The organism is Anaerobacillus sp. ABA4_114 (assembly GCF_056159065.1).
On the sequence record NZ_JBSWUM010000001.1, the window covers coordinates 575,157 to 805,842 of the forward strand.

Consider the following 230,686-nt stretch of genomic DNA (forward strand, 5'->3'; position numbering starts at 1 on the left):
TATTTATACCTCGGTGTTGGTGTTGATAATCATGTCGTGAAGCTTGATGTGGAAACAGGTGACTATGAAAAAATTGATATACCAGAAAATATAACCCCAGGAAGCAGCATTTGGCAGATGGATGCTGCTGGTAAATATATTGCAGCTGGAGTGGGTGGCGGCAGTAATGCCCTTTTATTCTATGATACTGAACAGGGAGAGTGGAGCAATACTTTTTATTTAAACAATAAAGGACTCCGCCTCGTCCAAGGTCAACCTGGTAGCAATAAGGTGTACTTCCTACAAGGGAGTCGTCTGAAGGAAATTAATTTGGATACGTTGGAGGCTGAGGATACTGGTGTCACATTTGGTACATTCCTTCGCAATACTAGCTGGGTGGAAGTACCGAATGATCCTGATTTTCCAGGGGTGTCTTTAGTCACTGTCCAATTTGGCGGTGGAGTAACTTATATGAATTTGGAGACAAAAAAAGTGAAAACCACTCAATATCCCATTGTAGGAAACCCTATTCCACTTCAAACCTTGGAAAAAGGTCCTGGTGATTCTCTTTATATGAGTGGGTATCCCGGTGGTAAAGCAGCCGTATACCATACAGAGACTGGAGAGTCTAAATCATTTTCCTTAGGACAAGCTGAAGGAATGGCTGCTATAGGTGATCACATGTATTTCGGAGTCTATCCAGGTGCTTCTATATTTCAACTTGATACAACCGAAGCGACAATAAGCCCTAAGAGAATTTATGAAGTGCCGAACCAAGACCGTCCTTTTGTTATGACCCCTGGTGATCAAAAACTTTATATCGGCACCATACCTGATTATGGCCATTTAGGCGGATCATTAACTATTCTAAATCCAACATCAGTCGAAGATGTACGTGTATACGACAACGTGGTGGAGAACCAATCGATTACTGGGCTTGCAGAAAAAGATGGCAAGTTATATGGCTCAACAACCATTTATGGTGGTTTAGGTGTCGATCCCACAGAAACTGCAGCCAGACTTTTTGTGTGGGATATTGAGAAGGGTGAAAAGTTAGAAGAATTTATACCTATTCTTCCAAAGGCTACAACGCAGCCTAAAATGATTAGTGGTATGAGTGTCGGTCCAGACGGACTTTTATGGTCTGCGGCAGACGGAATAATTTTTGCTATGGATCCTAATACATTAGATATTGTTAAAAGTGAAAATATCTACCCAGATGTTGAAAACAGAGGAAGGTGGCGCCCTGTTCATATTCGATGGTCAGATGATGGAATCATGTATACCACACTAGCTGGAAATGTAACGGCAGTCGACCCAAAGACACTAGAATATAAAACGCTGGATACAACATCTACTGAGTTAATGACTCTTGGAGGAGACGGGAACATCTATTATGCTGCAGGTACAAATCTAATGAAAATTGAGGTAGTTGACAAAGTAACACTTAAATCGGTGTTAGATGTCATTAAGCATCATGAAGTAGAAGAAAATATAAAGCATTCTTTAAGTAAAGTTTTAACCAATAAAGTGAAACAAGCCATTCATCATTCTGAAAATAATCGACTAGACCAAGCCAAAAAGCATGTACAGGACGCACTTAAACACTTAGAAAAAGCTAAAGACAAGGAAATTACTGAGGAAGTTTACATGGAAATGAAAGATTCACTTCAATCGGTGGAGTATTGATTCGTATGTGATGTCAGGTAATTAGTATGTGGTCGTCAGTCTTAGTTAGAAATTTTTAGGAGGAAAATGAATGAATAAAAGGTGTCTTAGTACAACGGCTGTTTGTCTTGTTTTGTTATTAGGGATGTTTTCACTTTCTTCATTAACGACTTTTAACTCTCCGGCCTTAGCTTCTGAAGGGGAGGAATGGAAAGAGTTGTCTGTAGAAAATGGTGATTTTGAAGAAGAGCCAGCTTCTACTTCTGACTTGCCTTCCTGGGATTATTGGACAGGCGGATATAAAAATGGAATGAATATCTCAAAACAAGAGGTATACGAAGGACAGCGCAGCTTGAAAGTAGAGAATGATGGAGTTGTGGGTCTCTTCAGTGAAGCGATCTCTGTTAAAGAGGGAAAAACGTATCAATTTTCAGGGAAGATTTATGTCGAGAACCTGATTTCAGGAAACCCTGGTGTTTGGTTGCGTTGGATAGATCGTGAGGGAAAAATCATCGAGAATAATGCCAAGTATTTTGAGGATCTTCCCCTTCAAGAATGGCAAGAGCTATCCATAACAGGCACAGCTCCTACAGGAGCGACGGGTGTGAAAATATTTATCTATCAAACTTCAACTTCCAAAATGCTAGGCTACTATGATCAGTTACAGTTGTTTGAAAAGACTGATGGAAAACAACTGGACATGCCTTATGACTTTGGAGATCCAATCAACCTGGGTCCAGCTGCGTTGGCGGCTAAGACTCAGGGAGCAGCAATCGGTAATGGAGAATTGTATTATGCCACAAATGGTTCTCCAGCTACTTTTTTTGCAGCAGATGAGAAAACAGGGGAACTGATTTTTTCTCAAAAACTACCTGGTAACGATGTGGTGTGGGGAATGGCAGTTGGATCGGATGGAAATGTTTATTTTTCTGGCACCTATAATGGTGTATTGTATCGATACGTTACTGATGAAAAGCGGTTGGAGGAGGTAGGTAAAAACCCTTCTGATAATTGGGTGTGGGAACTAGAAGCAACAGATGATGGGAAAATATATGGAGCCACATACCCGAATGCGAAAGCATTCGAATACGATATTGAAAGCGACACCTTCACAGACCTTGGCTCATTTCATGATGAACAGAAGTATGCCCGAGGTCTTGGGGTTACAGAAGATCACCTTTATGTAGGGATTGGAACCACCTCCTACCTCTATCAAATGGATCGAAATACTGGTGAAAAGAAGGAGATCGAACTGCCAATCACTGGTGGGAGTTCTTCTGTATCAAATATATGGGAATACGGGGATCGGTTGTTTATTGCATACGGGACATCGTTATTAATTCTTGACGTTAATACTCATGAAACGTTAAAGCAGATAACTTGGAGGGATCAACATGCGTTTGACGGCTTAATTTCATCGCCATCTCCGTATGATGAGGATCTCATTTATTTCTTAAGTAAAAATGCGAGAGAATTATGGACATATAATCTAAATACCAATGAAATTGAAAAAGTTGAAACAGATATCGAACAGTTTCCAGCTTCACCTGCAAAAGCAATTGAATGGATAAAAAATGAAGATGGAACAGAAGTTCTTGCCATTCTCCATCATCAAATTGAATATTCGGTGTATAACCCAGAAACAAATGAAGTGAAAGTGAGTTATCCGGAAGTGGAAATGCAAGGCCTCTCGATTCAAAGCTTGGAAATAGGTCCCGATGATGACGTTTATCTTAGTGGATACCAGGGGTCGATTGGGGTTTTTGATACATCAGCTGAAGAATACATTTTACATGAGCGTGATCCACATCAAATTGAAGGAATGGGTTTCTTAAATGGAGATGTCTATATGGGAGCTTATGGTGGAGCGCGTATTTATAAATATGATCCAAGTAGTCCATATGAATATACCGATGGTAGATCAGGTAACAATCCTGAAATGGTGTATGACATACAGGATGGACAGAGCAGGCCATTTACATTCACGTCTGGTGAGAACAAGCTATTTGTAGGAACAATCCCTGATTATGGACAGCTAGGAGGTTCCTTGACGATTTATAATGAGGATCTTGATGAATGGAAAAGCATTCGTAACATCGTTAGCAACCAAAGTATTATTGGATTAGCTTATCATGACGGTTTTGTTTATGGCGGTTCGAGTATAGCTGGAGGGTTGGGTATTGACCCTACAGAAGAAATAGCAAAAATGTTTGAGTATGATGTTGAAACAGAAGAATACCAAGTATTTGATCTTCAAGTAGATGGTTTGGCAACGCCTGAAATGATAGGGGAACTATCAGTTGGTCCTGACGGAAATTTGTGGGGGGTCGCATGGGGATTTGACGATACTGGATTAGAAAATTCAGTGATTTTTGCAATGGATATGCAGTCAAAAGAGGTTATTAAAAGCAAAGAACTTTATTCCGGCGTTCACCGTGGAAGCCAATGGCGTCCATTTTACATCCGTTGGGATAATCAGGGGCTACTTTATACTACAGCAGGTAGGAAGTTAACCGTTATAGATCCAGAAACTTTAGCAAGTAAACAGCTAATTTCAGGCTCAGTCAATTTAATGGATTTAGACGATGAAGGTAATATCTATTATGCGGCTGGCGCAAATTTATATAAAATGCCGGTTCCACTAGAGGAGGCTGTTATCTCTTTAGATGAACGAACGTTGACTCAAGGAGAAGAGGCCCTTCTTGATCTCGAGGTGACGCTAGCCAATGGGAGTCCTGGTGATCTAAATGGTTATGAGATTGAATGGTCGAACGCTTCTCCTCAAATAGCCGAAATAGTGGATCGCAAGTTAATAGCGAAAAATGCGGGTACCACTATAATTCAAGCTACTGTGTCATATAATGGGCAGGTCATTCAATCCGATGAAATGACTGTGGTAGTAGAAATAACAGTAGCATCTTTGAAAGTTCAATTAATGGGACTTAAAGAAAGTGACTCGATTGATCATTCAACGTACAAAAAGCTCGATAATCGCCTAGATCAATCTGCTCATCACTATCAAAAAGGTCATACCACTCAAGCTATTAAACATTTGCAAGATTTCCTAAAGCACTTAGATAAAAGTTCTGTGGAAGATGACATAAAAGAAACGCTGGAAAGGAATGTGAATGCCCTGATCGATTCATGGAAGTAAAAATAAGTTTATTTGAAAGAGGTGCTTAGGTTCATAGGAGATAAACCTGCTAAGCACCTTGATCTTTAGAAATCAAAAGAGTTGGAGGGGAGATTTGTTGGTGAGGGTCATTGCCCATCGAGGAAGTTCTGGAACTCGTCCCGAGAATACTATGCTGGCTTTTAAGGAAGCAAAAAGGGTCGGTGCTGAAGGTATCGAATTAGATGTCCATCTTACAAGTGATGGAAGGTTAGCTGTAATCCATGATGCTACCATTGATCGAACCACAAATGGAATAGGAAACGTTAGAGACTATACAATGGAAGAGCTAAAGAGGATGGATGCCGGATCATGGTTTTCTAAAGACTTTCAGAATGAGCCCATCCCTGAATTGAGAGATGTTCTTGTATGGGCGAAAGAAGAGAAGCTATTTGTGAACATTGAATTAAAATATTCAAGATATACTCAATCGCCGCTTTTCGAAGAAACAGTTCTCTCTGAAGTGGAAAGCTATGAAATGGTGCCAAACATCATTATTTCCTCATTTAATCATTATGCTTTGCAAAAGATCCATCAACTTAATCCCAAGGTTCATTGCGCCATATTATTTCAAGAAAAAATCTTTGAACCATGGAATTATGCAATGACTCTAAGAGCTAATAGCTTGCATCCCCACATTACTAGTATGGACGATGAATTGATTATTGAGGCGGAAAGAAGAGGGTTTCCTGTAAGAGTGTATACTGTTAATGAGGCATATGATGTAAAGAGGTTAATAGAAACGAGATGCTCAGCAATTATAACTGATTTTCCAGCTGAAGCAATTGAGTGGAGGGATAATTAAGAATTCTAAGTAAGAAGGAGGTACTAAAAAAACTGGTCAGAAAGCCACAAACACTTTCTGTCATTCTGTAAGTGTCGTTCAAATCCTAAAGTAATCATCAACAGAGTCTGTAACCTGCAGAAATGAACTGTCTGAAAACGTAAGGCAGCCTACGGGCTGCTTTTTTATATGTATCTTTTATTAGCTTGAGACTACATCTGCAAAAGTTCCACGCTTTGAATTTAAACAGATTACGGATTAAGTGAAGAAGCCCAATTTTTTTGTATAAGTGCTACAAAAAAATATTGGGCTATCTCTTTACCGTGGATGAGATGATATGTTCATTTTATATACCAGTATGCATCAAAATACTCTATGATAAATCGACGTCAACCTTGCAAAACTAAAAAGGGTACTTTGTGTCAGGTTTTTAAAAGATCATAATAAAAATATCTCTATAGTATCCGACATCTCCTTACTCGGTAATTGAAAACATTTCTTTGATCAATAAGTCTTCAGGATCTTTTCCAATCTCATCTTGATGGAAATAGTCCTTTATTACACCATCTTTAAGATAATTCGCCATCGCGACCATAGACATTCCCTGGTCTAGAGCTAAGTAAGCTTGCGTTACTTCACCTGTATCTACGTTAACGGAGTCAAGGAATCCATATTTCCCGTAAGCTCCAAACTCCTTTAATGTTTTCAGGTTCTTGTACACTTCTTTTGGTGCATATTCAAGTGCGAGGAAGGAAGCGTGTGGTGTCACGATTGCCCCTTCAGCACTGTAGCCGCTCATTCCAAGAGGAGTAGCTCCAAATTCAGAGTAGTTTTCTGGAGTGGCTGCTGGAGATAACCCCCATGCTTCGAAGCCCATTTCCTCTGTAGCATACTCAATTTGAATATCAACATGGCGCTTGTTGTTAAGACCAAGAGCATTCTTCCCAAGTTCTTTTTCTTTTAATACAAGTCCTGGCATGAGCGCTTCAAACATGCTGCCGCCCCAGCTAGGTACATACTTTTGATCGTTGTACGTATAGTGGCCTTCAAAGACCTCGACACCGTCATATGTTTCTGTGTATCCTTCAGGTTTTTGAGACTGCCAATCCCAGCTATCAGGCATCGTACGGTGCATTTTCCACCAGTGTTCTTCCGGTACATCGCCTTTTCCGATGGAGATGTAGCTAGCAACGCGGGGTTCAGTGTAAAAAGCGCCATAATGGTGTTCTGTAACGCTTCCTGCTTTCACATCATAGCCACCGCGCATTTGTCCAACTTCTGGGTCATAAAGCGTTGAATAGTCCATTGCTTCTACCAGTTCACTCGTTCGTTCGTTCAGTTCTGGATAAGCTTGCCCGGCAACGATCAGCCCAGCTGAAAGCCAACCATTATCGACAGTAGAGATGAACTCTCCCCAGTCTTTCATCAATGAACCATCTTTCGTATAGTACCAGTTATAATAGAGGCCATTCCATTTCTCAAGGCCTTCTAACGTGTCTAAACTCGTTTGTATGCGAGATGCTGCTTCTTCTCTAGAGATAATGCCAACCTCTTCAGCCGATACGGTGCTCATAAAGTACATCCCGATATTGGTTGGTGATGTAAAATCTTGCACTTCCATTTCACCATCGTTCATTCGAACGGCATCATAAGTAAGTCCAGTTTCTTCATCAGTAAAGTCTTCGAAATATCGATATGTTTTATTTGAAATCGCTTCCAATTGTTTGGAGAAAGCATACTCTTTCCCTTTAGAAGGGCCATGAGCACCAGCAGTGGAAGGTAAAGAACTGCCTACGATCAACCCAAAAACGAGCAATAGAAAAAAGATTTTCTTCATCATTACACATCCTTTTGATTTTTGGTGAAACGTTTCGATTTTCAGTATACAGAAAGGAACGAACTCAGTAAACACAGGAAACATAAGTTTTCAGAATATTGCTCAAAATAGCTATAAGTACCTGAGCCAAAAGAATGAGTGGTGCCTGGCACCACCCGTTTTTTCTGTTAATTTGTCGAAAAGTTAGTCGATGTTTTCGATTCCCTCGTTTTCTGGGTTATAGCGAACGCCGTTCCTTAAGCCTACAAAGAAGGTGATCTTTTCGTCTTTGTTTCCGTAACCTTCGACTTTTATGATTTGTTCTGGAATGTCAGCTGGAAGCGTCACGGTGTTGCTAGCTAGCGTCTTTGATTTCAACTGCTTTTGTTTGCTGTTTACGTAGTATGTCACAACGTATTCAAATGAAATGCTCTCTGCATTGGTTACCTCAAAAGACAATTGTGCAGGTCCATTATAACTGAATGTCGTATCACCAATATCAGCCAGTGGTAAGATGGTTGGCTTCGTCTCTTCGTGGCAACTATTGTATGTATATCCTTCAGTGCAATAATCTGTACTGATTTTTTTTGATTCGTTTTGAAGGGTGACTTCCGCCACAGGTGGCCCGCTTTCCTCAATACGATCGACTGTTTTTTCCTGCGCGTAGAATTCAATCAAAATGGGCATGTAAGCAGTCCCTAATATGACAACTGGTACGAGCGGCAATAGAAGGGCACTCTTTTTATGACGTCCGTCATGGTAAATCAATTCATCGTATATAAAATAAATACACGCGATGCCGAGCGGGAACAGTTGAAGAAATCCGCCGTCCCCATGAAAGAGGTATCCGTTAAAAAAGAGTATTCCTGCAATATAGGCGGGGATAATATGGACCATTAAATTTACCAAAAAGCGGAACGGAACTAGATTCCTAGTAATGAAACCAGCCAATATATTCACTGGAGTACCGATCATCAGCATGATGGGGACACCGTAAAAGGTGAACCAAAAAGTTGTAGCCACTCCATCAGAGTGGAAGAATCCAGTTATAACTAAGAACAATATGTAAGTAATGATTGTTAATCCAGTGATCAAGGCTTTCTTTTTTAGCATATAAAACACGCATCCTTTCAGAAATCACGTAACCAATATTTAGGAGCGGTTTCAGTATATCACAGTTGAATCACTTTATGTGAAATATTGAGCAAGTGAGTGTAAAAAAGTGAAGAGGCTAGATGTGCTTTCTTGAGAGAGCAATTATCCTAGTAGGAGACGAAAAAGAATTCACTTTTAAAACCAACTAAAAAAAGCCCAGCACAAGCGAACTCATGCCGGACTTTATAAACGAATAGAATGATCGATCAATCTTCATCCTCTTCATTCTCATCATCATCTTCGCCTTCTTCATCTTCATCATTAAAATCATCCATAACATCGTCCAAACGGTCTGGATAATTCGTAAACATTCCAGTTACTCCCCAGTCAAGTAGGCGTTTCATGTCTTCTTTTTCATTGACTGTGTAAGGGTGAATCAGTAAGCCAGATTCTCTTACTTTCTCAACGTATTCTTGATCAATTTTTGTGTATGACATTCCTATACCAACAGCGTATCGGCTGAGTTCTGCTAGCTCTTGCTCCGTAATCGTAGCTGGCGTTTTATAAGAAATTAGCTGTACTAACGGCATGTCAGGTGCAAGGTCATGCATTTTTAATAGACTCGCTTTACTGAAGGATTGCACGAGAACTTTTCCGCGTTCCTCATATTTTGGAGTAAGCTCATACTTTTCTAGTACACGAAGCAATTCTTTTTCCATGCCTGGATAGACTTCAGGGGATTTCGTTTCGATATAGTAGCGAGAGTCGTTTCCAAACGTCTGGATCACTTCCTCAAGCGTTGGAACTTCAAGACCTTGGTAAGCACGTTTCGCCTTCTCAGGATTTTCTTCGTTAAACCAGCTTCCTGCATCAAGTTTCTTTAATTCTTCAAGCGTAAAATCTTTTACAAGACCTGTTCCGTCAGTCGTGCGGTCAACACGTTCATCGTGCATCGCAACAAGGACACCATCTTTTGTCATCTGTAGATCGATTTCAATGTAATCGCCATTCATTCGTTCACCAAGCTTGTATGAAGGGATTGTATGTTCAGGGGCATGAGCTGAAGCCCCTCTGTGAGCTACGTTTAAACGTTTATTTGGATCTAGAAGGGATGCTTCTTCCTCCGCCGATACGATTGTACCAGGAATCATGCTAGCTACTAATAGTAGACTAAGAGACAGTATTGCTAAATTAAATAGACGCTTCAATCTAATCATCCTCCTAAGTGCTCAATGTAAATGGTTCTTTACAAAACGCCTTACCGAAGGGAACGGAGGGCTGTTTTGAACAACAGGAATTTAGCACAGACACCTGATCCGCACAACAGAATCTATGTGAAATGGTTAGATCGAATCATGTTTCATAGATAAATATGGAATTATGCAGGTGGATGGTAATGGCTTTTTAGGTAAGGTGGGTAGACCAAACCTCTCAAAAAAATTAATAATTCCTTCACAAATCTAATGGTAAAACGGGTGTATAAGTTAGAAAATAATAAATATTGTGCATTTGTCTCTCTCTTAATTAAGCTGTGTGATAGGATAATGATGAAAAGACCTATATTTTGGAAAGGGGAAATCTATATGAAATTCGATTTTCATACGCACCATGAACGCTGCGGTCATGCAGAGGCAACGATTGAGGATTACATACAAGCTGCGATAAAAAATGATCTGCAGATGATCGGTATCTCTGATCATTCACCTTTTTTTGCGAGTGAGGAAGATCGAGCGAAGCCGCGTATTGCGATGGCGAAAAGTGAATTTTCTTCTTACGTTGAAGAAGTGTTGAATCTAAAAGAAAAGTACAGCGGTAAAATAGACGTGTTGTTAGGTGTGGAATCAGATTTCTTCCGAGAGCATTATTCGTTATATAAGAGCATTTATGATCAATACCCGTTTGATTACATCATCGGATCTGTTCACTACAGTAACGAGGTCAATATTTTTGATAAAAAGCGTTGGGAAAAGGTTACGGAAGAGGACGTTAGAAAAGAAAAGGAGCATTACTATCAACTGATCGTTGAATCTGCAGAAAGTGGTGTGTTCGATATTCTTGGACATATCGATGCGATGAAGGGCTTTTATCCAGACTTCACAAACGTTCATACTCCTGAAGTGGAAAAAGCGTTGAAGCGACTTGGCGAAGTAGATGCAACGATCGAAGTGAATACTTCTGGTAAGCATAAAGACTGTGGGGGCTGGTATCCAGCTAACGATATGTTAGAGATGGCACATCACTACGGGGTAGGCGTTACGTTTGGTTCAGATGCGCACTGGCCTGATCGTGTTGGAGAAGAATTTGAAGAAGTTCGAGCAACACTGAAAGAGATTGGATTTAAGAACTGGACGATTTTTAAGGAGCGTAAGAAGCAGCTCGTCGAACTATAAGAGAAAGGGATCAGGTTGGTGTAGTCCAACCTGATCCCTTTAATTTATCCGCCTATCGTTTTACGAATACCGAGAACTTTTTCAAGTTCTGATCGCTTTTGATTTTCAACAAGGATGTAAAGAACATCGTTTACTTGCACCTTCGTTTCACCAGAAGGCGCAATCAGTTCATCTGCTCGAATGATCGCACTCACCAGAACCTTTTCTGGAAAAGAAATGTTTGATAGCTCTCGTCCAACGAGATTTGAAGACGATGTGATGGTGTAAGGAATCATCTCTGCGTTTACCGTGGTCGATGAAACAAGCTCAAGTGAATGAGATGGAACATGAACTTCTGGTCCTGTAAGACCAAGACGCTTTGCGATAAAAGGAATGGTAGTTCCCTGAAACAAGGCTGACGTCAATACGATTGAAAAAATGAGGTTAAAGAACAGCTGACTGTTTTCGAGACCAGCCAACAATGGGAACGTTGCGAGTACGATCGGAACAGCTCCTCTTAAGCCAGCCCACGAGAGAAACACTTTTTCTTTTAAATTGAATTTAAAAGGAATACTTGATATAAAAACGGCAACTGGCCGTGCGATGAAAATGAGTATAGCTGATAATGCTAGTCCTTTTAATACGATCCATGTAGAGAATAACTCAGCAGGAAAGACGAGGAGACCAAGCATGATAAACATGAGGATCTGCATCAACCAAGCGATGCCATCATGGAAACGGAAGATCGACTGACCATATGGAAGACTCTTCGTATTCCCGAGTACCAGTGCAGCTGCGTAAACAGCTAAAAGACCGCTTGCATTGATGAGATCTGTCACGCTGTATGTAAACAGAGCGATGGCGATGGAGAACACAGGGTATAAACCGTTCGAACCAAGGTCGATATTCTTCATGGCCCAGGATGCTGCGTATCCTAGGAGAACTCCGAATATGAGTCCAACACCCATCTGCCAGAAGAAGGAAAGAACGACTGAAGCTCCAATCGTTTTTTCTCCAATCGCCACTTGAAGAAGAGACAGCGTTAAGAACATTGCCATCGGGTCATTCGATCCAGACTCCGCTTCGAGTGTTGATTGAAGTTTGGTCTTAATATTTTTTCCTTTCAATACCGAGAACACGGCAGCGGCATCCGTAGAGCCAACAATCGCACCTAAAAGGAGAGCTTCGATCCACGTTACATCCAGTAGAAGTTTTGCGGCCACGCCGAAGAGACCTGCCGTAATCAAAACGCCTATTGTTGCGAGTGATAACGAAATAGGGAGGACTGCTTTTGTTCTACGCCATTCAGTCTGAAGACCACCATCGAACAAAATGAGGACAAGTGCGAGGATCCCTAATGATTGGGTTAATGAAGCGTTATCGAAATAGATGAACCCAAATCCGTCACTTCCAAAGAGCATTCCGACGATAATGAAAAGAACAAGAGCTGGCACACCTACCCGTGATGAGAACTTCGCCATCATCACGCCACCGATTAAAAATAACGCACTAAATAATATGACCGTATCTGTTTCCATTTTGTTGCCCCTTCTATCATTCACATCAAACGTATGCGCTGATCTTATTAAGTGTTTCACTTAATGAAGACCGTATACCGTACTTCGAGATTTGACTAAATTTTATCATATTAGAGGGTCAGTCACTAATATTTTGAATTGTTTACTATGGGTGGGAAGTCCCTATTCTAGGCGCAGCGCTTAAATAATCAGAAAATTCATTGAAATGAAAGTCGCGTTACGTTACACTGACGTTATAAAATACAAAATACTGTATATTGAGGTGGAGACGTTGGACGGCAAGTGGGAGAAATTATACAACAAGAATGGTCTGGCAGCGAGGAGAATTGCTGGAAGATTGTTATCCATCGAGCCAGGAAGCAGAATTCCTCGGGTCAGTGATTTCGTTACAGAAACATCTCTTGGAAGGGGGACGATTCAAGGAGCATTTCGATTACTACAAGAGATAGGGGCGATCGAACTAGAAGCAAGAGGGCACCTCGGGACATTTCTGGTTAAGACGGACAAGAAATTGCTTTGGGAAGTTGCGGGTCTTGGCGCTGTTATGGGTGCGATGCCGCTACCATATTCACGAAAATATGAAGGGTTAGCAACAGGACTCGTGCAAGTGTTCGAGGATATGAAAATTCCTTTTAATTTGGCATTCATGAGAGGGTCATCGAATAGAATCGACGCACTGAAGGAAGGCAGGTATGATTTTGTAATCGTGTCACGCCTTGCAGCGGAGTTTGCGATTGAAGAAACAAACGCTGTTGAAATCGTGAAATCCTTCGGGAATTATTCCTATGTTTCTGGTCATGAAATTCTATTTGCAGATCGCAAGGTTACTGAAATCAAACCTGGGATGAGAGTTGGGATTGACTACTCTTCAGCGGATCAGCATATGATGACGCAATATGAAGTCGAAGGGTTAGATGTTGAGCTCATTGAAGTGAATTATATGCAGTTGATGGAGATGCTCAAAAACCACGAGATCGATGCTGCTGTATGGAATAAAGATGAAACTGCACTCTCTGAAGGCTTGGGAAAAGGAGCTTTTCGCTCACAAAAAGCTGTTGAGATCAGTAGAAAAGTAAACGAGGCTTGCTTGCTCCTACACCGAGATCGAAGCGAACTTTATGAGTTTTTAAGTGAGCTTTCATTGAGTAATGTTATTCGCATTCAACAGCAGGTTGAAGATAGAAAACGTTATCCAAGGTATTAAGAGTAGAACGTCACTTAATCACGGAACGAATATACTAAATATTGTATATTGGAGGTTATATGCATTGACGACGATTAATGAGCGACTCAACATTCTAGAAGAGGGAAAAGTGATAAGCCCTGAAGCGGCTCTGATAGCGGAAAAAGCTGTACAACGGTTAATAAGTAAGTCTACTGATCTTCCTCAGAACAAGCTTGAAATGCTTGTGACGCATCTTGCCACAGCGCTCACCCGAATGTCTAGAGGAGAAAAGATCGATCAACCGCCTGAGGTATTAGTTTCAGAGGTGGACAAAAATGAGCACGTGCAGTCGGCTTTAGATGAAATCAAGTGGGTGGAAACAGTTTGGGGGGAAAAGCTTCCTCCAGCAGAAATCGCATTTTTAAAGATTCACTATGTATCTATTTTTCAAGAATTGAAGGAGGATCAATCGCAATGAAAATTGTAATCGGTGGTCAAGTTGATAAAAAAGAGGTAGAAGCACTCGTAAAAGAGTATGGACCAGAAGGAGTCGAGACATCGATCAAATCGGATGTTGAAGCTGCGATGGCTGTAAAGACAGGGCAAGCAGATTATTACGTTGGAGCATGTCATACGGGTGGTGGCGGCGCGTTAGCCATGGCGATCGCGATCGTAGGGAAGCCACAGTGCGAGACAGTATCTATGCCGGGACGTAAGCCAAATGAGGAGAAGATCAATGAAGCTGTAAAAGCAGGGAAAAAAGCTTTCGGTTTTACATCAGATCACATCGAAACGGCCGTACCTATGATTATGAAGGCGATTAAAGCACGATAATCTGAAAGGAGAATCGCATGATGGAAATGGTGCTCATTATACTGATCGGTGCGATGGCGGCGGTTTTGGCGAATTTGAACCTGGCTGTTTTCAATGATGGCTTGCGGCCGATCGTACCAGAAAACACGGAAGGTCGTATGGGGCGTAAAGAGCTCGGTGTCACAGCCTTTGCGATGAGTTTTGGACTCGTTATCGGATTTGGTATTCCGTTTACGATCACAGCAAGCATTATTTTGATACATAGTATTCTCCTCGGAACAGACATCATTGGGTTGATGACACCAAGAAACAAGTGGGGAACACCAGTGGCTGCAGTTATTGGTGGTGCCTATGGTGCAGGGTTATTAGTAGGGTTAGAAGGATTTGTAGCACTCTTTGAAAAACTGCCGCTGAACTTTCTCGATGCGATGGGGCAGGTAGGATCACCCGTAGTCGTAACGTTCATGGCATTCCCAGCCCTCGCTGTTGCCTTACAGTTTAGTGTAAAAAAAGGTGTACTCACGTTTATCGTTTCGGCAATCGTGAGACAGCTAGCCGTTTGGTTAAATGAAAGCGGTGTCTTGACGTTTGGCGGCACAGCCGTCACGTTGAACCAGGAAGGAATGGCGCTGATCGCAGGTATGATCTTCTTGATCACCTATGCTGTGCGTCAGAAGTCAGATTCAGAAGGAAGTGGGATCGATCTTGCTTCCGTTTTTAGTGAACGTGTGAACCGTATTAAGAAACACGTTGTGTATTTTATGATCATGGGTGGGCTGATCGCTGCAGCTACGAATCTATTGATCATGGCGGGTGATCCGATTTCACTTAATTTAATCGCTGAAGGAAAAGTAACGGACGGTGCGATCGCAGCAGGAGCTCGTGCACTTGGCTTTATTCCTCTCGTCGCGAGTACTGCGATCGCAACGGGTGTGTATGGTCCCGTCGGATTTACGATTGTTTTTGTCGTAGGCTTACTCGTTCCGAATGTGTGGGTCGCTTTAGTAGCTGGAGCCATTACGATCTTTCTAGAAGTCATGCTGCTTAGCAAAGTAGCGCGTTTTCTCGATAAGTATCCAGGTGTTCGCCAGTCGGGTGAAAACATTCGTACGGCGATGACGCGTCTATTAGAAGTGGCACTCTTGATCGGTGGAGCGAATGCGGCGAATGCGATCGCACCTGGCCTCGGTTTCTTCATTATCGCTGGTTTTTACTTATTGAATGAAATTGCAGGTCGTCCGATAGTGAGGATGGCAGTTGGCCCAATCGGAGCGATCGCTGTAGGAATTCTTGCAAATATTCTCGTGTTACTTGGTATCATGCAGCTGTAAAAAGGAAGGTGGATTCACGATGATTCAAACTGTAACCGGTAAGATTTCTTCGTCAGAATTAGGTGTATGCGCGGCTCATGAACATCTTTGTATCGATCTCTCACGAATAAAAAACGATCCCGACACCATCCTTGACGACGTTGGAGGCATGGAAGAAGAACTTCGTCGTTTCAAACTCGCTGGGGGACAAGCGATGGTTGAAGTTACAAATGAGGGGATGGGTAGAAATGCATCACTTTTAAAGAAACTTAGTGAAGCAACGGGTGTCCACATTATCGCGAGTACTGGTTTTTATAAAGACCCATTTCTTCCTACACGGTCTTCGTCTTGGAACCGTGATGATTTTGCTTCGCATATGCTTTATGAAATTCGGTATGGCATCGATGGAACAGAGGTGTACCCTGGCGTGATTGGTGAGATTGGTAGCAGTCACAATGAAATTAAGCCGATTGAAAGGGAGCTGCTGATGGGTGCTGGCGTTGCGGCGATTGAAAGCGGATTGCCAGTCACGACCCATACGACCCTGGGTACGATGGGTGTCGAGCAGGTTGAGCTCTTTTTAAAAATTGGACTCGATATGGAGCAGCTCATCATCGGGCACCAGGACCTCAATACAGATGATGCTCGCATTCTTGCCGTTTTAGAGGCAGGAGCGTATGTCGCGTTCGATACCATTGGAAAAAACAATTATCGTCCCGACACGGAGCGTCTTCAATCGCTTCAATATTTGTTCGAACGAGGGTTTGGATCTCGTATTCTTCTATCTGCTGACTTAACTAGAAAATCTCACTGGCATAAGTACGGAGGAATCGGCTACGATTACGTGCTCAATTCATTTGTGCCACTTTTAAAAGAGCATGGTTTTTCTGATCGTGACATGAACATGCTTCTTATTGAGAATCCCGCACGTGCTTTTTGTCAGAAGGTGGTTTGCTCATGATTGATGTAGCATCTGTTTTAGCTCAAATGGATATTGATGAAGCCAAGCGCTATCAATTTAAAATCGTCGATCGAATGACAAAGGAATTTACAGATAACGACATGTTTCAGGACGGCGATCGTGGGCTCCATCCAACCTACAAACGCCCGAAAACAACTGCAAAAGTAGAACGCGTTTTTGCCGATGTCTTTAACGTCGAGCATGGTGCACTTGTCAGGGGATCTGGAACGGGAGCCATTCGCTCTCTGTTGAGTGCTCTGTTAGGTTCGGGGGACGAAATCATCGTCCATTCGGCTCCAATTTATATGACAACAAAGGAAACGTTTCGTATGTTGGGCCTTCAACCTGTACAGGTCGATTTCAATAAGTTGGATACTGTTAAAGAAATAGCTTCTTCAACAAAAGCAAAGGTTTTTTACGTACAGCACGCGCGGCAGCAACCGAACGATACGTATTCACTAGAAGCGGTGATCCGAACGGTCAAATCAGTGAATCCAACGATCGATGTTGTAGTCGATGATAATTACTGTGCGTTAAAAATGGCAAAGATCGGCGTTGAGCTTGGGGCAGATTATTCAACCTTTTCAGGATTTAAGCTGCTAGGTCCAGAAGGTGTGGGTGTCACCGTAGGGAAAAAGGATGCGATCGAAATTGTCCATCAACGGAATTATTCAGGAGGAAGCCAGGTGCAAGGTCCTGAAGCGATGGAGCTGCTCCGTACCATTCCGTTTGCTCCTGTATCTTTTGCCATTCAAAGTGAGCAAGTCGACCACTTATGCGTGCTGTTAAATCGAGGGGCAGTTTCAGGCGTGAGGAAAGCTACCATAACGAACTCTCAATCAAAGAATGTCATCGTCGAGTTGATCGACCCTGTTGCAAAAAACGTCATCGAAAGAAGTAAAACGTTCGGAGCTGCGACGTATCCGGTCGGTGCGGAATCGCGGTATGAGCTCGTACCGATGATCTATCGCGTATCTGGTAGTTTTCTAGAGAATAACCCGAATCTCTTAGACTATGGGTTGAGGATCAATCCGATGAAAGCAGGAGCGCATACGGTTGTTGAGATTCTGAACAACGTGATGGAGGAGTTGTAGTAGATTAAACGGGAGGTGCTGTGATTGTTTCTAACACTTACGAAGGAAAGAAATCCAGAGCTCATAAAGACTGGTGTTAACCTCCATCAAACTGGAGCGCTTCCTCCCAATACGTATGTCATCGACCTCGATACCGTAGCGGAGAACGTGAAACAGATGGCTCGTGCAGCTGAAGAGAATGAGTTCTCACTATATTTTATGAGTAAGCAGCTCGGTCGGATCGGTGAGCTAGGGAAATGGATTGCTGAACATGGGATCGAGAAAGCAGTTGCGGTTGAATTTGAAGAAGCGAGGAGACTTCACAAATCAGGGGTTGCAATTGGGAATGTGGGGCACCTCGTGCAACCCGGGAAGCACCAGTGGAAAGATGTCCTTTCGTTTAACCCTGAAGTTGTGACCGTGTTTACAATAGAACGAGCCAAACAGGTATCGGATGCTGCTGTAAGGTTAGGGAGGAAGCAGGACGTTCTCCTTCGTGTTGTTCAAGATGGTGATACCATCTATCCAGGTCAATGGGGTGGGTTTCATTTAGATCGACTCGATGAAGAAATCTTAATTCTACAAGACCTTCCTGGAATTGAGGTCGTCGGCATCACGTCTTTTCCACTGTTATTGATGGATGATGATCGAGGAGAGATGACGTTTACGAAAAACCTCGAAACACTTCTAAACGCGAAGGAAAAGTTAGAGTCAGCGGGTTTCACGATCACACAAGTAAACGGACCGAGTGCGACGAGTACGGAAACCATCCCGATGCTGAAACGAGCAGGCATCACCCATGGTGAGCCAGGCCATGCGTTGACGGGGACAACTCCCCTTCATGCGGTTCGCACTCTTCCCGAGAGGCCAGCGATCATCTATCTTTCAGAAGTATCCCATCAAGATGATGACAATGTTTATGTTCTTGGAGGTGGGTTTTATGAGCGGGGGAAAGTGACGGGCGCATATGTAGGACATAACCCTGAAACCATCTTTCGTACTTTTTTAAAAGAAAAGCCTATGCCATCCGAGTATATTGATTATTATGGAAGGCTTGAGCGAGGAACACCGGTTTCTGTTGGGGATACCGCCGTTTATGCTTTTCGAACGCAAGTATTTGTCACTCGAGCGAACGTTGCACTTGTACGAGGGTTACATTCGAAAAATCCAGAAATCGTGCATTTGGAAAGGAGAGGCTAGTGTGAAAGTAGGAAAGGTAGTTGTGATGCTACTGGTCGTTACGTTAATTATCAGTATTCCTTTTCAGTCTGCTAACGCAAAGGGATACGGTGATAAGCTTAGGCATGGGAGTGCAAAAAGTGTTGATATGAACTCCTTAGATGAGATCGACAACGTTGTCGAAGACGCAATTGAAAATGAGGTAACGCCAGGGGCTGTCGTTTTAATCGCGAAGGACGGAACGATTGTGAAAGAGTCAGCCTATGGCTATGCACAGAAGTATGATATGGGGACGTTACTCGACCACCCCAGTCAGATGAAGAAAAAAACGATGTTCGACCTTGCTTCCCTGACGAAAGTAATGGGTACGACCCAAGGGATTATGAAGCTAGTAAGCGAGGGGAAAATTTCAGTTGCTGATCGCGTGACGGAATACATACCTGAATTCGGACAGAATGGTAAGGAAGACGTCACAGTTGCTGACCTATTAACGCATACATCTGGTTTAACACCTTGGCAGCCTACCTATTTAGAAGCTGAAGATTCTGAAGACGTTCTTGAGACTATTGCGGACATGTCCTTAGAGTACGAAACAGGTACAGATCGACGGTATAGTGATTTTAGTTTCATGACGTTAGGATTTATTATTGAGAACGTAACTGGTCAGCGTTTAGACCAATACCTTATGAAAGAGGTATATGGCCCTCTTAAAATGAAGGATACGATGTTCACTCCTCCTGATAAACTTGATAAAAAGATTGCTGCTACGTCATGGGGAAATCCCTTTGAATATAAGATGATCGATGATCCGAACTTCGGTTACTACGTCCCTGAAGAAGCAGATGACTTTTCAGATTGGCGTCAGTACACGCTTGTTGGAGAAGTAAACGATGGTAATAGCTTTTATGCGAATGGTGGAGTAGCTGGGCACGCGGGACTATTCTCGACGGCCCGTGATCTCGCTGTTCTTGGGCAAACGATGCTGAATGGTGGAAGTTACGGGAAAACCACATTGTATAATGAATCTACTCTTTCTACTTTCACGAAACCTCAGCGATTTGGACAAGGCTACGGATTCGAATTGAATAAAAGCTGGTACATGGGTGACAGGCACTCTGACAGTGCATTTGGTCATACAGGCTTTACTGGGACGCAAGTGATTTTCGATCCGGCATACGATTTGCAAATTATCGTACTGACCAACAAACAAAATAACGGTCCATTAGAAAGTGGTTCTTATCCAAGCACTGGAGGATTATCGAAGGATATCGCGAATCTAGTTTATGAGTCTATTCAATAATGAATATAACCCTGATCTCTTTTGAGCGATCAGGGTTTGCTTTTTTTTACAAAAAGGAGGAACTATACAGATGCCAAATCCGAAGAAAATCATACTAGACTGTGACCCGGGTCACGATGATGCCATCGCGATGATCCTCGCCGCTTCCAACCCGCACATTCAACTTGAAGCGATCACGACTGTCGCCGGAAATGTGGAAGTGGAAAAAACGACGCTAAATGCTCTAAGAATGTGTGACATCTTAGGGTTAGATGTTCCTGTTGCGGAAGGTGCTGCAGAGCCCCTCGTTCGAGAAAGAGAAATCGCACCAACGATTCACGGTAAGACAGGTCTCGATGGGCCACATTTTCCTAATGTTCCGAGAAAAGAAGTTAGTGATCAACACGCAGTAGATTTAATCGTTGAAAAAGTGATGGATTCAGATGGAGACCTTTACCTTGTTCCGACAGGACCTCTTACAAACATCGCTTTAGCTATTCAGAAAGAACCACTCATCACAGAAAAAATAAAAGAAATCGTCGTGATGGGTGGAGGGACCTTTGGAAACTGGACGCCAACGGCTGAATTTAATATTTATGTCGATGCGGAAGCTGCTGAGATCGTATTTAATAGCGGGGTACCTGTGACGATGTTCGGTCTCGATATTACGCACCAAACGATAGCAACTGAGGAGATTCTGAAACAAATTTCTGAAATCGGAAATCCTGTTTCGAATCTTGTAAGTGAGCTATTAGCCTATTTCTCTACCACGTACAAAGAGGTGTTTGGGTTTGACGGTGCACCGATCCATGACGCGTGTACAGTTGCGTACTTAATCGATGAAACGATCTTTGATTTTGAGAAGGTGCGAGTTGATATAGAGACGGAAGGAACGTACACCTACGGAACTACGTGCGTTGACCGTTTGCATGTGACAGGTAGAGAGCCGAACGTAAAGTTTGCAACGGAGCTTGACTATGAAGGGTTTTGGCGATTGCTAGTTGGTGCGTTACGTTCATAGAAAAGATCGGGTGGTGCCAGGCACCACCCGATCTTTGTCATGTAATAAAGTTTCATACAATTAAGCTCTAAAATGTCACAATATTCAAAAATAATTCAAATCTCATAGATATATAGTCCTCTAAAAACCACCTATTTCCTCCCATGCAGTACTAAGGTGGTATAGACGACTATAATGGAAGAGCGTTACTCTTTACTTATTAGGGGTTTTGACGCATTTCATTTATGTAAAAAGGAGGAGCAAATGAGAAAAAAGACGATGTCTATTGTTTTATCCACCGTACTTGGGACCTCTTTATTACTACCTGGTATAGAGGCAGACGCGAAGGGTCCGACGATCGAAACAAAAGGGAAACATAATCAGCATCAGTCTTCTGAGAAAGGTCACCCTGTCTTTTCTTGGGGGGAGCCGGGACCTACTTCTGCAGTACTTCACAAAGGATCAGTTCGAGGAGCAGGCATGCGTATTGAACCATTGGACGAGATCGATGATGTTTTAGAGACAGCGATCGAAGAGCAAGTCATGCCAGGAGCGGTAGCGTTCGTTGCAAGGCGAGGGCATATCGTGAAAGAAGAAGCCTACGGGTATCAAGCTCGGTATACTGATGATTCGTTTACTGAAATGGATGACCCTCTAAAGATGGAGAAAGATACGATCTTTGACCTCGCTTCAATCAGTAAAATCTTCACTACAACTGCTGCGATGACGCTTTATGAAAAAGGAATGTTCGAACTGGATGATCCGGTAGCTGAGTATATCCCTGAGTTTGCTGCGAACGGAAAAGAAAACGTTACCATCGAGCAACTCATGACACATACCTCTGGGTTTAAACCATGGGTTCCATTGTATACCATCGATGGAAATCGGGAAGAACGGATGCAGTATGTGTTAGAATACCCGCTTCGATCAGAGCCTGGTACAGAGTATACATATAGCGACCTCAACATGATTACGCTCGGTGCCCTAATAGAAAAGTTATCTGGCATGCGTCTTGATGAGTATGTGCAAAAGACTATCACAGAGCCCCTTCGTATGAATGATACGTTTTACAATCCTGACCCACAATTAAAGAACCGCATTGCCGCAACAGAATACCAGCCATGGACAAATCGTGGACTCGTCTGGGGCGAAGTACACGATGAGAATGCCTGGTCTTTAGATGGAGTAGCCGGTCATGCTGGGGTTTTTTCAACGGCAACAGACCTTGCCAAGTTCGCTCATATGTTTTTGATGGATGGGCGTTACGGGGGTGAACGGATACTGAAACCGGAAACAGTAGCCCTACTTACCGAAAATCGCATACCACAGTTTCCAGGTGACGATCATGGATTAGGGTTTGAACTTCAGCAAGGATGGTTCATGGATGCACTGACTGAAAGCACGACCCTTGGACATACAGGCTACACAGGTACGTCTCTTGTCATCAGTCCATCGAATCAAACGATCGCGATTCTTTTAACAAACCGCGTTCACCCTACGAGAGATACGGTCTCAACTTCACCTACAAGGAGAGCTTTTGCAAGACAGGTGGCAGATGCTATCCCAGTAGACATGCCGAAAAAAGCTGACCCGTGGTTTGCAGGTTATGGTGACAAAGCAGTAAAGCACCTTACTGCAAATATCAATGTGAACAAAAATTCTACATTATCGTTTCATACATGGTATCAATTGGAAGCAAACTATGATGTAGGAAAAATTGAAGTTTCCAATGATGGAGCAAATTGGACAGCTTTAACGGAGCTTACTGGCAATAGTGATCAGTGGGAAAAGAAACAGCTGATGGTACCAGAAGGAACAAACTATATCCGATTTTCTTATGATACGGATTCCTCTGTTAATAAACGAGGATGGTATGTCGATGAGGTAGAGCTGAACGGAGAACGTCTCCATCTCACAAGTGATGAGTGGATGAAACGCTCATATTGATACTCATAAAATAGGAGGGGAAGTCATGCCTAGGAAATTAAAGCGAAACTTCATTTTTTTATTAGCATTCGCATTGATCGTGTCGCAAGGCTGGATGAATCCTAGTGACGCTCAAGCAAAGAAGGATGAAGGACAGACCGATTTGATCATTATGCAAAATGTTCCTGAAGTAGAAACAAACGTTGAAGGGAAGACAATTCAGTTAGGTGCTCTTCACATTTATGACGACGGTCATTTTATGAAAACATCAGACGAGCTCACGTGGCACTCTTCAAATAAAAATGTGGCGTCTGTTGATAAGACTGGAAAGGTGACGCTGAAGGATCATCCTGGTCGCACGTTTATTTACGTTTCAGATGGTAACGATCGCGATCGCATTGCCATTCATGGTTCGAAGTCTCCGAAGCTAATCAAAGAAAAAGGAATGAAGTACGACATTATCCAACATGCCATCAATAAGATGCCGCTAGAAGAAAAGGTCGGTCAGATGTTGATGCCGGATTATCGAAAATGGAACGGTGAAAATGTGACGGAAATGCTGCCTGAGATCGAGCAGCAGGTGAAGGACTATCATCTTGGTGGAGTCATTTTGTTTCGAGAAAACGTTGTAACGACAGAGCAAACAGCTAAGCTCGTATCTGATTACCAGGAAGCGTCTGAGAAATATGGATTGTTGATGACGATCGACCAGGAAGGTGGAATCGTAACGCGCCTTCAATCTGGCACTGATATGCCAGGAAACATGGCTCTCGGCGCAGCACGATCTGAAGAAGTGACACAGGATGTTGGGCGCGTAATCGGTGAGGAACTTGCTTCTCTTGGCATTAACATGAACCTAGCTCCAGTGCTCGATGTGAACAATAATCCTGACAACCCTGTAATAGGCGTACGTTCATATGGCGAAGATCCAGAGCTTGTTGCGGACCAAGGGATCGCTTATATAAAAGGACTACAGGAAACTGGAGTGGCAGCAACAGCAAAGCATTTTCCTGGTCACGGGGACACAGCGGTAGACTCTCATCTCGGATTGCCTGAAGTTCCTCATGACAAGGAGCGTCTAAAGAAGGTAGAGCTTTATCCGTTTCAGCAGGCGATGGAAGCAGGAATCGATGCCGTTATGACCGCACACGTAACATTTCCGAAAATCGATGACACAAAAGTGATATCCAAAAAAGACGGTGAAGAGATCTCATTGCCAGCTACGTTATCCCAAAAAGTGTTGACTGGACTGATGCGTGAAGAGATGGGTCATGAAGGCGTCATCATCACAGATGCGATGAACATGGGTGCGATCGTTGAACATTTTGGTGCTGTCGATGCTGCAGTTCGTACTGTGAAAGCAGGCACCGATATCGTGTTGATGCCGGTTGGCTTACCTGAAGTGGCTGATGGGTTACTAGAAGCAGTTCGATCTAGGGAAATTTCTAATGAAAGAATCGAAGCGTCTGTCGAACGAATTTTAACATTGAAAGTAAATAGAGGGATCATTAAATCAGAGGATCCTGAAAACGTCGATAAAAAAATTCAAAAAGCTAAAGAAACGGTTGGATCAGATGCGCACAAAGCTGTTGAAAAAACTGCCGCAGAAAAATCCATCACACTTATTAAGAATGAAAACGTCCTTCCTCTTACAAAACAAAGTGACGAAAACGTTGTCGTGTTGGGGAGAAGCTTTATTGATTCTCTAGGAGAGGCAGTTAAAAAGCATCAGCCAAATGCTACGGTAATCAGCCTCAATTCGAATTACGAATTAACAGAAGAACAGCGTGAAGTCGTTGAATCGGCTGATAAGATCATTGTCGGGACGTATACGTACAGTGTTGGAACTCGTTCAGAAGACCATCCACAAATGAAACTGGTCAGTCACTTGATGGAAACAACAGAAGCAGAACTAATTGGGGTTGGAATACGTAATCCATATGACATCATGGCTTATCCTGAGATCGATAGTTACCTTGCACAATACGGTTTCAGAACAGCGAGTTTTGAAGCGACGGCTGCAGCCATCTTTGGTGAGTACACACCTTCAGGAAAGCTTCCTGTTACGATTCCAGGAGCGAATGAAAATGACGTTCTCTATCCATTTGGCCACGGTTTAACATACTAAACTAATCTGAGAGAGCCTTCCGCTCTCTCCCGGGGAGGAGTTTTACGTATGAAAAAATGGTTTGTCATGCTTTTGATGTCTGTTCTTGTTATGTCTAGTATTTCGGTTGCCTTAGCTGATAGCGAGGGTAAAGGAAATAAACATGGCCATCATAAAAAGAAGCACAACGATTTTAAACTTGGAGTAGAAGTGCTTCTAGATGAAGAAAAAGATTTGATCGAAGGGAAAAACGTTGGCTTGATCACGAATCCAACTGGAGTCGATCAAGAGTTGACTAGCATCGTCGATCGTCTTCATAATGACACAGACGTGAACCTTACTGCTCTTTATGGACCTGAGCACGGGGTGCGAGGAAGTGCGCAGGCCGGCGAATACGTAGAATTTTACACGGATGAGCAGACTGGACTCCCTGTTTATAGCCTATATGGAAAGACTCGAAAACCCACTCCAGAAATGCTAGAAGGCATCGATGTATTGCTTTTTGACATTCAAGATGTGGGGACTCGCTTCTATACGTACATCTATACGATGGCGTATGCGATGGAAGCAGCAGAAGAAAATAACATTGAATTTATTGTTCTCGACCGTCCTAATCCTCTTGGCGGTGAAGCGGTTGAAGGACCGGTTTTAAACGATGACTATTCTTCTTTCGTAGGCAAATATGAAATTCCACTTCGTCACGGTATGACGGTCGGAGAACTTGCGAAACTATTCAACAATGAGTTTGGCATCGGCGCAGATTTAACTGTCGTTGAAATGGAAGGCTGGGACCGGGATATGTACTATGATGATACAGAACTCGAGTGGGTACTGCCATCGCCTAATATGCCGACGTTAGACACAGCACTCGTCTACCCAGGAGCGGCATTGATTGAAGGAACAAACGTATCGGAAGGACGCGGAACAACAAAGCCATTTGAGCTGATCGGAGCACCTTTTATTCAATCAACAGAACTCGCTTCTGAATTAAACCGTCTCGATTTACCGGGAGTAGAGTTTAGAGCGGCGTCCTTTACACCTTCTTTCTCGAAGCACGCTGGAAACCTATCACACGGGGTTCAACTTCATGTTACGGATAAAGAAGAATTTAAACCGGTTATTACTGGTATGAGCCTCGTTAAAACGATTCACGATTTATACCCTGAAGAGTTTGAGTTCAGAGCAGAAAACAGCAGCGGCATTTCATTCTTCGACTTACTTGTTGGGAATGGATGGATACGTGAAGCGATCGAGCAAGGAGAAAGTGTAGAAGAGATGCAGGAGAAATGGGAAGATGATCTGAAGGATTTTAAAAAAGTTAGAAAGAATTATTTACTGTATAAATAACGTAGAAAGGCACTCGCAGCAAGCACTTGCGGGTGCTTTTTCTTGTGATTTGTAATAAAACTTCATAAAAAGTAGTTGAATAATAAATAAAACTTGATACACTAGAATAAACTTATTAGAAAATTCGATCAAAAAGGAGGGTGAATGATGAACGGGGGATTAATCAGTATTCAAGAATCGATGGCCTCACTTAAACCTTCAGAACGAAAAGTAGCAGAATATATTGTTAATCGCCCAGAGGAAGTGATTAATCTTTCCATTCAAAAACTTGCACATCGGACTGAAGTTAGTGAAGCGACGATCATTCGGCTTTCTAGAACACTAAACTACAAGGGATTTCAGGAATTAAAGCTGCGCATCGCTGGTGATCTTGCTACGAAGCACAGCAGTAACTCTTATCAAGAAATCTCAATCGACGGTACTGTCGATTCTTTCATCGCGAATATATCGAACAATAACATCCAATCCATCAATGATACCCTTTCAGTATTATCACGTGACGAGGTGGAGAAGGCGATCGAAGTGCTTGGAAAAGCAAGGAAGATCGCGTTATACGGCATTGGAGCATCAGGACTGATCGCACAAGATTTTAAACAAAAGCTTTCTCGTATCAATCGCTGGTGTGAAGCCGCAACCGACTATGATACACAAGGAACGATCAGCGCGAACCTTAGTGAAGAAGATGTGGTATTCGGTATTTCTTATTCCGGTCAAACCAACGATATTATTCAGTCATTGTCGATTGCAAAAGAAAATGGTGCGACTGTCATTACGCTTACGAAGTATGGAACGAATCCTGTGTCTCAACTTGCTGATATCAAACTTTTTACGAGCTCACTTGAAAAGAGCATTCGAAGCGGTGCGATGAGCTCACGCATTTCGCAACTCAATGTGATCGACATCCTTTATGTTGGTCTTACAAGCCGGAGCTATAGCGATAGTGTCGCTGCACTCGAGCGAACTCGGAAAGCGTTAGAGGATGCAAAGAAGCATGTTTGATCAGTATCTCCAACAGCTGATCGACAATGGTGAACTGCCAGGCGCCACGTTACACGTTCAGCATCACGGTAGAACCGTTTTTCACAAAGCTTATGGAACCTACCATGACCGTCAAAACAACTTATCTACTATCACGAAAACCACACAATTCGATGTCGCTTCTCTGACAAAAGTCATGGCGACACTACCTTCAATTCTTTGGCTGTTAGACAACAGTTCACTAAAACTAGACCATTCCATCCAGACTTACATACCAGAGTTCAAACACAAAGAAGTAACAATTTCACACGCCCTTACTCACACAAGCGGACTTGCCGCTGATCTTAAACGTATGACCAGAAGCGAGTGGCGTCCGGTATTTGAAGAAATCACTGCACTCTCTCTTCTTCATAAGCCGGGTGAAAAAGTCCTTTATAGCGATTCAGGCATGATTTTGCTTGGAAAAGTAATTGAAAGAATAAGCGGATTATCGCTCTCAACATTCGCAGATACGTATCTGTATCGTCCGTGGGGGTTAGAGTCCACTGGCTTTCATCCTACAGATCAAACTAATATTGCATCTACAGAAACGTACGGTGGCTCTTACATTCAGGGAGTCGTTCATGATGAAAAAGCCTTACACCTAGGTGGAGAAAGCGGAAGCGCTGGACTGTTTTCAACTTCAAATGATGTTGGGAAATTCGGTAGTCTATTTCTTTATCCAGAGCGGCAAACTGTGCTATCAGAGAAGAGAATACGACAAGCTCAGAAACATGTAGTAGGTAACAGAGGGTTAGGATTTGAAGTGTGGAGCGGGAAAGGAGCCAACCTTTCGTGTGGAGGGAGGTGGTCGATCGGGAGCTTCGGCCATACCGGTTTTACAGGAACAAGTTTATGGATTGATCCAGTCGAAGAACTCGTCGTCACGTTTTTGACGAACATCGTTCACTATGGAAGAAAACATAATATGAAGGTAATTCGACCTCATCTACATTCCTTGATTCATTCAACTTTTATTAAGGGGGAGTAATGGTATGAAGAAAATGAAAGCGTTTGTATTCTTGGCGATCATCCTAGTCATTTCGGCTTGCAGCAGCTCGAACACAGGTAGTGAAAGCGGCGGTGAGGACGGGACAACGTTAACGATCGGCAGTTGGAGAACGGAAGACAAAGCAAGCTATGAAAAGGTGATTGAGAAATTTAACGAAGAGTACCCCGATATTACCGTTGAATTTAACCCTTCTAAAAATACGGAGTATAACACGATTCTAAACACGGCTCTCCAAAGCGGTGAAGGTCCAGACATCATCCACCTTCGTCCGTATGCGCCCGGAATTGAGCTAGCTGATGCAGGGTATCTCGAACCGCTTGATGGATTAGAAGGACTCGATCAGTATCCAGAAGAAACACTTGCTGCTTCAAAAGGAACGGACGATAAGCAGTATGGCGTACCTTTAAATATCAGTACAACGCAAATGTTTTACAATAAGAAGATTTTCGAAGAGCTAGGTCTTGAAGAGCCACAAACGTGGGAAGAGTTTATGACGCTGAATAAGACGTTGCAAGATGAAGGCTACACGCCTATTTCTCTTGGAACGAAGGAAGGATGGCTCCTATCACTTTCCCACGGTATTATTGGCCCGGCACACTACGGGGCGAACGAATTTGTTGACAATGTAACGGCTGGTGAGACCGACTTCTCAAGTGAAGAGTTCAACCGTTCGATCGAAGCGATGGATGAATTGAAGCAATTTTTCCCTGAAAACTATGAAGGTCTTGGAATGGAAGATATTCGTACGATGTTCTTTACTGGAGACGCTGCGATGTTCCCATTAGGAAGCTGGGAAATCGAAGTGCTTCGTGAAATGAATCCTGACCTTGAGCTAGGCTTCTTCCCGATGCCATCTGCCGTTGGAAAGGAACCGACCATCACAACATGGGTAGACGGATCTTATGCTATCAATGCGAACTCAGAAAACACAGACGCCGCAAAGAAATTCCTTCAATTTATGACGACAGAGGAATTCGGTGAAATGTTCACAGAAGAATTTAAGATGATCAGTGCCATTCCTGGTATTTCATCTGACGATCAGCTTGTGAACGACCTTGGAAAAGCTGTAGAAGAGAGATCGACGCCTTATATGATGCTCGTTCATTTTGCTGGAGGAAACCCTTCTACAAAATCAGTTATTGAAACTGAACTTCAAGGCATGTATTTAGGTGAGCGGTCACCTGAAGAAGTTGCAAATGCTGTTCAAGATAGCGCGAAGTCTTGGTATGAACCTTTAAAATAATCGATAAGGGGCGGAGAATATGAAGCCAGCAATGCATACACCTGTGACGATAAAAAAGCAACGGAACTGGAAAAGGTGGACCATTCACCTTTTCCCTATTCCCGCCTTGATTATTTATGGATTGTTTATTGTGTATCCTTTGTTTGCAGCACTTACATACAGTTTCTTCGATTGGAACGGGATCGTGAGGGGAGAATTCGTAGGGTTTAAGAACTTTAAGGACCTCTTCACGCTTCAACCGTTTTCAGACTTGTTTTGGAATGCGTTTGGTCACAACATCCTGTATTTTGTCCTTCAAATGATTTTTCAAAACGGTCTTGCTTTCATTCTTGCTTATATCATTTATAAAAGAGTGCGAGGTTCTGAGTTTCTAAAAATCGCGTACTTCTTACCACGCCTTCTTTCCGTCATCGTAGTAGGTTTTCTTTGGAAGCTGATCCTCAATCCGAACTATGGTGCGTTGAATGTCGTATTAGAAAAAGTAGGTCTTGAACACCTGCAGAAGGCATGGCTCGGAGACCCCGATACGGCGCTCATTTCAATCATTCTCGTGAACTGCTGGTATGGACTTGGCTTTGGAGTCCTAATCTTTCTTGCCGGTTTTCAATCGATTCCGAAAGAGCTTTTCGAGGCAGGAAAGCTTGATGGGGCAAGTGGTTTTGCGATGATTCGACGAATCGTCTTACCGCTCATGGTACCTTCGATCATGATTATGACGGTGTTAACGTTCATTCAGTCGTTTGAAGCGTTTGAACTCGTCTACGCGATGCAAGGGTCACAAGGAGAACCTTACCACTCTACGGATACGCTCGCCGTTTATTTTTATCGACTGGCATTTGGAGGTTCGGCAGGCGGTTCTACTACTGCGGTCGGTCTAGGCTCAGCACTCGCGGTCGTATTATTTATTTTCATCGCGTTCTTTACGGCACTGTACCTGAAGTATATGCAGAAAAGACAAGTGGATCTATAGGAGGGATATGATGAATCATACAATCTGGACAAAGCCGTTTTACTATGTTTTTGCTTTTTTAGTCGCATCGATCAGCATCTATCCGATTCTATTGATGATCCTCTCTTCTTTTAAGTCGAGTTCTGAAATCTTTACAAATCCGCTCTCGTTACCTGAGACGTTCACGCTCGATACGTATAAAAGTTTACTAGACCAAGTTCCTTTCATGACATATTTCATGAACAGTGTTCTCGTTAGTGTTGTTTCCGTGACGCTCATACTCGTGACATCGTCTCTTGCAGCATTTTATATCGCCCGTTTTACGTTTGTATGGAACAACATGATTTTCTTTTTCTTCCTTATGGGAATGATGCTTCCGATCAAGCTTGGAATCGTCCCATTGTTTATCTTGATGAAAGATTTGCAGCTATTAAACTCACTATGGTCATTGATCTTCATGTATGTTGCAACGGGGATTCCGCTATCCGTTCTTATATTGACAGGTTTCTTCCGAACAATGCCTCGCGAGCTTGAAGAAGCTGCGAGAATTGATGGCGCTGGAAACCTTCGCATTCTATGGAACGTCGTCTTACCTCTTATGAGACCAGCACTAGGAACTGTGATGATCATTCAATTCATCCAATCATGGAACGACTTCTTCTTTCCGTTGATCTTCATTACGGATGATTTAAAAAGAACAATTCCAGTCGGTATGCTTTCCCTTTTCGGAGAGTATTCTGCAGATTGGGGGGCGCTATTCGCCGGTCTCACCCTTGCTTCACTGCCGATGATCGTCCTCTTCTTCATTGCTTCAAAACAATTTATGGAGGGACTCACCCAAGGTGCGATCAAATAAAACGTATGTTATCGGAATTGATGGTGGTGGAACGAAAACGGAAGCCTTGCTATGCAATGAAGACGGAACGATCGTAGCGAAAAGTCGTTCAGGATCAACGAATATCAAATCTCGTTCTGAAGAAGAAGTTCGTAAGGAAATACAGCAGGTGATCGAACCGCTAACTCGTAACCTTGTAAAGAGTGATGTAGACGTGATCTATGTTTCAGCAGCTGGAGGAGACAGAGCAGAAGATCAGAAGCGCTGGAAGAAGTGGCTTCTTGAAAGTTTACCAGAATTCAATGGAACGATAATGGTGACAAACGATGCCTACGGGGCACTTGCTAGCGGAACATATTCTATGGAAGGAACTGTCCTCATCGCAGGGACCGGATCGATCGCCTACTCGATCACTCGTGGTCAGCCACCTGTACGTGCTGGAGGCTGGGGATACTTATTCGGAGATGATGGAAGTGGGTATGCGATCGGACGACAAGCGCTGAAAGTAGTTTCCGAGATGCATGACGGCATACGAGAAAAAGATGAGCGGTTTATTGAGGGAATATTATCGTCATTAGCGTTGAACGATGTTCGAGACATCATTACTAGTATTTATGAAGACACCTATCCGCGATTGAAAATCGCGTCACTTGCAGCGTACGTTATAAAGCTAGGAAACAAACGGAATCATACTGCGTTATTTATTCTTGAGGATGCTTGTGATAGTTTAAGGAAATTAGTAGAAGCTGTGCATGATGCAGAAGCGATCGTACTAAGTGGAGGCTTGTTTCAATCAGGTCTATTCAGGAAGATGTTCGAAAGAAACGTGCAATGTAACGGTCTGAACCACCGTTTGGTCGTTCCAGATCTATCCCCTGCATCGGGAGCATGTATTTGTGCTTTCCTAACAAATGGGGCACTGACTCAACAAATGAAAAAAAATCTAACGTCGTCCTATCATTCGATGTGAGGACAGCTATACCTGATGGAGGTACAGATATGACGGATGTGAACAACTTGAATACAGAAATGCGAAATACAAAATCAGAACAACTTCATCAATTCTCGACGTTAGAGATCATCGAATTGATGAATGAAGAAGATCACAGTGTACCTTCAGTGGTGAAGAAGGCTTTGCCCCAGATCGAGAAGGTCATCGATCGGGCTGTCGAGGTGATGGAGAACGGTGGCAGACTGTTTTATTTTGGAGCCGGTACAAGCGGGCGTCTTGGAGTCCTTGATGCTTCTGAATGCCCGCCCACCTTTGGTGTCTCGCATGATCTAGTGAACGGTATCATCGCAGGCGGTGATCGTGCACTTCGAATCCCGATCGAAGGTGCCGAAGATAGTGCTGAAACAGGAGCGGAAGATGTTCACAAACATGTGACGAAAAAGGATATGGTGATCGGAATCGCCTCAAGTGGAAGAACGCCATATGTTTTAGGAGCTGTTCATGCTGCGACGAAACTCGGGATACCGACAGCGGGTCTCGCATGTAATACAGGTTCCCTTTTAGCACAAAACGTGATCTACCCGATCGAAGTCCCAGTTGGACCTGAAGTGGTCACAGGTTCCACGCGCTTGAAGGCAGGAACAGCCCAAAAGATGGTTTTGAATATGATCACCACAGCATCGATGATCAAGCTTGGAAAAGTCTATCGAAACCTGATGATCAATGTGCAAGCTTCAAACGAGAAGCTTCGTAAACGAGCGGTGTCGATTATTCAAGAGATCACAGGGGTCGATGAGGAAGAAGCATGTAGAGCGAGTGAAAAGGCAGGCGGCGATGTGAGGGTTGCGATCGTGATGCTGCTGTTGAAGGTAGACGTTGAAGAAGCGAAGGCAGTGCTAGAAAAAAAGAATGATAACTTTGTTGATGTGATGAGAGAGTTATAATAGAGTGGGTGAAGTACGTGCCTGAACAAGCAAAAATTAAAGCGCCCTGCATTCGTGCAGGGCGCTTTGTCTTTACATCAATTCCATCGGTGATTCATCGAAATAGAGCCAGTGGAAGTATTCGATTTCTGCATCGGACATTTTCAGAACGTCGTCCCTATTCATTGTCGTTTTCGTCGTCAAACGTTCAATAAATTGGTTTCTTGCTTTCTGGCTCATTGTAAATCCTCCTTGTATGGTTAAGCGTCTGTAACCGCTTTCAATTTGTTACTATTATTATATATCTCAAAATGAGATCATTACAATACCGTTTTGAGATATATCGTATATAACCGATGTGTAATTGTGATTAAAGTGAGGGAGCGTTCAGGAAATTTCCTCTAAAACAAGATCGTATGTTCGTATTTATAGTAAAAAAGTCTTGGGGTGGAAGGTCACGTGCTTACATGCAAAAAAACATGCCTAGCTTGAAGACGAATGATAAAATAAATCTATGAAAATTTCCAAAACAAACTAGAGGAAGTGGTCGATTGAATTGCTTAGGATGTCGTTTAGCCAACAAACGTGAACCCGTTCACGTTGTGTATGAAAATGAATACTTAACTTGTTTTCTAGATCATGAACCTTTCAATGAAGGTCACGTTATGATCTTGCCAAAATCCCACTTTCACGATGTAGAGGAGTTTGATGATAAAACGGCAACCGAAGTGATGAAGGCATCGATTCTTTTGTCAAAAGCGATCAAGAAAGTGTATGCTCCCGACGGAATAACGATTTGTCAAAACGGTGGACTATTTAACGAGTTGACGCATTATCATATGCATCTCGTGCCTAGGTATGAAGGTCAGGCATTCTCCACCTTCTACATAGAAGACGGAGAAGTTTGTATCGAGGATGATACGAAGCTTACCGAAACAAAACAAAAGTTGAGCACCGCGATTGTTGAACTAGTCGAAAGTCATGTTTAGGCGGGAGGAGGGAGCGGCATCCTTCCCCCTTCATGCAAACCTGTTTAGTGCTTTGCCGTTCACTCATTCTTTTTCATACTCTGGGAATTGACCGTATCGAAAGAGTTCATATACGATCCTTCCATTGCTCGGCTGCCCATCTGGATAATAAATTGGCAATAGATCGAACAGTACAAAGTAAAAGGCGTAATAAATGAATTGTTTACCGAATTCCTTCATGTCGAGCCATCCAAATGAAAGCGCAAAATTCACAATTAGCGCAACGGCGATGTTCGCAACGATTGGAGAAGCATAAACAAGGATCTGTGCCCAGTTTTCTTTATACCGTAAATTATCGTAGCTGCACCAGCTATACATAAAGTAATATTTGCGAAATTCAAATATACCTATGTTGAAGATTCGGGGTCCGCATCCGATTACGACCTTCGAGTTTTTAGCGCCTAGAAAGTAGCTAGTTAATAAGTAGCCGCCTTCTCTAATGATTGAAACCATAGGTAGAATAATAAAAGCAGATAGTAATAATTTGAGAAAATCACTAATTCCAAACATAACGTCGTTCCTTTTCTTGATATTTTGGGGATTAAAAAAAGCCAAAAAGAACCAGGGGTCTCCTAGTCCTCTTTGGCTTATGTCTAGCTCTAATTGTCCAGCTCATTTCCACCAATTATGCGACTATACAGTAAACGTAAGCATTATTCTTATTAGGTATATACCCGCCTTTTTCAACCTTAAACGTTATGTTGAAATATTTTTCTTAACTTTCTCGATGATAGACGATTTCCCCATTTACATACGTTGCTTCAACTTCATTCCTCGTATCGAAAGGATCACCGCTCCATATGACCAAATCTGCATCTTTTCCTTCTTCTAATGATCCAACCCTATCTGCTACACCTAAATGCTTGGCAGCCTGTAAGGTGATGGACTTCCATGCATCTGACGGATCCATCCCATGCTTGACTGCGAGTACAGCGCTTTGAAGCAAGTTTTCGATTCCTACGACAGGGTGATCTGTCGTTATTGACACTGGTACCCCTGCATCTGCAAGGATTCCAGCAGTGTGCCAGCCTTTATCAGCAAGCTCAATTTTACTCCTTGTTGAAAGGGTAGGACCTACTGCAACCGGAGCATTCGATGCTGCTACGAACTCACTGATCTTGTGTCCTTCAGTGCAATGTTCGATCGAGATGTCCAAGTCGAATTCTTTCGCAAGGCGGAGGAACGTTACGATGTCATCTGCTCGATGTGCATGCGCACGAATCGGGATTTCTTTTCTTAACACTTTTGCTAAGTTTTCTAAACCAAGGTCAATCTTTTCGTTTTCTTCATTTCGAACCACATAATCCTTTGCTTTAAGCAACTCCTGTCGAAACATAGAAGCGATCGCCATTCTTGTGATAGGAGCGTTCCCCTTATGTCCATGGATTCGTTTCGGGTTTTCACCGAATGCTGCTTTCATTCCGGAAGGTTCCCGAATGATCATGTGATCGACGATCGTACCTGCCGTTTTCAACGTAACCATCTCACCACCGATTACATTCGCACTTCCCGGAAGCACTTGCACCGTTGTGACACCAGCCCGTCTTGCGTCTTCAAAGCCTTTGTCAGCAGGGTTTATCCCGTCTAGCGCTCGCACTTCTGGTGTCAGTGGACTGCTCGTTTCATTAAAATCGTGCCCTTCTGCTCCAATACCTTCCTCATGAACACCGAGATGAGTATGCACATCGATTAAACCTGGTGAGATTACTTTTCCTTTCGCATCCACCACTTCAATGTTGCTAGAATCAGTGACGAAGTCCCCAACTTGTCTAATGATCTTTCCTTCGATGAGCAAGTTCGCATCTTCAAGTACCTCTCCATTACCGACCACGATTGTTGCGTGTTTAAATAACTTCATTTGCTCGAACCCCTTTTGTTAAAAATTATATTTTTTTCCAAAATCCTCTTGAAATTAATTATTAGAATATTTATACTGTTCTTTAAATTACTAATTCACATACTAAAACATAAAAACAGTATTGTAAATAGTCGTATTATATTATAATTAGGTCTAAATACGTGAGTAATTATAACTATTACGACTGAAAGGCGGAATTTTTTTTGAGTAGAATTGGTAACGAACTAATCGATGACCTCGATCGAAGCATTATTAAATTTTTATCTAAAAATGGGAGGATGTCCTTTACTGAAATCGCAAACCAGTTGAATGTAACCGAAAAGACGGTTCGAACAAGGTACAACAATATGGTGGAAAACAACATTCTGGAAGTTGTTGGAGTGATCAACCCAATTACTTTAGGCATAAAAATGGGAGCCATCATTCAGTTAAAGGTTGTTCCTCAACACATCGATGAGGTAATTGAGGAGCTAAGAACCATTCGTGTTGTTCGCTTCATTACGACCATCTCTGGGGAATACCCTTTGCTTGCGCAAATCAACGTTCGGGATTATGAGGAAATCAATGAAACGGTGAGGGAAGTTCATGCGATTCCAAATGTTACAGCTACGAATGTAATGGTTCAGATGGATGTGTTCAAGAATACGTTTGAGTACTTATAAAAAAGGGCTTCTGCTCTTTTTTTATATAAATTTGTGTCTGAATATTTAAATAACTAGTAGGGGATGATCACATTGAAAATTTTCATTTCGGCAGATATGGAAGGGATTTCTGGTGTTGCAACTAACGTTCAGCTGAAAAAGGAGAGCGAATATCAGCGTTTTCGTAAGCTGATGACGTTAGATGTGAACGCGGCGATCGAAGGGGCGTTCAACGGAGGAGCAACAGAAGTTGTCGTCGCAGATGGTCACGGGAATATGTCGAACATCATCGTTGAAGACCTAGATGAACGAGCAAGGTTGGTTTCAGGTAACAACCGTGTCATGTGCCAGCTGCAAGGACTGGATGATTCGTTTGATGGCGTCATGTTCGTCGGTCACCACGGACGCGAAGCAGGAGCGAATGAGACCGTCATCAGCCATACGCTCGCAGGAATTTGTGTTGGAGAGATGAAAATCAACGACAAAGTGGTAGGAGAGACCGAACTAAATTCTGGTGTCGCAGGAGCTTTTGGTGTACCTCCGATCTTTATCTCAGGAGATGATGCATATGTAGCAGAAGTAAAAGAAACCTTCCCTGACATTGAAGCTGCAATTGTGAAAACTGGAATCGATCGATTTGCAGCAGAATTGATCCCTCCTGTTAGGGCGAGGCGCTTGATTCGCGAACGAGCTGAGGTTGCAGTCAGTGAAGCGAAGAGCAAAAAACCTTACGTAGTAGAGGGGCCGATCACATTTGAGATCGAGTTCAAAGGGCCACAGCAAGCGTTGATGACAACGACCATCCCAACGGTTGAGAAGATAGGTCCAAAGACGGTTCGCTTCACTTGCGATGATTACGTAACAGCGTACAAGCAGATGTGGGGGCTCGTGATTATTGCGATGACGGCAACAAACGGGGTGTTAGGTTCAGTGAATACATAACCATTTGAAGGAGGGAGCATCATTGTACATTTTTAAACGGATTCTCACGATGATTTTAACCATTTGGGTAATCACCACTCTTACCTTCATCATCATGCACTCGATACCAGGGGATCCGTTCGCTTCAGATGCGGACGTGCTCCCTGAAGAAGTTCTTGAAAACATGCGGGCGAAGTTTAACCTGGACGAGCCATTGCCTGTTCAGTACGTTTTATATTTAAAAAATCTTGTTCAGTTTGACCTCGGACCTTCGATTCAATCCGAGACGAGAGATGTGAACACGTTGATCTCAGATGGTTTTCCCGCATCTGCTATTCTTGGACTTCAATCATTGGTGATCGCGCTTGTTTTTGGACTCCTTCTCGGTATCATTGCTGCTTTAAATCATAATGGCATGCTTGATTATGCTGCGATGGCATTTGCGATTTTAGGAATTTCAATTCCAAGCTTCATCTTAGCTCCGCTGCTGATCAATTATTTTGCGGTGAAGTGGGGCATGTTCCCAGTCGCATCCTGGGGAACTTGGCAGCACACAATTCTGCCTTCGGTCGCTTTAGCAACGGCGCCGCTTGCAATCGTCGCCCGGTTTATGAGGTCGAGTATGTTAGACGTTATGAATCAGAACTATATCAAGACTGCTGATGCGAAAGGTCTTGCGATTACAGGAATCGTCATCAAGCACGGTGTTCGTAACGCGCTCATTCCTGTCATCTCGTTTATCGGGCCGCTTGCGGCGTTTCTATTAACCGGAACATTTGTCATCGAGAAGATCTTCGCCATTCCCGGAATCGGAAAGTATTTTGTCGATAGTATCTTCAACCGCGATTTCCCGGTCATTCTTGGAACGACTATTTTCTTCAGTACGATATTGATCGTTACGTTGTTCCTTGTAGATATTTCATATCGCATCGTGGATCCAAGAATCAAACTTACAAGCAGGGGGGAGTAACATGGCTGAGCCAAAAAAAGATGACGTGCTATTTCGCCCTGTAGATCGAAGCAGGTTTCAGCAGGAGAAGATTGTTCGGCCAAGCATGAGTCAGTGGAAAGAAACGACGGTGAAAATCCTTCGAAATAAGCTTGCGATTCTTGGGCTAGGGCTTCTTGTGATCATTACGATCCTTGCGATTATCGGTCCTCATCTTGTCCCGTTCAACTATTCTGATCAGAACTTATCAGGAAAAAACTTGCCTCCAGGACCAGAGCACTGGTTTGGGACGGATTCGCTGGGTCGTGATATGTGGGCACGAACATGGTATGGAGCAAGAATCTCCTTAACCATTGGACTTGCGGCAGCTGTAATCGACTTGATCCTTGGGTTAATCGTCGGCGGAATTTCTGGCTATATGGCTGGTAGAGGAAAATTTGGCGACAAGGTCGATGGCTTTTTGATGAGAATCGTTGAGATTTTATACGGCATTCCATACCTTCTCGTCGTAATCTTATTACTCGTTGTGATGAAACCTGGTCTTTGGACAATCATCATCGCCCTTTCGATTACTGGATGGGTAGGAATGGCACGGATCGTGAGGGGGCAGATTCTACAGCTGAAAGAGCAGGAGTACGTTGCTGCCGCTGAAAAGCTTGGAACCCCTCATAGGAAGATCATCATGAGGCACCTGTTTCCAAACATGATCGGAATTATCATTGTAAATTTAACTTTTACGATTCCTCAAGCGATTTTCGCAGAGTCTTTCCTTAGCTTTATTGGACTTGGTGTACAGGCTCCAATCGCGAGCTGGGGAACGATGGCGAACGACGCCCTTGGCGTCATCCTTACAGGTCAATGGTGGAGACTGTTCTTCCCAGGCTTCATGATTTCATTAACGATGTTTGCGTTCAATGTGTTCGGTGATGGATTACAAGACGCGCTCGATCCTCAGTCAAAGGAATAAGGAGGCGAAATAGATGAGTCGATTACTCGATGTAAATGATTTACGCGTATCGTTTAAAACGTATGGTGGAGAAGTCAAAGCTGTACGAGGCGTTGACTTTCATATCAAACAGGGCGAAGTGCTTGCCATTGTTGGAGAAAGCGGCTGTGGAAAAAGTGTAACGGCTCAGTCGATCATGGGTCTCCTTCCAAAGAAGGTCAGCAGAATTAAAAGCGGTAGCGTAACGTTTAATGGAAAAGAACTATTAGGGTTATCCAAAAAACAGATGCAGAAGTTGAAAGGCTCTGAGATCGGTTTGATTTCACAGGATCCGATGACGTCACTTAATCCTACGATGAGAATCGGTTCTCAGATTGCAGAAACGATCAAAAAACATACCAATTATTCACGTTCTAAAATCCATGACCGAACGATCGAGCTTCTCGATTTAGTAGGCATCCCAAATCCGGAGAAGCGCTACCGTCAGTACCCACACGAATTGAGTGGAGGAATGAGACAGCGGGTGTTGATCGCGATGGCGCTCTCCTGTGAGCCAAAGCTCTTAATTGCTGATGAGCCGACAACAGCGCTGGATGTAACGATTCAAGCCCAGATTCTAGATTTATTAAAAGATATCCAAGTACGTCTCGGTACGTCGATTATGATCATCACCCATGATCTAGGGGTGGTTGCTGAAGTTGCCCAGCGTGTTGCTGTGATGTACGCGGGGGTGATCGTTGAGAGTGGGGATGTGGAAGAAATTTTCGAAACTCCGAAACACCCTTACACATGGGGATTGTTGAAGTCGGTACCGCGCTACGAGAAAGGCAAGCATGAAAAAGAGCGGCTCGTTCCGATCGAAGGGTCACCGCCAGATCTTTTTGCTCCTCCAGCAGGGTGTCCTTTCGCTGCAAGGTGTGACTATGCGATGGAAATCTGTATCGATCAGATGCCAGACCCGATCAAAACCTCAGAAACACACCAGGCACGGTGCTGGTTGAACGACACGAGGGCACCGAACGCTAATGACTTTGTTGCTGCAGGAGGGAACGATGTATGAGTGATGCACTAGTCGAAGTTCAGCAGGTGAAAAAGTATTTTAACGTAGGAAAAAATCAATCGTTAAAAGCTGTGGACGACATTTCTTTTTTCATTAAAAAAGGCGAAACGTTCGGATTAGTAGGTGAAAGCGGCAGTGGAAAATCGACGCTCGGTCGGACGATTGTGGGCCTTCACCAGGCGACTGATGGTCGTATCGTCTACAACGGACGCGATACGAATCACGTAAAAGGAAAAGAAGCCCGGGATCTTAACCGTACGATGCAAATGATCTTTCAGGATCCGGAAGCTTCTCTTAATCCACGGATGCGGGTGATGGACATTATTGCAGAAGGGATCGATGCTCATGATCTCTTGAAAGGAAAGAAACGAAAAGAACGTGTTTTTCAACTTTTAGAAAAAGTTGGATTGAGCGCTGAGCATGCAAAGCGCTATCCTCATGAATTTAGTGGGGGACAAAGGCAGCGTATCGGGATCGCGAGAGCATTAGCGGTAGAGCCTGACTTCATCGTTGCAGATGAGCCGATTTCTGCACTCGATGTGTCGATCCAGGCGCAAATTGTAAACTTGATGGAAGATTTAAAAGAAGAAGAAGGGCTGACTTATTTATTCATCGCTCACGATCTAGGGATGGTGAAGCATATCAGTGATCGGATCGGAGTGATGTATCTTGGCAACTTGATGGAGCTTACAGATAGTGATTCATTATTCGACGAGCCGCTTCATCCTTATACGCAAGCCCTACTTTCTGCCATACCTGTTCCGAATCCAAAAGAAGCGAGTGAACGAGAACGGATCATGCTTGAAGGTGATTTACCAAGTCCAATCTCACCTCCGTCTGGCTGCCGTTTTAGAACGAGGTGCCCGCATGCGATGGAAGTATGTCGTGAGATCGTGCCAGAGTGGAGAGAGGCGAAAGAAAACCATTGGGTAGCCTGTCATCTTTACACGAATGAAGGAGGAGAAACGAATGAAAAAACTGATCTATAGTCTAATCATGGTGTTAACCGTCGTTCCATTTCTTGCAGCTTGCGGTGGGGAAGACGCCTCTGGAGATGGTGAAGGCAAGCAAGAAATAACAGTGAATGCGATGAGCGAGCCGCCTTCCATGGATCCTGCTCTTGCAACAGATACGACATCAGGGTGGGTACTCGATCATTTATTCGAAGGCTTGTATCGTAAAAATAAGAGCGGTGAAATCGAGCCTGCACTCGCTGAAAAAACAGACGTGTCTGATGATGATCGCACGTACACGTTTACACTAAGAGATGCTGAATGGTCGAATGGAGATCCGATCACTGCAGGTGATTTTGAATTTGCATGGAAGCGTGTGTTGAACCCTGAAACGGGTAGCTCGTTCGCATTTTACATGTACTACATCAAAGGCGCTGAAGCTTATAACAAAGGAGAAGGTTCTGTTGAGGATGTTGGTATTACGGCAGTAGATGACAAGACGTTAGAAGTAGAACTCAACGCTCCTACTGGATTTATCGAGAGACTGCTTTCTTTCTGGACGTTTTATCCTGTGAACCAATCGGTTGTTGAAGGAAACGAAAATTGGTCCGCTGAGGCAGACTCGATCGTCAGTAACGGTGCATATCACATGACGAGCTGGAAGCATGACAACGAGCTTTCGATTGAGAAGAGCGATTCCTATTGGGATAAAGAAAGCATCAATATGGAGAAGATTACGTGGAAAATGGTTAACGATGCAACAACGTATTATCAAATGTATAAATCGGGTGAACTGGACATGATCCATACGCTGCCGATCGACGTGATTTCTTCTGAAAAAGAAAGCGAAGACTTCAAGATCACGCCATATTTCGGCACATACATGTATATGTTCAATGTCGACAAGGAGCCTTTTACAAATGAAAAAGTAAGAAAAGCCTTCGCGATGGCGATCGACCGCAAATCCATTACGGAAGATATCTCACAAGCGGGTGAAACACCAGCATACGGTTTTGTTCCTGAAGGTGTTGATACGCCAAACGGTGATTTCAGAGAACAAGGTGGGGACTATTTCGAAGAAGATTATGATAAAGCGAAGCAATTGATCGAAGAAGCAAAGCAAGAAGAGGGCTGGAGCGAACTTCCGGCAGTCGAACTGATGTACAACACTTCTGATAACCATAAGAAAATCGCAGAAGGTGTTCAGGAAATGCTGAAGCAGAACCTCGGTATTGAAGTAACACTTAACAACCAGGAATGGAAGACTTACCTTGATACTACGAAGCAAGGTAACTTCCAGATGGCACGAATGGGGTGGATCGGAGTCTATGTTGATCCGACACCTATTCTAGAATACTACCTAGGCGATAGCCCTAACAACCGTACAAACTGGGTGAACGAAGAATACGATTCGCTCATCGCGGAGTCTAAGATGGTGCAGGATGAGGAAAAGCGAATGGAACTCTTGCATAAAGCAGAGGATGTGTTGATGGAAGATATGCCGTTTATGCCTGTCTATCATTATTCTCAAAACTACTTAACTTCACAAGACTATGACGGAATCGTCTATCCAGTCAACAGGTACCCTGACCTACGCTATGCTGAAAAGAAATAATGTAATGGAGGAAGATCTGCTCAGCAGATCTTCCTTTACCTTGAAAGGGTGAGCGAGATGCGAAGGTATGGACTAGCTTTGCTAGGATCTTTTATTGTGACGATCATGTTTTGGTTTACTCAAGGCGACGCTATTCAATTTGTTAATCGTTCATTTTATTGGGGGATTATTGCGCTAACGGTTGGAACGATTTTAGTGGTGTTTAAAAGTGGCTTCCTAACTTTATTGTTCGAAGGTTTTTCTAAGATCCACCGAATGATCGTGCCACGGTCTCGCTCCATGGAACGTGTCGATGAGCAGGTGAAGAGGGACCCGACTTTTACAGATTGGAAGGAACGAGTGCTCGTAAGTGGAATTCTTATATGTTACGGAGCAGGCACCGGACTTACAGGAATGTCAGTAGCAGGTGTATTTCTATTTATTTGAAACGATGAGGAGAGGTGTTTAGATGAAAACAAAGATAGAGAAAGAGAATCTCCAGGCAACGTCACTATATGACCTGGTATTTGTAGGAGACCCTCAGCTTTCTCCTGACGGTAAAAAAGTGATCTATGTGAAGAAAAAAATTACTGAGGATCGAGAGTATGCTTCTTATCTCGTCATGATCGATCGTGAGAGTGGTGAAGAAGTGGCCTGGACATCGCCCGGGTCTCGCCATCTTGATTCTTCTCCAAGATGGTCTCCTAATGGAAAGGAAATCGCGTTTGTTTCAAACCGTTCGGGAGAAAATCAAATATGGATCATATCTGCTTTCGGAGGTGAAGCCGAACAGGTAACCTCTCTAAAAAATGGAGCAAGTCGCCCTGTTTGGAATCCTGACGGGACTGAACTTCTCGTGTTGAGTGAGAGCACTCCTAAAGGTGGAGATGAGAAGGAAGAAAAAAGAAAGAAAGCACTCGTCGTCGAAGAGCTGCATTACAAAGCAGATGGAAAAGGTTTTCTCAAGGGTAAACATACACAGGTCGTCGTAATCGATCGAAAGACTGGGGATGAAAACTGGGTGACGGATGCTGAACTGAATCACTCGGACGCTAGCTGGTCTCCTAATGGTAAACAAATTGCATACGTAAGAAGTAGACGGGAAGAGAAAGGTTCATATGTCCAATCGGATCTGTTTATTCAGAATCTTGGAGAAGGACGTGAAGCTGAGCGGCTTAATTCTGAAGGAAGTAGTTTCATAGCTCCACGATGGTCTCCAGATGGTTCATCGCTATCTTTCATTGGACATAACTTTGAGTATGAGAGTGCGACGCTGAATAAAGTTTGGACGGTTAAGATTGAATCGAAGACATTTACGTGCCTTACAGACACAATCGACCTCGAGTGTTCAGATGTTCTCATTTCAGATCTCCATTGGGGAATTGAGCCGTCTGGAGCGGTGTGGAACGAAGACGGCAAGACACTCTATTTCCTTGCGAGTGAACATGGAAACACAGGAATCTATTCCATTCATCTAGATGGCACCCTTCGACAAATAGCGGGGGGTGACAGGCACCACTACGCACTTCACGTAGCGGGTGGTGAAGCTGCGGTAGCGATCAGTGATCCGGTGAATGTTGGTGATATCTATACGCTATCCTTAGAAGGAGAAAGCTCGATAGAAAGAATCACTTCCTGTAATGAAGAGGTGTTGAGTGCGGATTCGCTTTCCACTCCACAACCGTACACCTATGAAAGCAGAGATGGACTGAATATACAGGGGTGGATCATGAAACCGACTTCCTTCGAGGAAGGGAAGCAGTATCCAACAGTTTTAGAAATTCATGGCGGTCCCCACATGATGTATGGGAATTCATTCATGCACGAATTTCAGCTTCTTGCATCAAGAGGATATGCAGTAGTCTATACGAATCCTCGCGGTAGTCAAGGATATGGTCAGGAGTTCGTGAATGGATGCCGTGGCGACTATGGTGGCGGCGACTATGACGATGTCATGGCAGGGATAGAAGCAGCTGTCGCGCAAACGAGCTTCATAGATTCTGAGAAATTGTTCGTTACAGGCGGCAGCTATGGCGGATTCATGACGAACTGGATCGTTGGCAAAACGAATGTGTTCAAGGCGGCTGTAACGCAGCGCTCGATCTCCAACTGGTTAAGCTTCTACGGAGTAAGCGACATAGGTTATTTCTTCACTAAGTGGGAAGTGGGAGCTGACCTCGATGAAGATCCAACAAAGCTATGGAATCATTCACCATTGAAATATGTTGATCAAATCAAAACACCGCTTCTTATTCTCCACAGCGAACTGGACCACCGATGCCCGATCGAGCAAGGTGAGCAGTTGTTCGTTGCGTTGAAGCACCGTGAGAAAAAGACGAAGTTTGTAAGATTTCCAGAATCAGATCATAACCTTTCAAGAAACGGACATCCTGAGTTAAGGGTAGAGCGATTGAACCATCTGATCGGCTGGTTTGATGAACACCTCGAAAGCGAGAAAAATTAATCGACATAATGTGAGGGGTGACAGGCACCGCATCGGTACCACGTCGAAAAAGCCCTTGACGTTCGGTGAGTGAGGTACTATACTATTGAGAATAGTTAAACAATATGAATAATTCAAACTCTTATCAAGAGTGGCGGAGGGACTGGCCCATTGACGCCCGGCAACCATCTCAGTTCGTGAGAAAGGTGCTAATTCCAGCAAACGAGCGATCGTTTGAAAGATGAGAGAGAGTTACATAGTGCAAAACACCCAACTCTCTCTGTTCATCAGAGAGAGTTTTTTCGTTTATGGGGTTTGAAACAAAGGAGGGAACCGACGCTCTGGTGATATCGTGCGTTTACGTAATTTAGTGCAAAGACGCTTTAAATGACTATAGGAGAGAAAGGGAGTTAGGAGAATGAAGAAACTATCACTACTAGTAGGTGCATTATTATTAATTGTCGCAGCTGGGTGTTCTGGCAGTGCAGAGTCAGGTGATTCAAACGAAGGGCCGCTAAAGGTAGGGGTAACAGCGGGTCCGCATGAAGATGTGATGAAGAAAGTAAAAGAAGTTGCTGAGAAAGATGGTTTCGAGATCGATGTAGTGGCGTTTAACGATTACGTTATGCCTAACAAGGCTCTTGATGAAGGGGAACTCGATGCGAATGTTTTTCAGCACGAACCGTATTTAAATGATTTTGTAGAAGAGCGCGGAATGGAATTATCTAAGGTTGCGACGACGATTAATTTTCCGATGGGCATCTATTCCGATCAATATGAGAACCTTGATAATTTGAAGAAAGGTGACAAAGTAGGATTACCGAATCACTCTACTGGAGAACCCCGAGCTCTTATGTTGTTTGAGGAAGCAGGGATCATTGAATTAAAAGACGGTGTAGGTGTTGAAGCAACGATTAAGGATATTGAGAAGAACCCGTTGAATCTTGAGTTTGTTCCTCTTGAAGCATCGCAGATTCCAAGACAGCTAGGTGAGCTTGCCATCGCTGCGATCAACACGAACTATGCGATGGAAAGCGGTCGGGTTCCAACTGAAGATTCTCTCGTAATGGAACCAGAAGATTCTCCTTGGGTGAACGTAATCGCAACAAAAACCGAGAATAAAGACGACGAGAGAATCAATAAACTAGTGGACTATTATCAGTCAGATGAAGTTAAGAAGTTTATTAAAGAAGAATTCAACGGCTCAGTCATAGCATCCTGGTAATTTCGGTAAAGGAGAGAAGGAAATGATACGACTAGAAAATATCTCAAAAGCGTTTCAAACCGGAACTACTGTTACGAAGGCTCTGGATAGCGTTGACCTTAACGTTGAAAAGGGAAAGATCTATGGTGTGATCGGTTATAGTGGCGCTGGTAAAAGTACCCTCGTTCGAACGGTCAATCTGTTAGAGAGACCAACAGAAGGGAAAGTGTTCATTAATGATGTAGAGTTAACCGGTCTATCAGCTGGCAAGTTAAAGAAAACACGTCAGCGAATCGGAATGATCTTTCAGTCGTTCAATCTATTAAAAACGGGGACGGTTTATCAAAATATCGCCATCCCCCTTAAGCTCACTGGCGTTTCAAAAAAGGAAATCGATTCGCGTGTAAGAAAGTATCTACAGATTGTAGGACTAGAAGATAAGATCGACGTGTATCCTGGACAGCTCTCAGGTGGACAGAAACAAAGAGTAGCGATTGCACGCGCGCTAGCGCATGAACCAGAAGTTCTTCTTTGTGACGAAGCAACGAGCGCGCTCGATCCAGACACAACTGAGTCGATTTTATCTTTACTAGAGCAAATCAACCAGGAGTTCGGACTAACGATTTTACTCATTACACATGAAATGCACGTGGTTCAAAAGATTTGTCATGAAGTGGCCGTGATGGAAAACGGACGCATCATTGAACAAGGACCCGTTGTTGATCTATTTAGCAGACCAAAGACGCCTACGACGAAACGATTCGTACAATCGCTGTTTCAAGATGACGTACCTGAATCCCTCGTGAAGAAGCTTGAGTCGAAGGGACAAATCGTGACGCTTTCCTTCGTAGGAGAATCGTCAGGAAAGCCTGCACTTGCGCTCCTTAGTAAAAACTTTGATATTTATCCATCTATTCTTGCAGGGAATATTACGCAACTTAAGGATCAACCTTTTGGTAGATTAGTCGTTCATCTTGAAGGAGAAGATTTAGAAACGAAGAGAGCGGTTATGTTCTTAGAAGAACGGGGAATTTTTGTAGAAGGGTATGTACCGGAGGTGAACGCGCATGTCAGCTAAGATTTCGGAATTTATCGATCTATGGGGCGCGGATATTTGGAGTGCGATCATCGAAACGTTCCAGATGGTGGGAATCTCGCTGTTAATTTCAGTGCTGTTAGGATTACCACTCGGTGTGCTTCTCGTGCTAACAAGACCTGGGAAGGCGCTAGATAACAAGATCCTTTTTCGATTGTTAAACGCTGTGATCAATGTGATCAGGTCCATCCCGTTCATCATCTTATTGTTTTTCATCCTGCCTTTTACAAAGTTTATCGCAGGCACTACGATCGGAGTGAAGGGCGTGATCGTGCCGCTCGTCGTCTTTACTGCTCCTTACATAGCAAGGTTGATGGAGTCCGCTCTTCTTGAGGTGGATCGAGGCGTCGTTGAAGCATATGAGGCGATGGGGATTAAGACACGTCATATCATCTGGCATGTACTTGTAAGAGAATCGCGTTCTTCCATCGTATTAGGACTTACGATTGCGACGATTGGTTTGATCGGAGCCACCGCGATGGCAGGGCTTGTCGGAGCAGGTGGATTAGGTGACCTTGCTTATCGCTATGGGCATCTTCGTTACGAAGTCGACGTGATGTACGTAACGGTGTTCTTGCTGATCGTACTCGTTCAGGGGCTTCAATCTCTCGGTAATGTAATGGCAGCACGGCTTAAGAAGGACTAGACTCACGAAAGGAGTTTTCTTATGGAACCAATTCATGTTCGAGCAACCCCGGGGCACTATCAGTGTCAGCAAGGTGTTTTGGATGAACTTCCAGATCGATTGGAGCAAGGTGGGTTCCAAAACATTTTTTTTATTCACGGAGAAAAATCTTGGGATGCAGCTACTCCTTATCTACCTGATCTCTCCAGATTCAAAGTAGCGTATTCGAGGTACAGAGGAGAGTGCTCAAATGCTGAGATAACAAGGCAAGCTGAGCTCGCTCGACTTCATGGTGCCGATCTTATCATCGGTGTGGGAGGTGGTAAGGTTCTTGATGTTGCAAAAGCAGTTGCGAATGAACTATTGATTGAAACTGCACTTATACCTACACTCGCTTCAACATGTGCAGCGTGTACGCCTCTCAGTGTGATTTATTCAGAGGAAGGAGAGTTCCAAAAACATATTGTTTACCCAAGGAGCACGCACCTTGTTTTAGTGGAACCTGAAATCTTGCTCGACTCACCGCCTGGATTCCTACGTGCTGGAATTGGAGATACACTCGCAAAATGGTATGAAGCGAGAAGCATCATCGAAACGCTTCCTTCACATTCAGTACCGATTCATTTTGCGTATGTTGCTGCGAAAAGCTGTCGTGATGTGCTGTTAGAACATGGAGAGAAAGCATTGGTCGATCAGAGAAACAACCATCTAAGTGAATCGTTTATAAAAGTGATCGAAACGAATCTCTTAACAAGCGGAATGGTAGGAGGTTTCGGCGATCAGTATGGGCGGGTTGCTGGAGCGCATGCCATCCATAACGCATTAACGCATCAGCCTGAAACACACTCTTTTCTCCATGGGGAAAAAGTGGCATATGGGATACTCGCCCAGCTCGCTTTAGAAGAGCGATGGGATGAGATCAAAGAGTTGATCCCTTTCTATGAGTTAGTAGAGTTACCATTATCACTCGCTGAACTTGGTATCACTAGTGATGTCCAGGCTAAAGCGGTATCAAAATATGCAACAAAAGAGGAAGAGACGATTCATATTACGAAGCAGGTATCACCAGAGGAACTGTTCAATGCGATTTTAAAGCTTGAAGAAATGACGAAAACAGTGAAGTGATAAAAAGACCCCTGGATCTAAGAAAGATCCAGGGGTTTATATATGGTATTGGTGATCGGAAAGCCGGTCGATGTGACGGTCGCGATGTTTTCTAAATGCTTCCTTGAGTTTTGGTTGTGGTTTGAAGAAATTCTTCATTAGAAATATCATAGTATACCCTCCTTTTATCTTTCATCCTATTCATATAACAGCCTGTTTATTAAAGATTCTCCGGTAGCTCTCTCCTGTGTTACCTCTCTCTTTCTACTTCCAGTGTACGCAGATATTAGTTGGATTAAACCGGTCACGAGGATGGTTTCGTATCAGTCCATAGTCTGATATTTTCTTCGACAAATAGCGGGGGGTGACAGGCACCGTTCTTGAACTGAAGGAACTTTCTTGTAGGTGTCGAACTATTCATAGAGTTGGTTTATATAATGGGGGCGAAGCAGAAATGAGATGGAGCAAGCTACTTGTTTTGACACTTGTGGTTGTAAGTATGGTTTCATGTTCGTCTAAAGCTTCTACTAACCATGACAAAACAGATACGCTGCATTTGATTCCAGAAGGCTTCGAAGGTCAATTGATCACCGTCTATAATGTAGAGGGAGCACCAAAGTTGAAAAAGGAAAAAGGGTTCACCGTCATTCGTTACGATAAGAATGGAATGTTTCTAACTTCTACTGAAGAAATGGAATATGGAACCGTTACAGATGAGTTTTATTATGTAGATCGTAAAGACAAACGTACGAAAATCGATGAGAATTGTACGTATCTTTTTCCTAACGGGGGTATAACGATCAAAGACAGGCGACTTCTTTATAATGCGTTCTACATCACGGAAACACATTGTAGTGAAGACTTTGTAGGTCGAGGACCACAAGCCCCTGCAAATCGAAATTTAACACCTAAGCTTGAAGCAAAATTAATCGAAGAGGGACTGATGGAATAGAGTGCCTCTTTTTTAAGAGAAAAGGATGAAGGAATGATGAATGGAAGCTTAACTCAACTACGCGCTGTTGCGCTTGAAGATATGGAAGATATCTATCAGTGGAGAAACGATGATGAGGTGAGTCTCTTCGCTGTAGGCAATTCTCCTCTTTTAACACACGTATCTCGTGAACAAGTAGAAAGTACGTATGAAACGATCGTCAAAATGGATCGAGCGGAGAATGGCGTATTTTCTATTCTCGATTTGGAAGGTAGAATAATAGGGATTGCAGATTACCGTGATGTGAACATCATTACGAGGTCCGCCGTGATGGGCATTACGATTGGCGATAAAGCCTATTGGGGAAAAGGGTACGGAAGTGATGCGATTAAGGTAATGATTCGTTATTTATTTCATCAATTAAACATGCAGCGCATTCAGCTAGACACATGGAGTGGAAACGCTCGTGCGATCAGAGCATATGAAAAGTGCGGATTCAAGGTAGAAGGGCGATTACGCCAAAATGAGTATGTTGATGGAAAGTACTATGATACCGTCATTATGGGCTTACTCAGAAGCGAATGGGAGCAGCCTTAATCAAACGTTTGTTTAACATCGAAACCCCCGTTTTAAAAGAGTATGCTCTCTTTCAAAACGGGGGTTTGGTGTCGATTATGAGGTTGTTTGTTTTTGTGGTGCACTCCATATTCTTTCTACATGATCAAGGTCTTCCGCGTGAAATGATAGTTTGTAAATATCAGGCATATCAAGACTCTTCCAGAACGTTACATCATAACGATCGTCAAAATAACTCATGAGTAACACCATAATATTTCCGTGAGTACCGATTACCACGTTCTTACCTTCATACGTACGAAGAATTCTCTTTAATTCTTGTACTCCTCTTCGACGGGCATCCACATTCGACTCTCCTCCAACGAATGAGAATGTTTCGTCGCTCCAAACCGCATTGATCGCTGCATTAAAGTCCTCTACAGGTTTTCCAGCTAAAAGGCGCTCTTTTAGATTCTCGACTACGATCACATCTTGACCGATCTCTTTTGCAATTCCTTCAACAGTAGCAATCGCACGACGATAAGGGCTCGAAAGCACCACGTCCACTTGATGTTCCGTCATTAATTCCGTTACTTTATTCGCGTCAGCAGTCCCTTTTTGTGAAAGTCCACGACCATACTCATCTGGCGTATAGGTAGAATGTGCATGACGCACTAAATAAATTGTTGTGCGCTCCATACTAGCCTCCTAATATTCGTTTTGTTAGTTCTGTTCGGTTTTTTACATGAAGCTTTGCATAAATTCGAGTTAAGTGTTTTTTTACCGTGATTTCAGTTAAAGATAGTTCATTCGCTATTCTCGCATTTGATTTCCCTTCGATGACGAGATTGGCTACTTCTTTTTCACGAGGAGTGAATCCATAGCGATCCAACGGCGTCTGATTGAATGTCACGCCGATCGCGCGTGCGAAATTATCAAGATACTGAGATAAACGCTTGTTTTTTAAGTCGAGCTCGTACGTTTTCGAACGTGCGTGCATTCCGTAATCGTCGTGAGATGCTTCAGGAATTTCTTCAAAGTTAAATTGTTCGAGAAGGTTCTGAAAGTAGACGACAGGGGTAGAAGCAACGAGTATTCCTTCGGTCAATACAAGCGGAAGGAGATGATAAAGCAATGCGTATAGCTCGTCTTCTTGGCTTTTATCTTTCACATCCAGGTAGCGGATAACCCAACCACATGGCTCACTAGCATGGCGGATTCGTTTTTCTTCAGTATTTGACAACTTTGAAAAGTAGCTTCGAGTGACGAAGCTTTCTTTTAATAAATCGATCGTAGTTGATTGAATCGGAATCGTAACGGTCATCCCTCGCACGACTCCTTTTTCATTTCTCAGAAGTTTAATGTGTTGTAATCCGATGTCATCAAGTGATTCCTTTGTTATGTAAGAACCTTTCGAGAAGCGCTCTTTATCATTATCAAGGAAAGAATGAATGTCACCCCAGTCCTTCTGTTGAGCTGAGGTGAGAGAATACATCGAAATATTTTCATTGTTGAACGGCGAAGAATGAATCATTCGATCTTTTAAAAGGTAGAAAAAGTCATTGACCTCATTGATTCTAATCACGTGGTCGTTTTGTTCGATGAATTTCCGACAATACATCAGCGCGTTTTTCCATAATTCATGATAATACGTTGGTTTTCGTTTCATTAGGTCTGTTTTCAAAGCGTTTTGGAAAAGAGGATGAAGTTTCCAACCATCCGCGGTTTCTTTAACAAAAGAATATGAGGTGAGACGCTCGAACTCTCTTCTAGATAAGGAGGTTGTAAGAATCGCTTCTATCTTTTCCTGGTAAATCTGAATTCCAAATACAGCTGCCTCTATATAAGGCACCATCTTATCGTCCGTAACTTCTCTCATCCATTCTCGCACTACATACTGATAGGTTTCTTGTACGAGTTTTTCATCTAGTTTAAGAGCTGTATTAGAGGAATAGACAAGGTGTGAGATGGCAAAAGGGTTTCCTTTCGAGTGGTGCCAAATTTTCTGTAAATAACTATCTGTTGACGTCTTGATCATAAGTTGAAATTGCTCATACGTTAACGAACGAAGCTCGATCGAGTTAATAAAAGGGTGCCATATAGAAGATTTCCAATAAGTATTAAGTGGTTTTCTTCCACAAAAAATGAAAATGATCGATGAAGGTAGGGAGGGGAGAAAGGACTGTCGAAACCATTCATCTAGCTTTTCATAATGTTCATATGAGTCAATGGCGATAACCGTGCGAATTCCCTCTTTCTCAAGGTGTTGAATGTGCATGAAGATCGCCTCAAGTGGTGAAACAGAAGGAGAAGCTGGCCCCATTTGCTCGAGTAATGCGTGTAAAAATGAAGTTGGGTCAGCTCTTGTGTATTGGGCATTCACGAGGTAGAAAGGTGTTCCGTTCCGTCGTGCTTTTAAACGGAAGTGCATAAGTAATTCACTCTTACCTGTCCCAGAGTGACCATGTATCGAAAGGATTCCGCTGCTTTTTCCTACTAATAATCTATGAAAAGTGTCGATTTCATTCTCTCTTGAAATCGTAATAGGACTGAATGTAGAATGGTTAAAACCCTTTTTAACGTTCGGTAAATCTTCCAGCATATGTATCATCACGCCCCGTTGAATAATTTTGCATACGAAAGTATATAAATACTATACTTTCGTATGAATTAGCAATATTCCTGCAAAGCGTGCAAATCTTATCGAAGTTTTAAAAATCCGCATTCCGAGAATGGAATGCGGATTTCATTATTTCTTTGTAGCGAGTTCTTGTTCGACTACTTGTTTCAAGTAGTTCATAACATCCTCTCGAAGTTCAGGACGATATAAAGCGAAGTCGATCGTTGCCTTGATAAAACCGAATTTATCTCCAACGTCGTAACGCATGCCGTCGAATTCATGAGCAAATACGGCTTGTTGTTCGTTCAATCGTTTGATCGCATCGGTTAACTGGATTTCTCCACCAGCACCGGTTGTCTGTGTATCGAGGATCGAGAAGATTTCAGGTGTGAGAATATAACGGCCGAGTATCGCATAATTAGAAGGTGCTTCTTCTAATGCTGGCTTCTCAACGAGAGATTGGATTGGAATGATGCCGTTATCGATTTGTTCTCCTTTTGGTGCGATGACACCGTATTTAGAAACGTCTTCACTAGGAACTTGTTGAACTCCAACAATCGACGTTCGGTATCTGTTGTAGCTTTCCATCAATTGCCCGATACATGGTTTCTCAGATCGCACGATGTCATCTCCAAGAAGAACCGCAAATGGCTCGTTTCCGATAAACCGGCTAGCACAATTAATCGCATGACCTAGCCCTTTAGGTTCTTTTTGACGTATGTAATGAATGTTTGCAAGGTTAGAGATTTCTTTAACTTCATTCAGCATCTTTGTTTTTTGTTTCTTAGTAAGCGTTTCTTCAAGTTCATAGGACTTATCAAAATGATCCTCGATTGCACGCTTTCCACGGCCACTAACGATAATAATATCTTCAATACCAGCCGCGACAGCTTCTTCTACAATATATTGAATTGTAGGTTTATCAACGATTGGCAGCATTTCTTTAGGTTGTGCTTTGGTAGCTGGTAAAAAACGTGTTCCAAGACCAGCTGCAGGTATGATCGCTTTTCTCACTCTCACGTTGGAATTCCTCCCAATATCTAGTTAATTTATGTTTCTATTTCCCTATAAATTCCTTTTCCATACTAACATAAATTAGTTGGATTTTCCTGTTTTTTCTTGGTGAAGTTTCTAAAGTCGAATTAATAAAATCTTGCCTAAAACTAATTTCGACGCCATTACCTATGTTCCTTTATTCGTTTTGTAATTTAAGAGAGTTCATAGTCAGTATTTGATGGATTCAAGAGCCCTTATAATAATTTTTACTATTTTCCGGGAAATAACGTGTAGATTCGACGCGAGATAACAGGTACTATGATGATGGAGGGGATAAAAAATGGCAATTTTAGTAACCGGGGGAGCAGGATACATAGGTAGTCATACTGTTATGTATTTAAAAGAGCAAGGAGAAGAAGTCGTTGTACTCGACAATTTATCGAAGGGGCATGCAGAAGCTTTTACAGACGTTCCTTTTTACCAAGCAGATTTAACAGATGGAAAAGTTTTAGATCAAATTTTCAATGATCACGACATTGATTCCGTTATTCACTTTGCTGCGAGTTCACTTGTCGGGGAGAGCGTAGCAAATCCATTAGAATACTACCGTAACAATGTGACTGGATCTCATGCTCTTGTTTCTAAGCTCGTTCTGCATCAAGTGAAGTACATCGTTTTCTCTTCAACTGCCGCAACTTATGGAAACCCTAAGAGAACACCGATCGAAGAGAGTGATCCTACGGTTCCGACGAATCCGTATGGGGAAACAAAACTCGCCATTGAAAACATGCTTCGCTGGTGTGATGAGGCTTATGGTTTGAAATCTACATCGCTTAGGTATTTTAATGCAGCAGGTGCTGATCCTGAAGGGCGTATTGGAGAAGATCATGATCCTGAATCTCACTTGATTCCGATCGTTCTTCAAGCTGCTCTTGGACAACGTGAGAAAGTTTCAATCTTTGGTAGTGACTATCCGACAAAGGATGGCACATGCGTCAGAGACTACATTCACGTGTTAGATCTTGCTCAAGCGCATTACCTAGCGTTAAAGCGAATGAAAACAACTGATGAGAGTGCGATTTTTAACCTAGGGAATGGAAAAGGCTTCACTGTAAAAGAAGTGATCGACACATGCCGGAATGTAACCCAAACAGCGATAGTAGCAGAAGAAGCGCCTCGTCGTGCAGGTGATCCCGCTATATTGATCGCATCGTCTCAAAAAGCGATCGAGCAACTCGGATGGCAGCCTGTTTATCCAGAGCTTCAACAAATTGTTGAGCATGCATGGAATTGGCACCAGCACCACCCTCAAGGGTATAAGAAAAATCACGTTTCATTGTAGAGTTTGACATAATAGTACGAAGGTCATGCGTAGGTTTGCATGACTTTTTTTATACCCGATTAAAACTAAATGTAATGGGGAAGAGGAAGGTATAGTAGTAAGAATGAAACGGTGGTGTTAGAGTATTGGGATACTTTCTGCTACTAATCTTTTCTTTAGCAATTTTAATCTTTCTTATTCGAGTTCCGATGACGGAACGATTCCCGCCTGCTATTCGAAAGCTGGGAATTACGTTTCTTGTAGGCCTTTCACTTGTTTTTTTAATTTTATTTATTGGGGGACTGGTAGGTGCCTGACCCCAAGATGAAAGGGGCGAATAGAATGGATAGGTTATTATTAACAGGGTTTGAACCTTTTCTTGAACATCGACATAACCCTACTGAATCAATTGTTCGTGAGATGGATGAAGAAATGGTTGGAGGATTTGAGATTATTGGGCGTGTATTGCCAGTCGATTTTAAACAGGCTTCTGAAAGATTGCTCACGTATGTGGAAGAGTGTAAGCCAAGTGCGATCATCATGCTTGGTTTAGCCGCAGATCGTACCAAGATTACACCTGAACGAATTGCGATCAATGTGAACGATAGTGTTGAGGACAACACGGGGAACGCTCCTGAAGATGAACCGATTGTAGAAGGCGGCCCAGCCGCATACTTTTCAACGTTGCCTATCAAACGAATGACGGATGCCCTCTTGCAAAATGGAATACCTGCAGAGATTTCTAATACGGCAGGGACGTACTTATGTAATAACGTTATGTACAGTGTGCTTCATGTTCTTGAACAGAATAACATCGACACGCCAGCAGGATTCGTGCATGTGCCACCGACTTTTGAAATGACGTTACACCATTCTGCTCATACAGGGTTTCCGTTCAATAGTATTCGAGATTCCATTCGAATCATGATCAATACGATAGCAGAAGCAAAAGTTTAAAAAATATAAAAAAGCAGAGCGCTCATGCTCTGCTTTTTTTATGGGTTTGCCTGTACGGGCTGCTCCTGGTCAATCTTACCCGTATCTAGTGTTGGAGACTCTTCGATCACTTCGATGAAAGCTTCAACAAGCTGTGGATCAAATTGAGACCCTGAGCAACTCTTTAATTCATCGATTGCTTCCGAGAAAGATTTCGTTTCCTGATAAGGTCGTTCGGTTGTCATTGCATCGAACGAGTCGATTACAGTCAGCATACGAACGAGTCTAGGAATCTCATAGCCGCTCATTCCATATGGATATCCCTTTCCATCGAAGCGTTCATGATGCAGTTCGACAAGAGGCAGCAGATCGTGAAGCTCTCGGTCGGTAGAAACGATTTCTCTTCCCCAGATCACGTGTTTTTGAACCATTTCCCATTCTTCTTTTGTAAGCTTCCCTTTTTTATTGATCACATCTCTCGGGATTTCTAACTTTCCTATATCATGTATAAGAGCTCCCATAATGAGCGTTTTGCGGTCTGTCATATTCAGGTTTAACTTGTTGCTGAATTGAATGGCATACTCATAAACTCGTCTACTGTGACGATACGTATAGACATCTTTATATAAAAAGATACGCAGCTGCTGTTCAAGGTGGTCCATTTCCTGTTGATATTGAAACGTGTCCACAGGAAGATTTTCAGTATCGTAAAGGGACACGTTATTCTTTCCTTTTGTTTTCGCAAAGTACATCGCCTGATCGGCTTTTTCAATCATTTCAGTTGAATTATAGAGTTCAAGGTTGTATTCAATCACGCCTGCTGAGAAAGATAGGCAGCCATGAGGGAGAACCTCGACTCCTTCAAAGTAGATATCGTTGACTTGTTTTCTCAGCTGATTAATAAAACGATAAGCTTCTAGCTGAGATAGCCCAGGCATCAACACCGCGAATTCTTCGCCGCCATATCTTGCCACAGTGAAATCTGACTTGGCCATCCTCTTCATTTCAGCACCGAAATGCTTGAGTAAACGATCACCCTGCAAGTGACCGTGAAGATCATTGTATTTCTTAAAATCATCTAAATCCAATAGGCCGAGTGAAAGAGCATCCCCTGATCGTTTAGCTTTATCGATCTCTTTTTCTAATAAATTCTTAAAATAACCATGGTTATATAATTCCGTTAAGTGATCCATATCTGCCTTCTCTGAAACTTCCTGGTAAAGCTGAAAGTACTGTTTAAATGAGACAGATAAAAGGATCGCTACGAGCGTAAATAGAAAAATACCCAGAAACACCTGTTGCTTCATTAATAATACAAGTATCAATGAAAGTACGAGGGTGATCAGATAGCTTGATATTGTTTCTTTTAGCATTCCTTTAATCACCATGAATAAGCTCTGAGTTTGAGTTAAAAGAAAAAATAGACCGATAAATAATACGTTTAAGAGAAAGTAAACGCTAAAAGACGCAAGGTATGAAGAAATATTTAAAACCGTTATTGAACTGAGTTCTCCACCTGTTAATAAAAAAGAATGATACGTGCTGACGATCATGATAACGTAGATCGAAAAGTTAAAGAGGTGTTTCCACCAAACGACTTGCTTTTGATACACAGCATAGATAAGAGAAGTGAATAGTAAGATTGTTAGCGACATATCTAAACCAAATACAAACAGAATTGCCAGGTAAATCGCTGAATCCATAGATAAGGAGTTACCGCTTGGAGGCAACAAGATCGTATAGTGGTTTAGGAGGAGAATCGCAGTAATAAACGTGAAGGCCAGACTCCATTTAAGTGGCGTCATAGAGTAGCTTGAGATGTATAATAAGATTCCAGCAACAGATACCGCGCTAAGGTATACGTTCACTAGGTAGTTGTTATTTTGAAATATGCCCTTCATGTTTCCACCACTCTCATTTAAATTTAGTTTGAAGTTGGAGGAGCACGGGGTGCTCCTCTTCATCAATTAAACTAATTTAAATCCAGAAGTTAATGCGATTAAGGCGGTAGAAATAATAGCAATATTAACGATGATACCAGTTAGCTTAATGCCTTCTTTTCTTTCCATGCTGTCACCTCCTTTAAGTAGACAGCGTCTTAGTCGCGGAAGATGAACCTTCTGGATGTCGATTCTTTACCATGACTCGCTGTATAAAGATAAAAATACCTATATTCATGACGATGTCGCCAAAGCTAATCACCTGATCTTTTGGATAAGGGTCGGTTATTGGTATCACATCGCCAAGGAATCCTAGTAACGTTGAATCGGTAAGGACTGCATGCTTTCCATATAACCCGTTTTGGATAGCGCTTGCATATGCAGGATCTAATATGGCAGCAGCTTCTAGTGATACTGGCATTCGACCGCCATTCAGTGCCATGACGATAAAGTTTAGTAATACACCTAGCAATAGGATTGGAATACCAATGTTCATCTTGCGGTTTAACCACAGAAAAGCCATGCCGACGACGTAGATAAGCATAAATAGTACTCCACTATACTTTCCAATCCATGCATAGGAAGATTGATAGACAAAAACTCCTATCTCGATCAGAAGTAAGAGTGGGAATATCCACCCAGCGCGGAAGGATAAATACGCAAAGCCTTTTAAGCTCCCTTTTCTTAGGAAACCAATGAGAATGGCTAGTAAAATACCGTCAAATACCATGTTTGTCACCTAATTTGTTAGTTTAATAATAGTTTATCAGAGCACTACTAGTAGTCAACGAAATTCCTAGAAATTTTTCAAAATTTAGCAATTTATGACGATGTGTGATGATTATTGAAAGAATTGTAAATACGTGCTATATCTTTTCGCAATTCATGGTAGCATATAAAAATAAGAAATGGCAGGAGGGGATATTTTGGGAAACTACTATATGGGTATAGATTTAGGAGGAACGAACCTCCGAGTTGGCGTAACAGATGAACAAGGACATTTACTTCAAGTCAGGCAAACCCCTACGATCGCGACGTCTGGATACACTTCTATTATCGCAAGAATGATCGACTTGATAAAAGAGTTGACCGATACTTATAAAGTAGAAACAATAGGGATTGGGTCACCTGGACCGTTAAATCCTTTCGACGGTATTGTCATGTCACCACCTAACCTGCCAGGGTGGAAGGATGTTCCGATTACGGAAATCGTTCAGAAAGAAGTGAGTATTCCAACTCTCCTAATAAATGATGCTGACGCCGCTGCTCTAGGTGAAGCGATGTATGGAGCGGGAAAGGGCAAACAAAGTTCCTTTTACATTACGGTCAGTACTGGAGTAGGCGGAGGATACGTGTTACAGAATAAGATCGTGCAAGGAGAACATGGCTATGGTGCAGAAATCGGAAACATGATCATCAAGCCGAATGGTCCGAAGCATGCTAATATGAATGCAGGTTCCCTCGAAGCATTGGCTTCTGGAACTGCAATCGGTAGAGAGGGCAAGGCGAGGCTTGGAATTGAGGGCGGAGCAAAAGAGGTCTTCGCCATGGCGGATGAAGGGAACCAAGCTGCTATCGCGATCATAAGTGAAGCGATGGATGCACTTGCCATCGGAATCGCAAACCTTGTTCATACACTTGACCCATCAGTATTTATCCTTGGTGGAGGCGTAATGAATGCCCAAAACGAGCTGTTCTCGCTCCTTAGAAAAAAAGTGGACGGCTATCTATATGAAGGGTTACGTGGAAAAGTTGTCATCGAGCCTGCGGTCCTAGGAGATCATGCAGGATTGATTGGAGCTGCTATGGCTGGAATAAACGAAAAGAACTAAGAACAAAATGAGGAGGAATAATTGTGTATCAACATGAACCGCTTTTTTTAAAGCCTGAATTCAAAGATCGAATCTGGGGTGGCACTAAGCTTAATGATATTTTTGGCTATGATATCCCGTCTGAAACAACTGGTGAATGCTGGGGGATTTCCGCTCATCAGAATGGACCATGTGAAATTAAGAACGGACCTCTCGAAGGTCAAACATTGAACAACATATGGGATGAACATCGAAATTTATTCGGAGATGAAGAGGGAGATCACTTTCCATTATTAGTGAAAATTTTGGATGCAAATCGTGATTTATCTGTACAGGTTCATCCCGACGATACATACGCGAGGAACGTTGAAAATGAAGCATACGGTAAGACGGAATGCTGGTATATCATCGATTGTGACCCTGGTGCTGAGCTTATCTTTGGTCACCATGCTAAAACAAAATCGGAGTTTACAGAGATGATCGATAATGGAGAGTGGGATAGCTTGCTTCGACGTGTTCCGATCGAGCCAGGGCAATTCTATTTTGTTCCGAGTGGTACGATCCATGCGATTGGAGCAGGAACGATGATTCTTGAAACGCAACAGAGTTCTGATACGACGTATCGTGTTTATGACTATGATCGTACGGATGATCAGGGCAATAAGCGCGAGCTTCATATCGAGAGATCCAAAGAAGTTTCTACAATCCCTCATCGTGATCCTGAGTTTGAACCAATCGTTTCAAATCAAGAAGGATTAAGGCAAACAAAGCTGATCGACTCTACTTATTTTACAGTGTATCATTGGGAGATCGATGGGGTATTTACGAATAAACTGGATGCACGCTACTTATTAGTAAGCGTATTGAGTGGTGAAGGTGAAATTTCTTCAGGAGGTTCTTCACACTTTATAAAACAAGGAGATCATTTTATCATCCCATCGACTATGAATGAGTTTGAACTTGAGGGTGAGCTCGAACTGATGGTTTCTAAAAGTAATAGGTAAGGGATCGGCTTTTTAGCCGGTTTCTTTTTTTTGGTGTCATAATTTTCGTAGCCCTAAATATTCTGAAAAATATGGTAAAGTGTAAGAGATGTCAGAGTGTTTTGGAGGGGTCATGCGCAAAATTTTTTCTTTTATTTATCCTTATCGTAAGGCTGCGATCATCGCTGCTTTACTAATGCTTGTGGAGCTAGCGGTCGAACTGTGGTTACCTCTATTAATGGCCGACATCATCGATAACGGCATTATAGAGAGGGACCTATCTGTCATTAAATCAGTCGGGCTATTCATGCTCGGTCTTACGATTTTTTCTTTTATTACCTCGATCATCAATACGTACCTTGCCTCTTATGTCAGTCAGCAATTCGCGTATGATTTGAGGGAGGCGCTGTTTGAAAAGATTCAATCGTTCTCTTTTATCGATTTCAATCGTTTTCCAACATCTTCTCTTATCACAAGGCTTACGAATGATGTGAACCAGGTCCAGCTTGTTATTTTTATGGGACTTCGAATTATGGTGAGAGCACCTCTTCTTGTTGTAGGGGGGATTGTGATGGCTCTTATTGTAGATTGGCAAATTGCTCTTTTGTTAACGGTCGCTATACCGATCGTTATCGCCTTTCTCTTTTATGTCATGAAAAAAGGAATCGCTTTATTCGCACTCGTGCAGGAGAAGCTTGATCGAGTGAACGGCGTGATGAGAGAGAATTTAGTAGGCATTCGTTTAATAAAAGCGCTAAGGCGAAGCAGATACGAACAAGATCGGTTCAAAGTAGTGAATGACGATCTGTTTGACCGAAACGTGGCTTCTTTACGACTGATCGAACTAGCGACACCCGTATTATTGATCATCATGAACATTGGGATCGTAGCTGTTATTTGGTTTGGAGGGGTCAAAATTATCGGTGGAGGTACGAGAGTTGGAGATGTTGCTGCTATCATTACCTATGGCACACGGATAACGGTTGCGCTCTCGATGTTTTCTTTCATCTTAATGATTCTTTCACGTGCTAGAGCTTCTGTTCATCGTATGGATGAGGTCTTTGCGACAGAGACAGATACTCAGGGTTCTAGCAAGCCTTTGTCGCTGCCTCTACGCACATTGGAATTTTCGAACATCCATTTCTCATACCCTGATACAGAGGTGTTAAAGAATATTACTTTCAGTTTAAAGCGAGGGCAATTCATTGGCATTTTAGGTTCTACAGGGACTGGGAAGACTTCGCTAATACAGCTGATCCCCCGCCTTTACGAACCAGATTCAGGTGAAATCAAATGGAACGGGGTCCATTTAAACGAAATACAGGTTGAAGAGCTTAGAAGAGCCATTGGAGTCGTTCCTCAAGAAGTGATGCTTTTCAGTGATACGATCGGTGAAAACATTCGGTGGGGAAAAGAGGATGCAACGATGGAAGAAATCGTTGAGGCTGCAAAAACAGCTCAAATTCACGAGTTTATTATGACGCTTCCAAAGAAGTATGAAACGGAGCTCGGTCAAAAAGGTGTCAATCTCTCAGGCGGTCAAAAACAACGGCTGTCTATTGCGAGAGCTCTCATTCGAAATCCTGAAATATTAATTCTAGATGATAGCACCAGTGCACTGGATTTAAAAACTGAAGCGAAATTACAAGACTCTCTTAGAAACAGTAAATTTCAAGGGCTCATCTTACTGATCGCACAGAAGATAAGTTCTGTGAAAGATGCCGATCAAATCATCGTGCTCGACGATGGAGAAGTGGTAGGGAAGGGCACACACATGAGGCTGCTAAGTGAGAATGAAACGTACCAGGATATTTATTCTTCGCAGTACGGTGAGGAGGTAGATCATGCCGAGAGGACATCTTAAAAGTAAGAAGAGGCCTGATGACATAAAAGGAACTGTGAAAAGAATCTGGAGCTATCTATCTGTGAAGAAAGGTCTCCTATCTTTGGTCCTTTTGCTTGTTCTGATGAGCTCGGTCTTTGGTCTACTCGGTCCTTACTTAACTAGTGTGGCGATCGACGATTATTTAGTTAAGGGGGACTTAAATGGTCTGCTACCTCTACTATTCGTGTTGATCGGAATTTATTTTCTTCAGTCGATCGTCACCTATTTACAGAATTTCTGGATGATCGGCATCGCACAAAAAACGGTTTTATATATGAGAAAAGATCTTTTTCATCACTTCCAGCGCCTTCCTATTCCTTATTTTGATAAGAAGACACACGGCGAGCTTATGAGCCGGCTAACGAATGATATCGAGAATGTAAGCAAAACGTTAAACAGCTCCGTCATTCAAATCTTCTCTAGTGTTTTAACATTAATCGGTACAGTTGCTATCATGATTTGGTTGAGCCCGCTGCTAACCTTAATCACGTTTACAATCATTCCACTCATGTTCCTTGGTATGAAATGGATAACGAAGCGTACAGGGTATTATTTTAAAGAACAGCAGCGTAATTTGGGAACGTTAAACGGCGTCATCGAAGAAACGATTTCAGGTCAACAGATCGTAAAAACTTTTTCACAAGAAGAAAGAGTGAAAAAGCAGTTTGCAAAAGAAAGTGATGAGTTGCGAAAATCAGGCTTTTGGGCATTAACATATTCAGGTTTTATTCCAAAGCTAATGAACGTGTTAAACAATTTAAGCTTCGTATTGATCGCGGCAGCAGGAGGGTGGCTTGCACTTGAAGGGTTAGTCACAATTGGAGTAATCGTTGCTTTCATTCAGTATTCAAGACAGTTTACAAGACCTTTAAATGATCTAGCGAATCAGTTTAATACGATACTCTCTGCAGTTGCTGGGGCTGAAAGGGTTTTTGTTGTTCTGGATGAAAAGGAAGAACAAAGAGATCGCAATGACGCAACTGTATTAAAAGACGTAGAGGGTCACGTTTCTTTTAGAGAAGTTTCGTTTGGATATGAAAAAGACCAAGATACGTTGAAGGGCATAACCTTCTCTGCACAACCAGGTGAATCAGTAGCGATCGTTGGACCGACTGGAGCTGGCAAAACAACGATCTTAAACTTACTCATGAGATTTTATGAGATCGATGAAGGAACGATTGAAATTGACGGAAAAGAGATCGCGTCAATAACAAGAGATAGTTTGCGAGGTAATATGGGGTTTGTTTTGCAAGATACGCTATTATTTGAAGAAAGTATATTAGAAAACATCCGTTATGGTCGGTTAGAAGCAACGGATGAAGAGGTTAGAAATGCTGCGAGGATAGCGAATGCTCATTCCTTTATATCGAAGCTCCCCAATGGATATCACACTGTTCTAAAGCAAGATGGGGGAGGGATAAGCCATGGACAAAGGCAGTTATTATCGATTGCACGGGCTGTGCTAGCGGATCCTGCGATCTTAATTTTAGACGAAGCCACGAGTAGTATCGATACGAGAACAGAAATACAGATCCAGCGCGCGCTGTGGAAGTTGATGGAAGGAAGAACGAGCTTTGTCATCGCCCACCGATTGAATACGATTCAGCGGGCAGATCAGATCCTTGTGTTACATCAAGGGGAAATTCTTGAAAAAGGGTCTCATGAAGAACTGCTTAAGAAAGATGGATTTTATAAAGAAATGGTGATTTCAGGTATCCAAGAGAATGCTTGAGCGCTGTGAAGGAAACGTGAACCTCAACGAAACTGCCGATTAACTGAGGCAGTTTTTTTTGTATTTCAGATCGTTTTTAGACTATTGCGAAATAACAAGCAGTGTGAGTAAATAGAATCATTAAAGAGGAAGATATTGCCGTTAGGGGGGAGGCACATGGATGAGAAGGAGAGACAGGCTGCATTTAAAGGAGAGTTAAGCAGGCTGAAACAAAGTGACTTCATTTCTGAGAGGACTTACGAACATGTGTCAGAGGCATACACGCGTTTCTTAGAGCTTGATGTGAATCGTGAGGTTGAGGAAGTTACCGAGGAGATTTTGGAAGAACGTCCAAAGCCGCCAAAACAAAAGGTGAAGCAGAAAAAGGTGAGATCCGCTCAAGAGATACGTGACCGGAACCTTACGTGGATTCTCATCATCGGAGTGGTGTTTCTTCTCTTAGGAGGACTTGTTCTTGCAACGAGTACGTGGGAAGCTCTAACCTCTACTCTCAAAACTGGTTTGATTGCTGCAGTATCACTCCTTTTCTTTGGTATTAGCTGGCTGAGTGGACATAAGCTAAAGATTGAAAAAACAGCATTTGCTTTTTTAGTTCTTGGGAGTTTGTTTTTACCGATCGTTATCTTATCAGCGGGCTACTTTCAACTGTTCGGCGCATGGTTGTCCATAAGCGGTGAAGGTAAATACTTTCTTGGATTGCTTGGAACGCTGATTTGTTTACCTCTATACGGCTATCAGGCAATAAGACAAAACTCAAGGTTGTTCGTATGGTTTTCATATGTAGGACTTACAATTGGTACGTCGTTTTTCATTCAACTATTCAATCCAACGATCGATGCGTTTTATTTTGGAATCGTATTGTTCAATGGATTATTAATCCTGATGTATGTAAGAACGAGGAAGATAGCAGAGGGTCACCTATTTGTACGGGAGCTACCGCTTTATCTTCAAGGAAACCTCGTCCTTTCGACCTTGTTGCTGCTTTTATTCTTTGATCAAGCGGTATTTTATAGTTTTAACGTTTTATTAACGGCGACGCTATATTTATCGATGGTGTATATAGGGAAGCAAAAAGAATATCATTTTATATTTACGGCCCTTTTCGTCTACGGAATCTACCAGCTCATCGAGAATTCGTTTCTTGAGTCAATCGATGTACTATTCTACTCACTTATCGGATTTCTTTTCATTGGCCTTCAGATGATTGAGAAGTTTGAAGATAACTATATGAAGAAAGCATTTCAGATTACGAGTGGCATCGTTTCTGTCGCTGCTTTTCTATTTATTAGTTATAAAGGATTACTGCTCCGTTTAGACGATCCTTCTTGGCTTCTCATAGCAGGATACGTGTTGATCAGTGTGAATTTTATCTATCTTGCTAATCTATCTAAGCTGAAGGTTTTTGGCTTTTTAGCACCATTGTTTCTTGTGGCTGCAGGCCTATACACATTGAATTTACTATACACTGATGTGACCGTGACGGTTGTTATTCTCCATCTTTTTATAACGGGTCTTAGTCTATACTTATTAGGGTTTTATTGGAACAAGTGGAGATACACAAAAGTCATAAGGTCTGGGGCCCTGTTCCTGTCGTTCGGTCCCATATCTCTAGCCGTATTGGTCGGAGTTTTAGCAGAAAAGTGGGTCATCGACGCTAGTATGATGGGGATCATCGGAATCATCTTTTTAACAATTGTGTATGAAGGAGAACCACGATGGCTTCGAGCTATTGCGAGCGTTTGCTATCCATCTGCATGGGCGGTTGCTTTTCTATGTTTATACCCTGTTTGGGCTGAGAATGGTTTTTATCGAGAGGAATTTGGCCTGTCTTTTCATTTAGTTGTCAGTGCTGCTCTTCTCATGGGGATATCATTTTTATGGAAAAACAAATCTGTACTCCATGCTAGCTTTTTTTGGACGTCTCAGGCGGCTTACACGACAGGACTTCTATTCCTTCTCGTATATTCAACGAATGAATTATACACGCGAAGCGGATTGCTTCTTGGTGCGATTTTTTTCTTGTTCCTTCTAATTAAAAGAACAAACGAAGAATCGCTATGGTATTTTCTTAGTTTATCGACGTTAGGAACATACTTGTCGGTTGCTGAAGCCTTTCCGATTCAAGGAATTTATCAATGGATTCCAGGAAGTATCGTGTTAATCATCGTAGGAGATTTTATTGTTAAGAAGAATCCTTACGTGCAAAATGCGTTTGTGTATTTAGCACATATCTATTTACCACTCGCTTTATATTATTCGGTAGGAGTCTACACTGGCGTTCCGATCTTATTTGTGATCACTTTACTAATCTACCTTTACAGTGTTTTTTCTCGTACGAAGGAGTGGGAGGTTCGCACGTTTCTATATGCAGGCTTCTCCATCCTCCCGTTTTTCTATATGTCATTAGTAGATTACTATCAAATTGAAGATGTTTATCTTTATACAGGCTTTGCATCGAGTGCAGTTATGTTTGCTTTTTGGTTTCTGTTAAACGATCGTTGGAAAGCACGGATCAAATGGTATGCTGTCCCATTTTCGTTACTAGGATTAGTACCATTTACATTGCAAGAAGAGTTAACAGCTGTTTCATTTACCGTAGCGATTCTCTATGTAGGTGTGCTTCTTTATGTGATGCATCAAGCGAGATGGCAGCTTTTTAATATTTTTCCGTTATTGTATGTTATCTTGTTTGTTCAGCTTTTACCTTTTGAAGCAATAGAAGAAAAGATGGTACTACATGTATTGGTAGGTCTCTTGCTTCTTTGTTCAGGTCTTTTCATCCATAAACAGCTATACGCTTTCAGTTCGAGTGAGATGATTACGAATCATATCGATTGGTATACGGTTGCTGCGTTGTTACTCGTCGGACCACTTGTTCAATATACAAATCAGGCACCACTTTGGGCGGAAGAGATGTGCGCTTTGTTTTTCGTTAGCTTAGTATCCCTACAGATAAAAAGAGTTCCTCATGGTAATCCGAAGCGTATCGTTCAGAGCATGAGCGCTGTAAGCTTACTAATCCCTTACTATACGCTGCTTCAACATATCGAGATCAATCAGTATATTGTAGCAGAAGTCTATGTTCTCCCGTGGATTGGATTGACCGTGTTTCTTTCGAAAAGTACGTGGAAGAAGGAAGAGCATATTGTAAAATGGGTGGAGCTTACAGTTGTTGCAATTGTTGCAGCAATAATCGTAACAGATGCTATTGTAAGCAACACGATCTACGATGCGTTGTTAGCGGGAGTGTTATCTCTTGCATCCGTTATAAGTGGATTTTACTTCAGGATCAAATCTTATTTCTTAATTGGAATAGGTGTTCTTCTTTTGAATCTCTTTATTCAAACTCGTCCGTATTGGGGCAACATGCCTTGGTGGGCATACTTGTTGATCGCAGGTTTCACCTTGATTAGTGTTGCAAGCTTTTACGAATGGCAGAAGCAAAAAAAGGATGCCGATGGAAGCACACTGTTGCAAGTGAAGAAAGAGCAACTACGAAACAAGTGGAAAGAATGGAAATGATTGAAGAGGGAGGGCAGCTACGTAACTGCCCCCCTCTTTTTACCATTCTTCATCTATCAAGATGCCTAGTTCCGCGTACTTTTTGATGGACTTAACTTCTTTTAATATATACGACTGTTCATTGGGGTCGGTCCACCAGTTCGTGCGTTGTCCGATTATCCTATCATCAGAGCAAAGCGAATACGCGATATGTTTTGGCATATAGGTCTTAAGCGATAATAGACAACGTTTCATATGGTATGGCGAGCTCACGATCAATAGCCTTTTGAGCGCATGTAATCCAAATTGCTGTTGAAGGACCAGCATTGAAGCAATTACATTCTCAGTCGTGTTTTCTGCTTTAAGCTCTAACAAAATTCGATCGGATGGAATGCCTCGATTTTTCAATTGGTCTCTCATCCAGATCGCCTCAGGCGTCTCATCGTTTCCCCACCTTGCACCTGATCCTGAAACGAGAATATACGGTGCGCGTTTTGCTTCGTATAACTCAGCAGCTTTCTTAACACGTAGTAGACTTCTTGCACCGAATACTAGAATACAATCGCCATTCATTCCATCGTCTTCTAATCCATCAAACAACAGCGTTGTGATTTGATCTCTTGAAAGACGTTCAGGCTCCATTTCTGAGAAACGCATGTTCATCCACCTCATTTTTTTACGGCCTGTACTAGTCTATGTTTTAAACGATATAGTAGTGAATAATCGTTGCTCAATCTGTAAAATTTTGAAAAAACAATTCTTTTCTACTATGTAATTGAAGGATATAGACTATCTTATAACGAAATTTGTTAGAAAAGTAAGAATTATGGGTAATTTACTAATCATACATAGAAGGAGGAAAAGGTATCGTGTTTAATTCATACAAACTTGATGAATTCTTTGATGAGATGCTTCAAAAGGACCACCTCCCTAGAGATTACTGTAAACCTTTCCATGAAAGGTTAAACAGTGTTGATCCAAACAATTTACAAGAGAGGTATGAACTTGCTCAAAGTGATTTCTTGAGACAGGGGATCACTTTTACGGTCTACAGTGAAACAGAAGGAACGGAACGAACGATGCCGTTCGATTTCGTTCCAAAAATCATTCCTCCAGACGAATGGGCGGAACTTGAACGTGGGTTGATGCAACGATTTGATGCACTAAATGCATTTCTAGATGACGTGTATCATGAACAGCAAATATTAAAAGATGGCGTGATTCCTCGAGACCTCGTTGTTAACTGTCAGCATTTCTTTGAACAGGTGGCAGGAATCGATCTCCCAAGAAGGCAGCATATTTTTATGGCTGGGATCGATTTAATTCGTGATGATAGTGGCGAGTACCGAGTTTTGGAGGATAACCTTCGAAATCCTTCAGGGTTGTCGTATGTTTTCCAAAATCGTTACGTGATGAGGAAGGTATATCCTGAGTTCTTTAATCAATATTCTGTTCAATCACTAGAACAACAGTTTTCTTATCTGCATTCGTCTATGGCTTCTCTTGCACCTCAGAATAAAAGTAATCCAACCATCGTCCTTTTGACACCAGGAATTTATAACTCAGCTTATTACGACCACAGTTACATTGCGCAAAGATCTGGCGTTGAACTCGTAGAAGGTAGGGATCTCGTTGTAAGGGAACGTGAAGTCTTTATGAAGACAGCGAGAGGCTTGAAGCAAGTCGATGTGATCTATAGAAGAATCGATGATGAATTTCTCGATCCACTTGAGTTTAGAGAAGATTCTCTCCTAGGTGTTCCTGGCCTTGTCGATGCTTATCGAGCAGGTAACGTATCGATCATCAACGGTATAGGAAACGGCGTTGCAGATGATAAGGCGATCTATCATTTCGTACCAGATATGATTCGCTATTATCTTAACGAAGAACCTTTGGTAAAAAACGTAGATACCTATCTATTGAGGTATGAAGATCAATTGGAATATGTGTTGGATCATCTGTCGGAGCTTGTTGTGAAGCACACGAATGCTTCAGGGGGTTACAATATGTTGATCGGTCCTCATGCTTCTGAAGAAGAAATCGAAGCATACAGGAAGCAAATCTTGAAGAACCCATCAGAATTTATAGCACAGCCTACGATTAAGTTATCAAGATTACCAGCATTTAAAGGAGATCGCTTTGCTGCATGTCATGTCGATCTAAGAGTCTTCATCTTTGGTGGAGAAAAAACGCACGTATTCCCTGGGGGATTAACGCGCGTAGCCTTAAAAGAAGGTTCTCTCGTCGTCAATTCCTCACAAGGTGGGGGAGCGAAAGACACGTGGGTTCTAGAGGAGTCTCCAGCCAACGTATAAAAGGGAAGGAGTAATGACGATGTTAAGCAGAGTAGCTGATTCATTATATTGGTTGTCTCGAAACGTAGAAAGAGCAGAAAACAATGCTAGATTAATAGCTGTTAAATTAACGAGCCGTTTAGAAAATGCGAATCCGACTGAAGAAAATAACCAAAACTGGTATGAGCTAATCGAAATTGGCGGCTATCAGCAAATTTTCAATGAAAATTATTCGGGATGCGATGACAGAAGCGTTGTGGAATTCTTAATGTTTTCCATGAAGAACCCGAACTCCATCTTGAATGCGATCACGGTGGCAAGAGAAAATGCCAGGGCTGTTCGCGAAATTATTCCTAATGAATTATGGGAATGCATCAACTCGTTCTATTTGAAATTAAAAAGCTATAGTAAGTCTCGATGGGAAATGGATGAAGTAAACGAGTTCTGTGAAACAATTAAAAAAGAATCGCTCTTCTTCCAGGGGATTGTAGAGGCAACGATGCCAAGAGGCGATGCGTATTTGTTTATGGAGATGGGCAAACACTTGGAAAGGGCGGAGAAGACCGCTCGAATACTCGATGTTTTTTACCATAAAAATCTTGATCAATACGAAAATAAAGAAATCGTGGAGTATCATCATTGGTGGTCTGTGCTTCAATCCGTGAGTGGTCATGAAGCTTATATCAAAATGTATCGACCGCTTATTAAATCGAAAGATGTTGCTGAATTCTTTATCCTCAACATGGACTTCCCTCGTTCTATGATCTACTGCATACAGAAAGTGCGTAATGCGTTCGTTGCATTAGAGGAGGGTGAAGTGGAGCATTACTCTGAGTCCCTTGCAAAGGAGCTGGAATACTTAGCGAACGATTTGATCGATTTTACGATTGAAGAAGTCCTTTACCAAGATGCTCATGCCTTTCTTCAAAGTTTTCAGCGTAGATGTAGCACCATCGGTCATTACATTACGCGAACATACTATTTAGGGGAAGTAGCGATACCATGAAATTTGAAGTTACACAAACCAACAGCTATGAATATGAGCGCCCAGTGAGACAAAGTATCAATCAGTTCAGGTTACGTCCACTTCATGATGAGTTGCAAACTGTTCATGAATATACTGCCATTATCGATCCAGTCAGTGAAACGTATGGCCATACCGATTACTGGGGGAATTACGTCGAGACCTTCTACATTTGGAGCGAGCATCAAACTCTTTCGATCGAAACCATCTCGAATGTAGAGACAAATTCGATAGAGTTTGATGTTTCAAACCCACTGACTTCTGAGCAAAGGCAGGAGCTAACCTCTCATTCTTTTAAACAGGCTTATGCAGAGTACTTGATCGATCGGCATTATACAACCATACCTGAGGATGCCATGAAGAAAGAAACAAATGAAATCTGGGCACAGTCTAGAGATGAACTAGATTTTGTAGTAAATCTTAATGAACACATTTACAATTCGATGGAGTATGTATCTGGTGCGACCAATGTGATGACAACTGCTGATGAAGTGTTGGAGCATAGAACTGGGGTATGCCAGGATTACACTCATCTCATGCTCGCACTCTGTCGTTATCGTGGAATTCCAGCACGCTATGTTAGCGGGTATATCTATATCGGGGAAAATTCCGCATATCGAGGTGATGCTGCTACACATGCTTGGTTAGAAGTGAAACTACCAGGGCAAAAATGGTTTGGGGTTGATCCTACGAACAATGCGATCGTTGGTGAACAGCATATTCGTATTGCAGTTGGACGCGATTACAGTGATATATCACCATTAAAAGGTGTGTATATTGGTGGAGCACACACGCTAGATGTGAGTGTCAGTGTAAAGAACTTAGAAGAGCGGGTAAGCGGATAGTTTCGCTACCTGCTTTTTTCTTTAGCAGAGGTGGGCAGGAAATTTATAAGGAATAAAGAAAGATGAGTAATAGCATGGCTTAATTTCTAAAGATCAGCCTATCATGGCTACGGATAGGGTATAGAGGAATAGGTTTCCAATGAATGAAATAGGGGTGAAGAATAGTGTCTGAAACCATTCAGGTTACGATTAATGGAAAGAGCACAGTTGTAAATGACGGTATGAGTGTCCTTGATGCTTTACATAACAATGAGCTCGATTTACCTAGCGTGTGCTATCATCCGAGTTTAGGTGCCATTGAGACATGTGATACATGTATGGTAGAAGTGAACGGAGAAATCGTAAGAGGTTGTTCTACTAGACTCTCAAATGGGGATAACATCAATTCAACAGCTTCTCATGTAAAGAAAGCACAGGATATTGCGATGGATCGCATTCTTTACAATCATGAGTTGTACTGTACAGTGTGTGATTATAACAACGGAACATGCGAGATTCATAATACCGTGAAACAAATGAAGAAAGATCACCAAGCAGTACCGTTTGACCCTAAGCCTGAACGGATTGATGATTCAAACGCATTTTATCGGTATGATCCAGATCAGTGTATTTTATGTGGACGCTGTGTAGAGGCATGCCAGGATGTTCAAGTGACGGAAACGATAACGATCGATTGGGAACGAGAAAGACCAAGAGTCATCTGGGATAACGACGTTCCGATCAATGAGTCATCTTGTGTTTCTTGTGGACATTGTTCTACTGTCTGTCCTTGTAATGCGATGATGGAAAAAGGAATGGAAGGGGAAGCGGGTTTCTTAACAGGCATTCCTGATGGCACGCTTCGTCCAATGATCGAATTAACAAAAAATGTTGAAACAGGCTATAACTCGATCCTTGCGATTTCTGACATGGAGTCAGCGATGAGAGAAAACAAGATTAAGAAAACAAAGACGGTATGTACATACTGTGGCGTAGGCTGCAGCTTCGACGTGTGGACGCAGGGTCGCGATATTTTAAAAGTAGAACCACAAGCTGAAGCTCCAGCAAACGGAATTTCGACTTGCGTGAAAGGAAAGTTCGGCTGGGATTACGTTAATAGCGAGGAACGATTAACAAAGCCACTGATTAGAGAAGGAGAATCATTCCGAGAAGCGGATTGGGACGAAGCGATCAAATTGATTGCAAGTAAGTTCAGTGATATAAAACAACATCACGGTCCTGATGCCCTTTCTTTTATAAGTTCTTCGAAATGTACAAACGAAGAATCATACTTAATGCAGAAATTAGGAAGGAACATTATTGGCACGAATAACATCGATAATTGCTCGCGTTATTGTCAGACGCCTGCCACAAAAGGGTTGTTCAGAACGGTTGGGTACGGGGGCGATTCAGGTTCGATCACAGATATCGAAATGTCAGAGTTAGTGATCGTCATCGGTTCGAATACTTCCGAATCACACCCAGTGTTATCGACCCGTGTGAAAAGATCGCATAAGCTTCACGGCCAAAAACTCATCGTTTCTGACTTGAGAAAGCATGAAATGGCTGAGCGCTCCGATTTGTTTATTCGACCTTCATCTGGCACAGACCTTGTGTGGCTTTCAGCAGTTACAAAATATATTATCGATCAGGGATGGGCGGATGAAGCGTTTTTAAAAGATCGGGTGAATGGTCTCGCTGATTATATTGAGAGTTTAGAACCATACACGTTAGAGTACGCAGAGAATGTGACCGGTATTTCTCAAGAAGAATTGATAAAGATTGCTACGATGATTCACGAAGCGAACAGTACGGTTGCGCTATGGGCTATGGGTGTAACGCAACATAGCGGAGGATCTGATACGAGTACTGCAATATCGAATCTATTACTTGTAACAGGAAATTATGGTAAGCCTGGAACGGGGGCTTATCCACTTAGAGGACATAATAATGTTCAGGGAGCAAGTGACTTCGGAAGTATGCCGAACATGATGCCTGGGTATGAAGAAGTCACAGATGAAAAAGTCCGAGAAAAATACGAAAAAGCGTGGGGTAATCCGCTTCCTGAAGAGATAGGGCTTAACAATCATGAAATGGTCAAAAGTATTCATGATGGAAACCTCAAATGTATGTACTTAAAGGGTGAAGACATGGGAATCGTAGACTCTAATTTGAACTATGTTCATGAAGCATTTGGAAAACTTGATTTCTTTGTCGTTCAGGATCTTTTCTTAACAAAGACCGCTGAATATGCAGATGTTGTTCTTCCAGCAAGCCCGAGTCTTGAGAAGGAAGGTACGTTTACCAATACAGAGAGACGGATTCAACGACTTTATCAAGCTCTTGACGAGCTTGGTGATTCCAAACCGGACTGGAAGATCATTATGATGATTGCAAATGAACTCGGTGCAGATTGGAAGTATGATCATCCTCGAGATATTATGGGTGAAGCAACTCAGCTTGCAGACATGTTTGCAGGTGTTTCGTATGACCGTTTAGAAGGCTATGATAGTCAGCAATGGCCAGTTACGGCAGATGGGAAAGATACACCGCTGCTTTTCCAAGAAGACTTCCCATTTCCAGATGGAAAAGCTCGATTGTTTCCACTCGAATGGACTGAGCCGATTCAGTTCGATGATGAATATGATCTTCATGTTAACAATGGCCGACTTCTTGAACATTTTCATGAAGGGAATATGACATATAAAAGTGAAGGTATCAAAGCCAAAACTCCAGAGTCGTTCATAGAAGTATCCATAGAACTAGCGGAAGAAAGAGGCTTAACGGATGGCACGCTAGTAAGGCTCTCTTCTCCGTATGGCGCGATAAAACTTAAATGTCTCGTCACGGACAGAGTACAAGGAAAAGAAGTTTACGTTCCATTGAACGATTCAGGTGAGGGTGCGATCAACTTGCTGACGAGTAGCTATGCAGACAAAGATACGGATACCCCTGTCTATAAAGAAGTGAAAGCAAAAATGGAAATTTTAAAAGATAAAGGGTCTTCTCCGCTTCCAAAAGTAAACCATCGATTTGGTAACCCGCAACCACAAATCGGTGTACAAGTAGAACGTAAATGGGCACGAAAGGATTATCTATTCCCAGGAGATATGGTAAAGAAGGAGGCGAGCCGTTTTGGCAAAGGCCATTAAATCGATTAAAAAGATTGAACTAACAGAAGATGAGAAGAGAGCTTTAGATTTAAAAGAAATTGAAGATGCATTGATCGATAACAAAGAAGCTTTACTTGAAACGCTGGAAGTGGTAGGGCATATGAAAGATAGAGGCGTTATTTCGCTCCTTAATGGGATGTTTGGTGAAGGGGACCGTGTTCTAAAAGTGCTTGTTGACCTTCTTAGTACTCCGGAAAATACGATGGCGATTAAGAATTTGATGCTATTGGTCGGAGCACTTGGAAGAATCAATGTGAAAGAGCTAGAGCCTTTGATCGATCGGCTTAACAATGGAATTGAAAATGTTGCTGATAATGAAGACAACGACCATAAAACAGGTTATCTTGATTTGTTCAAAGCCTTAAAAGACCCAGAAATTAATCGGTCGTTATCAATGTTACTTCTTTTCCTAAAAGGAATGGGAGACGATAAAAAGTCGAATATGTAGGTGGAAAAGCCGGAAACCTCTTTAGGAGGCATTTCCGGCTTTTTTATTTTTGATTAAGGATATTATGAGAATAAGTAAACAAGCTAACACCATTCCGAGCGTATCCGGTATGAAGACATCGATCAAATGTCCAGTGCGATTTGGAATTAAACTTTGATGGTATTCGTCGAACAAAGCATAGAGGAATGCGAGTAAGAATCCAAAAGACAGTGATTTTCTAAGGGTGTATCGTTTTATGAAGAACAGTATCCAGAAAAATGTAAGTAAGCCAAAAGAAACGACATGTGCCCCTTTTCTTAAGAAAAACTCAACATATCGATATGGTTCAGATGGTGTAACAAGGGCTCCATCGTAACGAAATTCGATTTGGGGAAGATCCTTTTGTTCAATCGTGACCCATTCTTTAAATAGGGGTTTAACGTCTTGATTTTGATAGGGTGTATTAGAGGATAGAAAAAGGATGATCATCATAAGCGACGCAAGTATAAGCCATATCCATCTTTGTAAAAAAATCATTGGTTTCACACTTTCTAAATTGAGCAGTTTAATAACTATCATATCGAAAAAACGGTAATATTGGGAGATGTTAATTCATTATTAATGTTTTGTTTAGTTATCACAAAACCACGTCTATACGACAAAAACATTCTTATAATAAAGACAAGTACATAGTAGAGGAGGGCTAGATGTGAAAATTGCAGTGATCGGAACAGGATATGTTGGTCTCGTTACGGGAGTAAGTCTTGCTGAAATCGGAAATCATGTGACGTGTATCGATACAGATGAGGCAAAAGTGAAGGTGCTGTCAAATGGTCAATCTCCTATATACGAACCAAATTTAGAAGAGCTTATGAAGCGGAATAGTAAAGCGAACCGTTTATCATTTACTACCTCGCACCATGTTGGGTTAGCAAATGCTGACGTTATTTACATAGCGGTTGGTACACCTCAACATCCAGATGGCACTGCAGACCTTCGCTATATAGATGCAGCAGCATTAGATATCGCAAATGCGTTACAACAAAATGCGATTATCGTTACGAAAAGTACTGTGCCTGTAGGGACGAATGAACGGATAAAGGGAACGATTCAGCAAAATGTTTCTCTAGGAATTAACGTTCAAATCGTTTCCAACCCTGAGTTTTTAAGGGAAGGGTCTGCAGTTTATGACACGTTTAATGGGGATCGCATTGTTATCGGTGCAGACGATAAGTATGCAGGAGACGTGATCGAATCGATCAACCTCCCATTTGGTATTCCAATCTATCGAACAGATAGCAGGAGTGCAGAAATGATTAAGTATGCTTCTAATGCTTTTCTGGCAACGAAAATAAGCTTTATTAATGAAATAGCAAACATTTGCGAAAAAGTGGGTGCTAACATAGAAGATGTCGCAGAAGGGATGGGCAAGGATCACCGGATCGGAAATGAATTTCTGAAAGCTGGTATCGGTTATGGAGGATCATGTTTTCCGAAGGATACGAAGGCACTTGTCCAAATCGCAGGAAACAATCATCATGACTTTACGTTATTGAAGTCTGTTATAGAAGTAAACAACGCTCAACAAATGAAGCTTGTACAGAAAGCAAAAGATGTTATGGGTGACTTAAGAAATAAGAAAATTGCTCTTCTCGGCCTTGCTTTTAAACCTAATACAAACGACATGCGTGAAGCCGCTTCGATACCAATTGCCCACACTCTCTTAGAGGAAGGTGCAGAGGTTCGTGGATATGACCCGGTTGCCATTGAAAATGCCCGCTCATTTCTGTCGGAAAAAGTTATATTCTGTGAAACGATTGAGGAGTCCTTAACGCATGCTGATGCAGCTTTTATCATAACGGAATGGGAGGAAATAAAATCAGTAGATTTAACGATCTACGAACGCTATATGAAGGTACCCCTCGTTTTTGATGGAAGGAACTGCTATAGTCTTGAGAAAGCGAAAGAGAGCGGACTCATCTATGAATCGATCGGTAGGCCGAGTTATGGCTCAATTAACAAAACGGTACGAAGGGCAGGTTGCTAACCTGCTTTTTTTATATGTTTTTGTAATATAATGTCATACGGTTGTGCTTGATATGTTACCGTATTTTGGTAAAATATTTGTGAGTATATGGAAATGGTGGGATTGATAGGATGTTAAGACGGAGTGAGGTGATCAGGTGGTAGAAAAAACGTGTGTCCACTGTCATAAGCCTTCTTATAGCAGCAACCAAAACGGTGAGTGGATTTGTCCTTATTGTGGAGAGGATATGACCGATGTTCCGATCAATAATCAGGAGTTGAACTCACAGCCACAGTCGTAAAAATGCTTGCAATTTTAGTTGTCCTCTCTCTAAAATGAAGTCAAGTACACATGAAAAGGAACGTGACTAATGGAGGGACTAATTAAATTAATCGCGGCCATAGTAAATGAACTACACGACATTCTCATCGAAGTGGTGTATGGTTTAGGGTTTGTGGTGAGTGATAAGGATTTGCATTTCTGGGTCATGGGTATATTAGGAATGGTTGGTTTTGTCTTCGTTCAAGTTGTTTTTAAACTTCTTTCTAAATGGAGCATAACGTCTATTTCGTTTATTTATACGTTTACGGTACTGTTAGTCGTTGTTTTTGCAATTGAAATTCAGCAGAAGATTACTGGAAGAGGAAATATGGAATTTGAAGATGCCGTCATTGGATTAAAAGGTTTTGTCATTTTGTTTTTCATTTATCTTATTATCAAAGGAATAATGAAGGGCATCAATCTTCTTTTTAAAACAAAACAAAAACAGTCTGTTACAAAGTAAGTTTGTGAAGCTGATCATGTCAGCTTCTTTTTAGTTGGGCAAACTGTAGGGTAATATAAAAAGAGCCCTAACAAAGGCTCCAAGGCATTAATACGTTAACTGTGTCAGTAAAGCAATCATTGCTCCAATTAAAATCGCCGAAATCGGTATGAGGATATAGATGAGCTTTTCCTTACGCTCTTTCCTATATTGAATTTCTTCTGGAGTCGACCAGGTTCCTTTCATATCTTACTCCCCCTTTATTGCCACAAATCGACTGGAGAACGTGTTCGGCAGCTGGCTGACTTTCGGAACGTCATTACCGTGAAGTCCCTTTAGCTTTGCGTCACCATTTTTCAATGGTTTTGCCTTTCTCGTACGATTGTATGACGGTTACTGTGAAGACCTGAAAAAATAAAATTTGTCGAAATTTGACCTCAATAATAGTATAACGTAATCCAATAGACCTGTATATTGGGAAAATTGTTTTTTTTCATAATCTATTAACCCCAAGAATCATAATACGTTTCCCAAGTTTAGGAAGAGTGAAAAAACGCTTCGTTATTCCTATTAAGGATGCGGAGAAGGTAACAAAATACAGGTCGTATTAATCGTTCACATGTTATAAAGGGGTGAAAAACATGTACGGATCAGATCATTCGCTGTTCTTCGGTTAGTTCACGCTCTACTAAGAACTCAATGAAATCCCTTTCATTTTCTGAGAGGCGACGGTCAAGCTTGTTTTCAAATTCAAGTACCAATTCTTCGTATCTTCTTTCAGATAGTGAGGCAAGCAGTAGAAATGAATCTTTCATGACCTTTCCCCCTTTTGGATGTTTTATGGCGAAACTCTCCTCATGTTACTACTTCGAACACATCGAGAGAGTTTAAGGGTGTGTATGTCTGAATATTATAAAAAATTATTTTTGTACATGAATTTGTTGTGTGAGTTTAAACTATGACAAAGAAAAAGGAGGTAACGATATGAAGAAAAGAAAAGCTCAGAAAAATGCTGCGATCACTAATAATCAAACTCCGACTGAAAGCCTTCCAGACCCTGAGGGAGAGTATAAGAGAAGTAAACATAAAGAAGTCACTGCACCAAAATTAGAAGAGTAGAGGACTTTCCTCTACTCGGTTAAAAAATTCAAGCAATATTAATCTTCACGAACTTGGTGTTGTAAAGGGGTAGGAGAATGCCGGTCATTTATCTAGAAACATTCATTGAAGCTCCGATCGAGAGGTGCTTTGATCTTGCAAGAAACGTCGATGTTCATACAAAGAGCGCAAAAGGGACAGATGAAAAAGCGGTTGCTGGCGTAACGGAAGGACTATTAGAAGTTGGTGATTATGTAACGTGGGAAGCAACTCATCTGGGAGTGAAGCAAACGTTGACTGCTCAAATCACTGCAATGAATAGACCAGATTGGTTTATTGATGAGATGGTGTCTGGAGCTTTTCATTCGTTTATACATACACATAGGTTTGAAGAATTTGACGGCGTAACGTTAATGATTGACCAGTTTATTTATAAAGCCCCTTTTGGACTAGTGGGGTCCATTGCGAACGTACTTTTCCTCAAACGATATATGCACCGCTTTCTTCATACTAGAGCTTCAGCTCTTAAAGAAATCGCTGAATCAAGTTGAATAGTACTCACTTCTCCTGGCAATAATCGTAACGATTAAGGGGAGTGAGGAATATTTCTATGAAAATCTTGAGTACGATTTGTTCAATCTTGTTTTTATCTTACATTGTAATGGGGATGGCAATTATTACAGCTGCTGTTCTTCAATATCCTCTAGCTGAACACTTCTCCACTAGCAGATTTTTACCTGAAATAATTCACTATGGGCCTCTCGAAATGAGCCTCGAGAGGAATGGTCAAGACGGCATGGTGAATTTCCTCATTAGAAAAGCAGGTCATTTTGTTATGTATAGCTTTCTGGCGATTTTCTTAATGATTGTTTTTCAAGTAAGGCCATATGTCGTTAAAATCTCTTTGGTATTAGCCAGTATAGGTGCTCTTGGGGCAATGGATGAAATGGTACAAGCATTCCTCCCAGAAAGGAGCTCATTACTTATGGATGTCTTTGTGGACATCGCTGGTGGATGTTTTGGGGTCATACTATTTCTCTTATTGATAGGTAGTCACAGCAATGTACCTAAGGTGAAGGGAAAAATAGTTGGTTAGAGAAACTTTTATAGTAAAAAAGAACCTATAAGGGATCGCCTTATAGGTATTTCTATGTTATTTATGTAAGATTTGTCATTTTTACCATTCAATATGTCGAAATTATGCTAAAGTGTTGTAAAAGGGAAAAATTTATTTTCCGACAAATTACTTAGGGGGAAAAGGGATTTGAAAGTATTCACATCACTTTTAGCAGGCATTTTAGCACTTTCGTTGTCGGTTCAACATGTCGAGGCAGCAGAGGACCACGTTTCTGTGAGACTAGTAAACTTCATTAAAAACAAAACAGAAGTTTCCTTCAATGTGAATGGTAGCTACCATGTAGATGGTAGTGAAATCAACATTCAAAGTAATGATGGTAATCAGTTTAAGGTAAAAGCAGAATCCGGTGATGTTGTTTTGTACAAAGGGAACTCGAAGCTTGGGAATTTTGGCGATAGCATGACGTTGGTTCCTACTATCACAGGTGCGAAAGATAGTTACATAGAACTCGGGGATAAAAGCTATCTTGGTGAGATTGAGATGACTGTTGAAGGAAACTATATTCGTCCGATCAACACGTTGCCGATGGAGGATTATCTTAAGGGAGTCGTACCGAGTGAAATGATGCCTTATTGGGGTGATCATGGCGGTCAAGAAGCCCTTAAAGCACAGGCAGTTGCAGCCAGAACTTTTGCTAAAGTAGATATGCTCAATCAAGAAGCAAACCCAGATCGATATCCGTTTACTGATACTACGATGAGTCAGGTGTATAAAGGGATGCACTGGTATGACACGACGAATCGAGCGGTTGATGAGACAGCTGGGAAAGTACTGAAATACGCAAATAGTAAAGGTGAATTAGATTACATCGGTGCGTTTTACTCATCAAGTAATGGTGGGAGAGTGCTGTCCAATACAAATGCATGGGGAAGTGCACTAGTCCCTTATCTTCAAGGGAAAGAAGATCCGTACGATGAGAAAATCACTACTTCTTCAGATTTGTGGAGCTACACACTAGGGAAAGAGCAAATCGACACTACTAAATTGGACTTAAAAAAGCCTGAGTCATGGTGGGATAATGTTACTGAATTAGGTACGGATACAACAGAAATTCAAACGATCAAAAGTAGACTCGTAAGCAAATATGGATTTAACTCCAAAGACGAGATAAAGATTACGAAGATCAACGATATTTCATTTACACTTCCTCCATTCAATTCCAACGATGTTTTGAAAGGAAGCCTATCATTTAGCTATTTCATCAAACAAGAAGATGGGTTTGTAATGGAAGATGGTAAAATAAAAGAACATACAAAGGAAATCAATGATACATCCTACAACATTAGATTTATGATCGGTACGTCGATCATGAAAGGCCCTTACGTTAAGAAAATCGATAACAAAGCTGATTCTTTCACCGTTTATGGCAGCGGATTCGGACACGGTATCGGTATGAGTCAATACGGTGCATATCAGCAGTCCAAAGAAGGGCGTACGTACGATCAAATTCTTGATTTCTACTATACTGATACAAAGTTAGTGCAAGAAGGCACTGTCGTTTCGAGTGAAAGACTTTCTGGTTTAGATCGCTATGGCACAAGTGTTGCTGTATCTCAATACGGTTGGAAGAATCAATCAGATGTTGCGGTAATCGGCCGTGGAGATGTTGCGATCGATGCACTTACAGGAAGTGTATTAGCGAAGAAATATAATGCACCTCTATTGTTAACGCCGTCTACTCAACTTGACGAACGTGTCGAGGCAGAGTTGAATCGTTTGAAACCTCAAAAAATCTATATTCTTGGTGGAACTGGTGCTGTATCTGAGAGCATCGAAGGTACACTAAAAGGGAAAGCATATGTTCAGGAAGTTGAACGCGTAAGTGGGAAAGATCGCTATGAGACGGCTGTTGAAGTTGCAGAGGAAGTAGGCAATTATAATCAGGCGATTCTTGCTTCTGGGAATGATTCGTCGCCAGATGCACTTTCGATTGCTTCTTATGCTGCGGCTTCACAAGTTCCAATCTTGTTAACACCAGAGAGTAAAATAAGTACTCCGACGGATAACTACCTTCAAACCGTCAATGTTAAAAAAGCTACATTGATTGGAGGAAAGGGTGTAATATCCAACAATATTGAAGCGGAATTGAAAGAAGACGGTCTTACGATAGATCGCGTAAGTGGAAAAGACCGTTATGAAACAAGTGTTGAAATCGCAAAGACGTATGATTTTGCAGCTTCAAATGTCTTCTTTGCTAATGGAGATGTGTTTATCGATGCATTGCCTGGTTCATCTTTAGCAGCGGCTATGCAAGCACCTGTTCTTTTGACGCAAAAAGATACGTTGCCAAAATCAGTAGACAGCTATTTGAAGGGCAGTCATTCAACAAATGTTTACTTGCTCGGAGGTAAGGGTGCAATTTCTAACAGCACGGTAGAATCGATTGAGAAAAGTTTAAATTAAGAGAATGTCCCACTTTCTATTAAGAAGGTGGGATTTGTTCTATCGAAGTGTAATTTCACGGTTTATGTGTTATGCTTTTTAGAAGATATTTGGTATGAATCTATGAATAAAGTAATCAGGTACACAAATAAGCCTCACCTCTAAGGACGTGATTCGATGCACGATAAACAGGAGATCGAAATTGTATGTGATGCTTTGCGAACGTATTGGCGTCAACATCCTGAAAAGAAACTAGGTCAGTTGTTATCCGACTTATTTGATGAGCGCAGTGAAGGCAAGTCTTTTTCTGAAACGGGAGACGATGAGTGGCTGCACTGGATGCTTGAGAATAGCAAACATCAGCATCGTATCGAAAAGAAGTATCGCTATGAAGCTCAAATCAGTGATCTCGAAAAACATATTCGTCCGGAATTGATTGAAGTGATCAGACGCTTTTCAAAATAAATAAGATAGTCAAAGAGCCGCTCTCCAAATGGAGAGCGGCTCTTACTTTTCCTTATAATCAAAAGGGGGGATTAAAGGGATTACTTAATGTTTCGACTTTAGACGATGCAAGATGGGGGTAGTGTAAAGGAAAATTTTACAGGCATATTAAAATGAATGCAGGCTCACGTATGCTAAGCTATACGTGTAAACAAGAGACAAAGGAGAGAGTTAGATGACGATTAGATTTGGTATCATGGGTACTGCAAATATTGCCCGAAAAGCTCTGATCCCTGCAATGAAATCTGCAAAAAATGTTCAAGTAGTGAGTGTTGCGAGTGGAAGTGGGAAAGCGAAGGCGTTCGCAGAAGAGATGGAAATCGAAAGGTATCATGACACCTATGAAGAGATGCTTGATGATGAAACGATCGATGCTGTTTATATTCCTCTTCCAAATACTCTCCATAAGAAATGGACGATCGAAGCAGCGAAAAAAGGTAAGCATGTGTTGTGTGAAAAGCCTGCAGCGATTACAGCACAAGATGCTGAAGAAATGGTTCGAGCGTGTGAAGAAAACGGCGTTACGTTTATGGAAGCCTTTATGTATCAGTTTCACCCACAGCATGATAAGGTGCGTGATGTGATTGCTTCTGGAGAAATCGGTGATGTGAAGCATATGCGTTCAACGTTCTCTTTCTATCTTGGAGACCGCCCTGAAAACATAAGGTTGAATAGAGAACTTGGCGGTGGAAGTATCTGGGACGTTGGTTGTTATTGTATCCACTCCTCTCGTCATATTCTCGGAAGTGAGCCGACAAGAGTGTTTGTTGAAGGGAACGTTTCTGAAAACGTAGGGGTAGACCTGTCAGCGAATGGTATCCTTATATTTCCAAATGGCGTTTCCGCCTCATTTGATTGTAGTTTTGAGCGTCAAATGAACAATGTATATGAAGTATTCGGCACGAAGGGAAGTATTAAGGTGCCGTTCGCATACCGTCCTGATGCACCTAATGCTGAGGGAGTGGTCGAGGTAACTAACAGTGAAGGGGAAACGAGATTCGAACCGATCGATGGTGATCAGTACACGTTGATGGTCGAGCATTTTGCAGAGTGTGCGATGGATCGTAAACGCCCTTTCTACTCCGGTGAACTGACCGTAAATAACTTAAAAGTCATCGAAGCCTCTTACGAATCACTGGAACAAAATCGTCCGATCGACATTCGATAAACGAAAAGCACACTGGCCTTTATTAGCCAGTGTGCTTTTTCAAAAGCTCTTTTGTTCCTTTAGAAAATGATGCTGAACTAGAAACAGTTAAAATTCTGTCTTCTTCAGGTGCGTTTCCTTCACCAACCCAATGGAATTTGATGTCTTCATACTTCTGTTCACGCGCAGTTACTGCCATGACCATATCCCCAGTGCTATCTCCAAAAACCAGTACCTTATTATGTTCCTTGTGCTTCACTTCAGAAATAATCCACTCAGCGCCAATTTTCTTTGATAGATCAGGGTGAATAACATCAACACCATACGTAGAGACAACGGTGTTATTTCCAGAGTCTTTAGAGATTGATTCAATCTTCGAAGCGTAATCTTGTAGGGCTTTTCTTGTATTCCTAAGATGTTCTCGATCACCAGGTTCTCCGTGAACAGCCTCAACCGTACCCATCGATTCTTTTGTATCATCCCATTCGATAAGCCCTTGGAATTCGGAATGCTTGCTTACATCGTATAGCAACTGTTTTACCTCGTCATCGATAACATACGTAGTATCTAAGCTCCAGGAAGAAATATCGGTGCCTCGACCTTTGATCGCTCCATGCTCGGCTACACAATATAGGGTGGACCAATCGACATCGTTACTGAGAAGTGGAAACAAGTTTTCTGAAAGCCACCCTCGAGAACGACCTGTCACGAAAGAGACGATGTTTCCTTCTTTCGCAAGATCTTCCACTAACTTTACTGCATCTTCGTCTGGCTTTGCATTTTCGTCGGTTAACACGCCATCAACGTCGAACATATAAAATGCCATCAGTAGCACGCTCCTTATCTAATAGATACTGTTTAGTATAGCTAATTTTAAAAGTAGAGCAAATAAATAACCTGACGCAGTTTGCGTCAGGTTATGAGATTATGCGATTACTTCAGTTTTTACTTCTGGTGTATGGTCTTTAGAATCAGGTACCTTATCGTGGTCACTCATCAACGCAATACTACCAACACTAGCTACTAATAACATATTAACGATAAACTTTTTCATACATCTTCTCCCTTTCTAATTCATAATTTTTTTTCTAGCATCATTGGCTAGTCTAAAGTAAAAGCTGGAGTTTTTATATTGACCACTATTAAAATAGTAATCTGCCAGCATTTCTCCATAATGTGACACATGAATCCAATAGTTTTTTGTTTCAAAGTAATTTACAGCGTCCTTTAGTAGCTCTTCAGGATTATTGCTGCTATCAGTCAACTTCAATTCAAGGAGTTTAAAATGATAGATATACTCAAGATACTCAGTTTTGGTTACTAGCTTCATTCCTTCTTCAATCCAATGGCGAGCTAGCTTATAATCATTTATCTTGTAATACTCTGATGCAATTAAAAACATTGTTTTAGAACGATCTTCAATTTCATGTTCTTCATTATTTTGAAGTCCAGATTGATAGTACTGCAACGCCTTTTCAGAATTATTTAGGAATGAATAGACATAACCTAAGTCGTGATAAATAATGCTTTTTAAGCGTTTATCATTGAATGATTCAGCATACTTTAGTGCATTTTGGAAATGATGCTCAGCTTCTCCATAATTTAGTATAACGCGATTGTTTACACCGAGTAAGATCTCAGTATCAGCCGCTCGCTTGAAGTTATACTCCTTATTAAAGAGGTCTAGACATTTCGTTGCAAGGTTATTTGACAGTGTGATTTGACTGATTCGATTGTGAACGAGTGCTTGCTGATAATAGAATTCAGCTAACTCAGCATTATTCGTTTTCATGGAAGTAAGAAGCTTGTACGCTTTAGTGTACTGTTCATTCGCTTCTTTGTATTTACGATTTTGGTAGTAATATAGTCCAAGGAAATAGTAGTAAAAGTACTCAAGATCTTCAGACAATCTTTCTTGAACATGGTATAGTTTTTCCAAAATATCGTTCGCTTTATCTGCTTCCCTAAGAAGGATGTGGTATCTGAAGGTGAGAAGGAGGTATTTTGTTAGCATATCTGGATCTTCTACTCCCTCAATCTCTTCTTCGATCCGCTTTTTGAGCAACGTTACTTCATCAAAGTTACGTAGGCGCATTTCTTTATACCAGGTATCCAAGTCGTTGTGTAATCGATTGATCTTATCTTCATCATCAACCTGTTCAAGAGATACACCCAATTCTTTACATAAATGCTCGACTAATTCCTCACTCGGCTGTGCTAGTCCATGTTCAATTTTGCTTAGATAGGGGATCGAACAAATACCTGAAGCAAGCTGTTCTTGCGTGATCCCTTTCATTTGTCTGAAATAACGGATTTTTGCCCCAATCATGAGATGCTTCCTTTCTCCTAGAACTATTCTATTACAGTTTACTAAAAATTTTAATAAATGAAAATAGATTTAAGGTTGGGAAATATGGTGAGAAAAACGGTGATAAATGTCCCATTTTGTTACTAGGTTTCCCAATATTCTCTTGTGCAAAGATTCTGATAGTATGCTATATATAAACTATAACATACAAAAGGAGGTTAAATATGGAAGAAAGGATAAAGAACATGGAAACGTTAGTCGCTAGTTTGATACAGATCATCGGTTCATTACGAAAAGAACAAAGCCTTTTGGAAGCCAAACACTCCAAGCTCCAATCCTCATATGATGCACTTCTTCTCGAAATCTCATCCCACAGACCCATTTATGATTGTGCCAAAGCTCCTCACTCTCAAGAATCACCAGTATGTGACATTTAAACTATTTGTCGTAAAACTCTTTCAATTCTTACTCGATTTCCTTATTCTATTACTACAATGCATTAGGGGGAAAAGAATTGAAGGCAATCTATAAGATAACGTTTATGGCTTTTATCCTCAGCTTATTTATCATATCTACCCACCAAGTAAACGCTGAAGAAACCGTGAAAATAATCGTGAAGTACAATGAATCTGATGAAGTAGTAAGAACACAATCTAGTAAGAGCAGCTTTGAAGTAATAGAGACAACAAAGTCTCAAAAGAACAGCGTGATGAAAGAGCTAGAAAATGCTCCAAATGTTGACTATGTTGAAGAAGATGCCCCAGTCTATTTGATGAATTCAAACGATCCTGATTTTAATAAACAAAGAGGTTATCTATCAGAAGTTTCAACAACCGATGCATGGAATACATACGTCCAGAAGGATGATGTAGTTGTAGCTGTTCTTGATACAGGCGTAGATCTTGATCATCCCGATTTAAAAGGGAATTTAGTTAAGGGGATCAACCTCCATTCAAAAGGAGAGACTCCTCAGGATAACGAAGGTCACGGCACTCACGTTTCTGGACTTATAGGTGCAACTACTAATAATGGAATTGGAATCGCATCTATCTCAAAAGGTGTTAAAATTATGCCGATCAAGGTGATGGATGGCAACGTTGGACAGATGTCTGCGGTCGTTGAAGGCATCGAGTACGCGATCAGCCACGGTGCAGATATTATCAACCTCAGCCTCGGTTCTTATAGTAACTTGAAGTCTATGAAGGACGTAATCGATAAAGCTTCCCAAAATGGGGTTCTAGTTGTAGCTGCAGCAGGGAACGACAATTTAAACAAAGTGAGATATCCCGCAGCTTATGAATCTACCATTGCAGTGGGTGCTACGAATACTGGAACGGATGAGAAGGGCGCTTACTCGAATTATAGTGCAGACATTGATCTTAATACTCCTGGAACGGATATTTATAGCACGTGGTTAGATGGCTATAACTATTCGACTGGGACGAGCATGTCTTCAGCTCTTGTGAGTTCAGCTGCTGGAATGGTGATGCAACATGCTCCCTTCTTAAAAGCAGACCAGGTTCGGAATATCCTAATTTCTACAACGGACCCAATCGAGGATTTAAATGAGCTTGGTACTGGAAGGCTCAATGTAGTAGGGGCCATAAATAGTGTAAAGAATAACAATCGGTTGTTTGGTGAAAATGCAGTAGAAACGGCAATTGCTGTTTCACAGAATGGTTGGCCAGAGCTAAGTGAAAAAGAAGTCGTGTTAGATGGCGCAAATCTAAAGGGGAAGTTTGCCATATTAGCGAGCGGTTTGACGTTCCCGGACAGTCTGGCAGCTTCACCACTATCGACGTACCTTGATGCTCCTATCCTCTTGCAGCAAAAAGACTCCCTATCCGATGCGAATAAAGAGGAGTTGATGAGGCTGGGCATTACTCATGTCGTCATCGTCGGAGGAAGTGGTGCAGTTTCAGATGAAATTGAAGGTCAATTAGTTGAAAATGGTATGACCACTATTCGATTATCTGGAAAAGATCGTTATGAGACGTCAGTTGCGATTAATGAGGCAATCTCATTTGAAACCGACGAAGCCATGATTGCATCTGGTGAGAACTTTCCAGACGCTCTTTCGATTGCTCCTTATGCAGGAAAAATGCAAACACCGGTTTTATTTGTTCAAAAAAACAAAGTTCCAGCCGAAGTGGCATCTTATCTCAAAGACAATCGTATAACTGATTCCTATACGATCGGTGGAGAAGGGGTCATTACAAGTCATACTACTGACTCACTCGGCGTTCCTACTACAAGAATCAGTGGAAAAGATCGTTATGAAACAAACTACCAAGTGATTAAGAGATTCAATTCTTCTAACCTAGAACATATTTATATTGCAACAGGTACGAACTTCCCTGATGCTCTTGTTGGAGGAGCACTCGCTTCAAAAAAAGATAGCCCGATCATGCTAACACATCCGGATAAGTTACTTTCTGAAGTCTCACAACAGTTGACTTATTTAAGAAACAGAGGAGCACATTCGTATAACATTTTAGGTGGCTACGGCGCTATCTCTTTTGAGCTTGCTTGGACGATTGATCATCGCCTTCTCTATTAGCTTCGATTCATTTCGAGGCTTTTTTTTGTGGGTTAGTAGAATTAGAGAATATTCTCAACCATATTGTTATATTATTTAAAATTCTTGTAATTTTATACAATTTTTTGTTGACGGTTTGTAATGTTACCAGTAAACTGAAAATACAGAAATTTTGTAAATATCTAACGAGGAGGGTCGGATGAAGAGGGATTTTTTAAACTAACTTAGGGGGAAATTTATACATGACATTCAAGAACAAAGTTCTTTCCGTCGTTGCTGGGGCATCTTTGATCGCCTCATCTTTTGCGAGCGTCGGATACAATCCGGAAGTGGCTGATGCAGCATTACAAGAGACGAAGAAGTTTAAGGCACCGATTTCTCAAGAGATTTCTGCTCTTGCACTAAGTGGTGAGCAATCTCAAGAACTAATCGTTGTTACAAAAGGGAAGAAAGATATTAGCTCTCAACTAAAGAAGTTGGGTGTCAAAGTAAAGGACAACCATAAGAACTTTATTTACTTAACAGAAATGCCTACATCGAAAGTTATGGATGTTTATAACATGAAAGATGTAGCGTCACTTGGTAAGAACGGAACAGTAGAACTTGAAAAAACCTTCGATGATCCAGACATCAAACCAGTTAATGAACTAGGTGGAGAAGTGGATGGTCCGCAAACTGAGGAAACTCACGGTGCGACTGGTGTAGATGAATTTCATAACAAATATGATGGTTCCGGCATAAGAGTAGGAATCATTGACTCTGGTCCAGATCCAGGTCATGAAGCATTTACAGCTACTTTAAAAGATGGCTATTATGGAAAGTCAAAAATCGTAGGGGTTCGCGATTATACGATTGGTGACCAGACACGCGAGCGTGATTCTGATATACCTCTAGCAGAAGGTGACGTTATATTTGATCAAACGTTCGATGAGGGCGCTTCTTTCACTGCTGATGGTGATACATATGTAACAGCAGGAATCGATGCTTCTGATGATGAATACCATTTTGGTATGCTTGCACCTGATTATAACTCTGGTGACATGAATGCTGATGGCGAAATGACAGAAGATCATAATAAAGACGAACCAGGTAACGATGCTGACGCGTATGGCGTATTGATGGTTGATGACAAGGTTTACATCGATAATGATAACGATAAAGACTTCTCTGACGAAATGCCATATAAAAACAACGAAGCTGGTACATTCGATGTAAATCCAGATGACAACCTTGTAGGGGCTAACTTCCGTGTTAACTCAATCGATCCTGAAGGTCAATTTGCTAACATTTTCTTCGATGTTAACGGACACGGAACTCACGTTTCTGGTATTACAGCAGCAGACGGTCCTGCACGCACAAACTCTTTAGGGGCAGTTTCTAAGGATGGTGTTGCTCCAGGTGCTGAGCTTGTGGGTCTTAAAGTATTTAAGGCAGAAGGTGGAGCTTCAAGCTACAGCATTATGTCTGCAATGGTTGATGCTGCACTTCCTGAATCTATGGGTGGATTTGAAACGGATGTCGTTAATATGAGTCTTGGTTCATTGCCAGATTTGAATGACGGTACAGACTCAGATGACCAACTAGCGAACATCCTATCTGAAGAATTCGGTACGATCTTCTCGATGTCTGCTGGTAACTCTGGTCCAGGAGCAGATACTGTAGGATCACCTGGAACAAGTACAGCGTCCGTTTCAGTAGGAGCGCACATTGACGAAACCATGTGGGCAACAGAATATGGTGCATATCCATACGGTAAAAATGAAGATGGATCTCCGAAAGAAGGAGACGGTCTTTGGTACTTCTCGTCTAACGGTCCTCGTGAAGACGGCATGCAAAAGCCTGATATCGTAGCTCCAGGAGCAGCTTTTGCAGCTTATCCTGCTCAACTAGGTAATTATGCAGTTCTTCAAGGTACTAGTATGTCAGCTCCTTATGTAGCTGGTGCTCTAGCGCTATTAAAGCAAGCATCTCTTAAAGATCGTGTTCCATTCGACTATGAAACTGCACGCGAAGCGTTGATTCAAACAGCTAAGCCACTTGATGGTTACAAACGCACACAACAAGGTGCTGGATTAATCGACGTACCTGCTGCATTTGAATACTTAAAGAAAAACTTTGTTAATGATTTAAAAGAAGTGAATGTTAAAGTCTACCACGGTGAAAAAGTTTCTGGCGGTGCAGGACTTTACGTAAGAAATCAGGAGGTTCCTGAGAAGGTTGATGTTTTAATCGAGAACCCAACAGATGAGAAGAAAACGCTCTCAATCACTCCATCTGAAAGCTGGTTTACTCCTTCTAAGAAATCAATCACGTTAGAGCCAGGCAAGAGTGAAGCAATCACAGTAACCTATGATAAATCTCAGCTTGAAGTTGGTAGAAATGAAGGTACTTTAGTAATCGATGATTCTTCCACAAGCTACGTAGAAGCTAGATCTCACCAAACAATCATTATGGGTGAACAGTTTACTTCAGATAACAAGTATCGCTTTAGTGATGAAAATGAAGTACAAGCTTCTCAAACGAAGCACTATTACTTTGATGTAAAGCCAGGTATGGAAGAACTTCGTTTTGCACTTGAAGCATTACAAGAAAACGGTGAATACCAGGGTCGCGTTCGTATGATCGTCTTTGATCCAAATGGTACTGAAGTAAGTAGCTATCAGGGGTACGCTGGTTACGGTAATGGCGGATTGAAAGTTGAAGAAAACGTATTTGAAAGTCCTAAATCAGGAGTATGGGAAGTAGCGATCTACGGTACATTTGGACCTGAAGAAGGCAAAGAAATGAACAAATTCAACTTTGAAGCATTTGTTCAAGGGGTAGTAAAATCTCCTGGGCAAATTGATCTTGGTCAAACACCTGCTGGTTTTGAAACAACAAAAGAAGTAATGTTTGAAAACTACATGTCTACTTCTAAGAAAGTAGTATTGGAAACTGGTGACTTCAGCAAGGCTGAAACGATGAAGAAACGTGTAGATGTTCCACTTCAAAGTTATTATGTGCAAGAGCTTGACCTTGAAAACAATATTTCTCTAGAAGTTACTACTACAAACCCTGCTGATCCGGGAGATGATGTAGACTTAGAGTTTTATAAGGTCACTGAAGAAGGACTTGTCATGATTGCTAGTTCTGGTTCAGCTTCTTCTGACGAAGGTGTGAAGCTAAAGAACCTAGAAGATGGCAAATACGTTGCAGCAGTTTATGGTTACTCTACTGTTAATGGTAAAGCAACTAAAGTAGATTTTGCAGTTACTGAACAAAAAGTAACAAGCCCTGGCGTCGAAGGTGAGGGCGAACTAAAAGCAACAGATAAGACGTTTGATCTTGGAGTAGGAAAGTCCCTTAAAACAGATGTGAAGATCACTGCACCTGATAAATCTGGCGATTACACTGCTGGTGTATTCTTAAAAGATGCTAACACAGGTGAAGTTCTTTCAATCCTACCGGTATCGGTTGATGGTGGCGTAGTAGACGTTATCAAAGGTAAAGACCGTGAAGGTACAGCGATCGCTACATCAAAAGAAATGTATCCAAATGGTTTTGGAGAAGATGATAGCAAAACAGTTGTGATCACAACTGGCTATGACTTCCCTGATGCCCTGTCTGTAGGACCTCTAGCATCTGCTTACGGTGCTCCAATCTTACTTGCAGGACCAAAAGGAAAGCTTTCCGATCAAGTGAAGGTTGAAATCTCTCGTCTAGGTGCAGAAAATGCAATTATCGTTGGTGGAACTGGCGTAGTTTCTGATGACGTAGTTGTACAACTTGCTGAACTTGGATTGAGTGCGAAGAATGTTGAACGACTTTCTGGTAAGAGTCGATTCGACACAAACATTAAGATTGTCGACCACTTACAGAGTGAGCTTGAATTTGCTGGTAATGGTGTCTTCCTTGCAACTGGCATGACCTATGCAGACGCGCTAAGTGCTGCAAGTGTAGCTGGTGAAAATGGAATGCCAATCGTACTAACGGATGGTAAGAAGTTAACGAAGGAAGCAAAAGAAGTTCTCGCTGGTGAAAATGTATATGTTCTAGGTGGTACAGGTGCAATCTCTGACAATGTGTTCAAAGAAGTTGAAAAGATTGCTTCCAGTACTGAACGTCTGAAAGGTAAGAATCGTTATGGAACGCTTGCAGCAGTTCAGACGATGTTCGCAGATTCTACTGATACACTTTATGTAGCAAGCGGACAGACGTTCCCTGATGCTCTTGCTTCAGCTCCACTTGTAACGATGAACAACGGAACGATGATTTTAGTTCAGAAAAATGATGTTCCAGGCGAAGTTGAATCATTCCTTACAAAGTACCTCTACACGAATGATATTACTTCTGTGAAGGTACTAGGTGGAAATGGCGCTGTTAGTGAAATGACGAAAGACGAGCTACAAAAGCTAGTGAAGTAATCGTTGATTACTCGAGGTGCTACCGATCTATGATCGGTAGCACCTTTTTGTTTTCGACTAGTTTAAACAAAGACAAACAATTTTCGATATATTGTTTATTTTGTGGGGGTCTCTCTATATAATTGAAACTAAGTATTAGTAAATGTAATCAAATAAGGATAATATTTCTAACAAGAGCTAAGGGGGACTTTGTTTGAACAAAGTAATGAATATCGTACTGTTACTAGCATGTATAGTTGTCATTATATTAGGAAAGAGTCATTGGGAAAGTAGAGCGACTAATTATGAAGGTAGCGCTGGAGCTACTGAAGTAAGTTCAGAAGGGGTGAAAGATAAGGGAGATAATAAGAATCAGAACTCTGAAGGAATGAATGAGCTCGCCTCAAATCTCCCCACAGAATTAACAAAAGCGATTCAAAACGGTGAAATTCCAGTGAAAGTGGAGGCGGTAGGTTCTGCGGCTACATCTGAAGAAGCAGTCGGCTGGCCAGCAGTGTTACAAGAAAACCTGGACAATACATATGGAGACGGAGTATTTGAGCTAACGGTTAAGTCGTTCGGAGACAAAACGTCAGATGAGGTTGTTCAGGAAATTACAGCTTCTAACGTAGATGTGCTGCTACTAGAACCCTTCTTGCTTAAAAACAATGGAATTATCCGTATTGAAGATTCTCTTGAAATCACAACCAACTTGATAAATAAATATAAAAAAGTGAATGAAGATGTCACCATTATGCTTCAGCCATCGAATCCTTTATACGATGCTACGTATTATCCTTTACAAGTAGAGGATCTTGAAAGCTTCGCTTCGGATCACGACTATATTTATCTCGATCACTGGGAAGCTTGGCCAGCTTTAGATGATGAAAAGATGAACGAGTACCTCACAGATAATAGCGAGCCGAATGAGATGGGCCACAACATTTGGGCGCAATACTTAACCTCATACTTCACCGGTAATTAAGTAAAACAGTTTGATAAAATAAGAAGAGTGGTATAGAAAATTTAGTATGTACAAAAAGGCATCTGATCGGTTGATGCCTTTTTGATTTTAGTCGAATTTTAGTCGATTTAACAAAATAATTGATATTGAAAATAATTACTATACAATTACTATAGAAGATTTTATTATATAGATGTCTTTACAAGTATGTTCATAAAATATAAAGTCCGGTAGAAAACTATATATAGGAAATTGAAAAGGAGATTTTACACATATGAATTTTGCAATTGTAGGTTGTGGCCATATAGCAAAGAAACACGCTGATGCAATTCAAGCAGCTGAAGGTGCTACGCTATTTGCTGTTTGTGATACTGTTGCTGAAAAAATGGAACCATTTGTAATAGATTATGGTGTTGAAGCTTTTGATGATTTTAGCAAATTATTGGCGAATGACAACGTAGATGTGATTAACATCTGTACGCCAAGTGGTTTTCATGGCGATCTTGCTGTACAAGCAGCGGCTGCCGGGAAACACCTCGTGGTAGAAAAGCCAATTGCTCTTACTCTTGAAGATTCTCAACGCATTATCGATGCATGCAAAGAAAATAATGTTAAGCTATCAGTAGTGCATCCGAACCGTTTCCGTCCAGTGATGATGGAGATTAAAGAGTTAATGAACCAAGGTAAGATTGGTAAATTAAGTCACGCAAACGCTACTGTAAGATGGAATCGTAATCAAGCTTATTATGACCAGGCCCCTTGGAGAGGGACAAAAGCTCTAGACGGCGGCGTTTTAATGAATCAAGCGATACATAATTTGGACTTGATTCTGTGGTTGATGGGCGATGCTGAGGAAGTTTACAGCATGAGTGCTACAAGGCTTAGAGATATCGAAGCGGAAGATGTTTCAACAGGCGTTATTCGTTTTAAAAATGGATCACTCGGTGTGATCGAAGCTGCTACTACGATATATCCGAAGAACCTTGAAGAGACGATCAGTTTGTTCGGTGAGACTGGTTCGGTAAAAATTGGTGGTACGACAGCTACCCTCTTTGAACACTTGACGATCGAAGATTTAAATGACGAAGAGAGCAACACACTTATCGAGAAAGTCAAAGCTGATCCATTCGGTAAACCAGGACATCAGTGGATTATTGAGGATATGGTAAAGGCTATCGAGGAAGATCGTGAGCCTGTCGTAACGGGTGAAGACGGTAAGAAGGCACTAGCTCTCGTATTAGCGCTATACGACTCTGCAGAAACGAATGCTCCAATCAAAGTACGCGATTAATATAAAAGAAAGTAGGAATAATCATGGTTGATATTCAATTGAACACGAATGCAAAGGAACTTTTAGCAAAGATTGAAAACAAAACAGCTACAATCGGTGTAGTCGGATTAGGTTACGTTGGCCTACCACTAGCTGTTGAAAAAGCAAAAGCTGGTTACAATGTTATTGGTTTTGATGTTCAGGAAAAGCGAGTTGGCCTCGTTAATGACGGTATCAATTATATTGGAGATGTCGTCGAAGAAGAGCTTGCAGAGTACGTTGAAAAGAAGCAATTAGTTGCAACGACAGATTATTCAAGGATTACGGACGTTGATGCTGTAGCGATCTGTGTTCCGACTCCACTTGATGTGTACAAGCAGCCTGACACTTCTTATGTTGAAAGCTCTGCAAAAGAAATTGCGAAGTATCTACATGATGGTATGCTTATCGTGCTTGAAAGTACAACTTACCCAGGTACAACACAAGAGATCTTAAAACCAATCCTTGAAGCGACAGGTAAAGTATGTGGGGAAGACCTCTTCATCGCATATTCTCCTGAACGAGTTGACCCAGGTAACAAAATATATAATACAAAGAACACTCCAAAAGTTGTCGGTGGTATTACACCATCTTGTACAACAGTCGCTTCAGCGATGTACCGTAATGTGTTAGAAGGCGATGTACATGAAGTGTCAAGTCCTGCTGTCGCTGAGATGGAGAAGATTCTAGAAAACACCTTCCGAAACATCAATATCGCACTTGCAAATGAAATGGCGATTCTATGTAACAAGATGAACATCGACGTTTGGGAAGTGATCGATGCTGCAGCTACGAAGCCATACGGATTCATGCCGTTCTACCCTGGACCAGGTCTTGGCGGTCACTGTATTCCGATCGACCCATTCTACCTTACATGGAAAGCTAGAGAGTATGACTATCATACACGCCTGATCGAAATCGCAGGTGAGATCAATACGAGCATGCCTGATTTCGTTATCGATCGCTGCATGCAGATTTTGAACAAAGATAAAAAAGCTCTGAACGGTGCACGTGTCGTTGTTCTAGGTGTTGCATACAAGAAGGATATTGAGGATGTTCGTGAATCTCCAGTTCTACCTATCCTTGAACAACTAGAAGAAGCTGGAGCAGACTGGATCGTAGCAGATCCACACGTTGAATCATTTAAAGTAGCAGAAAAAGTGAATGAAACGGTTGCTCTAACGGAAGAGTTAGTCGAGAATGCGGACCTAGTCTTATTAGCGACTGACCATTCTGACTTTGACTATCAAATGATCGCAGAGAGAAGTCCTGTTATCTTTGATACACGTAACGCATTCAAAAACGTCGAAAAACCAGCTAAATACTATAAACTGTAAACTACAAAAATGGCTTGCATGCTCTTCGTGAGCGTGCTTGCCATTGTTTGTATGCATTCTAATACTTGACTTGAGGTGATCACGTGAAATTTATAACTGTACTTGGAGCTCGTCCTCAATTTATTAAAGCTGCTCCGGTTTCTAGAGAGCTAAGAAAGCGTCACGAAGAGCTTATTATCCATACTGGTCAACATTATGACAAGAACATGTCTGATATCTTTTTTGATGAACTCCACATTCCAAAGCCAGATTACAATCTAGGTATCGGTTCATCTTCCCATGGTAAACAAACTGGGGAAATGTTGACTCAAATCGAAGAGATACTATTGAAAGAGAAGCCTGACTATGTGTTGGTGTATGGTGATACAAACTCAACACTTGCAGGTTCACTAAGTGCAGCGAAGCTACATATTCCAGTCGTGCATGTTGAAGCTGGCCTACGTAGTTTTAATAAGAAGATGCCAGAAGAAATCAACCGCATCATGACGGATCATGTATCCGACTATTTATTCTGTCCTACCGATACTGCTGTTCAGAACCTAACGAACGAATCTATCACCGATGGTGTCTATAACATTGGGGATGTCATGTATGATGCAGTCGAGTATAATCGGAAGCTAGCTGAAGATAAGTCTAACGTTCTGAAAGAGCATGATTTAACTTCAAAAGAATATTACTTGATTACCGTGCATCGCGCTGAAAATACGGATGTGAAAGAAAATATTGAAGAAATTCTTAATGCTTTTAAAGAAATACCAGAACCAAAAGTATGGCCGATCCATCCTAGAACTCGTCATGTCATCGAACGACTAGGATTAAATCTTGAAGAGATTCCAAATCTGTATGTGATCGAGCCTGTCGGCTACCTCGATATGCTTACGCTTGAAAGTCATGCGCTCAAGATTTTGACGGATTCAGGCGGGGTACAGAAAGAAGCTTACTTTATGAAGGTTCCTTGTGTAACGATGCGTGAGCAAACAGAATGGGTAGAAACACTTGAGAGTGACGCAAATATCCTTGTAGGAACTGACAAAGAAAAGATACTGAGTGCTGTTAAAAAGGATGTTAATCCTGAATATAAATCGATATTTGGTGACGGAGATGCTTCATCAAAAATCGTAGCAACTTTCGAGTAAAGTAGAGGAGTTCATTTATGAAAGTCATGTTATTGAGTCAGCATTTTCCTCCGGAGGTCGGTGCGCCTCAAATTCGCTTATATGAAGTAGGTAAAGAACTACAGCGTAGAGGACACCAGGTGGAAATCGTTACTGCTTTCCCTCACCACCCTCATGGCATTATTCCTGATGAGTATAAAGGGAAATTTTATCAAAAAGATTCGTATGATGGATTGACGGTTCATCGTAGCTGGATCTATCCAAGTCCAAAGGGGAGCTTCTGGAGACGTCTGACTTCATATTTTTCATTTACGTTCAGTGCATTTTATTCCATCTTGAAAGCTAAACCAACTGATGTGATCATCTGTAACTCTCCACCATTATTCCTGGGTATTACAGGTTATCTCGCTTCAAAAATGAAAAGAGCAAAGTTTGTGTTTAACATCGCTGATATCTGGCCTGAGTCTGCAGTAGAGCTTGGAATCGTTAAAAACAAGAACTTTATCTCTTTAGCACAAAAGCTGGAAGACTGGCTCTATCGTAAGTCATGGAAGCTTGCAGCTGCCACGGAAGGCATCGCACAGTATTTAAAGGACAAAGGAATTAAAGAACAGAACGTTTTCTTACTTCCGAACGGAGTGAACATCAAAACGTTCAATCGTGAACCGAAAGACAAAGGGTGGATCGAAAAACTTGGTTTTGAAGGGAAAACAGTCTATACGTTTGCTGGTCGAATGGGCTATGCACAAGGTCTAGAATCCGTTCTTAGGGCTATTTCGCAAGTGAAGGATCGAGATGATCTGCGATTTTTATTTATTGGTGACGGCCCTGAAAAAGACAACCTTGTTCAGTTAAAAGAAGAGTTGAATTTAGATAACGTTGTTTTTCACGATTCAGTTCCTGTAAGTGAAATGCCAAAAGTGTTTTCGATCACTGATTATAGTATTGTATCTCTTAAAGATCTTGAACTTTTCAAGGGGGCGCGCCCGTCGAAGATATTCCCGGCACTAGCTTCTGGAGTTCCAATCCTTTACTGCGGTGCAGGTGAAAGTGTGAACTTACTTGAAAGCAATCACTGCGGAATCGTTGCAGAACCTGAGAATTCTCAAGATATTTCTGAGAAGATCAGGTATTGTGCAGACCTGACACCGGAACAATACGAAGAGCTGTCGCTTAACGGACGTAATTTTGTTGTGAATGAGTATTCCTGGGAAAAAATCGTACAAGACCTGCTAGTAGAAGTCTCAGATTAAGGAGTTGTCATTATTGACGCGCGTATTAGTTGTGCCTTCTGGTTACCCTGAAGAATTGATTCCTTATCGAGGTATATTCTATAAGAGACAAGCTGAATCCCTTCACGGTGATGACCTTGAGATTACAGTGGCTTATCCAGAAATATGGAGTATCAAAACATTTGGAAAGCAAAAGGATAAATCGGGATTGACCGTAAATGAAGAAAACGGAATCGTTACCTATCGAATGAAGGGATACAATTACTTCGCAAATCTTCCCTATACGACAGAAGGTATCTTTTATAATCGTTTAAAGAAATTATATAATAAGCTTGTCTCTGAGCAAGGGAAGCCAACCGTAATTCATGCTCATAGCTGCCTTTGGGCAGGGTATGCGGCGGCGAAGATTAGTAAAGAAGAAAATATACCACTTGTCATCACAGAGCATTCTTCGGTTTTTGGAAGAGGACTATTAAAGCCTTATCAAAAAAGGCTTGTAAAAGATGCGCTTGACCAGGCAAATGAAATAATTGCTGTTGGTCCAAGACTGAGGAATGAGCTAGCAGAATACACAACAAAGCCTATTCCCCTGATTCCAAATGCAGTAGATCCTTCTTTTTTCCAAGTGCCAGACAAGGCGCAAAACGAACCATTTCGATTTATTTCAGTAGCAAATTTAAATCGAAACAAAGGTATGGATGTTTTGATCGATGCATTTGAAAAGAAGTTTAAAGATACAGCTGCTGAGCTGAAAATTGGTGGGGATGGCCCTGTTAGAGGAGAGCTCGAAGCCCTCGTTAAAGAAAAAGGTCTCTCAAATCAGATTGAGTTCCTTGGGGCACTAGATAAAGAGCAAGTGAAAAGTGCACTTGAAGAAGCCCACGTATTTGTTTTAGCTAGTCGTTATGAAACGTTCGGTGTTGTGCTAGTTGAAGCGATGGCTGCAGGAAAGCCATTGATTGCAACAAAGTGTGGCGGCCCAGAAGCCATTGTGTCAGATAAAACCGGAGTGCTCGTTCCAGTTGATGACAGTGATGCTTTAGGAACTGCTATGAGCAATATGGAGAAGCAGTATGAAGAATACCATCCTGACAGCATTCGATCAGAGTGCAAAGAGCGATTTAGTGAAACGGCTGTAAATCAACAACTACAACAGATATATCAAAACGTAACGAAAAACACGGAAAAGATTGTGAAGTGATGAAATGAATATTTGTCACCTGACTTCTGTCCATCAATCGATGGATACAAGAATTTTAATAAAGGAATGCCAATCCCTTGCGAAAGCAGGTCACTCGGTTACGTATATCGTTCCGAATGCTGAAACGAGAATGGAGCATGGCGTTCAAATCGTTGGGGTCGAAGCAAAAGAGGAAAAGCCTCTGAATCGTATGCGAAAAACCACAGCGGCCGTCTTTCAAAAAGCCATTGAAGTAGACGCTGACGTCTATCATTTTCATGACCCTGAACTGATGCCGATCGGTCTAAAGTTGAAAAAACGAGGGAAAGCCGTAATTTATGACGTACATGAGGATTTGCCTCAGCAGATCATGTCGAAGCAATGGATCCCTGGAAAACTGCGAAAAGGTATCTCATTTGGTTCTGAAAAGGTTGAGCGTTTCGCGTCAAAGCGTTTTGATGCGATCGTCACTGCAACCCCTCATATCAATGAACGGTTTAAAAAATACAATAAAAATAGCATCACCATTCACAATTATCCTTTACTAAACGAATTAATGAAGGATGTAGTGGTGGATAAACCAGTGAAAGACGCATTTTCAGTCGTTTACCTTGGGGGAATCTATTTACTTAGAGGAATCAAAGAAATGATTCGATCGGTTGAAAAGGTGAATGAAACCACACCTGCTGAATTTATTCTTGGAGGATCGTTTGCTCCGCCATCTTTACATGATGATGTGAAGACGATGAGTGGCTGGAAGCATGTTGACTTTAGAGGATATTTGGATCGAGCTGCTGTTAAAAATACGCTAGCTGAAGCGGACGCAGGACTTGTTCTTCTGCACCCTGAACCACGATTTATCGTTTCGCTTCCAATCAAAATGTTTGAGTATATGTCTGCAGGAATTCCAGTTATCGCTTCTAATTTTCCATTATGGAAAGAGATTGTGGAAACAAACAATTGCGGAATATGTGTGGACCCATTAAATATTGATGATGTTTCTAATGCAATGATCTGGTTGAAAGAGAACCCAGAGAAAGCAAAAGAAATGGGAGAAAACGGTCGTAGAGCTGTAGAGCAATACTATAACTGGGATAAAGAAAGTGAACGTCTCGTAGCGTTATACGAAAAAATAGTAAAATAATCATTTAAAAAGAGAGGTTGTCTACATTATGAAAGTACCTATGCTGGACTTAACAGAACAGTTTCAAAACTTAAAAGGAGACATCATGCCTGCACTTGAAGAAGTGATGTCTAGTGCGCAATTTATTCTAGGTAAAAATGTGAAGAAGCTTGAAAGTGATGTAGCAGAGTTCAGTAATGCGACTCACGGTGTAGGTGTAGCAAATGGAAGTGACGCACTGCACATTTCATTACTTGGATGTGGCGTTGAGCAAGGAGACGAGGTCATCTGCCCTGCTTTCACATTCTTTGCAACGGCTGGAGCGATTGCTCGCATCGGAGCTAAGCCAGTTTTTGTTGATATTGATGAGAAAACATACAACATCGATCCTAAGAAAGTTAAAGAAGCTGTAACAGATAAAACAAAAGCGATCATTCCTGTTCATTTATATGGCCAAATGGCTGATATGGATGCACTGAAAGAAATTGCTGACGAGCATAATCTGGCGATTGTGGAAGATGCTGCTCAGGCAATCGGTTCAGAATACAAAGGTAAGAAGGTTGGAGAACTTGGAACGACTGCAACATACAGCTTCTTCCCAACTAAGAACCTTGGTGCTTATGGCGATGCTGGTATGATCATTACAAGTGATGATGAAATTGCAGAAAAAATGCGCGTCATCCGTGTTCACGGAAGTAAGCCAAAGTACTACCACCATGTCCTAGGCTACAATAGCCGTCTAGATGAACTACAAGCAGCTATTTTAAATGTAAAGTTCGCTCATTTGAATGACTGGAGTAAGCAAAGAAGAGAAAATGCTTCTGTATACACGGAATTGTTACAGAAAAAGCTTGGTGACCATGTTGTTACACCTTTCGTTGAAGAACACAACTATCACATCTTCCATCAGTATACGATTCGTGTCTCTAAACGAGACGAGCTACAGAGCTTCTTGAAAGAGCATGGAGTAGCATCGATGGTCTATTACCCTAAGGCTTTGCATCTTCAGCCAGTGTTCTCTGACTTGGGTTATAATGAAGGTGATCTTCCTATTACAGAGAAAGCATGTGATGAAGTGATCTCATTACCGATGTTCCCTGAACTGACTCGTGAACAACAGGAATATGTTGTTGAAAAGATCGAAGAATTCTACGGCGTTTAATAACAAGAAGCAAAGGGTGTTAAAATGAAACCTGTAAAAATTGGTGAAAATGTGGTTATCGGTGATAACGTAACATTCGGCGAGAATGTCGTTGTCGGCCATAATGTTATTATCTATGAGGGCGTTCAAATCGGTGACGGCGTAATGGTTCAAGATAATGCTGTTATCGGTAAGCAGCCAGCTAGAGCGAAAAACTCTATTCTGCCAGATGTGAAGAAGTTGCCTCCAACCATTATTGGATCTGGAACAACAATTGGAACTTCATCGATCATTTATGCGAATGCAGAGCTTGGCGAAGACGTTTTTGTTGCTGATCTTGCTACCATTAGAGAGAGAGTGACGATTGGCGAGAAAACGATCGTTGGTCGCGGCGTTGCTGTAGAAAACGATTGTAAAGTTGGTCAAAAGTGTAAGCTTGAAACGAACTGTTACATCACTGCCTATTCTGAGCTCGGAGATTTTGTTTTCGTAGCTCCTTATGTTGTCACAACAAATGATAACTATCTTGCTCGGTCAGCTGAACGGTATGATCATTTTAAAGGTGTAACTGTAAAAGATGGAGGTAGAATCGGTGCTAACTCCACAATTTTACCAGGTAAAGTCATCCATGAGGACGGAACAGTTGCAGCCGGCAGCGTTGTTACAAAAGATGTAGAAGCGGAAACGATCGTGGTTGGGTCGCCTGCTAAGGCACTACGTAAAGTACCTGAAAGCCAACTATTAAGAAATCAATAAATAACGAACGAAATGGCCTTTCCTCAGTGGGGAAAGGCCATTCAATTGTATTGGTAACATGCAATAATTAACAGAGCAGAAATGTAATTCAACAAGCAATAAATTACTCAGAAGTACGAATGATATAACTATATAGCCGAAACCGAATTACAAATATGTGATTATTCTTGATATTGGTTGGTTTTATCACAAATAATGTTATTCTTATGGTTAGAGTTTAGTTATAATAGTAACTAACGAAGGCTAGGATAAGAAATGAGGCGCTAAGTTTTGAGTAATAATAAGTCTAGAATTAGGCGAAGGAAGAAACGCTCACTGCTAAGAAAAGTATTTCTTTTCGTTTTAATCGTTGTGGTTGGAGTAGGAGGCTATGCAGGATACCTTGCATTTCAAGGGTGGCAGGCATCCAAACAAACCTACAATGAATTAGAGCGAGGCGATCAATCAGAGTTAAGAAAAGATGCAATAAGTATAGGGGAAGACCCTTTTTCAATATTAATGATGGGTGTTGAGGATTATTCGACCGGAGGAGAGAACGGTAGAACAGATACACTTATTTTATTAACGATTGATCCTAAAGAGAAAACGGCTAAGATGGTCAGTATCCCTCGAGATACCAGAGTTGAAATCGCTGGTAGAGGAAAGCAGGATAAGATCAATCACGCGCATGCTTTCGGCGGACCTGATATGACGATTGAAACTGTTGAGAATTTCTTGGATGTACCAGTCGACTACTATGTGAAAGCTAACTTCGAAGGCTTCAAAAGTGTGATCGATGATCTTAACGGAGTGGAAGTTGATGTACCGTTTGACTTCTGGGAATATAGCGATGAAGAACATGGTAAGAAGATCTATTTTGAAGAAGGTTCAATGGAATTAGATGGTGAGGAAGCACTCGCCTACGTTCGAATGAGACGCTTCGATAGTGACTTCGGTAGATCTGATCGTCAGAAACAAGTTATTCAAGCAGCGGTCAGTAAAGTATTTACTGCAAAAGGTCTATTCAAGATCGATGAGATTGCTGGACACCTTGGCGAAAATATCTCAACAAACCTACGTGCGGGTGAGCTATTCTCCCTTCAACGTCAATTTAGTGATATGTCGAGTAACGCAATTGAAACGAAGAAATTCAACGGTGAAGATGCCAGGATTAATGGCGTGTACTATTTTCAACCGTATGAAGATAGTGTGAATGAAATTTCAGCTGCACTTCAACAACATTTAAATCACACTTCTCAATCATCTGGGGATTAGCATCTCCCCGGATGTTTTTTATGGACAGATGTTGAAATTACTAAGTAGGAGAGGCTTTAGATGAGCAATAAATCATTCGGTTCAGATCTGTTTTATTATGCGATTACTTACATTGTTCCAATGATTGTAGGGTTTATGCTTGTTCCTATATTTACTGAGCGTTTTACGACAGAAGAGTATGGACAGTATAGCCTTATCAATTCAACAGTAGGATTATTAGGTATTATATCAGTGAACTGGATCAACGTTGCTTTTATTCGTTTTTATAGCACGAGTGAAAAAGAGCAAAGAGAGGATCAGTTGATTTCCATTTCATTCTTGATGGCATTACTTACAGCCTCAGTTTTATCCATCCTAATCTATGTGGGTGCTGTATTGGGAATAACAGAAAAGATTATTCCAGAAAAGTATGCGTTGATCAGCATTGTCCTTTTGTTTTCAGCTAACATCCATTCCTTTATGTTTTCTTATTTAAGGGCAAAACGAAAGGCAAGGTTTGCCACAATTTTAACGTCAGTTACGGTTTTCTCACGCTTCTTACTCTTTCTCTATTTGTTGGATGTTATTCAGTCACCCATCAATGCACTTATTTTATCTACGATTATTTCAGATATCATCTATATTGCGGTTGTTATTCTGAAAGATAGAAAAGGTCTGCGTCTTATTAAAAGAAGTGATATCGATTTCGAATATATAAAACCATATGTGAAGTACGGACTTCCATTTATCCTCATCCTAGGTGTGCACTGGTTACTAACGCTATCAGACCGCTATATGATCGAGTTTTTGCGAAATAGCGATGAAGTTGGGATTTATTCGATCAATTACTCGTTCGCTCAACAAATTATGATGCCGCTTATTACGATTTTTATGACAACAGCTGAGCCGATCTTGTTCCGCTTAAGTGAAAATAATACAGAGACCGAACTGAATGGCGTACTGAATAAGATCTTTAAATATTTCCTTCTCGTCCTGATTCCATGTGCTGTCGGATTAGCAGCAGTTTCGGATAATTTAGCCAGCCTATTCATAAAGAATGATTTCCAGCAGGGTTATATCATCATGCCGATCGTTACATTCGGCTTCCTATTCCTCGGGATAAGACAATACTTCAATAAAAGTCTGGAGATCATCAAAAGAAGTAAAGAGATAGCAAACATCTCGGTTATTGCTGCGCTTGTGAACATTGGATTAAACTTTGTACTTATTCCGATGTACGGATACATTGGGGCGGCGTACGCTACATTGATTGCTTACGTAGTCTATTTCTTACTGAGTTATTATAAAACCGTTAACCTTACGACCATCAAAATCTCATTCAGTAAAGCACACGTACAAACCATTATCGCTGCCTTGTCTATGGGAGCATGTGTTTATGGAGTCGGACGCTTTCCGTTTGGAAATGTTATTCTTGAAATCATCGTCCAGATCATCATTGGAATGATTGTGTACGCGTTGATATTGTTAGCGTTCGGGACGGTAAAAAATGAGAAAAACGTCATCATAGAGAAATTAGGTAAAGTTAGAAAGAAGGTTGCAAAATAATGAGTGAAACGATTGTTTATCGAGAGTATGAACCAGCGGATTTCGATAAGTATAAGAAATTATACAGAGCGGTCTTTTCTAAAGAGATGAGTGCAGAGCATTTTAAATGGAAATTCCAGAGTGGCGATATGAACGCTATCATTTTTTGTGCTGTAACGGAAAGCGGAGACCTGGTTGGATCGAGAGTCGTATTGATTACAAAAGTATCGATAGGAGATCAGGTCTATCAAGCTGCGCAGTCGGTTGATTCGATGGTTCATCCAGATTTTCAAGGACAAGGTATATACAAACAGCTCAATTTACATGCCATCGATGCGTTGAAGAAGAAAGATATCAGCATGATCATCACGTTTCCAAATCATAATTCTTTACCCCCCTTAGAAAAACTTGGGTGGAAGAGGGTCGCTCCTATCTCTATTTACGCAAAGGTCCTTCGTTATCAGTCGCTTGCAGGTTCTAAGAAGTATTTAAAGCTTCCCCTTCGAGCACTAGATCGTCTAACGTCTTTGAGAAGCTCGAAGTTTACGTTTAAGTTAAACGAAGTAAACAAGTTTGATGAGAGCCATTTTGCATTTATTAAGGATGCTCTTTCACAATCAGTTCATCAGAACAGAAGTGAAGAGTTTCTACAATGGAAGTACACAGAAAAACCAGAGAGTCGTTATGTAAAAGTGGTTTTCTCTAGAGAAGATGCCATTCAAGGGCTAGGCGTAATCAGGATCGATGAAAATGGTACAAGAAAAACTGGAATTGTTACAGAGTTTATTAGTAAGGATGACCATATTAAGAAAGAGATGTTGGACAACTTAGTATCTTACTGTAAAGGTGTGTTAGGACTTGATGTTCTTAAAATATGGGAAGTGGAAGATTTAAAGCTTTCTACTTCACTTAAGAAAAATCATTTTATAAAAAAATCATCTTCCATCTGGTTTTCAATTAAGTATTTAAACGAATCAGCCGAAGAAGTTACGGATGCCTCTAAATGGTATATAGCTTGGGGAGATGCGGACACGGCATAAATTGGGGTGAAAAAAATGAGTTCAATTAAAAAATCAATTCGACCCATTGCTCAGTATGTTTATGGGTTTAAGGTTAGACGGTCTCTTAATCAGTGGATCAAAGAAAATGAATCAATCATTAAAGAACGTAATCATCTAGTGGATTCGTTCTCAGGAGAGCGTATGTTGGTATTAGCTCCACATGTTGATGATGAGATTATTGGGTGCGGTGGTGCAATACTTCAAGGTTTAGAAGAAGGAAAAGAAGTTCATATTGCCTTTTTAACAGACGGTCGGAACAAAGGGTCAAAGGATAATGTTGAAGATATCATTGCAGAAAGAAAAGGGGAGGCAATCGATGTCGCAAGATCAATCGGGGTCCCGGAAGAACATATTCACTTTCTAGATGCTGAGGATACAAATCTTGTACATGAAGATCTCTCAAAGCCACTCTATGACTTGTTCACTACGATCAAACCAGATCGTGTCTTTCTTCCGGTATTGATCGATACCCATATCGACCACTATGCAGTAAGTATCAAACTCTTTGAGTTATATGAGGAGCACCCTGAAGTCTTTGAGGACACGACTTTGATGATTTATGAAGTTCAAAGTCCTATTTCTCCTCTATACTCTAATTGTGTACTAGATATTACGCCACATATGGATAAAAAGCGATCTCTGTTAACTTACTATAAGTCTCAGAATACGACATTTAAATTCTTGCCGATTATGAACGAATTCAACGGTGCTTTACTTGATGGTGGGAAATATGCTGAGTTATACATAGAGGTTAGACCTGATGTATATATGGATTTTATCAGCGAACATTTTCAAGATATTACTAAATATAAGGAATTAAAAAGCAATCTCGTTGTTCATATCGATTATTTAACAACGTTGAAATCGTATGATTCTGTGTTTAAAACAAAACAGCTTTTAAATAAGATTAAGTAAAATGATCATAAGAGCTTTCTCACATTAATAAAGTGGTATTTCCGCTCCAGGATGCTCGCTTTCCGCGGGGCGGGCGGTGTGCCTCCTCGGCGCTCTGAAGCGCGCCTGTGGGGTCACACCTGTCCCGCTCAGCCCGCAGGAGTCGACCACCCTTCCGCTCCAATCATCGATATTTAGTGGTTTATTTCAAATTGAGACTAAAACAAACCGATTATTTCATTAGAATAACAATCGGTCGCATAGTTCTGCTTGAGCTAATGGCAAACTAAAAAGCACAGGATTAATCTCCTGTGCTTTTGTTTATTTTCTAATAGCGGTACTGTATGAAAGGATTTTCTTTGTTGTATTGATGAGGGGTTTCTTTCGCTTGTCTCCAATCAAGCCGACGATTTCTGCTGTTAACTGGATGGAGATTAGAATCAGCCCTAGGATGATAAAAGAGCCCCAAAGTGTTGCGTTAGAGAAGAGGACAGCTGATATCCCGAAGAATCCTCCAAGCCCATAGATGATTAAAACGGTTGATCTATGACTATACCCCATAGAGAGCAGACAGTGATGAAGATGAGATTTATCTGGATCCGATATCTTCTTCTTTGTGATGATACGTCTAAGGATTGCGAAGAACGTATCAAAAATCGGTACTGCAAGAATAATAACAGGGATGATGAAGCTAAATAGCGTTACACTCTTAAAGAAGCCCATCAACGATACGATCGAAATGGCGTATCCAAGGAAAAGTGCTCCAGTATCACCCATGAATATTTTAGCAGGGTGGAAATTAAAGACGAGAAATCCTAACGTGCTTCCTATCAATATAAGAGTTAAAGAGATTACTAGAAGATTACCATTAAAAATAGCCATTACTAGCATTGAGGAAAATGCAATAGTTGAGATTCCTCCTGCAAGTCCATCTAATCCGTCGATCAGGTTAATCGCATTCGTTATACCTACGATCCATAGAACCGTGACCACGTATCCAAAAGGACCTAAGTCTAGTATTCCGTCGAAAGGTAGTGCGATAAAGTCTATTTTTAATCCGGATTGAACAACGATGATCGCTGCTAGAAGTTGAGCAATCATCTTAATTCCTGCAGACAATGTATATTTATCATCTAAAAAACCTATTACTAGAATAATAGCTGCGCCTACTAGAATATAAGGCATATATGACGAATATGGAGACAGATAAAGAAATCCAGCACCACTTCCTATTACGATTGCTGCTCCACCAAGTCTTGGCATGACTGCCTTGTGTACTTTTCTGTGGTCAGGTTGATCGACAGCTCCAATTTTAATCGCAAACTTTTTCACGAGTGGAGTAGCGAGGATGGATACAACAAATGATAATAAGAAGCCAATAATCAGCTGTGATATTGTAAACATTTTCCTTCACCTACTTATGAGTATACAATCTTAAATAATCATAACAGAAACATCAGAAGATGCAACGAATTTACGAATACTTTTAAATGTAATTTTCGACAAAATGTTATTGAAAAGCAATAGTTTAAATGGAATAATTTAATATGGCAATAATGAGAGATAGGGAGGTAACGCACAAAAACAATGAGTGAAAATTTTGTAGGAGTTGAAATTTCGTGGGAATGATCACCAATCTGTTAAAGAATGTCTATAAACAAATATTACTTGCCTTTATTGCTGCTATCTTGATTAGCATTTCTATATTCTCTGCGCTTACAGGGTTGAATAATAAAGTAGCTTTGGGTGCTCTTGTAATTGTATTAAGCATCCCAGCATTTCTCATATCAGTAAAGATTTTAAAAATAGCAAGAGAAAATTTAAAGTTACATGAGCTACTCCTATATTTATTAATAGCATCTTCGTTTATAGGGCCTGCTATAACCTTTAAGCTAGGTCCTATATCCATGTTTCCATTTAGAGCATTTTACTTGGTAGTGGTTCCCATGTTTCTTCTTTACTTATATAAGAAAAAAGATATAATGGAATGGCGTCAAATACCATATAAAACCATATTTCTATTCTTGATTTTCTGGATCGTATCAGCATTTACTTCATTGATTTGGGCGAAATCCTTAACGCTAGGAATCAAGAATGTTTTCTATTTAAGTCTTGGTATATCACTTGTATTTATCATCACGTTCTTCTTCACTAAATTGAAGCATTATGTAACTTTCTTCTATTTGTGGATCGGGATGTTAATACTTTTAGTAATGTTAGGTTTCTGGAATCACCTTACTCAACAGCATTTGAGTGTTTCAAGAATCAATGACCTTGCAGAATATATGCAAAGCGTACCAACAGCTGTGTTTGGTAATGAAAATGATTACGCAAGCTATCTTGCCATAAGTATTTTCTTCGTAGTTAGTATGATTAAATATCACAGAAACTGGTTTATTAAGTTGATGGGACTGGCACTGGTGCTAGCTTCTATCTATATTATCTATGTAACCTCTTCAAGAGCAAATTATATTTCGATATTACTTGGATTTGGTGTTTGGCTCCTCCTTTATAGTGGGAAGAAACTAAAAGCCGTCGCCTTTTCAGCGTTGATCGCTGGTGTCTTTTTGGTCGGCACGTTATTCTACTCGAAAGTCATGGCGGTGCTTATTAAGATTAAGTCAGAAGTTTTCGTTACGAATGATGGGGGTTCCATCGATGTACGAACGAACATCTTAAAGAATGTTTATGCGTATTTTGAAAACTCATATGGATTTGGAGTAGGTGCAGGTAATGCACAATACTATTTAAAAAATCATGCGATCTACCCAATCGATATCTTTTCAAACGTCCATAATTGGTGGGCAGAAATTATGGTCAATTATGGAGCAATCGTAATCGCTGGTTATCTCGCTATGTATGTAAGTATATTGTACATCTTGTTTACAATTTCGAAGAAGAAGATGAACACCAACATTAGTATGATAAGTGAAGCACTTACAACAAGCCTCATCGTATTTTCTCTTGCAAGCATAAGTCCAAGTTCAATCTTAACCTTAAACTATCATTGGATGTTGTTTGCTTTTGCAATAGGATTTATCGTGTACATTGCAACTCATAATGCTTATCGTGGTACAACCATTACAGGAGGTAAGGCTTAAATGAAAAGTTACCTGGACAGTATTTACAAACGGTTTAAAAAATTTATTTGGATCTTATTGTTAATCCCGATATTAACGGCAGGAATTTCCTATATTTTAGAGCTAAGAACACCAGAAACGTACACTGCATATTCAGAGATCGCTCTCGGAAATTTTGAGCACGCACGTTTCACGGAAACGAGGACTGTCAAAGAATTTTTACCAACCACTAAATATTTAAAAGATCTTGATGAGAAATATGACTTTTCAATGCCAGCAAAAGAACTTTCAAAACAGTTGACGATTGGTGAAAAACCAGGAAAAATTTTGACGTTGACGTTAGTTGGAAATGATGAAGATACGGTTGAAAAATCTTTAAATGAATTAACAGAAGCATTTATTAACGAAAGTGATGAAATTCAAGCAAAAAATAAAGCTTTGTTTGAGGAAAAGATTGAAAAGTTGGAGTCATTACCTGATGCTCCTGAGTCAGCTGTTGATAAGCAAGATTTTATATTAGAACTACAAACTTATTTAGACGAGATGCGAGATACGGATATTAATGAGGAAGTAACGATTAAGAACACGATAGGCGAACCATTAAAACGAGCGATTTTTGGTTTTCTTGTCGGCTTTATCATCAGCGTATTTATACTGATTTTGCCCGAATTCTTGAAAAGAGAAGAAAAGGAATAAAAAAACAGCCGCTTGGCTGTTTTTTTATTGAATCAGGGCTAATAATTTTTTAATCGTCGATAATATAGGCGTTGGCTTTTCTTTAAGCCATCCTAATATTTCTGAAGTAAATTGCATGGCGAACAAAAAGATACCGATGATAAACAATGTTCCCCACACCACGGAGGATGTAAAAACGATGGCTGATAAGCCAAACAGCGCACTCATTAAATAAATGATCAACACGGTCCCACGATGCCCAAAACCTAAAGCTAAAAGGTTGTGGTGTAAATGGAATTTATCTGGTGCTGAAATTTGCTGTTTGTTTTTAATTCTTCTTATGATGGCAAAAAATGTATCAAAGATTGGAACAGCTAATATTAGAACAGGTAATACAAAACTAAAGATCGCGACACTTTTGAAAAAGCCGATTACAGAGAGCACGGCGATCATATAGCCTAAAAATAATGCTCCTGTGTCACCCATGAATATCTTTGCAGGGTGAAAGTTAAAGAGTAGAAATCCTAACGTACCACCGATCAAGATGATCGCGATACCAGCGACAAAAATATTATTATTTAACACTGCTACAGTAAAGATGGAAGTAAGCGCGATTGTTGATACACCTGCAGCTAATCCATCCAGTCCATCGATTAAGTTGATCGCATTCGTAACGCCTACGATCCAGAAAACAGTTACTGCGTAGCTTGCAATGCCAAGGTCAATTTTTCCTATAAACGGAAGAGCCACAAAATCAATCGTTAAGCCTGTGCTGACTACGAGTAGGGCAGCGGCGATCTGTGCGATAAATTTTACTTTTGCACTAAGAGTATATTTATCATCGAGTATACCAACAATGATAATAATCACTGCTCCAAGTATAATTCTTAGTGGAGTATCCAAAAACTGTGATAAATATAGGTAGCCTGCAAAAAAGCCAATTACAAAAGCTAAACCGCCCAGTCTAGGCATTAATTTCTTGTGTACTTTTCGATTATTAGGCTGATCAACAACACCCATCTTTATAGCTAGCTTCATCACTAACGGTGTAACGGCCACAGTAGTGAATAGTGCTATCAAGAAAGCGATGCTAAGGTCAAGCCATGATGGCATGTTTTTCACCTACTTTACTATGCATTCACATAACATTTCCCTCTTTCGTGAAAATGAAAACTTTTTCATGCTAATTCTCGATAACTTAGTTATATGCTTCGACAAAAAAAGCCATACTCCATTATGATATCAAAATAATGGGAAGATAGGGAAAGGTTTTTATTAAATTATATCGATATAATTTTCGAATTAAACTGAAACATCAACTTCAATATACAGTTGGTTTAGGACGGTTATTATCCCTTTACCGCTTGTTAAATTAGTTATCCACTCTATGTAATCTTCTTCTTCACCTCTCTCTACGATAACGATCACTTGAACGTTGTCTAAATAATTTATTTCCTCGAGTATATAATTCGACGAACGAATCTCGTTTTCGACTTTACCGAGTAAAGTGTAATCGATATTTGTCTGTATCTTTATCATTAGCTTTCGTTCTACGATTCCTGTAGCATTTATACCTTCTGAGACAGATTGTCCATACGCACGGATTAAGCCTCCTGCACCTAGTTTAATCCCTCCGAAATAGCGGGTAACTACGACGGTAGTATCTTTTAATTGTTTCTTTTTTAATACTTCTAACATCGGCACACCAGCTGTTCCTGATGGCTCTCCATCATCGTTTGCTTTTTGAATGTGATCCTGTTCTCCAATTAAATAAGCGGAGCAATTATGGGTAGCGTTGTTATGCTTTTTTTTGATATGTTGTATGAACGCTTGAGCTTCTTCTTCAGTAGTAGTCCGTTTAACGTGAGTGATAAAGCGAGATTTTTGAATAACGATTTCATGTTCGCCTTCACCTTTAACGGTTAAGTAGGAATTGAGCATATGTAAAACCTCCAGATTCCCTCACAATTTCATCATCGGAAGGGGATTTGTTCTTTATTATCGAATAGTAAATTAATAAAGAATAGTAATGAGACTTGGGGACAACCTTGATTTAGACATATTCATTATAATTGTCCTAATTTAATCCATCAAATATTAATTCTGATGACATAAACAGACGGTCCGATACGAATTTTGTAAAAGAAGTACTTTTGGACTATCTTTTCTCGCCGTCCGTCTCCTAAAGAAATGGAGGAGTAAGCTTGAGTTTTCAAAAGTTAGATCCAAACGCGCTAGACGCCATACTGGATAAAACAATGGAAAGCATTAATACAAGCAAATCAAAGCTGTTCGAAATTGGAGAGCACTCTCACGAAGAATATCAAGAATTAAATGAACAACTTCAACTTTTAAAGGAAGAGTTGAGCACTGTTCAGAAATTGAGAGAAAACAGGTTGCAAGAAGATCGAATTGCAAGAGCTGAGCTTGTGAAAATCAGCAAAAACTTTCACAATTATGGAGAACCAGTGATCAGAAGAGCGTATGAACAAGCTTCGGAAGCACAGATTAACCTCTCCATTAGTATTGAGAAAGAAACAAGGTTGAAAGATCAAATAGCTGGTATAGAAAACAGAATTACCTCTGTTAGAAAAACATCTGACAAAGCTGAGTCTTTTATGAGTCAAATTTCTACCGTCCTTAGTTTCTTAGGTGGTGAATTGAGACAGTATGGCGAAGCGATTGAAGATGCAAAGAGGAAACAAGAGTATGGTCTTCGCATCATTGAAGCTCAAGAAGAAGAAAGAAAGCGTTTATCGAGAGAAATCCATGATGGGCCCGCACAAGTGCTTGCGAACGTATTGTTACGATCACAGATAATTGAACGAATTTATGAGAAAAAAGGGAAAGACGAAGCGTTTAAAGAGATAAAAGACATGCGCAGTTTAATTGAGGATGCATTGAAAGAAGTAAGAAGGTTAATCTATGACCTCAGGCCAATGGCTCTTGATGATCTCGGTCTTATACCAACTTTGTTAAAATACTTGAATAGAGTAGATGAACGATCAAATGCTGATATTACGTTCGAATACTATGAAGGAATACAGCGATTGCACGTACGATTAGAAGCAGCGATCTTCCGTCTTGTGCAAGAAGCCGTTCAAAATGCCATCAAACATGCAGAAGCAAGTAAAATACATGTTGACCTGAATCTAGATGGTGATAAGATTGTGGTAACGATTCAAGATAATGGAATTGGTTTCGATGTTAATGTGCGTAAAGATCAATCTTTCGGCTTGTTAGGAATGAAAGAACGAGTCGGCTTATTAAATGGTACGATTAAAGTTGATTCAACGCCAAAAAAGGGTACATATATTTTGATAAGAATCCCGATACATGAACAGGAGGGCGTGTAAGCGATGTATACAGCAAAAGCTTTAACTAAAATTGTTATAATAGATGACCATCGATTATTTCGTGAAGGTGTAAAGCGTATTTTGGATATGGAAGATGATTTTGAAGTGATCGCTGAAGGCGATGATGGCGGAGACGCGCTTCGCCTTGTTGAGGACCATAAGCCAGATGTCGTTTTGATGGACATCAATATGCCTCATGTAAATGGTGTAGAAGCAACAAGGCAGTTAATTGAACAAGTTCCGGATACGAAAGTCATCATTCTCTCGATTCATGATGATGAAACATACGTTACTCATGCTGTGAAAACAGGAGCTGCTGGCTACCTCCTTAAAGAAATGGATGCAAATTCTCTTGTAGAAGCTGTGAAAGTAGTAGCTTCAGGAGGAGCATACATTCATCCAAAAGTAACTCACAACTTAGTAGATGAATATAGAAGACTTGCTACAGAAGGCAAAAGAACAACAGCTCAAATCGGTTTTAAAGAAGTTGAGTATCGAAAGCCACTTCATATTTTGACACGTAGAGAGTGTGAAGTTCTTCAATTACTAACGGATGGGAAAAGTAACCGTTCGATTGGAGAAGAGCTGTTCATTAGTGAAAAGACGGTTAAGAACCATGTATCGAACATACTTCAGAAAATGAACGTTAACGATCGTACACAAGCGGTTGTAGAAGCGATTAAAAAAGGTTGGGTAAAGGTGCGCTGATGCGCATCTTTTTTATTTTAACTAGTTTTAAAGATTCCTAGTTTTATTTCACCAACAAAAAAGGAACCCCTATAATAGGAGTTCCTTCATTAAATATGTGGCTTAAACTTCTTTTGCTCCAAGGTAACGTGGTGCCCAGTAAGAGTTGTCCATGCTGCTGATCGTTACACCATAAGAAGATGATGAATGGATGAACTTGCCTCCGCCAAGGTAGATACCAGCGTGAGATGGGCCAGCTTTGTATGTTTCAAAGAATACTAGGTCCCCAACTGATGGAGAAGAAACGCTGCTCGTTGCATCCCACATGCTCGCTACAGTACGAGGAAGGGAAACGCCAGCTTTGTTAAATGCATATTGTAGAAAACCACTGCAGTCAAATCCAGAAGGAGTAGACCCTCCCCAAACGTAAGGTACACCTATGTATTGTTTTGCAATAGGTACGACAGATGACGTGCTAGCTACGGAGCTATCGTTCGATGAAGAAGGTGCAGCCGTAGAAGCGCCTGAAAGTGCTCCAAATGTTTGTGGTCCAGCGATTCCATCGACAGTCAAGCCGTTAGCGCTTTGGAAGTTCATAACTGCTCTTTTAGTGATAGATCCGAAAATTCCATCAACTGAGTAGTTATAGTAGCCTTTGTCTTTAAGTTGACTTTGTAGGTTTGATACTTGTTGCCCGCGATCACCGTGACGAACAGTTCCTGAGTAGCTAGAAGTAGATTGGCTAGTTGATTGAACAGATGCTCCACCGTTCAATGCTTTTACTGTTTGTGGTCCAACAACTCCGTCAACTGTAATGCCTGCGCTGCGTTGAAAGCTACGTACACCAGATTCTGTGATAGATCCAAAATATCCTGTTGCTGTATGGTAGTTAAAATAGCCTTTGCTATCTAGTAGATTTTGTAGTTCAGTTACGTCAGAGTGCTTCATGCCGTTGTAAAGTGTTTGATCACCAAGTGCAGCTTCACTTACGTTTGGTGCTAATAGAAGAGACCCAGCGATCGTAGTAGTAATAACAACTTTCTTAAACATTATATAATTCCCCCTGAAGAAATATATTAAACATTTTATTTTTTCTTTACGATTGCTAGTTTACAGGATATAGATAACAGAGCGATGAACATGAGATTACAATCATGTAACATAATAGTGGGCTATTTTACTAAATGTTTCATTTTTCGACATTACGATTAAAAAATATGACAATTGTGGTTGACAAATATTATGAAAACATTCTATAGATCTGTTGGCACATGGCGAAAATTATTCTATGATTAGCTTAGCTGCAATCTAACAAAAGTATCATTGAAGAGAGGCGTTAATATGAAAACTGTGGCTGTTGTTACCGATAGCACTGCATATATACCAGGAGAGCTTCTGGATGAATATGATATTACGATGGTTCCTCTCAGCGTAATATTTGGGAATGAATCCTATCTTGAAGAGAAAGAACTAAAAGCAGAGGAATTTTTTGATCAAATTCGAAATGATGATGATTTGCCGAAAACCTCACAACCTTCGATAGGAAGTTTTGTAGAAGCATACGAGAAACTTTCAGCGAATCATAAGGAGATCATAACGATCACTCTTTCAAGTGGTATTAGTGGAACGTATCAATCTGCTCATTCAGCAGGCTCAATGGTCGATACGGACGTTCACGTTTTTGATTCTGAAATCAGCTGTATGATGCAAGGTTTCTATGTGCTAGAAGCAGCACGAATGGCTCAAGAAGGTCAAAGTGGAACAGTCATTCTAGAAAGACTTAATGACATGAAGGAAAAAGGCATGCCTGCCTACTTCGTTGTGGATGATTTGAGTCATCTGCATAGAGGAGGTCGCCTAAATACCGCTCAATTGTTTGTAGGTAACTTGCTGCAAGTGAAACCTGTTCTGACATTTGAGAATAAGAAAATTGTTCCATATGAGAAGATTAGAACGAGGAAGAAAGCAGTAAATAAAATTCTTTCGTTATTCGATGAAGATGCGAAGCAAGGAGATTACATCAAAGTGACGATCATTTATTCGAATAATAAGGATGAAGCTTTGAAACTGAAGGACAAGCTTGAAGGGGACCACTCGAATATTGAGGTTGTTCTAAGTTACTTCGGTCCTGTTATCGCTACACACCTTGGAGAAGGATCTCTAGGGATTGGCTGGTATCGTCCATGATGCAGCCTAAAGAAGAAGTAAATCGATGAGATTTGCTTCTTCTACTTTTCAAAATAAATCATTCCTTGTTCCTGAAGGGATATCGAACACAGAGAATGGCACTTACTACCCTATCAGCCACTTTGCCGTTTTCGAACCACAACCGATTGATCACAGTTACACCCCCTCCCATGAGCTATTAACCTTCCTTAATGGGCGTCATCTTCTGATAGATGAAATCCCTTTTCCTTTAGAACAACTCCATAAACATTACATGAATGGCTATCTTCAAATAGAAGCAGGAATACAGTTAATATCGAGTAAACATACTTGCCTAAGGTGTGGAAATAATGATGCTTTCGGATTCTATCCTTGTGCAAGGTGTAAATGTAGTAACTGTAGATATTGTAGAAAGTGTATCAAAATGGGAAGAGTAAGCTCCTGCTCGCCATTATATTTCTCTCCTGCCTCATCCCTCACTTACCCTCCGACTCTATTAGACTGGAATGGCGAGTTATCATATGGGCAAAATAAAGCCTCTGACCAAGTAAAGCTTGCGATACAAAAGAACGAAAGGCTATTGGTTTGGGCTGTGTGTGGTAGCGGAAAAACAGAAGTATTATTCAAAGGCATCGAACAAGCTATTTATGAAAACAAAACGATCTGTATCGCTACACCACGAACGGATGTAGTACTTGAACTTCTTCCTCGAATTCGAAAGGCTTTTCCAACCATAGCCATTTCTGGATTGTATGGAGGAAGTGATGATTCGTTGTCCCCGTTCATCATTTCCACCACTCATCAATTAATTCGTTACAAAGACTGTTTCGATGTCATGATCATCGATGAAGTTGACGCTTTCCCATATGAATACGATCCTTCTTTACAATATGCCGTTGATAAGGCTAGGAAAGTTAATGGTGCGTTAGTTTATCTTACAGCGACCCCTTCGAGAAAAATCCTTAAACAAGTGAAAGACAACGCATTACCTTACGTTCGAATCCCTGTGCGTTACCATGGATACTCATTACCTACGCCGAAGTTTACTTGGGTTGGAAATTGGAGGAAACATATACGGAAGGGAAAACTTCCAGCTGTCTTATTAAAGTGGATCGAACAGCAATTTCGTGAGAAGAAACCAGTAATGTTATTTGTTCCTTCTATTAAATTAGCTGAACGTATTCACTCCTTATTTGAAGAGGTTCAGGTCGACTGTGAAACTGTTCATTCGGAAGATGCCGATCGTGTGGAAAAAGTTATGGGGTTTCGAAACCGTAATTACCGGTTGCTTCTTACAACAACAATATTAGAAAGAGGTGTAACGATTGAAAATGTATCGATAGGTGTTCTAGGTGCAGAAGCAGATATCTTTACGGAGAGTGCACTCGTACAGATTGCAGGAAGAGCAGGAAGAAGTGAAAAGTATCCTGATGGAGAAGTTGCGCTATTTCATTATGGAAAAACGAATGACATGCTCCTAGCTTTTCGACATATAAAAAGTATGAATGTGGAGGCTGACAAATAGAGGATGGCTCAAGGGAAAAGGTGTGTATGGTGTGAAGAAGTGATGAACAGTGTTTCATGGGGGATGTTCTCCTTTTTTGAAGAAGAGTGGAATGTTTGTCATGAGTGTAAGTCGAAACTTGCTCCTATTTCCGGGGAAATTTGTCTAAAGTGCGGACGCCCACTTTCGAAGGTGAAACGAGAATATATTCACGAGAAAACTTGTTTGGATTGCCAAAGGTGGGTTGAAAAAAGTTTTCTGAATGGTTTGGTTCATAACCGCTCCTTGTTTGAATACAACGATTTTATGAAGCAAGTTCTTACACTATATAAGTATCGAGGTGACGCGGAGGTTGGCAGAGCGTTTAATAGCACGCTTTCAAAAACGATAAAGAAATCGTATAAATTTATCGATTTCGTTATACCAATTCCTCTGAGTATCGAGAGGCTTTATGACAGAGGATTCAATCAGTGTGATATATGGTTAGAGAAAGTGCCAAACAGACTAAGTAACTGTCTTGTACGAATTCACCACGAAGAAAAACAAAGTAAGAAAACAAGGCATGAACGGATAAATCGCTCAGTAAAAATGTTTCGTGTATCTAACGACCATCTGATAAAAGGCAAAACCCTTCTTATTTTAGACGACCTTTATACAACTGGTACAACTGCTTATCAAGCAGCTGATGCGTTAGGTAAAAGCGGGGCAAAAGCCGTATATTCTTTAACTCTTTGTAGGAGTTAAACCACTTGTCGAAAAGTTTTGGGGAAAGCGCCTCCATTCGTGCCATATCAACAAAAACATCCCTTTGACAGGTGGGGAGAGCGGGCGTATAGTGAAGGTATGGCTAATGCCATGAAGATTTCTGAAGGGAATGTTGAACAGCATGCAAGGAAAAGTAAAATGGTTTAACAATGAAAAAGGATTCGGTTTTATTGAGAGAGAAGATGGAGACGACGTTTTCGTTCACTTTTCAGCGATCAGTGGTGAAGGGTTTAAGTCTCTAGAAGAAGGCCAGACTGTTGAGTTCGAAATCGTTGAAGGTGCTCGCGGTCCTCAGGCTGCTAATGTAGAAAAAGTATCTTAATCAGCTAATGAATGAAGCCCTTATTTTCTAAGGGCTTTTTATTTTTGTGGAAGAGCAAGAAGATATAAGAAGGATATGTAAAAAAATGTCGAAAAAAACAACATCTTGTTAATATATCGTAAAAAAACCTTATTTTTTTGAAAGTTTATGAAGGGAAAGTGAACGGGTATAACGAATACTATACTCATAGATGGAAGGAGGAGTGCCACATGATGAATTTCAACATCCGTGGTGAAAACATTAAGGTTACACCTGCAATGAGAGATTATACTGAGAAGAAGGTAAGTAAACTTGAAAGGTATTTCGATACTCCACCTAACTCTGATGTTCATGTAAATATGAAAGTTTACAACGATCAACAGATGATTGAAGTAACTATTCCGATGCCTAATCTATTACTAAGAGCAGAAGAAGAACATCAGGATATGTATGCAGCTATTGATCTAGTAGTCGAAAAACTCGAAAGACAAATCCGGAAGCATAAAACAAAAGTTAATCGCAAATTCCGTCAGGAAGGAAGCGTAAAATATATGTTCCGCGATGAACTTAATCCTACGATGACAAGCGTTGCTGAAGCAGAACCCGAAGAAGATGAACTTCAAGTCGTTAAAATAAAACGATTCACATTCAAACCGATGGACGTTGAAGAAGCAATCCTTCAAATGGATATGCTGGGACACAGCTTTTTCGTATTCTCAAGTGCGATCACTGGAAATACAAGCGTTGTCTATCGCAGAAAAGACGGAAAATATGGTTTGATCGAACAAGACTAATATAAATAATCAAAGGGACAGAGGGAAAACCCTCTGTCCCTTTATGATGGTAGGGGCTTGAACTTTCTTGTGCCCCCGTCAAGGAATTGTTAAAATGTATACATAGAACTAAAAGAATTAACTGAATCGATAGCACTCTACTGACAATAAAAGAGGAGCGTTTCTATGAAAGGTTTATTACGTAAAATTATTCCAAACGGCAACGAGCGTCAAGTTGGACGTTTACAAAAGATTGCTGATCAAGTTGAATCCTACTCGGAAGCGATGAAAAGCTTATCCGATGAAGAATTACAAAGTAAGACAACTGAGTATAAAGAACGGATTGAGAAAGGTGAAAAGCTCGATAAGTTACTGCCTGAAGCTTTTGCCACAGTACGTGAAGCCTCTGAACGTGTACTTGGAATGAGACCGTTCCCTGTACAGATTATGGGTGCCGCTTCTTTGCATGAAGGTAATATCTCAGAGATGAAAACTGGTGAAGGTAAAACGCTTAGTGCGACTATGCCAGTTTATTTAAATGCAATAACAGGTAAAGGTGTTCACGTCATCACAGTTAACGAATATTTGGCAAGGCGTGACGCAGAGGAAATGGGCGAGCTCTATCAATTCCTTGGATTAACGGTGGGTCTTAATATCAGTGGTTTATCTAAAGATGAAAAAGCTGAAGCGTATGCAGCTGACATCACTTATGGAACAAACAATGAGTTCGGCTTTGATTATTTAAGAGATAACATGGTGCTATATAAGGAAGAAAAAGTCCAAAAGCCACTGCATTATGCAATCATCGATGAAGTTGACTCTGTCTTGATCGATGAGGCTCGAACGCCACTAATCATTTCGGGTAACGCTGAAAAATCTGCGACGCTCTATATTAAAGCAAATCAGTTCGTGCGTGTATTAAATGAAGAAACCGATTATACGATCGACATCAAGACGAAGAACGTTCAGTTAACTGAAGATGGAATGTCAAAAGCTGAAAAATTCTTCTCGATTGAAAACTTGTTTGATTATAAGCATGTGCAGCTTAATCATCATATTAATCAGGCGATGAAAGCTAACTTTATCATGCAGCGAGATACCGATTACGTTGTTCAGGATGAGGAAGTCGTCATCGTTGACTCCTTCACAGGGCGCTTGATGGCTGGACGTCGGTATAGTGACGGTCTGCACCAAGCAATAGAAGCAAAAGAAGGTTTGGTTATTCAGCGGGAGAGTATGACGCTAGCAACCATTACATTCCAGAACTACTTCAGAATGTATGAAAAGCTTTCTGGTATGACCGGTACAGCGAAGACGGAAGAAGAAGAGTTTCGTAATATCTATAACATGAATGTTATCGCAATTCCGACGAATAAGCCGATCGCTCGTGTTGATTACCCTGACCTTGTGTATAAATCAATGAACGGAAAGTTCCAGGCGCTTTCAAAAGAAATTGAAGAACGACATAAAAAGGGACAGCCGGTCTTAGTCGGTACAGTTGCTGTTGAAACATCTGAATTGATTTCTCAAGTTCTCAAGAAACGAGGCATCCCTCATAATATTCTTAATGCGAAAAACCATGCTCGTGAAGCAGAAATCATTGAATCAGCTGGTCAGCCAGGGGCGGTAACCATCGCAACGAACATGGCGGGCCGTGGTACTGATATCAAGCTCGGTGAAGGTGTAAGAGAAGCAGGCGGTCTCTTCATACTAGGAACAGAACGTCATGAAAGTAGACGTATCGATAACCAGCTACGAGGACGTTCTGGTCGTCAAGGTGATCCTGGTGAGTCAAGGTTTTATATTTCTATGGAAGACGAACTGATGCGTCGATTTGGTTCTGATAATATGATGAACATGATGAACAGACTTGGAATGGAAGAAGATCAGCCGATTGAATCTAAGCTTGTATCTAGAGCCGTTGAGTCTGCTCAAAAACGAGTTGAAGGTAATAACTACGACGCACGTAAACAGCTCCTTCAATACGATGATGTCATGAGACAGCAGCGGGAAATTATTTATGCTCAGCGTGACGAAGTGTTGGAATCTGAAAACTTGCGAAATATCGTAGAAAAAATGCTGGACTCAGTCATCAACCGAATTGTTGACGCTCATACTGGTGACGAGGATATTCAGGAAGAGTGGGATCACCAAGCGATACTCGACCATGCTCGTGGTATTTTCCTTGAGGAAGGTCAGGTAACGGTTAAAGACATTAAAGGCTTAGATAAAGAAGAAATCGTAGAACTATTAGTTGAGAAAATGAAACTTAACTATGATCAGAAAGAAGCAGAGTTCGAACCAGAGCGTATGCGAGAATTCGAAAAAGTAATTCTGCTAAGAAGCGTCGATCGTAAATGGATGGACCATATCGATGCAATGGATCAGCTGCGTCAGGGGATCCACCTTAGAGCATATGGTCAAAACGATCCTCTTCGTGAGTACCAGTTTGAAGGGTACGAGATGTTCGAAGATATGATCGCTGAAATCGAAGAAGAAGTTGCTACTTATATCATGAAGGCACAAATTGAAAACAACCTTAAGCGTGAGAAAGTAGCAGAAGGTCAAGCGGTGAATCCGAAAGAAGAAGGATCATCAAAACCAAAGCCTGTTAAGAAAAAGCAGGACATAGGAAGAAACGATCCTTGTCCATGTGGAAGTGGCAAGAAATATAAACAATGTCACGGCAAAGTTCAGTAATGTAATGCCGGGCAGGTGCTCTTTTCGAGTACCTGCCCGTTCTATGTAAATAATTTAGTTGAGGTGTACGATTATGGAAATGCATGAAATTCGCAGTGAATTGAACACGATAGAAACAAGATTAAATGACTTTAGGGGGTCTCTTTGACTTAGAGAACAAAAGAGCCCGTATCAATGAACTTGAATTAGAAATGACCGTTCCTAGTTTCTGGGACGATCAAAATACAGCGCAAAAAGTCATCAATGAGTCTAATGCGTTGAAAGAAATGGTACACGAGTTCGATGCTCTTGAAGAAAGCTATGAGAACCTTGAAGTATCCTACGAACTAGTTAAGGAAGAGAACGATCAAGAACTCTTCGAGGAACTCGAGGTTGAGATTAAAGACTTAAAGAAATCCCTTAATGATTTCGAACGCACCTTATTACTAAGCGGGGAGCATGACAAGAATAACGCGATCTTAGAGCTCCATCCAGGCGCAGGGGGTACCGAGTCTCAAGACTGGGCTTCGATGCTTCTGCGTATGTACACAAGGTATGGTGAGAAGAAAGGGTTCAAAGTTGAAACCCTTGATTACTTGCCTGGAGACGAGGCTGGAGTAAAGAGTGTGACCCTAAACTTCAAAGGCTATAATGCGTACGGTTATCTTAAAGCTGAAAAAGGTGTTCATCGCCTTGTACGCATTTCGCCTTTCGACTCGAGTGGCCGTCGTCATACGTCGTTCGTTTCTTGCGAAGTTATGCCAGAGTTCAATGATGAAATCGAAATCGACATCCGAACAGAAGATTTAAAAATTGACACGTATAGAGCGAGCGGTGCTGGTGGGCAGCATGTTAATACAACTGACTCAGCGGTTCGTATCACGCACCTTCCGACAAACGTAGTCGTGAGCTGTCAGTCTGAAAGGTCTCAAATTAAAAACCGTGATCAAGCGATGAAGATGTTGAAAGCAAAGCTCTATCAGCGAAAGTTAGAAGAGCAAGAAGCCGAATTAGATGAAATCCGCGGCGAACAAAAAGAAATTGGATGGGGAAGTCAAATTCGTTCTTACGTTTTCCATCCATATAATATGGTGAAAGATCACCGTACGAATGTTGAAATGGGTAACACCCAGGGAGTGATGGATGGAGATCTTGACCCATTCATCGATGCTTACCTTCGCTCCCGTTTAAATGATTAATACAATCTCTTAAAAACATCCTCTGCACATGCAGGGGATTATTTTTTTTGTAGTGGGCATCCTACAACAAATCGACGCCACTTCAGCATGATAACGCGCTGCTATGGTGCGGTTTACACCCTACTAGTACGGTGATATACTACTGAAGGATTTTGCCTGAAAAATAGCAAAAATATGATTGAAATTTAATGAACAAGTGAGTGGAATAAACCATGATTGCAACAGTAACGAAATTCACAGCGAGAGATTCTTTTTCACGACTAATTCTTGAATACATAAGTGTACTGGTAGGATCCGCTATCGTGGCGATCGCCTTTAATCTATTTCTACTACCAAATAGTATAGCGTCCGGTGGCGTAAGTGGTATAAGTACGATTACAAAAGGTGTGTTCGATTGGAAACCAGCGTATGTCCAATGGGCGTTCAATATCCCATTGTTTATCAGTGGACTCATCTTTCTCGGGAAAAAGTATGGACCAAAGACACTAGCAGGCACTCTGTTTCTTCCTTTTGTTGTAAAGTTGACTGAAAATGTAGAGCCCGCTACAACAGATCCTTTACTTGGAGCTTTGTTTGGAGGACTTGGAGTAGGTCTTGGCCTTGGGATCGTGTTCCGTGGCAAGGCTTCGACGGGAGGAACTGACCTTGCTGCACAAATCGTGAATAAGTTCTCAGGGCTATCTTTAGGTACTTGTGTATTTATTATCGATGGCTTAATCGTTGCGGCTTCAGCATTTGTGTTTAGTCTTGAAGCTGCCCTTTATGCATTGATCGCCATGTACCTCACTGGAAAAACAATCGATGTTGTTCAATTAGGATTCGGATATTCCAAGATGGCTCTTATTATTTCTGAAAAAGAAGAAGAACTTCGAGAAGGGATTTTTTCCGTCATTGACCGTGGTGTAACAAGAATTTCTGGTCAGGGTGGTTATACCAACGACAAGCGTCCGATCCTGATGGTTGTCGTAACTCAAAATGAAGTGACAAAGTTAAAACAGCTTGTAAAGAGCATCGACCCATCTGCATTTGTAATCGTCTCCAATGCAACTGAAGTGCTTGGTGAAGGTTTTAAAAGAGAGTAAGCAGGTTATAGTAAAAGTAGCATTTCTTAACTTGATTACAGGGGTGGTAATGTTGAAAAGGTGGCTAACAGTTTTATTTGGACTCGTGCTCGCAATGGCTCTTACAGCTTGTGGTGGAAATAATGGAGATGAGGGTGCGATGAATGAAGGTTCTTCTGATGAAACGACTGAAGAAGAATCAGGAGATTCAGCACAAGACTACGATGTTGAAGCTGCTGAAGCAACCTACGAGCAACAATGTCTTCAATGTCATGGTGAGAACTTAAAAGGTGATGTAGGACCTGCCTTAACGAATGTCGGTGAACGCCTTTCTAAAGATACAATCTTAAACATCGTGCAAAATGGTAAAGGCCAAATGCCAGCGAACCTTGTCGAGGGAGAAGAAGCAGAGAATCTTGCGAGTTGGTTAGCGAATATGAAATAAACGAAGAGCACATGCAAATGCATGTGCTCTGTTTGTTGTTTTGCTCTCATTAATGTAGGAGTTTTAATACCTCTTGCTTTCTTGTGAACAACGTGTGAGACTCAAACGCCTTTTGAGGGTATTCACTCCTTCTATAGTCCGTTTAAATCAAATAAGACTTTTATCAACTATGCCTGCAATTTTTTTATATCTTATTGAGTTGATTTACTCTCTCAATAAAACCTTATTATAACGCGGGTTGGAGCGGAAGGATGCTCGACTCCTGTGGGACATGAGGGACTGGTGAGATCCCGCAGGAGCGCGCGACGAGGAAGCTCACCGCCCGCCCCACGGAAAGCGAGCATCCTGGAGCGGAAATCAATACTATTCCAATTAGCAGATAGTTCTTAATGCTTTTTTCAACAAATAGAGCACATGCGTTATGTATTTGCTTTTTTAATTCACTTATAGATAATCGTATTTCGACAAAAATGGCCTATAATATAAATCCCAATCTGATAGGGTTTCTAGGACATTATTAAACCACTATTGCAAAACATGTCAAAACAAGAAGCTATTGAAACAGAAATGTAATAAAAATTTGTCTTAAAATATCGAATTTGTTTGTTATAATATCTTCAGATGTAAGAGATAAAACGAATCAAGCTAATAATAAACACCTAGATCCTAATAGATTGCATCATGACTTTAGCAAGTAGGAAGTGGTAAAACGTGATCGAAATGAACGATGTATGGAAAACATACAAAAACGGAATAAAAGCGATTAATGGTATAGATGTAAAAATCAACAAAGGTGAATTTGTTTACATAGTTGGCCCAAGTGGAGCCGGTAAATCAACATTTATGAGAATGATGTATCGGGAAGAAAAGCCGACGAGTGGAAAGATTATCATTAATGGCAAAGACGTTGGAAAGATGAAGAATAAGAACGTCCCTAAACTGCGTCGTGACATTGGCGTGGTCTTTCAGGATTTTAAACTTCTTCCAAAGCTAACTGTCTATGAAAACGTCGCTTTTGCTCTTGAAGTCATCGAAGAAAATAAAACAGTCATTCGTAAACGTGTAATGGATGTTTTAAGTCTAGTGAACTTGAAAAACAAAGCAAGATTTCTACCAGATGAGCTTTCAGGTGGAGAACAGCAGAGGGTTTCAATAGCAAGAGCGATCGTAAATAATCCCGTGATCCTGTTAACAGATGAACCGACTGGTAATCTGGACCCGGACACAGCATGGGAAATTATGAATTTACTTGATGAAATTAACAATCGCGGTACAACTGTATTAATGGCAACTCATAATAAGGATATCGTAAATTCCTTTAGGAAGCGTGTTATTGCAATTGAAGACGGTTTGATCTCCCGTGATGAAGCAAGAGGTGAGTACGGGTATGAAGATTAAAACGTTTGGAAGACACAGTAAAGAAGCGTTTAAGAACATCGGTCGAAATGGATGGATGAGCTTTGCATCCATCTCAGCAGTTACTGTAACGCTCCTATTAGTAGGAGTTTTCCTAACATTAGTATTAAACTTAAATGCATTTGGAGATCAGTTAGAAGAAGATGTTGAGATCAGAACTTTCATCGATCTTACAGCTGAGAAAGAACAGCAGGATGAACTTAAAGCGAAAATCGAAAACATTTCTGAAGTTGAATCTGTTACGTTTCAGTCAAAAGAAGAAGGTTTAGATAACCTAATCGATAATCTTGGTGATCAAGGTGAAGTTTTCGAATCACTAAAAGACGAAAACCCATTGAGTGATGAGTTTGTCGTCAAGACAAGCGATCCTCAAGACATCAATCGCGTTGCTGATCAAATTAAGCAATTTGAGTACGTAGAGAATGTTGAGTTCGGTCAAGAGACCGTTAATAGATTGTTTAAAGTGTTAGAGATCTCACGAAATGTAGGACTAGGGCTCGTAATAGGCCTTCTATTCACTGCTATGTTCCTCATTTCAAACACAATTAAACTAACAATTGTTGCCAGAAGAACTGAAATTGAGATTATGAAATTAGTAGGTGCGACAAACTGGTTTATTCGCTGGCCGTTCCTTATCGAGGGCGTCCTGATCGGTATATTTGGAGCTTTGATTCCAATAGGCGTATTGATTTATGGCTATTACTTCTTAACAGATCTAATCAGCACGAGATACCCTACTTTCTTTATCGACCTATTACCAGTAACACCGTTTGTATACCAGCTTGCAGCTCTATTAGTTGTTCTTGGCGTCATCATCGGAGTCTGGGGAAGTCTTACGTCCATGCGAAAGTTTTTGAAAGTCTAACAACAAATTAAAAGATAAATAGATTGTCTATTTTTGGGGGAGGAAGAAAGATTGAAGTTTAAAGTAATGGCCACGGCATTAACGATTACACTCGGGTTAAGCACATTATCGACTACAGTCTCACCAGCACCTATACAAGCGAATTCACTTGACGAGAAACTTGATGATGTAAAAGATAAGCAGTCACAAAATGCAGATGACCTTAAAGAAAAGGAATCTGAGCTAGAAGAAGTTAAGAAAGAACAAGAACAAGTACAAGCAGAAATTCGTCGTATCGATCAAGCTGTAGCGGAAACAGATAACAAGATCACTACGAAAGAAAAAGAAATCGAAGAGACGATGTCTGAAGTAGAACAGCTTAAAGAAGAAATCAAGGCTCTCGAAAAGCGTATCGCAGAACGTGATAAGCTACTAAAAGACCGCGTTCGTTCCATGCAACAGAACAACGGAGGTTCTGTAGATTATATGGAAGTACTTCTTGGTGCGTCTAGCTTTGGTGACTTTGTGGAACGTGTTCTAGCTCTAAACACGATTGCTGAACAAGATAAGAAGATTCTTGAAGAGCACAAAGCAGACAAACTAGCGGTAGAAGAGAAGAAAGCAGAAGTCGAGAAGAAGCTCGCTTCCCTTGAAGAAAAGAAAGCTGAGCTAGAGTCTCTTAAAAAAGAACTCAGCGCTCAAAAAGCTGAAAAAGATAAGTTGATGGCGTCCCTTGAACATGAAGAGGGTGAGCTTCATGACCACATGTTGGACCTCAATGAAACTGCTGAAATTCTAAAAGCACAAGAAAAAGCAGTTCAACAAGAAATTAAGCGTGCTGAAGAAGCGGCAAGAAAAGCAGCTGCAGCTCGTGAAGCAGCAGCAAAGAAAGCGGCAGCTGAAAAGGCAGCGGCAAAGAAGGCAGCTACAAGCAATAACTCTAGCAGTTCGAACGAATCTACAGCATCAAGCGAACCTGCTCCTGCTGTTTCAAGCAGCTCAAGCTTCAGATGGCCAACTGCAGGACGAGTTACTTCTGGAATCGGACAACGCTGGGGTTCATTCCACGCAGGGATTGATATCGCACAAGGCGGTAAAAACCCAGTTTACGCAGCAGCAGATGGAACTGTACTACGTTCGTATTATTCAGACAGCTACGGAAACGTTGTATTCCTAACGCATAGCATCAATGGTCAAATGTTCACAACAGTTTATGCGCACATGAGAGACCTTGGCGTTTCCACTGGGCAATCAGTAAGCGCAGGTACTTACCTTGGAACGATGGGGAACACGGGAGCTTCAAAAGGACAGCATCTACACTTTGAAGTTCACAAAGGATCTTGGAACCAAAGTAAGTCGAATGCCGTTAATCCTTTAAACTACCTACCTTAAAATAATAAAGGCTCTGTTTTACAAGTGTTGGCTCCTATAGTTGGAAACATAATGAAAACAAGCCGGTCATATAGTACAATAAGATGAAAAGGCATCGCATCGCTAAGGTGTGATGCCTTTTCTTTCAAACTAGAAGAGGTGAGTAGATTGAATATAAAAGGGAAGGTTGTCGGCCTACTTGTCGTCATTGCCCTACTTGTGGGAGCTGGAGGTACATACGCCGTCATGTCGTTCTTTCAAGATGGTTCTGAGGGAGGAATCGAGCGATCTGTAGCGAACGGCTCTGAAAATGACATTGATTCTGAGGAACTCACGAAAATCAATAAAGCTTACGAACTCATAAATGATCGCTATGTAAGTGATGTTGACCAAAAGAATTTGCTTGATGGTGCAATAAAAGGAATGCTTGATACCCTTGAAGACCCTTATTCCGTTTATATGGATCCAGAAACTGCTGAGCAGTTTAACCAATCGTTAGGTTCTTCGTTTGAAGGTATTGGTGCAGAAGTGAATATGCAAGATGGCAGGGTAACGATCGTCTCACCTTATAAAGATTCCCCTGCAGAAGATGCCGGACTTCGTCCGAATGATAAAATCATGACGATCGACGGTGAAAGTACTGAGGGTCTTGACCTTTATGATGCCGTATTAAAGATTCGTGGTGAAAAAGGTACGGTCGTAAAACTGGGTATCCAGCGTCCTGGTGTCTCTGAAATATTAGAAGTCGATGTGACACGTGATGAGATTCCGATCGAAACTGTTTACTCGGAGACGATACAAAAGAATAATAAAACAATCGGAGTGTTGCAGATTACGTCATTCTCTGAGAACACATCTGAAAGTTTCTCAAAAGAACTGAAGAAGCTAGAAGATCAAGGGATCGATGGTCTTGTTATCGATGTGAGAAACAACCCTGGAGGTTTGTTGAATAGCGTGTCAGACATCGCTCAAGAAATTATTCCAGACGATAAGCCCTTTGTACAAATAGAAGATCGAAAAGGTGAGAAGCAGCGTTCCGTCTCTTCTCTTAAAGAAAAGAAGGACTATCCGATCGTTGGTCTCATCGATAGAGGAAGTGCTTCTGCCGCTGAAATTTTGGCAGGTGCGTTGAAGGAAGCAGGAGGCTATGAACTAGTTGGTGAAAAAACGTTTGGCAAGGGAACTGTCCAAACAACAGTTGATCTTGGTGATGGCAGTAATATCAAACTAACGATGTTTAAGTGGTTGACTCCTGATGGAAACTGGATTCATAAAGAAGGCATCAAGCCAACATTAAAGGCTGATCAACCTTCCTACTTTTATGTGAATCCATTAAATACCGAAAAAACGCTTCAGTATGATCAAAATAATAAACAGGTTGAATCAGCTCAAGTTATGCTAAAAGGGTTAGGGTTTGAACCTGGTAGAACAGATGGTTACTTTAGTGATAAGACGACTACGGCTGTTAAAGCATTTCAACGTTCAAACGATTTAACCGTTTCGGGTAAGATCAATGAAGAAACAGCTCAAAAACTACAAGAAAAAATCGTAGAGTCTATTCGAAATCCAGAAAACGATATTCAGTTAGAAACGGCTGTGGAACTACTAGCAAAGTAAATTAAGAAAAGGAAACGAGCTAGTTTTGTCGAAGCTATTCCGCAGGATATCCTGCGGAATTTTCTTTTGACAGGAATAGAAAGATGGAGGAGTAAATCATGGCGGAAACGATAGGTCTTTCCATAGTAAAAGGCATCATATCTTTTTTGATCAACCCACTTACGTATATTAGCTTGGTGGCAGCTTTTATGATCGGAATCTCACGAGTGAAACGAGATCGAAGGGATTTTCATACGCGAGTGCATGACGTTCTTGACGATGTGAAGTTTGCAATCGTTCCAGGGATTATCGCTGGGGTTTCACTATTCGGTTTAAACTTATTGTTAGGATTAGTCGTGCCGATGGGGATCGTCGTCGCTTTAAGTATCAGTGCTATTTTAATCCTAATTACAGGACAAATGCGTTTCTTATCTCCAGCATTTGTATTTATCCTTCCAGTTGCAGCAGTTCTTTTTTATGAACCTGTTGATCTAGGAAGTGAATGGTTGAACTCCTGGCAAACTGGGTTTGATTCCGTTTCATTAATCGCACTCGCAATTTTAGCAGGCGTATTGCTTATCATCGAAGGAGTTTTAATCAATCAGAATGCTAAGAAGCAAACATCTCCTAGGTTGGTGCGTAGTAAGCGTGGTAAACTCGTTGGTGCCCATGAAGTACAAAGACTTTGGCTGTTGCCACTCTTTCTCTTTCTTCCTTCAGGAACGATTGAAGCGACTACTTGGTGGCCCCTGTTGCAATTCGGAGATCAGACGTACTCTTTTCTAATCCTCCCATTGCCTATCGGGTTCCGAAAATTAATCCATCATACTTTGCCTGCACCAGAAATTAAACGAAATGGCGTTCATGTCGTCATACTCGGTGCTTTTGCTACAGTTCTAGGTGTAATAAGCTATACTATAAGTGCTGATTGGCTTGCTCTTTCGGTGTTCCCAATCATCGTAGTTGCCAGAGCAGCTATTTTACTTCTTCATAGAGGTATGAATAAACCTGCATATTTTAATGAGCGGAATGAGGGACTCGTTATTTTAGGAATCCTTCCTGAATCACCTGCCGATTCAATGAATCTGCAAGTAGGGGAAGTCATTTCAAAAGTGAACGGCATGTCCGTAGGTAATGGAACAGATTTTTATACTGCTCTCCAACAAAATGCAGCTTTTTGTAAGCTTCAGGTTTTGGACTTTAATGGAGAAATTCGATTTGAACAAAGAGCGCTTTACAACGATCAGCACCATGAGTTAGGTTTGTTGTTCGTAAAAGAACAGCGTCTGGATGATTCAATCGAATATGCCAGAGAAAGCTAAAATAAGGTTGTTGAGGTTTACCTCGACAACCTTTTTCTGAGTGTGAATCGTATAAGATTGTATAAGAATTTCATCCTGTCATAGCATTCTCTAACGAATGTGTTGTAAGATGGAGAAAGAGTTATGCTTTAGAGAGGGGAACCAACTCATGCAGGAAATATTAGCAGCTTTACTTGTTCCAGCGGTTGTGGCAGTTGTGTTTACACGCGTTACGTATAATAAATATGTTAGTCTTGGATTAGCACTGCTTTTCATGTGGGCAATCTTTGGAGGGTTTGATCACCCGATTCATTTAATTATTTTAACGATACTATCTGCTTTAATCGGATTTTACTTTTCTTCGAAAATACAAAAACAAAATAAGAAAAAGATAAAATAGCGTCTATTCCGAAGAGAATAGACGCTTGTTTTTCGTTCTATACTGATAGATAAAGTAAATGATCAGGGGTGTTATATAGATAGAAAGAACAATTAACCCCGCTACGGGTAATTGGAAAAGTTCCAAAATGACGCTGATCAATGTGAAGATATACAACGTTCCTAGCAATTTTCGAATCACGTCGTTGGAAACAAGTTCAGTGATACTTGCACCGATACGGGATCCAACTAATGCACCGACCACTAATAGTAAAGCTAGCGAGAACGGAATCGTCACACTTCCTATGTATGAAAAGAACCCTGTTGATACGATAATGAAGATGCTTGCAAGAGACGTTCCAATTGCTAGGCGTGGGGATAGATAAAGAACATTTATTAATAAAGGAACCATCACGAATCCACCACCCACTCCAAGAACAGATGAGATAAACCCACCGGTGAGTCCGATTAAAATTGTTCGAACAGGGGAAATGGAATACCCCTGAGCTTTTTCGCGGGTTGTTTTCTCAGTGAGCATAGACAATGCAAAATAACTGAGCAACCCTACATACAGGAGCGAGATGACAAGTTCATCGTATCCTACTGACTCTAAGTAAAGGACGAGTGGTTTGGCGATCTGAGTGCTTAGCATTCCACTAATCGATAATAAGAGGACAGTCTTCCAAAGAATATGGTTTTGTTGGTAATGTTTAAGAGCTCCTGAAACAGATGTGCTCATGCTATATAATAAGCTGATCGTAATAGCAGTTGAAGGCTCATAACCCAGTAGTAGGAGGATTGGCGTTAATAAAAAGCCGCCTCCTACGCCGAAGAAACCTGAAATTGCTCCGATTGCTAGTCCTAGTGGAATTGCGAGAAAAACGATCAATGTTAGTACTCCCTTTCATGCAGTTTGCTATCACTCAGCATACCTTAGATTGCGCGTTATCGGAAGCGCTAATAGAAAAAAAGGGGAATACCAGTTCGTTTTATTTGAAGAAAAAGCCATCTTTTATGCTATAATAAATTTTATGAAGAAAAGGAACGGAGGCGACTAAGGTGGAAAGACAGTTTGAATTGGTTTCAAAATATGAGCCTCAAGGAGACCAACCTGAAGCAATAAAAAAGCTCGTTGAAGGCGTGCATAATAATGATCGTTATCAGACCTTACTTGGAGCGACAGGTACTGGAAAAACATTCACGATGTCAAACGTTATTAAAGAGGTTAATAAGCCAACGCTTATTATTGCTCACAATAAGACGTTGGCGGGGCAATTATACAGTGAGTTCAAAGAGTACTTTCCTAATAATGCTGTTGAGTACTTCGTGAGTTATTACGATTACTATCAGCCTGAAGCTTATATTCCTCAATCGGACACGTTTATTGAAAAAGACGCAAGCATCAATGATGAAATCGATAAGCTACGACATTCTGCGACTTCGAGTTTGTTTGAACGTAACGATGTGATTATTGTGGCAAGTGTATCCTGTATATACGGTCTAGGTAATCCGGAGGAATACAAGAGCTTAGTCGTCTCTCTAAGGGCTGGAATGGAAAAAGACAGGGATGGGCTTCTACGTGATCTCGTAGACATTCAATATGCTCGTAACGACATTAACTTTACGCGCGGTACGTTCCGAGTTCGTGGTGATGTTGTTGAGATCTTTCCAGCATCAAGGGATGAAAACTGCGTAAGAGTTGAGTTTTTTGGTGATGAGATCGATCGCATTACGGAAGTGAATGCGTTGACTGGCGAAATACTTGGTCAACGAGAACATATTGCTATCTTTCCTGCTTCCCACTTCGTAACACGTGAAGAAAAAATGAAGATGGCGATCAAGCGGATCGAAGCAGAACTTGAAGAACAGCTGAAGAAAATGAATGAAGAAGGAAAGCTTCTTGAAGCGCAGCGACTAGAGCAACGAACAAAGTATGACATCGAAATGATGGCGGAAATGGGCTTCTGTTCTGGGATTGAAAATTATTCGAGGCATTTAACGCTTCGTGATGCTGGCGCTACACCATATACTTTACTAGATTACTTCCCTGATGATTTTCTGATCATGGTAGATGAGTCGCACGTTACCTTGCCACAGGTCAGGGGAATGTATAACGGTGACCAGGCGAGAAAAGGCGTTCTAGTCGATCACGGATTCAGGCTTCCATCAGCGAAGGACAACCGACCGTTAAGGTTCGAAGAATTCGAAGAAAAAGCGCATCAATTCGTGTATGTATCAGCAACACCTGGTCCATATGAAGAAGAGCACTCTACAAAAGTAGTCGAACAGATCATTCGTCCAACAGGGTTGCTTGATCCAACGATCGAAATCAGACCGATCGAAGGTCAGATTGATGATTTGCTCGATGAAATAAATAAACGAGCTGCAAAAAATGAAAGGGTGCTCGTTACGACGCTGACGAAAAAGATGTCAGAAGACTTAACTGACTATTTGGTTGAGATGGGCATAAAAGTACGGTATCTTCACTCAGAAATAAAAACATTAGAGCGTATTGAAATCATTCGTGACTTAAGACTCGGTGTTTTCGATGTATTGGTCGGCATTAACTTGTTGAGAGAAGGGTTGGACATCCCAGAAGTATCTCTCGTTGCAATTCTTGATGCGGACAAAGAAGGATTCTTGAGGTCTGAAAGATCATTGATCCAGACGATTGGACGGGCTGCTCGTAACTCCAGCGGTCAAGTCATCATGTATGCAGATAAAATAACGAAATCGATGGATATTGCAATAAATGAGACGAAGAGGCGTCGTGAAACGCAGCAAGCATATAACGAGAAACATAACATTACACCTACGACGATCAAGAAAGAAGTACGTGACTTGATTCGCGCAACGGTGGCTGCTGAGGAAGGTGAGGAATACACTGCACCTAAGCCAGGTAAGTTAAACAAAAAAGAACGTACGAAGATGATTGAAAATGTGGAGAAAGAGATGAAGGAAGCTGCGCGTGAGCTTAATTTTGAACGTGCTGCTGAGCTTCGCGATCTACTATTAGAGCTTAAAGCGGAAGGATGACGAAGAAATGGCAAATGAAGAAATCGTCGTCAAAGGGGCACGAGCCCATAATTTGAAAAATGTCGATGTGTCTATTCCTAGAGATAAACTGGTCGTTCTAACTGGATTATCTGGGTCAGGAAAATCATCACTCGCTTTTGATACGATTTATGCAGAAGGACAAAGACGATACGTTGAATCACTTTCTGCCTATGCGAGACAGTTTCTTGGGCAGATGGATAAACCCGATGTAGATGCGATTGAAGGTTTATCACCCGCAATCTCGATCGATCAGAAAACGACGAGCCGAAACCCTCGTTCAACTGTAGGGACTGTAACAGAAATCTACGATTATTTGAGGCTGTTGTTTGCGAGGATTGGAAGACCAGTGTGTCCACGTCATGGAGTGGAAATCACCTCTCAAACAATTGAACAGATGGTCGATCGAATACTTGAATATGAAGAGCGGACGAAGCTACAAATTCTTGCTCCAGTCGTCTCAGGGCGTAAAGGGGAGCACGTGAAGATTTTAGAAGATATTAAGAAGCAAGGGTACGTCCGTGTACGAGTCGACGGAGAAATGATGGAGGTTGCTGACGAGATTTCACTAGAAAAGAACAAGAAGCATTCCATCGAAGTTGTGATCGACCGTATCGTCGTAAAAGATGGTATACAATCAAGACTTGCAGATTCACTAGAGACGGCCCTGCAGCTAGGTGGAGGACAGGTGATCGTCGATGTGATAGGAGAAGGGGAGCTTCTCTTTAACCAGCATCACTCTTGCCCATACTGCGGGTTTTCAATTGGTGAGCTAGAGCCAAGGATGTTTTCTTTTAACAGCCCGTTTGGAGCGTGCCCATCTTGTGATGGAATCGGTCTAAAGCTAGAGGTGGACCTTGATCTTGTGATTCCGAATTGGGGATTATCTCTTAGAGAACACGCATTAGCTCCATGGGAACCAGTTAGCTCAAACTATTATCCACAGCTTCTTGAAAGTGTATGTAATCATTATGGCATCGATATGGATACACCTGTCGAGAAGCTCCCGAGACATCAATTGGATAAGGTCCTTTACGGCAGTGGAAACGAGAAAGTTTATTTTAGGTATGAGAACGATTTTGGGCAAGTAAGGGAGAACAACATCAACTTTGAAGGCGTCATCCCTAACGTTGAACGACGATATCGTGAAACGAGCTCTGATTACATTCGCGAGCAAATGGAAGCGTATATGGCCCAAAAACCATGCCCTACGTGTAAAGGGTATCGCTTGAAGAAAGAATCACGTTCCGTATTAATCAATGGAAAACATATCGGGGAAACGACGGAGTTTGCGATTAAAGATGCTTCTGTCTTTTTCGACCAACTTGAACTTACGGCTAAAGAGGCTACGATCGGTAAAATGATTTTACGAGAAATTCAGGATCGTCTCGGATTTCTTGTGAACGTAGGATTGGATTACCTAACGTTAAATCGGTCTGCAGGCACATTATCTGGTGGTGAGGCTCAAAGGATAAGACTCGCTACACAAGTAGGATCGAGGTTGATGGGTGTACTCTATATTCTAGATGAACCTTCGATCGGCTTGCACCAAAGAGATAACGACCGTCTTATTTCAACGCTAGAAAATATGAGGGACTTAGGAAACACGTTGATCGTTGTAGAACATGATGAGGATACAATGCTCGCAGCTGATCATATTATCGACATCGGTCCTGGAGCAGGAGCGCATGGTGGGTACATCACATCACAAGGTACTCCTGCAGAGATTATGGACGATGAACAGTCACTGACAGGAGAATACCTATCTGGTAAAAAGTTTATTCCAGTTCCATCTGAGCGAAGAAAGACGGACGGACGCTATATTGAAATAGTTGGCGCAAAAGAAAATAACTTAAAAAATACGAATGCAAAGATCCCTATCGGTTTATTTACGTGTGTAACAGGTGTTTCTGGGTCAGGTAAAAGTACTCTTATCAATGACATCCTATATAAATCCTTAGCTCAAAAGCTTCATAAAGCAAAGGATAAGCCTGGCGAGCATAAGAAGATTAAAGGCTTAGAGTATATTGATAAAGTCATCGATATCGATCAGTCTCCGATCGGTCGAACACCTAGGTCTAATCCAGCAACTTACACAGGTGTGTTTGATGATATTCGTGATGTGTTCGCACAAACAAACGAAGCAAAAGTCCGTGGTTATAAGAAAGGACGCTTCAGCTTCAATGTAAAAGGTGGGCGCTGTGAGGCTTGTCGAGGAGACGGAATCATTAAAATCGAGATGCACTTTTTACCTGATGTATATGTTCCTTGTGAAGTATGCGAAGGAAGACGATACAATCGTGAAACGCTTGAAATTGAGTATAAAGGAAAGAACATCTCAGATATATTGGAGATGACTGTTGAAGAAGGACTAGATTTCTTCAAAAACATCCCTAAGATCAACCGCAAGCTGCAAACTCTCTATGACGTTGGCTTGAGTTACATTAAACTAGGTCAGCCGGCGACAACCGTTTCAGGAGGAGAAGCACAACGTGTGAAGCTTGCGTCACAGCTTTATAAACGCTCTACTGGAAAAACACTATATATTTTAGATGAACCTACAACAGGTCTTCATGTTGATGATATCGCTCGTTTGCTTCAAGTACTGCAAAGGCTTGTCGATAACGGTGATTCTGTATTGATCATCGAACATAATCTAGATGTGATTAAAACTGCTGACTACTTAGTCGATCTTGGACCAGAAGGTGGAGATGGCGGTGGTGAGATTATCTCAACAGGAACTCCTGAAAAGATCGTGAAAGAAGAGCGCTCTTATACTGGTCGCTACCTTGCTCCGATCCTTAAGCGGGATAAAGAACGTATGAAGATAAAACTTGAACAAACGCAGTCTGTATAAGGGTTAAAAAGGCAGCCGACGAGGCTGTCTTTTTTTAGCGTTAATTTTATGAAACCTTCTATTTGTTTATTCGTATAAATAGGTAGATAGTTTTGAAAGGAGAAACATGTATGTCTGTGGAAAAGGTAATGTCGTCGCTATGTTATTTTAGTGTGTTTTTCGCTCCTTTCTTATTTCCAATCATCGTTTTTTTCGTCATGAGAGATGAAGAAGTGACGTATCACGCTAAACGAGCAGTTCTTTCTCACTTACTACCATTTGCAAGTGTGATCATTGTGTTTATCGCAATATTTGGATTGGATATAGGAGTCGTGGTTTTTCTTGGCTTCATCGTATTTGGACTACTTAATGTCATTGTGTTTATCTGGAACATCGTAAAAGGAATTCAAGTTCTCCGCTGGTAATCAGGTATAAGTGCTAGACCACTTTAATAAATAACAAGGAGATGTTTTGAATGAACGAAGAACGCAAAATGATACTAACAATGATTGAAGAGGGAAAAATTACTGCAGAAGAGGGCGCGAAACTATTGAGTGCTCTTGGCAGTACCGAAACGAAGAAAGAAGAAAGAGCGGCTGAACCTCAGCAAGAACGTCCTCAACCAGGATATCGTGTTGGTCAATTTGTTGAATCACTGATTCAAAAAGTAAAGGACATGGACCTTGACTTTAATTTCGGCTCTTCAGAAGAAGTTGAGCACGTTTTTTCAGAACAAGAAGTATCGTTCGACGCGATCGATATTCATGTCAGAAATGGAGAAGTGGCTTTTCAAACGTGGGATCAAGATGATGTGAAAATTGATTGTAAAGCAAATATCTACCGTGTCTCAACTACAGAAGGTGCAAAAGAAAAGTTGCTCAGAGATACTTATTTTTCTGTAGATAACGGAAAAATGACATTCAAATCAGAAAGAGCTGACGTTAAATTAAACGTAGTCATCTATGTACCTGCTAAAGAATACGAAAGAGTATGGATCACCACGTTTAACGGTGATGTTAGTGGAGAAACGATTCGATCAGCGAAAGCCAAGCTAAAAACAGCTAACGGTAAAGTAGGAATCAAAGCTTCAGAAGTAAAAGATTTGGAAGCTGAATCTGGGAACGGATCGATTTCAGTAGAAAATACGAACGGCGATGTGTGCGAACTTGAAACAGGGAACGGTCCGATCACAATTGATGGAACGTATAAAGAGGTAGAAGCACAGTCTATAAATGGGGCGATTCGCTATGCTCTTAAGGAAGTCGTAAGTGGCAGTGCGCAGTTAAAAACTGTAAATGGAACGATCCAAGTAAATGTTCCAAAAGGGATGAACCTTAATGGCGACTTGAAATCTACAATCGGGACAATTACGGCTGATTTAGATAATATGAGTGTCTTAAGGGAAAAACAAGAAATATCTCATAGAATGAAGAAATTTAAGACTGAAGTTGATTCAGAAAACACTTATAGAATCGCCGCTACATCTACAGCTGGTTCCATTACAGTGGCGTATTCTACTAACGAATAAAAGACGGGCACTCGTGATGAAGATGGAGGGATAGGTCGTGCGACAATGGTTGATCAGTTTAATCGTGAACAGCATCGTATTGATGGTTGTTGCAGGGTACTTTGATGCCTTCTATCTTGAAGGCGTTGGCGCTGCAATTGTAGCAAGTCTATTATTGTCGTTGATAAACGTGTTTATCAAACCAGTACTGATTCTTCTGACACTACCCGTCACGATCGTCACTCTAGGGTTGTTTTTAATCGTTATCAATGCGGTGACGTTAAAGATCACAGCTGCATTTATGGGAAGCTCATTCGTCATCGAAGGCTTTGGGATGGCCATGCTCGCTTCAATAATCATAGGTTTGTTAAATGTATTGATCGATAAGCTCGTCATCGAACCGATTAAGAAGTAAGGAAACACACGTCTTTTTAAGGCGTGTGTTTTTCATTTTATCTGGTAAGATAGTATGAAAAGGAGGGTTCCTTATGTCATTTCATAACCAAACGATTTTGCCTGCAGTAAGAAAAATGCGGGATTTTGAAACACTGTTAGCAAGTTCTTATACATATATCGTTCTGCTTGATTCCCATATTGGGCAATTAAAAGCCATTGTGAAAGAAGGAAAACGGGCAGGAAAAGAAATTCTTTTGCACGCCGATCTTGTACAAGGTTTAAAAAATGATGAACACGGTGCAGAGTTTCTCTGTCAAGAAGTGAAGCCAGCTGGATTGATATCAACGAGATCGAATGTATTATCTGTTGCGAAAAGGCGCGGAATAATTGCTGTTCAACGATTATTTATGCTCGATTCCATGGCCCTTGAGAAAAATTTAAGCATTATTAAGCATACTCAACCAGACTGTGTTGAAATTCTTCCAGGTATAATTCCACAAGTCTTTGAAGAATTACGTGAAGAAATCGATGTCCCAATTTTTGCTGGAGGGTTTATCCGCTCGGTTGATGATGTGGAACTAGCCTTGAAAGGCGGAGCTACCGCTGTGACAACATCAAAGAGCGAGCTATGGAAACACTACGATACCAAAAAAAGGATTTGACATCGCTTACATAAGTTTGTTTTAATAAACAGTAAGTTAATACAATGTGCCGGAGACATGGAGAACCACGCAAAATTCCCATCAAATGTATGGGGAGATTTGTCGTGGTTTTTTTTATAGTACTTTTGAAATGGCACAAACAGGGTATAGTTGAGAGTAGAGCTAATTTTCAACATGCCATATATCGATAGAAATGGTAGGTGTCAAAGATGAACGCATTTGTTGGAGAAATATTAGGTACGATGATTTTGATCATTTTTGGAGGTGGGGTTGTAGCAAACGTAAACCTTCGAGATTCGAAGGCTCAAGGTGGTGGCTGGATCGTAGTCGCTCTCGGATGGGGACTTGCGGTAGCTATGGCAGTCTATGCATCAGGGCAGGTTAGTGGAGCACATATCAACCCTGCAGTAACGTTAGGACTAGCAGCGATTGGAGACTTTCCATGGAGTCAGGTGCCTGGATACATAACTGCACAAATGATCGGTGCTTTTCTAGGAGCGTGTATCGTATACTTTCATTTTCTTCCGCATTTCCGTAAAGAAGATGATAAAGCGCTTAAATTGTCAGTATTCTCCACTGATCCAGCCATACCACATACTTTTAGTAACTTTCTGAGTGAGTTTATTGGTACCGCAATGCTTCTTATCGGTCTTCTTGCAATTGGATCGAATGAATTTACAGAAGGACTTAACCCATTTATTGTTGGCTTTTTGATCGTGGCGATCGGGCTTTCTCTTGGCGGAACGACAGGTTATGCCATTAACCCAGCCCGTGATTTAGGTCCCCGTATCGCTCATTTCTTCTTGCCCATACCAGGAAAAGGAGACTCCAATTGGAGATACGCTTGGATTCCAGTAGCTGGCCCAATCTTTGGGGGGATATATGGCGCTATCTTTTTTAAAGCAGTCACTGAAGCAAATTATAGTTTAGAATTTTGGTTTTCAACTCTCTTTGTCACAGTGTTTATGTTTGGACTTTATCATGCTGGTGACAAAGTGAAAGACAGTATTCAAACAGGTGAAAAGGTTAAAAATTAACCGTTGTAGAAATGTATAGTATATAAGGGAGGAATTCGTAATGGCTGAAAAAGAAAAGTATATTTTATCACTTGATCAAGGAACAACTAGCTCAAGAGCAATCTTATTTAACAAGAAAGGTGAAATTGTAAACGTAGCACAAAAAGAATTCAAGCAACATTTCCCTAAATCTGGCTGGGTGGAGCATGACGCTCAAGAAATTTGGAGCTCGATTTTATCCGTTATGGCACAAGTGCTATCGTCTACTTCTGATATCGCAGCAAAGGATATTGAAGCGATCGGAATAACAAACCAGCGCGAAACCACGGTCGTTTGGGACAAGAATACTGGTAAACCTGTTTATCATGCGATCGTTTGGCAATCTCGTCAAACAGCAGGCATCGTAAGTGAATTGAAAGAACAGGGTTATAGTGAGATGGTGAGAGATAAAACAGGACTACTGATCGATGCTTATTTCTCTGGCACGAAAGTAAAGTGGATCCTTGATAATGTTGATGGTGCTCGTGAAAAAGCAGAGAATGGAGACTTGTTGTTTGGTACGATCGATACGTGGCTCATTTGGAAGTTATCCGGCGGCAGCGCGCATGTTACAGATTACACGAACGCATCTAGAACATTAATGTATAACATTCATGACCTTAAATGGGATGATGAACTTCTAGAGATGCTATCAGTTCCAAAATCGATGCTTCCTGAAGTGCGCCCTTCATCCGAAGTTTATGCGGAAACCGTCGACTATCATTTCTTCGGCCAAAATGTACCGATCGCAGGTGTCGCTGGGGATCAGCAAGCGGCATTGTTTGGTCAAGCATGCTTTGAAAAAGGAATGGCAAAGAATACGTACGGCACCGGTTGTTTTATGTTGATGAATACTGGAGAAAAAGCCGTGAAGTCTGACAATGGTCTTTTAACGACGATTGCTTGGGGCGTAGATGGTAAAGTTGAATATGCGCTAGAAGGAAGTATTTTCGTAGCTGGTTCTGCGATACAGTGGCTAAGAGATGGCCTACGCATGTTCAGCACGGCACCGGAAAGTGAAAGGTATGCGAAACGCGTAGAATCGACTGAAGGAGTTTACATGGTTCCAGCGTTCGTAGGTCTTGGAACCCCTTACTGGGATAGTGATGTAAAAGGAGCGGTATTTGGACTAACACGTGGAACGAGCAAGGAGCACTTTGTTCGTGCAACGCTCGAGTCACTTGCCTATCAGACAAGAGATGTTCTTGATGCCATGACAGCTGATTCAGGTATCAACTTAAAAACGCTTCGAGTCGATGGAGGGGTTGTAAAGAATGATTTCTTAATGCAATTCCAAAGCGATATGATCGGTGTTCAAGTTGAGCGACCAACTGTTAATGAAACAACAGCATTAGGGGCGGCGTACCTAGCTGGGCTAGCAACAGGATATTGGGAAAGTCGTGAAGAAATTCAAGAGCAGTGGATGCTTGATCGTTCTTTTGACCCAGAAATGGAAGAAACACAAAAAGAAGAACTATATGAAGGCTGGAAAAAAGCCGTTAAAGCCACGATGGCATTTAAATAATGGTTAATAATAGCAACTCTTACGAGAGTGTGCTACACTATAATTAAGTTAATAAAAGCGGTCGGAGATAAGGAGAAGACCACAACACTCAAGCATAGGAGGACTATGTCTTGAGGAGTTGTGGTCTTTTTGTTGTTTTAACGTATTAAAAGGTTAAAGAAAAACCGGCTGTTACAGTTTATAAGTTTTACCATGCTTTATTCCGTAGCTTGGAGGGTATGGTAATAAGAGCCTATTCAAAATTGAATGATTGAAGTAGATATATTTAAAAGGAGTGATCGTTTTGGTAAAACCATTTTCAGGTTTGCAACGTAGTGTGATTTTAGATCAGATGGTATCTGAAGAGTTGGATCTTCTCGTAATCGGTGGGGGGATAACAGGATCAGGAATTTTACTCGATGCTGCTTCAAGAGGAATGAACGCTGCAGTTATTGAGATGCAGGATTATGCTGCTGGTACATCTAGTCGTTCGACTAAACTTGTTCACGGAGGACTTCGATACTTAAAGAACTTTGAAGTAGGACTTGTAGCTGAAGTTGGAAAAGAACGAGCGATCGTTTATGAAAATGCTCCACATGTTTCAATCCCTGAGTGGATGCTTCTACCGATCTTTAAAGGTGGTACGTTTGGGAAGTTCTCAACGAGTGCTGGTCTTGCCCTTTATGATCGCCTTGCGGGTGTAAAGAAGAAAGAACGTAGAAATATGCTTTCTAAGAAAGAAACGATGTCGAAAGAGCCTTTACTTCGTAAGAACGACCTTAAGGGTGGAGGTTATTACGTTGAATACCGTACAGATGATGCTCGTCTTACACTTGAAGTGATGAAAGAAGCTGTTCATCGTGGAGGAAAAGCGGTTAACTACGTAAAAGCCGAGCAGTTATTGTATGAAGATGGAAAGGTTGTTGGCGTCAGAGCGATGGACGTTCTTTCAGGAGAAACGCGAGAAATTAGAGCGAAGAAAATTGTCAATGCAGCTGGACCATGGGTAGACGAAATTCGTGAACTCGACCAGTCTAAGAAAGGGAAACACCTCTTCATGACCAAAGGAGTTCATCTCGTATTCGATCAAAGTAAATTCCCGCTTCAACAAGCTGTTTACTTCGATACACCGTTTGATGACGGGCGTATGATGTTCGCGATCCCTAGAGCCGGAAAAACCTATATCGGAACAACCGATACAGAGTATACAAAGAATCCAGTTCATCCACAGATGACGGTTGAAGACCGAGATTACATCATCGATGCAGCGAATTATATGTTCCCAGGAATTAAGCTTGATCGTGATGATGTGGAATCCAGCTGGTCTGGCGTTCGTCCACTGATCCATGAAGAAGGAAAAGATCCTTCTGAAATTTCTCGTAAAGATGAAATTTTCCATTCAGAGTCCGGCTTGATTACGATTGCGGGAGGAAAACTAACCGGCTATCGGAAAATGGCTGAAAAAGTTGTTGATTATGTTGCGGATGAGTTTAAAGATGAAAAGTATAAAAAGTTCCCTAGCTCAACGACTAAGAATATGGTTCTCTCTGGTGGAGACGTTGGCGGAAGCAAAGGGTTCAAAGAATATGCTACAAAACAGGTGCGCCGTGGTACAACGCTTGGCCTCTCTGTTGATGAAGCTGATCGACTGGTTCAAAGATACGGATCTAATATCGAGCGAATTTATCAAATCATCGAAACGATTGGGACGGAAGCAAACTTCCATGGACTTAGTCTTGAAGTGTTCGCAACACTCATCTATGGGATCGAAGAAGAAATGGTCGCTACACCGCTCGATTACTTTAATCGAAGAACAAGCGCCTTATACTTTGATATCGACTGGGTGAAAACTTGGAAAGAGCCTGTTATCGAGTACATGGCAAAACGTCTAAACTGGTCGAACGAAATGAAAGAAGCTCATTTACAAGAGCTAGATAAACAACTCCATGATGCAGTGGTACCGGTAGATGCTGAAGTACCTGTAGATGCATAATGATCAGTTAGGCCACCTGTAGAGCTGTCGAGACTTTCTCGACGGCTTTTTTTGTTTAGGTACGATCAGAAGATTTATATATTTACAAAGAATAGTTCAAAATAAGAACTTGAATACGACCGTAGCGTTTGAAGCTAATCTTACTAAAAGAGAGGGACAAGCTTTTTCCTTTTTAAGAAATTGTAGTTTATCATTCTGTTCTTTCAAATGTGAAATGGTACAATAGAAAATAGCGAAAAATGTAACCATTAGGTTCGATTTAGGAGGTTTATGAATGGTAAAAGTCCGCATGAAAGATGTAATGGAGAAATTCAGCCTTGAACTTGTAAGTGGTGCTGAAGGAATTCATCGCCCGATCATCACAAGTGATATATCACGTCCAGGTCTTGAGATGGCTGGTTTTTTTACATATTATCCTGCTGAAAGATTGCAGCTATTAGGTAAGACTGAGCTTTCATTCTTCAACGGTTTACCAGAGGAGCAAAAACAGGAGCGAATGGAAAAGCTGTGCACTGATGAAACGCCGGGTATCGTCATCTCAAGAGACATGATCGTGCCAGATGAACTGATTCAATCTTCCAAGGAAAAAGATGTACCGATCTTACGCACGAGTATGACGACTACCCGTCTGAGTAGTAGATTGACAAACTATCTTGAAAGTCAGCTTGCCCCTAACACTGCTATTCACGGCGTTCTAGTCGATATTTATGGTGTGGGCGTTCTGATTACAGGTTCGAGTGGGGTTGGTAAGAGTGAGACTGCTCTAGAGCTAGTAAAGCGCGGCCATCGATTAGTTGCCGACGATTCGGTTGAAATTCGTCAGGAAGCTGAAAACACGCTTGTTGGTAGTGCGCCAGAGTTGATCCAACACCTTCTTGAAATAAGGGGTCTCGGCATTATAAATGTCATGACATTGTTTGGAGCAGGTGCGATTCGAAATTACAAGAAGATCTCATTAGTAATAAACCTTGAGCTTTGGGACTCTAAAAAAGTATATGACCGTCTTGGTCTAGAAGAGGAATATATGCAGATCATCGATTCCAATGTTCCGCGCCTCGTTGTACCAGTGCGTCCAGGACGAAATTTAGCGATCATCATTGAGGTTGCTGCGATGAACTTCCGTTTGAAGAACATGGGGATGAACGCAGCGAAACAGTTCTCCGAGCGTTTAACAAAAGAAATCGAAGATGGAGACGATCACGATAGCATCTAACAGGTTTAACATAGAAAGGGGAAACGGACATGTTAGCAACAATAGAACCTCTAGATCGAATTGCGGTTCAGCTAGGACCGATTTCAATCTATTGGTACGGTATCATCATAGCGCTAGGAGCTTATCTTGGGCTTGTACTTGCGGTTAGAGAAACACAGCGTCAAGGGCTGCCGAAAGAAACATTTGTCGATTTAATACTATGGGCCGTACCGATCGCTATTATTTCGGCCAGAATTTATTATGTTATCTTTCAGTGGGGTTACTATAAGGACAATCTGGGAGATATCTTTGCGATTTGGGAAGGCGGAATCGCGATACACGGTGCATTGATCGGTTCCGTTATTACTGCTCTCGTTTTTACTCAAAAGCGCGGGTTATCTTTCTGGAAAATTACTGATATCGCAGCTCCAAGTATTATCCTTGGACAGGCGATCGGTCGATGGGGAAACTTCATGAACCAGGAAGCTCACGGTGGAGAGGTGACGAGAGAGTTTCTTGAGAACTTAATGCTTCCTGATTTCATTGTAAATCAGATGTTCATCGAAGGTACGTATTATCACCCTACCTTTCTATACGAGTCGTTATGGAATTTAGTAGGCTTTGTTATTTTAATCCTTCTACAAAGAACGAACGTTAAACGAGGAGAAGTCTTCCTCTCCTATGTAATCTGGTATTCCATCGGACGTTTCTTTATTGAAGGGTTAAGAACGGATAGTCTTATGCTAACGGAGTCGCTCAGAATGGCTCAGGTTATTTCAGTCGTGCTCATTATCGGTGCGATTATCACAATTGTTTACAGAAGAATGAAGAAGAACCCTAAACCGTACAACGATAAATCATAAGAGGAGGGTGAGTATGGGAACGCTGAAACGTGGATTAAAGACGGGCCTCCAAACAACATGGGAGCTTGGAAAAATTATATTCCCAATCACTCTTCTTGTTACGATCTTAAGGTATACACCCGTCCTGGAATGGGTGATCAGTTTAATCGAACCTGCTATGAAATGGCTTGGTTTATCAGGCGAAGCAGCCATTCCGCTCGTAATCGGGAACTTCTTGAACCTTTATGCAGGAATCGGAGCAATTTTGACCCTTGATCTTTCTGTCAAAGAAGTGTTTATCCTTGCCGTCATGCTTTCTTTTTCTCACAATTTATTAATTGAATCAGGCGTTGCTGCTAAGGTCGGTGTCAAGCTGTGGGTTATTTTATGTGTGCGGATCGGTCTTGCGGTTGTATCAGGATTCATTATAAACCTTGTTTGGCAAGGCGGGAATGAACAAGCTGTCTATGGCTTAGTTCCTCAATCTAGTGAAGAAGTAAACGGGTGGGGGCTGATTTTACTTCAAGGTCTTGAAAAAGCTTCGATCGGTGTTCTTCAGCTCGCCCTCATCGTGATTCCGTTGATGATATTTATTCAAGTTATGAAAGATCGCGAATGGCTCAACGTGTTCTCGAAGTGGATGGCACCTATCACTAGGAGCCTTGGTATGAGAGAAAATACGTCGACTACGCTAGCAGCAGGGCTTGTTTTCGGTCTAGCTTATGGAGCGGGAGTTATGATTCAGGCTGCAAAAGAAGATGGTGTGAAGAAAAAGGATCTTTACCTCGCGTTTATTTTTCTAGTAGCGTGTCATGCTGTTATTGAAGATACGCTGATCTTTATACCACTAGGAATACCAGTTATCTGGCTCTTATTGGTGAGGCTGATTACTGCCGTCCTGTTAACGGTAGTGATTTCGATTATTTGGAAGCGTAAGGATACACGTGTTTCACACAGAAAGGAACCTTTTTATGAACATTGATACGATTTTATTTGATTTAGATGGAACATTAATCAATACGAACGATTTGATCATGGCATCGTTCAAGCATACGTTCGAGCATTACTACCCAGGACTGTATTCCGATGAAGAACTTGTGAACTTCATTGGAGAACCGCTCTATCACACGTTTGAGAAGCATGATAGAGAACGAGCGGAAGAGATGGTACAGTTTTACCGAAATCATAATATCGAAAATCACGATCAACTCGTAACGGAGTTCGATGGTGTATTTGAAACGGTCAAGACGTTGTCCGAAAATGGATACAAGCTTGCGATCGTGACGTCTAAGATGCGGAACACAGTGGAGATGGGATTGAAGCTGACAAAGCTGGATCAATTTTTCCCTGTAGTCATTACAGTCGAAGAAGTAGAAAATCCAAAACCTCATCCAGAACAACTGAATACTGCGATGAAAATGCTCGGTTCTAGTCCTGAAAATGCGATCATGGTAGGCGATAGCCAATATGATATTCTTGCTGGGCAGAATGCCGGTGTAAAGACTGTCGGTGTATCATGGACGATAAAAGGGCGAGAGTTTTTATCTTCTTATAATCCAGATCATATGCTTGATCATATGTCAGAGCTTCTTTCAATCGCTGGAGTAGGCAAGTGAGAAATACCGAGCGTTACCCTGTCGAAGGAAGCAACGCCCTATGGCAAATTTATAAAACGGTCCCATTCTGGAAAGTTGTAAAAAACTTCGCTGTGATACAAATAGCACGGTATACGCCCTTCATCCCGATGAAGAATTGGTTATACAGGACTTTTCTAGGAATGAAGATCGGAGGAGAAACGGCTTTTGCGCTGATGGTCATGGTGGATATCATGTTTCCTGAGAGGATTAAAGTCGGAAGGAATTCCATTATCGGGTACAATACGACGATACTTGCTCACGAGTATTTGATCGACGAATATCGTCTTGGTGATGTTGTGATCGGTGATCGCGTGATGATCGGTGCGAACAGTACGTTGTTGCCAGGCATCACAATCGGCTCTGGAGCGATTGTCTCTGCAGGAACACTCGTGCACAAGGACGTTCCTGAAGGAGCTTTTGTAGGTGGAAATCCAATGAGGATCATTTATACAAAAGAAGAAAGAGAAGCAAAAGGCTTATAATACAAAGTACGTCGAAGTGGGGTCGATTAGGAAGATGTTACAGATGTCTTTCACCCCTAAAGACTATCGTGTATAATAAAACTTGCAATTACATATGTACTGATTCAGGTGTCTTCACGATGAAGACTTAATAGGGAAGCTGGTGTAAATCCAGCGCGGTCCCGCCACTGTAAATGGTCGTAAGCTGTGAAATCCACTGTTCATATCGAATGGGAAGGAGCAGTAAGCGATAACCATAAGCCAGGAGACCTGCCTGATTCAAAAGCACGAACAACCTACGAGGATAGGGATGTGCGAAGGAAGGTAAGTGTCATCTTGTGTATCATTCTTACTTTCATTCGGCCATCTCCATGCTCGTGCGTGGGGATTTTTTTTGTTTCATCATACATTTTAGGAGGAGAACTACACATGAAGAAGCTTTATTCATTGCTCGTATTATTACTACTCGTTACAGGAATCATGGCCGGTTGCGGATCAGATAATTCATCTGAGAACAATACTAACGTAAGTACAGAAGAGAATCAGAATACAGAAGATAGCGCTTTCCCAGTTACCATCACAGATGCGCTCGATAAGGATGTAACGCTAGAAGAAGATCCAGAGAAAATCGTTTCCTTAATTCCAAGTAACGCAGAAATCCTCTTTGCACTAGGTGCAGGTAGTGAAGTAGTGGGTGTTTCAGATTTTGCGAACTACCCAGAAGAGACTGCAGATATTGAGAAGATCGGTGGGATGGAATTTAATGTTGAAAAGATTATCTCATTAGATCCTGACCTTGTCCTCGCTCACGGCTCTAGTGCTCATAACTCAGAAGCTGGTCTACAGCAGCTCCGCGATGCGGGAATTGCTGTTCTAGTCGTTAACGATGCAAAAAGTTTTGATGAAGTTTACACATCGATGGAAATGATTGGACAAGCAACAGGCGAAACGGAGGCAGCTGAAGAGTTGATTGCCGATATGAAATCGAAACTAGAAGAAATCAAGTCAAAAGCTGAGTCAATCGAAGAAACGAAGAGCGTCTTTGTTGAAGTTTCTCCTGCACCAGAAATTTATTCTCCTGGTAAGAATACGTTCATGGACGACATGCTCTCACTTATAAATGCTACGAACGTTACGCATGACCAAGAAGGCTGGAACCAAATCGATCAAGAAGCAATTATTCAAGCAAATCCAGATGTGATCATCACCACATACGGCTACTATACGGAAAAGCCAGTGGAACAAGTGCTGAGCCGTGATGGCTGGAAAGATGTCACCGCAGTGAAAGAAGAACGAGTTGTCGATGTTCACTCTGACCTTGTTACACGCTCTGGTCCGCGTCTTGTTGAAGGAGTAGAGGAACTTGCTAAAGCGGTTTACCCGGATGTTTTTACTGAATAAAGCAATCCCTTACGTTATAGCTAGTGGACTGCTAGTTGGCGCGATGCTGCTTGGTATCTCGGTCGGGACTGTCTCAGTTCCGATCGAAACAATCCTAAAATTGATGTGGGCTGAGGTACTGAACCTACCGTCAATGGGTGAAACGGACCCTATGTTCACGACAATCGTGTTGGACATCCGGCTGCCTCGTGTCATCTTAGCAGGACTTGTCGGTGCATCACTAGCGGTTGCAGGAGCTGCCTTTCAGGGTCTTCTTCGTAATCCATTGGCAGATCCTTACGTACTCGGTGTCTCATCAGGTGCATCTGTCGGTGCAGTGCTCGTCCTCTTTTTTAACTTGTCACTGCCGTTGATCGGCATGTTCACACTGCCAATTATGAGTATTGCTGCTTCGATCGTTACCATTTTCCTCGTCCTTTTCTTTGCGCGACAAATCGAACGTTCGATGCGTGTTGAAACGATTATTCTGACGGGGATCGTGTTCAGCTCTTTCCTTGGGTCGTTGCTATCTTTAATGATTGCTTTAACAGGAGAAGAGCTTCGCCAAATCATCGGTTGGCTTCTTGGAAGTGTTTCGATGCGAGGGTGGGAATATATCGCGATTATCTTACCGTTCTTCGTGATCGGAGCGTGTATTTTGCTAGTTAGTAGCAAGGAACTGAACGCGATGTCTTTTGGTGAAGAACGTGCACAGCATATAGGGGTCAACGTAGCTAAGAGGAAGCTGTGGATATTAATAGGAGGCTCGATACTAACTGGAGGCGCTGTAGCTGTTTCCGGTACGATCGGTTTCGTCGGTCTTGTGATTCCTCATCTTACGAGACTATTATGGGGGCCAGATCATAGACACCTTCTACCATTATCGATCCTGCTTGGGGCTGCTTTTCTAATTGTAACGGACCTTATTTCAAGAATCATTATCTCACCTACGGAACTACCGATTGGAGTCATTACGTCATTGATCGGAGCGCCAGTGTTCGCAATCATCTTAATTCGAAGACGGAAAGAAAGAAGAGGGTAAGTATGTTAACGGTGAATCACGTAACAGGAGGATATCCAGGTCACGAAGTGCTCCATGATCTCTCATTCGATGTAAAAAGAGGAGAACTGCTTGGAATCGTAGGACCGAACGGTAGCGGGAAAACAACGATATTCAAAGTGATCAGCGGTATTTTAAAAGCAGATAAAGGAGAGGTGCTTTTAAAAGATAAGGCGATCTCAAAGTACTCCGCAAAGCAACTAGCAAAAGTTCTCGCTGTGCTTCCACAGCATGCTGAACATGCTTTTCCATATACAGTGAAAGAAACCGTCTCACTCGGCAGGTATGCCCACCAGACTGGATGGTTTCAGATGTGGACTGAGCGTGATGAAGCAGTTGTCCAGAAGACGATGGAGCAGACTGGAATCAAAGCTTTTCAAGACAACTACGTGAATGAACTTTCAGGTGGTGAACGTCAGCGCGTTTTCCTAGCTCAAGCACTCGCACAGGAGCCGGAAATTCTGTTGCTTGATGAGCCGACGAATCATCTTGACCTTTCTTATCAGAAAGAGCTTCTCGATTTGTTAAAAAAGTGGACGAGGGAACAAGGGCTTACGGTCATCTCAATTTTTCACGACTTGAACCTTGCTGGTTTGTATTGTGACCGCCTTTTACTACTTGAAGATGGCAAGGTGAATATGCACCACAAGCCGAACGAGGTACTGGATGAAGCGCGTATTCAGTCGGTATATCAAACGAATATTGAAAAACATCCGCACCCTACTGTACCAAAACCTCAAATGCTACTATTACCAGAGAAACAGGGTGAAGACCTCGATGACCTAGTTATCGATGAACGGTTATTAATGTCTAATGAAGAAATGATTCAGCTCAAGGCTCCGTTCCCTCTTCGGACGATGTCTTCAGGTGTCGTTGGCTCTGGAACGGGATGGTACAACACATTTGTTAATCGTCACGTCGATAAGAGCTACAGTTGTTCGAACCATCGTGAAGAAATGGAGGCGTACCTTAAAAGTCATCAGATCGATCCTGTTGAAACCGTTGGGATGATGACAGCTGTTTGTCTTGAAGATGTGTCTTATCGACTCATTGAGGATGACGGTGTTTCTGTATTTGTTGTCGTTACAGCTGGAGTGGGCAATGCTGTAGATGCATCGCGAAGTGTTGAGCACGTGTATGAACCGTTGCCTGGGACGATCAATACGTGGGTGTTTGTGAATGGTTCACTGACTGATGAGGCTTTCATACAAAGTATCATGACAGCAACAGAGGCAAAAGTGAAGGTGATGCACGATCATCATGTGAAGGACGCTATAACCGGATCGTTCGCGACAGGTACCTCGACAGATAGCATTTTGATCGCAGCGACACAGCGTGGGAAGCGCCTTCCGTATGGAGGTACGATTACGACCCTAGGAAAGCTCATCAGTCAGGGAATTTACCTGTGTACATCAGAAGCACTCAATAAGTATCGTAAAAGGGTGTCGGAATGATCCTAAACCACTTGATTGCGCTAAGCATTGCCTTTTTTTTAGATCTCATATTAGGTGACCCGCCAAAGTTGCCACATCCTGTTCGGTGGATTGGTTCAACCATTGCATTTCTTGATCATCGTTTGAACAATGGATCGTATCGGAAGCTAAAAGGTGTTGTGATGATGCTCACGGTACTGACGATTGTTGTGGGCATAACGGTGGCTTGCGTGCTTCTTGCTTATTCCCTTTCTCCCTTATTAGGAATAGCTCTTGAAGCGCTCCTCATCGCAACAACGGTATCACAAAAAAGTCTTCGGACAGCGGCGCTTGAAGTATTCGAACCTCTTCAAAAAGGTGAGAAGATGGAAGCGAGGAGAAGGCTATCTTACATTGTTGGACGGGACACTGACCAACTGGGAGAAAGCGAGATTGCAAGGGGAGCAGTTGAAACTGTCGCAGAAAACACGAGTGATGGCGTCACAGCACCTCTTTTCTGGGCGCTTTTCGGAGGTGCTGCAGGTGCTGTGGCTTATCGCGTGATCAATACGTGTGATTCGATGGTGGGTTACCAAGATGATAAGTATTATGACTTTGGATGGGCATCAGCAAAATTGGATGACGTAGTAAATTGGCTTCCTAGTAGAATGACTGCCTTTTGCATGCTTTTATCAACAAAGCCGAAGCAGCAGACGATGAAGGGTACGTGGACCATTCTTTTCAGGGATGCTAAAAAGCACCCTAGTCCAAACAGTGGTTGGGGAGAAGCTGCAACTGCAGCTCTTCTTGGCGTTCAATTGGGTGGAAGTAATTCATATCGTGGTCAGGTTTCGAATCGCGCTAGGATGGGTGACCCGATCGTTCCGCTCCATTCATTACATATTCCTCAATCGATTTCCATCATGCATCGCACATCACTGTTGTTTCTCATCATTTTATGGATTGGAGGACTCATTTTTGACGCTACCTTCCCATGGTTCTAATCCTCATTATTTATACAAATCTCTTAATCTAACAAAACCAGACCGCTATAGTGATTTTAGTGCAAATCTTAATCCTATTGGGCCACCTCTAGAACTGAAAGAACGGTGGAATGATTCATTCGAAGCGATCACCACGTATCCTGATCCAAAAGCTTTATCGTTAACGAAAAAGTTAGCGAAAGAATGGAACGTAGACGAAGCAAACGTCCTTATCGGTAACGGGGGAGCTGAACTGATTTCACTCGTTGGCCGTTTTCTAGCAGGTAAACGCGTGTGTATCGTTCAGCCTACTTTCTCAGAATACGAGAATGCTTGTAGAAGTAACGGGTGTGAAGTTCTTAACCACTCCTTAGAGGAAGGCGATTGGGAATTAGATACTGCTTCACTTATTAATAAAATGAAACAAGTTGACGCTCTCTTTCTCTGTTCACCGAATAACCCTACAGGCTTGGCTTATTCTGAAACGGAAATCAAGATGCTTCTAGATGAAACTAAAAAGCATAATTGCTATTTGGTCATGGATGAAGCGTTTATGGATTTTCTCTCAGATGAAAATTCGATCATTCCATACACCCATACCTATCAAAAACTAATCGTTCTTCGTTCGCTAACGAAAATGTATGCGATACCTGGACTACGGATCGGATATATGGTCGCAAATGAGGGTGTGATCAATGCAGTTAAAAAAAGCCAGCCTCATTGGAGTGTGAATGCACTTGCGCTCCTAGCGGGTGAAATCTGTCTGAATCAATATGATCACGTTAAGAAGACGCGTCACCTCATTCAGCAAGAGAGAGAAAACCTTCAGCGCTTTTTTGATGCCCATTCCTTTCAGTACTCCAGATCGAGCGTGAATTTTTATTTATTACGAGATCCTGAGAAGAACGACCAATCCGAGCTCCTTCATTACTTATTACATAACGAAATCGTTCCAAGACATACGTATAACTTTGCTGGTCTTGACGGAAGATGGCTCAGATTCGCGATTCGTACACCGAGCGAAAATCAGCGTTTGTTGGAGGTGCTTAAGCGATGGCGGACATAATCTTCATCAGCGGTGGCGTTCGAAGTGGAAAAAGCAGCTTTGCTGAAAATCTGGCAACCTCTTATGCGGAAAGAGAAACTAACTCTCTTTATTACATTGCATGTGGAGAGCCGGTAGACCAGGAGATGAAAGAGCGAATCGCCCAACATCGTTATGATCGAAGCAAAGCTGCGTCTTGGACAACGGTCGAATGCCCGGTGAACGTTGGCAGTGCCGCTAAGCGTATAGACCAAGGAGGAATTGTGCTTCTTGATTGTTTGACCACGTTACTATCAAACGAACTTTTTAAGCAGATCGAATCGTACGAAGGGCTGATCGACCGTATCAAATGTGACCTATCCATAGTAGCTGAAAACTGTGACGTCCTTATTATCGTAAGTAACGAAGTCAGTTTTGAACCTTTCGACACTCCCCTCGTGAAAACGTATGGAAAGCTTCTCGGCAGTCTTCATCAGTGGGTTGTTGGGCAAGCTCGAGAAGCATATCTCGTAGAAGCAAGCATTCCAATTTTGAAGAAAAGGAGGTGATCGAGTGAACGGCATTATGATTCAGGGTACGGCGTCTGACGTTGGAAAGAGTCTGATCGTAACAGCTATGTGCCGTCTTCTAGCGAATGAAGGCTTCTCCGTTACCCCTTTTAAATCTCAAAATATGTCAAACAATTCTTATGTAACGATCGATGGGAAGGAAATTGGACGGGCACAGGGGATACAGGCTGAAGCTGCAAGAACAGAAGCGAGTGTGTGGATGAACCCAATTTTGCTGAAACCAAGATCAGATCAACATGCAGAAGTGATTCGATTCGGCACGTCGTTCAGCACATTTTCTGGTAAAGATTACAGAGACGCGTTCTATGAGATGGGCCTCGAAAGTATTGATCTTGCTCTTCGGCACCTGGAGGAGAATTACGATGTCATTGTAATGGAAGGTGCAGGTAGTCCAGTCGAGGTGAATTTAAAAGACCGTGAACTTGTAAATATGAAAGTTGCAGAAATGGCCGACGTCCCTGTGCTGCTTGTCGCAGATATTGATCGAGGAGGCGTCTTTGCTAGCGTGGTCGGAACACTCGCACTCCTTGAGCCTTCAGAAAAGAAGCGTGTAAAAGGAATACTCATCAATAAGTTCCGCGGCGACCCTGAGCTTTTCGAAGATGGAATCAAATGGATTGAAGAACACACACGACTTCCTGTCGTTGGCATTCTTCCTTATGTAGAACACCGAGTAGAAGGAGAAGATTCACTATCGTTAAACGATCGTTTCATAAGCAAAAAAGGATCGATCGATCTTGCCGTGATTCAGCTCCCATACCTTTCAAACTACACGGACGTTGAACCTTTTCAGGATGAAGATGTGACAGTTCGATGGGTTCAGCATCCAGCTGAGATCGGTGAGGCAGATGCTGTGATTCTTCCAGGGACGAAAAGCACAATCCATGATTTGAACTGGCTGAAAGACAGAGGATTTGATCATGAGATTCGTAACGTCATGTCTCGTGGAGGGAGTATCATCGGCATTTGCGGTGGGTTTCAGATGTTGACCGATTCACTAATCGATGAATATGGTTCAGACACGGGGGAGCCAGGACTTTCTGCAACTGGGCTTGGAATCATTTCTGCTATTACCTCATTTAATCGAGAAAAAACTACGGTTCGAATGGACGGCAAGCTTCACCCTTCTACTAAACTTGATACGTTGATCTCAGGGTATGAGATTCATCTTGGGAATACGACCTTCACTAACTCGTATGAACACCCTTTTTTACAGTTAGAAGACGGGCGGTCTGAAGGGTATTACGGGCAAGATGGAAGGGTTATCGGAACATATATGCACCATCTTTTTCATAATGACCAATGGAGAACAGAGTGGCTCAATCGTCTTCGTCAGAAAAAGGGGCTTGCTTTGGAAGCGAATCGATCTCGACGGAAGGACGAAACGTATGACGATCTCGCCAATGAATGGAAGCCTCATCTCAACTGGGACCTTATTAAAGAGATAATGTTTGAGGGCGGTCCTCAATGAGTTGGTTACAAGGCATTCTGATTAACCTTCAATTTTTCACAACCATACCCGTACACCGAGAGCTATCGATGGGGAATGTTCAGGTGAAACGTGCGGTTCAAACCTTCCCGCTAATCGGGTTGATGCAAGGTGCTCTCACGTCAGGGTTTTTATATGCGCTGGTCGTTTGGACGCCATTCTCAAACCTCGCGATCAGCTTTATGCTTTGGTTGTTCATGATCGTCTTATCAGGTGGTATCCATCTCGACGGCTGGATGGATGCAAGCGATGCGTTCTTCTCGTATCAACAACTCGAAAAGCGACTTCAGATTATGAGTGATCCACGTACGGGTGCTTTTGGGGTATTATCCGTTATCGTATTACTCGGGTCTAAATTTCTCTTTATCTATGAAACGATTCAGGAAATAAACCTAGTAACATACTTACTCATCGCAACGATACCTTTTCTAAGTAAAAGTGTGATGGGGATCTTTCTCATAACCATACAACCTTCAAAAGAAGAGGGCCTCGCTACCTTTTTTCAAAAAGCAGTTCAACCATCTTCTAGGTGGATTTACCTCTTATTCACTGGTATTTATGTGATGGTAGTTTTTCTAATCGTAGAAGAAGCGGTCTTCCTCATCTTGACGATGATCGGTGTAACGGTCGTTTTGGCGTGGTTTATGAAAAGAAAAATAGTACGCTGGTTTGGTGGTATCACTGGAGACGTACTCGGCGCGAGTGTTGAAGGAACGGAGGTGCTCCTTTGGATGACAGTGTGGTTATCGTACTACTTCGTCACGGGGTAACAGAAGAAAATCGACGAGGTGCTTATATCGGTTGGACGAATGCTCAGCTGAGTGAAAAAGCAACGTTTACACAGGTAGGCGATGAGAACGTTGACCTCGTTTTCACTAGCGATTTGGACCGGTGTACGCAATCGGTAAAACGTCTTTTTCCAATGAAAGATGCGATCGAGATGATGAACTTTCGAGAACTGCATTTTGGGAGTTGGGAGGGAAAAACGTACGCGGAGCTTGAAGCAGATGAACGGTATCGGACCTGGTTGGAAGATCCTTCTGTTGCACCACCTGGAGGAGAGAGCTTCAAAATGTTTACCGATCGAATCGATGAAGGGTTCGATTCAGTCGTAAATCGGATGAGCACGAACAGGAGAGCTGCACTCGTTACGCATGGTGGGGTAATCCGTTATTTACTAACGAAGTATGCACCTGCACAGCGTTCATTTTGGGATTGGACGATCCCACATGGGACAGGCGTAAAGCTCGTATGGAAGATAAATGATCTAAGGAGGGGAGAGCGATGCACGTCGTTACAGGTGGTGCATTCAACGGAAAATCCAAGTGGGTGAGAGACTATTATGGTGTACCTTTAGAGTGGTACTCTGCATATGATGGGACTTCCTGGGACGAGAAATCGTTCAAAAAAGATGTAGTCGTTCTTGAAGGATTGGAAGAATGGATCAAGACGTTTGTTTCGGATCAGAAAAGTCTGAAGGAAACCAGAAGAGCTGTGGGCTCATACATGGAAGCTTGGAGCGCTTGGGAAAGCGGAAGAGATGAGCGAACAATCATTGTTATCGGAACGGATATCATGAAAGGGATCGTACCTCTTGAAAAAGAGAAGCGGATGTGGCGGGATGTCGTCGGATGGGCTTATCAGGACCTCGTAAGTCTAGCAGAACGTGTAGATGTAATCTGGTATGGACTCAATCAGCAGTTAAAATAAGGAGGAATCACGATGAAGATTTATACAAGAACTGGGGATGAAGGAAAGACAAGTATCATTGGAGGAAGAGTCGACAAGGATGATGTGAGAGTGGAAGCTTACGGAACAGTAGATGAAATCAACGGCTTTGTAGGTCAAGCGATTGTTGAACTGAATGAGCTGATGCCAAATAATTTTATCGATCTATTAGAGGACCTTGAGAAAATTCAGCATGAACTCTTTGACTGTGGTGGTGACTTGGCTAACGTTTCCAAAAAGCGTGAGTTTAAACTCGAAACGTCTTCCATTACATACCTCGAAGGACGAATCGACGAGTTTATTGACGAAGCACCGGCACTAGAGAGATTCATCTTGCCTGGTGGTAGTAAACCGTCATCGACGATTCACATCGCGCGTACAATCACACGTAGAGCTGAGCGTCACGTTGTTACGTTAATGAAAGAAGCGGAGCTCTCCCCGGTGCCGATGAAGTATTTGAACCGTTTATCAGATTACTTTTTTGCACTAGCACGAGTCATTAATTACCGTCTAGGTGTGAAGGATGTAGAGTATGCAAGGAGTGCGAAGGTGTTCCGCGGCGGAAAGCGTAAGGGTGAATGAACGGAAAGCAGGCGAGCATCCTTGCTAGTTTCATTGCCCTGTCTGTAGTTGGCGCATTGATCAAGGTACCAGCGATCGTTGGTAGTGTTGCGTTCGATGTGTTTCCAGCTTTGATTGCATCCGTATTGATCGGAAGCCGAAGTGGCGCAATCATCGCAAGCTTCGGTCATCTTTTATCGGCTTTAATCGTTGGATTGCCGCTTGGACCTCTTCACCTCTTGATCGCTTTTGAAATGGCAGCTCTCGTTTATTTATTTGGTAAGTTGTATCGTTCAACGAACAAGACGTGGGCAATGGTACTTTTTATACTTGGCAATGCGTTCGTTGCCCCATTGCCTTTCCTCTTTATACTAGGTAGCGGTTTTTACGTTGCACTTATTCCTGCTCTCCTTATTGGTTCTCTATTTAACCTCGTTTTAGCAATCGTTCTTATACCGAGGCTGGGGGCGATCTTTGAGAAAAAAGGGGTAGTAAACCCATGAGAGATGGCATTGTCATTCCGTTTGAAGACCAGTTTCTCGTCATCACAAACGATAATAGCGGCGGAATCGGAAGTAAGGACCAAGATGTTGTTCAAGTTCCTTACGATACGGTCGCATACTATGCGTTTAGAGTTGCCGTGATGGAGTGTCTTTCATTAGGTGCTACACCTATTTCTGTCATCGTTAATAACTTCTGCGGTGATGAGGAATGGGATGAATTAGTTCATGGAATAGAAAAAGGAATGTTTGAGCTAGGTGTTGATCTGACGATAACAGGTAGCTCTGAAACAAATATCTCACTCGTGCAGTCTGCGGTTGGAATCGCTGTACTCGGTAAGAAACAGTCGCACACGTCACCTCCAATCGTTCCTAGAATAAGGTTTGCTGTAATCGGAGAACCACTTGTTGGGGAAGAAGTGATGCATCATAAAGAGAAGATCGCACCGCTTCCATTGTTTCAATGGATTTGTAAGCAGGAAAAAGTAGTCGGCGTCATACCTGTAGGCTCCAAAGGTATTCTATATGAGCTTCGACAGTTACTAGGCTATGATATACAAGAAGATAAAGTTCGAGTGGGAGTAGATATGCAAAAGTCGGCTGGTCCCTCGACGTGTTTTATCGTTGCATATGAGGAATCTCTTCATGAAGTGATACGCTTTAAGGCTGAAGAGCATTTTAACACTATTGATGTAAAGTGATTGGATGAACATAAACAAGAGGGACGTACGACGTACGTCCCTCTTGTTCGTTACTCATCTTCTTGCATTGTTAAAATAACCGGTCCTTCTGATGTAATCGCAATGGTATGCTCGTATTGAGCAGAAAGAGAACCATCTAATGTACGCGCAGTCCATCCATCTTCATCGATCTGACTGTAAGGTACGCCTGTATTGAGCATCGGTTCAATCGTGATGACCATGCCTTCTTTTAGACGCATTCCAGTTCCAGGCTGACCGAAATGAGGAATCATCGGTTCTTCGTGAAGTGTCGGTCCGATTCCATGCCCTGTAAAGTCACGGACGACCCCAAACCCTTCACCTTCAGCATACTGTTGAATGGCATGCCCGATGTCACCGATACGATTTCCGATGACTGCCTGCTCGATGCCTACATAGAGAGATTTTTTCGTTGTATCAAGCAGCTTTTGTTTTTCTTCAGAAATTTCCCCAACCGCATACGACCAAGCTGAGTCAGCTAAAGCGCCGTTTAGATTAACGACCATGTCGATCGTAACGATGTCACCTTCTTCAAGTTTTTTAGTGTTCGGGAAGCCGTGACAGATCACATCATTCACTGATGCGCATGTAGCAAATGGGTAATCTTGATACCCTTTTTGTTCCGGTGTCGCTCCGTGCTCCTCCAGAAAGTCTTCTACGAAAGAATCAAGTTGTAAGGTTGTTACACCTGGCTTGATCAGTGCTCGAAGCTCTTTATGACAGGCCGCAAGAAGTTCACCGGCTTCTTTCATGAGCTGAATTTCTCGTTTCGTTTTCCGTTGTATCATGTTTTCGCCTACTTTCTGCGGTATTCTTATTACGATATGTGTCGCCCTCCGTTACTGTAACAAAAAAGACCGCACATTGCAGGATTTTCGCCTAAACCAAACGAAATACACCTACTTTCCTTTATATTATCCAATTGCACCTATACCTTTCATTCAAAAAAGGAGATTGAATAGATTCATCGGTGTAAAGTTCAGATTAGAGGAAATCGTTATAGGGAATTATTTTCATATATGTTGACGTTAGTATGTCAGAGATGTAAACTACAGATAACTTCATCTTGTTAGTATGTTAGCGAACTAAAGTATAATAAGCGGGGTGCAATTGATGACAGTACCATTTGTTTTTGAAAAGCCACTCGGTATGCGTGATACGCTGCCGGTATTATATGATCTTAAAACAAACATTAGGCAAAAGATTCAAGGGGTTACAGAAACATGGGGATATCGTTTTATGAATACCCCAACGCTTGAGTATTATGAAACCGTTGGAGATGCCTCAGCTATTCTCGATCAGCAATTATTCAAGCTTCTTGATCAACGTGGCAAAACGCTTGTGTTACGACCAGATATGACGGCGCCGATCGCAAGGGTCGCTGCATCTAGTTTAAAACATGAGCCGTTTCCACTAAGGCTTGCATATGATTCCAATGTCTTCCGGGCTCAGGAAGATGAAGGAGGAAAGCCTGCTGAATTTGAACAGATCGGGGTAGAACTGATCGGTGATGGCACAGCGAGTGCTGATGCAGAGGTCATCGCCCTGATGGCAGAGGTGTTGAATAAAGCAGGTCTTGAAGAATACCAAATCGCCATCGGTCACGTAGGATTTATTCAGGAACTATTCTTGTCGATCGTAGGAAACGAAGAGCGCGCAGCTACGTTAAGACGCTTTTTATATGAGAAGAATTATGTCGGGTACCGTCAGCATGTAAGAGAAATGGCGCTGTCAAGCATCGATCAAAAGCGTTTGATGGATCTCTTAACATTAAGAGGAGATGGATCGAAGCTTGGAGATGCATTTGAGCTCCTTCCAACTGAAAAAGGGGAAAACGTCCTTCGCGATCTACGGACCCTTTTAGATACACTTGAAGCATATGGTGTCGCTCATCGCGTTAAATTCGATTTCACGCTCGTTAGTCATATGAGCTACTATACAGGCGTTGTTTTCGAAGGATATGCAAATAACCTTGGTGTACCTCTTAGTAACGGAGGCCGCTATGATGAATTGCTAAGCCGATTCAATCGTCCAGCTCAAGCAACTGGATTTGGAATAAGACTAGATCATCTCGCGGAAGCATTGAATCCAAATCGAGAAGAAACGCTTCCATCTGCTATTATTTTCAGCCCTGAACGAAAGCAAGAAGCCATTGAGCAAGTAACGGATAGACGAGCTAATGGAGAGAGAGTCGTCATGCAGGAATTAAGCGGGGTAGCAGATCTAGATGCGTTCTCCGAAAGGTTTGACGACGTAGTTTATTTAATCGGTAAGAACGGAAAGGGGACGATGTAATGCTTACGATGGCGATGCCAAAAGGACGGATCTTCGAAGAAGCAGTTGGCTTGCTTCGTAGAGCAGGATATAAGTTGCCTCCGGAATTTGACGACTCTAGAAAATTGATTCTAGAAATAGAAGAGGAAAATCTCCGCTTTATCCTTGCAAAACCAATGGACGTGCCGACTTACGTAGAACATGGTGTAGCTGACGTTGGAATCGCTGGTAAAGACGTGATGCTCGAAGAAGAACGGAACGTTTATGAAGTGTTGGACCTTAAAATCAGTGACTGTTACCTTGCTGTTGCGGGAATAACGGACAAGCCAGTTGCAGGTGTAGCACCTAAAATCGCTACAAAATATCCAAATGTCGCATCCAATTATTTTAGACAGCAAGGCGAACAAGTAGAAATCATAAAGCTAAACGGATCGATTGAGCTTGCGCCTCTAATAGGATTGGCTGATCGCATCGTCGACATTGTTTCAACAGGGCGAACGTTAAAAGAGAACGGCTTGATGGAAACGGCATTTATCGAGTCGATCACATCTCGCTTTATTGTGAACCCAGTCAGTTATCGTACAAAAGATCGTGTGATCGATGATATGGTAGAACGTTTGGCAGCTGTTGTTGAAGGAGTAGATGACTATGAGAATCGTTAACATGAATCAGGGCATTTCGATAAAACGTTCAATAGAAGAAGGGACGGAAGAGCAGCGACAAGCTGTTTTGTCGATTCTTGATCAGGTGAAAAGAAACGGTGATGAAGCTGTTTCAACGTTTACAAAGACGTTTGATGGAGCAGACCTCAACGATTACCGTGTTTCTGCCGATGAAATTCATGAAGCGTACAAAAATGTATCAGATGAGGTCGTATCGGTGATCAGAGAAGCGGCTACGAATATACGGACGTTTCACGAACAGCAAAGACGTCAATCATGGTTTACAACTTCAGAAGATGGAACGATGTTAGGCCAAAAAGTGACGCCGTTAGATTCTGTTGGCGTTTATGTACCTGGGGGAAAAGCTGCCTATCCGTCATCCGTATTAATGAACGTGATACCTGCATCTGCTGCAGGAGTGAAGCGCATTGCGATGGTTACTCCTCCAGATGCTGAAGGGAAAGTTCCAGCAGGTGTATTGGTAGCAGCGAATGAAGTGGGTGTATCAGAAATCTTCAAAGTGGGTGGCGCACAAGCGGTCGCAGCACTTGCTTATGGAACTGAAACGGTTCAACCCGTTGATAAGATTGTTGGTCCAGGAAATATATACGTAGCACTTGCAAAGCGCGAAGTGTTTGGGCTTGTTGATATCGACATGATTGCAGGACCGAGTGAAATTGTTGTTCTAGCTGACGACAGTGCAAAGGCTTCATACGTTGCAGCTGATCTGCTGTCTCAAGCTGAGCACGATGAACGAGCGAGTGCAGTACTCGTAACGGATTCGATGTCCCTTGCTGAATCTGTTGAAAAAGAAGTGAAAAGACAGCTCGAACAGCTTCCTCGAGCGGAAATTGCTTCGAAGTCTATCGAAGATTATGGGGTCATCTACGTTGTAGAAAACATTGAACAGGGAGTAGAGGCTGTAAACGAACTAGCACCTGAGCACCTTGAAGTACTCGTAACGAATCCGATGGCATTGCTAGGGAAGATTCGGCATGCGGGAGCCATCTTTTTAGGACCTTATAGTTCAGAACCTGTTGGTGATTATTTTGCGGGTCCTAACCACGTTTTACCGACGAATGGAACGGCCCGTTTTTCGAGTCCGCTTTCGGTAGACGATTTTATAAAGAAATCAAGTGTGATTTCTTATAGTAAAGAGGCGTTACAGGAAAACGGAAATAGTATTGCAACACTTGCTAAGTTGGAAGGATTGGATGCTCACGCAAGAGCGATCGAACTTCGATTGGAGGACATGTAATGACTGATGAGAGAACTTATTCAATTTCAAGAGAAACTTCTGAAACCTCTATTAATCTAACATTTGCTGTAGATGGAGAGGGAAATTCACAGTTAGAGACAGGAGTTCCTTTTTTAACACATATGCTGGATTTATTCACGAAACACGGGAAGTTTGATCTCTCTCTAACGGCAAACGGAGATACGGAGATCGATGATCATCACACGACAGAGGATATTGGAATCTGTCTTGGTGAGACGATTCGCCAGGCGTTAGGATCAAAAGAAGGAATCAGAAGGTATGGAAATGCATTCGTACCGATGGATGATGCTCTTGCGCAAGTTGTCGTCGATTTAAGCAATCGACCTCACCTTGAATATCGAGTTGAATTACCTGCAGATCGCGTCGGTACATTCGACACTGAATTAGTGCATGAATTCCTCTGGAAGCTTGCTCTTGAAGCGCGCATGAATCTTCATGTCATCGTACATTACGGACATAACACCCACCACATCATCGAGGCGATCTTTAAAGCGTTAGGCCGTGCGTTGGATGAAGCTACCTTATTAGATCCACGTGTGAAAGGTGTTCCTTCGACAAAGGGGATGCTGTGATGATCGGTATTATCGACTATGGAATGGGAAATTTATATAGTGTAAGTAAAGCGCTCGAACGACTTGGTTTTGATTACTTTGTCTCTGAGAAGGAAGAAGAGTTAGCGAAGGCTAGCGGATTACTACTTCCAGGGGTGGGGTCTTTTCGAGATGCGATGGCCATCTTAGTTGAAACGGGTTTAAAGTCATTCATCGAAAAAGAAGTGGAAGCAGGGAAACCATTGCTTGGTATTTGCCTTGGTATGCAGCTTCTTTTTGAAGGAAGTGAAGAAAATGGAGAGACGAACGGCTTTTCATTTTTACCTGGTAAAGTGAAAAAGTTCCCATACAAAGATGAGACTGGTCAGGAGTATAAAATTCCACACATGGGCTGGAACGAATTGACGAGACTACAGCCTGATTCTTTCCTTCTTCAAGGCGTATCTGATGAGCACGTATACTTTGTGCATTCTTACTATGTTGATACGAAAGACCGTGATGTGCTTATCGCAACTTCTGATTACAGCGAAGAGGTTCCAGCTGTAGTTGGGAAAGGCAACGTGTTCGGTACACAATTTCATCCTGAGAAAAGCAGTCATGCAGGATTAACGATTCTTAAAAACTTTGCAGAATACGTGGAAAGGAATGACGTATAGAATGGCCTTTACGATCTATCCAGCAATCGATATACGTGGTGGGAAATGTGTTCGACTTCTACAGGGAGATTATAATCAGGAAACGGTTTATGGAGACTCACCCTATGACATGGCGAAAAAATTCGCAGATGACGGATCAAAATGGATTCACATGGTGGACCTGGACGGTGCGAAAGAAGGGAAACGTGTAAACGATCATCATGTATTAAAAGTGGCTCAAGAGCTTGGTGTTCACGTTCAAGTTGGGGGAGGAATCCGTACGGAGGAAGATGTTGCACATTATCTTGAAAATGGCGTGGACAGAATTATTCTCGGAAGCAGTGCGATCTCTCATCCTGAATTTGTAAAGAAGATGCTCTCACGTTATAAAGAGAAGATCGCGATTGGAATCGATGCACGTGACGGCTATGTAGCGGTTGAAGGATGGCTAAAAACCTCTGAGATCAAAGCAGTGGATCTTGGTAAGGAACTTGCTGACCACGGCGCAGAAGTTTTCATATTTACAGATATTTCTAAGGATGGTACGCTTTCAGGACCTAACGTAGAGGCGATTGCTGAACTTGGAGAAGCTACTGGAAAAGAAGTCATCGCATCTGGTGGTGTTAGTAAACTTGATGATTTAACGAGCCTACGCAGCAGAAGTGAGTCGATAAGCGGTGCGATTGTAGGAAAAGCTCTCTATACGGAGAAATTCACGTTAAAACAAGCTCTGGAGGTTTAAACATGTTAACGAAACGGATCATTCCATGCCTTGATGTAAAAGATGGTCGAGTTGTTAAGGGTGTACAGTTTGTCGGCCTTCGTGATGCGGGTGATCCCGTAGAGCTTGCTAGGGTATATGATCAAGAGGGAGCAGATGAACTTGTCTTCTTAGATATATCTGCTTCTCACGAAGGAAGAGAAACGATGGTAGACGTAGTGCGACAAGTCGCAGCTGAGCTTGCCATCCCATTTACTGTAGGTGGAGGAATCAATAAGCTAGAAGATATGAAACGTGTTCTTCGTGCAGGTGCCGACAAAGTATCGATGAACACAGCTGCGGTATTGCGGCCTGAACTAATTAGTGAAGGTGCTGATTATTTCGGAACACAGTGTATGGTCGTGGCAATCGATGCAAAGTGGGAGCCTGATTTAAACACATGGCGTGTGTATACGCATGGTGGTCGCACTCAAACAGAATGGGATGCGATCGAATGGGCAAAGAAAGCCGAGGAGATGGGGGCTGGAGAAATCCTACTTACAAGCATGAATGCGGATGGTAGTAAGGAAGGATTTGATTTACCACTTACGAATGCAATCGGTAAAGCTGTTACGATTCCAATCATCGCTTCTGGTGGGGCAGGCTCCTCAGATGACTTTTTAGAAGTGTTTCGTGAAGCGAAAGCAGATGCAGCACTTGCCGCTTCGATCTTTCATTACAAAGAAACATCCGTGTCTCAAGTAAAAAAACTTCTTAAAGAAAACGGGGTGGCGATTCGATGAATGTAGAAACGATCAATTTTGATGAAAAAGGACTTGTTCCAGCAATCGTACAGGACGCAATGAGTAAAGAAGTGCTCACCCTCGCCTATATGAATGAAGAATCGCTAAAGAAAACCATCGATACGAAAGAAACGTGGTTTTATAGCCGCTCTCGTGATGAACTGTGGCATAAAGGGGAGACTTCTGGCAATACCCAGGAAGTTGTTGATCTTCGCTACGATTGTGATCAAGACGCTATGCTAGTTCTCGTTAAGCCGGCTGGTCCTGCTTGCCATAAAGGAGATTACTCTTGCTTTTCCGATTCACTCTTAGCGGAAGAAACTAAGCCAGTCGAGTCTCGTTTTGAGATTTTAAATACACTTGAAAACATCATAGCTAAGCGCGATGCAGAACGGCCTGAAGGAGCGTATACCACTTACCTCTTTGAGGAAGGTGTCGATAAAATTCTGAAGAAAGTTGGGGAAGAAGCTTCAGAAGTGATCATCGCAGCCAAAAATAGAGACAAAGAAGAGTTGACGTGGGAATCTGCCGACCTTCTCTTTCATTTAATGGTCTTACTACGTGAACAAGACTGCCCACTAGATGAGGTATTGAATGTTCTCGAAAAACGACACAGTTCGTGAAACCTTTTCGATCGTGAATCGTATGTAAAAGAAAGGCGATTATGAAGAGGAGAGATCGGTTATGTTCGTAGGCTTTTTATTTATCGGACTTGCAATCGGGCTGTTCATTGGACATCCTGGACCGGGTGTTCTATTAGGCATGGGAGTTGGCTTTATCGCACAGAAGATGATGGAGAGAAAAGAGAACATGTGGAAGTAATCTACACTATAAACGTTTACGAGGCTGTCGAATTATCTCGGCAGCCTTTTTTCTGCTCATTTCAACCATATCTCTTCACTCTTTCATAGATTTTTCCTACACGATTGGAAACAGATGTATGTTATACTTTTGAACGGACATGACTGGTATAGAACTACTTTTAGAAAGTAATGGGGGAAAACATGAGGAAAGAACTTCATGCTTCTTCGGAACTAAAAGGCCGTTTGATTCCGTTCATCCAGAACGGAGATTATTTTTTTAATAAGGCTATGAGAGCCTATCAACAGCGGAACCTTGATAAAGCAAGACAGCATCTTGAAAGAGCTGTAAAGCTTGAACCCGAAGAGGTCGATTATATATGTCAATTGGCAGCGGTCCTTGCAGAATTAGGCGAATATGAAGCATCGAATAATTGGCTTACGTTTGTTCTTGATGATCTTGATCCTGACTTATATGAATGCTATTTCTTTCTAGCAAACAATTACGCCCATATGGGTTTGTTTCAACAAGCAGAAACGCATGCGAAAACTTACCTGGTGCACGAACCTGAGGGTGAGTTTCTTGAAGATGCCGAAGAACTAGTCGAACTCATCTCGTTTGAACAAGAAGAAACTGTCCTTGAGTCAAGTGAAGAAAGTTTGATTCAGGAACATGAGGAAGCTAGAGGTGCGATCGAATCAGGAAGATTTCCTGAAGCGATCGAGCTTTTAGAAAATATGACTAGTGTTTATACTGAATTTTGGCCAGCTTATAATAATCTGGCACTAGCTTATTTTTATAATGAGCAGTATGAAGAAGCGATAAAGGTTCTCGATCTCGTATTGACTAAGAACGAAGGAAATTTAAATGCAGTATGCAACCTTGCTTTGTTTTACGATTTCCTTGGACAGCACGTGAAGCGTGATGTGATGGTTGAGAGGCTTAAGAACGTCTATCCAATTCATGTTGATCATAGGTACAAGCTAGGAAGTACACTAGGTTTTCTTGATGAGCACGAGTTAGCTTTCTATTGGTTAAGAAAAGTGGAAGTGACGCGTCCAGAATGGAATGTGCCTTTCTATCATTGGTTAGCAGTATCTGCTTTTCACCTTGATCGTCCGGAAGTCGCAAAACGATATTGGGAGCGAATCAAGCAGTTAGATCCAATGAATGAGATCGCAACTTCTCATATCGAAGCGTTAGATGCCGGAACGTTAACGACTGATCGAATCAACTATCGATCGCACACGCCGCGCGATACGGAAGAAAAAGTTAAGAAACATGATTATTATGGAAAAATGACACATCTGATGCTTCTTTACACGAAAAGAGATCCTGCTGGCGCTTCAATTCTTCATTCGTACTGTAAAAGTAAGGATGAACCACTTCTTATTAAAGAGCTATCTGCTTATATAGCTTTGACTCTTTCAGGAGAAGAAGTAAGGATTGTTGATGATGAGGTAGTCACGATAACGAACTATAGTGACTTCTCTCCGTATGTAACCGCTGGAATGCGTGTGATTGCGGAGTTAGAGCAATCGTATTTAACTGATACGGAACTGCACGAGCTCATTTCTACCGTATGGTTACCTTGTTATGTTAAGCTACAACGTGACAATAGCTCCTTTCAGAATTCAAAGGGCGTTGCAGCGGCGATGCTATACATGTGGAAGAAGCTAAATGCGATGGACGTATCACAGATTGAAGTAGCAAAAACCTTCGAAATCTCTAGCTCGACTGTACATGCATATCGAAAGAAACTTACGAATCTACTAGCAAAAAGAGATGGGTAAGCAACCTGCTAGACTTTCCTTTTATCATCAGTTATTATACTAGATAAGAAACATTATTTCTTAATAATTAATATAAATAGATTACAACGTGAGGGAAGTGAAACACATGAGTGAAAAAATATATGACGTGATTATTGTTGGTGCTGGACCGGCAGGAATGACTGCAGCAGTATATACTTCTCGCGCAAACCTTGACGTTCTTATGATTGAGCGCGGAATTCCGGGTGGCCAGATGGCGAATACTGAGGAAGTTGAGAACTATCCTGGATTCGATCATATCCTCGGACCAGACCTTTCTACTAAAATGTTTGAACACGCTAAGAAGTTTGGCGCGCAGTATCAATACGGTGATGTAAAAGAAATCCGTGATGATAAAGAATACAAAACAGTAGTTTCAGGAAATCAAGAGTTTCATGCGAAGGCTGTAATCGTAACGAGCGGTGCAGAATACAAGAAACTTGGTGTTCCGGGTGAAGCAGAGTATAGCGGTCGTGGCGTTTCTTACTGCGCTGTATGTGACGGAGCATTCTTTAAAAACAAAGAACTAGTTGTTGTAGGTGGAGGCGATTCTGCTGTTGAAGAAGGCGTGTATTTAACCCGCTTCGCTTCAAAAGTAACGATCGTTCACCGTCGTGACCAGCTACGTGCCCAAAAAATTCTTCAGCAGCGTGCGTTTGATAATGAAAAGATCGAGTTCATTTGGAACCACACTGTGAAAGAAATCGCAGGAGAAAACGGTAAAGTAAGCAAGACCGTCCTTGTGAACACAGAAACAGGAGAAGAAAGAGACTTTGAAGCAGATGGTGTCTTTATTTACATCGGTATGCTTCCATTGAATCAGGCAGTTAAAGACTTGAACATCACGAATGAAGAAGGGTATATCGTGACAGACGAAGAGATGGCTACTGAAGTACCAGGAATCTTCGCAGCTGGAGATATCCGTGATAAGATGCTTCGCCAAATTGTAACGGCAACAGGTGATGGCAGTATCGCTGCACAATCTGTTCAGCATTACATTGAAACGCTCGAAGACGCTAAGAAAAAATCACTCGTGTAAGTTCGTCAAAAGGTACCTGTGACATGCTTTTAATTCTGCTGTAACAGCTATGAAACAATGATGGGGTACAATATAAATAGATTTGACCCCCTTTTAAAATATTTTACATTTGCACGGGCATTTATTGAGCCCGTGCTCTTTTTTTTGGCTATAATCCACTTACATTGTTCATGCTAAACAATCATAGTATACTATGATTAGAAATTTAGATTATTGAACGTTTAAATATAAAAGCCTAATCCAAAATAGAAGATGCCGAATTGAGGTGGTAATTGTGCAACGCGTAACAAACTGTATCTTATTCGACGAACCTAATAATCGAGTTCTACTCCTACAAAAACCAAGACGAGGTTGGTGGGTTGCACCTGGTGGAAAGATGGAATCAGAAGAATCGATCCGAGATTCGGTCATTAGGGAGTTTCGAGAAGAAACTGGTGTTTATTTAAAAGACCCGAAGTTAAAAGGAATCTTTACCTTTATTATTAAAGAAAATGACGTGATTAAATCTGAATGGATGATGTTTACATTCCTCTCAACAAAGTATGACGGAGAACCCGTTGAGCAGTCAGAGGAAGGAAAAGTAGCGTGGGTAGATGCAGACGAAGTGAGTGAACTGCCGATGGCTCCTGGAGACTATCATATTCTTGATTATATGATGAAGGGACACGGCATTATATATGGAACATTTACGTATACACCTGACTTTAAGTTACTATCATACCGACTAGATCCATCTTAATACGTTGATCGTCATATCATAATTAGAGAATTGAGAAATGGAGTGGGGAAAATGGCCGAACTAATCGATAAGCGTATTCATATGGTCATTATTACTGGAATGAGTGGTGCTGGTAAAACCGTAGCGATGCAGTGTTTTGAAGATATGGGGTATTTCTGCATCGACAATTTACCACCTGCACTGCTGCCGAAGTTTGTTGAGATGATCGAAAACTCCGAAGGTAAGTTAGATAAAGTTGCTCTCGTCATGGACTTAAGAGGTGGAGATTTCTTTGAGCATCTTTTAGAAGCAGTTGATTTACTAAGAACCAATGAGCAATTAGATGCTGAAATTCTGTACCTTGATTCTAGTGACTCAGCGCTCGTTCGACGATATAAAGAAACGAGACGATCTCACCCCCTTGCGCCGGAAGGGCTACCACTCGAAGGCATAAAAGTAGAGCGTGAAATGCTCGAGGAGCTGAAAGGACGTTCTCAGCAAATCATCGATACGAGCGATATCAAGCCTGTTCAGCTAAGAGAAAAAATCATGGACCGGTTCTCCTCTAACGAAAAAGAAAACTTTGGAGTAAACGTCATGTCATTTGGATTTAAATACGGTATTCCGATCGACGCTGACCTTGTTTTCGATATTCGGTTCTTGCCTAACCCACATTATGTTGAGCACTTGCGTCCTAAAACAGGAGTAGATGAAGAAGTATCGAACTATGTATTTAAGTGGAAAGAAACGCAGACATTCTTAAATAAATTGATCGATATGCTGGCGTACATGCTTCCGCAATACAAAAGGGAAGGAAAAAGTCAGCTCGTTATCGGCATAGGGTGTACAGGCGGAAAGCATCGATCTGTTGCTTTCGCTGAACACATCGGCCATCATTTTGAAAGTGAGTATCGAACGAACATCACGCACAGGGATATTGAAAAAGGAAAGGGTAGCAAATAATATGACAGACACAAAACTTCCGAAGGTCGTCGTAATCGGTGGAGGGACCGGCCTTTCGGTATTGCTTCGTGGACTTAAGACATTCCCGGTCGATATTACGGCTATCGTAACAGTAGCTGATGATGGTGGAAGCTCAGGTCGCTTACGTGATGAATTTGATATCCCTCCACCGGGTGATGTACGAAACGTCATCACTGCACTAGCTGAAGTCGAGCCTTTATTAGAAGGCTTGATGCAACATCGATTCAAAAATGGTAACGGATTATCCGGTCATTCACTAGGAAACCTCATGTTAGCCGCTATGACGGATATTACAGGCGATTTTGTCCAAGGCGTTCGGGAGATGTGTCGCGTACTGAATGTACGAGGTAAAGTCCTTCCAGCTTCGAATCAAAGTGTCGTTCTTCATGCTGAAATGCGAGATGGAACGTTCGTAAAAGGTGAGTCTCAAATTCCTAAAACGAATAAAACGATTAAGAAAGTATTTCTCTCGCCTCCTGGGATAAAAGCTTTACCAGATTCTTTGGAAGCGATTCGAAACGCTGACTTAATCGTCCTTGGTCCTGGGAGTCTTTATACAAGCATACTACCAAACCTACTTGTACCCGGCATTGCGGATGAAATCAGTCACTCCAATGCTAGGAAAGTGTATGTGTGTAACGTCATGACTCAGCAAGGTGAAACAGAAAATTACACTGCAAGTGACCATGTGCAGGCACTCATTGATCATATTGATTACAAGCTTATTGAAACGATCATTGTTAACAAACAGGTCATCCCAACTTATTATGCAAAACGCTATGCAAAAGAACAGGCAGAGGTTGTGCAATATGACGAAAATAGGTTGAAGAGCTTTGGTTTTGAAGTAATCAGTGATAAAATTATTCAATATGATGAGAAATATGTACGCCACGATGCCATCAAGATATCTTCGATTTTACTGTCATTATTAGAAGATAAAAAGTGATGGTGATGGGTCAATGGGCCCCTGCATGGTAAAGGGGGGATAGCGATGTCATTTGCTGCCGATACAAAGAAAGAATTAACACAGCTCGAAAGTAAAGCGTGCTGCTCTAGATCAGAGCTCGCAGCACTCATTCGAATGAATGGGTCCATATCATTTGGGAACAGACAACTGATCCTTGATATACCTACTGAACATGCTGCGATCGCGAGAAGGATCTATACGCTTATCAAACGTCTTTATAATTACGATGTCGAATTACTCGTACGTAAAAAGATGCGTCTTAAAAAAAATAATGTCTACATTGTTCGTGTTTCCTCGAGTGCTAGAGATCTCCTTGAGGATTTAGGTATTATGGACAATGCGTTCATGTTTACAAGAAACATTTCTAGTGATTTTACGAAAAAGGCTTGTTGCAAACGAGCATACTTGAAAGGAGCCTTTCTCGCAGGGGGATCGATCAATCACCCTGAAACTTCTTATCACTTAGAAATATTCTCGATGTATGAGGAGCATACGGATTCATTGTGTAAGCTTATGAATCAGTTCGATCTTAATGCAAAAATGCTCGAGCGTAAAAAAGGATACATCGTTTATATTAAAGAGGGCGAGAAAATTACAGAGTTTTTAAGTGTAGTAGGCGCTCATAAGGCATTGCTTTATTTTGAGGATGTTCGCATCATGAAAGATATGAGAAACTCTGTTAATCGGATCGTAAATTGTGAAACAGCTAATCTAAATAAAACAGTTGGTGCTGCATTCCGACAGGTTGAAAACATTCGCTTTATACAAAATGAAGTTGGATTAGATATCCTACCAGATAAATTGAGAGAAATTGCTGAACTTCGAGTGAAGCATCAGGATGTTACCCTTAAGGAACTTGGAGAGATGTTGACTGGTGGTGCGATCAGTAAGTCGGGAATCAACCACAGACTTCGAAAGATCGATCAGTTAGCTGAAAAGCTCCGTGCAGGAAAGCCAATAACATAAGCAGAAAAATTACAGCCTGCGCGAGTAGTGCGGGCTTGATTTTCTACTATTCTAGGCCTTGAGAACATAGCGTTGGGACGTTTAGAAGTCTTAATAAATGGAATGCTGTTGGTAAGTACGTAGCAAATCTATAACAAACACATATACTTATTTTTTTCATCAATAAAGATAGCGCTTTCTTATAAATAAAGGAGGAATGGAAAAGTGGTTCAAAAAGAAGTAGTCGTAACGTTGGATACAGGATTACAAGCAAGACCTGCAGCACTCTTTGTTCAAGAGGCAAATCGATTTAATTCAGATATTTTTCTAGAAAAAGACGGTAAAAAGGTAAATGCGAAGAGTATCATGGGAATCATGAGTCTTGCGGTGGGCTCTGGCTCTTCTGTTGTTTTAACAGTAGATGGAAACGACGAAGAAGATGCTGTTTCATCTCTTGTGGACTTCATTCAAAAAGAAGACTAAAGAAAAAAGGTTGCCATCACGGCAACCTTTTTTTATTTATGCTTTTTTCTCCATAACTTCGTCGATCAAGCCGTATTCTTTTGCTTCAAGAGCTTCCATGAAACGGTCACGATCCGTATCGCGTTCGATCGTATCGAGAGGCTGACCAGTACGCTCTGCAAGAATTTTGTTGAGCTTTTCGCGCATTTGAATGATACGCTTCGCATGAATTTCGATATCAGAAGCCTGACCTTGTGTACCACCGAGTGGTTGGTGAATCATGACTTCACTATTTGGAAGTGCATAACGTTTACCAGGCTCACCAGCCGCTAGTAGGAACGCTCCCATTGAAGCAGCCATTCCGATACAGATTGTAGATACTTTAGGTTTAATGAACTGCATTGTATCGTAGATTGCCATTCCAGCTGTGATTGATCCACCTGGACTATTGATATAAAGAGAGATATCTTTATCTGGATCTTCTGCAGCTAGGAAAAGAAGCTGAGCTACAACTGCGTTCGATACGTTGTCGTCGATTGCAGTTCCAAGCATGATAATGCGGTCCTTGAGAAGACGAGAGTAGATGTCATATGCTCTTTCACCGCGGTTTGTTTGTTCGATAACCGTTGGAATTAATACCATAATAAAATTCCTCCCTTTTATTCATTCAAATATGTAGTTGCTGTAGGTTCATCATACCGAAAAGGTCAATATAGGTCAAATAAAGTGCTGTTCTTTTTGACTATTAATTTTTTCGCCAGCACATCGATGGTTCTACATATCTCCATTTTCCCCGCTGACAACCGTTTTAAACAGAACGAATCTGTCTTTTTTTAAATCGGTGATCGCTTAAAAAGTAACCCGCAATTCTTCTTTCAACAAGGTTTCTAATTTGGACTGACGTGTACCGATACGTTTGGTTGTATCCACGACAATAGACAGTATAGATGACGATATCTTCCTTTGTATCCTGAACTGAAGTTTTGATGTGTTGCTTATGAAGGACTGATTTTGCTTCTTTTAAATCTGTGGAAGCGAGAGTGAAAGCTTGATTGATCAGTTCCAAATAAGGGCGTGGAAGCTTCATCTTAGAACGATGAATCCATGCAGCATCGAGCTCCAGTACCTTTTTAACATAAGGAAGCAATAAATAATCCCGAACAGCACTTGCTTCCTCTTTACTTAGTCGGAACATGATCTTCACCGCCTGTAAGAACGTATGTTTGGTTTTACAATACTATGAGACGAATGAGACGTCAAGAACCCCATTCTATAAAGGGGAAGACGCAAAAAACCCCTTTTCGGAATGAAAAGGGGTTGTAATTATGTAGTTGGCGCGCCCGGAGGGATTCGAACCCCCGACAGACGTGGTACCGGAAACCACCGCTCTATCCTACTGAGCTACGGGCGCATACGTTAAGGGCAAGGATAATTATACGTGACAAGGTTTTTTTTTGCAAGGTGATTTTTTGGTTGAAAGTGACAAACACTAGAGCTATAACTGTGCTGAAGGTAGGGATTTCTTTGAAAGTAAATAGCGGAGAAAGTAAGTCGTTAAGTGATGCGATCGATCGCATCACAGAGGGACTTGAGAACGTTGTGGAATTGTACAATGAATCAGAAGAAGATATGCCGCTCATTCAATTTGAACCACAAGTAGTAGAAACGATTGAAAAAGCAAAAAAAGTGTACGGAGATCAAATCGTGAACAAAAAGCTAAATAACGTTGTTAAAGAGATGCTGAGCTGGTTGGATCTTGGAGAAGAGCATCAAGACAAAGAAAAAGAGTGAACCTTGTCCACTCTTAAAAAGTTAGATTATTGCTTCTTACCTGGCTTGTCATCTTCTCGGTCACTTGGTTTCTTGCTTGCCCCATTCATCGTATGCTTTAAGCCTGAATGCATACCAGAAGCGCATAATCCTAGCCAAAGTCCAATCAAAAAAGCTTTTTTGATATCCGGATCAATATAAATATAGCTCATGACGATTCCTACACCAATAGAAAGCAACGGTAGAAATCTAGCCGGAAAACCAAATATCTTGAAGAGTTGGACGATTCCAATGATGACTGGAAGCAAAGCAATACCATATACAGTCAAATCCATGGTTTTTGCCTCCTTTTTTCTCTCTGTACTATACTGTATGTCGAATAATGGAGAGTGAGTGGGCGCATTGCTCATTTTTGTGAAATCGAGGCGTATTAAATGATTGAAAATTCTGGTCATTTTCACTTTCCTCTTACCATATGTTGAATCAATATAGTATGATAAAGGTGGAGGGATTGCGATGGAACTAGGATTAATACAGAAGCAGACAACGCAACTCGTAATGACAACTCAATTGCGTCAGGCAATATCCATTCTTCAATATTCGACTTTAGAGCTGTTGGATTATATAAAAGAAGAAGCACTTGAGAATCCTCTTATCGAACTTCATACACCATCATGGGATACGGGTATTCGTGCGAAAGCCGCTGGCCGAGGAGAGCGTGCCGACTCCTTAGACTATGTTGCTGAACGAGGCAAGAGTTTGAATGAAGAGCTTCACGAACAAGTGCGGTGTTTGAACTTATGCCCTCACCAAGCGAAAGTGATTCATTACTTGATAGACAATATAGATGAAGCTGGCTATTTACGTATACGTGATCATGAAGTGATCATGCAATTTCAGCTGACAAATCAAGAGTATGAAGAAGCGGTACGTGTATTACAATCACTTGAACCAGGAATAGGTGGACGAAATCTAGCAGAGTGTTTAAGTTTACAGTTACATTCAACTTCAGAGGTACACACCCTTGCTCGCAAATTAGTAAACGAAAATTTGAAAGCGCTAGCAGAAAAGAAATTTCGAGAGCTTTCAAAAGAGTATCATGTGAAACTTCAGGATATCCAGCTCGCATCAGATGTCATAGCTGCTCTTGATCCGAGACCGGGCTCAAAATGGTATAACGAAAAGCCTTATTATGTAGCCCCTGACATAATCATTAAAGAGAACGAAGGAACATACACGATCAAACTATTAGATGATGAACTTCCTTCGATGAAGGTAAGTACGGCTTATCAGTCGTTTGAAAAGGGGGAAGTCGGTCACTATATTAAAGGGAAGTATCAGCAAGTAAACTGGCTTATGAAGAGTATCGAACAACGCAAGCATACTCTAAGATCGATCATGACCGTATTTATCGGACAGCAGACCTCTTTTCTTCAAACGGGACTTAGTGAGCTAAGACCAATTACGCTTAAGGAAGTAGCAAATGAAGCGGGCGTGCATGAGTCAACGGTAAGTCGAGCTATAAAGAATAAATATGTGCAGACGCCTCAAGGCCTATATGCGTTGAAGGATCTATTTACTTCTCGACTTTCTGGTGAAACAGAGACAGGAACCTCTTCATCTAGTGTAAAGATCTTCATTAAAGAGTTTGTAGAAGAGGAAGATAAAAAGAAGCCGCTTTCGGATCAAAAGATCGTAGAGGCTCTTCATATACAAAAAGGAATACAAGTATCGAGACGAACGATTGCCAAATATCGTGAAGAATTGGGGATACCCGGTTCATCGAGAAGGAAGCGTTTTGTATAACAGCTGCGGAAGCAGCTGTTTTTTTGCGAATAATGTTCTTATAAGGTTAGAATGGTATAGGAAAGGGGTTTAAAGGATGAGTAAAACGGTTATGTTATACACGAAAGAGACGTGTCCTCTTTGTGACGAAGCGTATTATATCCTTGAGGATCTTCAAACCGAAATTGATTTTAAGATAGAATCAGTTGATATCTATCAAGATGAAGCTCTGCTGGAGAAGTTTATGGTGATGATTCCGGTGGTTGAAGTGGATGGAGAAATCGTTGATTATGGCCGAATCTCTAGAAAAAACGTAAGAAAACGCTTACTTTAAATTTTTAAGTATATCATAGTTGCCCATGTAGTTGGCAACTGCTACAATGAAATTTGTAAGACGTTCTTTTTTTGATTCGGGTGGGACTGAAAATGTCTAACCGGGACATAATACGTCTCGAGAATAAAAAAAGAACCTGCAGGGGAGACGAACAATGCGCTCATTACTCGCACTTCAACAAAAACTACTACCAGACTTATTAGAGGTTATGAACAAACGGTATCGTGTTCTCAGGCAACTGAGGCTCACGCAACCAATTGGTCGCAGAAGCCTTGCGAACAGTCTGGATATAACAGAAAGAGTTCTCAGAAGTGAAGTGACTTTCCTTAAAGACCAGGGTTTGCTGGATATGTCCATTCAAGGGATGCAGCTTACTGAGGAAGGTGAGCAGCTATTGATGGAGCTCGAACCTGTTATGAATGAAGTTTCTGGTCTTGATAATCTGGAAGAACGGTTGAAAGATAAACTTGGTATTCCAGAAGTACTTATTGTACCCGGTGACAGCGATGTTACCCCCTGGGTAAAGAAAGAAATGGGCAGAGCCGCAGTGGGACGCTTGAAAAGGTTTCAGCTTGAAAGTAAAGTCGTAGCTGTGACGGGCGGCACCACGCTCGCGAGTGTAGCTGATATGATGGTTCCTTCTCTTGACATGGATGGAACATTATTCGTACCGGCTCGTGGTGGTCTTGGTGAACAAGTTGAAAACCAGGCTAACACGATCTGCGCGAAGATGGCACGTAAAGCTCATACAGATTATCGTTTGCTTCATGTTCCAGATCAGCTTAGTGAAGAGGCATACCAATCATTAATCGAAGAACCTGGCGTCAAGGAAATCCTTGAAATTATCAAATCTGCCAGTATTGTGGTTCACGGGATTGGAGATGCTAAAACAATGGCTGTACGACGTAAATCAACAGGTCAAGTTTTAGAGAAAATCAAAGAAAACCATGCTGTTGCGGAAGCGTTTGGATACTATTTCAACCAATCCGGAGATGTTGTACACAAAGTGAAAACCATTGGATTACAGCTAGAAGATCTAGAAAGAAGCGAACTTGTTATTGCAGTCGCAGGCGGTCACTCAAAAGCAAAAGCAATCGAAGCCTATCTGAAGACTGGAATACAAAGCATCCTCGTCACTGATGAGGGGGCAGCAAAAGCGTTACTAGAGGGAAATTCCCTTTAATAAATAAAACATAAGATACCTCGGGAAACGAGGAACATTCAAGGAGGAATTATACAATGGCAACAAAAGTAGGTATTAACGGTTTTGGACGTATTGGTCGTAACGTATTCCGTGCAGCACTTAACAACCCTGGCGTAGAAGTGGTTGCAGTAAACGATCTTACTGATGCAAACATGCTTGCACACCTTTTAAAATACGATACAATTCATGGCGAACTTAACGTTGAAGTTGAAGTTAATGGTGAGAACCTAGTAGTTAACGGTTCTGAAATCAAAGTTCTTTCTGAACGTGACCCTGCACAACTTGGTTGGGGAGACCTTGGAGTAGACGTAGTTGTTGAATCTACTGGTCGCTTCACAAACCGTGAAGACGCTGCTAAGCACCTTGAAGCAGGCGCTAAAAAAGTTGTCATCTCTGCTCCAGCTAAGAACGAAGACATCACAGTTGTTCTTGGTGTAAACGAAGACAAGTACGATGCTGAAAACCATCACGTACTTTCAAACGCATCTTGTACGACTAACTGTCTAGCACCAGTTGCTAAAGTATTGAACGACAAGTTCGGTATCAAGCGTGGTCTTATGACAACAGTTCACTCTTACACGAACGATCAACAAATTCTTGATCTTCCACATAAAGATTATCGTCGTGCTCGTGCAGCAGCTGAGAACATCATCCCAACTTCTACTGGTGCTGCGAAGGCTGTATCTCTAGTACTTCCTGAGCTTGATGGTAAGTTGAACGGTATGGCTATGCGTGTACCAACTCCTAACGTATCTATCGTAGACTTAGTAGCTGAGCTTGATGCAGACGTTACAGTTGATGACGTAAACGCTGCTCTAAGAGAAGCTGCTGAAGGCGACCTTAAAGGATACCTTGGTTACAGCGAAGAGCCACTAGTATCAAAAGATTACAACGGTAACCCTCATTCTTCAATCGTTGATGCAATCTCTACAATGAACATCGACGGAAACATGGTTAAAGTTGTTTCTTGGTACGACAACGAGTGGGGTTATTCTAACCGCGTAGTAGATCTAGTCGACTACATCGCATCAAAAGGGCTATAATAAGAATTGTGAATGATGGGGGAGGAAGTCAGGAGCCTTCCTCCTTTTCCATTGGTTTTTTTAGCTCTATTTTAGGATAAATGTGTAGTATGTGAGACATTTATCTTCATTAAGACGTGCAAAGGAGGAATCCCACTATGAACAAAAAATCGATTCGTGACGTAGCGTTGCAAGGAAAAACGGTATTTTGCCGCGTTGACTTCAACGTACCTATGGAAAATGGAACAGTCACAGATGAAACGCGTATCAAAGCAGCCCTTCCTACGATTCAGTATCTATCTGAGCAAGGTGCAAAGGTGATTTTAGCAAGTCATCTTGGGCGTCCAAAAGGTGAAGTTGTCGATGAACTTCGTCTTGATCCTGTAGCTGATCGTTTGAGTGACCTTATTGGCAAGACTGTCACAAAAACAGATGCAGTCTTTGGTGATGAAGTAAACCGTGCGATCAGTGATCTTGAAGAAGGTGACCTTCTATTGATCGAAAACGTACGTTTTGAAGCTGGTGAAGAGAAGAACGATGCTGATCTTGCGAAAGAATTTGCTAAAATGGCAGATCTTTTCGTGAACGACGCATTCGGAGCAGCTCACCGTGCTCATGCTTCAACTGAAGGGATCGCACATCACATTCCTGCTGTAGCTGGTTTCTTAATGGAAAAAGAGCTTGAAGTACTAGGTAGTGCGTTAACAGAACCTTCTCGTCCATTTACTGCAATCGTAGGTGGTGCGAAGGTGAAAGATAAGATCGGTGTGATCGATCACTTGCTCGATAAAGTGGACAACTTGATCATCGGTGGTGGTCTTGCTTATACATTTGTAAAAGCACTCGGCCATGAGATCGGTAAATCACTTCTTGAAGAAGATAAGATCGAGCTTGCGAAATCCTTCATGGATAAAGCGAAAGAAAAAGGCGTTAACTTCTATATGCCAGAAGACGTTATCATTGGCGATGATTTTTCTAACGATGCGAACACAAAAGCAGTAAGCATCGAGGAAATCCCATCTGATTGGGAAGCTCTTGATATCGGACCAAAAACAAGAGAAACGTACAAAAGCGTTATCCAAGATTCCAAACTCGTTATTTGGAATGGTCCAATGGGAGTTTTCGAACTAGATGTGTATGCGAATGGTACGAAGGCAGTAGCTGAAGCACTTGCTGAAGCAAACGATACTTACTCAGTTATCGGGGGCGGAGACTCCGCAGCGGCTGTTGAGAAGTTTGGCTATGCTGATCGTATGAGCCACATTTCTACTGGCGGCGGTGCATCACTTGAGTTCATGGAGGGTAAAGACCTTCCAGGAGTGGTTGCACTCAACGATAAATAAATTACATTACTACCAAAAGGATGGTGAGTGAACATGCGTAAACCAATCATCGCAGGGAACTGGAAGATGAACAAAACACTTACTGAAACGAAGAACTTCGTAGATGAAGTAAAAGGACTAATTCCAAGTGCCGACCGCGTGGATTCAGTCGTCTGTGCTCCAGCTCTTTTCCTTGATTATCTAACGGATGAGCTTAAAGACAATGCGCTAATGACTGGTGCACAAAACATGCACTTTGAAGAAAACGGAGCGTTCACAGGGGAAATTAGCCCTGTAGCACTTAACGATCTTGGCGTAGAATATGTCATCCTTGGTCACTCTGAGCGTCGTGAACTGTTTGGTGAAACGGACGAAATCGTAAATCAAAAAGTCCATGCTGCGTTCAAACACAATATGACTCCGATCATTTGCGTTGGTGAAACGTTAGAACAGCGTGAAAGCAATGTAACGGAAGACGTTGTGAAGGTTCAAGTTCAAAAAGCAATCGCTGGCTTGACGAACGAACAAGTTGCTCAATCTGTTATTGCTTATGAACCAATCTGGGCAATCGGAACTGGTAAAACAGCAACAAGCGAGCAGGCGAATGATGTTTGTACATTTATTCGTAACGTTCTTAAAGAAGAAACGACTGAAGAGACAGCAAACGCTGTTCGAATTCAGTACGGTGGCAGTGTAAAACCTGCTAATATTGAAGAGCTTATGAGTCAGTCTGATATCGATGGTGCTCTTGTTGGTGGCGCTAGTCTTGATGCGAAGTCTTTCCTACAGCTTTTGGAGGCTGGTCAGAATGCCTAAAAAGCCAAATGCTCTTATCATTCTCGATGGCTTTGGCCTAAGAGATGAAGAGAAAGGAAATGCAGTAGCACAGGCGAATAAGCCTAATTATGATCGCTATTGGAATCAGTTCCCACACGCAACTCTTGAAGCGTCTGGAGAGGCCGTTGGTCTTCCAGAAGGACAAATGGGTAACTCTGAAGTTGGACACTTGAATATCGGTGCCGGCCGTATCGTATATCAAAGTTTAACGAGAGTGAACCTTGCTATTAAAGAAGGCGACTTCTATGAAAACCAAACATTTATTGAAGCGATGGATCACGCTATCGAAAAGGGAACAAGCCTACACTTGTTCGGCCTTCTTTCAGATGGTGGAATTCATAGTCACATCAAGCACCTTTTCGCTCTACTTGAGCTTGCAGCGAAGAAAGGTGTAAAGAATGTTTATGTTCATGGCTTTCTAGATGGTAGAGATGTTGGTCAGAAATCAGCGAAGACCTACATCAAACAGCTTCAAGATAAGATGGACGACCTCGGAGTAGGGCGCCTTGCAACGATTTCGGGCCGTTACTATTCGATGGATCGTGATAAGCGATGGGACCGAGTAGAGAAATCTTACCAGGCGATTGCTTATGGTGAAGGTCCATCTTACAAAGATCCATTTGAAGTGATCGATGATAACTACAAGAATGAAATCTACGATGAGTTCGTTCTTCCTTCAGTGCTAACTGAAGAAGACGGCTCTCCAATTGCGACGGTAGATAGCGAAGATGCAGTCATCTTCTTTAACTTCCGTCCCGACCGAGCAATTCAGATTTCACAAGTCTTTACGAACGAAGATTTCCGTGGCTTTGACCGTGGAGAAAACCGTCCGAAAGACATTTACTTTGTATCTTTGACACACTTCAGTGAAACTGTGGGTGGAGACGTAGCTTTCAAACCAGTTAACTTAGATAATACGCTTGGTGAAGTACTTGCTCAGCAAGACTATACTCAGCTTCGTATCGCAGAAACTGAAAAATATCCTCACGTAACGTTCTTCTTTAGCGGTGGACGTGAAGAGGAATTCCCAGGGGAAGAGCGTATTTTAATTGATTCTCCTAAGGTTGCAACCTATGATTTGAAGCCGGAAATGAGTGCTTATGAAGTGACGGACGCGTTACTAAAAGAACTCGATGCGGATAAACATGATGCGATCATCTTGAATTTTGCTAACCCTGACATGGTAGGGCATTCCGGAATGCTCGAACCTACAGTCAAAGCCATCGAAGCTGTTGACGAATGTCTTGGTAAGATCGTTGACAAGATTAAAGAAAAAGGCGGAAATGCAATCATTACCGCTGACCACGGGAACTCGGATGAAGTGACTACACTCGATGGTGATGCGATGACAGCACATACAACGAGTCCCGTACCTGTAATCGTTACGAAAGAAGGAGTAGAGCTTCGTACAGATGGTATTCTTGCGGACTTATCACCAACCCTTCTTGAATTACTAGGTGGAAACCAACCTAAAGAAATGACAGGGAAATCGTTAATTAAGTAATTCACATTAAAAGGAGATGACATTATGCCAATCATTACTGACGTTTATGCACGCGAAGTCCTAGACTCTCGTGGCAATCCAACAGTTGAAGTAGAAGTATTTACAGATGCGGGCGTAAAAGCACGCGCAATGGTACCTTCAGGTGCATCCACTGGCGAATACGAAGCAGTTGAGCTTCGTGATGGCGACAAAGGCCGTTACCTTGGTAAAGGTGTAGAAAAAGCAGTAGCAAACATTAACGAAACAATCGCTCCTGAGCTAGTAGGCATGAGCGTTTACGACCAGCTTGGTATCGACAACATGATGATCGATATGGACGGTACTGACAACAAAGCGAAACTAGGCGCTAACGCGATCCTAGGCGTTTCTATGGCTGTAGCTCGTGCAGCTGCTGAAGAGCTTGAGCTTCCACTATATGTTTACCTCGGTGGATTCAACGCGAAAACTCTTCCAACACCGATGATGAACATCCTAAACGGTGGTGAACATGCTGATAACAACGTAGACATCCAAGAATTCATGGTTATGCCTGTTGGCGCACCTTCTTTCAAGGAAGCACTACGTACTGGTGCAGAGATCTTCCACAGCTTAAAAGGTGTTCTTAAAGAAAAAGGTCTTAACACTTCTGTAGGTGACGAAGGTGGATTCGCTCCTAACCTTGGTTCAAACGAAGAAGCGATCCAAACGATCATCGAAGCAATTGAAAAAGCTGGCTACAAGCCTGGCGAAGAAGTTATGCTAGCTCTTGATGTAGCATCTTCTGAAATCTACAAAGACGGTAAATACAATCTTGCTGGCGAAGGTGTTGTAAAAACATCTGACGAAATGATTGAATTCTACAGCCAGCTTTGTGAAAAATACCCAATCATCTCGATCGAAGACGGTCTAGATGAAAACGATTGGGAAGGCTGGGAGAAGCTAACTCAAGCACTTGGTGAGAAAGTACAGCTTGTTGGTGACGACTTGTTCGTTACAAACACAAACAAACTTTCTGAAGGTATCGAGCGCAGTGTTGGTAACTCAATCCTAATCAAAGTGAACCAAATCGGTACACTTACTGAAACGTTCGAAGCAATCGAAATGGCGAAGCGCGCTGGTTATACAGCAGTTATCTCTCACCGTTCTGGTGAAACAGAAGATACAACGATCGCTGACATCGCTGTTGCAACAAACGCTGGACAAATTAAAACAGGCGCACCGTCTCGTACGGACCGCGTTGCGAAGTACAACCAGCTTCTTCGTATCGAAGATGAGCTTGAGCACCTTGCAGTATACGGTGGTAAGACAAGCTTCTATAACCTTGCGAACAAGTAAGGTCATTTACTCCCCCTCATGTTAATCATGAGGGGGTTTTTGTGTTAGGCTGAAAGTAACGAGGGTTTCCGAAATTTATTGCTTTTATTGAAATTTTTGTGGTAAATTTATAGTATTGGAAGGTTAATGTCCGGGAGGTGGAATCATGCATCTAGCAGCATCTATTGCGTTAATCATCGTATCGATCTTACTAATCACTGTCGTATTGCTTCAATCAAGTAAAAGCGCAGGTTTATCAGGAGCAATTACTGGTGGCGCTGAACAGTTATTCGGAAAGCAAAAAGCTCGCGGTTTTGAAGCCGTATTAAATAAAGTGACGGTAGTACTCGCCGTATTATTCTTTGTTCTTTCTATTTTAGTTGCGTACCTCGTGTAACGCAGGAGGCAGCAAGTGATGAACCACTTGCTGCTTTTTTATTTTTAAAAACTCAATGGTTTTTTACATAAGCATTCAGGGTAGGAAAATTAAAAGGAGCACTTTCCTTTAGCCTCCTTGATGGAAAAGGTAAAATACAGATAGAATTTATAATCAAACTAATCAAAGGAAAAGCTACATGAGAGAGGTAGAGCTTTCGAAGGAGGAAACACATCATGAAAGTTGTTGCACCAAAACCTTTTACATTCGAAGGAGGCAATAGGGCGGTATTGATGCTTCATGGTTTTACAGGAAATTCAGCCGACGTCCGAATGATGGGCAGGTATTTACAGGAGCAGGGCTATACTTGTCATGCCCCGCAGTACAAAGGACACGGCGTGCCGCCTGAAGAACTAGTACATACAGGTCCGTCTGATTGGTGGAAAGATGTTCAAGAAGGATATAACAAGCTCAAGGAAATGGGCCATGACGAGATTGCAGTAGTGGGATTATCTCTCGGAGGCGTATTTTCCCTAAAGCTCGGCTATACTGTTCCTGTAAAGGGAATCGTACCCATGTGTGCGCCAATGGATATGAAAGACGAAGAAACGATGTATGAGGGCGTACTCGCATATGCGAGAGAATATAAGAAATACGAGCGTAAATCTCCTGAACAGATTGAAGAGGAAATGGAAGCGTTCAAGGAAACACCGATGAATACACTAGGTGAATTACGAGATTTGATCTACGATGTAAGAGATAACATCGATATGATCTATGCACCCGCTTTTGTCGTCCAAGCGAGACACGATGAAATGATCAATACGGATAGTGCGAATGTCATTCATGACAATATCGAATCTGATGAGAAAAGCTTAAAATGGTATGAAAATTCAACACATGTCATCACGTTAGGAAAAGAAAAAGAAGTCCTTCATAAGGATGTCCTTGAATTTCTTAACGGACTTGACTGGAAAGAATAATACGTTAATTTGTTTGAAGGAAGGTGAAACGATATGGCAGAAGAACATGTACAAAAAATATTGAGCTACATGAAAGACGAGGCATATAAACCATTAACGGTTAAAGAACTTGAAGAAGTGTTCGGTATTCAAGATTCGAGTGAATTCAAAGATTTCGTTCAAACGTTAAATATGATGGAAGACGATGGTTTGATTGTGAGGACCCGCACGAATCGATATGGTTTACCAGAGAAGATGAACCTCGTTCGTGGTAAACTTCAGGTTCATGCGAAAGGATTTGCGTTTCTACTCGCTGAAGGCGAAACGGATGAGAAGGATGTTTACATTAATCAAGGCGATTTGAACGGAGCGATGAACGGTGACCGTGTTATCGTGCGTTTGCATTCTAAATCCTCCGGCTCTCGTCCTGAAGGAACCGTAATTAGAATCATCGAGCGTGGTGTGAAGCGAACCGTCGGAACATATTCTGATAGTAAGCACTTTGGTTTTGTGATAGCGGATGACAAACGAATCCCGCATGATATTTTTATTCCAAAAGGCTCGACTGCTGGAGCCGTTGATGGTCACAAGGTAGTAGTTGAGATTACAAAATATCCTGAAGGAAGAATGAGTGCGGAAGGAAAGATAACGGAAATCCTCGGTCATAAAAATGATCCTGGTGTTGATATTCTTTCCATCATCCACAAACATGAGCTTCCGGGAGAATTTCCTGATGCTGCTATGGAACAAGCAACAAACACGCCCGATCAGATCGATGAGAAAGAAATTGAAGGTCGACGAGATCTTCGAAACGAAACGATTGTAACGATCGATGGTGCAGATGCAAAGGACCTTGACGATGCTGTTAACGTTGAAAAATTATCGAATGGTAATTACAAGCTTGGCGTTCACATCGCAGATGTCACCTATTACGTAAAAGAAAACTCGCCGATTGATCAAGAAGCGTTAGAAAGAGGGACGAGCGTTTACCTCGTGGATCGCGTCATTCCGATGATTCCGCACCGTTTATCAAATGGAATCTGTAGTTTGAATCCACAGGTCGACCGCTTAACGATTTCTTGTGAGATGGAAATCACCCCTGGTGGTGATGTCGTTCATCATGAAATCTTCCCAAGTGTGATCAAAACGACTGAACGCATGACATACACGGATGTGCGGAAAATATTAAATCGTGAAGATGATGAGGTAATCGAACGATATAAATCGCTCGTACCGTTCTTTGATGGTATGGGTGAACTTGCTGAAATCCTGCGCAAAAACCGCTTCGAGCGAGGCGCGATCGACTTTGACTTCGCTGAAGCAAAGGTTCTTGTGGATGATGAAGGCAGCCCACAAGACATCGTTTTGAGAGAACGATCTGTAGCTGAGCGCCTTATCGAAGAATTCATGCTCGTAGCTAACGAAACGGTCGCGCAGCATTTCCACTGGATGGATGTTCCGTTTATGTATCGTATTCATGAAGATCCCGACTCTGAAAAGCTAGATACGTTCTTTGAGTTCATTACGAACTTCGGGTATGCGATTCGAGGCAATGCGAATACCGTACACCCTCGTGCACTTCAAGAATTATTAGAGGAAGTAAGAGGTGAGCCAGAAGAAGCAGTCATTAGTAAGATCATGCTTCGTTCGATGCAACAGGCTAAGTATTTCCCTGAAAGCCTGGGGCACTTTGGTCTTTCGACTGATTTCTATACTCACTTTACCTCTCCAATCCGTCGTTATCCTGACTTGATCGTACACCGTTTGATCCGTACGTATCTATTTGAGAAGAAGGTAGACAACCAAACACGTGAGAAGTGGCAAGCTGCCCTTGGAGAGATCGCCCAGCATGCTTCAGCAATGGAAAGAAGAGCAGTCGATGCCGAGCGTGAAACCGATGATTTGAAGAAAGCGCAGTTTATGGAAGACAAAGTTGGGGAAGAGTTTGAAGGTGTAATCAGTGGTGTAACAAACTTCGGCCTGTTTGTTGAACTTCCGAACACGATCGAAGGACTTGTCCATGTGAGTTACTTAACCGACGACTATTACCATTATGACGAAGGCGCGTACGCTATGATCGGTGAACGTACAGGGAATGTTTATCGAATCGGCGATGAGATTTCAATTCGTGTTCAAAACGTTAACGTTGATGAACGAGCAATCGACTTTGAAATCGTTGGAATGAAGCCGCCGAAACAGCGTCGTCGTAAAGAAAGTCCTAAGGTCATTCAAGGTGGAAAACGTAAGAAGCGTGGGAAGTCTAACAAGACGACAGATGCTGGCGCGAAAAAGCGTAAGTTTACGCCACCAAAAAACAGTCAAGGCACTAAGAAGTCTAAAAAGAAAAAACGTAAGCCAGGTAAACGATAAGCACAGCTGGTCGGAATGAGTCATCTTGACTTATTCTGACCATCTTGTTATACTGGTTTTTGACGCTTGAGAGGGGGAACGGTCATGCCAAAAGGTGATGGAAATCTTATTGCTCAAAATAAGAAAGCAAGACATGATTATTCAGTTGAAGAAACGTACGAAGCAGGGCTTGTTTTACAAGGAACTGAAATTAAATCCATCCGAGCAAGACGTGTGAACCTGAAGGATTCTCATGCGATCATTCGTAAGGGCGAAGTTTACTTGATCAATATGCACATCAATGAGTATGAGCAGGGGAACAGGTATAACCATGATCCTACACGTACTCGTAAGCTACTGATGAAGCGTAAAGAAATCGATAAACTGATCGGACTTACGAAAGAGCAAGGCTATACGCTTATTCCTTTAAAGCTCTATATAAAGAACGGATATGCAAAAGTTCTAATTGGTCTTGCAAAAGGTAAGAAAAAGTATGATAAGCGTCAAGATTTAAAACAAAAAACAATGAAGCGTGAGATCGACAAAGCTCTGAAAGAGCGTCAGAAGATATAATTTCCAGTTGATTACAAACGCTCATATGTTATACTAAAAAGTACCGAAACAAGTTAATAAGCGCTAAGCGCTTCCGTTTTCGGTTCTCATTCACATGGGGACGTTACGGATTCGACAGGGATAGGTCGAGCTTAAGTCGCGAGTCGAGTTGGCGAGCTACGTTAAAAACGCCACGCCTATAATTGGCAAAGAAAACAACAACTTCGCACTAGCAGCATAAACTGCTTTGCGGTTCCTCCCTCCATCGCCCATGTGGTAGGGTAAGGGACTCAACTTAAGTGGGATACGCCAACGATCCACCGTCTGAGGAAAGTTGGAAGAGATCAATCAGACTAGCTGCAAGGAAGCCTGTCGTTAGGCCGAATTGTAGTGAAACGCTAATATAACGACTACACTCGTAGAAGCTTAAGTGCCGATATTTCTGGACGTGGGTTCGACTCCCACCGTCTCCACCAATACATATGTTGGTGGTTTTTTAATTACTTATTAATGTTTAACAACATAGGCTTATATTCACCATATCGATTAGTAAAAGGCTACAGAATTATTCTGTAGTTATTTTTTGTTGTAAAAAGACTAAAATTTCAGAAAAATGTTGATAATCTACGCTTGAAGGTTTAAGATGTTTATAAATGTTCGTGCATTGAACAAATGTAAAGGAGGGTTGATATGGGAAAAGTCAGTGATTACATTGTAGACTTTAAACGGTTAAGCGAGTTTTCTGTTGAAAAAGTGTTACGTCATTTATCTGATTCATTAATTGAAAACGGTTACGTAAAAGGTAGTTTTCTAAGGTCCGTTCTCGAGAGAGAGGAAAATTACCCGACTGGTTTACCTGCTTCAATCGGTGTAGCAATACCGCACACTGACCCACATCACATTCATAAACCAGGGATAAGTATTGGAGTTCTGCAAGAACCTGTTGTATTTCAAATGATGGGAAATTCCTCTGAGCGTATTCGTGTTGAGATCGTTTTTATGCTTGCTATTAAAGATCCTAAAGAACAAGTGAAACTTCTTCAATCATTAATGGAACTGATACAAAGTGAAGAATTATTATCTAGGCTTAAGGAATGTAATAGTCTTGATGAAGTGAAAAGTAGTTTAACAACAATACCAATTGGGAGTGATTAAGTAATGGCGAAAAAAATAGCGGTCATTTGTGGCACAGGAGCAGCGACTTCGACAATCATTATGTCCAAGCTTTCAAAATTTCTAAAAGAGAAGGAAATCAATGCCCAGACGACTCAATCTAATGTTAACGCGATTGCAAACAGTTATAAAGATTTTGATTTAATCGTTTCTACAACTCATGTTCCAAACTCGGTCACTACAAAGACCATCAATGCTGTACCTATACTTACTGGCATAGGTGCTGACAAGGTATTTGCAGAAATTGAAGAAGAACTGAAAGAATAGTACAGGATAAAGGGAGGTTCATATGGCGATTCTTGAATACATTGTAGGACTTGGTCCCTCAGTCATGCTGCCTGTGATTATTTTTTTATTCGGTTTACTTGTAAAGGCTGCTCCTAGTACTGCGTTTCGCTCAGGGTTGATCGTTGGAATAGGATTTGTGGGTATCAATCTAGTCATTGGTTTACTAGTGAATAGTCTTGGACCTGCAGCAAAAGACATGGTAAATAATCTTGGAGTCGACCTTAATATCATTGATGTAGGGTGGCCAGCAACATCTGCCATTTCATTTGGGTCTGCTGTAGGAGCGCTCGCTATACCGATTGGACTTGCTGTAAACATGGTGATGTTGTTCTTTGGCCTTACCAAAACGTTGAACGTAGATTTATGGAACCTCTGGCATGTGGCGTTCACAGGTGCTCTCGTATCCATTCTTACAGGGAGTTTAGCCATGGGGATCGTTACAGCATTCGTTCATACGATTATTATCCTTGTACTTGCAGATTTAACAGCAAAGCACGTTCAGGATTATTATGGCTATCCAAATATCTCTTTCCCTCATGGAACATCTACTCCATATTATCTGATTGCGCTCCCTATGAATAAACTATTTGATGCTATACCTGGAGTACGAAATATAAAAGCAGATCCAGATACGATCCAAAAGCGATTGGGTGTTTTCGGTGAGCCAATGGTACTTGGACTTATTCTAGGTGCATTTATAGGCGTACTTGCGGGGTGGAATGTTCAAGAAGTTCTTCTTCTTGGAGTACAAATGGCTGCTGTTATGCTCTTATTACCTCGCGTTACTGCTATTTTAATGGAAGGATTGATGCCGATTTCAGAAGCTGCAGGTGACCTAGTCAAAAAACGCTTTCCAAATCGAGATCTTTATATTGGAATGGATTCAGCGCTTGCAGTAGGCCAACCTGCAGTTATCGCCTCAACTCTTCTCCTCATTCCTATCGTGTTAGGTATTGCAGCATTTCTTCCTGGGAATAGAGTATTACCATTTGCAGACTTAGTAACGATTCCGTTCATTATATGTTTAATGGTACCTGTTTTTAGAGGGAATGTATTCAGGACAGTTGTTACAGGTGGTGTTGCTATAGGATTAGGGTTGTTGATCGCAACGTACATCTCTCCATTTTTTACAACCGCTGCTATGAATGCTGGATTTGAATTTCCTCAAGGTACAAATCAGATTTCTTCTCTAGTAGACGGAGCTGTACCTACGACCGCTATAATGGTTTTTGCTAGCAAACTCGGCTATGTTGGCCTACTAGGCATAGGCTTAATATTTCTAGTAGTTGCCTTTTATCAAAAGAAAAAGACAGCTAAGCTTGAGGCTGAAAGGAAGGAAGAATATAGTGCATAAGAGGTGAGATCTGTGCTTGAAGCTTTAAAAGAAAGGGTTTGTGCACTAAATCGGCGTTTACCAACTGAGGGGCTAGTGAAGTTGACGAGCGGCAATGTAAGTGGAAGGGATCCTTCAACAGGTTTGATCATCATGAAACCAAGCGGAATGCCATATGAAGAGATGAGATCAGAAGATATGCTTGTCATGAGGGAGTGTGGACATATTCTTGAAGGAACTTGTGCGCCTTCTGTAGATACAGAAACACATTTAGAAATATACAAACATAAGTCAAACATACACGGCGTTGTTCATACACATTCAAATTATGCAACTAGCTTTGCTGCACTTGGCTTGGAAATACCACCTGCCATTACATCTGTAGCGAACTACTTCGGGGGACCCGTACCAGTTGGGCCATATGTATCTGTTGGTGGAAAAGCTATTGGAGAGGCAATATTGCAATATATAGGCCGCTCAACTGCCATACTCATGAAAAATCATGGAGTGTTTACTGTCGGAAGTTCGCCAGAAGCCGCTTTTAAGTCAGCAGTGGTTGTAGAAGATGTCGCAAAAACAATTCACTTGGCTATGGCGATCGGAAAACCAGTATTATTAACAGAGGATCAAGTTGAATCAGCTTTTGAATTTTATCAATATGAATACGGACAAAAATAGTCATTAAAAAACAGGGATGCTAAAAAGCCTCCCTGTTTCTTTTGTGAGAATATGGTATAATTTATGAACTATTGCTATACATTGTAACCGATGTCATGTTTTGATTTCGGAATAGTATGACTCTCTCTGTAACTAAGGTGAAGAAAACAATGGTGTAAGGGGAGGATAACATTGAAGAGAAATGAGATGGACTTTGAACTCTTTTGTTTACATTGCCAGGAGCACGAGGAGCACCATTTCACTTATATAAATGGAGAAATATCTAAGGTTAAGTGCACGAACTGTGGTCACGAACTTGAGTTTAAAGTGGATTTAATGAAGGAGTTTTCAAGAGAGTTATATGAAAAGATTGCTCGGAAGCCTCAACGGTTGACGAAAGAATATAAAGACGACTTTAGTAAATTTATTTCTTCAATACCAGTTCGAATTGTAAAAAAACCTTATTCTGTATATCGCTATCTAAAAGACACACGAGATGTGTTCAGTAATTATAATAAGAAATAGACTAAAAAATCCTGCCTTAACTGGCAGGATTTTTTTATTACCCAATCTGCTTACAAAAACTTAGAATAATCAGTTGTTACCACTTGACGGAAAATTCTAAAAAAAGTATGATGTTAACAAATGTTACTTATAAGAACAAATGTAAAGGGAGGAAATAAAAAATGGAGAAAACGTTTAATCTACCGTCCCATATCACAACTGATAAGCTCAAAGACCTCTACAAGCAAATGTGGCTGATCCGTTATTTTGATGAAAAGGTCGATCAATTTTTCGCTAAAGGATTAATTCATGGAACAACGCATTTGTGTGTTGGGCAGGAAGCCTCAGCTGCTGGAGCAATTGCAGCTCTTCAGGATATAGATAAGATCACAAGTACACATAGAGGGCATGGACATTGTATTGCTAAAGGGGCACGCACAGATAAAATGATGGCTGAATTGTTTGGACGTGTTACAGGATATTGCAAAGGAAAAGGTGGGTCTATGCATATAGCAGACCTCGAAAAAGGGAATTTAGGAGCAAATGGCATCGTAGGTGGAGGTATACCTCTCGCAGTAGGAGCGGCATTAACTTCTAAAATGAAGAACGAAGGTTATGTTGTGCTTTGTTTCTTTGGAGACGGTGCAAGTAACGAAGGAAGTTTTCATGAGTCACTTAACTTAGCTTCCATTTGGGGACTTCCTGTTGTATTCATTTGTGAAAACAACCAATATGGAATGTCAGGTGCTGCGAAAGATATGATCAATATCCCAGATATTGCGGACCGTGCTGGGAGTTATGGAATCAAAGGGGAAGTGGTTGACGGCAATGACATGGTCGAAATTATTAATACTGTATACGACGCTGTAGAAGATGCTCGTGATGGAAATGGTCCAGCGTTAATTGAAGTGAAGACGTATCGTTGGAAGGGCCACTCAAAAAGTGATGCAAAGAAATACAGGACGAGAGAAGAAGAGCAAGAGTGGAGAAGTAGAGATGGAATCAAACGGTTCAAAGAATTATTGATTGAAGAACGTGTTTTAACTGAAGAACTGGCTGAAGAGCTACAACAAGAGGCTAAACAGGAGATTGAAGATGCGGTGAGATTTGCTGAGAATAGTGAAGAGCCGTCCATCGACACATTATTGGAAGACGTATACGCATAAAGGGGGAGATGAACATGCGCGAATTAACTTACCTAGAAGCTGTAAGGGAAGCAATGAGTCAAGAAATGAGAGAGAATAACGATGTCTTTTTATTAGGTGAAGATATAGGCGTATATGGAGGCGCATTTGGAGTAACGAGAGGGATGATTGAAGAATTCGGACCAGAGCGAATCCGCAATACCCCAATTTCAGAATCAGCAATAACTGGAGGTGCTGTAGGAGCGGCATTAACAGGTATGAGACCCATACTCGAGCTTCAATTCTCTGATTTTATTACGATTGCCATGGACCAGTTAACGAATCAAGCAGCGAAGCTTCGCTATATGTATGGTGGAAAAGGTAGTGTTCCTATGGTGCTAAGAACTCCCGCTGGGTCTGGTACTGGCGCTGCTGCTCAACATTCGCAGAGTCTTGAAGCATGGGTCGCACATATACCAGGATTAAAGGTTGTTCAACCTTCAACTGCATATGATGCGAAGGGCCTATTAAAAGCGGCTATAGACGATGATAATCCCGTAATCTTCTATGAGCATAAGCTCCTCTATAAAACAAAATGTGAAGTTCCTGAAGAACCTTATACCATTCCAATTGGAAAGGCAGATATTAAACGGAGTGGAGGCGACGTAACGATCGTTGCAACTGCGATTATGGTGCATCGAGCACTTGAAGCTGCTGAGAAACTTGAAAAAGATGGGATCGAAGTTGAAGTGATCGACCCTCGGACATTAGTGCCTCTTGATGAAGAAACTATCGTTGAATCAGTCAAAAAGACAGGGCGAGTTGTAGTAGTTCATGAAGCAGTGAAGCGTGGAGGCTATGGCGGAGAAATTGCAAGTATGATTGCAGAGAGTGAAGCATTCGATTTCTTAGATTCTCCAATCAAACGTCTTGGTGGGTTGCCGGTACCTATCCCTTACAATCCGAAGCTTGAGAAGGCAACTGTACCTCAGGTCGATGATATTGTAGAAGCAGTGAAAGAAACGATTCGGTTCAAATAGGAAAGGAGGTATTTAAGTGGCAAATGAAGTGTTTATGCCTAAGCTCAGTAGTACGATGGAAACTGGCACCCTTCTTCAATGGTTTAAGGAAGAAGGCGACTCTGTTGAAACTGGTGAACCATTGTTTGAAATTATGACAGACAAGATCAACATAGAAGTAGAAGCCTATGATGATGGTGTCTTATTAAAGAAATACTATGATATCGACGATGAAATTCCAGTTAACCAAATTATCGCATATGTAGGGCAGCAGGATGAAGTAGTCCCTGACACCTCTCCGGGGATATCTGGTAATGAGATCAGTGAAGAGAAGGACCATAATGAATCGGCTGTTGAGGAAACCTCGGTGAAAATTGAAGAACAATCAAAAGTTGAACCTTCAGAGGATGTTAGAGCTACCCCGGCTGCGAGACGAGTCGCGAGATCAAATAATATTCTGCTGAACGAAATTTCTGGAAGTGGTCCTAAAGGGAGGGTTCATGTTAAAGACGTTAATCAAGTTTTAATTCAGAGAAATGATTCTAGAGCAACACCGCTCGCAAAGAAAGTATCAAAAGCACATCAGGTATCGCTCGAGAGTATTAATGGTTCAGGCGTCAACGGTAAGGTTATGAAAAACGATGTCGCAAAATCCATTGATAGAGTCTCAAGGGAGGACCCTTCTACTCAAACTAGTCAGAAGAGAAAACTTTCAGGAATGAGGAAAGTCATCGCTGATCGGATGCAGGAAAGTGTGAATACAGCACCTCATGTTACATTAACTAGCGAAATCGATATGAAAAAGGTACAGGAACTTCGGAAAAACCTCATGAAAGTCGTGGAATCTCATACAGGAAACCGTCTTTCTTACACAGATATTATTATTAAGGCTACAGGGGAGGCACTATCTAGACACCCAGCTATGAATGCATCCTTAAATGATGATGAGATTGTATTAAATAACAGAATCAACGTAGGTTTGGCGGTCGCTTTAGATGAAGGACTCATTGTGCCAGTTATACAAGATGTTCCTAGTAAAGGGTTAAGAGAAATTAATGATCACGCGAAGAGACTTGCGAAGAATGCACGTAATCAAAAACTTCAGGAAGATCAGTTGAAAGGGGCTACCTTTACCGTAAGTAACCTAGGAATGTACGCTGTCGATGCATTCACACCAATCATTAATTTACCCCAGACAGCGATTCTTGGAACTGGGAGAATTCAAGAAAAACCAGTGGTCGTTGATCAAGAAATCGAAGTAAGACCGACTATGGCGGTAAGTCTATCATTTGATCACAGAGCTATTGATGGTGCACCAGCTGCAGCCTTTTTAACTGAATTAAAGCAAATCCTTGAAAATCCGTATGAGCTACTTGCGTGAGGAGGAGAGCAAATTGACTGCACCATATGATATTACTGTAATTGGAGGCGGACCAGGGGGATATGTAGCGGCTTTACATGCAGCGGAACAGGGAAAGCGGGTTGCGTTGATCGAAGCGAAGTATCTTGGAGGCACATGTTTAAACTGGGGGTGTATCCCGTCAAAAACGTATTTAAAACAAGCTGAGATTATTGAAATGATCAAAAAAGCAAGAGATTGGGGAATTGAAACAGGAGAAATAAAGCTTTCCATCGATAAAATGAAAAGGAGAAAGGATGAAGTCATTCACCGGCTTCGTAACGGTATTTCATATCTATTGAAGCAAGGAAAAATCGACGTTTTTTATGGATATGGTACGATTAAAAAAAACCATTCGATCACAATAAAGACAAAAGACGATGTACATACTATCGAGTCAGATAAGATCATTGTTGCTACAGGTTCAAGACCAGTCGTCCCATCCATTCAAGGACTAGAACAAGTAGACTATGATACAAGCGACACTATTTTTGATATGAAAAACATCCCTTCTTCAATCGTAATCATCGGTGGAGGTGTCATCGGAGTGGAGTTTGCCTGTATCTTTGCGAGTCTGGGTACAGAAGTTACCGTTGTGGAGATGGCAGATCGGATAATACCTAATGAAGATGCTGATGCTTCCAAGACGTTAACCAAAGAGCTAGAGAATAAAGGAGTATCGATATTGACAGGTTCTACTGTCAAGAAAGTCACGAAAGAGAACAATTATAGCATTTTAAGTGTGATGGATGGAAACGGAGAGACCCACTCACTAGAAGCACAATCCTTACTTGTTAGTGTTGGAAGAAAACCCAACACGTCAGCGGTTGAAAAACTCGAATTAGAAAAAAATGGTCCATTTATTCACGTGAATGAAAAGATGGAAACTACTAATAAGGGAATTTATGCGATTGGTGACGTGATCGGTGGGTATCAACTTGCTCATGTTGCGAGCGCAGAAGGGATTGTAGCGGCTAACAATGCTATGAATGTAGATGATCAGTTTGATGATAAAGTAATTCCGCGTTGTATTTACACACTTCCTGAAGTTGCCAGTGTCGGAATGACAGAAGAAGAAGTAGTGAATGCCGGAATCTCTTATCGAACGGAGCGATTTGAGCTACATGCTAATGGAAAAGCTCTGTCTGCTGGTGAAGCTGTCGGCTTCTCTAAAATAATTTGTGATGAAACGTATGGCGAGATCTTGGGTGTAACGCTTGTAGGGGCACACGTTACAGAGTTAATATCTGAAGCTTCTGCGTTTATGTCATTAGAAGGAACGATAGAAGAAGCAGCGAAAATGATTCATCCACATCCAACCGTTTCAGAGGCATTTCAAGAAAATGCTTCCTCCTTATTTCAAAAACTGAAAAACCAGGGTGTTCTCGTTTAGATTTTAGATTGCTATAATAGAACAAGCAATTGACGGATAGGCGGGGATACGATGTTGGATTGGGAAGAACGTAGAAAGCTTGTAAAAGTCGCAAACCTTTACTATTTCGAAGGATGGACTCAGAGTCAGGTAGCTAAAAAGATGGGGGTATCGAGGCCAATCGTTTCGAAGCTCCTTCAAAAAGCAAAAGATGCTGGGATTGTGGAAATCTATATTAAAGATGAAAATGCACACACAGTTGATTTAGAACAACAGTTGGAAGATAAATTTAAGTTGAAAGATGTAGTGGTTGTACCAACACATGGGTATACAGATGAACGAAGCAAACGGGCTGTTGCGAGAGCTGGTGCATACTATCTATCGAGAAATCTAGGTGATCATGAGAAGCTTGGAATATCATGGGGGACAACCCTCTCCTATTTCGTAGACGAGTTTCCATTCAAAAGGCATGAGGGTATCACAATCGTTCCTCTTGAAGGCGGGATGGGAAGGAAATATGTAGAAATCCATGCCAATCAACTAGCATACGAACTTGCGAAGAAATTAAATGGAAAGTGTTCCTATTTGTATGCACCTGCAATCGTAGAAACAGAAGAATTGAAAGCACGATTATTAGAGATGACAGATATAAAAGCTGTCCTTGAGGAAGGACGGCAAGTAGACAGGGCTTTGATTGGAATCGGAAATCCACATCAGAATTCAACTCTTGAGAAGATTGGTTATTTAAAAGACCATGATCTTGAACACCTTGATGCAATGGGAGCTGTCGGTGATATTGGGTACCGTTTTTTTGATGGAAATGGTGCCCCTATTAAAGATTCCATCAATGAAAAAGTAATAGGTATTCCTTTAGAGGACTTACGTGGAATAAAAGAAGTCATTGGTATTGTAGAAGGAAAACATAAAGCAGAAAGTATTCTAGGGGCATTGAATGGACGATTTCTTGATGTGTTGATTATTGACGAAGAAACCGCCTCATCTCTTTTAACATAACGTGCTGGATTATATCTCTTTAAGAGGTATAATCCTTTTTTATTACCTTTATCGTGTAGAAAAAAAAGGATATGATAGTATATAGATTAGTATATGACTTGAAAAATGTGTAAGCGTTTTAATTTGAAGGATGGTAAAGGAGATTTTTATATGGCTATCTTAGAAGATAGAAGGTTGTTGGTGAAAATTGCACATATGTACTACGAGGAACGTGCAACACAGTCACAAATTGCACAGAAAATCGGTGTTAGTCGTTCGCTTATATCAAAATATCTTACGAAGGCTAGAGAAAAGGGTATTGTAGAAATCATTATTCATGACGATGACAACTTAAAGTATAGAGAATTAGAGAGTAAAATCGAAAGGAAGTATGGATTACGGGAAGTAGTCTGTATAGATAGCGTAGAATATGAGTCATCTAAAAGTAGATTAGGGAAAGCTGCTAGCCAATATTTGTTGAGAATTTTAAAAGAAGACCAGGTGATTGGTATATCCTCTGGAACGACGATAAATGAAGTGTCGAAGGTGCTTTCTACTTCACAAGAATTTCCTTCGATCACATGTGTTCCTTTGGTTGGTGGTGTTGGAAATGAACGAGTCGATATTCACTCCAATTATCTAGTTGCTCGCTTTGGAGAAGTTCTTAGGTGCAACTATGAGCTCCTTCACGTGCCAGTGATTGTTGATAGTAAGGAAGCAAAAGATATTATGATGCGACAACCATCGATTGAGAAAGTGTTTTCAATGGCTGAGCAATCCCACATCGCTCTTGTAGGGATCGGAGGAACACCAGAGCACTCGACGATGGTGAAGTCCTACCTAAATGAAGAAAGGGAGGAGCTCTTCTGTAATAAAGAGGTAGTAGGGGACATTTGCTATAACTTTATTGACATAGAAGGCCGTGCTACAAACTCTTCATGGAATGATCGTGTAATGTCGCTTGATTTAGAGAAATTAAAGAACATACCCATTGTGATAGGCGTTGCTTCTGGCCACGAAAAAGTCAGTGCTATTCGAGCTGCACTTAAAGGCGGCTTAGTGAATGTATTGATCACTGATGAAGCTACTGCCCTTCAGTTAACGTAAAAACTTCATATCGCATTACCTCCTGACTGGTGCAAACACACCAGGCTTTTTTATTGAATCGTTTCTGTTAGGAAAACAACATATACCTTCTCCAAGAGTGATAATAGATACAAACATTAAAAAATATCTGAATATTCAATATTGACACACATCTGAAGTTGCATTAAACTAAGTGTTAATAACATTTGTTCAAATTTGTGTCATATGTTACGAGAGTCTTGGAGGAGCGATGGTCACGCGTTATTCAAAACAGGGAGGTTTATTATGTCGATCTATCAGAAGCTTCAGCAAAGAGAAAAGGAAAATAATCCAATAAAAGTAGGAGTCATTGGAGCAGGCCAAATGGGGTTCGGAATGATTGCTCAGATCTCACAAATAAGTGGAATGACAGTTACGGGAATTTGTGACGTAAATATTGATGCGGCTAATCGAGCGGCGGAATATTACAGATCAAGGATGACAGCCAAAGCTGTTGAATCGATCGTCGTATCAGACGATCTTCGAAAAGTCATCCAGTCACATGATGTAGACGTCATAGTAGATGCAACTGGAATACCAGAAGTAGGAGCAAATATTGCACTTGAGTCTTTAAAAGCTAAAAAGCACTTGGTTCTCTTGAATGTAGAAGTTGATATTACGATAGGATCAGTGATGCATGAACTCTTTTCAAATGCGGGGCTCGTTTACACAGGATCAGCTGGCGATGAACCAGCTGCAACGTTAGAGTTATACGAATTTGCTAAAACGATGGGCATGGAAGTATTAGTAGCAGGTAAGGGGAAAAATAATCCCTTTATACCGGAATCAAATCCCACCCTGTGTGCAGATGAGGCAAAACAAAAACAGATGAGTGCGCACATGTTAGCAGCTTTCCAAGATGGAACAAAAACAATGGCCGAAATGAACCTTCTAAGTAATGCAACAGGACTCCTTCCTGATAAAGTTGGGATGAACGGAGTTGATGCCACTGTTGAAACAGTAGCAGATAAATTAGATTTGATTCAAAACGGTGGTGTTCTTACAAATTACGGAGTCGTCGAATATGTACATGGATTAGCGCCTGGTGTTTTCGTAATCGTGAAGAGCGATCTCGAACCGGTAGATGAAGAACTCCGTTACCTAAAAGTTGGGAAGGGACCACACTACACTTTCTACCGCCCGTACCACCTTGCGAGTCTTGAAACCCCGATTACAATTGCAAAGGCAGTTTTACAAAACGAAGCATCTATTGCACCACTTGGAGGACCAATATCTGAAACGGTTGCTGTTGCTAAAAGGTCGATCAAACAAGGCGAAAGATTAGATGGAATCGGTGGTTATTCCGTTCGAGGAGTACTGGAATCCCATCAGGAAATGAAAGAAAACGGACACGTTCCAATCGGATTATTTAGTGGAAATGTTGTGGCAAAACAAGATATTCATGAAGGTCAATTCATCTCAGAAGATGATGTAGAGCTTGATCCATCTACTAGCGTCTGGCAGCTCCGTTCTCTTCAAGATCGTCTTTATCCTTCTAAAGCTTATGAGAAATTAACCCTTTGATTAGATTCAATAGGAGGTCCATATGAAATTAACCCTGATTTTATGTGCTGTTCTCGTTTTACAGTTTATCTTTTCTCTCATTCAAATTCGTTACTATAGGAAAAGCATGGATAAAATTGTTAGCGGTTACAAAGACAAAGAAGGATACTACTTGTTTTCTGGGATGGAAAGAAGAACGTTTAAAACAGGTGCTATCGCACTAATCGTTGTCGATCAAGATTATGTTGTAAGGGACTGTCATTTACTAAGCGGAAGGTCAGTGTTTTCGAAGTTTAAAAATCAAACGGATTTTCACGGCATCCATGTTGGAGAGTTACTAGATCAAGTGTATCAAGGTAAGCAGGTTAAAAAGAAAAAAATATCTGCCCTTCATGCTGCACTGGGAATGGCAGCTGAAAATGCTCTTTTATCTATCTCTAAGAAACACGTAGAAAGGGTCTAAGAAAGGGGATTTCAAGGTAATGGAATGGATTAAATGGTTCGGTGAACATTTTATTGGTATGTTCAATGCTGGCGGTGAAGTCTTCATGGGTCTGATCACAGGTATCGTTCCAACACTTGTAGTGCTATTAACATTTACCTATGCACTAATGAAGTTTATTGGAGAGGAGAGAGTCAACGGAGCTATTCAGTTTGCCTCGAAATATATGATACTCCGTTATACGGTTATGCCTGTCCTCGCAGTTCTTATCCTTACAAACCCAATGGCATATACATTCGGAAGGTTTCTACCAGAAAAACAAAAGCCTGCTTTTTATGATTCGGCAGTTTCCTTTGTTCACCCAGTTACTTCTCTTTTTCCATATGCGAATGCAGGTGAACTATTTGTATACCTGGGCATCGCTAACGGTATTAAAGAAGCGGGTTATTCCATGTCTGAGCTTGCGGTTCGCTATTTCTTGGTAGGTATTGTAATCATCCTAATTCGCGGGGTCGTTACTGAAATGATTACGAAGTATTTAGCTAAGCGTAATAATGCAAGCGTGCTGGAAGGAGGAAACTGATTTGTCACATAAAGCCGTATTTGTATCGAAAGGTCCAGGTGGCTGGGGAAAGGGCCTATATATTGAACCACAAGGTAAGAAAACAAAGGTAGCTTCTATTACTGGTGGAGGCATTCATCCTGTAGCACGTAAGATTGCTGAATTAACAGGAGGAGTAGCGGTAGATGGTTTTAAAAACTCTGTTTCTGAAGAAGAGATGATGTGTGTGGTGATCGATTGTGGCGGAACAGCTAGAATTGGTCTTTACCCAATGAAGGGGATACCGACAGTCGACATTCTCGGTTCTTCTCCATCTGGTCCTCTTGCAAAGCATATTACAGAAGATATTTTCGTATCTGGTGTCTCTGAAAAAGAAGTAGCATTAGCTGAAAGTGCATCTGAATCGGCAAGTGCCCAAGAAAAAGAGGAGTCTGCTGTAAATTCACTAAATAAAGAACAGTTCCAGGAAGATTATCAAAAAATAAAAGAGGAACAGCTTGCTGGAAACCAGAATTTATTAATGAGGTTCTCACGTTCCATTGGTAAAGTGACAAGTACACTTTATCAAGCAGGTCGAGATTCGGTAGATATGTTGATTAAGAATATTATTCCGTTCATGGCATTTGTCAGTATGTTGATCGGAATCATTAATTACACCGGTATCGGGGATGTTATTGCCAATACGATGGCACCACTTGCTAGCTCATTATGGGGATTAGTTATAATCGTTATCATTTGTACGATGCCTTTCTTGTCACCCGTTCTGGGACCGGGGGCAGTTATTGCCCAAGTCATCGGAGTTTTAATAGGAAGTCAAATTGCGCTAGGTAACATACCACCACAGTTTGCATTACCAGCTTTATTTGCAATTAATGGTCAGGTGGGTTGTGACTTTGTTCCTGTTGGTCTTTCTTTGGGTGAAGCAGAACCTGAAACGATTCAGTATGGAGTACCTGCCGTTTTATATAGCCGCTTAATTACTGGAGTCGGAGCAGTGGTCATTGCTTACTTTGCTAGTTTTGGTATGTATTAAGACTACATATAATAGGAGGTTTTTAGATGTCAACAACTGTAGTAAAAGAAATAGGTTCGCTAGTCCCGACTTTTAAGGAAGATAAGATAGTTATATTGTTCGGTCCTCAAGCTCCTGATGAGCTAAGAGAAATGTCTGTCATCCATGAGTTTCAAGATTTAGAAGAACAGCCTTTACGAGTAGGAGGAACGATTACGTTCGACGACCAATCCTATACGATTCAAGCTGTAGGATCAAAAGCAAATCAGAATCTGAATGAGTTAGGGCACATATCAATTTATTTCAAAGATGAATTAGATGTTTTGCCTGGAGCAATATGTGTAGGGCCAGATGTATTCCCTAAATTAACTGAGGGAACTGTTATTTCTATAAAGTAATAAAACGTTTTAGATTAAAAGCCATTTGAGTTCAAGTGGCTTTTTTTACGTTTAAAGCGTACTTATAAAGAAAATAAGAGAGCACCAAAACGGACTCAACACCCTCGAGTCCGTTTTTTTATAGTGATAAACTTATGACAACATGTCTGATTAGCCGATACTATCTATAGGCTGAACGTAAAGGAGTTTTATCGTGAATACAGATGCAGAACAAACGAAGCATGTAAGTAAAGTACTAGAATACATCGAAGCAAATTTAACAGAATCATTACCATTACATACCCTTGCTGAGATCTCTACCTATTCTCCATATTACTTTCAGCGATTGTTTACGAAGATAATTGGGGAATCACCAGCAAGTTATATTAAAAGACTCCGATTAGAAAAAGCTGCTCATTTTCTAATTTACGAGCCTACGATGTCGATTACAACGATTGCTCATCAATGTGGTTTTTCCTCATTGTCCTATTTTACCTATTCATTTAACGATTACTTTCAAACCAACCCCAAAAAGTGGCGAGAAGGAGCATACTTGGAGCGTTTTGCTAGAGAATACCAAGATAGCAAGAAATCTAAACTTTATAACAAAAATATGAAAGAGAACTTTGAACCAAGCACTTATAATGAATTTAGTTATTTAGATCTATCCAATGTAAAGACTGTTTCCTTATCCAGCTGTGCAACTGTTAAACGCTATAGCAAAGGTCCTTATACGGAGGGGGTTCAAGATGTGTGGGCGGAACTCTATCACTGGGCTAATGCTAGAGGTTATTCCGCTGATGAACTGTTAATGTTTGGAGTACCTAAGAACAACCCATACATTACACCTCCAGAAAAAAGCCTCTACGAGTGCTGTATAGGGCTAGAGCAATCAGAGCATATGAGCACGAGTGATGAAGTAGTTGGAGAGTTTGATGGTGGAAATCATGTGTTGTATGAATTCGATGAACTCCTCGATTATCAAGAGAGAAGTAAAATCATCGAGTGTTATTCAGAATTATATAGCATCTGGTTACCGAAGAGTGGATATCGGTATCTTAGTAATCCGATTGAGATTGTTCAATTAGAACAGGAGAAAGGGTCTTTACGTGTTAAATGTAAAATAAAGGCGATCGGTTTAGCGATTGAGCCTAAATGAATAGGGGGAATCAGAGTGTTGTCGATCAGTATTATCGGTATTATTGCAGGTGGACTACTTTATATGATTTATGGAGGCATTTATTATTCAGTGTTATTATCCGATAAAAAGAAAAGTGGAAATGAACAATTTTTACAACAAGCTTCAGCAGGTCCATTGAAATACGTCATTGCGGTGATAACGGCATTCGTCTCTTCATTCATCGTAGCGTTATTTGTTTCAATAAGCGGAACGACTGGAATATTATCGGGGTTAGGGATAGGGCTCTTAATTGGTACGATCATCACATTTGTATATTTGAAGAACCACAAGTTTGGATTGATGAGTAGAAGAGCTTTCTATATTGCGATAGGTGATCACCTTGTTGTCTTTACTTTACTTGGCGCGTTACATGGAATGTTTACGAACTAAAACCACCACTAAAGGTGGTTTTTTCGTTTAGATTCTCGGGCTATACTTATTGATAGAATTGTAAAAAATATATTTCCGTCGTCCAACACGTTTTTTTCGAAGCGATTTGTGGAAAGGATATGAGATACCTACTTAGGACATGAGGAGTTGAGGCAATTGGGTACGAAAACTGCACTTGTAACTGGTTCAAATAGAGGGATAGGTTTTGAAATCGCACGGCAGTTAGGGAAGCAAGGCGTCACAGTTCTCATGACTGCAAGAGATAAAGATAAAGGCGTAAAAGCGATGAAGGATTTAAAAGATGAGGGCCTCGACGTTCATTTTTATGAACTAGACATAACAAGTGATAGTAGTATAAAGCATCTGTATAGCGAAGTTTACAAAGATTTTCATAAACTAGATATTCTCATTAACAATGCAGGAATCTTCATCGATCAAGATATTACTGTATTGGAACTTGACCGTGAAACTCTTTCAAAAACGATGGAGACGAATACGTACGGTCCATTATATTTAACGCAGGCATTGATTTCTTTACTTAAGAATAGTGAAGACGGTCGAGTTATCAATGTATCGAGCGGTCTTGGTTCTGGTAACAGCATTGGAGAGTCACATCCTGCTTACTCATTATCTAAAGCCGCATTGAACATCGTTACGATTCAATTAGCCGATGCGCTTCGAGATAAAGGGATCAAAGTCAATGCTATGTGTCCAGGCTGGGTTAAAACAGCTATGGGCGGAGAAGGTGCAATGAGATCTGTGACCGATGGGGCGGATACTGCGGTATGGCTTTCTCTTGGAGATGTGAAAACGACAGGGAAGTTCTATAGAGATCGTAAAGAGATTGATTGGTAGGTTGAGATATAAAGGTATGAATTAAAACAGATCCCCTCTGATGCAGGAGGGGATCTTACTATTTTAAGTAGATGCTTCTTTTTTTGATTGTCTGATTGAACGGAGCCGCTTTCTTGCTGAATTTTTCCTCGCCGTGAACGCTTTTGCTAATCCCAATTTTGGGATGTTTCGATATATGCACTCACTATTTCCTTATATAATGTAAAAACGGTTTTAAATAAAACGTTATTTGAGTTAGTTCATTTCAAAATAAGGGTATGGAATTGACGTAATAACTAAGGTGGAGGTGCTTTTCAATGAGCAAAAAAGTGTTGATGATCACTGGCGATGCTGTCGAGGCGCTTGAAGTGTTTTATCCGTATTATCGTTGTCTAGAGGAAGGGTTAGAAGTGACGATTGCTGCCCCATCAGCGAAGAAATTGCAGACGGTTTGTCACGATTTCACTGGAGAGATGGAGACGTATGTAGAAAAGCCTGCATATGGAATCGAAGCGCATACTTCATTTAAAGAAATCGATCCTTCTGATTTTGATGGATTGATCATTCCAGGTGGACGTGCACCAGAGTATATCCGACTTGATGAGCATGTGCCGAATATTCTACGTCACTTTTTTGAAGAAAATAAGCCTGTAGGAGCGATATGCCACGCAGCACAAGTGCTGAGTGTCGTGTCTGATCAGATGGAAGGAAGAGAGTATACAGCTTACCCAGCATGTAAACCAGACGTTACAGCTTGTGGCGCTACATATAGCGAAGAACAGGTCCACACGCATCGTAACCTTGTGTCAGGACAAGCATGGCCTGACTTGCCACAATTTATGAAGGAATTCTTAACGCTACTGCGATAATGCTAAAATCCCTGGTGCTTCCACCAGGGATTTTTTTATTTACGGATATTTAGTTTGGCCGATGGCTGAAATGACAGATCCAACTGCTTGGATCCAACTACCCACTATATTGAGATTCTGTGCTTCTTTGCCTTTAAGTTCTTGGGCTCCTGATACAGCTTGGAGTGAGTTACCGATGACCTGGAGTAAGTTTCCATAGATATTATAAAGTTGTTCCTCTGACGGTGTTTGTTCGAAAGCATCCCCAAGCGATGCACTTCCTCCAAGCGCCTGGAGCCAGTTTCCATCAATATTGAGGATCTGACTGATGCGTGAATTACTGTCTATGAGGATGCCAGCAACAACTGTTGAATTACCAACCGCTTGAATTTGGTTTCCTACTTTATTCAGATTAAAGGTTTCAACGGTATCTGCAATCAAAGCATTGCCTGTACCTTGCATGACGTTTCCAATCAGGTTGAGGGCATTCTTTAGCTCGTCACTCAATGATTTAAATGGTGTACTGCCAGTTGCAGCCAAAATGGTTCCTATCGCTTGGATCCAGGAACCTAATACAGCCTTTGTTTGATTGTCCATTGAAAATCGCCTACTCTATAGTAGTCCTAACATAGTGTATACAATTTCCCTCTGTTTGGTTCGAAAGTTGAGTCGTTAGCTTACTTTGATTGTTAAATTGGCTTTTTGACCAGCTTTATATTTTGTGAAAAAGGTAACGGTAATTGTGATCGATAGGATACCGAACATAACGCACATCAACTGCAGGCCGATCAAATCTAACATAAGACCTGTTAACAAGAGCACAACTTGGAAGATGATTCGGTCGAGCATGTTTCGGAACGAAAAGAACCTTCCGTGGTATTCTTTTGGTACTCTTGTTTGGAAGATCGTCGCAGCGGTTGGAAAAAAGCATCCGACTGAAAATCCAAAGATTGCAAATGCAACTACAGAAAGTACAGGAACCCATGCAAAGAATAACAAGAGCTGTGACAATCCGATAATAAATGAAAATACAAACAAAATGGTGTACGGAGATAAGTTATGAGCGAAGCGTTTTACAGTGAATGCTCCGATCATAAATGCGATGCCTTCAGCTGTGTAGATCCAGCTTTTAATCAATGTATTGTCTTGTAGTTCACTTATGTTGATGACCAACAGGTTAAATCCCCCGATGAATAACAATGGAACCATCGTCATGATAAGCGTCATCATGACGATCGGTAGCTCTTTCACGATAGGGAACAAGTCTTTAAACCCGCTCTGTCCTTTAGAAATAGCAGCTCCCGTTTCTTTATTTTCATCAATTTTTATGAAAAAGGTTAAAACGAACAACAGTAAATAAGCGACTAACGACATTGTGTACATCATACTGAGAGACATGATCGCAAGAAAGATCCCTGCAACTGCTGTTCCTAGAATCCGTGATAATGTAGAGACGTTCATATGGACTCCGTTCATCTGAAGTAAATCTTTTTCTTTCACGATAAGAGGAATGGCTGCCTGAAGTGCAGGAAAATAAAAAGCTGCTGCCAGTTGAACCATTACTAAGAAAACAACCATCCAGAGAACAGATCCGGTCTGGATCGCGATCAACATAAAAACAACGCTCAATGAACGTACAAATCCAGCCATAAGCATGACGGTTTTCTTTTTAACTTGGTCCGTTATTCGTCCGGCAAGTGGACCGATCGCAACACCAGCTAACAGTCCCGCTGCTAGAATGACGGCTTTCATAAAATCTGATGGTACTTTTTCTTGCATAAATTCAAGGTTACCGATGATACCAAGCCATAGTCCAAGCCCGGCAACAAATTCCCCCATTAAGAGAATCCATACATTTTTATTTCTCCACATAGCTGTTCCCTCAATCTCATAATATTTCTACCATCATATCATGTAACGCCGTAAAAAAATCAGGTTATATTTGTCTATTGTGAAGATAGCGAGGATAAACGGTGCCACCTGCATGAAAAAAATACTTTATGCTCATCTTAACCATAAGGAGGTGAGAAACATGGCATTAGATGTACTATGTGAGGTTGCAAACTGTGTTCATAACCGTGATGGTAGAAAATGCGAGGCGGACGAAATCTATGTTGTGAGTCACAAGGGGAAGAAAGCGAGCAACAGTGAGGAAACCGATTGTAAAACGTTTGAACCTGGTGTTCTATAAGACACCAAAACAAAGCCGGTTCTACTCGAGAACCGGCTTTTCTAGAATGTTTTTTAAGTTTTGATAATCTTGATCAACTGAACGGTGCACCATCTTTTTTAACAGAGGAGTTGCGAGCTTGAAAAGCCCGCCAGGATTACCTTCAACAACTGCCCTTACTAGACACCCCTCTTCAGCCGCTTCAACAGACCTCGTTACTTTGATCGGAAACGTGCTCGTTACACTTTCTATTTGAATACACGTATTCGGTTCAAAACGAGTGACAACGAATGAGGTGATGATTCGTTTGCCTAGAAACGTTGCGGTTTGGTCGTAAGTTGACCCTTCCTGAAGTGGGCCTTCAGAAGTGAAAGCTGCTTCAATCATTCCGCCTTGCCAGACAGGATTATTTTCGAAGTTCGAGATATAGTCGAATACAACAGAGGGATCACGGTTGATGACTCGTTCAGTTTTAATCACCATCATTTTTGAAGCTCACGATATATCATACCTTCTTCTACATACTGTTTTAAGAACGTACCGAGTAGTTCCTTCCAGCCTCCATCATGGGCAGAGTGCCATTCAGGATCAAGTAAGCCTGAAGCATGATGAGATAACGCAATGACGGTTTCTCCATCTTCTTCACGAAGCTTATAGCTATATGCACTATTAACTGCTCCTTGCATGCCCAATAAGCCATTTAATCGAATCTCATACGGTGCGTTGATGAACGTAATCGTTCCCCATAACGCGCCTGCCTCACCCGATGCGCCGACTTCTATAAAACGACCGCCAACCTCTGGCTCAAAAGAGAGGGTTGATCCTTCCCCGCAAAGTCGATATGCCCACCAAGAATTGATATCTTCTGTTAGCGATTTAAACACTTGATCGATAGGTGCTTGAATACGAATTTCTTGCTCGATTTGAAATGTGTCGTGCTTATATCCTTGAGTTTCCATTTTGTTTGTACCCCTTTCAAGAGTAGATTTTAATGATAATAGAGAAGAAGCGTTCATTGCCTGATACTTGTCCATCCAGCGGTCATACATTTGTTGAATCGGAACTGCGTTCAAGTAATTCATCCTCGAACGCCCTTCTCGCCGTACGAGAACCAAATTCGCTTCTTCTAGTTGAGATAGGTGTTTCATGACCGCATAACGACTAATGTGTTCAAACTGCTCATCTAAATACCCGGTCGTTTTTGGGCCGTCTTTCAATAGGTCGAGAATTTCTCTCCTTGTAGGATGAGTTAATGCTTTAAAGGTCGCGGTTAACTCCTCATCAATGGTCAAATTTTATCACCCCAACTTATAATGTGACTTAAAGGTAACATTTATTATGTGACTTAATAGTAACATGTTATACGTTTAATCAAAAGACATTTCTTCAGGTAATAATTGGTTAGAAAGCGCTTACTATAAAATGTTTCGTAAAAATTCTGATAATGGTTTGCAGAAGGAGCTGAAAACTAGTATTATCAAAGAATATAAATTTTGAATAAACAAAATTATTAATTTTCACGCAAGGAGAAAGGGTGAGATGAATGACAGAAAAAAAAGATTTACGCATCCGAAGTAAAGTGATCAGTGAGGGTGTCAACAGGGTTCCAAATCGCTCTATGCTTCGAGCGGTTGGATTTACAGATGAGGATTTTAAAAAGCCTATGATCGGCGTAGCAAGTACATGGAGCGAAGTAACGCCGTGTAACGTACATATCGATAAGCTTGCTAGGGAAGCGAAAGGCGGGGCTAGAGATAATGGTGGAGCCCCTATGATCTTTAATACGATCACGGTATCTGATGGAATTGCGATGGGGCATGAGGGCATGTTCTATTCTCTTCCTAGCCGTGAAATTATCGCTGATTCAATCGAGACGGTTACAAATGCTGAACGCTTAGATGGTATCGTAGCAATCGGCGGATGTGATAAAACGACACCGGGATGTATGATGGCGATCGGAAGAATGAACATCCCTTCCGTTTACGTATATGGCGGTACGATTCAGCCCGGAAAGCTGAACGGAAACGACATCGATATTGTTTCTTCGTTCGAAGCAGTCGGCCAATATCAAGAAGGAAATATTAATGAAGAAGAACTACACAAAGTAGAATGCAATGCCTGCCCGGGAGCAGGGGCATGTGGAGGAATGTACACGGCGAATACGATGGCATCTGCTGTTGAAGCGCTCGGCATGAGTATCCCAGGTTCTTCTTCAACACCTGCCGTTAACGACTACAAAGAATCAGAATGTCGCCAAGCAGGGGAATTGGTCGTGAATCTGTTAGAAAAGGATATTTACCCACGCGACATCATGACAAAGAAAGCTTTTGAAAATGCGATTACCGTTGTCATGGCACTTGGAGGATCGACAAATGCGTTTCTTCATCTAACTGCAATGGCGCATTCAGCTGGTGTTGACCTTACTCTCGATGATTTTGAAACTGTACGTGAGCGCGTTCCTCACATTGCTGATATGAAACCGAGCGGTAAATATGTCATGCAAGATCTATATGAGATCGGCGGGGTCCCAGCAGTCATGAAGTTGCTTCATGAACATGGTCTTCTCCACGGAGATTGTCTCACTGTTACGGGTAAAACGGTCGCTGAAAATTTAGCTGAAGTGGAGTCTCTAACGGAAGGACAAGTCGTGATCAAGCCCCTCAACGATCCGATTAAGCCGAACGGTCCTCTTGTCGTGCTTCGAGGTAACCTAGCCCCTGAAGGTGCCGTTGCCAAAATGTCTGGCCAGAAAATCAGTCGTTTCGAAGGCCCAGCACGTGTTTACGACAGTGAGGCAGAAGCAACGACCGCGATTGAAAACAACGAGATCAAAGAAGGCGATGTTCTCGTTATTCGAAACGTTGGACCAAAGGGCGGACCTGGAATGCCTGAGATGCTTTCGATCACTGCGATGATCGTCGGTAGAGGTCTCGGCGGAAAAGTCGCGCTGCTAACTGACGGTCGATTCTCTGGTGGTTCTCACGGATTCGTGATCGGCCACGTTTCTCCTGAAGCGTTCGTTGGCGGCCCGATCGGATTGCTAAAGGAAGGCGACACGATTACGATCGACAGCGATACGCAAGAAATCAATTTCAACGTAACAGATCTCGAACTTGAAAAACGTAAAGCGGAATGGGTCCGACCAGAACTACGTTACAAAACTGGTATTCTAGGAAAATATGCAAGATTAGTATCTTCCTCTGCCAAAGGCGCAGTAACGGATTTGGATATTGAATAGCACGAAGGCTTCCCTCTTTTGGAGGGAGGTCTTTTTTTATTGAGGAGGAGTGGAGGGAGTTGAGGAGAATGTTAGTTAGGTGAAAAGATGAAAGGACTGAAGAAAACGTGATAGCCAAACATCGAAACACCCCGCATTACCTCCTCAAACTAACTGCTCTTATGAATCGTCTTCCCGCACACCTGCCAATAATAGAAGAAGTCAGAGAACAAGTAGCGATTCATAAAGCTGGTTTTCACGGAGAGCGTTCGCTAGATTTTCCGCTTAGTTTTCTGAATAGCAAAGACCATACCGTTTATCATGATATTCGCATCGCTAATGGCTCATTTTATTTTCAAATCGACTCATTGGTCGTAACTCAGTATTACTTACTAGTGATAGAAGTTAAAAATATATCTGGCACTTTGTTATTTGATCCAGTTTTTAACCAACTTATTAGAACTTCAAGGAATGGTGAGGTGGAAGAAGCATTCCCAGATCCCTTAACCCAGGTGAGGCGACAGCAGTTACAATTACTAACGTTTATGAGGCAGCATCGAATTTCTGGTCTACCTATTGAAACCCTCGTCGTTATAAGTAATAAAAGCACAGTTGTTAAAGCAACGAACGAAGTAAAAAGAATAGCTACTCAAGTGATTAAAAGTGATTACCTTCCTACAAAAATAAAAGAGTTTGATAGGAAGTATCAGAATGAAATGCTATCGATAAAAGAGGTGAAAAGATTAGGACGCCTGTTCGTAAAGCACCACACCCCACTTGAAATCGATGTTTTAAAGAGGTTCTCACTTACCCGGTCTGATCTTTTAGATGGCGTTCACTGTCCTCAATGTGGCTATTTACCGATGAAGAGACTCCATGGGAGGTGGTGTTGTATGAATTGTGGAGAGGTTTCGAGGGATGCTCATCTGGAAGCGCTGAGGGATTATGCTTTGTTGGTGGATGAATGGGTTACGAATCAAGAGGTAAGAAGGTTTTTGAAGTTGGAGTCTAGTGATGCAGCTACGAGGTTGTTAAGAGGGCTTAATCTAAATTATTCTGGTACTAATAAAGGCCGTAGATACCAGCTAGAAAAAGTGAAGTTTCAGAGTTTCGCGGATAAATAACTTTTTTCGCGGATATCTAAGGTGATTTCGCGGATATATCCTCAAAATCGCGGATATAATCAAATTTTCGCGGATATATTCGGAATATCGCGGATAACGGCTCTTTTTAGCCTTTCAAAACACATCTGATCCCCCGCTCCAGCCACATCCCCCACAAAAACCCCACAAAAAAACCCGTCACTCTCCGTGACAGGCTCTCCTTCACTCAATTATTACTTTGCTTTCGCCTTTTCAAAGTTCAAATCCCACGTAATTCCGTATGCATCCTTAACTTTTCCGAAGATTGCTCCCCAAAACGTGTCTTGAAGCTCCATTTTGACAGTTCCTCTTTCTTTCAATCGTCCATAGATTTCGTTGATTTCTTCTTCAGAATCGAGCTCTAGTGCTAAAGAAATGTTATTTCCTACAGCTACATTCTGGTTGTCGAACGTATCAGAGACCATGAAGTAAAGGCCATCGCTTCTAAAGCGGGCATGCATAACACGGTCGTCCATGCCTGGAGGGGTTTCGAAGTCTGCATCTCCGAAAGTTTGGAGATCTGTGATTTCACCACCGAAAACATCTTTATAATAGTTCAATGCTTCTTTCGCTGTGCCTTCAAATGTAAAGTATGGAACTGCTTGTTGCTTCATTAAATACACGCTCCTTTTTAGTTAGTAGAATGCTTTCATCACCATTATAGTATAGCTCATTTCAATCCCCTAGTCTAGAACGTACGTTCTTAATTTTTTCTCAATTTTAAGGTGAAGCTATTTCTTCAAAAAAAATGTTTTATTTTGGGAGAGAGAGGGGATTCACCATGTAGACGATTTTTTACATATTTCGTTAGAGGAGGAGAACTAAGAATGAGTGACGAGCACAACAAGAAAAAAGAACAATTAGAAAAATATAGCACGACCGACGAAGGTAAGATGACCACGAATCAAGGGCAAAAGGTATCTGAGGATGAATTCTCATTAAAAGCTGGTGAGCGTGGACCAACTTTGATGGAGGATTTTCATTTTAGAGAAAAAATGACACATTTCGACCATGAGCGTATTCCTGAACGAGCTGTTCATGCGCGAGGTTTTTCAGCTCACGGTGAATTTCAAGTATACGAATCGTTAGAAGAGTTAACAGATGCTGAATTTTTAAAAGATCCATCTAGAAAAACACCTGTATTTGTTCGTTTTTCTACGGTTGCTGGCTCTAAAGGTTCTTCTGAAACGGTACGTGACGTAAGGGGATTTGCGACACGTTTTTATACAGATGAAGGGAATTTCGATTTAGTAGGAAACAACATTCCGGTTTTCTTCATTCAAGATGCGATTAAGTTTCCAGACTTAGTGCATGCTGTAAAACCAGAACCTCATACTGGAATCCCACAAGCAGCTTCAGCGCATGATACATTCTGGGATTTCATCGCAAATAATCAGGAATCAGCACACATGGCGATGTGGGCGATGTCTGATCGTGCGATTCCAAGAAGCTTTCGTATGATGGAAGGATTCGGCGTTCATACTTTCCGTCTTGTAAATGCAAAAGGAGAAGCAAACTTCGTTAAGTTCCATTGGAAGCCAAAGTTAGGCGTTCACTCTCTCGTTTGGGATGAAGCACAAAAGCTTTCTGGTAAAAATGCTGATTTCCATCGTGCTGACTTACTAGAAGCTATCAATAACGGGGACTATCCTGAATGGGAGCTAGGCCTCCAGATCATCAAAGAAGAAGATGAGTTCAAGTTTGATTTTGATGTGCTCGATCCAACGAAGCTTTGGCCTGAAGAAGATGTTCCTGTCAAAATTGTTGGGAAGATGGTGCTAAACCGTAACGTAGAGAATGTTTTTGCAGAAAATGAACAGGTTGCATACCATCCGGGGAACGTCGTGAAGGGAATCGACTTCTCAAACGACCCGCTATTACAAGGACGTTTGTTCTCTTACACTGATACACAGATCAACCGATTTGGAAGTGCAAACCATCATGAACTGCCGATCAATAAGCCGGTTTGCCCATTCCATAATAACCAGAGAGACGGGTTCATGCGTCAAACTATAAATAAAGGTCAGGTTAGCTACCATAAGAACTCTCTTGCTGGTAATCAACCGGAGCCGGCAACAGAAGAAGAAGGCGGGTATGTACATTACCAAGAAAAAGTAGAGGGTCATAAGATTCGAGCTCGAAGTGAGAGCTTTAAAGATCACTTCTCTCAAGCTACGTTGTTCTGGAACAGTATGAGTGATGTTGAGAAAGAGCACATTATGAATGCATTTAGCTTTGAGCTAGGTAAAGTTGAAAGTAAGTCCGTTCAGCAGCAAGTGGTGAACATGCTAGGGAATGTGAATCTTGATCTTGCTACATCAGTTGCACAAAACATTGGAGCTGAAGCACCTAGAGAAGGTGGATCAGATGTAACGAAAGCTTCTCCTGCTCTTAGCCAGATCAATACAAAGTTTGAGCCTGATACTCGTAAAGTCGGTGTGATCGTCGACGACGGCTTTAATGGTAAAGAACTGATCGCTGTGCTTGATGAGTTGAAGGAACAAGGCATAATGCCAGAGCTGATCAGTGATAAACTCGGCGTGAAGAAAGGTAACGATGGTGCTGAGGCTGAAATCGATCATACATTCTTAACGAGTGAATCCGTGCTATTCGATGCGATTTATGCAGTAGGCGGGGATAACGAAAACAAAGCCTTTTATCAAAAAGCAAACTACTTTATTAATGAAGCATTTTCTCATTTCAAACCGATCGGTGGAACACATGAAGGTGCGAAATGGTTAGAAAATAATAACATGAGAGGCAGTGCGGGAGTCGTCGTGGGTGATAATCCAGAAGACTTTGCAAAGGAATTTGCGAATGCTGTTGCAAAACACCGTCACTGGGACCGAGAACTTGTTTAAGGTTTTATTCCAACTTAAAAAAGGAGCTATCACGTATTGTGATAGCTCCTTTTTTTAATTCATTTTCTATCAATCATTGAAGATATCTTTCATCTCATTTTTTTCTTTTTTTAATCGTTGAAAGTGCCTTTCTATTCGTCTTGCTATAAAAGGCAGAAATATTACTATTAACATAAGCCAAAGCATAAAATCCTTCCTTATTTAAGAATTTCCCAGTCATACTCCACTAATCATTCCGTTCGTGGAAAAAAAGAAATGTTAGAGATTAAACTTAGCTAATCTAAGGGTATCATAGGTTTCCACATACTGTATTATCACCGACCCTTGAATAGATAACCTAATTGCAGAACTTAAGTTCCCTTCAATCAAATTATCAACAACAATAGACTAATGAAAAAACCGCCGAGGATCATTCCTCGGCGGCTTCACGTCTTACACGTTGATTTTGATATCAGCGTCTTCTTTAAGTTTCTCGATATGCTCTTGCTGTTTCTTTTGCTTTTTCTCGCCTTCAAGACCTTCTTTAATCTGGTCTTTTACTTCTTCGAATTTCGGCATTTCTTCTGAGTTACCTTGTTCTTTTGCTTGCTCATAATATTGCTTCATTTCTTCTTCTGTTACTTCTTCGATTTTAATTTCTTTATCTACGTATGCAGAGTATTGAACATTTTTCGCGATTTCTTTCTTAAGTTCATCTAATGTCATGCCGCTCTCTTTAAGGGCTGCTTCAAATTTCTTTTCATCGCCATACTGTTCTTTCAAGCTTGCAAGTTCTTCTTCTACTTGCTTTTCTGATGCTTCATAGCCTTTGTCGTTTGCGGCTTGAAGGATTAATTCTTGTCCTACCATACTTTCAGCTACTTGCTTTTTAAGTTTTGTTAGCTGTTCTTCAGAAACCTCTTGGCCCATTTGGTGATACTGCATTTGGTTTTGAGTGTAGAGTGCGTTGAAGTCTTCACCTTTAATTTCTTCACCATTTACAGTTGCAATCACTTTATCTTCTTCTACTTTATCAACTTCGGGTTGTGATTGTTCAGAGCCCTCTTTTCCTTCAGCTGATTTTTGTTCTGTATTGTTTTCGCTATTACCCTTGCTCTCTTCATTTCCTCCACAAGCTGCAAGCGCAACAAGTAAAAGTCCAGTTATCATTAAATAAGTTAGTTTTTTCAAGTCACATGCTCCTTTCAAAAGGCTGTTCCCATTGTTCCACAAATTTTCCACTTTGAAAACCCCATGAGTAAACTATGGGACAAATTCCACAATTCTATTACTACATAGAAACATGGGTAACTACCTTGCCACATGTCCACCATAATTTGCATAAACTAGTACTAGAAAGGGGGAGCATTTTTGATTAATGGGAAACAGTTCGTCGATAGAATCGATGCCCTCCAGAATGAGGTATGGATCGAAGGGAAAAGATGTGAGGATAAATTATCTGAATCAGCACCTTTCAAAGGTATCATTGCCAGTAAAGCCGAACTTTATGATTATCAGTGTTGTTCGGAACAACAGGAATTGTTTAGTTACACAACACATGATGGGGAAAAGTATGGCTTCTCGTATCATCAACCTCAAACTGTAGAGGATTTAATAAATAGAAGAAAAGCTACTCAGAGCTGGGCTAGATTAAATGGTGGTCTGGTTGGCCGTCCGCCGGATTATATGAATACATTAGTTATGGCATTGGCAGCAGCATCTCCTCATCTATCAAAAGGTGAACGACCATTGGGAGAAAACATGAAGGCGCTCTATGATCTAGCGAAATCGAAGGATCTATCGATCACACATACCTTCATTAATCCTCAGGTGAACCGTTCTATCTCACACTATCTAGATGATGCTACGATTACTGCGGCTAAAGTAATCGAAGAAAATAAAGATGGGATTGTTATACATGGTGCTAAGCTACTAGCAACGCAAGGAGGATTGACCGATGAGCTTCTCGTTCTGCCAAGCGGACAGACCTTAGATGAGTCCTTCATCTTTGGGTTCATGATTCCTTCCAATACGAAAGGACTTCGGTTCTTATGCAGGGAGTCCTACCGATATCGTGAATCGTCGTTTGACCATCCGCTAGCAGCAAGATTTGAAGAGGGAGACTCACTTGTAGTGTTTGACAATGTGTTGGTCCCTTGGAATCGTGTGATACTCTATAAAGATTTTCAGGTTTTAAGTGATTTGGATGCCGAAACCGGTATGTATGCTTTTCTTCAATATCAGGCTGTTTGTAGACAGGTTGTGAAATTAGAGTTTCTGCTCGGTTTGTGTGAGGCGATGTGCGATGCCATTCAGATTAGTGAATTTGAACACGTGAAGCTCAAAATGACAGAAATCATCGTCTCTCTAGAGATCATGAGGGCGTTACTTCTATCTTCAGAAGTAAATAGTGAAGTAAACCGCTATGGAACGCGCGTGCCAGACAGTAAGCCACTTCGTACAGCGAACAACTACTTTGCAAAAACATATCCAAGGTTGATCGAAATTACACAATTGCTTGGTGCGAGCAGCATGATTTCGTTACCAACTGAAGATGACTTTGAGTCTAAGATCAAAGGTGATTTAGGTCAATACCTTCAAGGAGCTAATATCGATGCGAAGGAACGCGTGAAGCTGTTTAGAATAGCATGGGATATCGGGATGAGTGCGTTTGGGTCAAGGCAAACGCAGTTTGAACGTTTTTTCTTTGGAGATCCGATCAGACTCTCTACTTCTTTTTACAACAGTTATCCGAAGCAGGCGTACCATGATATGGTGCAAGACTTTTTAAATAGTAAAAAATAATGGCTGTCGAGATTCTCGACAGTTTTTCTTATGGTTAAAAGAAGCTCCCCTCTTATTTAGGTTTTGTTTGTAATCGTTTTCATGAATTGGAAGGAGTCACCTAGAAAAATGTCGAATGAGGTTAGGGTGAGAAGGATTGTAGGAGGAGTTGAAGTCATGTTAAAAGCAGCAATATCCGTATCAAATCGGGTGATGCAAAGGTACTTACCCGACCCGTTCTTATTCGTTATTTTGTTAACATTAGTTGTGTTCGGTCTTGGTTTGATTTTTACAGGAAGTTCACCAGTCCAAATGGTTCAATTCTGGGGAGAAGGGTTTTGGAATTTACTTTCATTTTCCATGCAGATGGTCCTTGTTCTCGTGACTGGTTATGTTCTTGCAAGTAGCCCGATTTTCAAAAGAGGGTTAGGGTGGCTAGCGGGATTAGCTAAATCACCAGGACAAGCAATCGTATATGTCACTATAATTTCACTAATGGCAAGCTGGATTAACTGGGGATTTGGTCTCGTGATCGGTGCGCTTTATGCAAAGGAACTTGCTAAGAAAGTTGATAAAGTAGATTATCGTTTACTTATCGCGAGTGCTTATAGTGGTTTTATCGTCTGGCACGGTGGACTAGCAGGATCGATTCCACTCACCATCGCGACACCTGATCATTTTTCAGTAGATCAGATCGGGTTGATTTCAACAGGAGAAACGATCTTTTCCCTATTTAATCTTCTTATTGTTGGGGCATTGTTTCTTTGTCTTCCGGTTATTAATTATTTCATGTCACCTAGAGAAGAAGAGCGTGTATTCGTTGATCGTTCCTTACTTGAGACAGAGGATCTACAAGCTGCTACGGCAGAAGGAGAGCTAACTCCAGCAGACCGTATCGAGAACAGTAAAGTACTATCTATGATCATGGGGTTAGTCGGATTATCTTATCTCTTCTATTATTTTATAACAAATGGTTTCCAGCTTAATTTAAACATTGTAAACTTTGGATTTCTTTTTTTAGGAATTCTATTCCACGGCACTCCTAAGCGTTTTCTAGAAGCAGTTACAGATGCCGTTAAAGGCGCAAGTGGCATCATCATTCAGTTCCCTTTCTATGCGGGGATCATGGGAATGATGGTAGCTTCTGGCCTAGCTGCTCAAATGTCGCAAGGGTTTGTTTCCATATCGAATGAGTGGACGTTCCCTTTCTTTACATTTCTAAGTGCAGGAATCGTAAACTTTTTCGTTCCCTCTGGTGGAGGGCAATGGGCAGTGCAGGCACCGATCGTACTAGATGCAGCGAAAGAGCTTGGTGTCTCTATTCCAAAGGCAGCCATGGCTGTCGCTTGGGGAGATGCCTGGACAAACCTTATCCAACCTTTCTGGGCGCTACCAGCACTTGCAATCGCTGGTTTAAAAGCAAAAGACATCATGGGCTTTTGTGTCATCGTCTTAGTTGTAAGTGGCGTAGTGATTTCAGCTGGACTTGTATTCTTATAAAACAAAAAGCTGCTTCCCTTCATTAGAAAGGGGAGCAGCTTTTTTATGTTATGATGCGACTTGTTCAACACTGAAGTTTGGCTTTTTACGCTCTTTCCAGACTTGATATCCGAACCATAGTCCGACGATCAAGGTGATGACCCCACCAAGAATCATAGAAACAGTGTAAGGAAGCTCAAATCCTTCTGGGGCTAAGAATAAATACGTCGCAACCGTCATCGTCATGAAGAGTGCAGGTAGACTACAGATCCAGTGGAACTTCTTGTTTTTAACGAGATACATGGCACCAGCCCAAAGCATCACTGTCGCAACAAGCTGGTTTGTAAATCCAACGTACCTCCATAAAAACGTGTAATCCATTTGCGTAAGCATGAAGGTAGGCAACGCAACGATACCTGTGAGCAATAGTGTTTTTGCACTTCCAGAAGGTTTACCTTTGTTCTCCTTCTTCGTAAAAAGATCTGCAAGCATCATTCTAGAGGAACGTAGTGACGTATCACCAGTAGTAATCGGTAGTACGATGACTCCAAGGATGGCCAAGATGCCCCCAACCGTTCCTAGAAGAGAAGAGCTGATTTCGTTTACGACTCCTGATGGACCTCCTGCAGCAAGTGTTTCTTGTAAGCCACCAGTGCCTCCAAAGAAAGTCATCCCGGCAGCAGCCCAAATCAATGCGATGATACCTTCTGCGATCATAGCTCCGTAAAATACTTTTCTTCCTTCACTTTCTTTTTTCATTGTCCTTGCGATGATTGGACTTTGCGTAGAATGAAATCCTGAGATTGCTCCGCAGGATACAGTGATCATAAGAAGTGGCCATAATGGTAAATTATCAGGGTGTAAATTCGATAGTGTTAAATTTGGAACGGCATGATCCATGAAGAACAGTCCGATTCCGATCGAGACAGCCATTACGATTAAAATAACACCAAAGATTGGATAGATCTTTCCAATGATTTTGTTTACTGGAAGTACTGCAGCAATAACAAAATATGCAAAGATGATCAGAAGACTGGCTAAAAAGCTTAACGGTGTAACCTGTGCCATCAACTGAGCGGGACCAGCTGTAAATGCAGCAGCTACTAACACCATAAGAACGATTGAAATGATGTTGATCGCGCCTTGTGCGCCTCTTCCTAAATACCTTCCTACTAAAGAAGGGTATTGCTCTCCATTGTGTCTTAGTGACATCATCCCAGAAAAATAATCATGAACAGCTCCAGCAAAGATACAGCCGATTACAATCCAAATGAAAGCAACTGGACCATAAAGTGCTCCGAGCACCGCTCCAAAAATAGGACCAAGACCAGCTATGTTCAATAGTTGGATTAAACTACCTTTCCACCAACTCATCGGCATATAGTCCATGCCATCTTTCTGTGTATAAGCAGGAGTTTCGCGATGATCATCAATGCCGAAAATTCGCTCAACCACCTTAGAATAAACAATATAACCAAGAACCAATAATGCAACTGCACCGACAAAAGTGATCATGTTACTCGCCTCCTCTTCTTGCATGTTTGAAAATATAACACTCATTGTACGTATCAAATTGACAAAATACAATAGATTATTCAGAAAAAATAAAATAGTTATAACTATAGAACTGCAGAAGCGCTCAGATGCGCCCGAAATATGGGAAAAACGGGACCTTAGACACCTTCTAAACCTCCCTGAATATGTAAACAAATCCTTTTCAAAAATGACCGCTAAAATACGAATATTACAATTCGAATAACTAATAGTGAAATGGGGTAAAAATGAACGAGAAACGGGTATTATGATGGTGAACATTATTGGAATTTACTAATACAACATCGTTTTTATCGTCTGAGGAGGGTCATCAATCGTGTCACAGCGTATTGCATATTTTGATAACAGCAAAGCAATTTTGATATTACTAGTTGTGGGAGGCCATTTGGTCACACCATTTATCGCTGACTCGCGATTACTATATAGTTTTTACCACGTTATCTTTATTTTCCATATGCCTGCCTTTATCTTTTTAACTGGTTATTTTACACGAAAAGCATCTGGAACAAAATACTATTGGAAGATCTTCACTACCTTTCTTCTCCCATATATTTTGTTTCAAGTCGTCTATGCAATTTATTACACGAATCTTTATGAGAAGCCTTTCCAGATTGAGTTTCTTACTCCGAGGTGGGCGATGTGGTTCTTGTTATGTATTGCAGCGTACAAACTTCTTGCACCTATTATTTTAAAAAGCAAAACAAGCTTATTGCTTACGTTTAGTATTACTGCAGGACTTATCGTCGGTTATTTCGATATAGAAAGGTTTCTTTCTCTAGATCGTCTGTTTGTCTTCTTGCCATTTTTTGTTTTAGGTGTTGTCATGGGGCGGAGTGAAAAGCCGATCCGTTTACCGTATATGAAGTGGATAGCTCCTGTAGTCCTTGGTGGATTGTTTCTCCTTTTCTACCTTTATAGAATAGAAGGATTAACAGACCTCTTATATGGAACATATGTCTATGAATCGAACTTGGGGCTGCTTGTGCGTTTAGGGTATTACGTAGGAACGGCATTCGTGATGTTTATGTTCTTCTCCATCATTCCAAAGACGCCAATCGTCATCACACCGATAGGATCACGAACATTTGCGATTTATCTTTTCCACGGCTTCATCATAAAATGGTTTCTTGAGCAGCAGTCTGCAGAGGTTATCTCTACCTTATGGGGTATCCCATTCATCGCAATCTTTACACTTACCATCGCGATGATACTAAGCCTCCCATTCTTCTCAAAGCTTCTTGCCTTTGATCGCTGGCTGCCATCCCCTGAAAAATTAAACTTTAGTAAACGATAGGAACGCTTTAAAGGCGTTCCTTCTTTTATGTTCAAAGCAAAAATCTCTCTTTTCTAACTAAGATGAGTTACACTTATAATAAGTTGAGAGCTGTTGAACCATAGCAGAGGGAGGAACTGTGAATGAAGAAATCTAAAATCATCGTGTTGCTTGGTTTGTTAACCGTTCTGATATTTGCAGGCCCAAAACTGTATGATGTTTTATTCAATCGGTCTTATGGAAGTGAGCCCGTTAAAGCTGTAGATGAAAACTTAGAAGTAGCGACCTTTGCTGGAGGATGCTTCTGGTGTATGGAACCACCTTTTGAAAAGCTAGATGGTGTTGATGAAGCGATCTCAGGTTATATTGGGGGCGATACAAAGAACCCATCATACGAAGATGTTTCTTCAGGAAACACAAGTCATGTTGAAGCCGTTCAGGTGCATTATAATCCTGATATCGTATCATATGAAACGTTATTAGATGTTTTCTGGCGACAAATTGATCCAACCGATGAAGGAGGTCAATTTGTAGACAGAGGAGATCAGTATGTATCAGGTATATTTTATCATAATGAACAACAGCGAAAATTAGCGGAGAAGTCCAAAGAAGAGATTGCGAATTCTGGACGATTTGATGAACCGATCGTAACCTTTGTAAAGGAAGCTCCTACCTTTTATGTAGCTGAGAAATACCATCAAGACTACTACAAAGAAAATGAGTTTCGATACAATATATATAGGAAGAATTCCGGGCGCGATCAGTTTTTGGATGAAGCCTGGGGGAAAGATCGAGAAATAGAGCAGCCAAATCAAGGTGTTTCTTATACGGATGAAGAATTGAAGGAAATGCTTACACCACTTCAATATGAAGTGACTCAAGAGGATGGTACTGAGAAAGCTTTTGATAATGAATACTGGGATAATACAGAAGAAGGTATTTATGTGGATATTGTGTCTGGAGAGCCATTGTTCAGTTCTACTGACAAGTATAAGTCAGGAACGGGGTGGCCTAGTTTTACTAAACCACTAGTTGAAGAAAATATTGTAGAAAAAGAAGATAAAAGCCTTTTTATGGTCCGAACAGAAATTAGAAGTAAGAACGCCGACTCACATTTAGGTCATGTTTTTGATGACGGTCCAGAGCCAACTGGTTTAAGGTATTGTATGAACTCTGCAGCGCTCGATTTTATACCTAAAGAAGAATTGAAAGAGAAAGGCTACGGGGAATTCTTAACTCTTTTTCAATAATGCGAAGGTAGCATGTGATGCTGCCTTTTTTATATTTATTGATTACCTTGTGTAAACTGTAGGTTGAGGCAATATCCCTTGAAATTTTACGGGAGGGGGTATAAGATCGAAGGGTAGGAGGGTGAGACGATTGGGAGAGAAAAAAGCAGATGGTAGAATTCAGCAGCTGCTTGCGAATGAACGTACGTTTTTGGCTTGGATCAGAACGTCGATTGCGATCATAGGAATCGGCTTTCTAGCAGCGAGCCTTCACTTTACAAGATCTGTAGGTGAGCGTGCGGATGACAAAATTATTGTATTCATCAGTTTCACCTCATTGCTGTTTGGGTTATTAACCATGGCGGGCGGGGCAGTACAGTTTTTTAGAACGCGAAAGAAGATTATGAGCTTTGAGGTTCCTTCTTCAACATGGATCGTACTCTTTTTGATCGTTATCGTACTGATGATTATCGCGCTTATTATCGTATATTTTGTTATTCAAATAAACTGGTTGTCGTAGCTATAGATCATAGCCTATTGACATTTAAATTCAGTACGTTATAATACCCCTATAGGTATTAAATGTTGAAACATCGCACTTATTGATATAAATTTTTTTGGTTGCATAAATACCCCTAAGGGTATATAATGTGGAGGTGAGCAAGTGAATTACGAT

216 protein-coding genes, 1 tRNA gene, 1 other RNA gene and 3 riboswitches (2 of these 221 only partly in view) are annotated in these 230,686 nt (G+C 41.5%); of the genes, 182 read left to right on the forward strand and 36 right to left on the reverse strand.

The features are described from left to right. The 3 genes from ACXAEY_RS02805 to ACXAEY_RS02815 form a co-directional block, all read left to right on the forward strand. Positions 1-1,668, forward strand: partial view of an FIMAH domain-containing protein gene (locus ACXAEY_RS02805; RefSeq protein WP_474810358.1) — the 3' portion only. It extends 573 nt beyond the left edge of the window; only the last 1,668 of its 2,241 coding nucleotides appear in the window; its start codon lies off the left edge, out of view; its stop codon occupies positions 1,666-1,668. Positions 1,669-1,738: 70 nt separating this feature from the next. Then, positions 1,739-4,801 (forward strand): FIMAH domain-containing protein, encoded by a 3,063-nt coding sequence (locus tag ACXAEY_RS02810; RefSeq protein WP_474810360.1) that lies wholly within the window; start codon positions 1,739-1,741, stop codon positions 4,799-4,801. A 100-nt stretch (positions 4,802-4,901) separates the two neighbouring features. Beyond that, on the forward strand, positions 4,902-5,624 hold the full coding sequence (locus tag ACXAEY_RS02815; protein ID WP_474810362.1) for a glycerophosphodiester phosphodiesterase: 723 nt from the start codon (positions 4,902-4,904) through the stop codon (positions 5,622-5,624). A gap of 454 nt (positions 5,625-6,078) precedes the next feature. On the opposite strand, the gene ACXAEY_RS02820 is transcribed toward ACXAEY_RS02815, so the two are convergent. From ACXAEY_RS02820 to ACXAEY_RS02830, 3 genes are all read right to left on the reverse strand, one after another. Further along, positions 6,079-7,440, reverse strand: a complete 1,362-nt coding sequence (locus tag ACXAEY_RS02820; RefSeq protein WP_474810363.1) for a glucoamylase family protein — start codon at positions 7,438-7,440, stop codon at positions 6,079-6,081. 183 nt (positions 7,441-7,623) lie between these two features. Beyond that, positions 7,624-8,532, reverse strand: coding sequence for a hypothetical protein (locus ACXAEY_RS02825; protein WP_474810365.1), 909 nt, complete (start codon positions 8,530-8,532; stop codon positions 7,624-7,626). Between the two features lie 248 nt (positions 8,533-8,780). Continuing rightward, positions 8,781-9,722, reverse strand: a complete 942-nt coding sequence (locus ACXAEY_RS02830) for a glycerophosphodiester phosphodiesterase (RefSeq protein WP_474810367.1) — start codon at positions 9,720-9,722, stop codon at positions 8,781-8,783. A 375-nt stretch (positions 9,723-10,097) separates the two neighbouring features. Here ACXAEY_RS02830 and ACXAEY_RS02835 point away from each other — a divergent pair, with 375 nt between their 5' ends. Next, positions 10,098-10,904, forward strand: coding sequence for a histidinol-phosphatase (locus ACXAEY_RS02835; protein WP_474810369.1), 807 nt, complete (start codon positions 10,098-10,100; stop codon positions 10,902-10,904). A 44-nt stretch (positions 10,905-10,948) separates the two neighbouring features. Here the strand turns inward: ACXAEY_RS02835 and ACXAEY_RS02840 are convergent, their stop codons facing one another. Continuing rightward, positions 10,949-12,421 carry a potassium/proton antiporter gene (locus tag ACXAEY_RS02840; protein WP_474810371.1) on the reverse strand — a complete coding sequence of 491 codons (1,473 nt, stop codon included), beginning with the start codon at positions 12,419-12,421 and terminating at the stop codon, positions 10,949-10,951. Positions 12,422-12,683: 262 nt separating this feature from the next. Here ACXAEY_RS02840 and yhfZ point away from each other — a divergent pair, with 262 nt between their 5' ends. The 19 genes from yhfZ (at position 12,684) to murQ (ending at position 33,533) form a co-directional block, all read left to right on the forward strand. After that, entirely contained in the window at positions 12,684-13,625 is a 942-nt protein-coding gene (yhfZ, locus tag ACXAEY_RS02845; RefSeq protein WP_474814714.1) for a GntR family transcriptional regulator YhfZ, read from the forward strand. A gap of 64 nt (positions 13,626-13,689) precedes the next feature. Continuing rightward, the gene (locus ACXAEY_RS02850) at positions 13,690-14,064 is read left to right on the forward strand and encodes a PRD domain-containing protein (protein ID WP_270180205.1); all 375 of its coding nucleotides are present in this window, start codon (positions 13,690-13,692) and stop codon (positions 14,062-14,064) included. Next, complete coding sequence (locus ACXAEY_RS02855; protein WP_270180204.1) at positions 14,061-14,420, forward strand: DUF2620 domain-containing protein; 360 nt, start codon at positions 14,061-14,063, stop codon at positions 14,418-14,420. The genes ACXAEY_RS02850 and ACXAEY_RS02855 overlap by 4 nt, the downstream gene beginning before the upstream one ends. 20 nt (positions 14,421-14,440) lie before the next feature. Further along, a complete protein-coding gene (locus ACXAEY_RS02860) occupies positions 14,441-15,730 on the forward strand; it encodes a YhfT family protein (protein WP_474810374.1) in 1,290 nt (429 codons plus the stop codon). 19 nt (positions 15,731-15,749) lie between these two features. Further along, a complete protein-coding gene (locus ACXAEY_RS02865; protein WP_474810376.1) occupies positions 15,750-16,670 on the forward strand; it encodes a phosphotriesterase family protein in 921 nt (306 codons plus the stop codon). Beyond that, entirely contained in the window at positions 16,667-17,764 is a 1,098-nt protein-coding gene (locus ACXAEY_RS02870) for an aminotransferase class V-fold PLP-dependent enzyme (RefSeq protein ID WP_474810378.1), read from the forward strand. Before ACXAEY_RS02865 ends, ACXAEY_RS02870 begins: the two co-directional genes overlap by 4 nt. 24 nt (positions 17,765-17,788) lie before the next feature. Next, on the forward strand, positions 17,789-18,943 hold the full coding sequence (locus tag ACXAEY_RS02875; protein WP_474810379.1) for a YhfX family PLP-dependent enzyme: 1,155 nt from the start codon (positions 17,789-17,791) through the stop codon (positions 18,941-18,943). Between the two features lies 1 nt (position 18,944). Beyond that, positions 18,945-20,222, forward strand: coding sequence for a serine hydrolase (locus ACXAEY_RS02880; RefSeq protein WP_474810381.1), 1,278 nt, complete (start codon positions 18,945-18,947; stop codon positions 20,220-20,222). 70 nt (positions 20,223-20,292) lie between these two features. Then, positions 20,293-21,222 (forward strand): nucleoside hydrolase, encoded by a 930-nt coding sequence (locus tag ACXAEY_RS02885; protein WP_474810383.1) that lies wholly within the window; start codon positions 20,293-20,295, stop codon positions 21,220-21,222. A 243-nt stretch (positions 21,223-21,465) separates the two neighbouring features. Continuing rightward, the gene (locus ACXAEY_RS02890; RefSeq protein ID WP_474810385.1) at positions 21,466-23,148 is read left to right on the forward strand and encodes a serine hydrolase domain-containing protein; all 1,683 of its coding nucleotides are present in this window, start codon (positions 21,466-21,468) and stop codon (positions 23,146-23,148) included. A 25-nt stretch (positions 23,149-23,173) separates the two neighbouring features. Continuing rightward, positions 23,174-25,255, forward strand: a complete 2,082-nt coding sequence (locus ACXAEY_RS02895; RefSeq protein ID WP_474810387.1) for a glycoside hydrolase family 3 N-terminal domain-containing protein — start codon at positions 23,174-23,176, stop codon at positions 25,253-25,255. 48 nt (positions 25,256-25,303) lie between these two features. After that, on the forward strand, positions 25,304-26,581 hold the full coding sequence (locus ACXAEY_RS02900) for an exo-beta-N-acetylmuramidase NamZ family protein (RefSeq protein WP_474810389.1): 1,278 nt from the start codon (positions 25,304-25,306) through the stop codon (positions 26,579-26,581). Between the two features lie 147 nt (positions 26,582-26,728). Then, complete coding sequence (locus ACXAEY_RS02905) at positions 26,729-27,580, forward strand: MurR/RpiR family transcriptional regulator (RefSeq protein ID WP_474810391.1); 852 nt, start codon at positions 26,729-26,731, stop codon at positions 27,578-27,580. Beyond that, positions 27,573-28,589, forward strand: coding sequence for a serine hydrolase domain-containing protein (locus ACXAEY_RS02910; RefSeq protein WP_474810392.1), 1,017 nt, complete (start codon positions 27,573-27,575; stop codon positions 28,587-28,589). The genes ACXAEY_RS02905 and ACXAEY_RS02910 overlap by 8 nt, the downstream gene beginning before the upstream one ends. Positions 28,590-28,593: 4 nt before the next feature. Further along, positions 28,594-29,853, forward strand: coding sequence for an ABC transporter substrate-binding protein (locus tag ACXAEY_RS02915; RefSeq protein WP_474810393.1), 1,260 nt, complete (start codon positions 28,594-28,596; stop codon positions 29,851-29,853). Between the two features lie 19 nt (positions 29,854-29,872). After that, positions 29,873-30,823, forward strand: a complete 951-nt coding sequence (locus tag ACXAEY_RS02920) for a carbohydrate ABC transporter permease (RefSeq protein ID WP_474810395.1) — start codon at positions 29,873-29,875, stop codon at positions 30,821-30,823. Between the two features lie 10 nt (positions 30,824-30,833). Next, the gene (locus ACXAEY_RS02925; RefSeq protein ID WP_270180190.1) at positions 30,834-31,658 is read left to right on the forward strand and encodes a carbohydrate ABC transporter permease; all 825 of its coding nucleotides are present in this window, start codon (positions 30,834-30,836) and stop codon (positions 31,656-31,658) included. Further along, positions 31,645-32,607, forward strand: coding sequence for an N-acetylglucosamine kinase (locus ACXAEY_RS02930; protein WP_474810397.1), 963 nt, complete (start codon positions 31,645-31,647; stop codon positions 32,605-32,607). Before ACXAEY_RS02925 ends, ACXAEY_RS02930 begins: the two co-directional genes overlap by 14 nt. A gap of 29 nt (positions 32,608-32,636) precedes the next feature. Continuing rightward, positions 32,637-33,533: an N-acetylmuramic acid 6-phosphate etherase gene (gene murQ, locus ACXAEY_RS02935; RefSeq protein ID WP_474810399.1), complete on the forward strand. Its 897-nt coding sequence runs from the start codon at positions 32,637-32,639 to the stop codon at positions 33,531-33,533. 72 nt (positions 33,534-33,605) lie between these two features. Here the strand turns inward: murQ and ACXAEY_RS02940 are convergent, their stop codons facing one another. Further along, positions 33,606-33,752: a BH0509 family protein gene (locus tag ACXAEY_RS02940; RefSeq protein ID WP_270180185.1), complete on the reverse strand. Its 147-nt coding sequence runs from the start codon at positions 33,750-33,752 to the stop codon at positions 33,606-33,608. Between the two features lie 311 nt (positions 33,753-34,063). Here ACXAEY_RS02940 and ACXAEY_RS02945 point away from each other — a divergent pair, with 311 nt between their 5' ends. After that, positions 34,064-34,501 (forward strand): HIT family protein, encoded by a 438-nt coding sequence (locus ACXAEY_RS02945; RefSeq protein ID WP_474810401.1) that lies wholly within the window; start codon positions 34,064-34,066, stop codon positions 34,499-34,501. 63 nt (positions 34,502-34,564) lie between these two features. Here the strand turns inward: ACXAEY_RS02945 and ACXAEY_RS02950 are convergent, their stop codons facing one another. Both ACXAEY_RS02950 and ACXAEY_RS02955 read right to left on the reverse strand, forming a co-directional pair. Continuing rightward, positions 34,565-35,050: a hypothetical protein gene (locus ACXAEY_RS02950; protein ID WP_270180183.1), complete on the reverse strand. Its 486-nt coding sequence runs from the start codon at positions 35,048-35,050 to the stop codon at positions 34,565-34,567. A gap of 205 nt (positions 35,051-35,255) precedes the next feature. Next, on the reverse strand, positions 35,256-36,398 hold the full coding sequence (locus ACXAEY_RS02955) for an amidohydrolase (RefSeq protein ID WP_474810403.1): 1,143 nt from the start codon (positions 36,396-36,398) through the stop codon (positions 35,256-35,258). Positions 36,399-36,601: 203 nt separating this feature from the next. Here ACXAEY_RS02955 and ACXAEY_RS02960 point away from each other — a divergent pair, with 203 nt between their 5' ends. From ACXAEY_RS02960 to ACXAEY_RS03030, 15 genes are all read left to right on the forward strand, one after another. Further along, entirely contained in the window at positions 36,602-37,060 is a 459-nt protein-coding gene (locus ACXAEY_RS02960; RefSeq protein WP_474810405.1) for an Lrp/AsnC family transcriptional regulator, read from the forward strand. A 63-nt stretch (positions 37,061-37,123) separates the two neighbouring features. Continuing rightward, entirely contained in the window at positions 37,124-37,981 is an 858-nt protein-coding gene (locus ACXAEY_RS02965; RefSeq protein ID WP_474810407.1) for a M55 family metallopeptidase, read from the forward strand. Positions 37,982-38,003: 22 nt separating this feature from the next. Further along, positions 38,004-38,930 (forward strand): ABC transporter permease, encoded by a 927-nt coding sequence (locus ACXAEY_RS02970; protein WP_270180179.1) that lies wholly within the window; start codon positions 38,004-38,006, stop codon positions 38,928-38,930. 1 nt (position 38,931) lies between these two features. After that, positions 38,932-39,876, forward strand: coding sequence for an ABC transporter permease (locus tag ACXAEY_RS02975; RefSeq protein WP_270180178.1), 945 nt, complete (start codon positions 38,932-38,934; stop codon positions 39,874-39,876). A 13-nt stretch (positions 39,877-39,889) separates the two neighbouring features. Further along, positions 39,890-40,915, forward strand: a complete 1,026-nt coding sequence (locus ACXAEY_RS02980) for an ABC transporter ATP-binding protein (protein ID WP_474810410.1) — start codon at positions 39,890-39,892, stop codon at positions 40,913-40,915. Further along, positions 40,912-41,904 (forward strand): ABC transporter ATP-binding protein, encoded by a 993-nt coding sequence (locus ACXAEY_RS02985; protein WP_474810411.1) that lies wholly within the window; start codon positions 40,912-40,914, stop codon positions 41,902-41,904. Before ACXAEY_RS02980 ends, ACXAEY_RS02985 begins: the two co-directional genes overlap by 4 nt. Next, the gene (locus tag ACXAEY_RS02990; RefSeq protein ID WP_474810413.1) at positions 41,885-43,483 is read left to right on the forward strand and encodes a peptide ABC transporter substrate-binding protein; all 1,599 of its coding nucleotides are present in this window, start codon (positions 41,885-41,887) and stop codon (positions 43,481-43,483) included. The genes ACXAEY_RS02985 and ACXAEY_RS02990 overlap by 20 nt, the downstream gene beginning before the upstream one ends. Before the next feature lie 57 nt (positions 43,484-43,540). Further along, complete coding sequence (locus ACXAEY_RS02995; RefSeq protein ID WP_474810414.1) at positions 43,541-43,909, forward strand: DUF3899 domain-containing protein; 369 nt, start codon at positions 43,541-43,543, stop codon at positions 43,907-43,909. A gap of 22 nt (positions 43,910-43,931) precedes the next feature. Next, the gene (locus ACXAEY_RS03000) at positions 43,932-45,926 is read left to right on the forward strand and encodes a S9 family peptidase (protein WP_474810415.1); all 1,995 of its coding nucleotides are present in this window, start codon (positions 43,932-43,934) and stop codon (positions 45,924-45,926) included. Between the two features lie 118 nt (positions 45,927-46,044). Next, a riboswitch (SAM riboswitch) is annotated at positions 46,045-46,153 on the forward strand. 170 nt (positions 46,154-46,323) lie between these two features. Continuing rightward, the gene (locus ACXAEY_RS03005) at positions 46,324-47,130 is read left to right on the forward strand and encodes a MetQ/NlpA family ABC transporter substrate-binding protein (protein ID WP_474810416.1); all 807 of its coding nucleotides are present in this window, start codon (positions 46,324-46,326) and stop codon (positions 47,128-47,130) included. Positions 47,131-47,152: 22 nt separating this feature from the next. Continuing rightward, positions 47,153-48,187, forward strand: a complete 1,035-nt coding sequence (locus ACXAEY_RS03010; protein ID WP_474810417.1) for a methionine ABC transporter ATP-binding protein — start codon at positions 47,153-47,155, stop codon at positions 48,185-48,187. Then, a complete protein-coding gene (locus ACXAEY_RS03015; protein ID WP_270180170.1) occupies positions 48,177-48,851 on the forward strand; it encodes a methionine ABC transporter permease in 675 nt (224 codons plus the stop codon). Before ACXAEY_RS03010 ends, ACXAEY_RS03015 begins: the two co-directional genes overlap by 11 nt. Before the next feature lie 21 nt (positions 48,852-48,872). Next, positions 48,873-49,955 (forward strand): iron-containing alcohol dehydrogenase family protein, encoded by a 1,083-nt coding sequence (locus ACXAEY_RS03020; RefSeq protein WP_474810418.1) that lies wholly within the window; start codon positions 48,873-48,875, stop codon positions 49,953-49,955. A 433-nt stretch (positions 49,956-50,388) separates the two neighbouring features. Further along, positions 50,389-50,886: a DUF6843 domain-containing protein gene (locus ACXAEY_RS03025; RefSeq protein ID WP_474810419.1), complete on the forward strand. Its 498-nt coding sequence runs from the start codon at positions 50,389-50,391 to the stop codon at positions 50,884-50,886. 36 nt (positions 50,887-50,922) lie between these two features. Then, positions 50,923-51,462: a GNAT family N-acetyltransferase gene (locus tag ACXAEY_RS03030; RefSeq protein WP_474810420.1), complete on the forward strand. Its 540-nt coding sequence runs from the start codon at positions 50,923-50,925 to the stop codon at positions 51,460-51,462. 75 nt (positions 51,463-51,537) lie between these two features. Here ACXAEY_RS03030 and ACXAEY_RS03035 read toward each other — a convergent pair whose 3' ends face one another. The 3 genes from ACXAEY_RS03035 to galU form a co-directional block, all read right to left on the reverse strand. Continuing rightward, complete coding sequence (locus ACXAEY_RS03035; protein ID WP_474810421.1) at positions 51,538-52,119, reverse strand: histidine phosphatase family protein; 582 nt, start codon at positions 52,117-52,119, stop codon at positions 51,538-51,540. A 1-nt stretch (position 52,120) separates the two neighbouring features. Then, positions 52,121-54,031: a response regulator transcription factor gene (locus ACXAEY_RS03040; protein WP_474810422.1), complete on the reverse strand. Its 1,911-nt coding sequence runs from the start codon at positions 54,029-54,031 to the stop codon at positions 52,121-52,123. 138 nt (positions 54,032-54,169) lie between these two features. Then, on the reverse strand, positions 54,170-55,060 hold the full coding sequence (galU, locus tag ACXAEY_RS03045) for a UTP--glucose-1-phosphate uridylyltransferase GalU (RefSeq protein ID WP_270180164.1): 891 nt from the start codon (positions 55,058-55,060) through the stop codon (positions 54,170-54,172). 316 nt (positions 55,061-55,376) lie between these two features. Between galU and galE the strand changes: the two genes are divergently transcribed. Both galE and pcp read left to right on the forward strand, forming a co-directional pair. Further along, positions 55,377-56,378, forward strand: coding sequence for a UDP-glucose 4-epimerase GalE (galE, locus tag ACXAEY_RS03050; RefSeq protein ID WP_270180163.1), 1,002 nt, complete (start codon positions 55,377-55,379; stop codon positions 56,376-56,378). Between the two features lie 321 nt (positions 56,379-56,699). Then, positions 56,700-57,314, forward strand: a complete 615-nt coding sequence (pcp, locus tag ACXAEY_RS03055) for a pyroglutamyl-peptidase I (RefSeq protein WP_474810423.1) — start codon at positions 56,700-56,702, stop codon at positions 57,312-57,314. A gap of 38 nt (positions 57,315-57,352) precedes the next feature. Here pcp and ACXAEY_RS03060 read toward each other — a convergent pair whose 3' ends face one another. Both ACXAEY_RS03060 and ACXAEY_RS03065 read right to left on the reverse strand, forming a co-directional pair. Then, positions 57,353-59,194, reverse strand: a complete 1,842-nt coding sequence (locus ACXAEY_RS03060) for a bifunctional diguanylate cyclase/phosphohydrolase (RefSeq protein ID WP_474810424.1) — start codon at positions 59,192-59,194, stop codon at positions 57,353-57,355. 181 nt (positions 59,195-59,375) lie between these two features. Next, positions 59,376-59,963, reverse strand: a complete 588-nt coding sequence (locus tag ACXAEY_RS03065) for a DUF5317 domain-containing protein (protein ID WP_474810425.1) — start codon at positions 59,961-59,963, stop codon at positions 59,376-59,378. Positions 59,964-60,159: 196 nt separating this feature from the next. Here ACXAEY_RS03065 and ACXAEY_RS03070 point away from each other — a divergent pair, with 196 nt between their 5' ends. The 5 genes from ACXAEY_RS03070 to ACXAEY_RS03090 all read left to right on the forward strand — a co-directional run bounded on the left by ACXAEY_RS03070 (position 60,160) and on the right by ACXAEY_RS03090 (position 69,166). Beyond that, positions 60,160-61,065, forward strand: coding sequence for an ROK family protein (locus ACXAEY_RS03070; protein ID WP_474810426.1), 906 nt, complete (start codon positions 60,160-60,162; stop codon positions 61,063-61,065). A 23-nt stretch (positions 61,066-61,088) separates the two neighbouring features. After that, positions 61,089-62,048, forward strand: coding sequence for a mannose-6-phosphate isomerase, class I (manA, locus tag ACXAEY_RS03075; protein ID WP_474810427.1), 960 nt, complete (start codon positions 61,089-61,091; stop codon positions 62,046-62,048). Positions 62,049-62,160: 112 nt separating this feature from the next. After that, entirely contained in the window at positions 62,161-63,891 is a 1,731-nt protein-coding gene (locus tag ACXAEY_RS03080; protein WP_474810428.1) for an ABC transporter ATP-binding protein, read from the forward strand. Continuing rightward, positions 63,872-65,644 carry an ABC transporter ATP-binding protein gene (locus ACXAEY_RS03085; protein WP_474810429.1) on the forward strand — a complete coding sequence of 591 codons (1,773 nt, stop codon included), beginning with the start codon at positions 63,872-63,874 and terminating at the stop codon, positions 65,642-65,644. Before ACXAEY_RS03080 ends, ACXAEY_RS03085 begins: the two co-directional genes overlap by 20 nt. Positions 65,645-65,800: 156 nt before the next feature. Next, the gene (locus ACXAEY_RS03090; protein WP_474810430.1) at positions 65,801-69,166 is read left to right on the forward strand and encodes a hypothetical protein; all 3,366 of its coding nucleotides are present in this window, start codon (positions 65,801-65,803) and stop codon (positions 69,164-69,166) included. A gap of 39 nt (positions 69,167-69,205) precedes the next feature. Here the strand turns inward: ACXAEY_RS03090 and ACXAEY_RS03095 are convergent, their stop codons facing one another. Beyond that, on the reverse strand, positions 69,206-69,802 hold the full coding sequence (locus ACXAEY_RS03095) for a YdcF family protein (protein ID WP_474810431.1): 597 nt from the start codon (positions 69,800-69,802) through the stop codon (positions 69,206-69,208). A 212-nt stretch (positions 69,803-70,014) separates the two neighbouring features. Here ACXAEY_RS03095 and ACXAEY_RS03100 point away from each other — a divergent pair, with 212 nt between their 5' ends. From ACXAEY_RS03100 to ACXAEY_RS03120, 5 genes are all read left to right on the forward strand, one after another. Next, positions 70,015-71,460 (forward strand): circularly permuted type 2 ATP-grasp protein, encoded by a 1,446-nt coding sequence (locus ACXAEY_RS03100; protein ID WP_474810432.1) that lies wholly within the window; start codon positions 70,015-70,017, stop codon positions 71,458-71,460. Between the two features lie 19 nt (positions 71,461-71,479). Beyond that, on the forward strand, positions 71,480-72,445 hold the full coding sequence (locus ACXAEY_RS03105) for an alpha-E domain-containing protein (RefSeq protein ID WP_474810433.1): 966 nt from the start codon (positions 71,480-71,482) through the stop codon (positions 72,443-72,445). After that, positions 72,442-73,308: a transglutaminase family protein gene (locus ACXAEY_RS03110; protein ID WP_474810434.1), complete on the forward strand. Its 867-nt coding sequence runs from the start codon at positions 72,442-72,444 to the stop codon at positions 73,306-73,308. Before ACXAEY_RS03105 ends, ACXAEY_RS03110 begins: the two co-directional genes overlap by 4 nt. Before the next feature lie 164 nt (positions 73,309-73,472). Continuing rightward, a complete protein-coding gene (gene fdhF / locus ACXAEY_RS03115) occupies positions 73,473-76,439 on the forward strand; it encodes a formate dehydrogenase subunit alpha (protein ID WP_474810435.1) in 2,967 nt (988 codons plus the stop codon). Continuing rightward, entirely contained in the window at positions 76,423-76,908 is a 486-nt protein-coding gene (locus ACXAEY_RS03120; RefSeq protein ID WP_474810436.1) for a helical membrane plugin domain-containing protein, read from the forward strand. Before fdhF ends, ACXAEY_RS03120 begins: the two co-directional genes overlap by 17 nt. A gap of 21 nt (positions 76,909-76,929) precedes the next feature. On the opposite strand, the gene ACXAEY_RS03125 is transcribed toward ACXAEY_RS03120, so the two are convergent. Continuing rightward, the gene (locus ACXAEY_RS03125) at positions 76,930-77,424 is read right to left on the reverse strand and encodes a VanZ family protein (RefSeq protein WP_474810437.1); all 495 of its coding nucleotides are present in this window, start codon (positions 77,422-77,424) and stop codon (positions 76,930-76,932) included. A gap of 172 nt (positions 77,425-77,596) precedes the next feature. Between ACXAEY_RS03125 and ACXAEY_RS03130 the strand changes: the two genes are divergently transcribed. From ACXAEY_RS03130 to ACXAEY_RS03140, 3 genes are all read left to right on the forward strand, one after another. Continuing rightward, complete coding sequence (locus ACXAEY_RS03130) at positions 77,597-78,934, forward strand: UDP-glucose dehydrogenase family protein (protein WP_474810438.1); 1,338 nt, start codon at positions 77,597-77,599, stop codon at positions 78,932-78,934. A gap of 136 nt (positions 78,935-79,070) precedes the next feature. After that, positions 79,071-79,214: a hypothetical protein gene (locus tag ACXAEY_RS03135; protein ID WP_270180146.1), complete on the forward strand. Its 144-nt coding sequence runs from the start codon at positions 79,071-79,073 to the stop codon at positions 79,212-79,214. A 69-nt stretch (positions 79,215-79,283) separates the two neighbouring features. Further along, on the forward strand, positions 79,284-79,697 hold the full coding sequence (locus tag ACXAEY_RS03140; protein ID WP_474810439.1) for a hypothetical protein: 414 nt from the start codon (positions 79,284-79,286) through the stop codon (positions 79,695-79,697). Positions 79,698-79,784: 87 nt separating this feature from the next. On the opposite strand, the gene ACXAEY_RS03145 is transcribed toward ACXAEY_RS03140, so the two are convergent. Together ACXAEY_RS03145 and ACXAEY_RS03150 are read right to left on the reverse strand one after the other, a co-directional pair. Continuing rightward, positions 79,785-79,922, reverse strand: a complete 138-nt coding sequence (locus tag ACXAEY_RS03145; RefSeq protein WP_270180144.1) for a hypothetical protein — start codon at positions 79,920-79,922, stop codon at positions 79,785-79,787. Positions 79,923-79,965: 43 nt separating this feature from the next. Continuing rightward, a riboswitch (cyclic di-GMP riboswitch) is annotated at positions 79,966-80,056 on the reverse strand. 270 nt (positions 80,057-80,326) lie between these two features. Next, entirely contained in the window at positions 80,327-80,491 is a 165-nt protein-coding gene (locus ACXAEY_RS03150; RefSeq protein ID WP_270180143.1) for a hypothetical protein, read from the reverse strand. 169 nt (positions 80,492-80,660) lie between these two features. On the opposite strand from ACXAEY_RS03150, the gene ACXAEY_RS03155 reads away from it, so the two are divergent. From ACXAEY_RS03155 to ACXAEY_RS03180, 6 genes are all read left to right on the forward strand, one after another. Next, positions 80,661-80,795, forward strand: coding sequence for a hypothetical protein (locus ACXAEY_RS03155; protein ID WP_474810440.1), 135 nt, complete (start codon positions 80,661-80,663; stop codon positions 80,793-80,795). Positions 80,796-80,872: 77 nt separating this feature from the next. Further along, complete coding sequence (locus ACXAEY_RS03160) at positions 80,873-81,325, forward strand: SRPBCC family protein (RefSeq protein WP_474810441.1); 453 nt, start codon at positions 80,873-80,875, stop codon at positions 81,323-81,325. A 59-nt stretch (positions 81,326-81,384) separates the two neighbouring features. Further along, a complete protein-coding gene (locus ACXAEY_RS03165; RefSeq protein ID WP_474810442.1) occupies positions 81,385-81,870 on the forward strand; it encodes a VanZ family protein in 486 nt (161 codons plus the stop codon). 168 nt (positions 81,871-82,038) lie between these two features. Beyond that, positions 82,039-84,315: a cell wall-binding repeat-containing protein gene (locus tag ACXAEY_RS03170; protein ID WP_474810444.1), complete on the forward strand. Its 2,277-nt coding sequence runs from the start codon at positions 82,039-82,041 to the stop codon at positions 84,313-84,315. 156 nt (positions 84,316-84,471) lie between these two features. Further along, the gene (locus ACXAEY_RS03175; RefSeq protein ID WP_270180138.1) at positions 84,472-84,759 is read left to right on the forward strand and encodes a hypothetical protein; all 288 of its coding nucleotides are present in this window, start codon (positions 84,472-84,474) and stop codon (positions 84,757-84,759) included. A gap of 214 nt (positions 84,760-84,973) precedes the next feature. Continuing rightward, positions 84,974-85,966 (forward strand): Gfo/Idh/MocA family protein, encoded by a 993-nt coding sequence (locus ACXAEY_RS03180; RefSeq protein WP_474810446.1) that lies wholly within the window; start codon positions 84,974-84,976, stop codon positions 85,964-85,966. Between the two features lie 22 nt (positions 85,967-85,988). On the opposite strand, the gene ACXAEY_RS03185 is transcribed toward ACXAEY_RS03180, so the two are convergent. The 3 genes from ACXAEY_RS03185 to ACXAEY_RS03195 form a co-directional block, all read right to left on the reverse strand. Then, a complete protein-coding gene (locus tag ACXAEY_RS03185) occupies positions 85,989-86,771 on the reverse strand; it encodes an HAD-IIB family hydrolase (protein WP_474810448.1) in 783 nt (260 codons plus the stop codon). Between the two features lie 99 nt (positions 86,772-86,870). Beyond that, positions 86,871-86,999 (reverse strand): hypothetical protein, encoded by a 129-nt coding sequence (locus ACXAEY_RS03190; RefSeq protein ID WP_474810450.1) that lies wholly within the window; start codon positions 86,997-86,999, stop codon positions 86,871-86,873. Between the two features lie 15 nt (positions 87,000-87,014). Continuing rightward, positions 87,015-88,274 (reverse strand): tetratricopeptide repeat protein, encoded by a 1,260-nt coding sequence (locus tag ACXAEY_RS03195; RefSeq protein WP_474810452.1) that lies wholly within the window; start codon positions 88,272-88,274, stop codon positions 87,015-87,017. A 203-nt stretch (positions 88,275-88,477) separates the two neighbouring features. Here ACXAEY_RS03195 and ACXAEY_RS03200 point away from each other — a divergent pair, with 203 nt between their 5' ends. The 16 genes from ACXAEY_RS03200 (at position 88,478) to ACXAEY_RS03275 (ending at position 110,085) form a co-directional block, all read left to right on the forward strand. Then, positions 88,478-88,690, forward strand: coding sequence for a hypothetical protein (locus ACXAEY_RS03200; protein WP_474810454.1), 213 nt, complete (start codon positions 88,478-88,480; stop codon positions 88,688-88,690). 77 nt (positions 88,691-88,767) lie between these two features. After that, positions 88,768-90,813: a cell wall-binding repeat-containing protein gene (locus ACXAEY_RS03205; protein WP_474810456.1), complete on the forward strand. Its 2,046-nt coding sequence runs from the start codon at positions 88,768-88,770 to the stop codon at positions 90,811-90,813. A 221-nt stretch (positions 90,814-91,034) separates the two neighbouring features. Then, entirely contained in the window at positions 91,035-95,195 is a 4,161-nt protein-coding gene (locus tag ACXAEY_RS03210) for a cell wall-binding repeat-containing protein (protein WP_474810458.1), read from the forward strand. Positions 95,196-95,388: 193 nt separating this feature from the next. Next, positions 95,389-96,159, forward strand: coding sequence for a hypothetical protein (locus tag ACXAEY_RS03215; RefSeq protein WP_474810460.1), 771 nt, complete (start codon positions 95,389-95,391; stop codon positions 96,157-96,159). Between the two features lie 253 nt (positions 96,160-96,412). Continuing rightward, on the forward strand, positions 96,413-97,429 hold the full coding sequence (locus ACXAEY_RS03220; protein ID WP_474810462.1) for a Gfo/Idh/MocA family protein: 1,017 nt from the start codon (positions 96,413-96,415) through the stop codon (positions 97,427-97,429). A gap of 23 nt (positions 97,430-97,452) precedes the next feature. After that, positions 97,453-98,784, forward strand: a complete 1,332-nt coding sequence (locus ACXAEY_RS03225) for a nucleotide sugar dehydrogenase (RefSeq protein ID WP_474810464.1) — start codon at positions 97,453-97,455, stop codon at positions 98,782-98,784. Between the two features lie 83 nt (positions 98,785-98,867). Further along, positions 98,868-99,920: a non-hydrolyzing UDP-N-acetylglucosamine 2-epimerase gene (gene wecB / locus ACXAEY_RS03230; protein WP_474810466.1), complete on the forward strand. Its 1,053-nt coding sequence runs from the start codon at positions 98,868-98,870 to the stop codon at positions 99,918-99,920. Positions 99,921-99,937: 17 nt separating this feature from the next. Then, a complete protein-coding gene (locus ACXAEY_RS03235; protein ID WP_474810468.1) occupies positions 99,938-101,152 on the forward strand; it encodes a glycosyltransferase family 4 protein in 1,215 nt (404 codons plus the stop codon). A gap of 13 nt (positions 101,153-101,165) precedes the next feature. Beyond that, positions 101,166-102,332 carry a glycosyltransferase gene (locus ACXAEY_RS03240; protein WP_474810470.1) on the forward strand — a complete coding sequence of 389 codons (1,167 nt, stop codon included), beginning with the start codon at positions 101,166-101,168 and terminating at the stop codon, positions 102,330-102,332. Positions 102,333-102,336: 4 nt separating this feature from the next. Continuing rightward, the gene (locus ACXAEY_RS03245) at positions 102,337-103,455 is read left to right on the forward strand and encodes a glycosyltransferase family 4 protein (protein WP_474810472.1); all 1,119 of its coding nucleotides are present in this window, start codon (positions 102,337-102,339) and stop codon (positions 103,453-103,455) included. Between the two features lie 28 nt (positions 103,456-103,483). After that, the gene (locus ACXAEY_RS03250) at positions 103,484-104,596 is read left to right on the forward strand and encodes a DegT/DnrJ/EryC1/StrS family aminotransferase (protein ID WP_474810474.1); all 1,113 of its coding nucleotides are present in this window, start codon (positions 103,484-103,486) and stop codon (positions 104,594-104,596) included. Between the two features lie 24 nt (positions 104,597-104,620). Next, entirely contained in the window at positions 104,621-105,331 is a 711-nt protein-coding gene (locus ACXAEY_RS03255) for a DapH/DapD/GlmU-related protein (RefSeq protein ID WP_474810476.1), read from the forward strand. Positions 105,332-105,601: 270 nt separating this feature from the next. Beyond that, positions 105,602-106,585: an LCP family protein gene (locus tag ACXAEY_RS03260; protein WP_474810478.1), complete on the forward strand. Its 984-nt coding sequence runs from the start codon at positions 105,602-105,604 to the stop codon at positions 106,583-106,585. A 60-nt stretch (positions 106,586-106,645) separates the two neighbouring features. Continuing rightward, positions 106,646-108,130 carry a lipopolysaccharide biosynthesis protein gene (locus ACXAEY_RS03265; RefSeq protein ID WP_474810480.1) on the forward strand — a complete coding sequence of 495 codons (1,485 nt, stop codon included), beginning with the start codon at positions 106,646-106,648 and terminating at the stop codon, positions 108,128-108,130. Beyond that, positions 108,130-109,149 (forward strand): GNAT family N-acetyltransferase, encoded by a 1,020-nt coding sequence (locus tag ACXAEY_RS03270; RefSeq protein ID WP_474810482.1) that lies wholly within the window; start codon positions 108,130-108,132, stop codon positions 109,147-109,149. The genes ACXAEY_RS03265 and ACXAEY_RS03270 overlap by 1 nt, the downstream gene beginning before the upstream one ends. A 15-nt stretch (positions 109,150-109,164) precedes the next feature. After that, positions 109,165-110,085, forward strand: a complete 921-nt coding sequence (locus ACXAEY_RS03275) for a PIG-L deacetylase family protein (RefSeq protein ID WP_474810484.1) — start codon at positions 109,165-109,167, stop codon at positions 110,083-110,085. 300 nt (positions 110,086-110,385) lie between these two features. Here the strand turns inward: ACXAEY_RS03275 and ACXAEY_RS03280 are convergent, their stop codons facing one another. After that, complete coding sequence (locus ACXAEY_RS03280; protein ID WP_474810486.1) at positions 110,386-111,468, reverse strand: glycosyltransferase family 4 protein; 1,083 nt, start codon at positions 111,466-111,468, stop codon at positions 110,386-110,388. A gap of 221 nt (positions 111,469-111,689) precedes the next feature. Here ACXAEY_RS03280 and ACXAEY_RS03285 point away from each other — a divergent pair, with 221 nt between their 5' ends. Continuing rightward, positions 111,690-113,165, forward strand: a complete 1,476-nt coding sequence (locus tag ACXAEY_RS03285) for an O-antigen ligase family protein (protein ID WP_474814716.1) — start codon at positions 111,690-111,692, stop codon at positions 113,163-113,165. Continuing rightward, the gene (locus ACXAEY_RS03290) at positions 113,166-113,840 is read left to right on the forward strand and encodes a hypothetical protein (protein ID WP_474810488.1); all 675 of its coding nucleotides are present in this window, start codon (positions 113,166-113,168) and stop codon (positions 113,838-113,840) included. It begins immediately after the preceding gene. A gap of 24 nt (positions 113,841-113,864) precedes the next feature. Here the strand turns inward: ACXAEY_RS03290 and ACXAEY_RS03295 are convergent, their stop codons facing one another. Further along, positions 113,865-114,932 carry a glycosyltransferase family 4 protein gene (locus ACXAEY_RS03295; protein ID WP_474810490.1) on the reverse strand — a complete coding sequence of 356 codons (1,068 nt, stop codon included), beginning with the start codon at positions 114,930-114,932 and terminating at the stop codon, positions 113,865-113,867. Positions 114,933-115,121: 189 nt separating this feature from the next. Beyond that, on the reverse strand, positions 115,122-115,760 hold the full coding sequence (locus ACXAEY_RS03300; protein WP_474810492.1) for a YigZ family protein: 639 nt from the start codon (positions 115,758-115,760) through the stop codon (positions 115,122-115,124). Positions 115,761-116,023: 263 nt separating this feature from the next. On the opposite strand from ACXAEY_RS03300, the gene ACXAEY_RS03305 reads away from it, so the two are divergent. After that, a complete protein-coding gene (locus tag ACXAEY_RS03305) occupies positions 116,024-117,175 on the forward strand; it encodes a sensor histidine kinase (RefSeq protein ID WP_474810494.1) in 1,152 nt (383 codons plus the stop codon). A gap of 3 nt (positions 117,176-117,178) precedes the next feature. Then, positions 117,179-117,883 carry a response regulator gene (locus ACXAEY_RS03310; protein ID WP_270180112.1) on the forward strand — a complete coding sequence of 235 codons (705 nt, stop codon included), beginning with the start codon at positions 117,179-117,181 and terminating at the stop codon, positions 117,881-117,883. 102 nt (positions 117,884-117,985) lie between these two features. Here the strand turns inward: ACXAEY_RS03310 and ACXAEY_RS03315 are convergent, their stop codons facing one another. Beyond that, positions 117,986-118,912 carry a C40 family peptidase gene (locus ACXAEY_RS03315; RefSeq protein ID WP_474810497.1) on the reverse strand — a complete coding sequence of 309 codons (927 nt, stop codon included), beginning with the start codon at positions 118,910-118,912 and terminating at the stop codon, positions 117,986-117,988. Between the two features lie 291 nt (positions 118,913-119,203). Here ACXAEY_RS03315 and ACXAEY_RS03320 point away from each other — a divergent pair, with 291 nt between their 5' ends. From ACXAEY_RS03320 to ACXAEY_RS03390, 15 genes are all read left to right on the forward strand, one after another. Beyond that, positions 119,204-120,049, forward strand: coding sequence for a DegV family protein (locus ACXAEY_RS03320; protein WP_474810499.1), 846 nt, complete (start codon positions 119,204-119,206; stop codon positions 120,047-120,049). Between the two features lie 403 nt (positions 120,050-120,452). Beyond that, positions 120,453-121,553: an ATP-dependent helicase ComFA gene (locus tag ACXAEY_RS03325; RefSeq protein WP_474810501.1), complete on the forward strand. Its 1,101-nt coding sequence runs from the start codon at positions 120,453-120,455 to the stop codon at positions 121,551-121,553. Between the two features lie 42 nt (positions 121,554-121,595). After that, the gene (locus ACXAEY_RS03330) at positions 121,596-122,276 is read left to right on the forward strand and encodes a ComF family protein (RefSeq protein WP_474810503.1); all 681 of its coding nucleotides are present in this window, start codon (positions 121,596-121,598) and stop codon (positions 122,274-122,276) included. 142 nt (positions 122,277-122,418) lie between these two features. Beyond that, a complete protein-coding gene (cspD, locus tag ACXAEY_RS03335) occupies positions 122,419-122,619 on the forward strand; it encodes a cold-shock protein CspD (RefSeq protein ID WP_136947176.1) in 201 nt (66 codons plus the stop codon). Between the two features lie 212 nt (positions 122,620-122,831). Next, positions 122,832-123,392 carry a ribosome hibernation-promoting factor, HPF/YfiA family gene (hpf, locus tag ACXAEY_RS03340; RefSeq protein WP_474814718.1) on the forward strand — a complete coding sequence of 187 codons (561 nt, stop codon included), beginning with the start codon at positions 122,832-122,834 and terminating at the stop codon, positions 123,390-123,392. 165 nt (positions 123,393-123,557) lie between these two features. Then, positions 123,558-126,071 carry a preprotein translocase subunit SecA gene (secA, locus tag ACXAEY_RS03345; RefSeq protein WP_474810505.1) on the forward strand — a complete coding sequence of 838 codons (2,514 nt, stop codon included), beginning with the start codon at positions 123,558-123,560 and terminating at the stop codon, positions 126,069-126,071. Positions 126,072-126,144: 73 nt separating this feature from the next. Then, a protein-coding gene (prfB, locus tag ACXAEY_RS03350; protein ID WP_270180106.1) for a peptide chain release factor 2 occupies positions 126,145-127,249 on the forward strand; the annotation gives its coding sequence in 2 pieces (ribosomal slippage) (positions 126,145-126,216 and positions 126,218-127,249; 1,104 coding nt in all). A 212-nt stretch (positions 127,250-127,461) separates the two neighbouring features. Continuing rightward, entirely contained in the window at positions 127,462-128,331 is an 870-nt protein-coding gene (locus ACXAEY_RS03355; RefSeq protein WP_270180105.1) for a YitT family protein, read from the forward strand. A 52-nt stretch (positions 128,332-128,383) separates the two neighbouring features. Next, the gene (locus tag ACXAEY_RS03360) at positions 128,384-128,755 is read left to right on the forward strand and encodes a c-type cytochrome (protein ID WP_474810508.1); all 372 of its coding nucleotides are present in this window, start codon (positions 128,384-128,386) and stop codon (positions 128,753-128,755) included. Between the two features lie 711 nt (positions 128,756-129,466). Then, positions 129,467-130,153 carry a cell division ATP-binding protein FtsE gene (ftsE, locus tag ACXAEY_RS03365; RefSeq protein WP_270180103.1) on the forward strand — a complete coding sequence of 229 codons (687 nt, stop codon included), beginning with the start codon at positions 129,467-129,469 and terminating at the stop codon, positions 130,151-130,153. Further along, positions 130,143-131,036, forward strand: coding sequence for a permease-like cell division protein FtsX (ftsX, locus tag ACXAEY_RS03370; RefSeq protein WP_270180102.1), 894 nt, complete (start codon positions 130,143-130,145; stop codon positions 131,034-131,036). The genes ftsE and ftsX overlap by 11 nt, the downstream gene beginning before the upstream one ends. Before the next feature lie 51 nt (positions 131,037-131,087). Beyond that, a complete protein-coding gene (locus tag ACXAEY_RS03375) occupies positions 131,088-132,407 on the forward strand; it encodes a murein hydrolase activator EnvC family protein (protein ID WP_474810510.1) in 1,320 nt (439 codons plus the stop codon). A 153-nt stretch (positions 132,408-132,560) separates the two neighbouring features. Further along, positions 132,561-134,003 (forward strand): S41 family peptidase, encoded by a 1,443-nt coding sequence (locus ACXAEY_RS03380; protein WP_474814720.1) that lies wholly within the window; start codon positions 132,561-132,563, stop codon positions 134,001-134,003. A 98-nt stretch (positions 134,004-134,101) separates the two neighbouring features. Beyond that, positions 134,102-135,304, forward strand: coding sequence for a PDZ domain-containing protein (locus ACXAEY_RS03385; RefSeq protein ID WP_474810511.1), 1,203 nt, complete (start codon positions 134,102-134,104; stop codon positions 135,302-135,304). Between the two features lie 148 nt (positions 135,305-135,452). Next, positions 135,453-135,683 carry a DUF2198 family protein gene (locus ACXAEY_RS03390; protein WP_474810512.1) on the forward strand — a complete coding sequence of 77 codons (231 nt, stop codon included), beginning with the start codon at positions 135,453-135,455 and terminating at the stop codon, positions 135,681-135,683. Between the two features lie 3 nt (positions 135,684-135,686). On the opposite strand, the gene ACXAEY_RS03395 is transcribed toward ACXAEY_RS03390, so the two are convergent. Next, on the reverse strand, positions 135,687-136,550 hold the full coding sequence (locus tag ACXAEY_RS03395; protein ID WP_474810514.1) for a sulfite exporter TauE/SafE family protein: 864 nt from the start codon (positions 136,548-136,550) through the stop codon (positions 135,687-135,689). A gap of 170 nt (positions 136,551-136,720) precedes the next feature. On the opposite strand from ACXAEY_RS03395, the gene uvrB reads away from it, so the two are divergent. The 27 genes from uvrB (at position 136,721) to ACXAEY_RS03530 (ending at position 164,228) form a co-directional block, all read left to right on the forward strand. Then, positions 136,721-138,697 carry an excinuclease ABC subunit UvrB gene (uvrB, locus tag ACXAEY_RS03400; RefSeq protein ID WP_270180097.1) on the forward strand — a complete coding sequence of 659 codons (1,977 nt, stop codon included), beginning with the start codon at positions 136,721-136,723 and terminating at the stop codon, positions 138,695-138,697. A gap of 7 nt (positions 138,698-138,704) precedes the next feature. Beyond that, positions 138,705-141,572: an excinuclease ABC subunit UvrA gene (uvrA, locus tag ACXAEY_RS03405; RefSeq protein ID WP_474810515.1), complete on the forward strand. Its 2,868-nt coding sequence runs from the start codon at positions 138,705-138,707 to the stop codon at positions 141,570-141,572. A 110-nt stretch (positions 141,573-141,682) separates the two neighbouring features. After that, on the forward strand, positions 141,683-141,976 hold the full coding sequence (locus tag ACXAEY_RS03410; protein ID WP_474810516.1) for a magnetosome magnetite crystal formation protein family: 294 nt from the start codon (positions 141,683-141,685) through the stop codon (positions 141,974-141,976). Positions 141,977-142,026: 50 nt separating this feature from the next. Then, complete coding sequence (locus ACXAEY_RS03415) at positions 142,027-143,079, forward strand: DUF4097 family beta strand repeat-containing protein (protein ID WP_474810517.1); 1,053 nt, start codon at positions 142,027-142,029, stop codon at positions 143,077-143,079. A gap of 37 nt (positions 143,080-143,116) precedes the next feature. Beyond that, positions 143,117-143,473, forward strand: coding sequence for a phage holin family protein (locus ACXAEY_RS03420; RefSeq protein ID WP_474810518.1), 357 nt, complete (start codon positions 143,117-143,119; stop codon positions 143,471-143,473). A gap of 73 nt (positions 143,474-143,546) precedes the next feature. Next, entirely contained in the window at positions 143,547-144,116 is a 570-nt protein-coding gene (locus ACXAEY_RS03425) for a glycerol-3-phosphate responsive antiterminator (RefSeq protein WP_474810519.1), read from the forward strand. A 209-nt stretch (positions 144,117-144,325) separates the two neighbouring features. Next, positions 144,326-145,153, forward strand: a complete 828-nt coding sequence (locus ACXAEY_RS03430) for an MIP/aquaporin family protein (RefSeq protein ID WP_474810520.1) — start codon at positions 144,326-144,328, stop codon at positions 145,151-145,153. 40 nt (positions 145,154-145,193) lie between these two features. Next, entirely contained in the window at positions 145,194-146,696 is a 1,503-nt protein-coding gene (glpK, locus tag ACXAEY_RS03435) for a glycerol kinase GlpK (RefSeq protein ID WP_474810522.1), read from the forward strand. 331 nt (positions 146,697-147,027) lie between these two features. Further along, positions 147,028-148,668 (forward strand): glycerol-3-phosphate dehydrogenase/oxidase, encoded by a 1,641-nt coding sequence (locus ACXAEY_RS03440; protein ID WP_474814722.1) that lies wholly within the window; start codon positions 147,028-147,030, stop codon positions 148,666-148,668. A gap of 274 nt (positions 148,669-148,942) precedes the next feature. Further along, positions 148,943-149,881 carry an HPr(Ser) kinase/phosphatase gene (hprK, locus tag ACXAEY_RS03445; protein ID WP_270180089.1) on the forward strand — a complete coding sequence of 313 codons (939 nt, stop codon included), beginning with the start codon at positions 148,943-148,945 and terminating at the stop codon, positions 149,879-149,881. Positions 149,882-149,910: 29 nt separating this feature from the next. Then, positions 149,911-150,723 carry a prolipoprotein diacylglyceryl transferase gene (gene lgt, locus ACXAEY_RS03450; protein WP_270180088.1) on the forward strand — a complete coding sequence of 271 codons (813 nt, stop codon included), beginning with the start codon at positions 149,911-149,913 and terminating at the stop codon, positions 150,721-150,723. A 13-nt stretch (positions 150,724-150,736) separates the two neighbouring features. After that, a complete protein-coding gene (locus ACXAEY_RS03455) occupies positions 150,737-151,684 on the forward strand; it encodes a nucleoside recognition domain-containing protein (RefSeq protein WP_474810524.1) in 948 nt (315 codons plus the stop codon). Continuing rightward, positions 151,674-152,318, forward strand: a complete 645-nt coding sequence (ppaX, locus tag ACXAEY_RS03460; protein WP_474810525.1) for a pyrophosphatase PpaX — start codon at positions 151,674-151,676, stop codon at positions 152,316-152,318. The genes ACXAEY_RS03455 and ppaX overlap by 11 nt, the downstream gene beginning before the upstream one ends. After that, positions 152,315-152,821 (forward strand): acyltransferase, encoded by a 507-nt coding sequence (locus tag ACXAEY_RS03465; RefSeq protein WP_270180085.1) that lies wholly within the window; start codon positions 152,315-152,317, stop codon positions 152,819-152,821. The genes ppaX and ACXAEY_RS03465 overlap by 4 nt, the downstream gene beginning before the upstream one ends. An 89-nt stretch (positions 152,822-152,910) precedes the next feature. After that, positions 152,911-153,092: riboswitch (cobalamin riboswitch) on the forward strand. Between the two features lie 137 nt (positions 153,093-153,229). After that, a complete protein-coding gene (locus ACXAEY_RS03470; RefSeq protein WP_270180084.1) occupies positions 153,230-154,201 on the forward strand; it encodes an ABC transporter substrate-binding protein in 972 nt (323 codons plus the stop codon). Further along, positions 154,185-155,222, forward strand: a complete 1,038-nt coding sequence (locus ACXAEY_RS03475; protein ID WP_474814724.1) for a FecCD family ABC transporter permease — start codon at positions 154,185-154,187, stop codon at positions 155,220-155,222. The genes ACXAEY_RS03470 and ACXAEY_RS03475 overlap by 17 nt, the downstream gene beginning before the upstream one ends. A gap of 2 nt (positions 155,223-155,224) precedes the next feature. After that, complete coding sequence (locus tag ACXAEY_RS03480) at positions 155,225-156,694, forward strand: adenosylcobinamide amidohydrolase (RefSeq protein ID WP_474810526.1); 1,470 nt, start codon at positions 155,225-155,227, stop codon at positions 156,692-156,694. Beyond that, the gene (cbiB, locus tag ACXAEY_RS03485) at positions 156,691-157,656 is read left to right on the forward strand and encodes an adenosylcobinamide-phosphate synthase CbiB (RefSeq protein ID WP_474810527.1); all 966 of its coding nucleotides are present in this window, start codon (positions 156,691-156,693) and stop codon (positions 157,654-157,656) included. The genes ACXAEY_RS03480 and cbiB overlap by 4 nt, the downstream gene beginning before the upstream one ends. Beyond that, the gene (gene cobD, locus ACXAEY_RS03490) at positions 157,631-158,701 is read left to right on the forward strand and encodes a threonine-phosphate decarboxylase CobD (protein WP_474810528.1); all 1,071 of its coding nucleotides are present in this window, start codon (positions 157,631-157,633) and stop codon (positions 158,699-158,701) included. The genes cbiB and cobD overlap by 26 nt, the downstream gene beginning before the upstream one ends. Further along, on the forward strand, positions 158,689-159,228 hold the full coding sequence (locus tag ACXAEY_RS03495; protein WP_474810529.1) for a bifunctional adenosylcobinamide kinase/adenosylcobinamide-phosphate guanylyltransferase: 540 nt from the start codon (positions 158,689-158,691) through the stop codon (positions 159,226-159,228). The genes cobD and ACXAEY_RS03495 overlap by 13 nt, the downstream gene beginning before the upstream one ends. 4 nt (positions 159,229-159,232) lie before the next feature. After that, the gene (locus ACXAEY_RS03500; RefSeq protein ID WP_474810530.1) at positions 159,233-160,720 is read left to right on the forward strand and encodes a cobyric acid synthase; all 1,488 of its coding nucleotides are present in this window, start codon (positions 159,233-159,235) and stop codon (positions 160,718-160,720) included. Further along, entirely contained in the window at positions 160,717-161,508 is a 792-nt protein-coding gene (cobS, locus tag ACXAEY_RS03505) for an adenosylcobinamide-GDP ribazoletransferase (RefSeq protein ID WP_474810531.1), read from the forward strand. The genes ACXAEY_RS03500 and cobS overlap by 4 nt, the downstream gene beginning before the upstream one ends. Next, the gene (locus ACXAEY_RS03510; RefSeq protein ID WP_474810532.1) at positions 161,466-162,071 is read left to right on the forward strand and encodes a histidine phosphatase family protein; all 606 of its coding nucleotides are present in this window, start codon (positions 161,466-161,468) and stop codon (positions 162,069-162,071) included. Before cobS ends, ACXAEY_RS03510 begins: the two co-directional genes overlap by 43 nt. Next, positions 162,023-162,448: a bifunctional adenosylcobinamide kinase/adenosylcobinamide-phosphate guanylyltransferase gene (locus tag ACXAEY_RS03515; protein WP_474810533.1), complete on the forward strand. Its 426-nt coding sequence runs from the start codon at positions 162,023-162,025 to the stop codon at positions 162,446-162,448. The genes ACXAEY_RS03510 and ACXAEY_RS03515 overlap by 49 nt, the downstream gene beginning before the upstream one ends. A gap of 12 nt (positions 162,449-162,460) precedes the next feature. Continuing rightward, positions 162,461-163,048 carry a cob(I)yrinic acid a,c-diamide adenosyltransferase gene (locus tag ACXAEY_RS03520; RefSeq protein WP_474810535.1) on the forward strand — a complete coding sequence of 196 codons (588 nt, stop codon included), beginning with the start codon at positions 162,461-162,463 and terminating at the stop codon, positions 163,046-163,048. Next, on the forward strand, positions 163,045-163,530 hold the full coding sequence (locus ACXAEY_RS03525; protein WP_474810537.1) for an ECF transporter S component: 486 nt from the start codon (positions 163,045-163,047) through the stop codon (positions 163,528-163,530). Before ACXAEY_RS03520 ends, ACXAEY_RS03525 begins: the two co-directional genes overlap by 4 nt. After that, positions 163,527-164,228, forward strand: a complete 702-nt coding sequence (locus tag ACXAEY_RS03530) for an ATP-binding protein (protein ID WP_474810539.1) — start codon at positions 163,527-163,529, stop codon at positions 164,226-164,228. Before ACXAEY_RS03525 ends, ACXAEY_RS03530 begins: the two co-directional genes overlap by 4 nt. A 50-nt stretch (positions 164,229-164,278) precedes the next feature. On the opposite strand, the gene map is transcribed toward ACXAEY_RS03530, so the two are convergent. After that, positions 164,279-165,034, reverse strand: a complete 756-nt coding sequence (gene map, locus ACXAEY_RS03535; RefSeq protein ID WP_270180071.1) for a type I methionyl aminopeptidase — start codon at positions 165,032-165,034, stop codon at positions 164,279-164,281. A gap of 325 nt (positions 165,035-165,359) precedes the next feature. Here map and ACXAEY_RS03540 point away from each other — a divergent pair, with 325 nt between their 5' ends. The 16 genes from ACXAEY_RS03540 to ACXAEY_RS03615 all read left to right on the forward strand — a co-directional run bounded on the left by ACXAEY_RS03540 (position 165,360) and on the right by ACXAEY_RS03615 (position 178,898). Further along, positions 165,360-166,541 carry an ATP phosphoribosyltransferase regulatory subunit gene (locus ACXAEY_RS03540; protein ID WP_474810541.1) on the forward strand — a complete coding sequence of 394 codons (1,182 nt, stop codon included), beginning with the start codon at positions 165,360-165,362 and terminating at the stop codon, positions 166,539-166,541. Next, complete coding sequence (gene hisG, locus ACXAEY_RS03545) at positions 166,541-167,182, forward strand: ATP phosphoribosyltransferase (RefSeq protein ID WP_270180069.1); 642 nt, start codon at positions 166,541-166,543, stop codon at positions 167,180-167,182. The genes ACXAEY_RS03540 and hisG overlap by 1 nt, the downstream gene beginning before the upstream one ends. Next, entirely contained in the window at positions 167,169-168,440 is a 1,272-nt protein-coding gene (gene hisD / locus ACXAEY_RS03550; protein WP_474810543.1) for a histidinol dehydrogenase, read from the forward strand. The genes hisG and hisD overlap by 14 nt, the downstream gene beginning before the upstream one ends. Continuing rightward, positions 168,440-169,033 (forward strand): imidazoleglycerol-phosphate dehydratase HisB, encoded by a 594-nt coding sequence (gene hisB / locus ACXAEY_RS03555; RefSeq protein WP_270180067.1) that lies wholly within the window; start codon positions 168,440-168,442, stop codon positions 169,031-169,033. The genes hisD and hisB overlap by 1 nt, the downstream gene beginning before the upstream one ends. Next, complete coding sequence (gene hisH, locus ACXAEY_RS03560) at positions 169,033-169,668, forward strand: imidazole glycerol phosphate synthase subunit HisH (protein ID WP_474810545.1); 636 nt, start codon at positions 169,033-169,035, stop codon at positions 169,666-169,668. The genes hisB and hisH overlap by 1 nt, the downstream gene beginning before the upstream one ends. Position 169,669: 1 nt before the next feature. Continuing rightward, positions 169,670-170,389, forward strand: a complete 720-nt coding sequence (gene hisA / locus ACXAEY_RS03565) for a 1-(5-phosphoribosyl)-5-[(5-phosphoribosylamino)methylideneamino]imidazole-4-carboxamide isomerase (protein WP_474814726.1) — start codon at positions 169,670-169,672, stop codon at positions 170,387-170,389. 2 nt (positions 170,390-170,391) lie between these two features. Further along, positions 170,392-171,150: an imidazole glycerol phosphate synthase subunit HisF gene (hisF, locus tag ACXAEY_RS03570; protein WP_270180065.1), complete on the forward strand. Its 759-nt coding sequence runs from the start codon at positions 170,392-170,394 to the stop codon at positions 171,148-171,150. Further along, positions 171,147-171,773 carry a bifunctional phosphoribosyl-AMP cyclohydrolase/phosphoribosyl-ATP diphosphatase HisIE gene (gene hisIE, locus ACXAEY_RS03575; RefSeq protein ID WP_474810547.1) on the forward strand — a complete coding sequence of 209 codons (627 nt, stop codon included), beginning with the start codon at positions 171,147-171,149 and terminating at the stop codon, positions 171,771-171,773. The genes hisF and hisIE overlap by 4 nt, the downstream gene beginning before the upstream one ends. Positions 171,774-171,834: 61 nt before the next feature. Next, entirely contained in the window at positions 171,835-171,972 is a 138-nt protein-coding gene (locus ACXAEY_RS03580; protein WP_270180063.1) for a hypothetical protein, read from the forward strand. 182 nt (positions 171,973-172,154) lie between these two features. Next, positions 172,155-173,744, forward strand: a complete 1,590-nt coding sequence (locus ACXAEY_RS03585) for a tetratricopeptide repeat protein (RefSeq protein ID WP_474810549.1) — start codon at positions 172,155-172,157, stop codon at positions 173,742-173,744. 106 nt (positions 173,745-173,850) lie between these two features. Beyond that, positions 173,851-174,801: a thioredoxin-disulfide reductase gene (gene trxB / locus ACXAEY_RS03590; RefSeq protein ID WP_270180061.1), complete on the forward strand. Its 951-nt coding sequence runs from the start codon at positions 173,851-173,853 to the stop codon at positions 174,799-174,801. 265 nt (positions 174,802-175,066) lie between these two features. Next, the gene (locus tag ACXAEY_RS03595; RefSeq protein ID WP_270180060.1) at positions 175,067-175,540 is read left to right on the forward strand and encodes an 8-oxo-dGTP diphosphatase; all 474 of its coding nucleotides are present in this window, start codon (positions 175,067-175,069) and stop codon (positions 175,538-175,540) included. Between the two features lie 51 nt (positions 175,541-175,591). Beyond that, positions 175,592-176,482, forward strand: a complete 891-nt coding sequence (gene rapZ, locus ACXAEY_RS03600) for an RNase adapter RapZ (protein ID WP_270180059.1) — start codon at positions 175,592-175,594, stop codon at positions 176,480-176,482. A gap of 1 nt (position 176,483) precedes the next feature. Beyond that, entirely contained in the window at positions 176,484-177,449 is a 966-nt protein-coding gene (locus ACXAEY_RS03605) for a gluconeogenesis factor YvcK family protein (protein WP_270180058.1), read from the forward strand. A gap of 45 nt (positions 177,450-177,494) precedes the next feature. Continuing rightward, positions 177,495-178,436, forward strand: a complete 942-nt coding sequence (gene whiA / locus ACXAEY_RS03610; RefSeq protein ID WP_270180057.1) for a DNA-binding protein WhiA — start codon at positions 177,495-177,497, stop codon at positions 178,434-178,436. 204 nt (positions 178,437-178,640) lie between these two features. Next, on the forward strand, positions 178,641-178,898 hold the full coding sequence (locus ACXAEY_RS03615) for an HPr family phosphocarrier protein (protein ID WP_474810552.1): 258 nt from the start codon (positions 178,641-178,643) through the stop codon (positions 178,896-178,898). Between the two features lie 36 nt (positions 178,899-178,934). Here ACXAEY_RS03615 and clpP read toward each other — a convergent pair whose 3' ends face one another. The 3 genes from clpP to ACXAEY_RS03630 form a co-directional block, all read right to left on the reverse strand. Further along, positions 178,935-179,519: an ATP-dependent Clp endopeptidase proteolytic subunit ClpP gene (gene clpP / locus ACXAEY_RS03620; protein ID WP_270180055.1), complete on the reverse strand. Its 585-nt coding sequence runs from the start codon at positions 179,517-179,519 to the stop codon at positions 178,935-178,937. A gap of 166 nt (positions 179,520-179,685) precedes the next feature. Next, positions 179,686-180,072 (reverse strand): YhjD family protein, encoded by a 387-nt coding sequence (locus tag ACXAEY_RS03625; protein ID WP_270180054.1) that lies wholly within the window; start codon positions 180,070-180,072, stop codon positions 179,686-179,688. A gap of 137 nt (positions 180,073-180,209) precedes the next feature. Beyond that, a tRNA-Arg gene (locus ACXAEY_RS03630) sits at positions 180,210-180,288 on the reverse strand. A gap of 68 nt (positions 180,289-180,356) precedes the next feature. On the opposite strand from ACXAEY_RS03630, the gene ACXAEY_RS03635 reads away from it, so the two are divergent. Beyond that, complete coding sequence (locus tag ACXAEY_RS03635; RefSeq protein WP_270180627.1) at positions 180,357-180,668, forward strand: atypical membrane-integrating protein (Mistic protein); 312 nt, start codon at positions 180,357-180,359, stop codon at positions 180,666-180,668. 26 nt (positions 180,669-180,694) lie between these two features. Here the strand turns inward: ACXAEY_RS03635 and ACXAEY_RS03640 are convergent, their stop codons facing one another. Beyond that, positions 180,695-180,982, reverse strand: coding sequence for a hypothetical protein (locus ACXAEY_RS03640; RefSeq protein WP_270180053.1), 288 nt, complete (start codon positions 180,980-180,982; stop codon positions 180,695-180,697). A gap of 181 nt (positions 180,983-181,163) precedes the next feature. On the opposite strand from ACXAEY_RS03640, the gene rpoN reads away from it, so the two are divergent. The 33 genes from rpoN to ACXAEY_RS03805 all read left to right on the forward strand — a co-directional run bounded on the left by rpoN (position 181,164) and on the right by ACXAEY_RS03805 (position 212,343). After that, the gene (gene rpoN, locus ACXAEY_RS03645) at positions 181,164-182,453 is read left to right on the forward strand and encodes an RNA polymerase factor sigma-54 (protein ID WP_474810555.1); all 1,290 of its coding nucleotides are present in this window, start codon (positions 181,164-181,166) and stop codon (positions 182,451-182,453) included. A gap of 76 nt (positions 182,454-182,529) precedes the next feature. Beyond that, a complete protein-coding gene (locus ACXAEY_RS03650) occupies positions 182,530-182,766 on the forward strand; it encodes a glutaredoxin family protein (protein ID WP_270180051.1) in 237 nt (78 codons plus the stop codon). A gap of 154 nt (positions 182,767-182,920) precedes the next feature. Beyond that, positions 182,921-183,949, forward strand: coding sequence for a sugar-binding transcriptional regulator (locus ACXAEY_RS03655; protein ID WP_270180050.1), 1,029 nt, complete (start codon positions 182,921-182,923; stop codon positions 183,947-183,949). Positions 183,950-184,005: 56 nt separating this feature from the next. Then, on the forward strand, positions 184,006-185,013 hold the full coding sequence (gene gap, locus ACXAEY_RS03660) for a type I glyceraldehyde-3-phosphate dehydrogenase (RefSeq protein ID WP_474810558.1): 1,008 nt from the start codon (positions 184,006-184,008) through the stop codon (positions 185,011-185,013). A gap of 137 nt (positions 185,014-185,150) precedes the next feature. Further along, positions 185,151-186,335, forward strand: a complete 1,185-nt coding sequence (locus tag ACXAEY_RS03665) for a phosphoglycerate kinase (RefSeq protein WP_474810560.1) — start codon at positions 185,151-185,153, stop codon at positions 186,333-186,335. 33 nt (positions 186,336-186,368) lie between these two features. Continuing rightward, positions 186,369-187,130 carry a triose-phosphate isomerase gene (gene tpiA / locus ACXAEY_RS03670; RefSeq protein ID WP_474810562.1) on the forward strand — a complete coding sequence of 254 codons (762 nt, stop codon included), beginning with the start codon at positions 186,369-186,371 and terminating at the stop codon, positions 187,128-187,130. Further along, a complete protein-coding gene (gpmI, locus tag ACXAEY_RS03675; protein WP_474810564.1) occupies positions 187,123-188,655 on the forward strand; it encodes a 2,3-bisphosphoglycerate-independent phosphoglycerate mutase in 1,533 nt (510 codons plus the stop codon). The genes tpiA and gpmI overlap by 8 nt, the downstream gene beginning before the upstream one ends. Positions 188,656-188,679: 24 nt before the next feature. Next, positions 188,680-189,969, forward strand: a complete 1,290-nt coding sequence (gene eno, locus ACXAEY_RS03680; RefSeq protein ID WP_270180045.1) for a phosphopyruvate hydratase — start codon at positions 188,680-188,682, stop codon at positions 189,967-189,969. A 145-nt stretch (positions 189,970-190,114) separates the two neighbouring features. Continuing rightward, a complete protein-coding gene (gene secG / locus ACXAEY_RS03685; protein ID WP_270180044.1) occupies positions 190,115-190,345 on the forward strand; it encodes a preprotein translocase subunit SecG in 231 nt (76 codons plus the stop codon). 212 nt (positions 190,346-190,557) lie between these two features. Beyond that, entirely contained in the window at positions 190,558-191,307 is a 750-nt protein-coding gene (locus ACXAEY_RS03690; RefSeq protein ID WP_474814728.1) for an alpha/beta hydrolase, read from the forward strand. 33 nt (positions 191,308-191,340) lie between these two features. Continuing rightward, positions 191,341-193,656, forward strand: coding sequence for a ribonuclease R (gene rnr / locus ACXAEY_RS03695; protein ID WP_474810567.1), 2,316 nt, complete (start codon positions 191,341-191,343; stop codon positions 193,654-193,656). A gap of 84 nt (positions 193,657-193,740) precedes the next feature. Continuing rightward, a complete protein-coding gene (gene smpB, locus ACXAEY_RS03700; protein WP_270180042.1) occupies positions 193,741-194,208 on the forward strand; it encodes an SsrA-binding protein SmpB in 468 nt (155 codons plus the stop codon). Between the two features lie 96 nt (positions 194,209-194,304). Further along, positions 194,305-194,663, forward strand: a transfer-messenger RNA (tmRNA) gene (gene ssrA, locus ACXAEY_RS03705). Between the two features lie 214 nt (positions 194,664-194,877). Continuing rightward, positions 194,878-195,342: a PTS sugar transporter subunit IIA gene (locus ACXAEY_RS03710; RefSeq protein ID WP_474810570.1), complete on the forward strand. Its 465-nt coding sequence runs from the start codon at positions 194,878-194,880 to the stop codon at positions 195,340-195,342. Between the two features lie 3 nt (positions 195,343-195,345). Further along, the gene (locus tag ACXAEY_RS03715; RefSeq protein WP_270180040.1) at positions 195,346-195,627 is read left to right on the forward strand and encodes a PTS sugar transporter subunit IIB; all 282 of its coding nucleotides are present in this window, start codon (positions 195,346-195,348) and stop codon (positions 195,625-195,627) included. A 22-nt stretch (positions 195,628-195,649) separates the two neighbouring features. Beyond that, a complete protein-coding gene (locus ACXAEY_RS03720) occupies positions 195,650-197,002 on the forward strand; it encodes a PTS galactitol transporter subunit IIC (RefSeq protein WP_474810572.1) in 1,353 nt (450 codons plus the stop codon). Positions 197,003-197,014: 12 nt separating this feature from the next. Then, positions 197,015-197,659, forward strand: a complete 645-nt coding sequence (locus ACXAEY_RS03725; RefSeq protein WP_474810574.1) for an L-ribulose-5-phosphate 4-epimerase — start codon at positions 197,015-197,017, stop codon at positions 197,657-197,659. A 171-nt stretch (positions 197,660-197,830) separates the two neighbouring features. After that, positions 197,831-198,163 (forward strand): bh protein, encoded by a 333-nt coding sequence (locus tag ACXAEY_RS03730; RefSeq protein WP_474810576.1) that lies wholly within the window; start codon positions 197,831-197,833, stop codon positions 198,161-198,163. Positions 198,164-198,324: 161 nt separating this feature from the next. Next, positions 198,325-199,308, forward strand: coding sequence for a thiamine pyrophosphate-dependent dehydrogenase E1 component subunit alpha (locus tag ACXAEY_RS03735; protein WP_474810578.1), 984 nt, complete (start codon positions 198,325-198,327; stop codon positions 199,306-199,308). 14 nt (positions 199,309-199,322) lie between these two features. Then, the gene (locus tag ACXAEY_RS03740; RefSeq protein WP_474810580.1) at positions 199,323-200,306 is read left to right on the forward strand and encodes an alpha-ketoacid dehydrogenase subunit beta; all 984 of its coding nucleotides are present in this window, start codon (positions 199,323-199,325) and stop codon (positions 200,304-200,306) included. A gap of 16 nt (positions 200,307-200,322) precedes the next feature. After that, entirely contained in the window at positions 200,323-201,666 is a 1,344-nt protein-coding gene (locus ACXAEY_RS03745) for a dihydrolipoamide acetyltransferase family protein (protein WP_474810582.1), read from the forward strand. Positions 201,667-201,679: 13 nt separating this feature from the next. Beyond that, positions 201,680-203,077 carry a dihydrolipoyl dehydrogenase gene (lpdA, locus tag ACXAEY_RS03750; RefSeq protein ID WP_474810584.1) on the forward strand — a complete coding sequence of 466 codons (1,398 nt, stop codon included), beginning with the start codon at positions 201,680-201,682 and terminating at the stop codon, positions 203,075-203,077. 51 nt (positions 203,078-203,128) lie between these two features. Then, positions 203,129-204,070: a sugar-binding transcriptional regulator gene (locus ACXAEY_RS03755; RefSeq protein ID WP_474810586.1), complete on the forward strand. Its 942-nt coding sequence runs from the start codon at positions 203,129-203,131 to the stop codon at positions 204,068-204,070. A 150-nt stretch (positions 204,071-204,220) separates the two neighbouring features. Then, positions 204,221-205,156, forward strand: a complete 936-nt coding sequence (locus ACXAEY_RS03760; RefSeq protein ID WP_270180031.1) for a sugar-binding transcriptional regulator — start codon at positions 204,221-204,223, stop codon at positions 205,154-205,156. A 264-nt stretch (positions 205,157-205,420) separates the two neighbouring features. Further along, complete coding sequence (locus ACXAEY_RS03765) at positions 205,421-206,698, forward strand: NAD(P)H-dependent oxidoreductase (RefSeq protein WP_474810587.1); 1,278 nt, start codon at positions 205,421-205,423, stop codon at positions 206,696-206,698. Between the two features lie 22 nt (positions 206,699-206,720). Continuing rightward, entirely contained in the window at positions 206,721-207,140 is a 420-nt protein-coding gene (locus ACXAEY_RS03770) for a transcriptional regulator GutM (protein WP_270180029.1), read from the forward strand. 19 nt (positions 207,141-207,159) lie between these two features. Then, positions 207,160-207,702, forward strand: a complete 543-nt coding sequence (srlA, locus tag ACXAEY_RS03775; RefSeq protein WP_270180028.1) for a PTS glucitol/sorbitol transporter subunit IIC — start codon at positions 207,160-207,162, stop codon at positions 207,700-207,702. Beyond that, positions 207,674-208,714: a PTS glucitol/sorbitol transporter subunit IIB gene (gene srlE / locus ACXAEY_RS03780; RefSeq protein WP_474810588.1), complete on the forward strand. Its 1,041-nt coding sequence runs from the start codon at positions 207,674-207,676 to the stop codon at positions 208,712-208,714. The genes srlA and srlE overlap by 29 nt, the downstream gene beginning before the upstream one ends. Positions 208,715-208,740: 26 nt before the next feature. Continuing rightward, the gene (locus ACXAEY_RS03785; protein WP_270180026.1) at positions 208,741-209,091 is read left to right on the forward strand and encodes a PTS glucitol/sorbitol transporter subunit IIA; all 351 of its coding nucleotides are present in this window, start codon (positions 208,741-208,743) and stop codon (positions 209,089-209,091) included. Between the two features lie 193 nt (positions 209,092-209,284). Then, a complete protein-coding gene (locus ACXAEY_RS03790) occupies positions 209,285-210,229 on the forward strand; it encodes an AraC family transcriptional regulator (RefSeq protein WP_474810589.1) in 945 nt (314 codons plus the stop codon). 15 nt (positions 210,230-210,244) lie between these two features. Continuing rightward, a complete protein-coding gene (locus tag ACXAEY_RS03795; RefSeq protein WP_474810590.1) occupies positions 210,245-210,640 on the forward strand; it encodes a DUF1761 domain-containing protein in 396 nt (131 codons plus the stop codon). A 156-nt stretch (positions 210,641-210,796) separates the two neighbouring features. Beyond that, the gene (locus ACXAEY_RS03800) at positions 210,797-211,495 is read left to right on the forward strand and encodes an SDR family oxidoreductase (RefSeq protein ID WP_474810591.1); all 699 of its coding nucleotides are present in this window, start codon (positions 210,797-210,799) and stop codon (positions 211,493-211,495) included. Between the two features lie 296 nt (positions 211,496-211,791). Then, complete coding sequence (locus tag ACXAEY_RS03805) at positions 211,792-212,343, forward strand: DJ-1/PfpI family protein (RefSeq protein WP_474810592.1); 552 nt, start codon at positions 211,792-211,794, stop codon at positions 212,341-212,343. A gap of 39 nt (positions 212,344-212,382) precedes the next feature. On the opposite strand, the gene ACXAEY_RS03810 is transcribed toward ACXAEY_RS03805, so the two are convergent. Next, positions 212,383-212,919, reverse strand: a complete 537-nt coding sequence (locus tag ACXAEY_RS03810) for a DUF6944 family repetitive protein (protein ID WP_474810593.1) — start codon at positions 212,917-212,919, stop codon at positions 212,383-212,385. A gap of 75 nt (positions 212,920-212,994) precedes the next feature. Next, complete coding sequence (locus tag ACXAEY_RS03815) at positions 212,995-214,194, reverse strand: MFS transporter (RefSeq protein WP_270180020.1); 1,200 nt, start codon at positions 214,192-214,194, stop codon at positions 212,995-212,997. A 160-nt stretch (positions 214,195-214,354) separates the two neighbouring features. On the opposite strand from ACXAEY_RS03815, the gene ACXAEY_RS03820 reads away from it, so the two are divergent. Further along, the gene (locus ACXAEY_RS03820; protein ID WP_270180019.1) at positions 214,355-214,513 is read left to right on the forward strand and encodes a DUF1540 domain-containing protein; all 159 of its coding nucleotides are present in this window, start codon (positions 214,355-214,357) and stop codon (positions 214,511-214,513) included. 21 nt (positions 214,514-214,534) lie between these two features. Here the strand turns inward: ACXAEY_RS03820 and ACXAEY_RS03825 are convergent, their stop codons facing one another. Together ACXAEY_RS03825 and ACXAEY_RS03830 are read right to left on the reverse strand one after the other, a co-directional pair. Further along, complete coding sequence (locus tag ACXAEY_RS03825) at positions 214,535-214,978, reverse strand: SRPBCC family protein (RefSeq protein WP_270180018.1); 444 nt, start codon at positions 214,976-214,978, stop codon at positions 214,535-214,537. Then, positions 214,975-215,784 (reverse strand): helix-turn-helix domain-containing protein, encoded by an 810-nt coding sequence (locus ACXAEY_RS03830; RefSeq protein ID WP_474810594.1) that lies wholly within the window; start codon positions 215,782-215,784, stop codon positions 214,975-214,977. Before ACXAEY_RS03830 ends, ACXAEY_RS03825 begins: the two co-directional genes overlap by 4 nt. A gap of 251 nt (positions 215,785-216,035) precedes the next feature. On the opposite strand from ACXAEY_RS03830, the gene ilvD reads away from it, so the two are divergent. Next, positions 216,036-217,730: a dihydroxy-acid dehydratase gene (ilvD, locus tag ACXAEY_RS03835; RefSeq protein WP_474810595.1), complete on the forward strand. Its 1,695-nt coding sequence runs from the start codon at positions 216,036-216,038 to the stop codon at positions 217,728-217,730. Between the two features lie 107 nt (positions 217,731-217,837). After that, positions 217,838-218,833, forward strand: coding sequence for a nuclease-related domain-containing protein (locus tag ACXAEY_RS03840; RefSeq protein WP_474810596.1), 996 nt, complete (start codon positions 217,838-217,840; stop codon positions 218,831-218,833). 212 nt (positions 218,834-219,045) lie between these two features. Here the strand turns inward: ACXAEY_RS03840 and ACXAEY_RS03845 are convergent, their stop codons facing one another. Continuing rightward, entirely contained in the window at positions 219,046-219,465 is a 420-nt protein-coding gene (locus ACXAEY_RS03845; RefSeq protein WP_474810597.1) for a VOC family protein, read from the reverse strand. Positions 219,466-219,678: 213 nt separating this feature from the next. Here ACXAEY_RS03845 and ACXAEY_RS03850 point away from each other — a divergent pair, with 213 nt between their 5' ends. Then, complete coding sequence (locus ACXAEY_RS03850; protein ID WP_474810598.1) at positions 219,679-221,712, forward strand: catalase; 2,034 nt, start codon at positions 219,679-219,681, stop codon at positions 221,710-221,712. Positions 221,713-222,144: 432 nt separating this feature from the next. Here the strand turns inward: ACXAEY_RS03850 and ACXAEY_RS03855 are convergent, their stop codons facing one another. Continuing rightward, the gene (locus tag ACXAEY_RS03855) at positions 222,145-222,882 is read right to left on the reverse strand and encodes a SurA N-terminal domain-containing protein (RefSeq protein ID WP_474810599.1); all 738 of its coding nucleotides are present in this window, start codon (positions 222,880-222,882) and stop codon (positions 222,145-222,147) included. Positions 222,883-223,062: 180 nt separating this feature from the next. Between ACXAEY_RS03855 and hpaB the strand changes: the two genes are divergently transcribed. Both hpaB and ACXAEY_RS03865 read left to right on the forward strand, forming a co-directional pair. Continuing rightward, entirely contained in the window at positions 223,063-224,496 is a 1,434-nt protein-coding gene (hpaB, locus tag ACXAEY_RS03860) for a 4-hydroxyphenylacetate 3-monooxygenase, oxygenase component (protein ID WP_474810600.1), read from the forward strand. A 156-nt stretch (positions 224,497-224,652) separates the two neighbouring features. Next, positions 224,653-225,975 (forward strand): short-chain fatty acid transporter, encoded by a 1,323-nt coding sequence (locus tag ACXAEY_RS03865; RefSeq protein ID WP_270180010.1) that lies wholly within the window; start codon positions 224,653-224,655, stop codon positions 225,973-225,975. A 48-nt stretch (positions 225,976-226,023) separates the two neighbouring features. On the opposite strand, the gene ACXAEY_RS03870 is transcribed toward ACXAEY_RS03865, so the two are convergent. Next, entirely contained in the window at positions 226,024-227,469 is a 1,446-nt protein-coding gene (locus ACXAEY_RS03870) for a carbon starvation CstA family protein (RefSeq protein ID WP_270180009.1), read from the reverse strand. A gap of 355 nt (positions 227,470-227,824) precedes the next feature. On the opposite strand from ACXAEY_RS03870, the gene ACXAEY_RS03875 reads away from it, so the two are divergent. The 4 genes from ACXAEY_RS03875 to ACXAEY_RS03890 form a co-directional block, all read left to right on the forward strand. Then, positions 227,825-228,802 carry an acyltransferase family protein gene (locus ACXAEY_RS03875; RefSeq protein ID WP_270180008.1) on the forward strand — a complete coding sequence of 326 codons (978 nt, stop codon included), beginning with the start codon at positions 227,825-227,827 and terminating at the stop codon, positions 228,800-228,802. A gap of 122 nt (positions 228,803-228,924) precedes the next feature. Next, entirely contained in the window at positions 228,925-230,031 is a 1,107-nt protein-coding gene (gene msrB, locus ACXAEY_RS03880; protein WP_474810601.1) for a peptide-methionine (R)-S-oxide reductase MsrB, read from the forward strand. 130 nt (positions 230,032-230,161) lie between these two features. Continuing rightward, positions 230,162-230,530 (forward strand): YidH family protein, encoded by a 369-nt coding sequence (locus tag ACXAEY_RS03885; RefSeq protein WP_474810602.1) that lies wholly within the window; start codon positions 230,162-230,164, stop codon positions 230,528-230,530. Between the two features lie 144 nt (positions 230,531-230,674). Then, positions 230,675-230,686: the 5' end (the start) of a metal-sensitive transcriptional regulator gene (locus ACXAEY_RS03890; RefSeq protein ID WP_270180005.1), read on the forward strand. The gene runs 249 nt beyond the window's last position; the window shows 12 of its 261 coding nt (coding positions 1-12); the start codon lies at positions 230,675-230,677; the stop codon falls past the right edge of the window.

What these genes read in the sequence shown, in the direction of transcription:
- ACXAEY_RS02810 (WP_474810360.1), top strand. Translation starts at nt 1,739, where the DNA reads ATGAATAAAAGGTGTCTTAGTACAACGGCTGTTTGTCTTGTTTTGTTA.
- ACXAEY_RS02820 (WP_474810363.1), bottom strand. Translation starts at nt 7,440, where the DNA reads ATGAAGAAAATCTTTTTTCTATTGCTCGTTTTTGGGTTGATCGTAGGC.
- ACXAEY_RS02825 (WP_474810365.1), bottom strand. Translation starts at nt 8,532, where the DNA reads ATGCTAAAAAAGAAAGCCTTGATCACTGGATTAACAATCATTACTTAC.
- ACXAEY_RS02835 (WP_474810369.1), top strand. Translation starts at nt 10,098, where the DNA reads ATGAAATTCGATTTTCATACGCACCATGAACGCTGCGGTCATGCAGAG.
- ACXAEY_RS02840 (WP_474810371.1), bottom strand. Translation starts at nt 12,421, where the DNA reads ATGGAAACAGATACGGTCATATTATTTAGTGCGTTATTTTTAATCGGT.
- ACXAEY_RS02855 (WP_270180204.1), top strand. Translation starts at nt 14,061, where the DNA reads ATGAAAATTGTAATCGGTGGTCAAGTTGATAAAAAAGAGGTAGAAGCA.
- ACXAEY_RS02860 (WP_474810374.1), top strand. Translation starts at nt 14,441, where the DNA reads ATGGAAATGGTGCTCATTATACTGATCGGTGCGATGGCGGCGGTTTTG.
- ACXAEY_RS02865 (WP_474810376.1), top strand. Translation starts at nt 15,750, where the DNA reads ATGATTCAAACTGTAACCGGTAAGATTTCTTCGTCAGAATTAGGTGTA.
- ACXAEY_RS02870 (WP_474810378.1), top strand. Translation starts at nt 16,667, where the DNA reads ATGATTGATGTAGCATCTGTTTTAGCTCAAATGGATATTGATGAAGCC.
- ACXAEY_RS02885 (WP_474810383.1), top strand. Translation starts at nt 20,293, where the DNA reads ATGCCAAATCCGAAGAAAATCATACTAGACTGTGACCCGGGTCACGAT.
- ACXAEY_RS02890 (WP_474810385.1), top strand. Translation starts at nt 21,466, where the DNA reads ATGAGAAAAAAGACGATGTCTATTGTTTTATCCACCGTACTTGGGACC.
- ACXAEY_RS02895 (WP_474810387.1), top strand. Translation starts at nt 23,174, where the DNA reads ATGCCTAGGAAATTAAAGCGAAACTTCATTTTTTTATTAGCATTCGCA.
- ACXAEY_RS02900 (WP_474810389.1), top strand. Translation starts at nt 25,304, where the DNA reads ATGAAAAAATGGTTTGTCATGCTTTTGATGTCTGTTCTTGTTATGTCT.
- ACXAEY_RS02905 (WP_474810391.1), top strand. Translation starts at nt 26,729, where the DNA reads ATGAACGGGGGATTAATCAGTATTCAAGAATCGATGGCCTCACTTAAA.
- ACXAEY_RS02910 (WP_474810392.1), top strand. Translation starts at nt 27,573, where the DNA reads ATGTTTGATCAGTATCTCCAACAGCTGATCGACAATGGTGAACTGCCA.
- ACXAEY_RS02915 (WP_474810393.1), top strand. Translation starts at nt 28,594, where the DNA reads ATGAAGAAAATGAAAGCGTTTGTATTCTTGGCGATCATCCTAGTCATT.
- ACXAEY_RS02920 (WP_474810395.1), top strand. Translation starts at nt 29,873, where the DNA reads ATGAAGCCAGCAATGCATACACCTGTGACGATAAAAAAGCAACGGAAC.
- ACXAEY_RS02925 (WP_270180190.1), top strand. Translation starts at nt 30,834, where the DNA reads ATGAATCATACAATCTGGACAAAGCCGTTTTACTATGTTTTTGCTTTT.
- murQ (WP_474810399.1), top strand. Translation starts at nt 32,637, where the DNA reads ATGACGGATGTGAACAACTTGAATACAGAAATGCGAAATACAAAATCA.
- ACXAEY_RS02940 (WP_270180185.1), bottom strand. Translation starts at nt 33,752, where the DNA reads ATGAGCCAGAAAGCAAGAAACCAATTTATTGAACGTTTGACGACGAAA.
- ACXAEY_RS02950 (WP_270180183.1), bottom strand. Translation starts at nt 35,050, where the DNA reads ATGTTTGGAATTAGTGATTTTCTCAAATTATTACTATCTGCTTTTATT.
- ACXAEY_RS02955 (WP_474810403.1), bottom strand. Translation starts at nt 36,398, where the DNA reads ATGAAGTTATTTAAACACGCAACAATCGTGGTCGGTAATGGAGAGGTA.
- ACXAEY_RS02965 (WP_474810407.1), top strand. Translation starts at nt 37,124, where the DNA reads ATGATCACATTGAAAATTTTCATTTCGGCAGATATGGAAGGGATTTCT.
- ACXAEY_RS02975 (WP_270180178.1), top strand. Translation starts at nt 38,932, where the DNA reads ATGGCTGAGCCAAAAAAAGATGACGTGCTATTTCGCCCTGTAGATCGA.
- ACXAEY_RS02980 (WP_474810410.1), top strand. Translation starts at nt 39,890, where the DNA reads ATGAGTCGATTACTCGATGTAAATGATTTACGCGTATCGTTTAAAACG.
- ACXAEY_RS02985 (WP_474810411.1), top strand. Translation starts at nt 40,912, where the DNA reads ATGAGTGATGCACTAGTCGAAGTTCAGCAGGTGAAAAAGTATTTTAAC.
- ACXAEY_RS02990 (WP_474810413.1), top strand. Translation starts at nt 41,885, where the DNA reads ATGAAAAAACTGATCTATAGTCTAATCATGGTGTTAACCGTCGTTCCA.
- ACXAEY_RS02995 (WP_474810414.1), top strand. Translation starts at nt 43,541, where the DNA reads ATGCGAAGGTATGGACTAGCTTTGCTAGGATCTTTTATTGTGACGATC.
- ACXAEY_RS03000 (WP_474810415.1), top strand. Translation starts at nt 43,932, where the DNA reads ATGAAAACAAAGATAGAGAAAGAGAATCTCCAGGCAACGTCACTATAT.
- ACXAEY_RS03005 (WP_474810416.1), top strand. Translation starts at nt 46,324, where the DNA reads ATGAAGAAACTATCACTACTAGTAGGTGCATTATTATTAATTGTCGCA.
- ACXAEY_RS03010 (WP_474810417.1), top strand. Translation starts at nt 47,153, where the DNA reads ATGATACGACTAGAAAATATCTCAAAAGCGTTTCAAACCGGAACTACT.
- ACXAEY_RS03015 (WP_270180170.1), top strand. Translation starts at nt 48,177, where the DNA reads ATGTCAGCTAAGATTTCGGAATTTATCGATCTATGGGGCGCGGATATT.
- ACXAEY_RS03020 (WP_474810418.1), top strand. Translation starts at nt 48,873, where the DNA reads ATGGAACCAATTCATGTTCGAGCAACCCCGGGGCACTATCAGTGTCAG.
- ACXAEY_RS03025 (WP_474810419.1), top strand. Translation starts at nt 50,389, where the DNA reads ATGAGATGGAGCAAGCTACTTGTTTTGACACTTGTGGTTGTAAGTATG.
- ACXAEY_RS03030 (WP_474810420.1), top strand. Translation starts at nt 50,923, where the DNA reads ATGAATGGAAGCTTAACTCAACTACGCGCTGTTGCGCTTGAAGATATG.
- ACXAEY_RS03035 (WP_474810421.1), bottom strand. Translation starts at nt 52,119, where the DNA reads ATGGAGCGCACAACAATTTATTTAGTGCGTCATGCACATTCTACCTAT.
- ACXAEY_RS03040 (WP_474810422.1), bottom strand. Translation starts at nt 54,031, where the DNA reads ATGATACATATGCTGGAAGATTTACCGAACGTTAAAAAGGGTTTTAAC.
- galE (WP_270180163.1), top strand. Translation starts at nt 55,377, where the DNA reads ATGGCAATTTTAGTAACCGGGGGAGCAGGATACATAGGTAGTCATACT.
- pcp (WP_474810423.1), top strand. Translation starts at nt 56,700, where the DNA reads ATGGATAGGTTATTATTAACAGGGTTTGAACCTTTTCTTGAACATCGA.
- ACXAEY_RS03060 (WP_474810424.1), bottom strand. Translation starts at nt 59,194, where the DNA reads ATGAAGGGCATATTTCAAAATAACAACTACCTAGTGAACGTATACCTT.
- ACXAEY_RS03065 (WP_474810425.1), bottom strand. Translation starts at nt 59,963, where the DNA reads ATGGTATTTGACGGTATTTTACTAGCCATTCTCATTGGTTTCCTAAGA.
- ACXAEY_RS03080 (WP_474810428.1), top strand. Translation starts at nt 62,161, where the DNA reads ATGCGCAAAATTTTTTCTTTTATTTATCCTTATCGTAAGGCTGCGATC.
- ACXAEY_RS03085 (WP_474810429.1), top strand. Translation starts at nt 63,872, where the DNA reads ATGCCGAGAGGACATCTTAAAAGTAAGAAGAGGCCTGATGACATAAAA.
- ACXAEY_RS03090 (WP_474810430.1), top strand. Translation starts at nt 65,801, where the DNA reads ATGGATGAGAAGGAGAGACAGGCTGCATTTAAAGGAGAGTTAAGCAGG.
- ACXAEY_RS03095 (WP_474810431.1), bottom strand. Translation starts at nt 69,802, where the DNA reads ATGCGTTTCTCAGAAATGGAGCCTGAACGTCTTTCAAGAGATCAAATC.
- ACXAEY_RS03105 (WP_474810433.1), top strand. Translation starts at nt 71,480, where the DNA reads ATGTTAAGCAGAGTAGCTGATTCATTATATTGGTTGTCTCGAAACGTA.
- ACXAEY_RS03110 (WP_474810434.1), top strand. Translation starts at nt 72,442, where the DNA reads ATGAAATTTGAAGTTACACAAACCAACAGCTATGAATATGAGCGCCCA.
- ACXAEY_RS03125 (WP_474810437.1), bottom strand. Translation starts at nt 77,424, where the DNA reads ATGATTTTTTTACAAAGATGGATATGGCTTATACTTGCGTCGCTTATG.
- ACXAEY_RS03140 (WP_474810439.1), top strand. Translation starts at nt 79,284, where the DNA reads ATGGAGGGACTAATTAAATTAATCGCGGCCATAGTAAATGAACTACAC.
- ACXAEY_RS03145 (WP_270180144.1), bottom strand. Translation starts at nt 79,922, where the DNA reads ATGAAAGGAACCTGGTCGACTCCAGAAGAAATTCAATATAGGAAAGAG.
- ACXAEY_RS03150 (WP_270180143.1), bottom strand. Translation starts at nt 80,491, where the DNA reads ATGAAAGATTCATTTCTACTGCTTGCCTCACTATCTGAAAGAAGATAC.
- ACXAEY_RS03155 (WP_474810440.1), top strand. Translation starts at nt 80,661, where the DNA reads ATGAAGAAAAGAAAAGCTCAGAAAAATGCTGCGATCACTAATAATCAA.
- ACXAEY_RS03160 (WP_474810441.1), top strand. Translation starts at nt 80,873, where the DNA reads ATGCCGGTCATTTATCTAGAAACATTCATTGAAGCTCCGATCGAGAGG.
- ACXAEY_RS03165 (WP_474810442.1), top strand. Translation starts at nt 81,385, where the DNA reads ATGAAAATCTTGAGTACGATTTGTTCAATCTTGTTTTTATCTTACATT.
- ACXAEY_RS03175 (WP_270180138.1), top strand. Translation starts at nt 84,472, where the DNA reads ATGCACGATAAACAGGAGATCGAAATTGTATGTGATGCTTTGCGAACG.
- ACXAEY_RS03180 (WP_474810446.1), top strand. Translation starts at nt 84,974, where the DNA reads ATGACGATTAGATTTGGTATCATGGGTACTGCAAATATTGCCCGAAAA.
- ACXAEY_RS03185 (WP_474810448.1), bottom strand. Translation starts at nt 86,771, where the DNA reads ATGGCATTTTATATGTTCGACGTTGATGGCGTGTTAACCGACGAAAAT.
- ACXAEY_RS03190 (WP_474810450.1), bottom strand. Translation starts at nt 86,999, where the DNA reads ATGAAAAAGTTTATCGTTAATATGTTATTAGTAGCTAGTGTTGGTAGT.
- ACXAEY_RS03195 (WP_474810452.1), bottom strand. Translation starts at nt 88,274, where the DNA reads ATGATTGGGGCAAAAATCCGTTATTTCAGACAAATGAAAGGGATCACG.
- ACXAEY_RS03200 (WP_474810454.1), top strand. Translation starts at nt 88,478, where the DNA reads ATGGAAGAAAGGATAAAGAACATGGAAACGTTAGTCGCTAGTTTGATA.
- ACXAEY_RS03210 (WP_474810458.1), top strand. Translation starts at nt 91,035, where the DNA reads ATGACATTCAAGAACAAAGTTCTTTCCGTCGTTGCTGGGGCATCTTTG.
- ACXAEY_RS03220 (WP_474810462.1), top strand. Translation starts at nt 96,413, where the DNA reads ATGAATTTTGCAATTGTAGGTTGTGGCCATATAGCAAAGAAACACGCT.
- ACXAEY_RS03225 (WP_474810464.1), top strand. Translation starts at nt 97,453, where the DNA reads ATGGTTGATATTCAATTGAACACGAATGCAAAGGAACTTTTAGCAAAG.
- ACXAEY_RS03235 (WP_474810468.1), top strand. Translation starts at nt 99,938, where the DNA reads ATGAAAGTCATGTTATTGAGTCAGCATTTTCCTCCGGAGGTCGGTGCG.
- ACXAEY_RS03245 (WP_474810472.1), top strand. Translation starts at nt 102,337, where the DNA reads ATGAATATTTGTCACCTGACTTCTGTCCATCAATCGATGGATACAAGA.
- ACXAEY_RS03250 (WP_474810474.1), top strand. Translation starts at nt 103,484, where the DNA reads ATGAAAGTACCTATGCTGGACTTAACAGAACAGTTTCAAAACTTAAAA.
- ACXAEY_RS03255 (WP_474810476.1), top strand. Translation starts at nt 104,621, where the DNA reads ATGAAACCTGTAAAAATTGGTGAAAATGTGGTTATCGGTGATAACGTA.
- ACXAEY_RS03265 (WP_474810480.1), top strand. Translation starts at nt 106,646, where the DNA reads ATGAGCAATAAATCATTCGGTTCAGATCTGTTTTATTATGCGATTACT.
- ACXAEY_RS03270 (WP_474810482.1), top strand. Translation starts at nt 108,130, where the DNA reads ATGAGTGAAACGATTGTTTATCGAGAGTATGAACCAGCGGATTTCGAT.
- ACXAEY_RS03275 (WP_474810484.1), top strand. Translation starts at nt 109,165, where the DNA reads ATGAGTTCAATTAAAAAATCAATTCGACCCATTGCTCAGTATGTTTAT.
- ACXAEY_RS03280 (WP_474810486.1), bottom strand. Translation starts at nt 111,468, where the DNA reads ATGTTTACAATATCACAGCTGATTATTGGCTTCTTATTATCATTTGTT.
- ACXAEY_RS03285 (WP_474814716.1), top strand. Translation starts at nt 111,690, where the DNA reads ATGATCACCAATCTGTTAAAGAATGTCTATAAACAAATATTACTTGCC.
- ACXAEY_RS03290 (WP_474810488.1), top strand. Translation starts at nt 113,166, where the DNA reads ATGAAAAGTTACCTGGACAGTATTTACAAACGGTTTAAAAAATTTATT.
- ACXAEY_RS03295 (WP_474810490.1), bottom strand. Translation starts at nt 114,932, where the DNA reads ATGCCATCATGGCTTGACCTTAGCATCGCTTTCTTGATAGCACTATTC.
- ACXAEY_RS03300 (WP_474810492.1), bottom strand. Translation starts at nt 115,760, where the DNA reads ATGCTCAATTCCTACTTAACCGTTAAAGGTGAAGGCGAACATGAAATC.
- ACXAEY_RS03310 (WP_270180112.1), top strand. Translation starts at nt 117,179, where the DNA reads ATGTATACAGCAAAAGCTTTAACTAAAATTGTTATAATAGATGACCAT.
- ACXAEY_RS03315 (WP_474810497.1), bottom strand. Translation starts at nt 118,912, where the DNA reads ATGTTTAAGAAAGTTGTTATTACTACTACGATCGCTGGGTCTCTTCTA.
- ACXAEY_RS03320 (WP_474810499.1), top strand. Translation starts at nt 119,204, where the DNA reads ATGAAAACTGTGGCTGTTGTTACCGATAGCACTGCATATATACCAGGA.
- ACXAEY_RS03325 (WP_474810501.1), top strand. Translation starts at nt 120,453, where the DNA reads ATGGGAAGAGTAAGCTCCTGCTCGCCATTATATTTCTCTCCTGCCTCA.
- ACXAEY_RS03330 (WP_474810503.1), top strand. Translation starts at nt 121,596, where the DNA reads ATGAACAGTGTTTCATGGGGGATGTTCTCCTTTTTTGAAGAAGAGTGG.
- cspD (WP_136947176.1), top strand. Translation starts at nt 122,419, where the DNA reads ATGCAAGGAAAAGTAAAATGGTTTAACAATGAAAAAGGATTCGGTTTT.
- hpf (WP_474814718.1), top strand. Translation starts at nt 122,832, where the DNA reads ATGAATTTCAACATCCGTGGTGAAAACATTAAGGTTACACCTGCAATG.
- secA (WP_474810505.1), top strand. Translation starts at nt 123,558, where the DNA reads ATGAAAGGTTTATTACGTAAAATTATTCCAAACGGCAACGAGCGTCAA.
- ACXAEY_RS03355 (WP_270180105.1), top strand. Translation starts at nt 127,462, where the DNA reads ATGATTGCAACAGTAACGAAATTCACAGCGAGAGATTCTTTTTCACGA.
- ftsX (WP_270180102.1), top strand. Translation starts at nt 130,143, where the DNA reads ATGAAGATTAAAACGTTTGGAAGACACAGTAAAGAAGCGTTTAAGAAC.
- ACXAEY_RS03385 (WP_474810511.1), top strand. Translation starts at nt 134,102, where the DNA reads ATGGCGGAAACGATAGGTCTTTCCATAGTAAAAGGCATCATATCTTTT.
- ACXAEY_RS03390 (WP_474810512.1), top strand. Translation starts at nt 135,453, where the DNA reads ATGCAGGAAATATTAGCAGCTTTACTTGTTCCAGCGGTTGTGGCAGTT.
- uvrA (WP_474810515.1), top strand. Translation starts at nt 138,705, where the DNA reads ATGGCAAATGAAGAAATCGTCGTCAAAGGGGCACGAGCCCATAATTTG.
- ACXAEY_RS03410 (WP_474810516.1), top strand. Translation starts at nt 141,683, where the DNA reads ATGTCTGTGGAAAAGGTAATGTCGTCGCTATGTTATTTTAGTGTGTTT.
- ACXAEY_RS03415 (WP_474810517.1), top strand. Translation starts at nt 142,027, where the DNA reads ATGAACGAAGAACGCAAAATGATACTAACAATGATTGAAGAGGGAAAA.
- ACXAEY_RS03425 (WP_474810519.1), top strand. Translation starts at nt 143,547, where the DNA reads ATGTCATTTCATAACCAAACGATTTTGCCTGCAGTAAGAAAAATGCGG.
- ACXAEY_RS03430 (WP_474810520.1), top strand. Translation starts at nt 144,326, where the DNA reads ATGAACGCATTTGTTGGAGAAATATTAGGTACGATGATTTTGATCATT.
- glpK (WP_474810522.1), top strand. Translation starts at nt 145,194, where the DNA reads ATGGCTGAAAAAGAAAAGTATATTTTATCACTTGATCAAGGAACAACT.
- ACXAEY_RS03440 (WP_474814722.1), top strand. Translation starts at nt 147,028, where the DNA reads ATGGTATCTGAAGAGTTGGATCTTCTCGTAATCGGTGGGGGGATAACA.
- hprK (WP_270180089.1), top strand. Translation starts at nt 148,943, where the DNA reads ATGGTAAAAGTCCGCATGAAAGATGTAATGGAGAAATTCAGCCTTGAA.
- lgt (WP_270180088.1), top strand. Translation starts at nt 149,911, where the DNA reads ATGTTAGCAACAATAGAACCTCTAGATCGAATTGCGGTTCAGCTAGGA.
- ACXAEY_RS03455 (WP_474810524.1), top strand. Translation starts at nt 150,737, where the DNA reads ATGGGAACGCTGAAACGTGGATTAAAGACGGGCCTCCAAACAACATGG.
- ppaX (WP_474810525.1), top strand. Translation starts at nt 151,674, where the DNA reads ATGAACATTGATACGATTTTATTTGATTTAGATGGAACATTAATCAAT.
- ACXAEY_RS03470 (WP_270180084.1), top strand. Translation starts at nt 153,230, where the DNA reads ATGAAGAAGCTTTATTCATTGCTCGTATTATTACTACTCGTTACAGGA.
- ACXAEY_RS03475 (WP_474814724.1), top strand. Translation starts at nt 154,185, where the DNA reads ATGTTTTTACTGAATAAAGCAATCCCTTACGTTATAGCTAGTGGACTG.
- ACXAEY_RS03480 (WP_474810526.1), top strand. Translation starts at nt 155,225, where the DNA reads ATGTTAACGGTGAATCACGTAACAGGAGGATATCCAGGTCACGAAGTG.
- cbiB (WP_474810527.1), top strand. Translation starts at nt 156,691, where the DNA reads ATGATCCTAAACCACTTGATTGCGCTAAGCATTGCCTTTTTTTTAGAT.
- ACXAEY_RS03495 (WP_474810529.1), top strand. Translation starts at nt 158,689, where the DNA reads ATGGCGGACATAATCTTCATCAGCGGTGGCGTTCGAAGTGGAAAAAGC.
- cobS (WP_474810531.1), top strand. Translation starts at nt 160,717, where the DNA reads ATGAGTTGGTTACAAGGCATTCTGATTAACCTTCAATTTTTCACAACC.
- ACXAEY_RS03515 (WP_474810533.1), top strand. Translation starts at nt 162,023, where the DNA reads ATGCACGTCGTTACAGGTGGTGCATTCAACGGAAAATCCAAGTGGGTG.
- ACXAEY_RS03520 (WP_474810535.1), top strand. Translation starts at nt 162,461, where the DNA reads ATGAAGATTTATACAAGAACTGGGGATGAAGGAAAGACAAGTATCATT.
- ACXAEY_RS03525 (WP_474810537.1), top strand. Translation starts at nt 163,045, where the DNA reads ATGAACGGAAAGCAGGCGAGCATCCTTGCTAGTTTCATTGCCCTGTCT.
- ACXAEY_RS03530 (WP_474810539.1), top strand. Translation starts at nt 163,527, where the DNA reads ATGAGAGATGGCATTGTCATTCCGTTTGAAGACCAGTTTCTCGTCATC.
- map (WP_270180071.1), bottom strand. Translation starts at nt 165,034, where the DNA reads ATGATACAACGGAAAACGAAACGAGAAATTCAGCTCATGAAAGAAGCC.
- ACXAEY_RS03540 (WP_474810541.1), top strand. Translation starts at nt 165,360, where the DNA reads ATGACAGTACCATTTGTTTTTGAAAAGCCACTCGGTATGCGTGATACG.
- hisG (WP_270180069.1), top strand. Translation starts at nt 166,541, where the DNA reads ATGCTTACGATGGCGATGCCAAAAGGACGGATCTTCGAAGAAGCAGTT.
- hisD (WP_474810543.1), top strand. Translation starts at nt 167,169, where the DNA reads ATGAGAATCGTTAACATGAATCAGGGCATTTCGATAAAACGTTCAATA.
- hisB (WP_270180067.1), top strand. Translation starts at nt 168,440, where the DNA reads ATGACTGATGAGAGAACTTATTCAATTTCAAGAGAAACTTCTGAAACC.
- hisH (WP_474810545.1), top strand. Translation starts at nt 169,033, where the DNA reads ATGATCGGTATTATCGACTATGGAATGGGAAATTTATATAGTGTAAGT.
- hisA (WP_474814726.1), top strand. Translation starts at nt 169,670, where the DNA reads ATGGCCTTTACGATCTATCCAGCAATCGATATACGTGGTGGGAAATGT.
- hisF (WP_270180065.1), top strand. Translation starts at nt 170,392, where the DNA reads ATGTTAACGAAACGGATCATTCCATGCCTTGATGTAAAAGATGGTCGA.
- hisIE (WP_474810547.1), top strand. Translation starts at nt 171,147, where the DNA reads ATGAATGTAGAAACGATCAATTTTGATGAAAAAGGACTTGTTCCAGCA.
- ACXAEY_RS03580 (WP_270180063.1), top strand. Translation starts at nt 171,835, where the DNA reads ATGTTCGTAGGCTTTTTATTTATCGGACTTGCAATCGGGCTGTTCATT.
- ACXAEY_RS03585 (WP_474810549.1), top strand. Translation starts at nt 172,155, where the DNA reads ATGAGGAAAGAACTTCATGCTTCTTCGGAACTAAAAGGCCGTTTGATT.
- trxB (WP_270180061.1), top strand. Translation starts at nt 173,851, where the DNA reads ATGAGTGAAAAAATATATGACGTGATTATTGTTGGTGCTGGACCGGCA.
- rapZ (WP_270180059.1), top strand. Translation starts at nt 175,592, where the DNA reads ATGGCCGAACTAATCGATAAGCGTATTCATATGGTCATTATTACTGGA.
- ACXAEY_RS03605 (WP_270180058.1), top strand. Translation starts at nt 176,484, where the DNA reads ATGACAGACACAAAACTTCCGAAGGTCGTCGTAATCGGTGGAGGGACC.
- whiA (WP_270180057.1), top strand. Translation starts at nt 177,495, where the DNA reads ATGTCATTTGCTGCCGATACAAAGAAAGAATTAACACAGCTCGAAAGT.
- clpP (WP_270180055.1), bottom strand. Translation starts at nt 179,519, where the DNA reads ATGGTATTAATTCCAACGGTTATCGAACAAACAAACCGCGGTGAAAGA.
- ACXAEY_RS03625 (WP_270180054.1), bottom strand. Translation starts at nt 180,072, where the DNA reads ATGTTCCGACTAAGTAAAGAGGAAGCAAGTGCTGTTCGGGATTATTTA.
- ACXAEY_RS03640 (WP_270180053.1), bottom strand. Translation starts at nt 180,982, where the DNA reads ATGGATTTGACTGTATATGGTATTGCTTTGCTTCCAGTCATCATTGGA.
- rpoN (WP_474810555.1), top strand. Translation starts at nt 181,164, where the DNA reads ATGGAACTAGGATTAATACAGAAGCAGACAACGCAACTCGTAATGACA.
- ACXAEY_RS03650 (WP_270180051.1), top strand. Translation starts at nt 182,530, where the DNA reads ATGAGTAAAACGGTTATGTTATACACGAAAGAGACGTGTCCTCTTTGT.
- ACXAEY_RS03655 (WP_270180050.1), top strand. Translation starts at nt 182,921, where the DNA reads ATGCGCTCATTACTCGCACTTCAACAAAAACTACTACCAGACTTATTA.
- gap (WP_474810558.1), top strand. Translation starts at nt 184,006, where the DNA reads ATGGCAACAAAAGTAGGTATTAACGGTTTTGGACGTATTGGTCGTAAC.
- ACXAEY_RS03665 (WP_474810560.1), top strand. Translation starts at nt 185,151, where the DNA reads ATGAACAAAAAATCGATTCGTGACGTAGCGTTGCAAGGAAAAACGGTA.
- tpiA (WP_474810562.1), top strand. Translation starts at nt 186,369, where the DNA reads ATGCGTAAACCAATCATCGCAGGGAACTGGAAGATGAACAAAACACTT.
- gpmI (WP_474810564.1), top strand. Translation starts at nt 187,123, where the DNA reads ATGCCTAAAAAGCCAAATGCTCTTATCATTCTCGATGGCTTTGGCCTA.
- eno (WP_270180045.1), top strand. Translation starts at nt 188,680, where the DNA reads ATGCCAATCATTACTGACGTTTATGCACGCGAAGTCCTAGACTCTCGT.
- secG (WP_270180044.1), top strand. Translation starts at nt 190,115, where the DNA reads ATGCATCTAGCAGCATCTATTGCGTTAATCATCGTATCGATCTTACTA.
- rnr (WP_474810567.1), top strand. Translation starts at nt 191,341, where the DNA reads ATGGCAGAAGAACATGTACAAAAAATATTGAGCTACATGAAAGACGAG.
- smpB (WP_270180042.1), top strand. Translation starts at nt 193,741, where the DNA reads ATGCCAAAAGGTGATGGAAATCTTATTGCTCAAAATAAGAAAGCAAGA.
- ACXAEY_RS03710 (WP_474810570.1), top strand. Translation starts at nt 194,878, where the DNA reads ATGGGAAAAGTCAGTGATTACATTGTAGACTTTAAACGGTTAAGCGAG.
- ACXAEY_RS03715 (WP_270180040.1), top strand. Translation starts at nt 195,346, where the DNA reads ATGGCGAAAAAAATAGCGGTCATTTGTGGCACAGGAGCAGCGACTTCG.
- ACXAEY_RS03720 (WP_474810572.1), top strand. Translation starts at nt 195,650, where the DNA reads ATGGCGATTCTTGAATACATTGTAGGACTTGGTCCCTCAGTCATGCTG.
- ACXAEY_RS03735 (WP_474810578.1), top strand. Translation starts at nt 198,325, where the DNA reads ATGGAGAAAACGTTTAATCTACCGTCCCATATCACAACTGATAAGCTC.
- ACXAEY_RS03740 (WP_474810580.1), top strand. Translation starts at nt 199,323, where the DNA reads ATGCGCGAATTAACTTACCTAGAAGCTGTAAGGGAAGCAATGAGTCAA.
- ACXAEY_RS03755 (WP_474810586.1), top strand. Translation starts at nt 203,129, where the DNA reads ATGTTGGATTGGGAAGAACGTAGAAAGCTTGTAAAAGTCGCAAACCTT.
- ACXAEY_RS03760 (WP_270180031.1), top strand. Translation starts at nt 204,221, where the DNA reads ATGGCTATCTTAGAAGATAGAAGGTTGTTGGTGAAAATTGCACATATG.
- ACXAEY_RS03765 (WP_474810587.1), top strand. Translation starts at nt 205,421, where the DNA reads ATGTCGATCTATCAGAAGCTTCAGCAAAGAGAAAAGGAAAATAATCCA.
- ACXAEY_RS03770 (WP_270180029.1), top strand. Translation starts at nt 206,721, where the DNA reads ATGAAATTAACCCTGATTTTATGTGCTGTTCTCGTTTTACAGTTTATC.
- srlA (WP_270180028.1), top strand. Translation starts at nt 207,160, where the DNA reads ATGGAATGGATTAAATGGTTCGGTGAACATTTTATTGGTATGTTCAAT.
- srlE (WP_474810588.1), top strand. Translation starts at nt 207,674, where the DNA reads ATGCAAGCGTGCTGGAAGGAGGAAACTGATTTGTCACATAAAGCCGTA.
- ACXAEY_RS03785 (WP_270180026.1), top strand. Translation starts at nt 208,741, where the DNA reads ATGTCAACAACTGTAGTAAAAGAAATAGGTTCGCTAGTCCCGACTTTT.
- ACXAEY_RS03805 (WP_474810592.1), top strand. Translation starts at nt 211,792, where the DNA reads ATGAGCAAAAAAGTGTTGATGATCACTGGCGATGCTGTCGAGGCGCTT.
- ACXAEY_RS03810 (WP_474810593.1), bottom strand. Translation starts at nt 212,919, where the DNA reads ATGGACAATCAAACAAAGGCTGTATTAGGTTCCTGGATCCAAGCGATA.
- ACXAEY_RS03815 (WP_270180020.1), bottom strand. Translation starts at nt 214,194, where the DNA reads ATGTGGAGAAATAAAAATGTATGGATTCTCTTAATGGGGGAATTTGTT.
- ACXAEY_RS03820 (WP_270180019.1), top strand. Translation starts at nt 214,355, where the DNA reads ATGGCATTAGATGTACTATGTGAGGTTGCAAACTGTGTTCATAACCGT.
- ACXAEY_RS03825 (WP_270180018.1), bottom strand. Translation starts at nt 214,978, where the DNA reads ATGATGGTGATTAAAACTGAACGAGTCATCAACCGTGATCCCTCTGTT.
- ilvD (WP_474810595.1), top strand. Translation starts at nt 216,036, where the DNA reads ATGACAGAAAAAAAAGATTTACGCATCCGAAGTAAAGTGATCAGTGAG.
- ACXAEY_RS03845 (WP_474810597.1), bottom strand. Translation starts at nt 219,465, where the DNA reads ATGAAGCAACAAGCAGTTCCATACTTTACATTTGAAGGCACAGCGAAA.
- ACXAEY_RS03850 (WP_474810598.1), top strand. Translation starts at nt 219,679, where the DNA reads ATGAGTGACGAGCACAACAAGAAAAAAGAACAATTAGAAAAATATAGC.
- ACXAEY_RS03865 (WP_270180010.1), top strand. Translation starts at nt 224,653, where the DNA reads ATGTTAAAAGCAGCAATATCCGTATCAAATCGGGTGATGCAAAGGTAC.
- ACXAEY_RS03870 (WP_270180009.1), bottom strand. Translation starts at nt 227,469, where the DNA reads ATGATCACTTTTGTCGGTGCAGTTGCATTATTGGTTCTTGGTTATATT.
- msrB (WP_474810601.1), top strand. Translation starts at nt 228,925, where the DNA reads ATGAAGAAATCTAAAATCATCGTGTTGCTTGGTTTGTTAACCGTTCTG.